The organism is Nonomuraea ferruginea, from assembly GCF_039540635.1.
GTDB lineage: Bacteria > Actinomycetota > Actinomycetes > Streptosporangiales > Streptosporangiaceae > Nonomuraea > Nonomuraea ferruginea.
Window position 1 is genome coordinate 1 of record NZ_BAABFD010000016.1, and the last position, 220,629, is coordinate 220,629.

General features: G+C 71.4%; 224 protein-coding genes, 2 rRNA genes and 2 riboswitches (1 of these 228 only partly in view). Of the genes, 122 read left to right on the forward strand and 104 right to left on the reverse strand.

Translation table 11 applies throughout. From position 1 onward, the window contains the following. Positions 1–122 (forward strand): 23S ribosomal RNA (locus ABD999_RS27920); the annotation flags it as partial. Positions 123–204: 82 nt separating this feature from the next. Further along, positions 205–321 (forward strand): 5S ribosomal RNA (gene rrf / locus ABD999_RS27925). A gap of 136 nt (positions 322–457) precedes the next feature. Here the strand turns inward: rrf and ABD999_RS27930 are convergent. Beyond that, positions 458–1,198 (reverse strand): class I SAM-dependent methyltransferase, encoded by a 741-nt coding sequence (locus ABD999_RS27930; protein WP_271279782.1) that lies wholly within the window; start codon positions 1,196–1,198, stop codon positions 458–460. Positions 1,199–1,288: 90 nt separating this feature from the next. Here ABD999_RS27930 and ABD999_RS27935 point away from each other — a divergent pair, with 90 nt between their 5' ends. Together ABD999_RS27935 and ABD999_RS27940 are read left to right on the forward strand one after the other, a co-directional pair. Beyond that, positions 1,289–1,600 carry an antibiotic biosynthesis monooxygenase gene (locus tag ABD999_RS27935; RefSeq protein WP_219550912.1) on the forward strand — a complete coding sequence of 104 codons (312 nt, stop codon included), beginning with the start codon at positions 1,289–1,291 and terminating at the stop codon, positions 1,598–1,600. Between the two features lie 102 nt (positions 1,601–1,702). Then, positions 1,703–2,554: a GNAT family N-acetyltransferase gene (locus tag ABD999_RS27940; protein ID WP_271279783.1), complete on the forward strand. Its 852-nt coding sequence runs from the start codon at positions 1,703–1,705 to the stop codon at positions 2,552–2,554. Positions 2,555–2,612: 58 nt separating this feature from the next. On the opposite strand, the gene ABD999_RS27945 is transcribed toward ABD999_RS27940, so the two are convergent. Then, positions 2,613–3,389 (reverse strand): PhzF family phenazine biosynthesis protein, encoded by a 777-nt coding sequence (locus ABD999_RS27945; RefSeq protein WP_148035151.1) that lies wholly within the window; start codon positions 3,387–3,389, stop codon positions 2,613–2,615. A 166-nt stretch (positions 3,390–3,555) separates the two neighbouring features. Here ABD999_RS27945 and ABD999_RS27950 point away from each other — a divergent pair, with 166 nt between their 5' ends. Next, the gene (locus ABD999_RS27950; RefSeq protein WP_148035150.1) at positions 3,556–3,939 is read left to right on the forward strand and encodes a cell division protein SepF; all 384 of its coding nucleotides are present in this window, start codon (positions 3,556–3,558) and stop codon (positions 3,937–3,939) included. Positions 3,940–4,034: 95 nt separating this feature from the next. Here ABD999_RS27950 and ABD999_RS27955 read toward each other — a convergent pair whose 3' ends face one another. From ABD999_RS27955 to ABD999_RS27975, 5 genes are all read right to left on the reverse strand, one after another. Then, entirely contained in the window at positions 4,035–5,366 is a 1,332-nt protein-coding gene (locus ABD999_RS27955) for a hypothetical protein (RefSeq protein WP_345482965.1), read from the reverse strand. A gap of 118 nt (positions 5,367–5,484) precedes the next feature. Next, entirely contained in the window at positions 5,485–7,212 is a 1,728-nt protein-coding gene (gene argS / locus ABD999_RS27960) for an arginine--tRNA ligase (RefSeq protein ID WP_271279785.1), read from the reverse strand. After that, the gene (locus ABD999_RS27965; protein ID WP_417629323.1) at positions 7,209–9,617 is read right to left on the reverse strand and encodes an HAD-IC family P-type ATPase; all 2,409 of its coding nucleotides are present in this window, start codon (positions 9,615–9,617) and stop codon (positions 7,209–7,211) included. Before ABD999_RS27965 ends, argS begins: the two co-directional genes overlap by 4 nt. Positions 9,618–9,731: 114 nt before the next feature. Next, on the reverse strand, positions 9,732–10,739 hold the full coding sequence (plsX, locus tag ABD999_RS27970) for a phosphate acyltransferase PlsX (RefSeq protein ID WP_271279787.1): 1,008 nt from the start codon (positions 10,737–10,739) through the stop codon (positions 9,732–9,734). A gap of 77 nt (positions 10,740–10,816) precedes the next feature. After that, complete coding sequence (locus tag ABD999_RS27975; RefSeq protein ID WP_271279788.1) at positions 10,817–11,392, reverse strand: DUF1707 SHOCT-like domain-containing protein; 576 nt, start codon at positions 11,390–11,392, stop codon at positions 10,817–10,819. A gap of 172 nt (positions 11,393–11,564) precedes the next feature. On the opposite strand from ABD999_RS27975, the gene ABD999_RS27980 reads away from it, so the two are divergent. Both ABD999_RS27980 and ABD999_RS27985 read left to right on the forward strand, forming a co-directional pair. Then, a complete protein-coding gene (locus ABD999_RS27980; protein WP_271279789.1) occupies positions 11,565–12,878 on the forward strand; it encodes a KamA family radical SAM protein in 1,314 nt (437 codons plus the stop codon). 392 nt (positions 12,879–13,270) lie between these two features. Beyond that, complete coding sequence (locus ABD999_RS27985; protein ID WP_271279790.1) at positions 13,271–14,110, forward strand: hypothetical protein; 840 nt, start codon at positions 13,271–13,273, stop codon at positions 14,108–14,110. A gap of 190 nt (positions 14,111–14,300) precedes the next feature. On the opposite strand, the gene ABD999_RS27990 is transcribed toward ABD999_RS27985, so the two are convergent. The 3 genes from ABD999_RS27990 to ABD999_RS28000 form a co-directional block, all read right to left on the reverse strand. Beyond that, the gene (locus ABD999_RS27990) at positions 14,301–14,459 is read right to left on the reverse strand and encodes a hypothetical protein (RefSeq protein ID WP_187281663.1); all 159 of its coding nucleotides are present in this window, start codon (positions 14,457–14,459) and stop codon (positions 14,301–14,303) included. A gap of 322 nt (positions 14,460–14,781) precedes the next feature. After that, positions 14,782–15,573, reverse strand: a complete 792-nt coding sequence (locus tag ABD999_RS27995; RefSeq protein WP_372452527.1) for an ABC transporter ATP-binding protein — start codon at positions 15,571–15,573, stop codon at positions 14,782–14,784. 64 nt (positions 15,574–15,637) lie between these two features. Further along, positions 15,638–16,555, reverse strand: coding sequence for an ABC transporter permease (locus tag ABD999_RS28000; protein ID WP_271280081.1), 918 nt, complete (start codon positions 16,553–16,555; stop codon positions 15,638–15,640). A gap of 474 nt (positions 16,556–17,029) precedes the next feature. Between ABD999_RS28000 and ABD999_RS28005 the strand changes: the two genes are divergently transcribed. The 5 genes from ABD999_RS28005 (at position 17,030) to ABD999_RS28025 (ending at position 22,750) form a co-directional block, all read left to right on the forward strand. Continuing rightward, positions 17,030–18,667, forward strand: coding sequence for a peptide ABC transporter substrate-binding protein (locus tag ABD999_RS28005; RefSeq protein ID WP_271280080.1), 1,638 nt, complete (start codon positions 17,030–17,032; stop codon positions 18,665–18,667). Positions 18,668–18,791: 124 nt separating this feature from the next. Beyond that, positions 18,792–19,736, forward strand: coding sequence for an ABC transporter permease (locus ABD999_RS28010; RefSeq protein ID WP_148035141.1), 945 nt, complete (start codon positions 18,792–18,794; stop codon positions 19,734–19,736). Continuing rightward, on the forward strand, positions 19,729–20,700 hold the full coding sequence (locus ABD999_RS28015) for an ABC transporter permease (RefSeq protein ID WP_271280079.1): 972 nt from the start codon (positions 19,729–19,731) through the stop codon (positions 20,698–20,700). The genes ABD999_RS28010 and ABD999_RS28015 overlap by 8 nt, the downstream gene beginning before the upstream one ends. Positions 20,701–20,712: 12 nt before the next feature. Then, entirely contained in the window at positions 20,713–21,750 is a 1,038-nt protein-coding gene (locus tag ABD999_RS28020; RefSeq protein ID WP_148035139.1) for an ABC transporter ATP-binding protein, read from the forward strand. Further along, positions 21,734–22,750 (forward strand): ABC transporter ATP-binding protein, encoded by a 1,017-nt coding sequence (locus tag ABD999_RS28025; protein ID WP_271280078.1) that lies wholly within the window; start codon positions 21,734–21,736, stop codon positions 22,748–22,750. Before ABD999_RS28020 ends, ABD999_RS28025 begins: the two co-directional genes overlap by 17 nt. Positions 22,751–22,803: 53 nt before the next feature. On the opposite strand, the gene ABD999_RS28030 is transcribed toward ABD999_RS28025, so the two are convergent. The 3 genes from ABD999_RS28030 to ABD999_RS28040 form a co-directional block, all read right to left on the reverse strand. Next, the gene (locus tag ABD999_RS28030) at positions 22,804–23,997 is read right to left on the reverse strand and encodes a S8 family serine peptidase (RefSeq protein WP_271280077.1); all 1,194 of its coding nucleotides are present in this window, start codon (positions 23,995–23,997) and stop codon (positions 22,804–22,806) included. Beyond that, positions 23,994–24,554, reverse strand: coding sequence for a hypothetical protein (locus ABD999_RS28035; protein ID WP_219550892.1), 561 nt, complete (start codon positions 24,552–24,554; stop codon positions 23,994–23,996). The genes ABD999_RS28030 and ABD999_RS28035 overlap by 4 nt, the downstream gene beginning before the upstream one ends. Positions 24,555–24,681: 127 nt before the next feature. Continuing rightward, entirely contained in the window at positions 24,682–25,488 is an 807-nt protein-coding gene (locus ABD999_RS28040; RefSeq protein WP_148035135.1) for an SAM hydrolase/SAM-dependent halogenase family protein, read from the reverse strand. Between the two features lie 119 nt (positions 25,489–25,607). Here ABD999_RS28040 and ABD999_RS28045 point away from each other — a divergent pair, with 119 nt between their 5' ends. The 3 genes from ABD999_RS28045 to ABD999_RS28055 are packed head-to-tail and all read left to right on the forward strand — an operon-like array spanning position 25,608 to position 27,427. After that, a complete protein-coding gene (locus ABD999_RS28045) occupies positions 25,608–25,970 on the forward strand; it encodes a DUF3263 domain-containing protein (RefSeq protein ID WP_271279518.1) in 363 nt (120 codons plus the stop codon). 40 nt (positions 25,971–26,010) lie between these two features. Next, positions 26,011–26,778 (forward strand): trehalose-phosphatase, encoded by a 768-nt coding sequence (otsB, locus tag ABD999_RS28050; protein ID WP_219550888.1) that lies wholly within the window; start codon positions 26,011–26,013, stop codon positions 26,776–26,778. Between the two features lie 37 nt (positions 26,779–26,815). After that, positions 26,816–27,427 carry a hypothetical protein gene (locus ABD999_RS28055; protein ID WP_219550886.1) on the forward strand — a complete coding sequence of 204 codons (612 nt, stop codon included), beginning with the start codon at positions 26,816–26,818 and terminating at the stop codon, positions 27,425–27,427. 1 nt (position 27,428) lies between these two features. Here ABD999_RS28055 and ABD999_RS28060 read toward each other — a convergent pair whose 3' ends face one another. Next, positions 27,429–28,853: an alpha,alpha-trehalose-phosphate synthase (UDP-forming) gene (locus ABD999_RS28060; protein WP_271279517.1), complete on the reverse strand. Its 1,425-nt coding sequence runs from the start codon at positions 28,851–28,853 to the stop codon at positions 27,429–27,431. 31 nt (positions 28,854–28,884) lie between these two features. On the opposite strand from ABD999_RS28060, the gene ABD999_RS28065 reads away from it, so the two are divergent. The 5 genes from ABD999_RS28065 (at position 28,885) to groL (ending at position 33,606) form a co-directional block, all read left to right on the forward strand. After that, on the forward strand, positions 28,885–29,439 hold the full coding sequence (locus tag ABD999_RS28065) for an RNA polymerase sigma factor (protein WP_148035130.1): 555 nt from the start codon (positions 28,885–28,887) through the stop codon (positions 29,437–29,439). Between the two features lie 89 nt (positions 29,440–29,528). Next, positions 29,529–29,670, forward strand: a riboswitch (SAM riboswitch). A gap of 13 nt (positions 29,671–29,683) precedes the next feature. After that, positions 29,684–30,916 carry a threonine synthase gene (gene thrC / locus ABD999_RS28070; protein WP_148035129.1) on the forward strand — a complete coding sequence of 411 codons (1,233 nt, stop codon included), beginning with the start codon at positions 29,684–29,686 and terminating at the stop codon, positions 30,914–30,916. A 25-nt stretch (positions 30,917–30,941) separates the two neighbouring features. After that, positions 30,942–31,217, forward strand: coding sequence for a MoaD/ThiS family protein (locus ABD999_RS28075; RefSeq protein ID WP_132331077.1), 276 nt, complete (start codon positions 30,942–30,944; stop codon positions 31,215–31,217). Positions 31,218–31,467: 250 nt separating this feature from the next. After that, the gene (locus tag ABD999_RS28080) at positions 31,468–31,671 is read left to right on the forward strand and encodes a cold-shock protein (RefSeq protein WP_148035128.1); all 204 of its coding nucleotides are present in this window, start codon (positions 31,468–31,470) and stop codon (positions 31,669–31,671) included. A 306-nt stretch (positions 31,672–31,977) separates the two neighbouring features. Continuing rightward, the gene (groL, locus tag ABD999_RS28085) at positions 31,978–33,606 is read left to right on the forward strand and encodes a chaperonin GroEL (protein ID WP_345482967.1); all 1,629 of its coding nucleotides are present in this window, start codon (positions 31,978–31,980) and stop codon (positions 33,604–33,606) included. A 176-nt stretch (positions 33,607–33,782) separates the two neighbouring features. Here groL and ABD999_RS28090 read toward each other — a convergent pair whose 3' ends face one another. The 3 genes from ABD999_RS28090 to ABD999_RS28100 all read right to left on the reverse strand — a co-directional run bounded on the left by ABD999_RS28090 (position 33,783) and on the right by ABD999_RS28100 (position 36,872). Continuing rightward, positions 33,783–34,202 carry a GNAT family N-acetyltransferase gene (locus ABD999_RS28090; protein ID WP_271279515.1) on the reverse strand — a complete coding sequence of 140 codons (420 nt, stop codon included), beginning with the start codon at positions 34,200–34,202 and terminating at the stop codon, positions 33,783–33,785. Between the two features lie 59 nt (positions 34,203–34,261). After that, on the reverse strand, positions 34,262–34,792 hold the full coding sequence (locus ABD999_RS28095) for a YbhB/YbcL family Raf kinase inhibitor-like protein (RefSeq protein ID WP_372452525.1): 531 nt from the start codon (positions 34,790–34,792) through the stop codon (positions 34,262–34,264). 70 nt (positions 34,793–34,862) lie between these two features. Next, positions 34,863–36,872: a HelD family protein gene (locus tag ABD999_RS28100; protein WP_271279514.1), complete on the reverse strand. Its 2,010-nt coding sequence runs from the start codon at positions 36,870–36,872 to the stop codon at positions 34,863–34,865. Between the two features lie 121 nt (positions 36,873–36,993). Here ABD999_RS28100 and ABD999_RS28105 point away from each other — a divergent pair, with 121 nt between their 5' ends. Next, on the forward strand, positions 36,994–37,323 hold the full coding sequence (locus ABD999_RS28105) for a hypothetical protein (protein ID WP_148035124.1): 330 nt from the start codon (positions 36,994–36,996) through the stop codon (positions 37,321–37,323). A gap of 207 nt (positions 37,324–37,530) precedes the next feature. Here the strand turns inward: ABD999_RS28105 and ABD999_RS28110 are convergent, their stop codons facing one another. From ABD999_RS28110 to ABD999_RS28125, 4 genes are all read right to left on the reverse strand, one after another. Continuing rightward, positions 37,531–39,183: a DNA repair helicase XPB gene (locus ABD999_RS28110; RefSeq protein ID WP_271279513.1), complete on the reverse strand. Its 1,653-nt coding sequence runs from the start codon at positions 39,181–39,183 to the stop codon at positions 37,531–37,533. Between the two features lie 65 nt (positions 39,184–39,248). Further along, a complete protein-coding gene (locus ABD999_RS28115; RefSeq protein ID WP_219550873.1) occupies positions 39,249–39,596 on the reverse strand; it encodes a hypothetical protein in 348 nt (115 codons plus the stop codon). 66 nt (positions 39,597–39,662) lie between these two features. Next, entirely contained in the window at positions 39,663–41,144 is a 1,482-nt protein-coding gene (locus ABD999_RS28120; RefSeq protein WP_271279512.1) for an AMP-binding protein, read from the reverse strand. 43 nt (positions 41,145–41,187) lie between these two features. After that, on the reverse strand, positions 41,188–43,518 hold the full coding sequence (locus ABD999_RS28125; RefSeq protein WP_345482968.1) for a helicase-associated domain-containing protein: 2,331 nt from the start codon (positions 43,516–43,518) through the stop codon (positions 41,188–41,190). A gap of 45 nt (positions 43,519–43,563) precedes the next feature. Here ABD999_RS28125 and ABD999_RS28130 point away from each other — a divergent pair, with 45 nt between their 5' ends. Beyond that, positions 43,564–44,376 carry a hypothetical protein gene (locus ABD999_RS28130; protein WP_271280446.1) on the forward strand — a complete coding sequence of 271 codons (813 nt, stop codon included), beginning with the start codon at positions 43,564–43,566 and terminating at the stop codon, positions 44,374–44,376. Here ABD999_RS28130 and ABD999_RS28135 read toward each other — a convergent pair. After that, positions 44,367–45,038: a TetR/AcrR family transcriptional regulator gene (locus tag ABD999_RS28135; RefSeq protein WP_271280445.1), complete on the reverse strand. Its 672-nt coding sequence runs from the start codon at positions 45,036–45,038 to the stop codon at positions 44,367–44,369. The two genes, ABD999_RS28130 and ABD999_RS28135, sit on opposite strands and share 10 nt — an antisense overlap. A gap of 141 nt (positions 45,039–45,179) precedes the next feature. On the opposite strand from ABD999_RS28135, the gene ABD999_RS28140 reads away from it, so the two are divergent. Both ABD999_RS28140 and ABD999_RS28145 read left to right on the forward strand, forming a co-directional pair. Further along, complete coding sequence (locus tag ABD999_RS28140) at positions 45,180–45,800, forward strand: HAD family hydrolase (RefSeq protein ID WP_219550101.1); 621 nt, start codon at positions 45,180–45,182, stop codon at positions 45,798–45,800. A gap of 91 nt (positions 45,801–45,891) precedes the next feature. Next, positions 45,892–46,287, forward strand: a complete 396-nt coding sequence (locus ABD999_RS28145) for a cold-shock protein (RefSeq protein WP_148035117.1) — start codon at positions 45,892–45,894, stop codon at positions 46,285–46,287. 2 nt (positions 46,288–46,289) lie between these two features. On the opposite strand, the gene ABD999_RS28150 is transcribed toward ABD999_RS28145, so the two are convergent. Continuing rightward, positions 46,290–47,810 (reverse strand): MFS transporter, encoded by a 1,521-nt coding sequence (locus ABD999_RS28150; protein ID WP_187281474.1) that lies wholly within the window; start codon positions 47,808–47,810, stop codon positions 46,290–46,292. 222 nt (positions 47,811–48,032) lie between these two features. Between ABD999_RS28150 and ABD999_RS28155 the strand changes: the two genes are divergently transcribed. Further along, on the forward strand, positions 48,033–48,833 hold the full coding sequence (locus ABD999_RS28155) for a DUF3027 domain-containing protein (RefSeq protein WP_219550103.1): 801 nt from the start codon (positions 48,033–48,035) through the stop codon (positions 48,831–48,833). 58 nt (positions 48,834–48,891) lie between these two features. After that, complete coding sequence (locus ABD999_RS28160; protein WP_271277507.1) at positions 48,892–51,921, forward strand: sacsin N-terminal ATP-binding-like domain-containing protein; 3,030 nt, start codon at positions 48,892–48,894, stop codon at positions 51,919–51,921. A 226-nt stretch (positions 51,922–52,147) separates the two neighbouring features. Here ABD999_RS28160 and ABD999_RS28165 read toward each other — a convergent pair whose 3' ends face one another. Continuing rightward, on the reverse strand, positions 52,148–53,614 hold the full coding sequence (locus ABD999_RS28165; protein ID WP_271277506.1) for an alpha/beta hydrolase: 1,467 nt from the start codon (positions 53,612–53,614) through the stop codon (positions 52,148–52,150). A gap of 93 nt (positions 53,615–53,707) precedes the next feature. Continuing rightward, a complete protein-coding gene (locus tag ABD999_RS28170; RefSeq protein WP_271277505.1) occupies positions 53,708–53,917 on the reverse strand; it encodes a DUF2530 domain-containing protein in 210 nt (69 codons plus the stop codon). 82 nt (positions 53,918–53,999) lie between these two features. Between ABD999_RS28170 and ABD999_RS28175 the strand changes: the two genes are divergently transcribed. From ABD999_RS28175 to thpR, 4 genes are all read left to right on the forward strand, one after another. Beyond that, complete coding sequence (locus ABD999_RS28175) at positions 54,000–55,442, forward strand: NCS2 family permease (protein WP_261808916.1); 1,443 nt, start codon at positions 54,000–54,002, stop codon at positions 55,440–55,442. Positions 55,443–55,584: 142 nt separating this feature from the next. Continuing rightward, on the forward strand, positions 55,585–56,013 hold the full coding sequence (locus tag ABD999_RS28180) for a MarR family winged helix-turn-helix transcriptional regulator (protein WP_261808915.1): 429 nt from the start codon (positions 55,585–55,587) through the stop codon (positions 56,011–56,013). Positions 56,014–56,036: 23 nt separating this feature from the next. Next, positions 56,037–57,266 (forward strand): MFS transporter, encoded by a 1,230-nt coding sequence (locus ABD999_RS28185; protein WP_271277504.1) that lies wholly within the window; start codon positions 56,037–56,039, stop codon positions 57,264–57,266. 19 nt (positions 57,267–57,285) lie between these two features. Continuing rightward, positions 57,286–57,843: an RNA 2',3'-cyclic phosphodiesterase gene (gene thpR, locus ABD999_RS28190; protein WP_271277503.1), complete on the forward strand. Its 558-nt coding sequence runs from the start codon at positions 57,286–57,288 to the stop codon at positions 57,841–57,843. 98 nt (positions 57,844–57,941) lie between these two features. On the opposite strand, the gene ABD999_RS28195 is transcribed toward thpR, so the two are convergent. Next, positions 57,942–58,910 (reverse strand): aldo/keto reductase, encoded by a 969-nt coding sequence (locus ABD999_RS28195; RefSeq protein WP_148035108.1) that lies wholly within the window; start codon positions 58,908–58,910, stop codon positions 57,942–57,944. 51 nt (positions 58,911–58,961) lie between these two features. Between ABD999_RS28195 and ABD999_RS28200 the strand changes: the two genes are divergently transcribed. Continuing rightward, positions 58,962–60,272, forward strand: coding sequence for an MATE family efflux transporter (locus ABD999_RS28200; protein WP_271277502.1), 1,311 nt, complete (start codon positions 58,962–58,964; stop codon positions 60,270–60,272). Between the two features lie 66 nt (positions 60,273–60,338). After that, positions 60,339–61,334 (forward strand): hypothetical protein, encoded by a 996-nt coding sequence (locus ABD999_RS28205; protein ID WP_271277501.1) that lies wholly within the window; start codon positions 60,339–60,341, stop codon positions 61,332–61,334. Positions 61,335–61,374: 40 nt separating this feature from the next. Here ABD999_RS28205 and ABD999_RS28210 read toward each other — a convergent pair whose 3' ends face one another. Continuing rightward, the gene (locus ABD999_RS28210) at positions 61,375–61,743 is read right to left on the reverse strand and encodes a hypothetical protein (protein ID WP_148035103.1); all 369 of its coding nucleotides are present in this window, start codon (positions 61,741–61,743) and stop codon (positions 61,375–61,377) included. 73 nt (positions 61,744–61,816) lie between these two features. On the opposite strand from ABD999_RS28210, the gene lhgO reads away from it, so the two are divergent. From lhgO to ABD999_RS28250, 8 genes are all read left to right on the forward strand, one after another. Beyond that, entirely contained in the window at positions 61,817–63,007 is a 1,191-nt protein-coding gene (gene lhgO / locus ABD999_RS28215; protein ID WP_271277500.1) for an L-2-hydroxyglutarate oxidase, read from the forward strand. An 11-nt stretch (positions 63,008–63,018) separates the two neighbouring features. Next, positions 63,019–63,717: a response regulator transcription factor gene (locus ABD999_RS28220; RefSeq protein WP_425571069.1), complete on the forward strand. Its 699-nt coding sequence runs from the start codon at positions 63,019–63,021 to the stop codon at positions 63,715–63,717. Continuing rightward, complete coding sequence (locus ABD999_RS28225) at positions 63,717–65,147, forward strand: sensor histidine kinase (protein ID WP_148035100.1); 1,431 nt, start codon at positions 63,717–63,719, stop codon at positions 65,145–65,147. The genes ABD999_RS28220 and ABD999_RS28225 overlap by 1 nt, the downstream gene beginning before the upstream one ends. Before the next feature lie 65 nt (positions 65,148–65,212). Further along, a complete protein-coding gene (locus tag ABD999_RS28230; protein ID WP_148037095.1) occupies positions 65,213–65,869 on the forward strand; it encodes a response regulator transcription factor in 657 nt (218 codons plus the stop codon). A gap of 9 nt (positions 65,870–65,878) precedes the next feature. Beyond that, a complete protein-coding gene (locus ABD999_RS28235; RefSeq protein ID WP_261808913.1) occupies positions 65,879–67,861 on the forward strand; it encodes a GTPase family protein in 1,983 nt (660 codons plus the stop codon). Continuing rightward, entirely contained in the window at positions 67,858–69,687 is a 1,830-nt protein-coding gene (locus ABD999_RS28240; protein ID WP_148035099.1) for a YfjP family GTPase, read from the forward strand. The genes ABD999_RS28235 and ABD999_RS28240 overlap by 4 nt, the downstream gene beginning before the upstream one ends. 56 nt (positions 69,688–69,743) lie before the next feature. Beyond that, the gene (locus tag ABD999_RS28245) at positions 69,744–70,898 is read left to right on the forward strand and encodes an FAD-dependent oxidoreductase (RefSeq protein ID WP_271277498.1); all 1,155 of its coding nucleotides are present in this window, start codon (positions 69,744–69,746) and stop codon (positions 70,896–70,898) included. Beyond that, positions 70,895–71,734, forward strand: a complete 840-nt coding sequence (locus ABD999_RS28250) for a sigma-70 family RNA polymerase sigma factor (RefSeq protein WP_271277497.1) — start codon at positions 70,895–70,897, stop codon at positions 71,732–71,734. The genes ABD999_RS28245 and ABD999_RS28250 overlap by 4 nt, the downstream gene beginning before the upstream one ends. On the opposite strand, the gene ABD999_RS28255 is transcribed toward ABD999_RS28250, so the two are convergent. The 3 genes from ABD999_RS28255 to tdh are packed head-to-tail and all read right to left on the reverse strand — an operon-like array spanning position 71,723 to position 74,884. Then, positions 71,723–72,637: a LysR family transcriptional regulator gene (locus ABD999_RS28255; protein WP_219550127.1), complete on the reverse strand. Its 915-nt coding sequence runs from the start codon at positions 72,635–72,637 to the stop codon at positions 71,723–71,725. The two genes, ABD999_RS28250 and ABD999_RS28255, sit on opposite strands and share 12 nt — an antisense overlap. Positions 72,638–72,686: 49 nt before the next feature. Beyond that, the gene (locus ABD999_RS28260; RefSeq protein ID WP_219550129.1) at positions 72,687–73,856 is read right to left on the reverse strand and encodes a glycine C-acetyltransferase; all 1,170 of its coding nucleotides are present in this window, start codon (positions 73,854–73,856) and stop codon (positions 72,687–72,689) included. Beyond that, the gene (gene tdh, locus ABD999_RS28265) at positions 73,856–74,884 is read right to left on the reverse strand and encodes an L-threonine 3-dehydrogenase (protein ID WP_271277496.1); all 1,029 of its coding nucleotides are present in this window, start codon (positions 74,882–74,884) and stop codon (positions 73,856–73,858) included. Before tdh ends, ABD999_RS28260 begins: the two co-directional genes overlap by 1 nt. Before the next feature lie 186 nt (positions 74,885–75,070). On the opposite strand from tdh, the gene ABD999_RS28270 reads away from it, so the two are divergent. Both ABD999_RS28270 and ABD999_RS28275 read left to right on the forward strand, forming a co-directional pair. Then, complete coding sequence (locus ABD999_RS28270; RefSeq protein WP_271277495.1) at positions 75,071–76,204, forward strand: ROK family protein; 1,134 nt, start codon at positions 75,071–75,073, stop codon at positions 76,202–76,204. A gap of 53 nt (positions 76,205–76,257) precedes the next feature. After that, entirely contained in the window at positions 76,258–77,427 is a 1,170-nt protein-coding gene (locus tag ABD999_RS28275; RefSeq protein WP_271277494.1) for a Gfo/Idh/MocA family protein, read from the forward strand. Between the two features lie 41 nt (positions 77,428–77,468). Here the strand turns inward: ABD999_RS28275 and ABD999_RS28280 are convergent, their stop codons facing one another. From ABD999_RS28280 to ABD999_RS28310, 7 genes are all read right to left on the reverse strand, one after another. Continuing rightward, positions 77,469–78,542 (reverse strand): SPFH domain-containing protein, encoded by a 1,074-nt coding sequence (locus tag ABD999_RS28280; protein ID WP_148035091.1) that lies wholly within the window; start codon positions 78,540–78,542, stop codon positions 77,469–77,471. A 3-nt stretch (positions 78,543–78,545) separates the two neighbouring features. After that, positions 78,546–78,980, reverse strand: a complete 435-nt coding sequence (locus ABD999_RS28285; protein WP_148035090.1) for an NfeD family protein — start codon at positions 78,978–78,980, stop codon at positions 78,546–78,548. A 77-nt stretch (positions 78,981–79,057) separates the two neighbouring features. Next, on the reverse strand, positions 79,058–80,203 hold the full coding sequence (locus ABD999_RS28290) for a L,D-transpeptidase (protein WP_271277493.1): 1,146 nt from the start codon (positions 80,201–80,203) through the stop codon (positions 79,058–79,060). 73 nt (positions 80,204–80,276) lie between these two features. Beyond that, positions 80,277–81,380, reverse strand: coding sequence for a fumarylacetoacetase (fahA, locus tag ABD999_RS28295; RefSeq protein WP_148035089.1), 1,104 nt, complete (start codon positions 81,378–81,380; stop codon positions 80,277–80,279). Then, positions 81,377–82,150, reverse strand: coding sequence for a hypothetical protein (locus ABD999_RS28300; protein WP_219550135.1), 774 nt, complete (start codon positions 82,148–82,150; stop codon positions 81,377–81,379). The genes fahA and ABD999_RS28300 overlap by 4 nt, the downstream gene beginning before the upstream one ends. Further along, positions 82,147–83,316: a homogentisate 1,2-dioxygenase gene (locus tag ABD999_RS28305; RefSeq protein WP_271277492.1), complete on the reverse strand. Its 1,170-nt coding sequence runs from the start codon at positions 83,314–83,316 to the stop codon at positions 82,147–82,149. The genes ABD999_RS28300 and ABD999_RS28305 overlap by 4 nt, the downstream gene beginning before the upstream one ends. 87 nt (positions 83,317–83,403) lie before the next feature. Continuing rightward, positions 83,404–84,033 carry a helix-turn-helix domain-containing protein gene (locus tag ABD999_RS28310; RefSeq protein WP_271277491.1) on the reverse strand — a complete coding sequence of 210 codons (630 nt, stop codon included), beginning with the start codon at positions 84,031–84,033 and terminating at the stop codon, positions 83,404–83,406. A gap of 158 nt (positions 84,034–84,191) precedes the next feature. Here ABD999_RS28310 and ABD999_RS28315 point away from each other — a divergent pair, with 158 nt between their 5' ends. Both ABD999_RS28315 and ABD999_RS28320 read left to right on the forward strand, forming a co-directional pair. After that, the gene (locus ABD999_RS28315) at positions 84,192–84,752 is read left to right on the forward strand and encodes a hypothetical protein (RefSeq protein WP_271277490.1); all 561 of its coding nucleotides are present in this window, start codon (positions 84,192–84,194) and stop codon (positions 84,750–84,752) included. 40 nt (positions 84,753–84,792) lie between these two features. Next, entirely contained in the window at positions 84,793–85,905 is a 1,113-nt protein-coding gene (locus ABD999_RS28320; protein WP_271277489.1) for an NAD(P)/FAD-dependent oxidoreductase, read from the forward strand. Here ABD999_RS28320 and ABD999_RS28325 read toward each other — a convergent pair. Next, positions 85,897–87,144, reverse strand: a complete 1,248-nt coding sequence (locus ABD999_RS28325) for an MFS transporter (protein WP_271277508.1) — start codon at positions 87,142–87,144, stop codon at positions 85,897–85,899. The two genes, ABD999_RS28320 and ABD999_RS28325, sit on opposite strands and share 9 nt — an antisense overlap. A gap of 134 nt (positions 87,145–87,278) precedes the next feature. Here ABD999_RS28325 and ABD999_RS28330 point away from each other — a divergent pair, with 134 nt between their 5' ends. Together ABD999_RS28330 and ABD999_RS43990 are read left to right on the forward strand one after the other, a co-directional pair. Further along, a complete protein-coding gene (locus ABD999_RS28330) occupies positions 87,279–88,556 on the forward strand; it encodes a hypothetical protein (RefSeq protein WP_271277488.1) in 1,278 nt (425 codons plus the stop codon). A 233-nt stretch (positions 88,557–88,789) separates the two neighbouring features. Then, positions 88,790–89,188, forward strand: coding sequence for an RloB domain-containing protein (locus ABD999_RS43990; protein WP_378525284.1), 399 nt, complete (start codon positions 88,790–88,792; stop codon positions 89,186–89,188). Here the strand turns inward: ABD999_RS43990 and ABD999_RS28335 are convergent. After that, positions 89,148–89,348, reverse strand: coding sequence for an EF-hand domain-containing protein (locus ABD999_RS28335; RefSeq protein ID WP_308249192.1), 201 nt, complete (start codon positions 89,346–89,348; stop codon positions 89,148–89,150). The two genes, ABD999_RS43990 and ABD999_RS28335, sit on opposite strands and share 41 nt — an antisense overlap. Positions 89,349–89,533: 185 nt before the next feature. On the opposite strand from ABD999_RS28335, the gene ABD999_RS28340 reads away from it, so the two are divergent. Further along, positions 89,534–91,192, forward strand: coding sequence for an alpha-amylase family protein (locus ABD999_RS28340; RefSeq protein ID WP_271276188.1), 1,659 nt, complete (start codon positions 89,534–89,536; stop codon positions 91,190–91,192). 47 nt (positions 91,193–91,239) lie between these two features. Here the strand turns inward: ABD999_RS28340 and ABD999_RS28345 are convergent, their stop codons facing one another. Further along, positions 91,240–91,842 (reverse strand): TetR/AcrR family transcriptional regulator, encoded by a 603-nt coding sequence (locus ABD999_RS28345; RefSeq protein WP_271276187.1) that lies wholly within the window; start codon positions 91,840–91,842, stop codon positions 91,240–91,242. Between the two features lie 68 nt (positions 91,843–91,910). Here ABD999_RS28345 and ABD999_RS28350 point away from each other — a divergent pair, with 68 nt between their 5' ends. Next, on the forward strand, positions 91,911–92,642 hold the full coding sequence (locus ABD999_RS28350; protein WP_271276186.1) for an SDR family NAD(P)-dependent oxidoreductase: 732 nt from the start codon (positions 91,911–91,913) through the stop codon (positions 92,640–92,642). A gap of 1 nt (position 92,643) precedes the next feature. Here ABD999_RS28350 and ABD999_RS28355 read toward each other — a convergent pair whose 3' ends face one another. Further along, positions 92,644–93,384, reverse strand: coding sequence for a cytochrome d ubiquinol oxidase subunit II (locus ABD999_RS28355; RefSeq protein ID WP_271276185.1), 741 nt, complete (start codon positions 93,382–93,384; stop codon positions 92,644–92,646). A 180-nt stretch (positions 93,385–93,564) separates the two neighbouring features. Here ABD999_RS28355 and ABD999_RS28360 point away from each other — a divergent pair, with 180 nt between their 5' ends. Next, entirely contained in the window at positions 93,565–94,749 is a 1,185-nt protein-coding gene (locus ABD999_RS28360; RefSeq protein WP_271276184.1) for an RNA-guided endonuclease InsQ/TnpB family protein, read from the forward strand. Between the two features lie 45 nt (positions 94,750–94,794). Here ABD999_RS28360 and ABD999_RS28365 read toward each other — a convergent pair whose 3' ends face one another. From ABD999_RS28365 to ABD999_RS28375, 3 genes are all read right to left on the reverse strand, one after another. Next, on the reverse strand, positions 94,795–96,045 hold the full coding sequence (locus ABD999_RS28365; protein ID WP_219550153.1) for a cytochrome ubiquinol oxidase subunit I: 1,251 nt from the start codon (positions 96,043–96,045) through the stop codon (positions 94,795–94,797). Between the two features lie 97 nt (positions 96,046–96,142). Beyond that, the gene (locus ABD999_RS28370; RefSeq protein ID WP_148035073.1) at positions 96,143–96,811 is read right to left on the reverse strand and encodes a response regulator; all 669 of its coding nucleotides are present in this window, start codon (positions 96,809–96,811) and stop codon (positions 96,143–96,145) included. Beyond that, entirely contained in the window at positions 96,808–97,932 is a 1,125-nt protein-coding gene (locus ABD999_RS28375; protein ID WP_271276183.1) for a sensor histidine kinase, read from the reverse strand. The genes ABD999_RS28370 and ABD999_RS28375 overlap by 4 nt, the downstream gene beginning before the upstream one ends. A gap of 82 nt (positions 97,933–98,014) precedes the next feature. On the opposite strand from ABD999_RS28375, the gene ABD999_RS28380 reads away from it, so the two are divergent. Beyond that, positions 98,015–98,221 carry a hypothetical protein gene (locus ABD999_RS28380; protein WP_148035071.1) on the forward strand — a complete coding sequence of 69 codons (207 nt, stop codon included), beginning with the start codon at positions 98,015–98,017 and terminating at the stop codon, positions 98,219–98,221. 21 nt (positions 98,222–98,242) lie between these two features. Here the strand turns inward: ABD999_RS28380 and ABD999_RS28385 are convergent, their stop codons facing one another. The 8 genes from ABD999_RS28385 to ABD999_RS28420 all read right to left on the reverse strand — a co-directional run bounded on the left by ABD999_RS28385 (position 98,243) and on the right by ABD999_RS28420 (position 104,700). Beyond that, positions 98,243–99,256, reverse strand: a complete 1,014-nt coding sequence (locus ABD999_RS28385; protein ID WP_271276182.1) for a fatty acid desaturase family protein — start codon at positions 99,254–99,256, stop codon at positions 98,243–98,245. Positions 99,257–99,380: 124 nt separating this feature from the next. Beyond that, positions 99,381–100,103: a hypothetical protein gene (locus ABD999_RS28390; protein WP_271276181.1), complete on the reverse strand. Its 723-nt coding sequence runs from the start codon at positions 100,101–100,103 to the stop codon at positions 99,381–99,383. Between the two features lie 80 nt (positions 100,104–100,183). After that, a complete protein-coding gene (locus ABD999_RS28395) occupies positions 100,184–100,396 on the reverse strand; it encodes a hypothetical protein (protein WP_148035068.1) in 213 nt (70 codons plus the stop codon). Positions 100,397–100,485: 89 nt separating this feature from the next. Then, entirely contained in the window at positions 100,486–101,121 is a 636-nt protein-coding gene (locus ABD999_RS28400; protein WP_372452518.1) for a response regulator, read from the reverse strand. Between the two features lie 398 nt (positions 101,122–101,519). After that, the gene (locus ABD999_RS28405; protein ID WP_271276180.1) at positions 101,520–102,677 is read right to left on the reverse strand and encodes a sensor histidine kinase; all 1,158 of its coding nucleotides are present in this window, start codon (positions 102,675–102,677) and stop codon (positions 101,520–101,522) included. Between the two features lie 61 nt (positions 102,678–102,738). Then, positions 102,739–103,356 carry a hypothetical protein gene (locus ABD999_RS28410; RefSeq protein ID WP_271276179.1) on the reverse strand — a complete coding sequence of 206 codons (618 nt, stop codon included), beginning with the start codon at positions 103,354–103,356 and terminating at the stop codon, positions 102,739–102,741. Positions 103,357–103,462: 106 nt separating this feature from the next. Beyond that, positions 103,463–103,909: a YdeI/OmpD-associated family protein gene (locus ABD999_RS28415; RefSeq protein WP_271276178.1), complete on the reverse strand. Its 447-nt coding sequence runs from the start codon at positions 103,907–103,909 to the stop codon at positions 103,463–103,465. Then, the gene (locus ABD999_RS28420; protein ID WP_219546040.1) at positions 103,906–104,700 is read right to left on the reverse strand and encodes an alpha/beta fold hydrolase; all 795 of its coding nucleotides are present in this window, start codon (positions 104,698–104,700) and stop codon (positions 103,906–103,908) included. Before ABD999_RS28420 ends, ABD999_RS28415 begins: the two co-directional genes overlap by 4 nt. 117 nt (positions 104,701–104,817) lie before the next feature. On the opposite strand from ABD999_RS28420, the gene ppk2 reads away from it, so the two are divergent. Genes ppk2 through ctaD form a run of 4 tightly spaced genes read left to right on the forward strand, consistent with a single transcriptional unit; the run spans position 104,818 to position 108,398 of the window. After that, positions 104,818–105,606: a polyphosphate kinase 2 gene (gene ppk2, locus ABD999_RS28425; protein ID WP_219546039.1), complete on the forward strand. Its 789-nt coding sequence runs from the start codon at positions 104,818–104,820 to the stop codon at positions 105,604–105,606. Between the two features lie 32 nt (positions 105,607–105,638). Next, positions 105,639–105,980 (forward strand): ferredoxin, encoded by a 342-nt coding sequence (gene fdxA, locus ABD999_RS28430; protein WP_148035061.1) that lies wholly within the window; start codon positions 105,639–105,641, stop codon positions 105,978–105,980. Continuing rightward, positions 105,977–106,744: a helix-turn-helix transcriptional regulator gene (locus ABD999_RS28435; protein WP_271276177.1), complete on the forward strand. Its 768-nt coding sequence runs from the start codon at positions 105,977–105,979 to the stop codon at positions 106,742–106,744. The genes fdxA and ABD999_RS28435 overlap by 4 nt, the downstream gene beginning before the upstream one ends. Before the next feature lie 31 nt (positions 106,745–106,775). Further along, positions 106,776–108,398: an aa3-type cytochrome oxidase subunit I gene (ctaD, locus tag ABD999_RS28440; RefSeq protein WP_271276197.1), complete on the forward strand. Its 1,623-nt coding sequence runs from the start codon at positions 106,776–106,778 to the stop codon at positions 108,396–108,398. Between the two features lies 1 nt (position 108,399). Here ctaD and ABD999_RS28445 read toward each other — a convergent pair whose 3' ends face one another. Together ABD999_RS28445 and ABD999_RS28450 are read right to left on the reverse strand one after the other, a co-directional pair. Then, positions 108,400–108,936 carry a DUF488 domain-containing protein gene (locus tag ABD999_RS28445; protein ID WP_271276176.1) on the reverse strand — a complete coding sequence of 179 codons (537 nt, stop codon included), beginning with the start codon at positions 108,934–108,936 and terminating at the stop codon, positions 108,400–108,402. Continuing rightward, positions 108,933–109,265, reverse strand: coding sequence for a cupin domain-containing protein (locus ABD999_RS28450; RefSeq protein ID WP_148035058.1), 333 nt, complete (start codon positions 109,263–109,265; stop codon positions 108,933–108,935). The genes ABD999_RS28445 and ABD999_RS28450 overlap by 4 nt, the downstream gene beginning before the upstream one ends. 146 nt (positions 109,266–109,411) lie before the next feature. Here ABD999_RS28450 and ABD999_RS28455 point away from each other — a divergent pair, with 146 nt between their 5' ends. Next, positions 109,412–111,472 carry a sensor histidine kinase gene (locus ABD999_RS28455; protein WP_148035057.1) on the forward strand — a complete coding sequence of 687 codons (2,061 nt, stop codon included), beginning with the start codon at positions 109,412–109,414 and terminating at the stop codon, positions 111,470–111,472. Between the two features lie 49 nt (positions 111,473–111,521). Here ABD999_RS28455 and ABD999_RS43995 read toward each other — a convergent pair whose 3' ends face one another. Further along, the gene (locus ABD999_RS43995) at positions 111,522–111,698 is read right to left on the reverse strand and encodes a DUF6203 family protein (protein ID WP_219546034.1); all 177 of its coding nucleotides are present in this window, start codon (positions 111,696–111,698) and stop codon (positions 111,522–111,524) included. Positions 111,699–111,792: 94 nt separating this feature from the next. Between ABD999_RS43995 and ABD999_RS28460 the strand changes: the two genes are divergently transcribed. Continuing rightward, positions 111,793–112,317, forward strand: coding sequence for a hypothetical protein (locus ABD999_RS28460; protein WP_148035056.1), 525 nt, complete (start codon positions 111,793–111,795; stop codon positions 112,315–112,317). Between the two features lie 572 nt (positions 112,318–112,889). On the opposite strand, the gene ABD999_RS28465 is transcribed toward ABD999_RS28460, so the two are convergent. Further along, entirely contained in the window at positions 112,890–113,420 is a 531-nt protein-coding gene (locus ABD999_RS28465; RefSeq protein WP_271276175.1) for a hypothetical protein, read from the reverse strand. 137 nt (positions 113,421–113,557) lie between these two features. On the opposite strand from ABD999_RS28465, the gene ABD999_RS28470 reads away from it, so the two are divergent. Both ABD999_RS28470 and ABD999_RS28475 read left to right on the forward strand, forming a co-directional pair. Continuing rightward, positions 113,558–115,369, forward strand: coding sequence for an ABC transporter ATP-binding protein (locus tag ABD999_RS28470; RefSeq protein ID WP_271276174.1), 1,812 nt, complete (start codon positions 113,558–113,560; stop codon positions 115,367–115,369). Then, complete coding sequence (locus ABD999_RS28475) at positions 115,369–117,192, forward strand: ABC transporter ATP-binding protein (protein ID WP_148035054.1); 1,824 nt, start codon at positions 115,369–115,371, stop codon at positions 117,190–117,192. The genes ABD999_RS28470 and ABD999_RS28475 overlap by 1 nt, the downstream gene beginning before the upstream one ends. A 20-nt stretch (positions 117,193–117,212) precedes the next feature. Here the strand turns inward: ABD999_RS28475 and ABD999_RS28480 are convergent, their stop codons facing one another. After that, on the reverse strand, positions 117,213–117,725 hold the full coding sequence (locus ABD999_RS28480) for a hemerythrin domain-containing protein (protein ID WP_271276173.1): 513 nt from the start codon (positions 117,723–117,725) through the stop codon (positions 117,213–117,215). A 131-nt stretch (positions 117,726–117,856) separates the two neighbouring features. On the opposite strand from ABD999_RS28480, the gene ABD999_RS28485 reads away from it, so the two are divergent. Then, positions 117,857–119,173 carry an alpha/beta hydrolase family protein gene (locus ABD999_RS28485; RefSeq protein ID WP_271276172.1) on the forward strand — a complete coding sequence of 439 codons (1,317 nt, stop codon included), beginning with the start codon at positions 117,857–117,859 and terminating at the stop codon, positions 119,171–119,173. 4 nt (positions 119,174–119,177) lie between these two features. Here the strand turns inward: ABD999_RS28485 and ABD999_RS28490 are convergent, their stop codons facing one another. Together ABD999_RS28490 and ABD999_RS28495 are read right to left on the reverse strand one after the other, a co-directional pair. Continuing rightward, on the reverse strand, positions 119,178–119,624 hold the full coding sequence (locus tag ABD999_RS28490; protein ID WP_271276171.1) for a hypothetical protein: 447 nt from the start codon (positions 119,622–119,624) through the stop codon (positions 119,178–119,180). A 10-nt stretch (positions 119,625–119,634) separates the two neighbouring features. Further along, positions 119,635–120,717: a DUF6745 domain-containing protein gene (locus tag ABD999_RS28495; protein WP_271276170.1), complete on the reverse strand. Its 1,083-nt coding sequence runs from the start codon at positions 120,715–120,717 to the stop codon at positions 119,635–119,637. Between the two features lie 164 nt (positions 120,718–120,881). Here ABD999_RS28495 and ABD999_RS28500 point away from each other — a divergent pair, with 164 nt between their 5' ends. The 8 genes from ABD999_RS28500 (at position 120,882) to ABD999_RS28535 (ending at position 128,722) form a co-directional block, all read left to right on the forward strand. Beyond that, positions 120,882–121,424 (forward strand): LGFP repeat-containing protein, encoded by a 543-nt coding sequence (locus ABD999_RS28500; protein ID WP_271276169.1) that lies wholly within the window; start codon positions 120,882–120,884, stop codon positions 121,422–121,424. 85 nt (positions 121,425–121,509) lie between these two features. Next, positions 121,510–122,208: a ThuA domain-containing protein gene (locus ABD999_RS28505; RefSeq protein WP_271276168.1), complete on the forward strand. Its 699-nt coding sequence runs from the start codon at positions 121,510–121,512 to the stop codon at positions 122,206–122,208. 219 nt (positions 122,209–122,427) lie between these two features. Further along, positions 122,428–123,396, forward strand: coding sequence for an ABC transporter permease (locus ABD999_RS28510; protein ID WP_271276167.1), 969 nt, complete (start codon positions 122,428–122,430; stop codon positions 123,394–123,396). A gap of 11 nt (positions 123,397–123,407) precedes the next feature. Next, entirely contained in the window at positions 123,408–124,256 is an 849-nt protein-coding gene (locus ABD999_RS28515; RefSeq protein WP_271276166.1) for an ABC transporter permease, read from the forward strand. A gap of 35 nt (positions 124,257–124,291) precedes the next feature. Next, positions 124,292–125,848 (forward strand): ABC transporter substrate-binding protein, encoded by a 1,557-nt coding sequence (locus tag ABD999_RS28520; protein ID WP_271276165.1) that lies wholly within the window; start codon positions 124,292–124,294, stop codon positions 125,846–125,848. Next, positions 125,848–126,795, forward strand: a complete 948-nt coding sequence (locus tag ABD999_RS28525; protein ID WP_271276164.1) for an ABC transporter ATP-binding protein — start codon at positions 125,848–125,850, stop codon at positions 126,793–126,795. The genes ABD999_RS28520 and ABD999_RS28525 overlap by 1 nt, the downstream gene beginning before the upstream one ends. Continuing rightward, on the forward strand, positions 126,792–127,709 hold the full coding sequence (locus ABD999_RS28530) for an oligopeptide/dipeptide ABC transporter ATP-binding protein (protein ID WP_271276163.1): 918 nt from the start codon (positions 126,792–126,794) through the stop codon (positions 127,707–127,709). Before ABD999_RS28525 ends, ABD999_RS28530 begins: the two co-directional genes overlap by 4 nt. Next, complete coding sequence (locus tag ABD999_RS28535) at positions 127,706–128,722, forward strand: nitrilase-related carbon-nitrogen hydrolase (protein WP_271276162.1); 1,017 nt, start codon at positions 127,706–127,708, stop codon at positions 128,720–128,722. The genes ABD999_RS28530 and ABD999_RS28535 overlap by 4 nt, the downstream gene beginning before the upstream one ends. Here ABD999_RS28535 and ABD999_RS28540 read toward each other — a convergent pair. Next, positions 128,719–129,156: an anthrone oxygenase family protein gene (locus ABD999_RS28540; RefSeq protein ID WP_271276161.1), complete on the reverse strand. Its 438-nt coding sequence runs from the start codon at positions 129,154–129,156 to the stop codon at positions 128,719–128,721. The genes ABD999_RS28535 and ABD999_RS28540 overlap by 4 nt on opposite strands. A gap of 124 nt (positions 129,157–129,280) precedes the next feature. Here ABD999_RS28540 and ABD999_RS28545 point away from each other — a divergent pair, with 124 nt between their 5' ends. Both ABD999_RS28545 and ABD999_RS28550 read left to right on the forward strand, forming a co-directional pair. Beyond that, entirely contained in the window at positions 129,281–129,790 is a 510-nt protein-coding gene (locus ABD999_RS28545; RefSeq protein ID WP_345482971.1) for a cytochrome b family protein, read from the forward strand. 63 nt (positions 129,791–129,853) lie between these two features. Further along, entirely contained in the window at positions 129,854–130,033 is a 180-nt protein-coding gene (locus tag ABD999_RS28550) for a hypothetical protein (RefSeq protein WP_148035039.1), read from the forward strand. Positions 130,034–130,177: 144 nt separating this feature from the next. On the opposite strand, the gene ABD999_RS28555 is transcribed toward ABD999_RS28550, so the two are convergent. Further along, a complete protein-coding gene (locus tag ABD999_RS28555) occupies positions 130,178–130,870 on the reverse strand; it encodes an NAD(P)-dependent oxidoreductase (protein WP_271276159.1) in 693 nt (230 codons plus the stop codon). Between the two features lie 91 nt (positions 130,871–130,961). On the opposite strand from ABD999_RS28555, the gene ABD999_RS28560 reads away from it, so the two are divergent. Continuing rightward, the gene (locus tag ABD999_RS28560) at positions 130,962–131,600 is read left to right on the forward strand and encodes a TetR/AcrR family transcriptional regulator (protein WP_271276158.1); all 639 of its coding nucleotides are present in this window, start codon (positions 130,962–130,964) and stop codon (positions 131,598–131,600) included. A gap of 1 nt (position 131,601) precedes the next feature. Here ABD999_RS28560 and ABD999_RS28565 read toward each other — a convergent pair whose 3' ends face one another. Continuing rightward, the gene (locus ABD999_RS28565) at positions 131,602–132,306 is read right to left on the reverse strand and encodes an NADPH-dependent F420 reductase (RefSeq protein ID WP_271276157.1); all 705 of its coding nucleotides are present in this window, start codon (positions 132,304–132,306) and stop codon (positions 131,602–131,604) included. Positions 132,307–132,372: 66 nt separating this feature from the next. Further along, a complete protein-coding gene (locus ABD999_RS28570) occupies positions 132,373–132,714 on the reverse strand; it encodes a MerR family transcriptional regulator (protein WP_148035035.1) in 342 nt (113 codons plus the stop codon). An 86-nt stretch (positions 132,715–132,800) separates the two neighbouring features. Here ABD999_RS28570 and ABD999_RS28575 point away from each other — a divergent pair, with 86 nt between their 5' ends. Next, complete coding sequence (locus tag ABD999_RS28575) at positions 132,801–133,598, forward strand: aminotransferase class IV family protein (RefSeq protein WP_271276156.1); 798 nt, start codon at positions 132,801–132,803, stop codon at positions 133,596–133,598. 179 nt (positions 133,599–133,777) lie between these two features. Here ABD999_RS28575 and ABD999_RS28580 read toward each other — a convergent pair whose 3' ends face one another. Next, positions 133,778–134,182 (reverse strand): hypothetical protein, encoded by a 405-nt coding sequence (locus ABD999_RS28580; protein WP_271276155.1) that lies wholly within the window; start codon positions 134,180–134,182, stop codon positions 133,778–133,780. Positions 134,183–134,426: 244 nt separating this feature from the next. On the opposite strand from ABD999_RS28580, the gene ABD999_RS28585 reads away from it, so the two are divergent. Further along, the gene (locus ABD999_RS28585; protein WP_271276154.1) at positions 134,427–134,873 is read left to right on the forward strand and encodes a hypothetical protein; all 447 of its coding nucleotides are present in this window, start codon (positions 134,427–134,429) and stop codon (positions 134,871–134,873) included. Here the strand turns inward: ABD999_RS28585 and ABD999_RS28590 are convergent. Further along, complete coding sequence (locus ABD999_RS28590; RefSeq protein ID WP_271276153.1) at positions 134,870–135,271, reverse strand: hypothetical protein; 402 nt, start codon at positions 135,269–135,271, stop codon at positions 134,870–134,872. The genes ABD999_RS28585 and ABD999_RS28590 overlap by 4 nt on opposite strands. A 152-nt stretch (positions 135,272–135,423) precedes the next feature. On the opposite strand from ABD999_RS28590, the gene ABD999_RS28595 reads away from it, so the two are divergent. Beyond that, entirely contained in the window at positions 135,424–136,311 is an 888-nt protein-coding gene (locus tag ABD999_RS28595) for a phosphorothioated DNA-binding restriction endonuclease (protein ID WP_271276152.1), read from the forward strand. A gap of 65 nt (positions 136,312–136,376) precedes the next feature. Here ABD999_RS28595 and ABD999_RS28600 read toward each other — a convergent pair whose 3' ends face one another. The 3 genes from ABD999_RS28600 to ABD999_RS28610 are packed head-to-tail and all read right to left on the reverse strand — an operon-like array spanning position 136,377 to position 139,528. Continuing rightward, positions 136,377–137,246, reverse strand: coding sequence for a macro domain-containing protein (locus tag ABD999_RS28600; RefSeq protein ID WP_271276151.1), 870 nt, complete (start codon positions 137,244–137,246; stop codon positions 136,377–136,379). 11 nt (positions 137,247–137,257) lie between these two features. After that, positions 137,258–137,941 carry a TIR domain-containing protein gene (locus tag ABD999_RS28605; protein ID WP_271276150.1) on the reverse strand — a complete coding sequence of 228 codons (684 nt, stop codon included), beginning with the start codon at positions 137,939–137,941 and terminating at the stop codon, positions 137,258–137,260. A gap of 6 nt (positions 137,942–137,947) precedes the next feature. Next, a complete protein-coding gene (locus tag ABD999_RS28610; protein ID WP_271276149.1) occupies positions 137,948–139,528 on the reverse strand; it encodes a tumor necrosis factor receptor family protein in 1,581 nt (526 codons plus the stop codon). A 606-nt stretch (positions 139,529–140,134) separates the two neighbouring features. On the opposite strand from ABD999_RS28610, the gene ABD999_RS28615 reads away from it, so the two are divergent. Beyond that, a complete protein-coding gene (locus ABD999_RS28615; protein ID WP_271276148.1) occupies positions 140,135–140,869 on the forward strand; it encodes an SDR family oxidoreductase in 735 nt (244 codons plus the stop codon). Positions 140,870–140,874: 5 nt separating this feature from the next. Beyond that, positions 140,875–141,291, forward strand: coding sequence for a cupin domain-containing protein (locus ABD999_RS28620; protein ID WP_271276147.1), 417 nt, complete (start codon positions 140,875–140,877; stop codon positions 141,289–141,291). On the opposite strand, the gene ABD999_RS28625 is transcribed toward ABD999_RS28620, so the two are convergent. Then, positions 141,288–141,656, reverse strand: a complete 369-nt coding sequence (locus ABD999_RS28625; protein WP_148035025.1) for a YybH family protein — start codon at positions 141,654–141,656, stop codon at positions 141,288–141,290. The two genes, ABD999_RS28620 and ABD999_RS28625, sit on opposite strands and share 4 nt — an antisense overlap. A 69-nt stretch (positions 141,657–141,725) precedes the next feature. Continuing rightward, positions 141,726–142,337 (reverse strand): dihydrofolate reductase family protein, encoded by a 612-nt coding sequence (locus tag ABD999_RS28630; RefSeq protein ID WP_271276146.1) that lies wholly within the window; start codon positions 142,335–142,337, stop codon positions 141,726–141,728. 278 nt (positions 142,338–142,615) lie between these two features. On the opposite strand from ABD999_RS28630, the gene ABD999_RS28635 reads away from it, so the two are divergent. The 3 genes from ABD999_RS28635 to ABD999_RS28645 all read left to right on the forward strand — a co-directional run bounded on the left by ABD999_RS28635 (position 142,616) and on the right by ABD999_RS28645 (position 144,589). Beyond that, complete coding sequence (locus ABD999_RS28635; RefSeq protein ID WP_271276145.1) at positions 142,616–143,128, forward strand: hypothetical protein; 513 nt, start codon at positions 142,616–142,618, stop codon at positions 143,126–143,128. Between the two features lie 88 nt (positions 143,129–143,216). Then, the gene (locus ABD999_RS28640) at positions 143,217–144,119 is read left to right on the forward strand and encodes a LysR family transcriptional regulator (protein ID WP_271276144.1); all 903 of its coding nucleotides are present in this window, start codon (positions 143,217–143,219) and stop codon (positions 144,117–144,119) included. Positions 144,120–144,172: 53 nt separating this feature from the next. Continuing rightward, on the forward strand, positions 144,173–144,589 hold the full coding sequence (locus ABD999_RS28645; RefSeq protein WP_271276143.1) for a hypothetical protein: 417 nt from the start codon (positions 144,173–144,175) through the stop codon (positions 144,587–144,589). Here ABD999_RS28645 and ABD999_RS28650 read toward each other — a convergent pair. Genes ABD999_RS28650 through ABD999_RS28660 form a run of 3 tightly spaced genes read right to left on the reverse strand, consistent with a single transcriptional unit; the run spans position 144,539 to position 147,422 of the window. Continuing rightward, positions 144,539–145,195, reverse strand: coding sequence for a TetR/AcrR family transcriptional regulator (locus ABD999_RS28650; RefSeq protein WP_271276142.1), 657 nt, complete (start codon positions 145,193–145,195; stop codon positions 144,539–144,541). The genes ABD999_RS28645 and ABD999_RS28650 overlap by 51 nt on opposite strands. Further along, the gene (locus tag ABD999_RS28655; protein ID WP_271276141.1) at positions 145,192–146,478 is read right to left on the reverse strand and encodes a cytochrome P450; all 1,287 of its coding nucleotides are present in this window, start codon (positions 146,476–146,478) and stop codon (positions 145,192–145,194) included. The genes ABD999_RS28650 and ABD999_RS28655 overlap by 4 nt, the downstream gene beginning before the upstream one ends. Positions 146,479–146,525: 47 nt before the next feature. Next, a complete protein-coding gene (locus ABD999_RS28660) occupies positions 146,526–147,422 on the reverse strand; it encodes an LLM class flavin-dependent oxidoreductase (RefSeq protein ID WP_271276140.1) in 897 nt (298 codons plus the stop codon). A gap of 51 nt (positions 147,423–147,473) precedes the next feature. Between ABD999_RS28660 and ABD999_RS28665 the strand changes: the two genes are divergently transcribed. Then, a complete protein-coding gene (locus ABD999_RS28665; RefSeq protein WP_271276139.1) occupies positions 147,474–147,899 on the forward strand; it encodes a hypothetical protein in 426 nt (141 codons plus the stop codon). Here ABD999_RS28665 and ABD999_RS28670 read toward each other — a convergent pair. Both ABD999_RS28670 and ABD999_RS28675 read right to left on the reverse strand, forming a co-directional pair. Continuing rightward, positions 147,856–148,425 carry a hypothetical protein gene (locus tag ABD999_RS28670; protein ID WP_271276138.1) on the reverse strand — a complete coding sequence of 190 codons (570 nt, stop codon included), beginning with the start codon at positions 148,423–148,425 and terminating at the stop codon, positions 147,856–147,858. The two genes, ABD999_RS28665 and ABD999_RS28670, sit on opposite strands and share 44 nt — an antisense overlap. 49 nt (positions 148,426–148,474) lie before the next feature. Next, positions 148,475–149,959, reverse strand: a complete 1,485-nt coding sequence (locus ABD999_RS28675) for an AAA family ATPase (protein WP_271276137.1) — start codon at positions 149,957–149,959, stop codon at positions 148,475–148,477. 141 nt (positions 149,960–150,100) lie between these two features. On the opposite strand from ABD999_RS28675, the gene ABD999_RS28680 reads away from it, so the two are divergent. Both ABD999_RS28680 and ABD999_RS28685 read left to right on the forward strand, forming a co-directional pair. Further along, a complete protein-coding gene (locus ABD999_RS28680; protein WP_271276136.1) occupies positions 150,101–152,602 on the forward strand; it encodes a polysaccharide lyase family 8 super-sandwich domain-containing protein in 2,502 nt (833 codons plus the stop codon). A 58-nt stretch (positions 152,603–152,660) separates the two neighbouring features. Then, positions 152,661–153,290, forward strand: a complete 630-nt coding sequence (locus ABD999_RS28685; RefSeq protein WP_271276135.1) for a restriction endonuclease — start codon at positions 152,661–152,663, stop codon at positions 153,288–153,290. Between the two features lie 270 nt (positions 153,291–153,560). Here ABD999_RS28685 and ABD999_RS28690 read toward each other — a convergent pair whose 3' ends face one another. The 3 genes from ABD999_RS28690 to ABD999_RS28695 are packed head-to-tail and all read right to left on the reverse strand — an operon-like array spanning position 153,561 to position 154,556. Beyond that, complete coding sequence (locus tag ABD999_RS28690; protein ID WP_271276134.1) at positions 153,561–154,127, reverse strand: hypothetical protein; 567 nt, start codon at positions 154,125–154,127, stop codon at positions 153,561–153,563. A gap of 37 nt (positions 154,128–154,164) precedes the next feature. Then, the gene (locus tag ABD999_RS44000) at positions 154,165–154,350 is read right to left on the reverse strand and encodes a multicopper oxidase domain-containing protein (protein ID WP_364233482.1); all 186 of its coding nucleotides are present in this window, start codon (positions 154,348–154,350) and stop codon (positions 154,165–154,167) included. Beyond that, on the reverse strand, positions 154,269–154,556 hold the full coding sequence (locus ABD999_RS28695) for a multicopper oxidase domain-containing protein (RefSeq protein WP_148035014.1): 288 nt from the start codon (positions 154,554–154,556) through the stop codon (positions 154,269–154,271). Before ABD999_RS28695 ends, ABD999_RS44000 begins: the two co-directional genes overlap by 82 nt. A 441-nt stretch (positions 154,557–154,997) precedes the next feature. On the opposite strand from ABD999_RS28695, the gene ABD999_RS28700 reads away from it, so the two are divergent. The 3 genes from ABD999_RS28700 (at position 154,998) to ABD999_RS28710 (ending at position 157,312) form a co-directional block, all read left to right on the forward strand. Beyond that, positions 154,998–155,417 (forward strand): DoxX family protein, encoded by a 420-nt coding sequence (locus ABD999_RS28700; RefSeq protein WP_148035013.1) that lies wholly within the window; start codon positions 154,998–155,000, stop codon positions 155,415–155,417. A gap of 152 nt (positions 155,418–155,569) precedes the next feature. Beyond that, positions 155,570–156,622, forward strand: coding sequence for a glycoside hydrolase family protein (locus ABD999_RS28705; RefSeq protein WP_271276133.1), 1,053 nt, complete (start codon positions 155,570–155,572; stop codon positions 156,620–156,622). Between the two features lie 111 nt (positions 156,623–156,733). After that, positions 156,734–157,312, forward strand: a complete 579-nt coding sequence (locus tag ABD999_RS28710; protein WP_271276132.1) for a dihydrofolate reductase family protein — start codon at positions 156,734–156,736, stop codon at positions 157,310–157,312. Between the two features lie 63 nt (positions 157,313–157,375). On the opposite strand, the gene ABD999_RS28715 is transcribed toward ABD999_RS28710, so the two are convergent. Beyond that, positions 157,376–159,427: a multicopper oxidase family protein gene (locus ABD999_RS28715; protein WP_271276131.1), complete on the reverse strand. Its 2,052-nt coding sequence runs from the start codon at positions 159,425–159,427 to the stop codon at positions 157,376–157,378. Positions 159,428–159,438: 11 nt separating this feature from the next. Then, the gene (locus ABD999_RS28720; protein ID WP_271276130.1) at positions 159,439–159,852 is read right to left on the reverse strand and encodes a DUF6220 domain-containing protein; all 414 of its coding nucleotides are present in this window, start codon (positions 159,850–159,852) and stop codon (positions 159,439–159,441) included. Positions 159,853–160,015: 163 nt separating this feature from the next. Between ABD999_RS28720 and ABD999_RS28725 the strand changes: the two genes are divergently transcribed. Beyond that, positions 160,016–161,266, forward strand: a complete 1,251-nt coding sequence (locus tag ABD999_RS28725) for a sensor histidine kinase (RefSeq protein WP_271276129.1) — start codon at positions 160,016–160,018, stop codon at positions 161,264–161,266. Further along, complete coding sequence (locus ABD999_RS28730; protein ID WP_271276128.1) at positions 161,263–161,940, forward strand: response regulator transcription factor; 678 nt, start codon at positions 161,263–161,265, stop codon at positions 161,938–161,940. Before ABD999_RS28725 ends, ABD999_RS28730 begins: the two co-directional genes overlap by 4 nt. A 104-nt stretch (positions 161,941–162,044) precedes the next feature. On the opposite strand, the gene ABD999_RS28735 is transcribed toward ABD999_RS28730, so the two are convergent. Both ABD999_RS28735 and ABD999_RS28740 read right to left on the reverse strand, forming a co-directional pair. Further along, the gene (locus ABD999_RS28735) at positions 162,045–162,374 is read right to left on the reverse strand and encodes a hypothetical protein (RefSeq protein WP_271276127.1); all 330 of its coding nucleotides are present in this window, start codon (positions 162,372–162,374) and stop codon (positions 162,045–162,047) included. Between the two features lie 123 nt (positions 162,375–162,497). Next, positions 162,498–162,821 (reverse strand): DMT family transporter, encoded by a 324-nt coding sequence (locus ABD999_RS28740; protein ID WP_271276126.1) that lies wholly within the window; start codon positions 162,819–162,821, stop codon positions 162,498–162,500. Positions 162,822–162,840: 19 nt separating this feature from the next. After that, a riboswitch (guanidine-III (ykkC-III) riboswitch) is annotated at positions 162,841–162,906 on the reverse strand. Positions 162,907–163,058: 152 nt separating this feature from the next. Here ABD999_RS28740 and ABD999_RS28745 point away from each other — a divergent pair. Beyond that, entirely contained in the window at positions 163,059–163,712 is a 654-nt protein-coding gene (locus tag ABD999_RS28745) for a YoaK family protein (protein ID WP_345482974.1), read from the forward strand. On the opposite strand, the gene ABD999_RS28750 is transcribed toward ABD999_RS28745, so the two are convergent. The 3 genes from ABD999_RS28750 to ABD999_RS28760 are packed head-to-tail and all read right to left on the reverse strand — an operon-like array spanning position 163,696 to position 166,716. After that, the gene (locus ABD999_RS28750) at positions 163,696–165,201 is read right to left on the reverse strand and encodes a tripartite tricarboxylate transporter permease (protein ID WP_148035006.1); all 1,506 of its coding nucleotides are present in this window, start codon (positions 165,199–165,201) and stop codon (positions 163,696–163,698) included. The genes ABD999_RS28745 and ABD999_RS28750 overlap by 17 nt on opposite strands. Before the next feature lie 20 nt (positions 165,202–165,221). After that, positions 165,222–165,683 (reverse strand): tripartite tricarboxylate transporter TctB family protein, encoded by a 462-nt coding sequence (locus tag ABD999_RS28755; RefSeq protein ID WP_148035005.1) that lies wholly within the window; start codon positions 165,681–165,683, stop codon positions 165,222–165,224. A gap of 1 nt (position 165,684) precedes the next feature. Next, positions 165,685–166,716, reverse strand: coding sequence for a tripartite tricarboxylate transporter substrate-binding protein (locus ABD999_RS28760; RefSeq protein WP_271279494.1), 1,032 nt, complete (start codon positions 166,714–166,716; stop codon positions 165,685–165,687). A gap of 169 nt (positions 166,717–166,885) precedes the next feature. Between ABD999_RS28760 and ABD999_RS28765 the strand changes: the two genes are divergently transcribed. Continuing rightward, positions 166,886–167,569: a response regulator transcription factor gene (locus tag ABD999_RS28765; RefSeq protein ID WP_271279495.1), complete on the forward strand. Its 684-nt coding sequence runs from the start codon at positions 166,886–166,888 to the stop codon at positions 167,567–167,569. A 6-nt stretch (positions 167,570–167,575) separates the two neighbouring features. Further along, positions 167,576–169,000 (forward strand): sensor histidine kinase, encoded by a 1,425-nt coding sequence (locus ABD999_RS28770; RefSeq protein ID WP_271279496.1) that lies wholly within the window; start codon positions 167,576–167,578, stop codon positions 168,998–169,000. Positions 169,001–169,003: 3 nt separating this feature from the next. On the opposite strand, the gene ABD999_RS28775 is transcribed toward ABD999_RS28770, so the two are convergent. From ABD999_RS28775 to ABD999_RS28800, 6 genes are all read right to left on the reverse strand, one after another. Beyond that, on the reverse strand, positions 169,004–169,747 hold the full coding sequence (locus ABD999_RS28775) for an ABC transporter ATP-binding protein (protein ID WP_271279497.1): 744 nt from the start codon (positions 169,745–169,747) through the stop codon (positions 169,004–169,006). Next, entirely contained in the window at positions 169,744–170,841 is a 1,098-nt protein-coding gene (locus tag ABD999_RS28780; RefSeq protein WP_219545964.1) for a FecCD family ABC transporter permease, read from the reverse strand. The genes ABD999_RS28775 and ABD999_RS28780 overlap by 4 nt, the downstream gene beginning before the upstream one ends. Then, the gene (locus ABD999_RS28785) at positions 170,838–171,845 is read right to left on the reverse strand and encodes an ABC transporter substrate-binding protein (RefSeq protein WP_271279498.1); all 1,008 of its coding nucleotides are present in this window, start codon (positions 171,843–171,845) and stop codon (positions 170,838–170,840) included. Before ABD999_RS28785 ends, ABD999_RS28780 begins: the two co-directional genes overlap by 4 nt. Before the next feature lie 221 nt (positions 171,846–172,066). Beyond that, the gene (locus tag ABD999_RS28790; RefSeq protein WP_271279499.1) at positions 172,067–172,669 is read right to left on the reverse strand and encodes a superoxide dismutase; all 603 of its coding nucleotides are present in this window, start codon (positions 172,667–172,669) and stop codon (positions 172,067–172,069) included. An 81-nt stretch (positions 172,670–172,750) separates the two neighbouring features. Then, entirely contained in the window at positions 172,751–173,695 is a 945-nt protein-coding gene (locus tag ABD999_RS28795; RefSeq protein WP_148034999.1) for a TAXI family TRAP transporter solute-binding subunit, read from the reverse strand. Positions 173,696–173,719: 24 nt separating this feature from the next. Beyond that, positions 173,720–174,076 carry a DUF6223 family protein gene (locus ABD999_RS28800; protein WP_148034998.1) on the reverse strand — a complete coding sequence of 119 codons (357 nt, stop codon included), beginning with the start codon at positions 174,074–174,076 and terminating at the stop codon, positions 173,720–173,722. 190 nt (positions 174,077–174,266) lie between these two features. Here ABD999_RS28800 and ABD999_RS28805 point away from each other — a divergent pair, with 190 nt between their 5' ends. After that, positions 174,267–175,373 carry a sensor histidine kinase gene (locus ABD999_RS28805; RefSeq protein ID WP_271279500.1) on the forward strand — a complete coding sequence of 369 codons (1,107 nt, stop codon included), beginning with the start codon at positions 174,267–174,269 and terminating at the stop codon, positions 175,371–175,373. Continuing rightward, complete coding sequence (locus tag ABD999_RS28810) at positions 175,370–176,032, forward strand: response regulator (RefSeq protein WP_219545959.1); 663 nt, start codon at positions 175,370–175,372, stop codon at positions 176,030–176,032. The genes ABD999_RS28805 and ABD999_RS28810 overlap by 4 nt, the downstream gene beginning before the upstream one ends. Before the next feature lie 3 nt (positions 176,033–176,035). On the opposite strand, the gene ABD999_RS28815 is transcribed toward ABD999_RS28810, so the two are convergent. From ABD999_RS28815 to paaZ, 5 genes are all read right to left on the reverse strand, one after another. Next, the gene (locus ABD999_RS28815) at positions 176,036–177,628 is read right to left on the reverse strand and encodes a dihydrolipoamide acetyltransferase family protein (RefSeq protein ID WP_345482975.1); all 1,593 of its coding nucleotides are present in this window, start codon (positions 177,626–177,628) and stop codon (positions 176,036–176,038) included. Beyond that, the gene (locus tag ABD999_RS28820; RefSeq protein ID WP_219545957.1) at positions 177,625–178,644 is read right to left on the reverse strand and encodes an alpha-ketoacid dehydrogenase subunit beta; all 1,020 of its coding nucleotides are present in this window, start codon (positions 178,642–178,644) and stop codon (positions 177,625–177,627) included. Before ABD999_RS28820 ends, ABD999_RS28815 begins: the two co-directional genes overlap by 4 nt. A gap of 1 nt (position 178,645) precedes the next feature. Then, the gene (gene pdhA / locus ABD999_RS28825; RefSeq protein ID WP_271279502.1) at positions 178,646–179,740 is read right to left on the reverse strand and encodes a pyruvate dehydrogenase (acetyl-transferring) E1 component subunit alpha; all 1,095 of its coding nucleotides are present in this window, start codon (positions 179,738–179,740) and stop codon (positions 178,646–178,648) included. Between the two features lie 167 nt (positions 179,741–179,907). After that, positions 179,908–180,411, reverse strand: coding sequence for an Lrp/AsnC family transcriptional regulator (locus ABD999_RS28830; RefSeq protein WP_378525286.1), 504 nt, complete (start codon positions 180,409–180,411; stop codon positions 179,908–179,910). Further along, complete coding sequence (gene paaZ, locus ABD999_RS28835; protein WP_345482976.1) at positions 180,390–182,435, reverse strand: phenylacetic acid degradation bifunctional protein PaaZ; 2,046 nt, start codon at positions 182,433–182,435, stop codon at positions 180,390–180,392. The genes ABD999_RS28830 and paaZ overlap by 22 nt, the downstream gene beginning before the upstream one ends. Positions 182,436–182,531: 96 nt before the next feature. Here paaZ and paaA point away from each other — a divergent pair, with 96 nt between their 5' ends. From paaA to paaE, 5 genes are read left to right on the forward strand one after another with little or no spacing between them, the layout of a single operon-like run. Then, positions 182,532–183,485, forward strand: a complete 954-nt coding sequence (gene paaA / locus ABD999_RS28840; protein WP_148034991.1) for a 1,2-phenylacetyl-CoA epoxidase subunit PaaA — start codon at positions 182,532–182,534, stop codon at positions 183,483–183,485. Beyond that, positions 183,482–183,775: a 1,2-phenylacetyl-CoA epoxidase subunit PaaB gene (gene paaB, locus ABD999_RS28845; RefSeq protein ID WP_219545954.1), complete on the forward strand. Its 294-nt coding sequence runs from the start codon at positions 183,482–183,484 to the stop codon at positions 183,773–183,775. Before paaA ends, paaB begins: the two co-directional genes overlap by 4 nt. A 7-nt stretch (positions 183,776–183,782) precedes the next feature. Next, a complete protein-coding gene (gene paaC / locus ABD999_RS28850) occupies positions 183,783–184,700 on the forward strand; it encodes a 1,2-phenylacetyl-CoA epoxidase subunit PaaC (protein ID WP_271278271.1) in 918 nt (305 codons plus the stop codon). After that, the gene (gene paaD / locus ABD999_RS28855; protein WP_378525288.1) at positions 184,694–185,239 is read left to right on the forward strand and encodes a 1,2-phenylacetyl-CoA epoxidase subunit PaaD; all 546 of its coding nucleotides are present in this window, start codon (positions 184,694–184,696) and stop codon (positions 185,237–185,239) included. Before paaC ends, paaD begins: the two co-directional genes overlap by 7 nt. Before the next feature lie 2 nt (positions 185,240–185,241). Next, positions 185,242–186,327 (forward strand): 1,2-phenylacetyl-CoA epoxidase subunit PaaE, encoded by a 1,086-nt coding sequence (paaE, locus tag ABD999_RS28860; protein ID WP_271278269.1) that lies wholly within the window; start codon positions 185,242–185,244, stop codon positions 186,325–186,327. 6 nt (positions 186,328–186,333) lie between these two features. On the opposite strand, the gene ABD999_RS28865 is transcribed toward paaE, so the two are convergent. From ABD999_RS28865 to ABD999_RS28890, 6 genes are all read right to left on the reverse strand, one after another. Further along, a complete protein-coding gene (locus tag ABD999_RS28865; protein WP_148034986.1) occupies positions 186,334–186,963 on the reverse strand; it encodes a TetR/AcrR family transcriptional regulator in 630 nt (209 codons plus the stop codon). 127 nt (positions 186,964–187,090) lie between these two features. Continuing rightward, positions 187,091–188,287 carry an NAD(P)/FAD-dependent oxidoreductase gene (locus ABD999_RS28870; RefSeq protein WP_271278268.1) on the reverse strand — a complete coding sequence of 399 codons (1,197 nt, stop codon included), beginning with the start codon at positions 188,285–188,287 and terminating at the stop codon, positions 187,091–187,093. Between the two features lie 82 nt (positions 188,288–188,369). Then, entirely contained in the window at positions 188,370–189,314 is a 945-nt protein-coding gene (locus ABD999_RS28875; RefSeq protein WP_271278267.1) for an RNA polymerase sigma-70 factor, read from the reverse strand. Between the two features lie 69 nt (positions 189,315–189,383). Then, positions 189,384–189,992: a peptide chain release factor H gene (prfH, locus tag ABD999_RS28880; RefSeq protein WP_271278266.1), complete on the reverse strand. Its 609-nt coding sequence runs from the start codon at positions 189,990–189,992 to the stop codon at positions 189,384–189,386. Further along, the gene (locus ABD999_RS28885) at positions 189,989–191,113 is read right to left on the reverse strand and encodes an RNA ligase RtcB family protein (RefSeq protein WP_271278265.1); all 1,125 of its coding nucleotides are present in this window, start codon (positions 191,111–191,113) and stop codon (positions 189,989–189,991) included. The genes prfH and ABD999_RS28885 overlap by 4 nt, the downstream gene beginning before the upstream one ends. 115 nt (positions 191,114–191,228) lie before the next feature. Then, on the reverse strand, positions 191,229–191,969 hold the full coding sequence (locus ABD999_RS28890; RefSeq protein ID WP_271278264.1) for a hypothetical protein: 741 nt from the start codon (positions 191,967–191,969) through the stop codon (positions 191,229–191,231). A 207-nt stretch (positions 191,970–192,176) separates the two neighbouring features. Here ABD999_RS28890 and ABD999_RS28895 point away from each other — a divergent pair, with 207 nt between their 5' ends. From ABD999_RS28895 to ABD999_RS28920, 6 genes are all read left to right on the forward strand, one after another. Further along, entirely contained in the window at positions 192,177–192,917 is a 741-nt protein-coding gene (locus ABD999_RS28895) for a S1C family serine protease (RefSeq protein WP_271278263.1), read from the forward strand. A 13-nt stretch (positions 192,918–192,930) separates the two neighbouring features. Next, the gene (locus ABD999_RS28900; RefSeq protein WP_246640192.1) at positions 192,931–193,914 is read left to right on the forward strand and encodes an AAA family ATPase; all 984 of its coding nucleotides are present in this window, start codon (positions 192,931–192,933) and stop codon (positions 193,912–193,914) included. Then, positions 193,914–194,798, forward strand: coding sequence for a DUF58 domain-containing protein (locus ABD999_RS28905; RefSeq protein ID WP_271278262.1), 885 nt, complete (start codon positions 193,914–193,916; stop codon positions 194,796–194,798). Before ABD999_RS28900 ends, ABD999_RS28905 begins: the two co-directional genes overlap by 1 nt. Beyond that, positions 194,795–195,745, forward strand: coding sequence for a VWA domain-containing protein (locus ABD999_RS28910; RefSeq protein ID WP_271278261.1), 951 nt, complete (start codon positions 194,795–194,797; stop codon positions 195,743–195,745). Before ABD999_RS28905 ends, ABD999_RS28910 begins: the two co-directional genes overlap by 4 nt. Continuing rightward, positions 195,746–196,798, forward strand: a complete 1,053-nt coding sequence (locus ABD999_RS28915; RefSeq protein WP_271278260.1) for a vWA domain-containing protein — start codon at positions 195,746–195,748, stop codon at positions 196,796–196,798. It begins immediately after the preceding gene. A gap of 134 nt (positions 196,799–196,932) precedes the next feature. Continuing rightward, the gene (locus ABD999_RS28920; RefSeq protein ID WP_271278273.1) at positions 196,933–197,775 is read left to right on the forward strand and encodes a DMT family transporter; all 843 of its coding nucleotides are present in this window, start codon (positions 196,933–196,935) and stop codon (positions 197,773–197,775) included. On the opposite strand, the gene ABD999_RS28925 is transcribed toward ABD999_RS28920, so the two are convergent. Continuing rightward, positions 197,767–198,870, reverse strand: coding sequence for an MGDG synthase family glycosyltransferase (locus ABD999_RS28925; RefSeq protein WP_271278259.1), 1,104 nt, complete (start codon positions 198,868–198,870; stop codon positions 197,767–197,769). The genes ABD999_RS28920 and ABD999_RS28925 overlap by 9 nt on opposite strands. On the opposite strand from ABD999_RS28925, the gene ABD999_RS28930 reads away from it, so the two are divergent. From ABD999_RS28930 to hpnH, 7 genes are all read left to right on the forward strand, one after another. Then, the gene (locus ABD999_RS28930) at positions 198,870–199,610 is read left to right on the forward strand and encodes a polysaccharide deacetylase family protein (protein ID WP_271278258.1); all 741 of its coding nucleotides are present in this window, start codon (positions 198,870–198,872) and stop codon (positions 199,608–199,610) included. The two genes, ABD999_RS28925 and ABD999_RS28930, sit on opposite strands and share 1 nt — an antisense overlap. A gap of 248 nt (positions 199,611–199,858) precedes the next feature. Next, positions 199,859–200,668, forward strand: coding sequence for a squalene synthase HpnC (gene hpnC / locus ABD999_RS28935; RefSeq protein ID WP_345482980.1), 810 nt, complete (start codon positions 199,859–199,861; stop codon positions 200,666–200,668). An 8-nt stretch (positions 200,669–200,676) separates the two neighbouring features. After that, complete coding sequence (gene hpnD, locus ABD999_RS28940) at positions 200,677–201,534, forward strand: presqualene diphosphate synthase HpnD (protein WP_271278256.1); 858 nt, start codon at positions 200,677–200,679, stop codon at positions 201,532–201,534. After that, positions 201,531–202,874, forward strand: coding sequence for a hydroxysqualene dehydroxylase HpnE (hpnE, locus tag ABD999_RS28945; protein WP_271278255.1), 1,344 nt, complete (start codon positions 201,531–201,533; stop codon positions 202,872–202,874). The genes hpnD and hpnE overlap by 4 nt, the downstream gene beginning before the upstream one ends. Next, positions 202,871–204,739, forward strand: a complete 1,869-nt coding sequence (gene shc / locus ABD999_RS28950; protein ID WP_271278254.1) for a squalene--hopene cyclase — start codon at positions 202,871–202,873, stop codon at positions 204,737–204,739. Before hpnE ends, shc begins: the two co-directional genes overlap by 4 nt. Then, positions 204,736–205,635 (forward strand): phosphorylase family protein, encoded by a 900-nt coding sequence (locus tag ABD999_RS28955; RefSeq protein ID WP_271278253.1) that lies wholly within the window; start codon positions 204,736–204,738, stop codon positions 205,633–205,635. The genes shc and ABD999_RS28955 overlap by 4 nt, the downstream gene beginning before the upstream one ends. Then, the gene (hpnH, locus tag ABD999_RS28960) at positions 205,632–206,636 is read left to right on the forward strand and encodes an adenosyl-hopene transferase HpnH (protein WP_271278252.1); all 1,005 of its coding nucleotides are present in this window, start codon (positions 205,632–205,634) and stop codon (positions 206,634–206,636) included. Before ABD999_RS28955 ends, hpnH begins: the two co-directional genes overlap by 4 nt. 3 nt (positions 206,637–206,639) lie before the next feature. Here the strand turns inward: hpnH and ABD999_RS28965 are convergent, their stop codons facing one another. Further along, positions 206,640–207,377 (reverse strand): SDR family NAD(P)-dependent oxidoreductase, encoded by a 738-nt coding sequence (locus ABD999_RS28965; protein ID WP_271278251.1) that lies wholly within the window; start codon positions 207,375–207,377, stop codon positions 206,640–206,642. Positions 207,378–207,741: 364 nt separating this feature from the next. On the opposite strand from ABD999_RS28965, the gene ABD999_RS28970 reads away from it, so the two are divergent. The 13 genes in view from ABD999_RS28970 to ABD999_RS29030 are tightly spaced (at most 54 nt apart) and all read left to right on the forward strand, a layout consistent with a single transcriptional unit that may run on beyond the window. After that, complete coding sequence (locus ABD999_RS28970; protein WP_271278250.1) at positions 207,742–208,545, forward strand: hypothetical protein; 804 nt, start codon at positions 207,742–207,744, stop codon at positions 208,543–208,545. 54 nt (positions 208,546–208,599) lie between these two features. Further along, positions 208,600–208,770 carry a hypothetical protein gene (locus ABD999_RS28975; RefSeq protein ID WP_271278249.1) on the forward strand — a complete coding sequence of 57 codons (171 nt, stop codon included), beginning with the start codon at positions 208,600–208,602 and terminating at the stop codon, positions 208,768–208,770. 34 nt (positions 208,771–208,804) lie between these two features. Next, positions 208,805–209,977 (forward strand): hypothetical protein, encoded by a 1,173-nt coding sequence (locus tag ABD999_RS28980; protein ID WP_271278248.1) that lies wholly within the window; start codon positions 208,805–208,807, stop codon positions 209,975–209,977. A gap of 8 nt (positions 209,978–209,985) precedes the next feature. Then, complete coding sequence (locus ABD999_RS28985) at positions 209,986–210,378, forward strand: hypothetical protein (RefSeq protein ID WP_271278247.1); 393 nt, start codon at positions 209,986–209,988, stop codon at positions 210,376–210,378. After that, positions 210,375–210,683 (forward strand): hypothetical protein, encoded by a 309-nt coding sequence (locus ABD999_RS28990; protein ID WP_271278246.1) that lies wholly within the window; start codon positions 210,375–210,377, stop codon positions 210,681–210,683. The genes ABD999_RS28985 and ABD999_RS28990 overlap by 4 nt, the downstream gene beginning before the upstream one ends. Next, the gene (locus ABD999_RS28995; protein ID WP_271278245.1) at positions 210,680–213,565 is read left to right on the forward strand and encodes a pre-toxin TG domain-containing protein; all 2,886 of its coding nucleotides are present in this window, start codon (positions 210,680–210,682) and stop codon (positions 213,563–213,565) included. Before ABD999_RS28990 ends, ABD999_RS28995 begins: the two co-directional genes overlap by 4 nt. Beyond that, entirely contained in the window at positions 213,562–216,762 is a 3,201-nt protein-coding gene (locus tag ABD999_RS29000; protein ID WP_345482982.1) for a hypothetical protein, read from the forward strand. The genes ABD999_RS28995 and ABD999_RS29000 overlap by 4 nt, the downstream gene beginning before the upstream one ends. Positions 216,763–216,804: 42 nt before the next feature. Beyond that, a complete protein-coding gene (locus ABD999_RS29005) occupies positions 216,805–217,317 on the forward strand; it encodes a hypothetical protein (RefSeq protein ID WP_271277254.1) in 513 nt (170 codons plus the stop codon). Between the two features lie 5 nt (positions 217,318–217,322). After that, entirely contained in the window at positions 217,323–217,703 is a 381-nt protein-coding gene (locus ABD999_RS29010) for a hypothetical protein (RefSeq protein WP_271277255.1), read from the forward strand. Further along, positions 217,691–219,448, forward strand: coding sequence for a hypothetical protein (locus ABD999_RS29015; protein ID WP_271277256.1), 1,758 nt, complete (start codon positions 217,691–217,693; stop codon positions 219,446–219,448). Before ABD999_RS29010 ends, ABD999_RS29015 begins: the two co-directional genes overlap by 13 nt. Next, positions 219,448–219,786 carry a hypothetical protein gene (locus ABD999_RS29020; protein WP_271277257.1) on the forward strand — a complete coding sequence of 113 codons (339 nt, stop codon included), beginning with the start codon at positions 219,448–219,450 and terminating at the stop codon, positions 219,784–219,786. Before ABD999_RS29015 ends, ABD999_RS29020 begins: the two co-directional genes overlap by 1 nt. 29 nt (positions 219,787–219,815) lie before the next feature. After that, positions 219,816–220,214: a hypothetical protein gene (locus ABD999_RS29025; RefSeq protein WP_271277258.1), complete on the forward strand. Its 399-nt coding sequence runs from the start codon at positions 219,816–219,818 to the stop codon at positions 220,212–220,214. A 1-nt stretch (position 220,215) separates the two neighbouring features. Next, on the forward strand, positions 220,216–220,629 hold the beginning of the coding sequence (locus ABD999_RS29030) for a baseplate J/gp47 family protein (RefSeq protein ID WP_271277259.1). The gene runs 900 nt beyond the window's last position; only the first 414 of its 1,314 coding nucleotides appear in the window; its start codon is at positions 220,216–220,218; the stop codon falls past the right edge of the window.

A 220,629-nucleotide genomic window follows, 5' to 3' on the forward strand; every position in this document is an offset into this window, starting at 1 on the left:
ATGAGGTCTCCCACCCTGTGAAGGGGTAAGGCTCCCGGTAGACGACCGGGTTGATAGGCCGGAGGTGGAAGCGCGGTAACGTGTGGAGCTGACCGGTACTAATAGGCCGAGGACTTGACCACAAAGCATTCTTTTTGAGTTTTGCTCGCGTCCACTAGGCAATTCTGAGACAACAAACCCTGTGGTTTGTGTGTTTCGGAGGGTTACGGCGGTTATGGCGGGAAGGAAACACCCGGTTACATTCCGAACCCGGAAGTTAAGCTTCTCTGCGCCGATGGTACTGCACTCGGGAGGGTGTGGGAGAGTAGGTCACCGCCGGACAATTTTCATATGGGAAAGGCCCCGACAGTTTCTGTCGGGGCCTTTCCTTGTTGAGCCCCGAGGCTACGGCTTCGGGGCTTTTCTTGTTTCTGGGGCCTCGGCGTGATCGCCGAGGCCCTCACTCGTTCACGTGCCTTCACCTGGGACAGGCGATCAGAGCGAAGCGGTGAGAGCGAGCGCAGAGGGCATGCCCTGCCTGCATCCGTTCGTGCAAGGCGCGCAGGGCGGACTCGTACCTCCGCACATCGAAGTCCGGCACCTGCCACGGGACCACCCGCAGGAACTGGACGACCGCACCGATGTCGCGGAACTGGGCTGGAATGAACGACTCGGCCTGCCAGGTGACGGCGAAGCCGGCCTTCTCAAGGGCGGCGATGGCGCGCTCCAGATCCCAGCGACGGTGCGGGTGCGGAGGGGCGGCCAGGGCCTCGTTGAGCTCTGCCAGGTCGCAGCCACCCACCTGCTGAGTGAGAAGGGTGCCGTGCGGCACCAGAACGCGGAGGACCTCATCGGGGTCGTAGGCGTGATGCCGACTGACGACGAGCTCGAAGGAGCCCTCCGGGAACGGCAGCGCGTTCCCGTCGACGGCCGCCACCTCGACGCCGAGAGGCGTCAGGCGTTCCCTGGCGATGGCGACGTTCGGCGGGTGCCCTTCGGTGGCGGCGGTGTGTGCCGGCAGCGGGGCGAGCGACGACAGGAACTCGCCGCCTCCCGTGCCGATGTCCAGCAGGGAGCGCACGCGGGGGAGGCGTTCCCTTACGACTTCCTCGTAACTCCATGGCGGGCTGCCCGTGACGTAGCGGCCGGCGAAGGCGCTGAAATCCCAGCCGCCGATCGGGGCGGCGAGCGCTTCCGTTATGAGCGTGTCGTAGTCCACGGTCCCATCGTCGCGGACCTGCCCGCGGGCTCAGGCCGGTGTGCGGGGTTTGTGCGGGAGGTACGAGGAGGGCCGGGCACGCTCGTCGATATGAGTGCAGAGAACACGAAGAAGCCCGTCATCGCCATCACCCGATTCAAGGCCAAGCCGGAGGACTCCGAGGAGGTGCAGGACAGGCACGCCACTCTGGCGTCCACGGTGCGGTCCGCGGTTCCGGGGCTGGAGGAGGCGAGGTTGGGGCGGACCGAGGACGGGACCTGGGTCGGCGTCTGGCGGTGGGACTCCCAGGAGAGCCTGCGGAAGGCGCAGGAACTGGCGCACTCCCTTCCGGAGGCGGAGAAGGCGTTCGCGCTGGCCTCCGACGTCACCGGAGACACCTTGGAACTGCTCCAGGAGTCCTGATCCGCCAAGGCAGCCCCCACCCCGCGTCATCGCGGGGTGGGGGCTTTTCGTGTCGCGGATACCAGGGTGCGCCACCGGGCGGGGGTGGGCGAGGATGGCGGGGTGATCGTGACATGTTACGGCGGTCCCCGGGATCTGCGGGCCATGCAGGAGCTCACCGGCCGGATCTGGTCGCCGCGGGCGCGCTGGCACGCCGGCGACCTGGCCTGGGGACGGCTCCAGCACACCGGGCGGGAGCCGGAGTGGCCCACCATGCTGTGGCGGGCCGATCGGCGGACCCTGGCCTGGGGGTGGATCCACCTGCCCGGATATCTCAACCTGGCGGTCGACCCCGAACGGGCCGAGTTGGCGCACGACGTGCTGCGCTGGTTCGAGGAGATCGTGCCGGCCGGAGAGCGGCAGGTCGAGGTGTCGAGCGGGGAGCCGCACCTGGTCGCCGCGCTGGAGGAGCGCGGCTACGCACGGGAGAAGGACGGGCCGTTCTTCGTGCAGATGGTACGAGACCTCGACGGCCTGCCCGAGCCGGAGCCGCCCGCGGGGTTCCGGCTGGAAGCGGTGCGTGACGTGCCCGGACGGGTGGCGGCCCATCGGGCGGCCTTCCACCCGTCGCGCGTCACCGAGGAGAGCTACGCGGCCGTCCGCGCGGCCTGGCCGTACCGGGAGGACCTCGACTGGTGCGCGATCGGGCCCGACGGCGGCACGGCCGCGTACTGCCTGCTCTGGCTCGACGACCGCGACGTGGCGCTGATCGAGCCGGTCGGCACCGTGCCCGCGCACCGGGGCAAGGGACTGGCCAAGGCGGTGTGCCTGGCGGCGCTGCGCGCGGCGCGGGCGGCTGGCGCCAAGCAGGCCGTGGTGGCGCCGCGCGGCGACGACGGGTATCCCGTACCGGCACGTCTATACAGCGGACTCGGGTTCCGCGACACCGCGAGAAGCCTCCTGTTCATCCGCTGATATCAAATTGCAACTGGACGTCAGGTGAGAACTGCTGTTATGCGGGCAGGCCAGTGATTCAGGAGGGAGGCTGGAGTTGCATGGTGCCCGAGACAACAGTGACCGCGTGGCCCGCGAGGTGCACGCGATCACCGGCGAGGGTCACCCGCACCAGCCCGCCCCGCTCCGACAGCTGGGCGCCGGTCAGCGTCTCGCGGCCGAGCCTGGCAGACCAGTACGGCGACAGAGCGCAGTGGGCCGAGCCCGTCACCGGGTCCTCGGGCACGCCGACCTTTGGCGCGAAGAACCGGGAGACGAAGTCGGTCTCGGTACCCCGGGCGGTGACGATCACTCCGCGTGCGTCGATCGCCGCGAGGGCGTCGATATCGGGCCGCAAGGTTCTCACCGTCTCCGCCGAATCCAGCTCGACCAGCAGGTCGAGGGCGCCCTTCGAAACATGCACGGGGGTGGCGCCGAGTGCCTTCTCCAGACCTTCGGGAACTGTGGTGGCAGTCACTTCCTTGACCGGAAAATCCATGGTGATCATTCCGTCCGGTTGGCGATTCACCGTGAGCGTTCCGCTCGCCGTGGCGAATTTCACCGGGCCATGCGCGACGCCCGTCGAATACAGGACGTGCGCCGTGGCGAGGGTGGCGTGCCCGCACAGCGTGACCTCCACCTTCGGCGTGAACCAGCGCAGCGAATCACCCAGCAGGAAGGCGGTCTCCGACAGCTTCAGCTCGGCCGCGAGCGACTGCATCCACACGTCGGGGACCCGATCTTCCAGCAGGCACACGCCTGCGGGATTACCCTGGAAAGCTGTGTCGGTGAAGGCGTCGACGATGAACAGGCGCATGAGCCGATGCTATAGGGGGCCAGATATCGGGGTGAAACCAGGACGCTAGCCGTACAAAATGGAATTAGTGCTGGGCGTGTCGCATGGCGAACGCGGAATCGTCGGTTACCGTCCAATGTGTCGGGACGTGCCGATTGCGGTGAGTTCCTGAGGAAAGGACAAGCCGATGGGGGCAGTGCGTAAGGTTGCGGGTTACCTGGGCCTGGGCGCGGTTGATCAGTATGACGAGGCTTATGACGACGACGGGCAGTACGAAGAGGAGTACATGCCTGCCACGGAGCGGGCGGCGCGCCGGTGGCGGGCCACCATCGAGTCGTCACGGATCGTGATGGTCCAGCCGCTGAAGTACAACGACGCACCGTTGATCGGCCAGTATTTCCGCGACGGCCAGACGGTGATCATGGATGTGACGGGCATGGCGATGCCGGAGGCGACGCGCATGGTCGACTTCGCCGCCGGTCTGGCCTATGGCTGCGAGGGGCGGATCGAGCGCATCGCCGACCGCGTCTTCCTGCTGGCGCCCGCGCACGTCGAGATCGAGACGACCTGACCCGCGCCAGGCCACGTGCCGGCGCGGGCGGGGAGTCGGCACGGCCTGCGCGGTCCGCTGCGGCCGAGGCTGTGGGCGGGACAGGCGATGATCGATCAGGCCGCGCGGGGGCCGCGGCGGATCAGGCGGGTGATGTCGGTCGCGTCTTCCGCGGCCTGCTTGGCGCGGCCTTCGGCCTCTCGGGCGTAGGCGTGCAGGGCCCACACCGCGCCGTCGGCCAGCTCCCTCAGCTCGCTCACCTGCGCCGCGACGTACGCGGCGTCTGACAGGACGCGCTCGCGGCGCTGCCAGAGCAGCCACCCGGCCAGCGCGAAGAGCACGACCCCGGCGGCGGCCGTGACCGGGTGGGTGAGGAAGGCGGCGACCAGGCAGGTCAGCCCGCCGAGCACCAGCAGCCCCGGCGCCCACGGAGCGCGGGGCGGGGCCGGCACGGCGGCGGAGATGGCCGCTTCGGCGACGGCCAGCGACTCCTCGTCGGGGCCTTCAGGGCGGAGCTCGACCCGGTGGCCGAGCAACGACACGGTGACCGACGGCGGCGGCTCCAGCCTGCTGTCGGACTCCAGCTCCTCCGCGACGCCACGCAGGATGGGCGCCGCGACGTGCAGGGCGATCGCCGTCAGGTGGGGGTCGGAGCCGGGGCGAAGGTCGTCGAGCAGGTGGGAGTCGAGCGAGGCCTGCGGTCCGGGTGGCCCGCTCAGCCCGATCATGGCGCGGAGCACGGCCAGCGGCTCGTCCTCGGCCCAGGTGGCGGCGGGGGTGGCGCCGGAGTTGGCGAGCGGCGCGGCCGAGCCCTGGTCGGACTGGCGGGCCGAGGTGATCTCCTCGCAGCGGGCCCGCAACCGGGTCAGCCGGGCGGCGGCCTGGGCCGGCCTGGCCAGCTCGGGGATCTCCGCCATCTCGGGGAAGTCGACGAGCGAGGCGGGCACCACCACGGACGGCTCGCCGGGCACGAGCGCCTGCACCCACTGGCGCGGGTCGGCCTGTTCCTGCACGGCGAGCGCGTCGAGCTTGCGCAGCACGAAGATCTTGCCGGCGGGGCCGTAGGCGCCGCGGGCGGCGGCCAGCCAGAGCGCCCGCTGGCCGTGGGAGACGGGCCGGTCGAGTGAGAGGTCGCCGAAGGCGGTGCCGAGCCAGGAGGCGTGGATGCGGCTGCCGTGGCCGGCGACGGCCAGCGCCAGGCAGAGGAAGACCGCGGTCTGCTGCTGGTCGCGCGAGGCGGCTCTGCTCAGCGGCTCCAGCGGGTCGTCGCCGGCGAGGATGGTGACCAGCGCCTCGACGGCGGGCGGCAGCCAGTGGCCGGGGATGTCGGTGAAGCCGGGTGGTGCGGGGGGCGCGCTGCCGTTCGCGGCCAGGTGCGCCAGCAACGCCTCGGCGTAGCGCCGTAGCTCGTTGGCTGCTTGGGGGCTCGCGGTCAGGTCCGTGCTCAAGGCAGAGAACTCCCCCAATTCGGCCTCAGTTCATGACCCCGTAAAGGGTAACCCGCGTGGCACGCCTCCGAGGCGGAGGCGCGCCACAGCGGAACGGGGACTTTGATCGAATCGCCTGTTACATGCGCTCGGGTACGGGGACGCCCAGAAGGTCGAGGCCCGTCTCCAGCACGCGCAGCGTCAGCGCGCAGAGCGCCAGCCGTCGCGCGCTGGTCTCCGGGTCGACGCCCTCCTTGGTGACCGGGCACTCCTCGTAGAAGGTGCTGAACAGGCTGGCCGCCTCGAACAGGAACGCGCACAGCCGGTGCGGCTCCGACTGGGCGGCCACCTGCTCCAGCGTCTCGCCGAAGCCGAGCAGGTGGAGGCCCAGCGCGCGCTCGGCGGGCTCGCCCAGCACGATCGGACCCGTGGTGTCGTCGGGGGAGCGGCCCGCCTTGCGGAAGATGGACCGGATCCGGGCGGTCGCGTACTGCATGTAGGGGCCGGTGTTGCCGGTGAAGCCCAGCATGCGGTCGAAGTCGAAGACGTACTCGCTGTCGTGGTTGACCGACAGGTCGGCGTACTTCACCGCGCCCATGCCGACGGCGTGGGTGATCTCCTCGCGGGTGGCCTGGTCGTAGCCGCGTTCGGCGATGGCCGCGGACGCCCGGTCGATCGCCTCCTGCAGCAGGTCCATCAGCTTGACGGACTCGCCCGAGCGGGTCTTGAACCGGCGGCCGTCCTTGCCCAGCATCATGCCGATCTGCACGTGCTCGGCGGAGACCGAGTCGGGCAGCCAGCCGGCCAGCTCGGCGGCGGCGAACACCATGCGGAAGTGGAGCGCCTGGTCGGCGCCCACGACGTAGAGGATGCGGTCGGCCTTGAGGTCGTGCACCCGGTAGCGGATGGCGGCCATGTCGGTGGAGGCGTAGCCGTAGCCGCCGTCGCTCTTCCTGATAATGAGCGGCAGCGGCTTGTCGTCGGAGCCGGTGAAGCCGGGCGGGAACACGCAGAGCGCGCCCTCGCTGATCGTGGCGACGCCGGCCGCCTCCAGATCCTGGCAGGTCTTCTCCAGCATCGGGTTGTACATGCTCTCGCCGGCGAGGTCGGCGTCGGTCAGGGTGACGCCGAGCATCGTGTAGACCTTGTTGAAGTAGCGCACGGTGGCGTCCATGAAGACGTGCCACAGCCGCATGGTCTCCGGGTCGCCCGACTGGAGCGTGGTCACCCGTACGCGCGAGCGCTGCTTGAACGACTCGTCGCCGTCGAACTTGGCGCGGGCGGCCTGATAGTACTCAGTCCCCTGGCCGGCTTCGAGCTGGGCGACCGCGGCCTCCTCGCCGATGTCGAGGAGGTGCTCGATGAGCATGCCGAACGGGGTGCCCCAGTCGCCCAGGTGGTTCTGCCTGACGACGTGGTTGCCGAGGTGTTCGTGCACGCGGGCCAGGCAGTCGCCGACGATGGTCGTGCGCAGGTGGCCGACGTGCATCTCCTTGGCGGCGTTGGGCGCCGAGTAGTCGATGACGACGGTCTGCGCGGGGGCGATCGTGGCGACGCCGGAGCGCGGGTCCTTGAAGACGAGGGACGCCTGGGACTCGATCCACCCGTCGTCGAGCGTGATGTTGAGGAAGCCCGGGCCGCTGACCTCGACGGCGCCGGGGAAGTCGGACAGCTCGGCCCTGATCGACTCGGCGACCTCCCGCGGGGCTCGTCGCAGCCGCTTGGCCAGGCTCATCGCGACGTTCGCCTGGAAGTCGGCGAACTGGGAGGGCCGGATCAGCGGATCTGCGTCGGCGTACTCGGCGCCGAACGCGGACGCCAGCGCCTGCTGGACGCGCTCGGTGAGCACTTTCTGCGGGTCGGTCATGTCCTAAGAGTACCGGCGACCTTGACCGCGATGCTGATGCCGGCGCAGGCCACGAGAGCGATGCCGACGGCGATCAGATCGTCGTGCGGACCGCCGGGGCGGAGTTCGAAGACCTCCCGTACGAACGGGCTCGCCAGGGCCAGCGCGAACAGCCCGGCCATGGCCGCGACCAGGGCCACCCGCCACCGGTCGAGCGGCCTGGCGACGAGGACGAGCACCCACCACGTGGTGAGGAAGAGCGCGAGCACGGCCGCGGTCCGCTGCTCCTCCAGCGCGCCCCCGGCCGCGGCGCGGAACGCCAGCAGGACCGCGAAGGCGCAGATCACCCCGGCGGGCACGGCGAACCTGAGCACCCGGGGCACGAACCCGGGGCTGGCCCGCTCCAGCGTGGGCGCGAGCGCCAGGAAGAGGGCGGGCAGGCCGATGGTGACGGCGTTCACCAGCGTGGAATGGCGGGGCGTGAACGGGAACATCATCCCCGCGACCCCGGTCATCAGCGACAGCACGATCGCGTAGAAGGTCTTGGTGAGGAACAGCCCGGAGACCCGCTCGATGTTGGCCAGCACCCGGCGGCCCTCGTTGACCACGTGCGGGAGGGCCGCGAACCGGTTGTCCAGCAGCACGACCTGGGCGACGGCCTTGGTGGCGGGGCTGCCCGCGCCCATCGCGATGCCGAGGTCGGCCTCCTTGAGCGCGAGCACGTCGTTGACGCCGTCGCCGGTCATGGCGACGGTGTGGCCGCGTTTGCGCAGGGCTGTGACGAAGAGTCGCTTCTGCTGGGGGCTGACCCGGCCGAAGACGGTGGCGGCGTCGAGCGCCTCGCCGAGCGCGTCCTCGTCGTCCGGCAGCGTGCGCGCGTCCACCGCGCGGTCGGCGCCGGGCACGTTGAGGCCGGCGGCGATCGCGGACACCGAGCGCGGGTCGTCGCCGGAGACGATCTTCACGCTGACGCCCTGCCGCTCGAAGTACTCCAGCGTCTCGTGGGCGTCGGGGCGGACGCGCTGCTTGAGCACGACGAGCGCCACCGGCTCGCCCTCCTCGACGCCGATCACGGACAGGTCCGTACGGGCGTCCTCAGGGAGGGCGTCCGCCGTGATCGGGTCCGTACGGTGGCTCGCGGCGTGTGCGTCCGCCGTGATCGGGTCAGTACGAGGGCTCGCCGGGGGACGGCTGCCGTCCGGGAGCCGGTTCGTACGGCATAAGGCCAGGACGCGGGCGCCGGTGGCGGCGAGTTCCGCCGCCTGGGCGCGCTCCGGGGCCGACGGGGCGAGCAGCACGTCGGGGGCGCCGAGCAGCCACACCCCGTGCGGGCCGAAGTCGGCGCCGCTCCACTTGCGCTCGGAGGAGAAGGGCACGGTGGCCAGCGGACGCCAGCGCGCGGAGGGGAAGCGGTCGCTGATCGCGCGGGCGGTGGCGTTCGGGTGGCCGTCGGCGGCGGTGAGCGCGGCGAGCGCGTCGTCCACCGGGCGGCCCTCGCGCAGCGGCACGACGCGGTCGAGCGTCATGCCGCCGGCGGTGAGCGTGCCGGTCTTGTCCAGGCAGAGCACGTCCACTCGGGCCAGGCCCTCGATCGCGGGCAGCTCCTGGACCAGGCAGCGGCGGCGGCCGAGCCTGACCACGCCCACGGCGAAGGCGATGGAGGTCGTCAGCACCAGGCCCTCGGGGATCATGGTGACGATCCCGGCGACCGCGCCGGTGATGGCGGTGGCGAAGTCGGCCGAGTTGCTCAGCTGGCTGTAGGTGAGCAGCGCGCCGATGGGGATGACCAGCCAGGTGATGTAGCGGATGAACCGGGCGACGCCGTCACGCAGCTCGGAGTGCGCGAGGTGGAAACGGCTCGCCTCCTCGGCCAGCCGGGCGGCGTACGCGTCGGTGCCGACGGCGGTGGCCCTGAACACGCCGGTTCCGGCGACGGCGAAGCTGCCCGACAGCACCGGGTCGCCGGGCTCCTTGCGCACCGGGTCGGCCTCGCCCGTCAGGAGCGACTCGTCGACCTCCAGCCCGGCGGAGACGATCATCTCGCCGTCGACCAGCAGCGCGTCGCCGGGGCCGAGCACGATCAGGTCGCCGAGGACCACCTCGTGCGGCGGGACGCGCCGGTCCGCGCCGTCGCGGCGGACCGTCACGGGGCTCTCGCCGACCACGGCCAGCCGGTCCAGCGTGCGCTTGGCGCGCAGCTCCTGGACGACGCCGATCAGCACGTTGGCCACCATGATCAGGCCGAACACGCTGTCCTGCCACGCGCCGAAGACGAGGATGAGCGCCCACAGGACGCCGATGACGAGGTTGAAGAGCGTGAAGACGTTCGCCCTGATGATGGCGGCGAGCGACCGGCTGGACCGGCGCGGCACCACGTTCGGTCTCGCCCGTGCGACCTGCGCCGACGTGAGCCCGTCCAGCGACATGACTCCGTCCACCGCGAACCCCCCGACCTGCGGCAACGTCACTGAGCGGGTCTCCCCGCCGGCGTCGGTCCGCCTGATTCCCCTGATAGGCGGACGGGGATCACCCTACGGCTTTCAGCGTGATCTGTGGGCGCTTATCCGCTCGCCGATCCGGGACGTCAGCCCGCCCGCCGACAGGTCGGCGGCGAGCCGGCAGGCCGCGCTGACTCCTCTGGCGCTGGACGAGCCGTGCGCGACGACGACGGTGCCGTTGAGCCCGAGCAGCACCGCGCCGCCGTACGCCTCCGCGTCGAGCCGGCCGCTCAGCTCGCGCAGCCGGGAGCGCTGCATGAACGCGCCGAACTTGGCCATCCGGCTCTCGCTCACGGACCGCCGCAGCTCGTCGAAGGCGTAGCGGACGGCGCCCTCCATGGTCTTGAGCGCCACGTTGCCGGTGAACCCGTCGGTGACGATCACGTCGGCCCGCCCGGTCAGCAGGTCGTAGCCCTCGACGTTGCCGGCGAAGGTCAGCGCGGGGGCGGCGTCGAGCAGCTCGTGGGCTCGGCGGACGAGCTTGTTGCCCTTCTCCGCCTCGCTGCCGATCGTGAGCAGGCCCACCCGGGGCTCGGCGATGCCGAAGGCCAGCTCGGCGTAGGCGGCGCCGAGGTGGCCGAACTGGACCAGGATCTCCGGCTTGACCTCGGCGTTCGCGCCCGCGTCCAGGAGCAGCGTGGGGTGCGGCAGGGTGGGCAGCGCGACCGCGAGCGCCGGGCGGAGCACCCCCTGCTGGGTCTTGAGCCGCAGCTTGCCGGTGGCCACGATGCCCGCGGTCGAGCCGGCGGAGACCACGGCCGACACGTCGCCGCGGCGCAGGAGGTGGCAGGCGACCGCGATGCTGGAGCGGGGCCGGCGCAGGCTGGCCAGCGCGCCCTCGTCCATGGCGAGCGCCTCCTCGGCGCGCACGATGGGGATCTCGTGGGCCGCGTCGTGTTCGGCGAGTGACTCGTACAGCACGCGTGGCGAGCCGACGAGGACGACCGGCAGCCCGCGCTCGCGCACGGCGTGCACGGCGCCCGCCACGATCTCGTGGGGCGCGCGGTCGCCGCCCATGGCGTCGACCGCGATCGGCCTGCTGTCTGGCAAAAGTCACCTCGTACGGCGTGTCGCTTGGCCGTCCGAATGGTAGGCGAGGCCGTCACCAGGCTAACCGGCGGGCAGGACTAGGCGTCGCCGCTCAGGTTCCAGTCGTGGACGGTGCGGGCCACGACGACCTTGCCGAAGGTGACCCGGCCGGTCACCCTGATCACCGGGCCGTCGCCGTCGGGGGTGTTGTCGCCCGAGACCTGGCGCTTGGCGAACATGGCGCCGACCTCGTCGATGACCTGGGCGTTCGGCGGCACCCGGATGATCAGCTTGGCCGCGAACGCGCTGATGGAAAGGGTGATCTCGCGGCCGGGGAGCACGGCCTCCGACAGGTCGACGATGAGCGCGCCGTACGTGGCCGACAGGCGGGTGTGGCGGGAGGCGATCCAGCGCCCGCGCTTGACGACCTTGCTGAAGACGGCGTTGACGGTCTGCTCCGTCGCGATGGGCGCGGCGGCCGTGGAGGACCGGACCTTGGGCAGGTCCACGATCAGGGGCTCCAGCTCGCCCATGGTGCGAGCTTGGTAGGTGGCCTCGAGACGGTCGGCGTGCTCGGGGCTCGTGAGTCGTCCACTGGCGTAGGCCTCGTTGAGCAGCGCGGCGACCTGGTCGCGGTCGGCGTCGGAGGCCCGGAGGGCAGGGTCGTGGGTCACACCGCCAGTTTAGGTCAAATCAAGATATGTCGTGATTTCAATTCTCCCAAGAAACTTGGAGCACCCTCCGAACCATAGCCGCGGGCAGCCTACTCTCGGTATAAGAGCCATAGACGCGCGACGGGGGCGTGAGGTTTACATCCGATCGAACAAAAAAGACGGGAAAGGCCTAGTGATCTTGAACCAAGCAGGTACGCGACGCTTCAAGGCGTACACGTCCAAGCACCTCGACGAGCTCCTGCGACGCGCCGGGCTCGATGACGGGGAGCGGCTGAAGGTGCGGGCCGTGGCCACGGTGCTGCCCTTCCGGACGAACGCCTACGTCGTCGATGAACTCATAGATTGGTCGGCGGCGCCCGACGACCCCATGTACCGTCTCGTCTTCCCGCAGGCCGACATGCTGCCCGAGGCCGATGTGGCCCGGCTGGCCGACCTGCTCAAGGCCGAGGCGCCCAACGGGGAGATCCAGGCGGAGGCGAACAAGGTCAGAGCGCAGCTCAACCCGCACCCCGCCGGCCAGAAGGAGCTCAACGTGCCGCGCATCGGCGAGGAGCCGGTGCCCGGGATGCAGCACAAGTATCCGGAGACCGTGCTCTTCTTCCCGAAGCAAGGGCAGACCTGTCACGCCTACTGCACCTACTGCTTCCGGTGGGCGCAGTTCGTCGGCGACGCCGACCTCAAGTTCGCCTCCGACGACATCGACCAGATGGTCGCCTACCTCCGCCAGCATCCCGAGGTGACCAGCGTCCTGATCACCGGCGGCGACGCCATGATCATGGGTGAGCCGGTGATCAGGCGCTACATCGGGCCGCTGCTGGAGCTGGAGCAGCTCGAGTCCATCAGGATCGGCACCAAGGCGCTGGGCTACTGGCCGCAGCGCTTCGTCACCGACCCCGACGCCGACGCCACGCTCGGCCTGTTCGAGGAGGTCGTCAAGGCAGGCAAGAACCTCGCGTTCATGGCGCACTTCTCGCACCCGCGCGAGCTGGAGTCGCCGCTGGTCGAGTCCGCGGTGGAACGGATCCTGGGCAGCGGGGCGACGATCCGCACCCAGGCGCCGCTCATCAGGTCGATCAACGACGACCCGGCCGTCTGGGAGACCATGTGGCGGCGCCAGCACCGCATGGGGATGATCCCGTACTACATGTTCGTCGAGCGTGACACCGGTCCGCAGGACTACTTCGCGGTGCCGCTCGGCCGCGCGTACGAGATCTTCAGGGACGCGTACGCGAGCGTCTCCGGGCTCTGCAGGACGGTCCGCGGGCCGTCCATGTCGGCGACGCCGGGGAAGGTGTGCGTCGACGGCGTCACCGAGATCGCCGGTCAGCGGGTGTTCGTGCTCCACCTCATCCAGGCGCGGGACCCGTCCTTGGTGGGGCGGCCGTTCTTCGCGCGGTACGACCCGTCGGCCGTCTGGCTGACGGACCTGCGGCCGGCCTTCGCCGACGCTTTCCCGTTCGAGGTCGCCGCCTCGCTCGGGGCCTGAGGCGGTCAAGGGCGGCCACCGCAAGCGGAAAATCTGCGCCCCCGGCCCGTGACATTCATTTTGTCGAGCTCCTGGCGCGGGCCGGGGAAAGCGCACTTACGGACGCCGGAAGCGTCCATGGAATATCCGAATTAGCCCCCCTCTATTTCCCGATTTGTCTCCCCCTGTGTGACCCCTTTCGGGCTCGGTAACTTACCCACAAAGCCCTTGTCACGCGGGCTTTTAGCGGCTCACCCGGGGTCGTGCGCGGTGATAGAACTGCATCCGTAGCTCAGCCGCGGACGGCGCGCTTCGTGCGGTGCCCATAGCGTGTACGCCACGGCATTCGGGGGTTATCGATTCGCAATTCAATGCTCTCCGAAGCGATCGATCACGAGCCGGGAAGGCAAATCATGAAACGTGTAATGAAGACGGCGGTCGCCGTAACGGCATTCGGGCTCGCGGCGGCACTCGCCGTGCCGGCGCAGGCCCAGGCCGGGGACCTCGGCGCCTCGCCCACGAAGCGCGACCAGGCCCGGATCGGCGACGACTCGCCGCTCGACGGCCTGGTGGGCGGGCTCGCCGGCGGCCTGCTGGACGGGCTGTTCGGCGCAGCCGCCAAGGCCTCCGCCAAGCCCGCGCAGAACCAGACCAGGCCGCAGGGACGCCCCGGCATCGACGGCCTGTCCAACACCCTGCCTCTGGACGGCCTCGCCGCCTCGCGCCCGGCCAAGCCCAGGGCGCAGGTCAAGCCGACGCAGGAGGACACGTTCGAGGGCGCCTTCGCCCAGGTCGCCTACCTGTTCGAAGGCTCGCTCGGCGGCGCCACGGCGTCGCTGTCGACGACCCGGATGGTGCCCGGCGGACGCTACGGCTCCACCGAGGCGCTGGACGGCGCCACGTCGGCGCTGGACGGCGCCACGACAGGCGTGGCCCACCTGTCGCTGCAGGAAACGGTCGTCGGCATGTCGCGTGCCGCGAAGCAGGCGCTGCCGCGATCCAGCAACGGACGTCTGGCGCCGCTCGTCGGCCGCGTGGCGCCCGCCGAGACGGCGCCGCTGCTGGAGTCGCTGCCCGGCACCACTCAGGTCGCCTCCATCGATGAGATCGCCCCGCTCGTCGAGGACGCCTCCGCCCTGGTCTCCACCAACGGGACGAAGGCCACCAGCGCCTACACCGACACCGTCGCCGCGCTGGGCTGGACCACGGCCGCCCTCACCAGCATGGTCCGGGACCCCTGGCACTACCGCTGATCCTCTGGCGGACCCGAGCTCCGCACCCTCTGAAGCATCGCCGGGCCCCGCATCCTGCGGGAGCCCATCCCCGGGAGTGGCTTCCCGACCCCCGCCGCGCTCGCCGGCGCCGCCCAAGTCTGCAGGGTGGCGGCGCCGTGAGCCGCGGCCCCGCCGCCGGCCCGCACCAGGGTCGGCGGCGGTTCGCTTTCTATCCGGGCAGTCGCACGCCCGTGCGGCGGGCGATCTGGGCCTGCAGCCTCGCCATCTGCCAGTGCAGCTCCAGCAACTGCTCGGCGAGCTGCATCGTGGGTATCTCGGTCACATCCTCGGTGGCCAGGTGGTCGATAGCGGCCGAGAGCTCACCCATCGTGTCCCCCCACTCCATCACCGTTAACAAGCTCGAACCGACGTTCGAATCCTAGCGAACGGTAGCCCCTCCTGTCAGTCCTACACGCGCAGCCCCGGCCGACTTCTCGTACACCGTCTCGAAAACCCAGGAGCTACGGCGAGCGAGCGGGCCGAAGGCACGCGTCACGGCGCCCGGCCCGAGGGGTTTCCCAAGAAGATCGTGAATTTTGGTCGGCGGATCGCCACGGACCATCGCCGGCCGTCGGAAACAGCCCGCGGAAGAGACCTCAGCCCGAAGCGACGCGACCAGGGGCGGCGGCGCGATCGGGCGGAGAAGGTGGTCAGCCCTTGGTGTAGGCGGCGAGGACTTCCTTGGGGTCGCCGTCCATTTTGATCTTTCCCTTGTGGAGCCAGATCACCCGGTTGCACGTCTGCTGGATCACCCGCAGGTCGTGGGCCACCAGGAAGACCGTGCCCGCCGACTCCCTGATCTGGCGGATGCGCTGCTCGCTCTTCTTGCGGAACTCGCGGTCACCCGTGGCCAGGGCCTCGTCGATGAGCAGGACGTCGTGGGTCTTGGCCGAGGAGATGGCGAAGCGGAGCCGGGCGCCCATGCCGGAGGAGTAGGTGGACATCGGCAGCTGGACGAACTCGTCGATGCCGGAGAAGTCGACGATCTCCTGGTATTTCTCCCTGACCTCCGCCGGGGTCATGCCCATGGCGTAACAGCCGAGGATGATGTTGCGCTCGCCGGTCAGCTCGCGCATCAGGGCCGCGTTGACGCCCAGCAGCGACGGCTGCCCGTCGGTGTAGACGGCGCCGGAGTGGGGCGGCAGCAGGCCGGCGATGGCGCGCAGCAGCGTGGACTTGCCGGAGCCGTTGCGGCCGACGACGCCGATGGCGTCGCCGTGGTAGGCCACGAAGGAGACGCCTTTGACGGCGTGGACCTCCTTCATCTGCGGCCTGCCCTGGCGCTTGACGATGCGCATGAAGGCGTTGACCGCGTTGCCCTTCTCGGACTCCGACGCGGCGCCGTAGACGCGGTAGACGATGTGGAGATCGTCGACGATGACCGTCGGCGTGCCCGTGGGCACGTCCAAGGGGCCCTTAGCGGGCTCCGGGTCGGGATGCACCCGGACGTCCTTGCTTGGGACGGCGGGCTCCTCGCCCTTCACCTTTGCCAGCTCCTCGGTCAGGTCAGCCACGCCCGTACCTCTCCTCAGCCCGCCAGAAGTACCAGAAGCCGAAGCAGAGTGCGAACACTGCCCAGAATACGCAAGCCATCCACACCATCGGCGGGGGAGTGTGCTTGTAGATGAAGATGTCCCGCATCCACTCGATGTACGAGGCGGCCGGGTTGAGATACATGGCGGTGGCGACCCACTGCGGCAGACCCGCGGTCTCCACCACCTTGTCCTGGATGGAGAAGAAGACACCGGAGGCGTAGAGCCAGGTGCGGGTGATGAACGGCAGCAGCTGGTTGAGGTCCCGCATGGAGGACCCGAGCCGTGCCATCACCAGCCCGGCGCCCACGTTGAACATGGTCTGCAGGATCAGCACGACCGGGATCATCAACCAGTACCACGTAGGCACCTCGGAGGTGATGAACACGATCAGCACCAGCACGCCCATGGAGATGGCGAGCTGCTGGAGCTCCTGGATGGTGTAGGCCAGGGGCAGCGCGGCGCGTGGGAAGTGGAGCGCACGGATCAGCGACAGATTGCCGGAGATCGACTTGGCGCCCGCGGTGACGCTGCGCTGCGTGTAGGTGAAGACGAAGATGCCGATCAGCAGGAAGGCCGGGTAGTTCTCGACGCCGTCGCGGCCGCCGAGGACTATGCCGAACATCACATAGTAGATGGCCGCGTTGAGCAGGGGGGTCAGGACCTGCCACAGCTGGCCGAGAGCGGAGCTGGAGTACTTCGAGACGTTGCGCGAGGTCGCGTACGTCAGGATGAAGTGTCGCCGCTCCGCGAGTTGGCGCACATAGACGAGAAACCTCGGCCGTGCGATGGCACGGCGAAGCCCGTATCTCTCGGCGAGCTTGGCCAGCGGCTCCTGCCCGCTTCGGCCGCCCGCCTGGGCGTCCGCGACAGCGGATTCCGGCTGGCTCATGGGATGGACTCTATTGGATCCGGGTTGCTCGGGATGCCTGCCGCGTGGCGCGCGGCCGACAGTTGGACGGTGTCTCGTGGCGCTCGGTTCCAAGCCACCGTCAAGACTCGCTCAACCGTAGCCCAGCGGGACGGACGATGGCGGCAACGGCACGAGCACCGTCTGGTAGGAGGTATTTTTCATCGACACTTCCCGTCCCCGCGAATGCCCGTCTGACTCGTTTATGCACTTCATCCCCTTGCGAGCTGTATGGGCGCGACGTGGGACAGGCGGACGTGTGACCGAACTGCAACGCGCCAGAGACGTGCTGGTGGCAAGTAGTAGGAGATAGTCGCGATCGACTGGCAGGGCGTCGGCTGGTTTGACCAGGTCAGCCAAACCCGGGGGATTACAAGGAACCCCCCGTCAGGCTGCTCACGATCATCGCAGCTCAGCGCTTACGCCCACCTTGGTAGAGGGAGGAATTTTTTCACCATGCGTGTTACTAGAGGCGCACGGATCGTCGCCGGTACCGCGCTGCTCGCTCTCGCGGTTGCCGCGTGCGGCGGCGGTGCCAGCCCGTCCGGTGACCCCGCGGCGGATGGCGGCGACACGCCGGTCCGCATGGAGCTGGGTGAGCCGCAGAACCTGCTGGTCCCCTCGAACACCACCGAGTCCGAGGGCTCCGAGCTCCTCGCGGCCGTCTTCGAGCCCCTGGTGAACTACGACGAGAACAAGCAGGTCGTAGAAGCCGCTGCCGAGTCGATCACCACGGAAGACAACATCACGTGGACGATCAAGCTCAAGTCGGGCTATACCTGGCACAACGGTGAGCCGCTCGTCGCGCAGAACTACGTCGACGCGTGGAACTACGCCGCCAACCAGGACAACGCGCAGGGCGCCGGCTACTTCTTCGGCCGCGTCAAGGGCTACGACGCGCTGAACCCGGGTGAGGGCAAGGAAGTCACCACCAAGGAGATGGAAGGCCTGAAGGTCGTCGACGACTCGACCTTCACCGTCGAGCTGGCGGCGCCGTTCTCGCAGTTCAGGACGATGCTCGGCTACACCGCCTTCTACCCGCTGCCCAAGGCCGCCTTCGGCGCCGACGGCAAGGTGACCAACGAGTACGGCGAGAAGCCGATCGGCCAGGGCCTCTTCAAGCTCGACAAGCCGTACAAGAAGGGCACCGACCAGACGGTCGACCTCTCCGTGTACGACAAGTACCCGGCCAAGAAGCCCAACGGCTGGACCAAGCTCCAGTTCAAGCTCTACAACAGCTCCGAGACGGCCTACAACGACCTGCAGGCGAACAACGTGGACATCCACGACTCGCTGCCGGCCTCGGCCATCTCCAGCGCGAAGACGGCCCTGGGCGACCGCTACCAGGACCAGCCGGACGCCGGCATCGGCTACATCGGCTTCCCGCTGCAGTACAACGACGAGTACAAGGACGTCCGGATGCGGGAGGCCATCTCGATGGCCATCGACCGGAAGACCATCGCCGAGACGGTCTTCTCCGGCACCCGCGCCCCCGCCGACGACTTCATCAACCCGGCCATCGACGGCTACCGCCAGGGCGCCTGCGCGGCCTGCACCTACGACCCGGGCAAGGCGAAGGAGCAGTACGCGGCGGCCAACGGCCCGGCCAAGCTGGAGCTGGGCTACAACGCCGACGGCGGCCACAAGGAGTGGATCGAGGCCGTCGCCAACAACCTGCGGGCCAACCTCGGCGTCGAGGTCACCGTGAGGCCGTTCGAGAAGTTCGCGAACATCCTCGACGACCTGGACGCCAAGAAGTACAAGGGCATGTTCCGCATGGGCTGGGCGGTCGACTACCCGTCGGCGGAGAACTACCTGTCGCCGATCTTCTCGACCGGCGCCATCAAGACCGGCTCCAACTACGCGGGCTACTCCAGCAAGGAGTTCGACGAGCTGGTGGCCAAGGGCGACCAGGCGCCGACCCCCGAAGAGGGCCTGAAGTTCTACCAGCAGGCCGACGATGTCCTGATCAAGGACCTCCCGTACGTTCCGGTGTACTTCTACCGGAACAACTCTGGGTACTCCACTCAGGTGAAGAACGTCAGAATCAATCTGCTCAACCAGGTTGAATGGGCTGACGTCGAGAAGGCCTGACGTTATATACGGGGGTGGGCGGGACGCCGTCCACCCCTCGTGAGCCCGCCACGAAGGCAGTCGCTTGGGCACGCGCCACCCAAGGTTCCCAGGGACTGCCTTCTGGCATGTACGGGAGGCTTGTATGGGCCGTTACATCATCAGGCGCCTGATCCAGGCGATACCAGTCCTGCTGGGCGCCACCCTGTTCATCTTCGCCATCGTGTTCGCGCTTCCTGGTGACCCCATCGAGGCGCTCGCCGGCGAGAAGCGCCAGGACCCGGCGATCACCGCCATCATCCGCGAGCAGTATCACCTGAACGATCCGCTGCTGGTCCAGTACTGGTACTACATCAGCGGCATCCTTTTCCACGGTGACTTCGGGAAGACCTTCGCCGGCGTCCCCGTCACCCAGTTGATGGCGGGCAAGTTCCAGGTCACGCTGAACCTCGCGTTCACCGCGCTGGTCATGGAGGCCATCATCGGCCTGCTGCTCGGCCTCTGGGCGGCGCTGCGCCGCGGCCGGGCCACCGACACCGCGATCCTGGCCTCGACGCTGCTGCTCATCTCGGTGCCGACCCTGGTCACCGGCTTCGTGCTGCAGCTGTGGCTGGGCGTCTGGCTCAAGCAGGTCACCGGGATCGAGTTCTTCCCCATCGCGGGAGTCGGCCAGGGCCTGCAGTCGTACCTGCTGCCGGGCTTCGTGCTGGCCGGCACGTCGATCGCGTACCTGACACGTCTGACCAGGACGAGTCTGGTCGAGACGCTACGCTCCGACTACATCCGCACCGCCACCGCGAAGGGCCTGTCGAGACGGCGGGTCGTGGGCAGACACGGGTTGCGCAACGCGCTGATCCCGATGGTCACCTATCTCGGAGCCGACCTGGGCGTGCTCATGGGCGGCGCCATCATCACGGAGACCATCTTCAACCTGCCGGGCATCGGCTTGCAGTTGTATCAGGGCGTTTACCTACGTGAGCAACCCATCGTCGTAGGTATCGTGACAATCCTGGTGCTGGTGTACATCGTGGCGAACCTGATCGTCGACATGCTGTACGCCGTGCTCGATCCGAGGATCCGCTATGAGTGAGACACCGCAGCTGGGCCAGGTCGGGCCGGCGTTCCCCGAAACCCAGTCGCTGACGGAGAACCAGCCGTCCCCGCCGGTCAAGCGGCCCAAGAAGAAGGAAGCGAAGCCGGCGAGCCTCTGGCGAGACGCCTGGTACGACCTGCGCCGCAGGCCGATGTTCATCTTCTCGCTGGTCCTGATCGCGATCCTGCTGGTCATGTCGTTCTGGCCGTCGCTGTTCACCTCGATCAACCCGTTCGACGCGAAGACCTGCGAGCTTTCCACCGCTCGCCAGGGCCCGAGCGCCGGCCACATCTTCGGCCGCGACAACCTCGGCTGCGACGTGTACGCCAAGACCATCTACGGCGCCAAGAACTCGATCATCATCGGTGTCGCCACCACGGTGATCACGGCGCTGGTCGGCGGGCTGCTCGGCCTGCTGGCGGGCACCCGGGGCGGCTGGACCGACGTCCTGACGTCCCGCGTCACCGAGGTCTTCTTCGCCATCCCCTCCATCCTGGGCGCGCTGCTCATCACGGCGACGTTCCGGGACGCCGGGATCGGCATCTGGATCGTGGTGATCGCGCTCTCGGTGCTGGCGTGGCCGATGACCTTCCGCATCATGCGGGCGGCCGTCATCACCGCGAGAAGCCAGGACTTCGTGCTGGCGGCCAAGGCGCTGGGGGCCGGCCAGGCGCGCATCATGTTCCGGCACCTGCTGCCGAACGCGCTCGCGCCGGTGATCGTCGTCGCCACCATCAACCTGGGCGGTTTCATCGCGGCCGAGGCCGCGCTGTCCTTCCTGGGGGTCGGCGTGCAGTCGCCCGACATCTCCTGGGGCCTGATGATCGCCGACGCCCGGAACCGGTTCCTGGAGGCGCCGCTGCCGCTGGTGTTCCCGGCCCTGTTCCTGAGCATCACGGTGCTCGCGTTCATCATGCTGGGCGACGCCGTACGCGACGCGCTCGACCCGAAGCTCAGGTAGGAGGGGGGAAACATGAGCAAGACATCGCCGCACGCGTTGCCTGCCGAGGGAGGGCTGGGCAACGAGCCGCTGCTCGCGGTGGACGACCTGCACGTGGAGTTCGCCACGCGCGCCGGCCTGGTACGGGCGGTCAACGGGGTGAGCTACTCGCTCCAGGCGGGCGAGACCCTCGCCGTCCTGGGCGAGTCGGGTTCCGGCAAGTCCGTGACCGCGCAGGCGATCATGGGCATCCTCGACATGCCGCCGGCGCGCATCCCCAAGGGGGAGGTCCGCTTCAACGGCACCGACCTGCTCAGGCTCTCGGAGGAGGCGCGCACGCAGGTGCGCGGCCAGCGCATCGCGATGATCTTCCAGGACGCGCTCTCCGCGCTCAACCCGGTGTTCACCGTGGGCTGGCAGATCAGCGAGATGTTCCGGGTGCACCGCGGCATGGGCAAGCGCGACGCCATGAGGAAGGCCGTCGAGCTGATGGACCGGGTCCGCATCCCGGGCGCCAAGCAGCGCGTCAACGACTATCCGCACCAGTTCTCCGGGGGCATGCGGCAGCGCATCATGATCGCCATGGCGATCGCGCTCGACCCCGAGGTGCTGATCGCCGACGAGCCGACCACCGCGCTCGACGTGACGGTCCAGGCCCAGGTCATGGAGCTGCTCGCGGAGCTGCAGCGCGAGAGCAACATGGGCATGATCCTGATCACCCACGACCTCGGCGTCGTCGCCGACGTCGCCGACAAGATCGCGGTCATGTACGGCGGGCGCATCGTGGAGAACGCCTCCGTGCACGACATCTACAAGGCGCCTGCCCACCCCTACACCAAGGGGCTGCTGGAGTCGATCCCCCGGGTCGACCTCAAGGGCCAGGACCTGTACGCCATCAAGGGCCTGCCGCCCAACCTGCTCGACATGCCGACCGGCTGCGCCTTCCACCCGCGCTGCCCGTACCGGCAGGACAACTGCGTGACCGACAGCCCCCCGCTCTACGAGATCAGCGGTACGCGCAACAGCGCCTGCCACTACTGGAGGGAGGTCCTCGATGGCGACCAAGGGTGAGACGATCCTCGAGGTCCGCGATCTGGTGAAGCATTTCCCCCTCAACCAGGGGATCATGTTCAAGAAGCAGATCGGGGCCATCAAGGCCGTCGACGGCGTCTCCTTCGACCTCGCCAGCGGCGAGACGCTCGGCGTCGTGGGCGAGTCCGGCTGCGGCAAGTCCACCCTCGCCAAGGTGCTGATGGCGCTGGAGCGGCCCACCTCCGGCTCCGTCAAGATCAACGGTCGTGACATCGCCAAGGCCAAGGGCGCCGAGCTCAAGCGGATGCGGCGCAACATCCAGATGGTGATGCAGGACCCGTACACCTCGCTCAACCCGCGGATGACCGTCGGCGACATCGTCGGCGAGCCGTTCGACATCCACACCGAGGTGGCGCCGAAGGGCGACCGCACCCGCAAGGTGCAGGAGCTGCTGGAGGTCGTCGGGCTCAACCCCGACCACATCAACCGCTACCCCCACCAGTTCTCGGGCGGTCAGCGCCAGCGCATCGGCATCGCCCGCGGGCTGGCGCTCCAGCCGGAGATCATCGTCTGTGACGAGCCGGTCTCGGCGCTGGACGTGTCGATCCAGGCCCAGGTGATCAACCTGCTGGAGCGGCTGCAGAACGAGTTCGATCTGGCGTACATCTTCATCGCCCACGACCTGTCGGTGGTCCGCCACATCTCCGACCGGGTCGCGGTGATGTACCTGGGCAAGGTCGTCGAGCTCGGCAAGGACGTCGAGATCTACGACAAGCCCGCGCACCCGTACAGCCAGGCGCTGTTGTCGGCGGTGCCGGTCCCCGACCCCGAGGGCCGCGACCAGCGCGAGCGGATCATCCTCCAGGGCGACCCGCCGTCGCCGGCCAACCCGCCGTCCGGCTGCCGCTTCCGCACGCGGTGCTGGAAGGCGCAGGAGATCTGCGCGACGGAGGAGCCGCTGCTGCAGATCCGGCCGGGCACGTCCCACGAGAGCGCCTGCCATTTCGCCGAGACGCATGACGTGGTGCATGTGAACTAGCGGCGCGTGTCGACGCCGCCGCCCCCGCGCCCTTCGGTGCGGGGGCGGTCGTGTCAGGGGGGAGCCCCGCCGCGGCTCCAGGGAACGGCTCGGCGACGATCGTGGTGGAGCAGGATGCGGGCCGACAGGGCCAGGGCCAGCGCCACCAGGCCCGCGATGACCAGGGCGCGGGAGCCCGGCGGGGGGCCGGACGGGTCCTCGCCGAAGTGCTCCGCGGGGAGCGGGGGCGGCTGGGTGGGGCCGGCCAGGCGTTCGGCCACGCGCAGCGCCAGGGCGGCGTCGGCGACGCCGTGGCCGTAGCCGGTGCTGTAGCCGCCGCGCGGACGCTTCCTGGTGCCGAGCTCGATGGCCCGCCGCACGTGGTACGGCGACAGGTCCGGGTACGCGGATCTGATCAGCGCGGCGATGCCCGCGACCATGGCGGCGGCCGAGCTGGTGCCGTCGCCGACCACGTAACGGCGGGCGCCGCCGGCGGAGACGATGTCGACGCCGGGGGCGACGACCGAGAGGTAGTCCTGGCGGTTGGAGAACCCGGCGAGCCGGAAATTCCGGTCGACCGCGCCCACGGCGATCACGCCGGGATAGGCGGCGGGGAAGTTCTTCCTGTTGGTGCTCTCGCCGTCGTTGCCGGAGGAGGCGACCAGCACCGCGCCGTGGGCGACCGCGTACTGCACCGCCTCCTCCTCGGCGGCCGAGCCCTCCCAGGAGCCGCTGCCGCCGCCGAGCGACATGCTGATGACCTCGGCGCCCCGGTCGACGGCGTAGCGGATGCCCTTGGCGAGCGCGTCGTGGCCGCCGGCGCGCCGCTTGGCCCGCCGGGGATCGGAGTTCTCCAGCGTGACGCGTACCGACAGCACCTTGGCGGCGGGCGCGACGCCGAGCACGCCGCCGGCCTTGCCCTCGCCGTGGCCGTGGCCGGCGATGAGGCTGGCCATGGCGGTGCCGTGGTGGCCCCACACGCCGCCGGCCCGGCCGGCTCCGGTCAGGTCGGGGCCGTGCACGACGGAGCCGCGCAGGTCCTGGTGGTCGCCGCGGACCCCGGTGTCGAGCACCGCGACCAGAACGTTCTCGCCCTGGGTGACCCGCCAGGCGTCGTGCAGCCGCAGCGTGCCGACCTGCCACTGCTTGGCCCTGGCGAGGGCGCCCATCTCGTCGTCCGCGGCGGCGGGCGTGGCCAGGCCGAGCTGGGACGACAGGAACAGCAGCGACAGGGACAGCAGCGCCGCCCGCAGGCGCGGCCGCCTCATCCGGTGAGGCCCCGGTGCAGCTCGGTGGCGAGCTGGCGGGCGAAACCACCGAGCCGGGGCACGGCCTGGTCACCCGGACGGAACGACCGTCCGTCCGCGTAACCGGCGGTGGTGGCGATCACGTACGGCGCGTGGGAGGCGATCAGGGTCCCGGTGAAGCACTGCCGCTCGCCGAAACGTTCGGCGGGGCCGCCGGGGAAGGCGACCGGCCGCACGGCGGGCACGCGCAGGGGCCCGGCCGCGCCCGGGGGCACGGGCCGGGCCAGGACCGCGATGCCGGCGGTGGCGACGTAGGTGGCGGTGCTGTCGGCGTACGTGGCGCGCAGCGCGGTGACGCAGGCGGGCAGCGCGGGCTGGAAGGCGGCCGCGCAGGACGCCTCGGGCGCGACCCCGGCCAGCAGGTAGGTGACCTGCGCGCCGGACGGGCTGGTGCCGGGGACGGCGTACGGGAACACCCGCGTCACCGGCCAGGCACGCCAGCGCTCGGGCACCGGCGGCGCGGCGGGGGAACAGAACACGGACAGGAGGGCGAGCAGGAGCAGGGACAGCTGAAACACGTGAACCTCGAACGGGGGGAGGGGGCGCCCGATCTGCCGTGAATTCTGGCACGGGGTCAGGGCCTCAGTCCGACGGTTCAGTAAACAGTCCGATACGCCACGTAATTGGCGTTTGTTGGCTTTTGCGTTATACGGAGGGTGACAACCGGACATGCGCCCCCGGAGGCAGGCCGAGGCGCTGTGCCGCGTCGCCGGAGTTCACCGCGAACGCGATCAGGCCCGCCGAGTCCGCGAACGCCACCAGCTCACCGGGCGGGACCGCCGCGTACGTCTCCCGGTAGGGCATCGACAGCCGCCGCCGGCCCAGCGACACGCCGAGCGTGTCGCCCACCCGCAGCCCCAGCGCCTCCAGGTCGCCGGCCGTGATCGACAACTGCGTGTTGCCGTAGCGGTCGACCGAGACGACCTCGCCCTCGGCCGCGCCCTCGCGCAGCACGGACGTCGGCGCGGGCAGCGACACCAGCCTCTCCACCGGCACCCGCGGGCCCAGCTCGCGCGGCCGCAGCCCGTTGCTCAGCCGCCCGGCCACCGGCGCGAACACGTCACGGCCGTGGAACGTGGGCGACACCGGGTGCAGGAAGTGCTCGGCGTTGCTCAGCTCGTACGCCGCCCGCGCGCCGCCGCTGGCGCGCACCGCCCACGACAGCAGCCCGTTGTCCGGCCCCACGAACACCCGGCCGCCCGCCTCGACCGCGATCGCGCGCCTGGCGCCGCCCGCGCCCGGGTCGACCGCCCCGACGTGCACGCCCACGGGCATGTACGGGATCGTCTGGGCCAGGATCGCCGCGCCGCGCCGCACGTCACCCGCCGGGACCAGGTGGCACACGTCGATCACCCGGACCTCGGGGGCGATCCCGGCGATCACCCCGTGGCAGGCGGCGACATAACCGTCTTCGAGCCCGTAATCCGTGAGAAGTGTGATGACAGAGGTCACACTTAGTGACTGTACGTCTCTCAATCCGCCGTGAACAGCCGCACTCGGCACATTACGATGGCGACGGGCCGCCTGCGCGCGAAGCCATCGTCGCGCCGCCCGTTCCTGAGGAGGACACCATGGACACTGCACCGTCAAACGGTGACAGTGCCGACCAGAGGGCCGACCAGAGGGCCGACCAGAGGGCAGAGGACAGGGCAGACCAGGACGACGCCCAGGAACCCGTCCACCGGCCCCTCACCGACCGCGAACTCGAGCTCCTCGCCTTCGAGCGCCACTGGTGGCGTTACGCGGGCGCGAAGGAGCAGGCCGTCAAGGAGACCTTCGGGTTCTCCGCCACCCGCTACTACCAGCTGCTCGGCGAGTTGATCGACCGTCCCGAGGCGCTGGCGCACGACCCCATGCTGGTCAAGCGACTGCGCAGGCTGCGCGCCGCCCGCCGGCGCGAGCGCTCCGCCCGCCGGCTCGGCATGCGCCCCTGACCGGCTGGGTACGGCAGGCGGCGTGAGCGACATCCCTGGAATGGAAGCGATACTGAAGGATCCGGCCGGCGCCGTGATCGGGCTCGACTTCGACGGCACCCTCTCGCCGATCGTGCCCGACCCCGACACCGCCGTCGTCCACCCCGGCGCGCCTCCGGTGCTGGCCGAGCTGGGCCGGCACGTGGGCGCCGTGGCCATCGTGACCGGACGGCCGCCGGCCAAGGTGCTGGAGCTGGGGCCGGCGCTCAAGGACGTGCCGGGCCTGGTCATCCTCGGCCACTACGGCTTCGAGCGGTGGGAGGACGGGCGGACCTCCGCGCCCCCGCCGCCGGCCGGGGTGCCGCGGGCCAAGGCGAAACTGCCGCTGCTGCTCGACTCGCTGGGCGTGACCGACGCGGCGATCGAGGACAAGGGCCGCGCGGTGGCCGTGCACACCCGCCGCTGCGCCGACCCCGAGGGCACGCTGGCCCGGCTGCGCGAGCCGCTGGCCGCGCTGGCGGCCGAGCACGGCCTGGTCGTCGAGCCCGGCCGGATGGTGCTGGAGGTGCGGCCGTCCGGCATGGACAAGGGGCACGCGCTCGGCGCGTTCCTGACGGAGCGCTCCGCCAGGTCCGTGCTCTTCGTGGGCGACGACCTCGGCGACCTGGCCGCCTTCGACGCGGTCCGCTCGTCGGGCCTGCCCGGCGTGACCGTGTGCAGCGGCTCCACCGAGGTCACGGCGCTGGCCGAGCGGGCCGACATCGTCGTCGACGGGCCTGAGGGCGTGGTGGCGCTGCTCCGCGAGTTGACGTCCGCTTTCAGCCGATAGTGACCAGTTTGCAAGTGGGCACCCCTATGGTCCGGGCATGAGCAAGAAGCACCTCGCCGCCGTGGCCGTCGCCGCGGCGGCGGTCCTCGTGGCCCCCGCCTCCGCGGCCGCCGCCTCCACGACAGCCGCCTCGACCACCGCCGGCCCCGCCCAGGAACTGAAGCTGCGCAAGGGCCTGACCCTCTACATCCCGCTCAAGTGGGTGGTCCACCGGGTCGGCGCCGACCGGATCAAGGTCGTCACCGGGCCCTGCGCCAACCCCAGGGGTGGCTTCTTCGCTCCCGGCTGCAAGAGCTTCTGGATCTTCGGCCCGAAGGCGATCAGGACGGGCGCCGAGGGCTTCGGCCCGTACGACGCCGGCAGGGGCGGCTACTACCCCGCCTCCGACGTGCAGAAGTGCCCGAAGAACGGCATGCTCCTGCGCGGCGAGCGGGTCGGCGCGCACAAGAAGGGCCTGCGCCAGGTCGGCCCCGGGCACAAGGCCCACTACCACGAGTTCACCACCCGCTGCCGCACCGGCAACGGGAAGAAGACCAGCGTCAGCTTCACCACCCGCGAGTGGTATCTGCCGAAGTCGCAGATCCTCGTGGTCGACGAGTGGAGCACCGGGAACCTCGCCGACACCCTGAAGTACGCCGACTGGAAGTGATCTAGGCGAGCGCGTCGAGCTGGGCGGCCAGCCACTTGTGCGGGGGCAGCGCGGTGGCGGCCGCCTCCAGCCGCTCCCTGCGGCGGGCGCGCTCCGCCTCCGGCATCACCAGCGCCGCGTGCAGCGCGGCGGCGGTGCCGCTGATGTCGTACGGGTTGACCACCAGCGCGTGCGCGCCCAGCTCCGCGCACGCGCCGGCCTCCCGCGACAGCACCAGCGCGCAGCGCGGCGACAGGATCGGGCCCTCCTTGGCCACCAGGTTCATGCCGTCGCGGATCGGGTTGACCAGCAGCACGTCGGCCAGCCGGTAGGCGGCCAGGGAGCGCGGGTAGTCGTCGTTGACGTTGAGGATCAGGGGGTTCCAGTCCTCGGTCGCGTACTCGTCCTCGATCTCCTGCGCGCAGCGCTGCACCGCCGCGGTGTATTCGCGGTATTCGGGCAGGTCATGGCGGCTCGGGTAGGCGAAGGCCAGGTGGACGACGCGGCCGTGCCACTCGGGGTGGGCGTCGAGGAACTCCTTGTAGGCGAGCAGGCCGCGCACGATGTTCTTCGACAGTTCGGTGCGGTCGATGCGGACGATCAGCTTGCGGTCGCCGACCTCCTCCCTGATGGCCGCCATGTGCGACTCGACGTCGGGCTCGGCGGCGCGGGTCCACAGCGCCTTGCCGTCGACGCCCAGCGCGTGCACGCCGACGCGGGTGGTGCGGCCCTCGTACGTGATCGTCGCGGCCCGCTGGTCGACCTCGGCGCCCAGCACGGTCTCGCAGCAGTCCATGAACGCGCCCGCCCAGCGGCGGGTGAGGAACCCGGCGTGGTCGGCGCCCAGGACGCCCTCCAGCACCTCGCGCGCCACCTCGTCGGGCAGCAGCGAGAAGTATTCGGGCGGGGCCCACGGCGTGTGGCTGAAGTGCGCGATGCGCAGGTCGGGCCGCTCGGCGCGGAGCATCGCCGGGGTCAGGGTCAGGTGGTAGTCCTGCACCATCACCCGGGCGCCGTGAGCGGCTCCCTCCGCCAGCGCGAGCGCGAACGCGCCGTTGTAGTCGCGGTAGGACTCCCAGTCGCGCCGGAACCGGGTGCCGAAGTGGGGCGCGTTCGGGATGTCGTAGAGCAGGTGGTTGACGAACCACAGCGTGGAGTTGGCCACGGAGTTGTAGGCCCGGTGGAAGGTGGCGGGCGCGATGTCGAGCATGCGCAGCGGGCCCGTCTCGTAGCCGGCGTGGTCGAGCCGGCCGCCGGGGGCCTGGCGGACGGCGCTGCGGTCGCCGTCGGACAGAGCCGCGCACACCCACAGCACGCCCTCGTCCCTGGCCACGCCGGACAGCCCGGAGACGAGGCCGCCGCCGCCGCGTTTCATGGTGAGGACGCCGTCGTCGGAGACGGTGAACGACACAGGGCCTCTGTTCGAGGCGAGCAGGACGCTGTTCATTTACGCTCCCTCCGACCATAGGATCCCAGCTATGGCGCTAGATGAGCACACCGAGGAACTCGCCCATGCCGCAGCCAGAGGCGATCATCGCTCACTCGGCGAGCTCCTGCGACGGATCGAGCCCGACGTGCTGCGGCACTGCGCTCGTATCCTGCCGTATCACCATGACGCCGAGGAGGCGGCCCAGGACACCCTGCTCGCGGTGGCGCGCAACATCGCCAGGTTCGAGGGGCGGGCCAGGTTCAGCACCTGGCTCCACATCGTGACCGCCAACTGCGCGCGCACCACGTACCGCTCGCTGAAGCGCAGGTCGGCGGAGCAGAGCTCCGACGAGCTGCTGACGCAGAAGCCCGACGTGCGGCGGGTGAGCGTGATCGCGGGCTCGCGGCTCGACCTGCTCGACGCGATGGAGGCGCTGGAGGCCGACAAGCCCGACCTGGCGCAGGCGCTGGTGCTGCGCGACATCGTGCAGCTCGACTACAGCGAGGTGGCCGAGCAGCTCAAGATCCCGCTCGGCACCGCCAAGTCGCGCATCCACCAGGCGCGCAAGTACGTGCAGGGTGTGCTGGGCGACGACTACCGGTGAGATCGTTCATCTCGGAGAGTGAGACGACTGTCCATGTCACGTGGTTGATTGGGTAGAGTCCGAGTCAGCAGCACCACACAACTGAACATTGCTCATCCAGAGGGGTGGAGGGACCGGCCCTGCGAAGCCCCGGCAACCCTCCCGGCTTGTGACTCGCGACCTGGCGAGGCCGACCGGGACAGGGTGCCAATTCCGGTCCGCGGTCAGGGTGGCCGCGGACGAAGATGAGGGAAGGCCTCGCTTCATGTCGCTCGACTTCGGTCCCGCCACTGCTCTCTCCTGCCGCGAGTGCGGCGCCCGCTATCCGCTCGGCCCCAACTTCGCCTGCGTCGAGTGTTTCGGGCCGCTGGAGGCGGCCTACGACTTCGGCGACGTCAAGAGGTCCGACATCGAGTCGGGCCCGGCCAGCATCTGGCGCTACCGTTCCCTGCTGCCGGTGCCCGCCGACGTCGCGAGCAAGCCCAACATGAACCCCGGCTGGACGCCGCTCGTCAAGGCGGGCAACCTGGGCCGGGCGCTCGGTCTCAAGTCCCTGTACGTGAAGGACGACTCGGGCAACCCCACCCACTCCTTCAAGGACCGGGTGGTGGCCATCGCCGTCGAGGCGGCCCGCAACTTCGGCTTCCACACGCTCTCCTGCTCCTCGACCGGAAACCTGGCCGGGGCCGTGACGGCGGCCGCCGCCAGGGCGGGCCTGGACGCGTGCGTGTTCATCCCCGCCGGGCTGGAGCAGGCCAAGATCGCCATGGCCCGGGTGTTCGGCGGCAGGCTCATCGGCATCGAGGGCACCTACGACGAGGTCAACCGGTTCTGCTCGGAGCTGATCGGGGACCCGATGGGCGACAAGTGGGGGTTCGTCAACGTCAACCTGCGGCCCTACTACGCCGAGGGCTCCAAGACGCTCGCGTACGAGATCGCCGAGCAGCTCGGCTGGCGGCTGCCTGAGCAGATCGTCATCCCGATCGCGTCCGGCTCCCAGCTCACCAAGATCGACAAGGGCTTCAAGGAGCTGATCCGGCTCGGGCTGGTCGACGACACGCCCTACAAGGTCTTCGGGGCGCAGGCGCTCGGCTGCTCGCCGGTGTCGGCCGCCTACAAGGCCGGCCACGACGTGGTCCAGCCGGTCAAGCCCGACACCATCGCCAAGTCGCTGGCCATCGGCAACCCCGCCGACGGCCCTTACGTGCTCGACATCGCCCGGCGCACGGGCGGCGCCGTCGAGGACGTGACGGACGCCGAGATCGTGGCCGCCATCAAGCTGCTGGCCTCCACGGAGGGCATCTTCGCCGAGACGGCGGGCGGCGTCACGGTGGGCGTGCTGAAGAAGCTCGTCGAGACCGGGCAGCTCGACCCGGAGGCCGAGACCGTGGTGCTCAACACCGGCGACGGGCTCAAGACGCTCGACGCCGTCGCGGCCGACGCGCAGCCCACGGCCGTGATCCGGCCCTCCCTCGACGCGTTCCGCGCGACTGTCTGACAATCAGGAAAGGCGAGACCATATCATGAGCGTTTCTGTGCGGATTCCTACCATCCTGCGCACGTACACCGGGGGCAACGCGGAAGTGAGTGGGGAGGGCGCGACTCTCCGTGACGTCCTGGCCAAGCTCGATTCCGACTACCCGGGGATCGGCGCCCGCATTCTGGATGAATCGGGCAAGATTCGGCGTTTTGTCAACGTCTATGTGGGGGAAGAGGACGTCCGATTCGCCCAGGGTCTGGACACTCCGGCCCCTGAGGGCACGCAGATCTCCATCATCCCGGCCGTCGCGGGCGGCTGAGCCCCCGCTCGGCGGAGCGATCGTCTGGAAGGCGCCCCATGTGGGCGCCTTCTCCCTTTTGTGGGAAATTCAACCTTGAACTACTCAGCTAGGGGTGAAATAAGGCTTTTGCGGATTGACTCTGTTGCCGACCGCCATGCCACAGGTATGGTCGAGTGCGATCGTCAGACGATATCCCCATAAGTCATGGCGATTGTGGGTCTCGCGGACGAATGGGCGAGATCCCTGAGCCCAGTAAGAGGAGTCGGAAGTGGCGCAGGGCACCGTCAAGTGGTTCAACGCGGACAAGGGCTACGGCTTCATCGCGGTAGACGGTGGTAAGGATGTATTCGTCCATTACTCGGCAATCATGATGGACGGGTATCGCTCTCTCGAACAGGGACAACGGGTCGAGTTCGAGATCACGCAGGGCCAGAAGGGGCCGCAGGCGGAATCCGTCCGCGCTGTCGCCTAGCTGGTGCGACCGGCAGCTCGCACGCCAGCGCAGTGCGTGTGACTGCCACCTCACATTGGGGTACGGCGGGCCGCCCGGGGCCCGCCGTACGGACACCTTCGACGGCGATCTGTTGACCTGGCCAGGTGCGGAGTCAGCTTGCACTCGACGGGGTAGAGTGCTAAACAGTCGTTGGCACTCTATGTCGATGAGTGCCAACGGGGATCGAGACGATGGGGCCTGCCGAACGGAGATGTGGGCCCACATGCCGTCGCGGGCGTCGGCTCGATCTCACCAGGACACCCTGCATCTGGGAGGTCTCGCCTAATGGCAGCCAAGATGATCGCGTTTGACGAGGACGCCCGGCGCGGTCTCGAGCGCGGGATGAACCAGCTCGCCGACGCGGTGAAGGTCACGCTGGGCCCGAAGGGCCGCAACGTCGTGCTGGAGAAGAAGTGGGGCGCCCCCACGATCACCAACGACGGTGTCTCGATCGCCAAGGAGATCGAGCTCGAGGACCCGTGGGAGAAGATCGGCGCCGAGCTGGTCAAGGAAGTCGCCAAGAAGACCGACGACGTCGCGGGCGACGGCACCACCACCGCTACCGTGCTCGCCCAGGCGCTCGTACGTGAGGGCCTGCGCAACGTCGCTGCCGGCGCCAACCCGATGGCCCTGAAGAAGGGCATCGAGGCGGCCGTGGAGCGCGTCAGCGAGGAGCTCTCCAAGCTGGCCAAGGACGTGGAGACCAAGGAGCAGATCGCCTCCACCGCCTCCATCTCCGCCGCCGACCCCGAGATCGGCTCGCTCATCGCCGAGGCGATGGACAAGGTCGGCAAGGAAGGCGTCATCACCGTCGAGGAGAGCAACACCTTCGGTCTGGAGCTGGAGCTCACCGAGGGCATGCGCTTCGACAAGGGCATGACGTCGATGTACTTCGTCACGGACTCCGACCGCATGGAGGCCGTGCTCGAAGACCCGTACATCCTGATCGTCAACTCGAAGATCTCGGCCAACAAGGACCTGCTGCCGCTGCTCGACAAGGTCGTGCAGTCCGGCAAGCCGCTCCTCATCATCGCCGAGGACATCGAGGGTGAGGCCCTGGCCACCCTGGTGGTCAACAAGATCCGCGGCCTCTTCCGCTCGGTCGCCGTCAAGGCCCCGGGCTTCGGCGACCGCCGCAAGGCCATGCTCGCCGACATCGCCATCCTCGCCGGCGGCCAGGTCATCGCCGAGGAGGTCGGTCTCAAGCTGGAGAACGCCACCCTCGACCTGCTGGGCCGCGCCCGCAAGGTCGTGGTGACCAAGGACGAGACCACGATCGTCGACGGCGCCGGTGACGCCGACGCGATCGCCGGCCGGGTCAACGAGATCCGCGCCGAGATCGACCGCACCGACTCCGACTACGACCGGGAGAAGCTCCAGGAGCGCCTGGCCAAGCTGGCCGGCGGCGTGGCCGTCATCAAGGCCGGCGCCGCCACCGAGGTCGAGCTGAAGGAGCGCAAGCACCGCATCGAGGACGCCGTGCGCAACGCCAAGGCGGCCGTCGAGGAGGGCATCGTCCCCGGCGGTGGCGTGGCGCTGCTGCAGGCCGGCGCCAAGGCGTTCGACAAGCTGGAGCTGCCGGGCGACGAGGCCACGGGTGCGGCCATCGTGCGCAAGGCGCTGGAGGAGCCGCTCAAGCAGATCGCGGTCAACGCCGGCCTTGAGGGCGGCGTCGTGGTCGAGCGCGTCCGCAACCTCACCCCGGGTGAGGGCCTCAACGCGGCCACCGGCGACTACGTCAACATGTTCGAGGCGGGCATCATCGACCCGGCCAAGGTGACGCGTTCGGCGCTGCAGAACGCCGCCTCGATCGCGGCGCTGTTCCTGACCACCGAGGCTGTCATCGCCGAGAAGCCGGAGAAGACCCCGGCCGCTCCCGCCGGCATGCCCGGCGGCGGTGACATGGACTTCTGATCGAGGGTTCTCGACCCGAGGTTCTCGCGAGCGGCCCGCACCGGTGTTTCCGGTTCGGGCCGCTTCGCTTTTCCGACCGCCCTTATAGGCGGTTTTTTGTGCGCCGCCACTATCCGTATATCGCTGATAACGTTCTGATATACCTGAGCCGGCGAAAACGCCTCACTTCCGTAGCCCTAAAGGGGCTTGACCCATCGCGACCACTGCGGTTGGGGCGCATAACCCGCGGCGGTCCAGGCGTGGTGGGCGAGCGTGTTGTCATGAAGGACCATCGCGTCGGCCCGGAACGCGCCGAAGGCGGCGAAACGCGCCTCGGCGGCGGCCAGCAGGGCGGTGGCGACGCCCTTGCGACGGTGAGCCGGATGGACGGCCAGGCGATAGAGATGGGCACGCCACCCGTCCCAGCCCGCGATCAGCGTGCCGGCCAGTGCGCCGTCCAGCTCGGCCAGGAGCAGCGCCTCCGGGTCCCGCTCGACCAGCGCCCGCACCTTGCCGGCCGAGTCGTGACGGTCGGTGCCCTCGGCGGCGTGCAGCCAGAACTCCAGGACAGCTCCGACGTCCGCCAGGCCCCCCGGACGGATCGTTAGATCGCTCATGGGGGCGAAGCTACCAAGACGCGGCACCGCCCCCCGGAGGAGGCGGTGCGCTCGCGTGGTCAGATCCCGAAGTGCGGGACGATGTGGCCGCGCGCCAGGGTGTTGGCGGTGATGTTGAAGCCCACCACGGCCGGGCTGGTGTCGGTGTCGAGGCCGAGGGTGTCGACGCCGAGCGCGTGCACGGTGAACACGTAGCGGTGCGGGTCGCCGGGAGGCGGCGCGGCGCCGCCGTAGTCCTTGGAGCCGTAGTCGCTGCGGGCGTGCTTGGCGCCCTGCGGGAGACCCTTGAACTCGGGCGCGGTGCCGGCGCCCGTGGGCAGCTCGGTGACCGACGCCGGGATGTCGAACAGCACCCAGTGCCAGAAACCGCTGCCCGTGGGCGCGTCCGGGTCGAAACAGGTCACCGCGTAGCTGCGCGTCTCGGCCGGGGCGCCCGACCAGCGGAGGCTGGGGGAGAGGTTCTGGCCCGTCATGCCCCAGTCGTTGAAGACGTGGAGGTCGCTCAGCCTCTCCCCGTCCGTCATGTCGTCGCTGTGGACCGTGAGCGAGGGGACCGACGGCAGGTATTCGTGTGGCAGCGGTGCTGGCACGGCATCCTCCTTGGGTGAGAGCTCCTTGACGTCATCCTAGAAGTGATCCCCTACCCCGCCACCGTCCCTGTCACGGGGCGAGCTGGGGTGGCAGGGGCTTGCGGTGGAGGACCGTGAGCGAGGTGACGGCACGGGTGAGCACCACGTAGAGGCGGGCCAGGCCGCGGGGCTCGGCGTCGACGATGTCGGCCGGCTCCATCACGATGACGTGGTCGTACTCCAGGCCCTTGGCGAGCGTCGCCGGCACCACCAGGAGGCGGTGCTCCTGGGTGGAGTCGGGGTCGAGGACGGCGTGCGCGACGCCCGACAGCGACTCGGAGACAGCGGAGACGGCGGCGTCGGGGACGATGACGCCGATCGAGCCCTCGCGGGCCAGCGCGTCGCGGACCGCCTCGTGGAGGTCGCCGGCCGGCCGGATCGAGAGGGACCCGGCGCCGGGACGCAGGGACCGGGGCGGGGCGAGCCCGGGGGCGATCGACGGCAGCAGGCGGGCGGCGTAGTCGAGGACCTCGCGCGGCACGCGGAAGCCCAGCGTCAGCTCGGTGACCTCGCCGTCCTGCCCGAGATGCGTCAGGACCGACCGCCACGACGTGGTGGACCAGGGGGTGGTGCCCTGGGCCAGGTCGCCGAGCACGGTGGCGGAGCCGTTGCGGCAGCGGCGGCCGAGCGCCCGCAGTTGCATCTCCGACAGGTCCTGCGTCTCGTCCACGACGAGGTGGCCGAGCGAGGGCGTGCGCTCGATCAGGTCGCGCAGCTCGTCGAGGAGAGCCGCGTCGGCGGCGCTCCACTTGGCGGACTTCCATCCCCGGTACGGTTTCCGCCAGAGCAGCAGCTGCCGCTCCTCGGGCGACAGGTCGGACCTGGCGGCCCTGGCGAGGAACTCCTCGTCCGCCAGCAGCCGGTAGAGCACCTGCTCGGGCACCAGCTTCGGCCACACGGCGTCGACCAGCTGCTTGACCGGCCTGGACCGGGCCACCGCGTCCTGCACCCGGTCGTCGGGTGACTCGCCGCGCTGCTCCATCCGTACGAGCACGAGGTGCGCGAGCCGCTGGGCGAGGGCGGCGCGGCCGGGACCGTAGCGGGTGGTGCCGCGCAGCGAGGCGACGATCTCACGCACCTCGTGGTCGGCCACCCGGAAGCGGTAGGCGCCCTTGGAGTAGACCAGGCCCTCTTCAGGCTTGACGATGTGGAGCCACAGGGCCCGCTTCAGCACGGCCGCCATCCGGGCGTCGCCCTTGACCGCGCCCACCGCGGGGTCCTCGGGGGCCGCGTGGTCGCCCAGCAGGCCGGCGACCGTGGTCTGGTCGACCTTGACCTCGCCCAGCGCGGGCAGCACCGAGGAGATGTAGGAGAGGAAGGCGCGGTTCGGCCCGACGATCATCACGCCCGCCCTGGCGAGCCGCTCGCGGTGGGTGAACAGCAGGTAGGCGGCCCGGTGGAGGCCGACCGCCGTCTTCCCGGTGCCCGGCGCGCCCTGCACGCAGACCGTACGGGTGAGCGCGGCGCGGACGATCTCGTCCTGGTCGGGCTGGATGGTGGCGACGATGTCGCGCATCGGGCCGGTGCGGGGGCGCTCGATCTCCTCGGTCAGGATGCGTGACGGGCCGACCTCGGTGCCCTGGTCGAGCCGTTCGTCCTCGTACGCGGTGAGCGCGCCGCCGTGGTAGCCGAACCGGCGCCGCAGCGTGACGTCCATCGGGTCGGCGGGGCTGGCCTGGTAGAAGGCGCGCGACACGGGGGCGCGCCAGTCGATGACCAGGGGACGGCTGTCGCCGTCGTGCACGTGGCGGCGGCCGACGTGGATCGTGGTGGGCAGGTCGTCGGCGGCCGAGCGGTCGAGCCGGCCGAAGAACAGCGGGGTGTCGGGGTGGTCGGCCAGGGCGGCCACGCGCTGGTCGAGCAGCGACTGCAGGATCTGCTGCGACACCCAGTCGCCGGCCGCGTCGGCCGACAGCGACTGCGCGTGCGCGCGCATGGCCGCCAGCGCGGCCCTGGACTCGGCCAGATGGGCCTGCTCGGCGGCGAGGACGTCCGTGGGCAGGTCCGGGGGTATGTCGGGGGCCAGTTGGTCTGTGGGCATGCGAAAGTGCCTCCCGGCGCTCGGAGGTGGGTAACAAGGCAGCGAATCCGCCAGTTTAATGCGGCTGTCGGGGTGGCTTCAAAACATTTAGCCGTCGCCGGGGAGGGGTAAGAAGTCCGGCGTGGCGCGTGTGCGACTCGGCTTCTCCCCGATCCTTCCCACGATCGCGAGCTTCCTGCTGGCCACCCTCTGGGGGCTGTCGGTCTTCGCGGGCTGGGGGCTGGAGGCGTTCTGCGGCGGGTCGTCGCCGTCCTGCGTCCAGCGGCTCGCCGTGTTCTCCTCGGTCTCCGGGCTGTTCGCCGCGGTGGCCGCCTGCCTGACGGTGGCGGCCTGGGCGCTGCCGGCGGCGCGGCAGGACGAGCGGACGTTCACCCGGTTCATGGGGCTGAGCGTGGCCTCGTGGATCGCCGCGGAGGGGCTGCTGTTCCTCGGCGGGCTGCTGGCGAAGTGAACACTCCTCGCAAACGGCGGACATATAACGAAATGCCGCAAAATCCGGGCATACCAGGTGGCATTGCCGGATCATCGGGTATGTCGCAGCCGGATTCGGTTGCGGTGGTGTGAGGACGCAGTGAGGGGGGTGGTTCGATTGTCGACGACCCGCGGAGTCTCTTGGACGTGAGACCGGGATGCCTGGCCGCTCGATGAGCGGCCGGGCTCACACCCCGCCCAGCACGTCGTCGGCGTCGACGATCGAGTAGGCGTAACCCTGTTCGGCCAGGAACCGCTGCCGGTGCGCGGCGAACTCCTGGTCGACCGTGTCGCGGCTGACCACGGTGTAGAAGCGCGCCCCGCCGCCGTCGGCCTTGGGCCGCAGCACCCTGCCGAGCCGCTGCGCCTCCTCCTGCCGGGACCCGAACGTGCCGGACACCTGGATCGCCACGCTCGCCTCGGGCAGGTCGATGGAGAAGTTGGCGACCTTGGACACCACCAGGACCTGGATCTCCTTGTCGCGGAAGGCCTGGTAGAGCCGCTCGCGCTCCTTGATCCGGGTCTCCCCCTTGATCACCGGCGCGTTCAGGTGTTCGCCCAGCTCGTCGAGCTGGTCGATGTACTGGCCGATCACCAGCACCTGGTCGCCCAGGTGACGGCGTACGAGCGCCTCGGTGACCTGGGTCTTGGACGGCGTGGTGGCGCAGAAGCGGTAGCGCTCCTCCGACTCGGCCATCGCGTACGCCAGCCGCTCCTCGTCGGTGAGCGTCACCCGCACTTCGACGCAGTCGGCCGGGGCGATCCAGCCCTGGTTCTCCATCTCCTTCCAGGGCGCGTCGTAGCGCTTGGGGCCGATCAGCGAGAACACGTCGCCCTCGCGGCCGTCCTCGCGCACCAGCGTCGCGGTCAGGCCGACGCGCCTGCGGGCCTGGAGGTCGGCCGTCATCCGGAAGATCGGCGCGGGCAGCAGGTGGACCTCGTCGTAGACGATGAGGCCCCAGTCGCGCGCGTCGAACAGCTCCAGGTGGCTGTAGACGCCCTTCCGCCTGGTGGTCATCACCTGGTAGGTGGCGATGGTGACCGGACGGATCTCCTTCTTGCTGCCGGAGTACTCGCCGATCTCGTCCTCGGTCAGCGAGGTGCGCTTGAGCAGCTCCTGCTTCCACTGGTGGGCGCTGACCGTGTTGGTGACCAGGATCAGCGTCGTCGCCTGGGCGTGCGCCATCGCGGCCGCGCCGACGATGGTCTTGCCGGCGCCGCAGGGCAGCACGATCACGCCGGAGCCGCCGTGCCAGAAGGAGTCGGCCGCCTCCTGCTGGTAGGGCCGGAGCGTCCAGCTCTCCTGGACCAGCTCGACCCGGTGGTGCTCGCCGTCGACGTAACCGGCCAGGTCCTCGGCCGGCCAGCCCAGCTTGAGCAGCGCCTGCTTGATGTTGCCGCGGTCGCTCGGGTGGACGGCCACGGTGTCGTCGCCGACGCGCTCGCCCAGCATCGGCTGGATCTTCCTGGCGCGCAGCACCTCTTCGAGCACGGCCCGGTCGGTGGAGGTCAGCGTCAGCCCGTGGACCGGGTGCTTCTCCAGCCTGAGCCGGCCGTAGCGGGCCATGGTCTCGGCGACGTCGACGAGCAGGGCGTGCGGCACCGGATAGCGGCTGTAGCCGATCAGGGCGTCGACGACCTGCTCGGCGTCGTGGCCGGCGGCGCGGGCGTTCCACAGCGCGAGCGGCGTGACCCGGTAGGTGTGCACGTGTTCGGGCGCGCGCTCGAGCTCGGCGAACGGGGCGATGGCCTTGCGGCACTCGTCGGCCCTCTCGTGGTCGACCTCGAGCAGCAGCGTCTTGTCTGATTGGACGATGAGCGGGCCGTCGTTCACAGCCATCCCTTCAAACGGTTGACGCCTATCCAACACGCGCGACGGCCCAAACAGTCCCCCGGACTGGGAAATCAGTCGTCGAAGTGGCCGTTGACGCCCAGGTAGAAGAACAGGACGGCCATCATCAGGAAGCCGGCCACCAGCACCACCCAGCTCGCGACGGTGAGCGTGCGGGCCTTCTCGGGCGCCGTGCCGGAACGCAGGGACAGGCCGGCCAGGACGGCGCCGACGACGCCGAAGACGTTGCAGCAGGAGACGACGCTGAAGAGGTTGAGCGCGAGCGCGACGATGCCGCTGACGTTGGGCTCGCCGCGGGCGTGCCGCGGGGGCGGCGGGTAGCCGCCGTAACCGTAGGACGGGGGCGGCTGCTCCCCGTAGGGGGCGCCGTAGCGCTGGTACGGGTAATCGTCCTCGCTCATGCCACCTCCTGACGGGTCAAGAAATATCACGGATCGGGCAAGATCCTGACTCGGTCGCCGATCCTGCTAACCGGCGAACCGCGCCCGCAGCGCCTTGCGGTCGAGTTTGAGCACGCTGGTGACCGGGATCGAGTCGACGAACGTGACCTCGCGGGGATACCTGACGCGGCCCACGCGCTCCCTCGCCCAGGCGATCAGCTCCTCGGCGGCGACCTCCGCGCCGGCCGCGAGCTGCACGAACGCGACGACCTCCTCGCCCAGCCGGTCGTCGGGACGGCCGACCACGCCCGACATGACCACGCCGGGGTGCTGGTTCAGCACGTCCTCCACGTCGCGGGGGAACACGTTGAACCCGCCCCTGATGATCAGGTCCTTCTTCCTGTCGACCACGTACAGGTAGCCGTCGTCGTCGACGCAGCCGACGTCACCGGTGCGCAGCTCGCCGCCGACCAGCGCGGTGCCCTCGGGGTCGGGCTCGTGCTCGCCCCAGTAGCCCAGCATCAGCGACTCGCCGGACACGCAGATCTCGCCCACGTCGCCCTGCTCCACCGGCTCGCCGGACGAGTCGCGGATCGTGATCGTGTAGCCGGGCAGCGGCAGGCCCACGCTGCCGGCCTTGCGCCGCCCCGGCGGGTTGAACGTGGTCACCGCGCTGGTCTCGGTCAGCCCGTAACCCTCCAGGATCGTCACGCCGGGCATCCGCCGTTCGAACTCCGTCAGCACCTCCTTGCCCAGCGGGGCCGCGCCGCAGGTGAGGAAGGCCAGGTCGGGCAGCGGGTGCGACTCCAGCGGCTCGGCCAGCAGCATCTGCAGCATGGCCGGCACGACGGTGCCGTACTGGACGCGCTGCTCGGCCGCGAGCCGGAGGAACGCCCCGGGGTCGAACCAGCGCATCAGCACGGCCTGGGGCGGCTCGACGGCGTGCATCCCGGCCACGGTGACGATCAGGCCGTACGCGTGCGAGAGCGGCACCGGGACGATCGCCCGGTTGATCCCCTCCTGGTGGGACAGCTCGTAGGAGGCCTTCGCGACCTGCCACAGGCCCGCATGGCTGAGCATGACGCCCTTGGCCCTGCCGGTGGTGCCCCCGGTGTACATCAGCGCGGCCAGGTCGCCGGGGTCACGCGCCACCGGGCCGTGCTCGGCGGCCCGCTCCAGCTCGGCGGTGTCCACGTACACCGGCACGTCCACCCCGGCCGCCCGCACCGTGCCGGCCAGCTCCGGCGAGGTGACCACGGCGGCGGCGCCGCTGTCGAGCAGGATGTGGCGCAGCTCGGCGGCGCCCACCAGGAACACCACCGGCGTCACCACGGCGCCCGCAGCCCACAGCGCCTGGCAGACGAGCGGCACCTCGGGGGAGGTGGCCATCATCACGACCACGCGGTCGCCGGGCCGGATGCCGGCCTCGACGAAGCCGCCGCAGACGCGCCGGGCCCGCTCGGCGAGGCTGTGGCTGCGGTGCCAGACCCCTTCGTAGAACATCGCGTCGTAGTCGTCGAACCTGCTCCATGACTGCTCGGCCAGACTGCTCAGCGTGTGCTCGGTCACATGCCCTAACTTCCGCCGACTCGCGGCACGCAGTCAACCCCGCTCAGACGCCGGACACGCCGGTGATGCGGTGCAGGGCGAAGCGGTGGACGGCGGCCCTGGTCTCGTCGTAGGCGGTCAGGTAGCCGCCCTCCATCCGGGCCGGCTCCAGGATGCGGGAGGTGGCGTTGCCCTGCGAGTCGGTGTAGCCGATCCACACCCGCATCCCCTGCCTGATCGCGTCCTGCAGCTTCGAGATCGTGGCCGTCGCGGGGGTGCGGGGCACCTGGCCGCCCGGGGCGTCGACCGGCTCGCGCCGGGACAGGTGGGCCGCGTCGCCCGCGCGCAGCGCCCGCACGGCCGCCGCCGCCACGCCAGGATCGGGCTCGCCGGTCGGGGCCACCTGGCGGACCGGGGCGGGGCCCTCGGTGCGCCTGCTGTCGAGCTGGGAGATGATCACGTCGCCGTCGAGCGACTCGGGGACCGGCGCGTACCCCATCGCCCGCAGCGAGTCGACCAGCACCGCGCGCGACGAGCGCGAGGCGATGACCGTCGGCGCCAGCCTGCGCAGGCGCAGCGCCGCCGACCGCCGGTCGGCGGTGATCTGGTCGAGCAGCGCCGGGTCGTCGCAGCGGACGTAGGCGCTGGCGGTGCCGACGCGGATCCGGCCGTGCCGCCGCGCCACGTCGGAGACGAGGTACGACAGCGCCTGCGGGACCGGCGTGGCGGAGTGGCGCTCCAGCATGGCCAGCAGCTCCTCGGCGGCCTGGCCCGCGTCGAGCGCGCGCCGCACCGAGCTCTCGCTGAACCGGTAGACGGTCGCGCCCCCTTTGGACTCCACGTCGGCGGCGAGCGTCATCCAGCGGTTGAGCTCGCTGGTCAGCGGGCCGGGCGCGACCGCCGTCAGATCGGCCTGCAGCAGCACGTGGTCGACCGGCTCGGGCAGCAGCGGGGCCAGCACCGGCGCGGCCTCCGCACCGCTGATCAGGGCCCGCCCGTGGCCCGACAGCACGCCGAGCCCGGTCAGGCCGAGCTGCTCGGCCTCGCGCAGCGCGAACTCGGTCAGCTGCTCGCGCAGCGGCCCACGGCGGCGCGGCTGCTCCCAGGCCAGCCGTTCCAGCACCGAGTCGTGCGCCGGGGCGAGCCCCGGCGCGGAGGCCAGCACGCCCATCGTGGCCTTGCGCACCCCGGCGGCCGACGAGCGGCGCAGATCGGGGTGGAGCGCGTTGAGCGGCTTGTCGCGATCGTCACGCTCGCCGACCAGTCCGGGCACCCGGTCCATCGCCAGCCAGGCCGCGGCCAGCGCCACCCAACGGTCGGCGGTCGACCTGACCCGCCACAGGTCGTAGCCGCTGGTCGGCAGCCACTCGCCGTCGACGCTGCCGCCCGCCGCGATCAGCCCCGACGCGTACGCGACCTCCACCACCAGCGCGGCCACCCAGTCGGGCAGGTCGAGCTCGCCCGCCGTGCGCTTCATGTCGCGCACGCCCAGGCCCCCGGTGCGCAGCACGCCCGGCGGCTCGATGCTCCAGCGCTCGCACAGCTCCTCGACGGCCCGCACGAACGCGAACGCCTGCCCGGCGGCCGTGCGGTCGGCCAGCTCCTGGCCCCGGGCCGTGCCCTCCAGCGAGGGCGGCTGGGCCAGCAGGTCGCGGTGCACCCGCCCGCCCCGCAGATAAAGGCCCACCTCGCGGGGCAGTGTCACGCTCTCCTCGCCTGCCGCCGCCAGCAGGCCGCGGGCCAGCAGCTGCTCGATCGGCGAGCGGGCGGAGGCGACGCGCACCTCGCGCCTGGCGTTCGGCACCCGGCCGGTGGGCGGGCCCCACGCGAGCTGCTCCAGCGCGGCCCGCGACTCCGGCGGCACCTCCTCGATCAGCTTGCCCGGCTCGGCCAGCGCCGCCGCCAGGCGCTCCCGGCCGGACCCGGTGGTGCCCGGCGCGACGTCGTCGGCCATCTCGTCGAGCTGCTCCGGCGCATGGTGGCGGAACGCCACGTCGGCGGGCGGGCCCAGGCCGGCCGGGTCGTCCAGCACCTTGCGCACGCCCGGGGCCAGGTCGAGCGCGCTGTCTGGCCCGTACACGAGCCCGAGGTCGCGCAGCCGGTCGAGCGCGGACGTCAGCGCCGGCTCCGGCTTGCCCGCCGCCAGCGCCGCCGCGACCGTCTCGCGCAGCGCGGTCTTCCTGACCGGGCCGTCCCGGACGGCGAGCGTCTCGACCACGGCGAGCGTGAAGCGGTCGAGCCGGTCGAGCACCCGGGCGATCGCCGACGGGCTGCTCGCCCGGGCGGCCAGGCCCTCCAGATGCGCCGGCACCGGAGTGATCAGCTCGGGGCGCGCGGTCACCAGCGCCCGCAGCTGCTCGTCGGTGCGCCCCCTGATCCACTCCGTGAACTCCATCGTTGCCATGGTATGTCCCTGCTGATTGGGGCAGCATTGCTAGGCGTGATAGAGCGAGCCGACCAGCTGATTCTCAACTACGTCAGCAAGGCCGCCGACGCGGCCCACGGCGTGCTGAGACCCGAGCAGCGGCTCGACTTCACCAGGCGGCTGCGTACCAGGATCGAGGCCGAGCGGCGCGGCAGCCAGAGCGCCAAGGACGTGACCAGGCTGCTCGCCCGGTTCGGCGACCCGGTGCTGCTGGTGGAGCGCGAGGCCCGCCGCCTCGCGGAGACCGCTCCCCTCGAAGCCGCCGCGGTCGCTCCCGCGGGGGAGGAGGCCACCGCCGCGTTCCCGAAGATCCGCGACGACGTGCCGCCGGGCGTGGCGCGGAGCAGGCGGGAGGCCGAGCGGCGGCTGGCCAGGGAGGCGCGCGGGCTGCCGTTCGCGGGGTTCCGCAGGGCCGCGATGTCGGTGGCGAACCCCATGGTCACCGAGGGCAGGGACGCCAGGACCGTGGTCAAGGAGCACCCCCGGGAGGTCGCCGCGCTGCTGGTGCTCGTGGTGGCCGCGCTCCTGGTGCCGTTCGACCTGGCGCCCGTGGCGATCTTCCAGGTGCCGGTGATCGCGTGGGCGGCCGGCTCGGCGATGGTGATGTTCAGCGACACGTGGGCGCTGCGCGACCGGCTGATCGGCATCGGCTCCCCGTTGCTCGGCTACACCGCGGGCGGACTGATCGTGGGGGGTCTGCGGGTCGGCGGCGAGCCGGGGCTGGAGGCGTTCGTGGTCGAGTTCTTCAACGCCAGCGGCGTCATGTTCATGGTCGGCACCGGCGTGAGCGTGGTCTGGCTGGCCTACCGGCTGGTCGATCAGGAGTGAACGGCCGCGGGCGACGGCAGCAGCCCGACGGCCAGCCGGACCCACGCCGCCACGAACTGGTCCTTCTCCGTGTGCCCGGGCGTCTCGCCCACCGTCTCCTGGAACAGCCGGTACTGCACGACGGCGCCGCCGAGCACCGCCGAGATGCCCTGCCAGTCGACGTCGGCCGACCGGTATTCGGGCTGGGCGTGGAACCAGGTCACGATGGCGTCGAACATCGGCTGCAGCAGCCCCTGCCGCACCACCGCCACCAGCTCGGGGAACTGGCTCAGGTCGCGGAAGAAGATGCGGGTCAGCTCCGACTCCTCGCGCACCTTGGCCAGCCCGGCCCTGCACAGGTGCGACAGCCGCTCCTCCAGGTCCTTCGAGGTCTCCATGGCGCTCAGCTCGGCGAGGCTGCCGGCGACCTGGCCGCGGGTCCTGGCGGCGTGCTCGTTGATCGCCGCCGACAGGACCTCGTACTTGGACTTGAAGTGCCGGTAGAGCCCGCCGGCGCCCGGTGAGAGGCCGGAGGCGGCCTCGATCTCGGCCACGGACGTGGCGGCGTAGCCGCGTTCGGCGAAGAGCCGCAGAGCCTCGTCGATGATCCGCTCGCGCGTGTTGGTGGCGGCGGCCTTCGCGGGTGTGCTCCCGGTGGCTCCCGTGCTCGGCGATCTGCTCATGTCGTTTCTGATACCTCCGCAGTGGAGGGTAGTCGCCGGCCCGCGGGGACCTTGACAGCCGGGCAGGAACCCTTCCGATGACTACGGTCCCACGACCCGAGCCGTTACGCGTATCGGGAGGTTCTTTGGCATCCTTCAGGTGTGGCGACTTCGGTGGGATTCGACCTGGACATGACACTTGCCGACACTCGGAACGGTATTGCTGCCGTCTATGACGAGTTGTCGGCCCGGCTCGGCGTGCCCATCGACAGCCGGAAGATCGTGACCAGGCTCGGCCCGCCGCTGGAGACGGAGCTGGCCAACTGGCTGCCCGCCGGAGAGATCGCGGCGGCGGCCGACCTCTACAGGGAGATCTATCCCGAGGTGGGGGTGCCCGTGCACGTCGCGATGGAGGGCGCGCACGAGGCCGTCGCGTGCGTCAAGTCGCGCGGCGGGCGGGTCATCGTGGTGACGGGCAAGAACCTGCGCGACGCGAGAAGCACCGTGCGGCGGCTCGGGCTCGACGTGGACGACGTGGTGGGCTCCGTTTTCGGCGCGGACAAAGGAACCGCGCTCACCGCTTTCGGCGCCGCCGCATATGTCGGCGACCATGTCGCGGACATCGAAGCCGCGCGGGCCGGAGGCGCGGTCAGCGTCACGGTCGCCACCGGCCCCTACACCACGGCCGAGCTGCGCGACCACGGGGCCGACGTGGCACTGGGCGACCTGACGGAATTTGCCGATTGGTTCGCCGGTTGGCAACGGAGTCGTGAACTCGTGTAATTCACCGGCATTTACCCGGTCGCTCTGCCGCGCTACGGGGCATAACCTACATCCATTCACCTAATCCACGACGTTCGAACGAGGTCCTCCTGTGCCGAGTGGCAAGGTCAAGTGGTACGACGCCGACAAGGGGTTCGGTTTCCTCACCCGCGACGACGGCGGTGAGGTCTTCGTGCATTCCTCCGCCTTGCCGGCCAACGCCGGGCCTCTCAAGCCCGGGCAGAAGGTCGAGTTCGGCGTGGCCGAGGGCAGGCGCGGCCAGCAGGCGCTCTCCGTGCGGATCCTGGAGCAGCCGCCGACGCTGGCCAAGACCAAGCCCAAGGCCAAGCGGAAGAAGCCGGACGAGATGGTGGTGATCGTCGAGGACCTGATCAAGCTGCTCGACGGGTTGTCCACGTCCTACCAGCGGGGCAAGCACCCTGAAGCCGCGCACGCGAAGAAGGTCGCGGTGGTGCTCAGGGCCGTCGCCGACGACCTCGACGTCTAGCTTCAGGGCGGGTTCGTCAGCGGTTTGGTGCGGTCGAGAGGCTCCGGCGGGGCGTACGGGGCCGTCTCGGCGTCCGCGGCGGCCTCCCGCGTCCGCGCCTTGGCCGCCCTGACGCGGGCGCGGCGCCGTACGACGAGCCAGCCCAGCGTGACGGTGAGCACGCACGCGAGCGTGACCAGCCCGGCCGCGCTGCTCTCGGTGAGCGACAGCCCGAGCCCGATCAGGCCGCCGAACACCCAGGCGAGCTGGAGGAACGCCTCGACCACGCCGAACGTCGACGAGCGCACCTCCTCGCCGATCTCGCGCTGCACGATCGCGTCCAGCGCGAGCTTGCCCAGCTCCTGGGCGAAGGCGGTGACCAGCGAGATGGCCACCGCGGCCCAGAGCCCGAAGAGGATCGCGGTCACGGTGGCGGTCACCGCCGTCGTGGCGAGCGTCAGCAGGACGAGCAGGCCGGGCGCGTGGTTGCGGGTCCAGTTGGCGATCACCGCGCCGGCCAGGCCGCCCAGCCCGGCCGCGAGCGTCAGGACCGCGAGGGTCTTGGTCATGTCGAAGAACGGGTCGGGCGCGGGCGGCGCCAGCCACGGCACGACCTTGTCCTGCACCAGGAAGAGCAGGAAGAACAGCAGGAAGCCGGAGAACAGCCGGATGGCGACGTTGGCCCAGACCGCCTCGGCCACCGCCGGGCCCACCTGGAGCAGCGTCCGCCAGCGTGGCGCCCTGCCCTCCTCGGGGGTCTCCTCCTCCAGGTCGGGCGAGTCGACGTGGCGCGGCAGCCGCACCGCGAACACCCCGGCGGCCAGGAACACCACCATGGCGACGCGCAGCATCGTGGCGCTGCCCAGCCAGAGCGTCAGCCCCGCCCCGACCGGCACCATCACGCCCGCCGTCACCAGCGAGAACAGCGCGACCCGCGCGTTCGCCGAGACCAGGGTGATGTCGGCGGGCAGCACGCTCGGCATGATCGCGGCACGCGACACGTTGTAGGCCTTCGACAGCACCAGCACGCCCAGCGCGCCCCCGAACAGCGTCAACAGGTCCTGCGGGCCGACGGCCGCCGCCATCGCGAAACAGAGCAGGCCGCGGCCGAACAGCGTGCCGGCCATCACATAGCGCCGGCCCGACCTGAACCGGTCGAGGATCGGCCCCACGAACGGCGCGAGCAGCGCGAACGGCAGCATCGTGATGACCAGGTAGAGCGCCACCGGGCCGCGGGCCTCGCCGACGGGCACCCCGAAGAAGACGGTGCTGGCCAGCGCGACCGTGACCAGCGTGTCGCCGGCGCTGTGGCCGGCGGTCAGCTCGATCAGCCGGCCCAGGCCGGTGCGGTCGGCGCCGTTGGCGTGGGTGAGGCGGCGGGTGGCCCGGCCGACCGACCGCGCCGCGCCCGCGGTGGCCTTCCCGGCCCGCGCGGTGCCGCCGGCGGTCGCCTTGCCGGCACGCGCGGTAGCCCGGCCCGCGTCGGCGACGCCGCGCCCCACGCGCCGGGAGAGGTCGCGCGCTCGCTCCCAGCCTCCCTCCACGCTTACCAGTCTTACCCGATCGCCCCTCCAACCCTCACCCCCGCTTTCGCACCACTTGCGGTCATCTGTCGCGTCAGGAGGTAAATCTTGTGGCGGAAGGGTGCGGAATCCGGTGTTTCAGGGAGGCGGCAGGCGGGAATGCGGGCTAGTCGGCCCCGGCACGGTCAGCCATGGGAGAGAATGAAGTGTGAGCGAACAGCACCTTTCGGCGGAGGCAGGCCGATGAGCCGTGCCAGGACCCGCTCCGCCGCGCCCGACCAGGCCTGTGTCGCCGCCGTTGACCTGGCACGCGACGCGGCCCAGGAGCTGGCGCGGCCGGGTGAGCCCGGCGAGCACCTGGGCTACGAGAGCGAGGGCGACCGGGTCGTCACCCACTACTTCGCCTGCCAGGACCGCGCCTATCGCGGCTGGCGGTGGGCCGTCACCGTCACCCGGGCGTCGCGGGCGAAGAAGGTGACGGTCAGCGAGGCCGTCCTGCTGCCGGGTTCCGGCGCGCTGCGCGCTCCCGAGTGGCTGCCGTGGAGCGAGCGCCTGCGCCCCGGCGACCTGGGCGTCGGCGACCTGCTGCCCACGCCGGAGGACGACGACCGGCTGGTGCCGGGTTTCGCCGAACTCGACGACGAGGCGGAGCAGCAGACGATTTTCGAGTACGGCCTGGGCCGGGCCCGTGTGCTCTCGGCCATCGGCAGAGACCGGACCGCCAGGCGCTGGCATTCCGGCGAGCACGGGCCGCACACACCGATCGCACACGCCGCTCCCGCGCAGTGTTCCACCTGCGGCTTCTACTGGCTGCTCGCGGGTGGGCTCCGGCAGCTGTTCGGGGTCTGCACTAACGAGTACGCGCCCGACGACGGCAAGGTGGTCGCCGCCGACCACGGCTGCGGCGCCCACTCGGAGGCGGCGGTGCTGCCGCCGCCCGTCGAGCAGGCCGTGCCCATCCTCGACGACCTGGGCTTCGACCTGATGGAGGAGGAGGCGGGCTCGGTCGGCGAATCCGACTCCGAAGAGCTCGGCCACTCCTGACGGTGCGGGCCGCTAGCCTACGGTGGCCCCGTACCGTTCGACCCCAGGATCGTGACCGATGACCGACACCTTTGGCACCGACCGGATGCGAGCCGCCGTGCTCGCCGCGTGGACGGCCTCGCCCGCCCGGTTCCGCGAGGACGCCAACGCCGAGGAGGACTTCGCGCTCGGCGGCTACCGCGACCGCCTGATCGTCGAGCTGGCGCAGAACGCCGCGGACGCGGCGCTGCGCGCGGGCGTGCCGGGGGTGCTCAGGCTGACGCTGCGCGGCGGCGTGCTGACGGCCGCCAACACCGGCGCGCCGCTCGACGCGACCGGCGTGGAGAGCCTGGCCACGCTCCGCGTGTCCGGCAAGCGTGACGAGGCGGGCGCCGCCGGGCGGTTCGGCGTCGGGTTCGCGGCCGTGGTGACGGTCTGCGACGAGCCGGTGATCGGCTCCCGCGGCTCCGGCTCGGTGCGCTGGTCGCGCGCGGAGACGGCCGAGCTGGTCGCCTCGGTGCCGGAGCTCGCGGGCGAGCTGGCCGCCCGTTCCGGCCACGTGCCGCTGCTGCGCCTGCCGTTCGAGGACGGCCCGCTCGACGTGCCCGACGGGTTCGACACCCTGGTACGCCTCCCGCTGAAGGACGACGCGTCGGCCCTGGCCGTCCGGCGCATGCTGGAGGAGGCGAGCCCGGCGCTGCCGCTGGGCATGCCCGCGCTGTCCGTGATCGAGATCGACCTCGACGGCGAGGTCCGCAGGGTCACCGCCGACGGCTGGCACGTCGTCTCCGAGTCCGGCGAGTTCGCGCCTGAGCAGGTGGCGGAGCTGTTCGCCGACCGGCCCACCGAGGAGCGGGCGCGCCCGTTCTGGTCGGTCCGCTGGGCGGTGCCGCTGACCGGCATCGGCGAGCCGGGGCCGCTGCCCGCCGCGGTGCCGCCGGTCGTGCACGCGCCGACGCCCAGCGACGAGCCGATCGACCTGCCCGCGCTGCTCATCGCGTCGTTCCCGATGGCCACCGACCGCCGCCACGTGGCCAAGGGGCCGCTGGCCGACTTCCTGGTCGAGAAGGCCGCCGACGCCTACGTCCGGCTGCTGGAGGAGCTGCCGCGCACTCCCAGGCTGCTCGACCTGGTGCCTTCGTACATGGGCAAGGGCGAGCTCGACGCGCGCGTCCGCCGCGCCGTGCTCCAGCGCCTGCCCGACACCCCGCTGCTGCCCGCGCTGTCGGCGCCCGCGCCCGCCGTGCGGACGCCCTCGTTCGCCGACGCGGAGGTCTACGAGCCCGACGCCGAATGGCTGGTCGAGCACCCGTCGCGGGAGCCGGGGGAGGACGGCTGGGTCGTCTCGGGCCGCGAGGCCGCCGTGGTGGCCGGGTCGGGCGAGCTGCTCGACGCCGTCGCCGCGTTCGTCCCCGGGCTGCTGCCCGCCGGCTGGCCCGCCCGGCATCCCGCGATGACCTCGCTGGGCGTGCGCAGGGTCGAGCTGTCCGACGTGGTCGACCTGCTTTCCGGCGAGGCGGTGGAGGGGCGCGAGCCGTCGTGGTGGCGCTCGCTCTACGAGGTGCTGCCGGCCGACGACCCCGAGTCGCTCGGCGCGCTGCCGGTGCCGCTGGCCGACGGGCGGCTGGTGCGCGGCCCGCGCGGCACGCTGATCCTGACCGACGGCGGGTCCGCGCTCGACCTCACGCCGCTGGGGCTGCGCATCGTGCATCCTGAGGCCGCCCACCCCGCGCTGCTGCGGCTGGGCGCCGCCGAGGCCACCCCGCGCACCATCCTGGACGACCCGATCACCAAGGCCGCCGTCGCCCAGTCGCTCGACAACCCCGACGCGGGGCCGGTCGCGCACGCCGTGCTGTCCCTGGTCCAGGCGGCGGGGCTGGCGCCGGGCGAGGCGCCGTGGCTGGCCGAGCTGGCGCTGCCCGGCGCCGACGGCGAGCTCTACCCGGCGGGTGAGCTGATGCTGGCCGAAGGGGCGCTCGCCGGGCTGCTGGAGCCCGACACCCACCTCGGCGTGGCCGCCCGCGAGCTGGAGGAGACCTACGGGCCGCGGGTGCTGGAGGCGGCGGGCGTGCTCGACGGGTTCGCCGTGGTGCACGACTCCGACGTGCTGCTCGACCGTGACGAGTGCGACCACGACCTCGACGGCGAGGACGAGTGGCTCGACCACGTGCTCGACCTGCTGCCGGAGCTGGACGTGCCGCCGGTGGTGCCGGAGTTCGCCGCCGTGCGCGACCTGGAGCTGGTCGCCGACTGGCCGGCGGCGCTGCGGCTGCTGACCCGCCCGCCGCTGCGCGCCGCCCTCCACCCGCTGCGGATCGAGGGCGTCGAGGTGCCCTCCTACACCGCCTGGTGGCTGGCCGGCCATCCGGTGCTGGGCGGGCGCAGGCCGCGCGAGCTGCGGCTGCCCGGCGCCGACCCGCTGCTGCAGGGCCTGTACGCGGACGCGCCGGAAGGGCTGGACGAGGGGGCGCTGGCCATGCTCGGCGTGCGCGGCACGCTCGCCGACCTGCTCGACTCCCACGGCGGCCCCGAGGAACTGCTCGACCTCATGGCCGACGAGTCGATCGAGGTCGACCGGGCGCAGCTGCGTTCCCTGTGGGTGGCGCTGGCGGCGGTCGAGCCCGATCGGGTGGCGCCGCCGTCCCGGGTGCGGGCCGTGCTCGGTGGCGACATCGTGGTGGCCGCCGCCGACGACGTCGTCGTGGTGGAGGCGCCCGACCTGCTGCAGCTGGTCACCGACCGGCCGCTGGTGCTCGCTCCCTACGACCTGGCGGAGTCCCTGTCGGAGCTGCTCGACCTGCCGCTCGCCGGCGAGGTGGCGGCCGGCGAGGTCACCACCGCCGGCGAGACCCGGCAGGTGCCGCCCCAGGTGCGCTCCCTGCTCCCGACGGCCCCCGAGACCTACGTCGAGCACGAGAAGCTGCTGGTGGACGGCGTGCCGTGCGCGTGGCGGTTCTTCGAGGGCGCCGTCCACTGCACCGGCCTCGACGGCCTCGCCCGCGGCCTGGCCTGGGCCACCGGCCAGTGGAACGACCGCCTAGCGGTGGCCGCCATGCTCCGCGACCCGTCCGCGGTCCCCCTGCTCCTGGCGGAGGCGGACCTGTCCTGAACTCCTGACGGAGGCGGAACCTGTCCTGGCGTCCTGGAAAGAGGCGGGCGTGTGGCGATCCGACCCACGCCCGCTCCGGCCCGCTCTCCGGACCTACGGCGGGCCGGGCAGGCCGAAGGCTTGCTAACGGCGCCCAGCCCGAGGGGGTTCCCGAAAAGCTTTTGACTTTGGCAGGAAGCTCCGGCGTTTCTGGCCGGAAGCTCCGCACCGACCTCCGCGATTCGGGTCACGCGGCGGGACACGCGGCACCGGACTCGGGCAGCGTGCCCTTCAACAGGTACGCGTCCACCGTGCGGACGACGCACGTGCTGCCGCTCAGGTAGGCGCCATGCCCCTCGCCCTCGTAGGTGACCAGGACGCCGGTCTTGAGCCGGTCCGTCAGCGACACCGCCCATTCGTACGGTGTGGCGGGGTCGCCCTTGCCGCCGATGACGACGATCGGGGCCGAGCCGGTGGCGTCGATGTGCTTGGCCTCGTCGCTGCCCTCGGTGGGCCAGTGGGCGCAGGCGCCTGAGGTGCTCTCGACCGACATGATGGGGAAGATCTTCTCGACCTGCTCGTTGAGCGCGGCCATGTCGGCGGCTGTCGGCCGCTGGGAGGTGTCGGCGCAGCTGATGGCCTGGAGGCTGGTCATCATGGTCGAGTAGGTGCCGTCGGGCCTGCGGCCGGTGTAGCTGTCGGCCAGCGCCAGCAGGGTGGTGCCGTCGCCCTTGAGCGCCGCGGCGACGCTCTGCTCCAGCATCGGCCAGGTGGCCTTGGCGTACAGCGGGGTGATGACGGCGAACTGGGCCAGGCCGTAGGTGAGCTGCCGGTCGCCGACCTTGAGTGGCTTCTCCTTCAGGTCGTCCATCAGCGCTTCGACGGTCTGGCGCGCTTCGGCGGGGGACTTGCCGAGGTCGCAGCCCTGTGCGACGCAGTCCTTCGCGAACGCCTCGAAGGCCTGGGCGAAGCCCTTCATCTGGGTGAGCGCCCGCTGCTCGAAGGTGACGTTCGGGTCGTAGGCGGCGTCGAGCACGAACCGGCCGACCTTCTCGGGGAACTTGGTCGCGTACACCGAGCCGAGGTGGGTGCCGTACGAGAGGCCGAAGTAGTTGAGCTTGTCGTCGCCGAGCGCGCCGCGGATGCGGTCGAGGTCCTGGGCGGCGTTGACGGTGCCGACGTGCGGGAGCACCTTGCCCGAGTCGGCCTCGCAGGCGTCGGCGAACTCGCGGGCGGCCTTGTCGGGGTTCTCCCCGGCGGCCGGCGACATCAGCTCCTCCACCTTGCCGCCGCACTTGACGCCCGCGCTCCTGTCGACGCCGCGCGGGTCGAAGCTGACCAGGTCGTAGGCGCTGCCGGGGCCGGCGAAGGCCTGCCTGGCCAGCGCCAGCGTGTCGACGCCGGAGCCGCCGGGGCCGCCGAAGTTGAAGACGAGCGACCCGAGGCGGTCACCGGTGGCCTTGATCCGGATGAGGGCGAGGTCGATGGTGTCGCCGTCGGGCCGGCTGTAGTCGAGCGGCACGGCGAGCGTGCCGCATTCGAGGGCCGGTTCTGGGGTCATGGTCTTGCCGTCGGGCCCCATGAGGTCGGTGCACGCCTGCCACGCCACCGCCCCGGTGTCGCGCGCGGCCGGCTCGGCGGCGGGCTTCTCGGCGCCGGCGCAGCCGGTCGCCGCCAGGGCGAGCACGAGGGAGGTGAACAAGGTCCTTTTCATGCCATCAAGCATGGAAGGGGAGGCGTTTGCTCAGGTAGTGCAAGGAAACAGCAGTTCGGGGTGACTCCCGTAAGCGGCGCGGGATGACAGATGTCAGCGGCGGAGCCGGTGGACGAACCACATGCCGAAGAAGCCGAAGCCCACGCCGGTGAGACACGTCCAGATCCACCAGGAGTTCTCCGGGGCGGGCGGGAAGATCATTAAGGCGACCAGGGCGATCGCCCAGAGGCCGGTGCCCACGGCGATGGTGGCGGTGTCGTTGGTCTCGATCGGCTCGGGGTCGGGGTGCCACTGCTGCGTCACAGCATCCAGCCTAGCTTCCAATCGCATCTCGATACGGTTACCAGCACTTTTGGCGAATCGTCCCAAGTGTCACAGTTCGCCCGTGAGTGACTCCCGTACCGCTATAGACCGGTATTTCTCCATTACCGAACGCGGCTCCACCGTCTCCCGTGAGGTGCGCGGTGGCCTGGCCACGTTCTTCACCATGGCGTACATCGTGGTGCTGAACCCGATCATCATCGCCAACGGCAAGGACATCCAGGGTGAGGTGATCGGCGACGGCACCACGCCCAACGTGGCGCTGGTGGCCGCGGGCACCGCCTTCGTGGCCGGTGTCCTGACCATCCTGATGGGTGTGATCGCCCGGGTGCCGTTCGCCCTGGCCGCCGGGCTCGGCCTGAACGCCTTCGTGACGTTCAACATCGCCCCGCTGATGACCTGGGAAGAGGCCATGGGCCTGATCTTCCTGGAAGGCATCGTGATCGGCATCCTGGTGCTGACCGGGCTCAGGGTCGCGGTGTTCCGTGCCATCCCGTCCCAGCTCAAGACCGCGATCAGCGTCGGCATCGGCCTGTTCATCGCGCTGATCGGGTTCGTCGACGCGGGCTTCGTGCGCCGGGTGGCCGCCGGGCCGCCGCTGGAGATGGGCATCGGCGGCAACCTGTCTTCCTGGCCGATCCTCGTCTTCGTCATCGGCCTGCTCGCCACCGCGGCGATGGTGGCGCGCAAGGTCAAGGGCGCAATCCTGCTCGGCATCGCCGGCACCACCCTCATCGCGATCGTCGTCGAGGCGCTGACCGGCTCGGGCGCCTCCTCGCCGGAGAACCCGGACGGCTGGCAGCTGAACGTCCCCGCCTGGCCCAGCGAGGTCTTCGGCTTCAACAACCCGCTCGTGCTGTTCGCCGAGTTCGACCCGTTCGGCGCGTTCAGCTCGGCCGGGCTGCTGCTCGCCGTGCTGTTCGTGTTCACCCTGCTCATCACCGACTTCTTCGACACCATGGGCACGATCGTGGGCGTCGGCCGCCAGGCGGACCTGGTCAAGGAGGACGGGACGCTGCCGCGTACCCGTGAGATCCTGCTCGTCGACTCGCTCGGCGCCGTCGTCGGCGGCGCAGGCTCGGTGTCGTCCAACACCACCTATGTCGAGTCGGCAGCGGGCGTCGGGGAGGGCGCGCGGACCGGCCTGGCGAGCGTGGTGACCGGCGCGCTGTTCCTGGTGGCGATCTTCTTCGCGCCGCTCGTCCAGATCGTGCCGTACGAGGCCGCGGCGCCCGCCCTGGTGGTGGTCGGCTTCCTGATGATGACCGCGATCCGCGACATCGACTGGACCGACTACGAGATCGCCATCCCGGCGTTCCTCACCATCGTGCTCATGCCGTTCACGTACTCGATCTCCAACGGCATCGGCGCCGGCTTCGTCTCGTACGTGCTCATCAAGGTGGTCCGCGGCAAGGCGCGCGAGATCCACCCGCTGATGTGGGCCGTCGCGGCGTTGTTCGTGCTGTACTTCGCGCTCGGCCCGATCAGGGTCATGCTCGGGCTCTGACCAGGAAGTACGGGCCGCCGTCCGCGAGGACGGCGGCCCGTTGGGTATCAATGGGTGAGACGGAATCTGGCTTGGGAAATTTCTTGACCGCGGCTATAGTTAGCAAAGGTAATGACACATGCTAACAAGACCTCAGTCCCAGATGGACCTGCGAAGCGACGCCGGTCTGGCTTCCGCGTTGCGCGTTTCCCTGGCCAGGCTCAACAGGCGGCTGCGCAGGCAGGCGGCGGCGCACCCGCTGACCCCCACCCAGTTCGCGACTCTGGCCGCCGTCGAGCGGCACGACGGGATAACCCCTGGCGAGCTGGCCGAGCTCGAAAAGGTGCAACCGCCCTCGATGACCCGCGTGATCGCCGGGCTGGAGGAGCGCGGCCTGGTGTCGCGCAGCCCGCACCCGAGCGACCGGCGCCAGGTGACCGTGACCGTGACCGACGCCGCCAGGAAGCTCCTGAAGGAGGAGCGGGCGCGCAAGGAAGCGTGGCTGACGCGGCAACTGAAGGAGCTGTCGCCGGAGGAGCGGGCGATTCTCCGTCAGGCGGCTCCGATCCTGGAGAAACTCAGCAGGATCTAGAGCCTGAAGAACCCAGGACCGGGATGTTCCGGTCGCTCAGCATTCGCAACTACCGCATGTTCGCCATCGGCGGCGCGGTCTCCAACGTCGGCACCTGGCTGCAGCGCACCGCCCAGGACTGGTTGATCCTCGACCTGACCAACGGCAGCGCCGCGGCCCTCGGCACCGCCACGGCTCTGCAGTTCCTGCCCATGCTGCTGTTCGGCATGTTCGGCGGCGTGCTGGCCGACCGCTACCCGAAGCGGCCCCTGCTCATCACCGCGCAGACGCTGATGGCCACGCTGGCCCTGGCGATCGGCGTGCTCACGATGACCGGCGCCGCCCAGGAGTGGCACGTCTACGTGATGGCCTTCACGCTCGGCATGATCTCCTGCGTCGAGGTGCCGACCCGGCAGGCGTTCGTGGTCGAGATGGTCGGCAGGGACGACCTGCCCAACGCGATTGCGCTCAACAGCTCCAGCTTCAACCTGGCCCGCGTCGTCGGCCCGGCCGTCGCCGGCATGCTCATCTACATGCTGGGCGGCACCGGCCCGCTGTTCCTGATGAACGCGCTCACGTTCGCCGCGGTCATCTCCAGCCTGGTCTTCATGCGGAAGGCCGAGCTGCATCCGTCGGACCCGGTGCCCAGGGCCAAGGGGCAGCTGCGCGAGGGGCTCAGGTACGTGCTGCGCCACGAGAAGCTGCTGATGCCGATCCTGCTGATCGCCTTCGTGTCGATGTTCTCGCAGGCGTTCTCGATGTCGATCGCGCTCATGGCCCGCGAGGAGTTCAAGGCGGGGGCCAACTCGTTCGGCCTGGCCTCCAGCATGTTCGCCGTCGGCGCGCTCGCCGGGGCGCTGCTGGCCGCCCGCAGGGTCACGATCTCGCGCAGGATGCTGTTCGGTGGGGCGATCGGCTTCGGCGTGTTCCAGATCGCGGCCGGGCTGGCTCCGTCCTACCTGTTCTACCTGGTCCTGCTGGTGCCCGCCGGCGTCGCGCTGATCACGGTCAACACCGCCGCGAACGCCGCCGTCCAGCTCGCCACCTCGGCCGAGATGCGCGGCCGCGTCATGGGCATCTACATGCTGGTCTTCGTCGGCGGCTCGCCCATCGGGGCGTCGCTGGTCGGCTGGCTGTCGGAGCTCGGCGGGCCCAGGGCCGGCGCCGTCCTGGCCGGCGGGTTCGTGCTGGCCGGCACCGCGATGGCCGTCCTGGTCACCAGGATGATCACCGGGCGGGTGGCGCGGCGGCGGGCGGTGCCCGCCACCACCTGAGGCGGGACACACTGGGGGTATGAGGCTCTTCGCGGCCGTGTTGCCGCCCGACGAGGTGCTGGACGAGCTCGAACGCGCGATCGCGCCGCACGTCGGGCAGGTGCCGGAGCTGCGCTGGCCGGACCGCGCCACCTGGCACGTCACGCTGGCCTTCTTCGGCGAGGTGCCCGAGCGGGCGCTGCCCGACCTCCGTGCCCGCCTGGCCCGCGCCGCCGGCCGCCACCCGGTGCCGGCCCTGGCCTTCACCGGGTTCGGCGCGTTCTCGTCCGTACGGCGCGCGCGGGTGTTCTGGGCGGGCCTGTCGGGCGACTCGATGGTCCGGCTGGTCGACTCCGTCAGGGCCGCCGGCCGGCGGGCCGGCGCCGCGAACATCGACGAGAAGCGCTTCCACCCGCACCTGACGCTCGCCAGGGCCAAGGCCGAGACCGACCTCCGCCCGCTCGTCGACTCGCTGGCCGGATTCACCGGCTCGACGTGGCGGGCGGAGACGATCCGGCTGTTCATGAGCGAGCCAGGGCCGCGGGTGAGGTACGAGTCACTGGACGAGTGGGCGCTCGCACCCGCGTCGCCCGGCTAGGCTCCTGGGCGTGGACCGTCCTCGTTCCTGGCTGCTGCCCCTGGTGCTCGGCCTCCTCATGCTCATCGTGATCGTCGGCGCGCTGGTGACCTGACGCCCTACCAGGCGTAGTCCTCCGGCGCGGTGCGGTGGCCAGGGAAGATCTCGTCCAGCTTGGCCAGCGCCTCGTCGTCGAGCTCGATCTCGAGCGTGCGCATGGTGCCGTCGAGCTGCTCCAGGGTGCGCGGGCCGATGATCGGCGCGGTCACCGCGGGCTGCTTCAGCAGCCAGGCCAGCCCGACGTGCGCGGGGTCCTCGCCCAGCTCGTCGCAGAGCTTCTCGTACCGCTCGATCTTGTCGCGGTGCTTCTCCAGCTCCGTGAGCATGCGGTCGGCGGCCGAGCGGCCCTTGTCGATCTTGCGCAGGACACCGCCGAGCAGGCCGCCGGCCAGCGGGCTCCACGGGATGACGCCCAGGCCGTAGTCCTCGCACGCGGGCAGCACCTCCAGCTCGACCGCCCTGGTCAGCAGGTTGTAGTGGCTCTGCTCGCTGACCAGGCCGAAGAAGCCGCGCCGGGCCGCCGTCTCCTGCGCCTTGGCGATGTGCCAGCCGGCGAAGTTGGACGAGCCGACGTACAGGATCTTGCCCTGCTGGCGCAGCACCTCCATCGCCTCCCAGAACTCGTCGAACGGCGTGCGCCGGTCGACGTGGTGGGCCTGGTAGATGTCGATGTAGTCGGTCTGCATGCGCTTGAGCGAGGCGTCGCAGGCCCGGCGGATGTTGAGCGCCGACAGCCTGCTCTCGTTGGGCCAGTCGCCCATGTCGCCGTAGAGCTTGGTGGCGATCACCGTTCTCTCACGGCGGCCGTCTCCCTGGGCGAACCACCGGCCCAGGATGTTCTCGGTGATGCCCTCGCCCTTCTTCCAGCCGTAGACGTTGGCCGTGTCGAAGAAGTTGAGGCCCAGCTCGTGAGCCCTGTCCATGATCGCGAACGAGTCTTCTTCGGAGGTGTGCGGGCCGAAGTTCATGGTGCCGAGGCAGAGCGGGCTGACCCGGAGGCCGCTGCGCCCGAGGTTCACGTAGTCCATGCTTTCCACACTAGGTACCTGGAGTGCGCTCCAGGCCATAGGGTTGGGGCCGTGTTCTCGGGGCTGGTGCGCGCTTCGGTGCCGCTGTTCCTCTCGATGGTCACCAACCTGCTCGGCGCGGTCGTGGTCACCGCCGTGCTCGGCCGCCACGCCACCGTCACGCTCGCCGCCTTCGCCGTCATGACCGCCGTGCTCACCCCCGCGTCCACGGCCGTCGCGGGCGCGTTACGCGGGCTCGCGCCGTTCGTCGCCCCGCACCGCGACGACCCCGACGCGGTGCTGCCGGTGCTGCGCGACGCCCGGTGGCTGAGCCTGTTCGTGGGGATGGCGGGCGCGCTGGCGGTGCTGGGTGTGCCCGCGCTGGCCGGAGCCGCCGGGGTGCCCGCCGAGGTGGTGGCCGAGCTGGGGGTGCTGCCCTGGCTGCTCGCCCTCTATCTGGTGATCTACGCCGCGGGCGGCGGCGCCACCGCCGTGCTGGTGGCCATCGGGCGCAGCCGGGGCGTGCTGTGGGCGAGCCTGGCGAGCACGGCGGTGATGATCGTGCTGGCCGTCGCGCTGGTGCCGCCGCTCGGGCTGACCGGCGTCGGGGTGGCCTGGACGCTGTCGGGGCTGACCCTGGTCGGCGTCGGCGACCTGGCGCTGCGCCGGGCCCTCGGCCGTCCGGTCGGCCGGGGCAGGCCGCGACCGCGGGAGATCGCCCGGCTGGCCGCGGTGAGCCTGCCGCTGGCGGCGACGGTGCTGATCAAGTTCGGCGCGCTGGGCGTGATCACGTTCGCGGCCGGCATCACCGGCGCCCGCGACGCCGCCGCGCACGCGGTGCTGGCCACGCTCACCGGGTTCATCGTGCTCGCCGCCATGGCGGTCGGGCAGGCGTCGGTGCCCGAGGTGTCGCGCGCCGCCACCGTCGCCTCGGCGCGCCGCGCCAACCGCGCCGCGGCCCTGCTCGCCGTCGGCGGCACCACGCTCGCCGCGCTGACGCTGCTGGCGCTGGGCGGCCCGGTGCTGGGGCTGTTCACCGGCGATCCCGCCGTGCGCGGCGTGGCGCTGGCGCTCCTGCCGCTCATGCTGCTGTCCTCGATGGCCGACGCCGTCCAGGCCGTGCAGGGCTTCGGCCTGACGGGGCTCAAGCGGACGGGGGCCAGCCTGACGTACTTCGCCGCCGGGTACGGGCTGCTCGCGCTGGCCGCCGTGCCCGTGGCCGCGACCTGGGGGGTCACCGGGCTGTGGGTCGCCATGCTCGTGGGCAACCTGCTGCTGGCCGTCCTCCAGGCCACCGGGTTCCACCGGCACAGCGCGCGGGTGGGCGGTGCCGGCCGCGCCGATGCAGGGCGGTTGGGCGGTCGCTGCCGGACGAATGGCTGATGTACGCGCGGCGGGTTCCTGGGCTCGGCGGCCGGGGACGCGTGGCGGTTGGGGCATGATGGCGGCGTGGGGGGACTGCTGATCAGGATGCTCGGGGTGGCGCTGGCCGCCCTGGCCGTGCTGCCTCCGGCGGCGGCCGCGGCCGACGACGGGGAGCGGTTGTTCACCTTCCGCGACCCGCGCATCACCGAGTCCAGCGGGCTGGCCGTCTCGCCCACCCACGACGACGTCTACTACACCCACAACGACAGCTCGGCGCAGCCGGAGTTCTACGCGGTCGGGGCCGACGGCAGGACCAAGGCCACCTTCCGGCTGCGGGGGGCCGAGGCGCGCGACTGGGAGGCCATGGCGGCGGTCAAGGACCCCGCGACCGGGCGCGGGGTGCTGTGGTTCGCCGACATCGGCGACAACCTCGACGGGGCGTGGCCCGACGTCTCCATCTACAAGGTGATGGAGCCGCGCACGCTCGCCGACGCCACCCTGCCCGCCGTCCGCTACCGGTTCCGCTACGCCGACGGGGCCAGGAACGCCGAGGGCATCATGGTGAACCCCAGGACCGGGCGGCTCCACGTCGTGACCAAGGAGTTCGCCGGCGGGGTCTACGTCGCCCCCAAGAAGCTGCGTACTGACAGGACCAACACGCTGCGCAGGATCGGGAGCGCGCCGATCATGGCCACCGACGCGGCGTACGCGCCCGACGGCTCGTCGTACGTGATCCGCACGTACTTCTCCGCGACCCTGTACGAGCCGTCCGGCAAGATGATCGCCAAGGTGCCGATGCCGGAGCTCAGGCAGGCCGAGTCCATCGCGTACACCCGGGACGGCACGGCCCTGCTGACCGGGTCGGAAGGGGTGCGCAGCCCCGTCTACAGGGTGCCGTTGCCGGCCGCCGCGACGCCCACGCCCTCGCCCACGCCGTCCGAGCGGCCCCGCGCGCAGGGCACCACCGCGGCGGCCGAGCAGGCGGGCGGCGGGCTGACGGGGCTGAACGTGCTGATCTGGCTGGGGGCGGCGGCGCTGGCGATCGGCGCCATCACGTTCCTGGCGCGCATCACGCGCTGAGGCGCCGACGGGGAGAGCCCGCGCCGCGCGCTGAGGGCCGCTACGGACGCATGCCGGCGGTGAACATGTCACCGCGCAGGGCCCGCTCGACGGCCTCGATCGAGCGGGCCAGGCGCACCAGGCGGGGGCCCTCCTGGCGGTAGGTGTCGAGGACCGCCTCGATGGCGTGCGGCGGCAGGTGGCCCTTGAGGTCGACCGCCGCCCCCCGGTAGCCCGCGCGGGCCGCCTCGACCGCGGAGCCGACGTGGTGGCGGGCCATCCGGGCGAGCGCGACCGGATGCCGCCTCAGCACCTCGTAGGCCCGGTAGTCGGGCGGCACGGCGTCGAGGAGCCAGGCGACGGCCGACCTCTCCCAGTCGGGCACGCTGGGCGGTCGCACCTCGGCGGGCCATTCGGGCGGGACATACATGCCTTCATCGTACTCACGTTCGATTCGCCTCCCTAGGGCGAGGTGGACGCCCCGTTTTGGATACATTCACCACGTGACGGAGAAGATCGGAGTCGTGGGGGCCGGGATCGTCGGCCTGGCGGTCGCTCGCGAACTGGCCGCCACCAGGGGCGCCGAGGTGACCGTGCTGGAGAAGGAGGGCCGCGTCGGGGCCCACCAGACCGGCCACAACAGCGGGGTCGTGCACGCGGGCATCTACTACCCGCCCGGCTCGCTGAAGGCCAGGCTCTGCCGCGAGGGCGTGGCGCTGCTGAAGGAGTACTGCGCGCGGCACGCGCTCCCGTACGAGGAGGTCGGCAAGCTCGTGGTGGCCGCCACCCGGGCGGAGCGGCCGCGGCTGGCCGCGCTGGCGGAGCGGGCCAGGGCCAACGGCGTGCCCGGCATCACCGAGCTGGACGCGCTCGGGCTGCGTGAGGTGGAGCCGCACGCGGTCGGCGTGGCGGCGATCCACTCGCCGCGCACCGCGATCGCCGACTTCCCCGCGGTCGCGCGCCGGCTCGCGCTCGACGTGGCGGAGCTGGGCGGCTCGGTACGGCTGCGGCATCCGGTCAGGGGCATCAGGGAGACCTCCAGGGGCGTGGAGGTGGTGGCGGGGACGGGCAGGTTCGCCTTCGACCGGCTGGTGGTCTGCGCCGGGCTCGGCACGGACGCGGTGGCCGCGATGGCGGGTCGGCCGGGCTCGGTCCGCATCGTGCCGTTCCGCGGCGAGTACTACGCCCTCCGGGGGGCGGCGAGGGACCTGGTGCGCGGGCTCATCTACCCGGTGCCCGACCCGCGCTACCCGTTCCTCGGGGTGCACCTCACCCGGCACGTCGGCGGCGAGGTGCTGGTGGGGCCGAACGCGGTGCTGGCGGGGGCGTACGAAGGGTACACATGGCGAAATTTTCGTAATTTTCCTCAGATTCTCGCCTGGCCCGGCACCCTCCGCATGGCCCGCCGCCACTGGCGCACCGGCGTCAAGGAGGTCTACGGCTCACTGGTCAAGAGCGCCTTCGCCGAGGCCGCGCGCCGCTACGTCCCCGAGCTCACCGCCGATGACCTGCGGCGCGCCGCGGGCGGCGTGCGCGCGCAGGCGGTGGCGCGCGACGGCTCGCTGGTGGACGACTTCGCGGTGGACGTGCACGGGAACGTCGTCCTCGTACGGAACGCGCCTTCCCCCGCTGCCACGTCGAGCCTGGCCATCGCCCAGCACATTGCCGGAATTGTTCCGGCACCCTCCCGATGAGTGCATCCTTGATGGTGATGGAAGCGCGCCTGTTGATCGTCGAAGACGACCCGAACATCCTCGAACTCCTCGCCGCGAGCCTGAGGTTCGCGGGCTTCGACGTGTCCACCGCCAAGAGCGGCGCCGACACGGTCGCCGCGGTCCAACGGCAACGCCCGGACCTCGTGGTGCTCGACGTCATGCTGCCCGACCTGGACGGCTTCGAGATCGTGCGGCGGCTGCGGAGCGGCGGCATGTACACGCCCGTGGTGTTCCTGACGGCCAAGGACGAGACCGAGGACAAGATCCGCGGGCTGACGATCGGCGGCGACGACTACGTGACCAAGCCGTTCAGCCTGGAAGAGGTCGTGGCCAGGATCCACGCCGTGCTCCGCCGTACCAGCGGCGACGCGCAGCCGCCCCCGCCCAGGCTGACGTTCGCCGACATAGAGCTGGACGAGGAGAGCCACGAGGTGTGGCGCGGCGGCCACGCCGTCGCGCTGTCGCCGACCGAGTTCAAGCTGCTGCGCTACTTCATGATGAACGCCGGACGGGTGCTGTCCAAGCCGCAGATCCTCGACCACGTGTGGGACTATGACTTCCGCGGCGAGGTAGGCATCGTCGAGTCCTACGTCTCGGTGCTCCGCCGTAAGATCGACAATCGCAGTCCGCGGCTCATCCACACCCTGCGCGGCGTCGGATACGTCCTGCGGTTGCCGCCGAGCGGCTGATGGCCAGGTCGGGCCGGCTGCCGCTCCGGATCAAGCTCATGGCCTCGATGCTGGCGCTGCTCGGCATCGGCATGTCGTTCATCGGCGTGGTGAGCGTCTCGGTCCTGCACGGCTACCTGATGGACCGCGTCGACGGCCAGGTCAACCTGATCTCGGTACGGGTCCAGAAACGGCTGATCATCGACGCCGAGCGGCGCGAGCAGGGCAGGCAGACGTCCGAGAAGCCGCTGCTCATCGAGTCGGACACGATCGTGCTGCTGCGCGACCCGTACGGCGGGCTGACCCCCGCCCAGGGCGACAGGGACGTCGACCAGAAGCCCAAGCCGCAGCTGGAGGACTCGCCGGGGCCCGGCGTCTACACCGCGCCCGCCGTGAGCGGCCCCGGCGAGTGGAGGGTGCGCGAGACCGCCACCCCGTACGGCACGTTCGTGGTCGCCACCGACCTGACTGAGGTCAACGAGATCACCCGGCGGCTCGTCTTCATCGAGCTGCTGGGCGGCGGCGGCATCGTGCTCATCCTGGCCGTGGTGGGCGTCACCATCGTGCGGCGCAGCATGCGGCCGCTGGTCGAGATCGAGCGCACCGCCGGCACCATCGCCGCGGGCGAGCTGGGCCGCCGGGTGCCCGACGGCGACTCGCGCACCGAGGTCGGGCGGCTGGCCACGGCGCTCAACGGGATGCTCGCGCAGATCGAGAGCGCGTTCGCGGCGCGCTCGGCCTCCGAGGAGGCCGCCAGGCGCTCCGAGGACCGGATGCGGCAGTTCGTCACCGACGCCTCGCACGAGCTGCGCACCCCGCTCACCTCGATCCGCGGCTTCGCCGAGTACGCCCGCCAGAACCCCGGCGCCGACCCGGCCGAGCTGATGCAGCGGGTGGAGAACGCGGCCGGCCGGATGACCCTGCTCGTGGACGACCTGCTGCTGCTCGCCCAGGTGGACCAGCACCGCCCGCTCAAGATGCGCCCGGTGGACATGCTGGCGCTGGCCGCCGACGCGGTGCAGGAGGCGCGCATCCTCGCCCCCGACCGGCAGATCGACCTGGACGTCGTCGGCGGCGCCGCGCTCATCGTCTCCGGCGACGAGGTGCGGCTGCGCCAGGTGGTCGGCAACCTGACCTCCAACGCGCTCATCCACACCGAGGAGGGCACCCCGATCACCGTGCGGGTCGGCGCCGGCGACGGGACGGTCTTCCTGGAAGTGGCCGACAAGGGGCCCGGACTCAGCCCCGACCAGGTGGACCGGGTCTTCGAACGCTTCTACCGGGCCGACTCGGCCAGGTCCAGGCGGCGTTCGGGCGAGGACCGGGGCAGCGGGCTCGGCCTGGCCATCGTGCAGGCGCTCGTGCAGGCGCACGGCGGCACGGTCGTGGCGCGGAGCGCGCCCGGCGAGGGCGCCACGTTCCGGGTCGAACTCCCACTCGCCTTGGAGTGAGCCTTCAGCGTTTCCTCAGGTCACTGGGCCACCCTGAGAGGGTGAGCAAACCCGAGGCGCTGATCATGGTGGTGGACGACGAGCCCAGCATCAGGGACCTGCTCTCGGCGAGCCTGCGTTTCTCCGGGTTCGAGGTGGTCACCGCCGCCGACGGCAACGAGGCCGTCGAGGTCGCCAAGCGGACCGGCCCCGACCTGGTGGTGCTCGACGTCATGCTGCCGGACCTCGACGGGTTCGAGGTGGCCAGGCGGATCGACGCGCCGGTGCTGTTCCTGACCGCCCGCGACGCCACCGAAGACAAGATCGCCGGGCTGCGGGTGGGCGACGACTACGTGACCAAGCCGTTCAGCCTGGAGGAGGTCCAGGCGCGCATCCGCGCGGTGCTGCGCCGCACCCGGGGCGAGGGCGCGCCCGCGAGCCGGCTCAAGGTGGCCGACCTGGAGCTGGACGAGGAGGCGCGCGAGGTGTGGCGGGCCGGCCGCCAGGTGCGGCTGTCGCCGACCGAGTTCAAGCTGCTGCACTACTTCATGGCCAACGCCGGCCGGGTGGTGTCGAAGGCGCAGATCCTCGACCACGTGTGGAACTACGACTTCGGCGGCGACGCCGGGGTGGTCGAATCGTACGTGTCCTATCTCCGGCGCAAGGTCGACGACGTGGAGCCGCGGCTCATCCACACGCTGCGCAGCGTCGGATACGTGTTAAGGGAGCCGCCCTCGGGCTAGCTTGACGGTATGGACCTGTTGAGCGCGCTCCAGCGACTGCGCGGGACGCTGGACCGGGAGCTGTTCCCGCTGGCGATCGGCGAGGCGGCGGGCGACCGGCGCGCGCTCAAGGAGCTGACCGGCCAGCTCGACGACTACCTGCTGCCGCGGCTGCGGGCGATCGACGCCCCGCTGCTCGCCGTGGTCGGCGGCTCCACCGGGGCGGGCAAGTCCACGCTGGTCAACTCGCTGGTCGGGGCCGACGTGGCCGAGCCGGGGGTGCTGCGGCCGACCACGCTGGTGCCGACCCTGGTCGCCAACCCGGCCGACCGCGACTGGTTCATGGGCCAGAACGTGCTGCCCGGCATGTCCCGCGCCACCGGCTCCGGCCCCGGCGCGCTCCGGGTGGTGACGTCCGAGGCGCTCGGCGCCGGGCTGGCGCTGCTGGACGCGCCCGACATCGACTCCGTGGTGACCGCCAACCGCGAGCTGGCCGCGCAGCTCCTGGCCGCCGCGGACCTGTGGCTGTTCGTCACCACCGCCGCCCGCTACGCCGACGAGGTGCCGTGGAGCTTCCTGCGCACCGCCCGCGAGCGCAGCACCGCGCTCGCCGTCGTGCTCGACCGGGTGCCTGCCGAGGCCGCGGGGCCGGTCGCCCGCGACCTGGAGCGCCTGCTGACCGAGAACGGGCTCGACGGCACCCGCCTGTTCACCGTGCCCGAGGCGCCGCTGCCCTCCGAGAAGGCCCGACTGCCCGCCGACGCCGTCGCCCCGATCGCCGCCTGGCTCTCCGGGCTCGCCGCCGACGCCGCCGAACGCGCCCGCGTCGTACGGCAGACGCTGTCGGGCGCGCTCGACAGCCTCGCCGTCCGCGTCCCCGCGCTGGCCGGCGCGGTCGAGCGGCAGGAGGCCGGCTTCGGCACGCTGCGTGACGTGGTCGAGGGCGCCTACGCGGGCGGAATGGCGGACTTCGACGAGGGCATGCGCGACGGGTCGCTGCTCCGCGGCGAGGTGCTGGCCCGCTGGCAGGACTTCATCGGCACCGGCGACTTCATGCGCTCCCTGGAGAGCCGGGTGGGGTGGCTGCGCGACCGGATCGTCGGCTTCTTCACCGGCCAGGTGCCCGAGAACCGGCTCAGGGACGCGCTGGAGAGCGGCGTCGAGGCGCTCATCAGGGGATCCGCCGACGCCGCCGCCGAGCGGGCGCTCGAAGGCTGGTCGGCCGCGCCCGGCGGCGCGGGGCTGCTCGACCGGCTCGGCGCGATCGAGTCGGCCCGGCTCGGCCGCGCCGCCCCCGACCTGGGCAAGCGGACCGAGCTGGCGGTGCGCGGCTGGCAGGAGTTCGTGCTCGACCTCGTACGGGAGGAAGGCGCGGAGAGGCGGACCACGGCGCGCGCGGCGTCGTTCGGCGTGAACGGGGCGGGGCTGCTGCTGATGCTGGCCGTGTTCGCCTCGACGGGCGGGCTGACCGGGATCGAGGTGGGGATCGCGGGCGGCACCACCGTGCTGTCGCAGAAGCTGCTGGAGGCGATCTTCGGCGACCAGGCGGTGCGCACGCTCACCATCCGCGCCCGGGAGGACCTGCGGGAGCGGGTGCGGGGGCTGATGGACGAGGAGGCGGCCCGCTTCCTGTCCGTCCTGGAGCCGCTGGAGCCGTCGCGCGGCACGGCCACCGCCCTGCTGGACGCGGCCCGTACGATCCGCGACCACCGGACGGAGCTCCCATCTGGTCGGCGGGACCGTGACCTGGAGGGCCCGCCCTCCGAGAAGGCCCGCCCCGCGGCCGGCCCGTCCGGGACGGGACTCCCTCCCGAGGGTGGCCCCGGCCCGTCCGGGACGGGACCCCGGGAGTCTCCCGGCGGTGGTTCTGAGGCGGGCGGCGCGGAATTCCGGGAGTCTCCCGGCGGTGGTTCTGAGGCGGGCGGCGCGGGACTCCGGGAGTCTCCCGGTGGTGGTTCTGATCCTGGCGGGTCGCCGCGGGCGCGGACGTCCGAGGGAGGGGACGCGCGGTGAAGCTGCTGCGCCGCAAGGAGCGGCCTTCGCTGGACTCGCGGCTGGCCGCGCTGCTGGAGGCGGCCGAGCTGGGCGAGGGGCGGCTGCCGGCGGAGGCCGTCGCGGCGGCGCGCGCGGTGGCCGAGCGGGCGGGGGCGCGGCGCCGGCTGTCCGTCGAGCACACGGTGGCCGCGCTCGCCGGGGCGACCGGCAGCGGCAAGTCGTCACTGTTCAACGCCATGACCGGCACGGACCTGGCCGCCGTCGGCGTCACCCGGCCCACCACGTCGACCGCCCAGGCGGCGCTGTGGGACGGCGCGGGAGCCGGGCCGCTGCTCGACTGGCTCGACGTCCCGCACCGCCACTCCGCGTCCGCCGTCGACGACCTGTCCGGCCTGGTCCTGCTCGACCTGCCCGACCACGACTCGATCCGGCTGTCCCACCGGCTGGAGGTGGACCGGCTGGTGGAGCTGGTCGACCTGCTGGTGTGGGTGCTGGATCCGCAGAAGTACGCCGACGCCGCCATCCACGAGCGCTACCTGCGACCGCTGGCGGGGCACCGGGACGTCATGGTGGTGGTACTCAACCAGATCGACCGCCTCCCGCCCGGCGCGGCGGACCGCTGCCTCAAGGACCTGCGCCGCCTCCTCGACGCCGACGGCCTCACCGGCGTCCCGGTCCTCGGCGTGTCGGCCCGGACGGGCGCCGGCCTGGCCGAACTGCGCACCCTCCTGTCCACCCGGGTCGCGGACCGCGCCTCCTGGTCCGCCCGCCTCGCCGCCGACGTCACCACCGCCGCCACCCACCTGACCACCGCCTCGTCGGCCCTTCCCCGTACGAGCGGTCACACTTCCGGCAGCCCGCGCGGACGGACCGAAGGGTCTGCCGGAGAAGGGACGCTCGCCCTTGACACGGGACCGGCCGACGGCGCCGTACCCCCGGACGCACCGCACCATCAGGCCGAGACCGGCTCCTGGGCCGGGATCGAGGCCCGAGGCGGTGGCGGGCCGCTGAGAAGCGCGCCGGACGGGCAGGCGGCGTTGCCGGCGGTGTCCGGAGACGTCACGGGGCTGGAAGGGCGCCTGGTGGCCGCGCTGTCGCGGGCCGCCGGGGTGCCGGTCGTGGTGGAGGCCGTGGCGAAGGGGCACCGGCACCGGGCCGTGGTCGCCACCGGGTGGCCCGTCACCCGGTGGGTGCGGCGGTTCCGGCCCGACCCGTTGCGGCGGCTGCGGATCGGTGTGGCCGCGCCCGCGTCCTCCCCGGACCGCGAGTTGGTGGGCCGCACCTCCGTACCCGAGGCGTCCGCCGTGCAGCGGGCGCAGGTCGAGACCGCGATCAGGGACGTCGGCGAGTCGGCCGCCGCCGGGCTGCCGGGCGCGTGGGCGGCGTCGGTGCGGCAGGCGGCGCGCTCGCGCTCGGCGGAGCTGGCCGACGCCGTGGACAAGGCCGTCGGCCGCACCTCCCTGGGAGCGACCCGGCGGCCCCGCTGGTGGCGGGCGGTGAACGCGTTGCAGTGGCTCGTGTTCGCGGCCCTGCTGGCCGGGGCGCTCTGGCTGGGCGGGCTGTTCGCGCTGGGCTACCTGCGCCTGCCCGAGCCGCCCCTGCCGACCGCCGGCGAGGTGCCGTGGCCGACCGTGCTGCTGCTCGGCGGCGCGCTGGCCGGGGTGCTCATCGCCCTGCTGTCCAGGGTGGCCGCCTGGCTCGGCGGCCGTCGCCGCGCCCGCAAGGCTTCCAAGGCGCTGCGCGAGGCCATCGGCAGGGTGGGGCAGGAGTACGTGCTCCAGCCCGTCGAAGAGGAACGCGACCGCTACACCCGCTTCGCCGACGCCGTCACCCGGGCGGGCTGAGGATGTCACATTTGCGGCGCCTTTTCCTTCTCATGATGTGAGGAAAGGGGAGGAATGTGACGAAGAAGATCGTGGTGGTCGGCGGCGGGCTGGCCGGGCTGGTGGCGGCCGTCGTCTGCGCGGAGGCGGGGGCGGAGGTGACGCTGCACGAGGCGCACAGGACGCTCGGCGGGCGGGGGCGGGCGATCGCCGGGCCGTACCTGGTTCACGAGGGCGCTCACGTCTTCTACGCCGACGGGCCGCACTGGGCGTGGTTGCGGGAGCGGGGCCTGGTCGACGGGCTGGGCAGACCGGCGGTGCGTGATTACCGGATGGGGTTCGTACGGGACGGCCGGATGCGGCTGCTGCCCCCGGCGGGGTTCCTGCGGATGATGGCGACGGGGCCCAGGACGGCACCGGTCGAGATGGACTTCCACACCTGGGCGTCCAGGTCGTACGGCGAGCGCACGGCCCGGGTGGCCGCCAACGCGATCAGCGTGGTGACGTACGACGCCGACACGGGGCGGTTGTCGGCGGCGTTCGTGTGGGATCTGCTGCGCCGGGTGTTCGCCCCGCGCCCGCCGGCGGTCCGGTGGGTGGTCGGCGGCTGGCAGGCGGTGATCGACCGGCTCGCCGCCCGCGCCCGCGACCTCGGCGTACGCGTCGAGCTGGGCTCTCGCGTGACCGCGCTGCCGGGCGAGCCGACGATCGTCGCGACCGAGCTGTCGTCGGCGCGGCTCCTGCTCGGCGACGACACGCTGCGCTGGGAGAGCGGCGACTGCGTGATGCTGGACCTGGCCGTGCGCTCGGCGCGGGGCGACCGCTTCATCTGCTGGGACCTGGACGACGGCGGCTTCCACGAGAGCTACTCCATGCAGGACCCCACGGCCGCGCCCCAGGGGGAGACGCTGTTCCAGATCGACATGCCGATCCGCCGCGGCGAGTCCAGGGCCGAGGCGACCCGGCGGGTGGAGGCGCTGGCCGATCTGGCGGTGCCCGGCTGGCGCGAGCGCGTGACCTGGCGGCGTTCCGGGGCGGCCAGGCACCGTACGGGCGCGCTCGACCTGCCCGGCATGACCTGGCGCGACCGTCCCGCGATCGACCGGGGCCACGGCGTGTTCCTGGCGGGCGACATGGTGGCGGCGCCCGGGATGCGCGGCGAGATCTCCGTCAACAGCGCGATCACGGCGGCCAGGCACGCCCTGCGCGTCGGCGAGCCCGCCGCCCGATGACCGCCGACCCCTTCCACACGCACCGCAACCTGCTGTTCAGCATCGCCTTCGACATCCTGGGCAGCGCCGGCGACGCCGAGGACGTGGTGCAGGAGACCTGGCTGCGCTGGCACGGCGTGGACCACGCCCGGGTGGACAACCCCCGCGCCTACCTCGTCCGCGTCGTCACCCGCCTGGCCCTGGACGAACGCGACCGCCTCCACCACGAGTACGTCGGCCCCTGGCTGCCGGAGCCCGGCCCGGACCCGGTCGAGGACGTGGCCCGCGCCCAGGAGGTGACTTACGGGCTGATGGTGGTGCTGGAGACGCTCTCGCCGCTGGAGCGGGCGGCGTTCATCCTGTACGAGGCGTTCGGCTTCCGGCACGCCGAGGTCGCCCGTATCCTCGGCCGCTCTCCCGCCGCCGTCCGCCAGCTCGTCCACCGGGCCCGCGAACACGTCGAGGCCCGCCGTCCGCGGTTCCCCGAGGAGCGGGCCGCCGCCCAGGCCGTCGCGGAGCGCTTCCTCGACGCCGCGCTGGGCGGGAGCATCGCCGGCCTGATGGAGGTGCTGGCTCCGGACGTGACACTGCGCACGGACGGCGGCGGACGCGTCAAGGCCGCCCTGCGTCCGGTCACCGGCAGCGATCGGGTGAGCAGGCTGCTGGCGGCGGTCGCGCCGGTGGGCCTGGAGACGACGGTGTACTGGTCCGCCCAGGACGGCCCGCCCACCGCGGCGCTCTTCTCCGACGGTCTGCCGTACGCGGTGCTGGTCGTCGTCATGGCCGAGGATCAGCACCGGATCAGCGAGGTGTACGGCATCCTGAACCCCGACAAACTGGCCCGGCTAGCCCTGTGAGCGGTCGTTCCCGTCAGGGGTGAACGAGGTCGTGAGATCGCGGAGGGTGGCGAGCAGCGGCCGGAGCAGGGGATGGGACTCGGCGCCGCGGCGGACGGCGGCGAAGACGCGGCGTTCCGGGCCCGGCACGTGGCGGATCGCGACGCCCGGCTGGGCCATGTCGCGCAGCGCCAGCCGGGGCACCAGGGCGACGCCCGCCCCGGCGGCCACCAGGGCGACCACGGCGCGGAAGTCGTCCGAGCAGTGGGCGAAGCGGGGAGTGAAACCGGCCTGCTCACAGGCGAAGGCGATCACGTCGTGCACCGGGTTCCCCGGGTACGGGCCGATCCAGGTCTCATCGGCGAGCGCGGCCAGCGAAGTGCCGGTCGGCGGGTGCGTCTCGGGCAGGACGAGGTCGAAGGGCTCGGCGTACAGCGGGACCCGGGACAGGCGCCGGTCGTCGGGGGCGCCCCGGTACTCGACCGCGATCGCCACGTCGGCCTCGCTGTCGAGGAGCATCGTCAGGGACTGGTCGCCCTCCGCGTCGCGTACCCGTACCTGGAGGCCGGGCGCGGAGGCGCGCAGGGCCGTGATCGCGGGGGCGAGCACGGCGCTGATCGCGGTGGCGAAGCAGGCCACGGTCACCTCGCCCGCGGCGCCCGCGGTGTAGTCGGCGACCTCGGCGCGGGCGCGTTCGAGCTGGGCCAGGACCTCGTCGGCGTGTCCCAGCATGATCTTGCCGACGGCGGTGAGGTGGACGCCGCGGCCGTCGCGGATGAACAGCCGGTGGCCGACCTCGTGCTCCAGCGCGGCGAGCTGCTGCGACACGGCGGACGGGGTGAGGTGCAGGGCGGCGGCAGCGGCGGTGACCGTGCCGTGGTCGGCCACCGCCTGGAGCGTGCGCAACCGCCGCGTGTCTATCACGCCGCGAGGATACGCCTCCACCGCGGGCGGCCGGGGGTGCGTAACCGCCTCAGCCTCGGGCGCGGATGAACGCGTCCACCGCGCGGTCCACGTCCGCCTCGGAGTGGGCGGCCGAGAGCTGGACGCGGATGCGGGCCAGGCCGTGCGGCACCACCGGGTAGGAGAAGCCGATCACGTAGACGCCCAGCTCCAGCAGGCGCTCGGCCATCGCCCCGGCCTCGGCGGCGTCGCCGATCATCACCGGGACGATCGGGTGGTCGCCGGGCAGGATGTCGAACCCGGCCTCGGTCATCCGCCCCCGGAACCGCTCGGTGTTGGCCCGCAGCCGCTCGCGCGCCTCGCTGGTGGTCTCCAGCAGGTCGAGGATGCGCAGCGAGGTGGCGGCGATGGCCGGGGCGAGCGAGTTGGAGAACAGGTACGGGCGGGAGCGCTGGCGCAGCAGCTCGCAGATCTCCCGGCGGCCGGACACGTAGCCGCCGGACGCGCCGCCGAGCGCCTTGCCGAGCGTGCCGGTGATGATGTCGATCCGGTCGGTCACCCCGTGCAGCTCGGGGGTGCCGCGCCCGGTGGGGCCGACGAAGCCGACCGCGTGGGAGTCGTCGACCATGACCATGGCGTCGTAGCGCTCGGCGAGGTCGCAGATGTCGGCCAGCGGCGCGAGGTAGCCGTCCATGGAGAACACGCCGTCGGTGACGATCAGCCGCCTGCGGGCGTCCGACGACTCCTTCAGCCTGGCCTCCAGCTCGGCCATGTCACGGTTGGCGTAGCGGTGGCGGCGGGCCTTGGACAGGCGGATGCCGTCGATGATGCTCGCGTGGTTGAGCGCGTCGGAGATGACCGCGTCGCGCTCGTCGAGCAGGGTCTCGAACACGCCGCCGTTGGCGTCGAAGCACGAGCTGTAGAGGACGGTGTCCTCCATGCCGAGGAAGTCCGACAGCCGGGCTTCGAGCTCCTTGTGCACTTCCTGGGTGCCGCAGATGAAGCGCACCGAGGCCATGCCGAACCCCCACCGGTCCAGCGCCCGCTTGGCGGCCTCGATGACCTCGGGGTGGTCGGCCAGGCCGAGGTAGTTGTTGGCGCAGAAGTTCAGCACCTCCTGGCCCGCCACGCTCACCTGGGAGCTCTGCGGGGTGCTGATGACGCGCTCGGGCTTGTGCAGCCCGGCCTCGGCGATCTCGTCGAGCGTCGCACGCAGCTGGTCGCGTACGTTCGTGAACATCAAGCGCTCCAATCCAGAATGACCTTGCCCGTGCGGCCGCTCGCGGCCGTCTCGAAGGCGGTCTCGAACGCGTGGTACGGGAAGCGGTCGGTGATCACGGGGGAGAGGTCGAGGCCCTTCTCGATCAGGACCGACATGTTGTACCAGGTCTCGAACATCTCCCGGCCGTACACGCCCTTGATGGTCAGCATCGAGATGACCACGGTCGACCAGTCGACGGCGAACTCCTCGGCGGGCAGCCCGAGCATGGCGATCTTGCCGCCGTGGGTCATGCTGGCGATCATCTCGCGCAGCGCCGCCGGGCTGCCGGACATCTCCAGGCCCACGTCGAAGCCCTCTTTCATGCCGAGCTGGCGCATGCCGTCGGCCAGGGAGGCGCGGGAGACGTTCACCGCCAGCGAGACCCCGAGCTTGCCGGCCAGGTCGAGCCGCTCGTCGCTGACGTCGGTGATGACCACGTTGCGGGCGCCGACGTGGGTGGCGACGGCCGCGGCCATCAGGCCGATCGGGCCCGCGCCGGTGATCAGCACGTCCTCGCCGACCAGCGGGAACGACAGGGCGGTGTGCACGGCGTTGCCGAACGGGTCGAAGATGGCGGCCACGTCGGGATGGACGGGCACCCGGTGCACCCACACGTTCGTGGCGGGCAGCGTCACGTACTCGGCGAACGCGCCGTCGCGGTTGACGCCCAGGCCGACGGTGTTGCGGCACAGGTGGCGGCGGCCGGCCATGCAGTTGCGGCACTTGCCGCAGACGATGTGGCCCTCGCCGCTGACCAGGTCGCCGACGGCGATGTCCTCGACGCCCGGCGCGATCTCGACGACATGACCGGAGAACTCGTGTCCCACGATGAGGGGAAGGTCCAGCGTGTGCCTCGCCCAATCATCGAATTTCTGTATGTGCAGGTCGGTGCCGCAGATGCCGGTTCTCAGCACCCTGATCTTCACCTCACCCGGCCCCACCTCGGGCTCGGGTACCTCGACCAGCGACAGGCCCGGCTCGGCCTTCTCCTTGACCAGTGCTTTCATGGCGAACATCCCCCCAGTCGAACGTTACGCACTGTGCCCGCTCTCCGCCGGACGTGTCCATCGAGGAGTTCTTAAGTGCCCCCACAGCTCCGCTTCACGCCGCAGGTCAGCGGCGATCACTATTACGCAAGAGGGTTGGTTAAGTAGGATGTCGGCTCCCCGGCCGACTCATGTGGAGGAACTCCGGTGCGACAGCAGAGCGGCGACGCCTCCGTCCTCCGCAGGCTCAACTCCGCCGCCATCCTGCGCCAGTTGCGTGCGGCGCGGGTGGCGACGCTGCAGGAGCTGGCCAGGGGCGCCCGGGTGTCCAGGCCGACGGCCGAGGTCATCGTCGAGGACCTGATCGCCGCGGGCTGGGCGGAGGAGTGCGGCGAGGAGTCCGGTGAACGCCAGCGGGGCCGCCCGGCCAGGCGGTTCAGATTCCGGGCCTCGTCCGGCCACGTGGCGGGCGTGGGCATCGGCGCGTCGCTGCTGCGCGCCATGGTGTCCGATCTGGGCGGGTCCGTCGTGGCGTCGCGCCGGGTGCCCAACCACGTGGCGATGTCCGCCCGCGAGCGGCTCGACGCCGTCGCGGAGCTGGTCCACGCCGTCTGCGCCGAGGCGGGGCTGCCCGTGACGGAGCTGGCCGCGGTGGGCGTCGGCACGACCGGCGTGGTCGACGCCGCCGGGCGGGTGACCAAGAGCGTGGTGCTGCCCGGCTGGAGCGACGTCGACCTGCAGGGCGAGCTGGGCCGCCGGCTGCCCGCGCCGGTGCTGGTGGAGAACGACATGCGGCTGGCGGTGCTCGCCGAGCACTGGCGCGGGGAGGCGCGGGGCCGCAGCGACGTGGTCTACCTGTTCGCCGGCGACCGGCTCGGCCTGGGGCTGCTGATCGGGGGCCGGACGCACAGGGGCGCGCACGCCGCCTCCGGCGAGATCGGGCGTCAGTCGGGCGACCACTGGCGGGCGTTCCGGCATCTGGCCGACTACGCGATGGCCGTCGAGCCGGGCGAGCTGCGCACTCACCGGCAGGCCGCCGAGTTCGCCGTGGCCAGGGCGGAGGAGGGCGACGAGCGCGCGAGAGCCGCCGTCAGGGCCTTCGCCGTCCACCTGGCGGAGGGCCTGCTCACGCTCGTCAACCCGCTCGACCCGGAGCTGGTGGTGATCGGCGGCAGTCTGGCGAGGGCCGGCGCGCTGCTGGTCGAGCCGATCCAGGACTACTTCGACGACCGGTGCCTCTACCCGCCCGAGGTGGCCGCCTCCGGCCTGGGCGGCGAGTGCGTGACGCTGGGCGCCGTCAGGATGGCGCTCGACCACGCGGACCAGGTGCTCTTTTCATAAAAAGGTTGGATAATTCTTCCCGGCCGGCTCGTCGTCCCAGAGGAAGGGCACCCGTGAAGGACCTGCGTTTCGGAGTCGTCGGCCTCGGCCTGCGCGTCAACCTGGCCGAGGCCGCCCACCGGCCGGGCCGGGGTTCGGTGGTGGCCGCGGTCTGCGACACGGACCCGGCGACCCTCAAGAGGGAGGCCGCCCGCTTCGGCGACCCGGTGACCAGTCCCGACCACCGGGACCTGCTCGGCCGCGACGACCTCGACGCGATCATCGTGCTGACCCCCGACGACACCCACGAGAGCATCGCCGTCGAGTGCCTCCAGGCGGGCAAGCCGCTCTACCTGGAGAAGCCGCTGGCCATCACCGTCGAGGGCTGCGACGCCGTCCTGCGCGCCGCCCGCGACACCGGCACCCGGCTGTACGTCGGCCACAACATGCGCCACATGGGCGTCGTCAGGCTGATGCGCGACATCATCCGCCGGGGCGACATCGGCGAGCCGAAGACGGTGTGGGTGCGCCACTTCGTCGGCTACGGCGGCGACTACTACTTCAAGGACTGGCACGCCGACCGCACCCGCACCACCGGGCTCCTGCTGCAGAAGGCCGCCCACGACCTGGACGTCGTCCACTGGCTCGCGGGCGGCTACACGACCCGGGTCAACGCCTTCGGCGACCTCATGGTGTACGGCGGGCTGCCGCGCAGGGAGCCCGGCACGCCCCGCCCCGACGGCTGGCCGCGTGACCACACCTGGCCGCCCACCGCCCAACGGGACCTCCACCACGTGGTGGACGTCGAGGACGTCTCGGTCATGAACATGGTGCTCGACAACGGCGTCATCGCCGCCTACCAGCAGTGTCACTTCACGCCCGACTACGTGCGCAACTACACGGTCATCGGCACAGAGGGCCGCCTGGAGAACTTCGGCGACGGGCCGGGCGCCACCGTCAAGGTCTGGAACACCGGCCCCACCGGCTACCGGCCCGACGCCGACATCACGTACCGGGTGCCCGACGCCACCGGCTCCCACGGCGGCGCCGACACGCGCATCATCGAGGAGTTCGCCCGCTTCGCCAGGGAGGGCGGGCCGGTCGACACCTCTCCGGTGGCGGCCCGCATGAGCGTCGCGGCCGGCTACATGGCCACCCGGTCGCTCCGCGACGGGGGCGCCCCCTACGATGTCCCGCCCCTGGATCCGTCACTCGTGGCGTACTTCGCCGACGACCGGCGCTGACCGCCCGGCGCGGGCGCGGCGGGCGGTCGGGCCGGGAAGGGTCAGCGCTCGGCTTCGTCGCGCTGCTTGTCGAGGTCGGGGAACGGGGACGGCTGCCGGGCGCCCTCCATGAGCTGGCGGGGGCCGGTCGGCCGCTCGGCGCTCCGGGCGTCGGCGACCGCCTCCGCCGCGGCCTTCTCGGCGTTGGCGATCTCGGCGTCCATCTCCGACGGCTTCGGGACCTCGCGGGTGGCCGCCGAGGGCGGGAGCGACTCGGTGAAGGCCTTGGAGACGCCCTGCAGGGCCGAGGTGACCTCGCTGGGGATCACCCAGAACGTGTTGCCCTCGCCCTGGGCGAGCTGCGGCAGGACCTGGAGGTACTGGTAGGCGAGCAGCTTCGGGTCGGGGTCGTTGCGGTGGACCGCCTGGAACACCTGGTCGATGGCCCTCGACTGACCCTCGGCCTCCAGGATGGCGGCGGAGCGGGTGCCCTCGGCGCGCAGGATGCGGCTCTGCTTCTCGCCTTCGGCGGTGAGGATCTGCGACTGGCGCTGGCCCTCGGCGGTGAGGATCGCCGCGCGCTTGTCACGCTCGGCCCGCATCTGCTTCTCCATCGCGTCCTTGATGGTCTTGGGCGGGTCGATCGCCTTGATCTCCACCCGGTTGACCCTGATGCCCCACTTGCCGGTGGCCTCGTCGAGGACGCCGCGCAGCTGGCTGTTGATGGTGTCGCGGGAGGTGAGCGTGCTCTCCAGGTCCATCGAGCCGACGACGTTACGCAAGGTGGTCACCGTGAGCTGCTCGACCGCCTGGATGTAGTTGGCGATCTCGTAAGCGGCCGCGCGCGGGTCGGTGACCTGGAAGTAGAGCACGGTGTCGATCTCGACGACCAGGTTGTCCTCGGTGATGACCGGCTGCGGGCGGAACGAGACGACCTGCTCACGCAGGTCGATCACCGGGTAGACGCGGTCGATGTACGGGATGACGAAGTTGAGGCCCGGCTTGAGCGTACGGCTGTAGCGGCCGAGCCGCTCGACGTTGCGCGCTCTGGCCTGGGGCACGATGCGCACCGCTTTCAGCACGGTGAACACCGCGAACAGGATGACGAACAGCCCTACCAGCAGCAGCGGATCCATATCTCACTCCCGGGGATATACGAGGGCGGTGGCGCCGTCGATTTCGATGACGTCGACAGTGGCACCGGTCGGGATCACGAGTGTCTCGTCATACGCCCGCGCTGACCACTCCTCACCGGCCAGGCGGATCCGGCCGTCGTGACCCGTCACCTCCGCGAGAACGTACGCGGGCTTGCCGACGAGCGCCTCCACGCCGAACCTGGTCAGCTGCGGCTGGCGGATGTTGTGACGCTTGACGAGGGGCCGGATCACGACCAGCCCGGCCGTCGACGTCAGGGCGAAGACGAGGAACTGCAGCGGAACCGGCAGGCCGACGGCCGCGGCTCCGGCGGTCAACAGGGAGGCGACACCGAGGAGGCCGAGCGCGGCAGTGAGCGTGAAGATCTCGGCAAGACCGAGGACGACTGCGAGAATTACCCAGATGATCCATTCATCCATACTCCGGCCCTCCTATAGGAATAACGGGACCGTCGGCGCCATCGTTCCCTCTCACCACCGTAATCCGGGATTTCCGCTTACGGCAGAGGCCCGGGTGCGAGAAGAGCGCTGCCGGCGCGCCATTTCTCCCAGGAGAGCTGCCAGAACCCCCATCCGTTGTCCCATTCGAGCTCGCGGTCGGTGCCCGTGATCACGACGGGGTCGCCGCGGAGGGAATGGGCGTAGAACCAGGCGGCCTGGTCGGGGCGGGCGTTGACGCAGCCGTGGCTGACGTTGCGGCGGCCCTGGGCCCACACGTTGTCCTTGGCGTGCACGTACTCGCCGCTGTCGGAGATGCGGACGGCGTGGTCGATCATCACGTCGTAGTAGCCGGGGTCGCCCTCGTCGCGGCCGGGGGAGATCATGCGGACCGGGTGGCCCTTGTCCATGGTCAGGTGGACGCCGCTGGTCGTGGTGTATTCGCGGGTGGTGGCCATGCCGGCGCTGATCGCCATGTGCCGCACGGCGCGGCCGTCGCGGCGGACGACCATGCGGTGGGTCCGGGCGTCGATCTCGGTGGCCTGGTGGCGGCCCACGGTGAAGGCGAACGTCCGGTCGGCGGTGCCGTGGAGGCCGGGGGCTGCCCGGACGCCGGCCAGGTGGGCGGTGACCGTGACGAGCTGCCCGGGGGGCCAGAACCGCCGGGTGCGGTAGACCGCCCGGGTGTCGCCGATCCACCGCCAGGCGCCCTCGACCGGCCGGCCGGCCGTGACCTCCAGAGCCCGCTCCACCGCGGCCTTGTCGCGTACGGGGGAGCCGAAGTCGAGGATGACCGGCATGCCGACGCCCACGGTCTCGCCGGGGAGCGGCGCGGTGGCGGTGAGTTTGAGCGCGCGTCCGGCGGGGCGGGTGCGGAAGCGGCCGGCCGCGACGGTGCGGCCCGCCGCCGTCACGGTGACCGCGTATTCGGCGCCGGGCTTCAGCGTCCAGCGGGAGCGCCAGGTGGTGCCCGCCGCGTCGAGGTCGCCGCGTACCGGGACGCCGCCGGAGTGGGCGACGACCCGCTGGAGCGGGCCGCCCTGGGCGCGCACCACGAGCCCCTGGTCGGGACGGGCGCGCGCGGCGCCGAGCGGCGGGGAGACCTGCACCACGGTCGGGGGCGGAGGCTCCGCCCGCACGGCTCCGCAGCCGCCCGCGAGGAGGAGGAAGGCGGCCAGGCGGATCGTCGCGGCACGCCGCAGCATGTCACTCCTGATGTTCCTGGGGAAGGGTTCCCCAAGATTAGCGAGGAGTCACGAAGCAAGCACGCCGAGTCACTTAACCGACTTTTCCGTAGACCTCCCCGAGGCTGACGTCACCCGCCGTCGCGCGGATCGTCACCGCGTCCCCGTCCTGCAGGAACGTCCTGGTCTCGCCGCTGCGCAGCTTGACGGGGTCGGTCCCGTTCCAGGTGAGCTCGATGAGCGACCCGCGCTCCTCGCGCGCCTCCCCGGAGACGGTGCCGCTCGCGAACAGGTCGCCGGTACGCAGTGAGGCGCCGTTCACGGTGAGGTGGGCGAGCATCTGGTCCGGCGTCCAGTACATGTCCCGGTACGGCGGACGGGAGATCACCTCACCGTTGAGCTCGACCTCCAGCGTGATGTCGAGCCCCCAGTCGTCCTTCCTGCGCAGGTAGTCGATCGGCTCCGGGTCCTGCGTCCGCCCCGGCACCCTGGGCAGCGCCTCCAGCGGCGTCACCCAGGGCGAGATCGAGGTCGCGAACGACTTGCCCAGGAACGGCCCGAGCGGCACGTACTCGAACGCCTGGATGTCGCGCGCGCTCCAGTCGTTGACCAGCGTCACCCCGAACACGTGGTCCTCGAAGGCCCCGGCCGGTGAGCCCAGCTCGGACGGCACGCCCACCACGAACCCCAGCTCGGCCTCGACGTCGAGCTTGGCCGTCGGCCCGTACACCCCCGCCCGGAGCTGCCCGTGCGGGCGCCGGACCGGCGTGCCGGACGGCACGACCGTGCCGGCCCTGCCGTGGTAGCCGACCGGCAGGTGGCGCCAGTTCGGCTTGAGCGGCTCGGCGTCGGGCCGGAAGATCCGCCCGACGTTGCTCGCGTGCTCCAGCGAGCAGTAGAAGTCGACGTAGTCGGCCACCTCGAACGGCATGTGCAGCCGCACCTGCTCCAGCGGGACCAGGTGCGGCTCGGTCACCGCGAGGTCGCCGGACAGCTTGTTCCTGATCAGGCGGCGCGTGTCGTGCCAGGCCGAGCGGCCGCGCGCCATGAACGGGTTGAGCGAGGGGGCGGCGAACACCTCGTCGTGCAGCGCCGCTGCCAGGTCGAGCACCCGGTCGCCGTAACGGACGCCGACCCGGGGCGCCTCCCCCTGCCGGGAGAAGACCCCGTAGGGCAGGTTGTCCAGTCCCCAGCTCACTCGTCCTCCTCGATCAGGCCCAGCGCCTTCAGGTCGTCCATCGGCGTGGTCGTGCTGCAGGAGCCGTAGCTGACCAGGAGCTGCCTGGCCCGCTTCGCCGTCTCCTCAGAGATGGCCCGCGCGATGCGCGTGAGCTGGCCCACGTCGGTGATGCGCAGGGTGGGTGCCGGGTCGCGGCCCTCGACGGCCTCGCACACGGCCACCAGCAGGTTGAGGAAGCCGTGCCGGTCGACGCTGAGCGTCGGGTCGAAGTGGCGCACGGCGTGGTGCAGCCCGGCCGTGGCCTTGAACGGGATGTCGGCGGCCACGCAGAACCTGATGAAGGAGGCGAGGTGCTCCACCGGCGGGAACGCCTCGGCCCGGGCGCCGCCGCAGCGCACCTTCAGGCCCACGCCCTCGGGCACGTCGGGGACGAACTTCCCCGGCGGCACCTCGACGAACAGCCGCACCCCGCCGGGGAGCGCGCGGAGCAGCTCGCGGGCCAGCTCCTCCACCCCACGCTCGGGCGGCAGCTCGGCCTCCGCGATGTCGACGGGCAGGCCGGTCAGGTCCGGCAGCTCCGGGGTGTCGAGGATCAGCCCGACCCACCGCGGCCGGAACTGCTCGGCGCGCAGCCGGCCGAGCCTGCTGGCCGGGCAGAGGAAGCGGTGGGTCAGCACCCGGCTGCCCCGCTCCTGGTTGCGCCGGTGGCGGTCCAGCGCGTCGGACATGTGCAGTGACGTCGGCGGGAACAGTCCCGCGTCGTCGATCAGAGCGGTGTAGAGCGTCATCGTGACCAAGTCCAGGCGTATCCGGGGTCCTCGCAGGCGAGCGCGCCCTGCCCGAGGTCGAGCGGGCGGAAGGTGTCGACCATCACCGCCTTCTCGCTGGTGGTGGTGACGCCCTTGGCGACGGCGTCGATCACCGCCTCGACCGCGCCGGGCTGCGGCCCGTGCGTGAAGCCGGCCGGGTGCAGCGAGATCGAGCCCACGTCGATGCCCGACCCCTTCCGCGCCGAGTAGTCGCCGCCTACGTAGAACATGAACTCGTCGGAGTCGACGTTGTGGTGGTTGTACGGGATCGGCACCGACTCCGGGTGGAAGTCGAGCGGCCGCGGGCAGAACGAGCAGATCACGAAGCCGGGCCCCTCGAACGTCTGGTGGACGGGCGGGGGCGCGTGCGTCCTCTTCACGATCGGCTCGAAGTCGTCGATGTTGAACGCGTACGGATAGAGGTAGCCGTCCCAGCCGACCACGTCGAACGGGTGGTGGCGGTAGACCAGCCGGGTCAGCCCGCCCCTGGTGCGCACCAGCACCGGCACCTCCTCGCCCTCGGCGAGCAGCGGCTCGGCGGGCGCCCGCAGGTCGCGCTCGCAGTAGGGGGCGTGCTCCAGGAACTGCCCGTACTGCGACAGGTAGCGCTTGGGCGGCCTGATGTGCCCGGACGCCTCCACGGCCAGCACGCTGACCCGCCCCACCGGCACCCAGCGGTGGATGGTGCCCGTCGGGATGACCACGTAGTCGCCGATGCCGGCCTCGATCACGCCGTACGTGGACTCGAAGCGGGCCGTGCCCTCCTGGACGTACACGCACTCGTCGCCCATCGAGTTGCGGTAGAGCTCGCTGGGCCGGTCGCTGGTGGCGTACGACAACCGGACGTCGCCGTTGCCCGCCAGCAGGATCCGCCCGGACACCAGGTCGCCCGCGCTGGAGAGCTGCGTGGTGCGGAAGTGGCGCGGCGACAGCGGCAGGTTGGGCTCCAGGCGCGTGTCGGCCGTGGGCGCGACGGCCTCGGCCTTGACGATCGCGGTCGGCAGGTGGCGGTGGTACAGCAGCGACGAGTCGGACGAGAACCCCTCCTCGCCCATCAGCTCCTCGGCGTACAGACCGCCGTCGGGCCGCCTGAACTGCACATGGCGCTTGCGGGGCACCTCGCCCACGGCGCGGTAGTACGGCATCCGCCCCTCCCCATGTCGTCCGATTATCGGACGTATGTGTCCTCTATGCGTGACAACCGTCCGTCATCCCCGGACGGATGTCAACCGTCACCCCAGGGCGGCGGCAAGCTCGGCGGCGGCCTCGACGACACGAGGTCCGGTGGACTCCGCGAGCGGCCCGAACGTGACCACACCCACCGAGGCCTCCAACCAGGGCAGCCCCAGAACGGGCGCCGCCACCCCCCGGGCTCCCTCCTCCAACTGCCCCTCGGTCGCCAGATATGCGGACCCGCCCTCGCGACCTGCCAGGATCGCCCGCCCGGCCGCGCCTTTCGCCAGCGGATGGCGGGCGCCCTCCCGGTAGGCCACGTGCATGTCCGTCCACGACGGCTCGACCACCGCCACGGCCAGCGCGTCGTCGCCCTCGGCCACGGTGAGGTGCGCGGTCGCGCCCACCTGCTCGGCCAGCCGCCGCAGCGTCGGCAGGGCCGCCGCGCGCAGCAGCGGCTGCACGGCCCGCGCCAGCGCGAGCAGCCCGAACCCCAGATGCACCCGGCCCTCGTCGTCGCGGCGCACGAACCCCTCGTTGAGCAGGGTCGTCAGCAGCCGGTACACCACCGGGCGGCTGAGCGACAGCTCCGCGCTCAGTTCGGTCGGGGTCCGCCCGCCCTTCCCGTCGGAAAGCAGCCTGAGCAGACGGAGCCCGCGTTCGAGCGTCTGAGCGGATTCAGCGGCCATGAAGCGATTATCCAGCCACGGTCAGGAGGGAGTGGTGACTGTATGCGGTGAAAAGGGTACGTAGGGGAACAGAACACCGGGGGGTAAGGATGCGGCAAACGTGGATACTCCTGGTTGCCGGGCTGGCCATGTGCGCTTTCCTCCCCGCGCTTCCTTCCGTGGGATCACGGGCGCTCTACGCCACCAGGGCCGCGCCCGCGGCGACCCCGTTCGACCGGCTGGTGGAGGACACCTTCTACCTGACCGTGGGCATCGAGGTCGAGCAGCGCCTGATGCCCGTGGAGAAGGGGGCGCGCATCCGCCCGGGCCCGCGCCTCGCGCCGGGGATCGGGGTGGACGCGACCGGCCGCGTGTACGGCAGGCCCGAGCGGGCCGGCACGTACGCGGCCCAGGTCCAGATCTGCCGCGATCAGGCGTGCGACGAGGAGCGGGTCACGTTCGTCGTGCTGCGCAACGTGCCGTGGGCGCCGGGCGCGCTCACCTTCCCCGGCAGGGCCGGGCAGCGGCTGGACGGGAACATCCAGATCAGGGGCGGGCCCACGGGGGTGCCGCCGACGTTCACCGTGACCCGCCAGGCCGCGCTGCCCCCGGGCGTCACCATCGGCCCGGACGGGCACGTCGGCGGCGTGCCCGCGGAGTCCGGGGTGTCCAGGGTGCCGGTGCGCATCTGCCTGGCGGGCAACTGCGCGGGCGTGGTGGTGACGTTGATCGTCATCTGACCCCTTGATCCGGCGGGGGTCTCCGGGTCACCGTGGTCCCATGAAATCGGTCATCGTGGTCGGATCGGGTATTTGGGGTTCATCGCTGGCGTTGCGGCTGGCCGAAACCGGATGGCGGGTGACGCTGGTCGAGCAGCACCAGGCGGGACACGTACGACAGGCCAGCGCGGGCGAGACCCGGCTGATGCGCTGCTCGCACGGCGGCGAGGAGTGGTACGCGCGCATGGCGTGGCGGGCGCGCGACGGCTGGCGGCGGCTCGGCGCGCGCGCCGGGGAGGAGTTGTACGCGGAAGCCGGCATGCTCTGGTTCGCCCGGACGCCGGACGGGTGGGAGCATGCCAGCGCCCAGGTCCTGAAAAATCTGGATATACCGTGTGAGGTCCTCGACCCGGCCGACGGCGCCCGATTCTTCCCCGACTACAGCCCCGCCGGCCTCAGCCACCTGCTGTGGGAGCCGCACGCCGGCGTCATCAGGGCACGCCGAGCCACCCAGGTGACCGCCAGGCTGGCCGAGTCCGCCGGCGCCCGGATCGTCCGGGCCCGCGCGACCCCGGCGCCCGGCGCCGCCGTCGAGGCCGGGGGCGAGGTGCTGACCGCCGACCGGGTGGTGTGGGCGTGCGGCGCCTGGCTGCCCGAGCTGTTCGAGGTGCCCGTGACCGTGACCAAGCAGGACACGCTGCACTTCGCGGTCCCCGCCGCGTGGACCACGCCAGGCACGCCCGCCTGGGTGGACCACGCCGCCGCCGCTTACGGCCACGGTGACGTGGACGGCGTGGGCATGAAGGCCACCTCCGACGTCGAAGGTCGCCCGTACGAGCCCGAGCACGGCGAGCGCGCCGTGGACGAGGCCAGCGTCGCGCGCGCCCGGTTCTACCTGGCGCGGCGGTTCCCGTCGCTGGCCTCGGCGCCGGTGCTGTTCAGCCAGGTCTGCCAGTACGCGCTCACTCCCGACGCCGAGTGGATCATCGCCGAGACCGAGCCGGGCGTGTGGCTGCTCGGCGGCGACTCCGGCCACGGCTTCAAGCACGCCCCGGCGCTGGCCGAGTACGTGGCGGGGATCCTCGACGGCGAGTACGGGCCGGAGCCGAGGTTCGGGCTGCACGAGCGCGCCCCGGCACGCGGGCTGCGGACCAGCGGGCGGGCCTCAGCTTGAGACGGCCTCCAGGCGGGCCGGGGCGCGCAGGTTGCGCACGCCGGGGGAGAGCAGCGCCGCGCAGGTGGACAGCACCACCAGGCCGCCGCACGCCAGCAGCGCGTTCTGCACGCCCATCAGCGCCGCCGCCGGCGCCGCCAGCATGAGCCCGATCGGGCCGAACATCAGCGAGCCGAGCGCGTCGTACGAGCTCACCCGCGACAGCGACTCCGGCGGGACCTCCCGCTGCATGGTCGTCATCCACAGCACGCCGAACACGTCGAAACAGACGCCCAGCACGAACGCGCCCAATACCGTCAGCCACAGCGGCGAACCCGTCCCCAGCAGGAAGTACGGCAGCGCCGCCGGCAGGCAGAGCAGCGTGCCGACCAGGATCGGCCGGCGCGGCCGCACCCGCAGCGACACCACCACGCCCGCGATCGTGCCGATCGCCTCGCCGGCCAGGAACGCCGACCACGCCGCCGGGCCGCCCAGGCTCTCCTTGGCCAGCAGCGGCCCGAGCACCCCGTGACCGGCCTGGATCGCCATCACCAGGATCGAGAACTGGGCGACCACCACCCAGATCCACTGCCGGGAGCTGAACTCGCGCCAGCCCTCGCGCAGATCCTTCAGCACCGAATGCCGCTCCCCGCGCTCGCGCACCAGAGGAGTGGGCCGCACCAGCGAGATCAGCACCCCCGCGGTGGCGAACAGGGCGCCGCTGACCGCCAGCGCCCACCCGCCGCCGACGAGCACCACCGTGGCGCCGCCGAGCACCGCGCCGCCCATCCTGGCGACGTTCGCGCCCAGGCCGAGCAGCGCGTTGCCGGCCTGCAGCCGCTCGGGCGGCACCACCTCGGGGATGATCCCGGTCAGCGCGGGATAGAGCGCGGCGACGGCTATCCCGCTGAAGGCGGCCGCGGCGACCAGGCCGACCAGGGGGGTCCAGCCGGACAGCAGCATCGCGCCCAGGGTGAAGAAGGCCACGGCGTTCGCCCACTCGCCGAACTGCATCACCCGCTGCCGCGGGAACCGGTCGGCCAGCACCCCGGCGAACAGCATGAACAGCACCATCGGCAGCGCCTCCGCGGTCAGCACCACCGACAGCGTCGTGGCGGTGGCGCCGGGCAGGTCGAGGATGCCGAAAGCGAGGGCCACCGGGGCGAACGCGGCGCCGAGCATCGAGATGGTCCGAGCCGCGAAGAGCAGGGCGAAGCGCCTGTCCCGGAACAGCCCGAGATCGCCGAGGATTTCACGCACGCTCAAGTGTGACGGGTACGAAGCGATGGTGTCGTCCCATTTTCCACACGCCCGGACACAGGCGGTAGAGATCGACCGTTGATACCGATATCGTGCGAGATGCCAGCCGATCACTCCCCGGAAGTCAAGGTGCCATGCGACTGCGGCAGCTCTTCGTCATCGGTCTCGCGCTCTCCCTCCTCGGCATCGGCGTCCCGGCGTGGTCGCAGGACGATCCGCGCAGCTGCAACGACCTCATGGCGGAGGACACCCCCGCGTACGTCGTCTGCCGCTGGATGGCCACCCCCGAGGAAGCCGCCGAGATCGCCCGCTTCTGGCTTGACAACGACGGTCAGAACATGCGCGACACCGGCCCGATGGACCCGATCGTCATCGACTGCACCGAGAGCGACTGCCCGACCGACTCGGAAGGCGACGGTCAGTCGCACGACGTCGGCAGCCCCGACGTCGAGGGCGCCGAGGACGGCGGGCAGCCCGAGTGCCCGACCGCCGAGCCCTGCTTCGTCGACCCCGACGAGGTCACCGGCGCCGCCGTGAAGAAGGCCGCCGAGACCCCCGCCGGCCAGGCCGTCAAGACCTCGGCCACGAGCGGCATGCGCGTCTGGATCGACGCCGAGCTGGCCGACGACCACCAGGCCGGCAACCTCGCCGAGGCCGCCAAGAAGATCGCCGCCCTGGCCGCCCAGCCCGGCGTCGCGGGCATCCGCTTCAGCTCCGGCCTCGGCTACGACCAGACGTTCGCCACCGCCGACGAGCTGGACACGTTCGTCGCCTCGGCCTCCGCCGCGCTCCGCAAGCTCGCCCCCGGCAAGAAGCTCGCCGTCCACACCGCGGTGCCCGTCTTCGGCTGCGGCGCCGTCGCCGAGTGCACCGAGGCCCTCACCGAGAAGCACCCGCTGCTCGACCCCGACCGCATCGGCGCCTGGCTCGCCAAGGGCCTCGTCGACCAGCTCTCCCTCGACAGTGGCCACCTCGCCACCGAGTACGCCACGTGGCGGATCGACGCCGCCACCGCCCAGCGCAACCAGTGGATCCAGGTCCGCGCCCGCGCCTGGGACGCCTACGCGCACATCGCCGCCGAGGACACCGGCTTCGCCGCCCCCGGCGGCTCCCGGCTGACCACCGAGCAGGCCACCCAGACCATCACCGACCGCATCGCCGCCCCGCTCCAGGACGCCGCCGCCGGCACCATCACCCTCTGGACCCGCTGGCAGGACGCCCAGGGCCGGGTCAGCCGCGTGTACGGAGAGAAGTGGGCGGCCAACCCCACCTGGGACCAGCTCAAGAAGCTCACCTCCATCCGCCCCCGCCTCGCCACCCTGTACGACCCGGCGACCCCGGAGGTGGACGTGGCCACAGACCTCCGCAACCTGTCCGAAGTCTTCGGCCAGCTCTACATCCGCACCGTTTAGCCCTCGGTCTTCGCCGGCACGCCAACAGCGCGGTCTTCGCCCTGCAGGGCGCTCCGCGCCCGAGAGCTCAGGCTGTGACCGTGGGGGCACGCCCCCACACCCCCGGCGAGGGGGCCGGCCCCCTCGCGCTCCCCCCGGGGATGGGCCGTCTGGACTCCGTGAAGGCATCTGGAATCGATCAAGACCACAGGCGGACCCTGCGCGTCACTGGCTGACATCAAGCCAAGATCCGGGTGGCCTTCTCCAGCCCTTCTTTCGACTTCTGGCTGTACCTGCACTACGGGATGTACGACGTGCCGCAGAGCGGGTGCAATGATCACGTCCACCGGTTACTCGCGCAGCGCCCGGCTTTCGCCGGCTTCGGCGGGAAGGACAAGAGGATCACCCGGTCGCGGGCAGAGGACCTGCTGCCCCGCGTGGAAAAGGCTTATGCCAACGCGCGGAATCTGGGCATGCGCTGCGCATCCGGCGCGTGCGCTCATCCGGGCGGGGCCGAACCCGGCTGTGATCTCCTCGATCAGGACCCGTCCAGCGGCATGTGGCGGCTTCTCGAGAGTCTGGGAGTCTCGGCCCGTTTCGCCCGCGACGAGCCTACGGCTTCAGGAAGGCGCCGAACTCGTCCAGGTCGATGAGGCCGTCGCCGTCCTGGTCCAGGCGTCGCACGCCTGCCTGGGCGGCTTCCAGGGTCACCGGCTGGCCGAGGATCTCCATCAGGCGGACGAGCTCCTCGGCCGAGATGCGGCCGTCCTTGTCCGTGTCGATGAGGTCGAAGGTGATCGCGTGGTCGCTCATGATGGGCATCCTCCGGGAGATCCGTTTCGGGTCAGACTTTAGTGGCGGTTTGTCGTAGTGCGTGGATGAATGCCGCTAACCGGCAGTCGACGTCTGCGGATGCCCGGCAGAGGCGCGGTCATGCCTGCCGATCCCCGATCTCCCAGACTCGTTCTTTGCCGGAATTTGGGGGTAGCCCGACCCGCATGCGTATGACGTACACGAGCGACCTCTGGTGGAAGAACGCCGTCGTCTACTGCCTCGACGTGGAGACCTTCAAGGACGGGGACGGCGACGGGATCGGCGACTTCCGCGGGCTCACCCAGGAGATCGACTATCTGGCCGACCTCGGGGTCACCTGCCTGTGGCTGATGCCGTTCTACCCCACGGCCAACCGGGACGACGGGTACGACGTCACCGACTTCTACAGTGTCGACCCGAGGCTCGGCACGCTCGGCGACTTCGTGGAGTTCATGCGCACCGCGCACGACCGGGGCATGCGGGTCATCGCCGACCTGGTCGTGAACCACACCTCCGACCGGCACCCGTGGTTCCTGGAGGCGCGCAAGGGCAAGGACGCGCCGATGCGCGACTGGTTCGTCTGGAAGGACGAGCCGGGACCGGAGCCGGAGCAGGTGGTCTTCCCTGACCAGGAGGACAGCGTCTGGGAGCGCGACGACCGCTCCGGCCAGTACTACCTGCACAGCTTCTACAAGCACCAGCCGGATCTGAACATGGGCAACCCGGAGGTGCGTGACGAGATCTCCCGCATCCTCGGGTTCTGGATGGAGCTGGGGCTGGCCGGGTTCCGGGTGGACGCGGTGCCGTTCCTGATCGAGAACGTCTCGCCGCAACTGGGGGAGCCGCACGAGGTCCTGGCCGGCCTGCGCGCGTTCATGACCCGCCGCAAGGGCAACTCGGTGCTGCTCGGCGAGGTGAACCTGCCGTACAAGGAGCTGGTCAGCTACTTCGGCGACGGGCTGGGCGACGAGCTCACCATGTGCTTCGACTTCACCGTCATGCAGCGGGCCTGGCTGGCGCTGGCCCGCCGGGAGGCGGCGCCGCTCGTGGCCGCGCTGCGCGAACGGCCGGACGCGCCTAAGGACGCCCAGTGGGCGACGTTCCTGCGCAACCACGACGAGCTGACGCTGGACCAGCTCAGCGACGAGGAGCGGCAGGAGGTGTTCCGGGCGTTCGGGCCTGAGGAGCGCATGCAGATCTTCGGCCGCGGCCTGCGCCGGCGGATGCCGGGCATGTTCGACGGCGACCTGCGCCGGATGAAGCTGGCCTACAGCCTGATGTTCTCGCTGCCCGGCACGCCGGTGATCTTCTACGGTGAGGAGATCGGGCTGGGCGAGAACCTGGACGTCGAGGGCCGGATGGCGGTGCGCACCCCCATGCAGTGGTCGAAGGACGGCGGCTTCAGCCCGGCCGAGCCGGTGCGTCCGATGCCCGGCGGGCGGTTCGGGCCCGAGCACGTCAACGTCGAGGACCAGAAGCGCGACACCGATTCGCTGCTGCGCTGGTTCCAACTGCTCATCGAACGCTACCGGGAGTGCCCGGAGCTGGCCTGGGGCGAGTACGAACCGCTGGACGCCGGGCATCCCGCCGTCCACGCGCACCGCAGCGACGCCGACGGCGCCACGGTCGTGGCCGTGCACAACCTGGGCGACGAGGCGGTGGAGGCCGAGGTGGAGCTCGACGGGCTGGCCGGCTCCCTGCTGACCGACCTGCTGGTGGACGGCACCGTCGAGGTTCCGGAGTCGGGCCCGGTGCGGCTGCCGCTCGATCCGTACGGGACGCGCTGGCTGCGCGTGTCAGCCCGGAAGAAGCCCGCCGAGGACGCCTCCATCAAGGCCCACTGACCGCGACCCCGGGGCCGGAAACGTCCGCGCAGATCGCGCGGGTCCGGTCAGGGGTGGGGCGGGGTGGTCGCAGGCCAGGCGCGCATCGCCAGGGCGGCGGTGCGTTCCAGCTCGTCGCGGCTCGCACCGTCGCGGGCCTGGGTGGACATCCCCTGGATGACCGCCGCGTAGTAGGCGGCCAGCGCCGCCGCGTCGGCGGACGGGGGAAGCAGGCCGGCCGTCACGTCGCGCTCGATGCGCTCCCTGAGCGCGGCCTTGGCCGCCTCCCGCTTGAGCCTCAGCCCCTCCTCGACCTCCGACGACTCCGGCCCGCAGTTCACCGCGGCCGAGATGATCATGCAGCCGTGCGGGTGGCCGGGGTCGGTGTACTCGTCCGCGGCCTCGTAAAGGATGCGCTCGATGGCCTCGCGGGCCGTCGGCTCCTCGGCGAGCGCACGGGCGGTGAAGGCGCCGTAGCTCTCCTGGTAGCGCCGGAGCGCCTCCTCGAACAGCCGCCGCTTGTCGCCGAAGGCCGCGTACAGGCTGGGCGGTCGGATGTCCATCACCGCGGTCAGCTCGGCGATGGAGGTCGCCTCGTAGCCGTGGCGCCAGAACGCGCGCAGCGCCCGGTCGAGTGCTTCGTCGCGGTCGAAGGCTCGCTGTCTCGCCATGGACCCATTCTATAGCGATCGCTATGTTATTTTTCCTGTAGCGATCACTAAAGAAAGGGAAGTTCATCATGAGGACCGCTCTGGTGACAGGCGCGAGCAGGGGGATCGGCCGCGCGGCGGCGCTGCGGCTGGCCCGCGACGGGTTCCGCGTCGGGGTGCACTACGGGGTGAACGGCGCCGCGGCCGAGGACGTCGTCCGGCTGATCGAGACGGGCGGCGGCAGCGCGTTCGCGCTCCGGGCCGACCTGGGCGACACGGCCGAGGTGGAGTCCCTGGCCGCCCAGCTCCGGCAAGAGACCGACCGGCTGGACGTGCTGGTGAACAACGCGGCCATCGGTACGTCCGTACCGATGGAGCAGGAGACGGTGGAGGCGTTCGACCGGATCTTCGCGGTGAACGTGCGAGGCCTGTTCTTCCTCACCAAGCGCCTGCTGCCGCTCATCCCGAACGGCGGCCGGATCGTCAACGTCACCTCGGGCGTGACGCGTATCGCCTTCCCCCAGGCGATCGCGTACGCCATGACCAAGGGTGCAGTGCAGACGTTCACGCTCGCGCTGGCCAAGGAGGTCGGCCCGCGCGGGATCACGGTCAACAACGTCGCCCCCGGCATCATCGACACCGACGTGAACGCGGGCTGGTTGCGTACCCCCGAAGGAGAGGCGTACGCGACGAGCGTGCACGCGGTCAACCGGATCGGCCACGTCGACGAGATCGCCGACGTGATCGCCTTCGCCGCCTCCCCCGGGGCGAGCTTCATGACCGGCAGTACCCTCGACGCCACCGGCGGCGGCAACCTGTAGGTCAAAGGTAGGAGGGGCCGGTGACGCGGTGCCGGAACGTCCACCACACCCAGGCCTGGGCCGCCACCATCAGCGGCATCATGGCCAGGACGACCGGCCCCAGCACCGCCCCCGACGTGCCGGGCTCCAGCGGCAGCCGGAGCCCGGCCAGCACGCCCACCACCATCAGGGCCGCCGCCGTCAGCGCGTAGGTGCGGCCCTCGCCGGCGCCGCCCGACAGCACCGCCGCGCGCCGCCGCAACTCGCCCCGCAGCCGGAGCGCGGCGAACGCCAGCCCGTGCGTGCCGAACAGCGCGGCCAGCACCGCCACCGGCAGCAGCGCGAGCGGCCCGGTCATGCCGAGCAGCACGTGGCCGAGCAGCCCGCCCAGGCTCAGCGCCAGCCCCCAGCTGCCGGCCACGATCGCGCCGTCCCACCAGCCCTGCCAGAGCCGGCCGTCGAGCCGCCCACGCAGCCACAACCCGGTGTCCCTGACCACCCAGGACAGCAGCAGCGCCACGATCAGCGGGTAGTTGCCGCTCAGCAGCTCGCCCTCCAGCTCGGGGAAGAGCCCGGCCAGCACGCCGGCGGTGACGACCAGCCACACCTCGTTGCCGAGGAAGAACGGGGCGATGGCGGCGATCGCCTCGCGCCGCTCGGCGGGCGTGCGGCCCAGGTACGGCAGCGCCATGCCGACGCCGATGTCCGCCCCGGCCAGCACCAGATAGCCGAGCGCGAAGAACGCCAGAATGAAGATCTCCATCAGAGCCTCCCGAAGGGACCGGCGCCTTCAGGCGACGAGGGAATCGGGAGCGGGATGACCGCCAGGGCCCGAGCGTGCCCTGACCTGTCAGGTCTGCGCATCAGGGATGTCCTTCCAAGCTTTGTCGGCGGCAGCCGATACCGTGGTGTTGTCGTTACCGAACGTGACAGGAGGTGAGGTGTGCGCAGGTCGTTCAAGTTCCTGCTGCGCCCCACCCGCCACCAGGAGATTGCTCTCACCGCGTGTCTGGAGGACCACCGGCAGCTCTACAACGCCGCCCTGGAGCACCGCCGCACCGCCTACGCCAGGGCGGGCGTGAGCGTCCGGTACGGCGACCAGTCGGCCGAGCTGAAACACATCCGGGGGGATGACACCGGCGGGCAGGGCCGCTGGTCGTTCTCCTCCCAGCAGGCCACCCTGCGACGGCTCGACAAGGCGTTCGGCGCGTTCTTCCGCCGGGTCAAGGCTGGACGCACCCCGGGCTTCCCTCGTTTCAAAGGGCGCGGCCGGTTCGACACCGTCGAGTGGCCGAAGGACGGCGACGGCTGCCGGTGGGACTCCCAGCCCGGACATCCCACCGCCACCTACGTCCGCTTGCAGGGCGTCGGGCACGTCCGTGTCCACCAGCACCGGCCCGTGAAAGGCCGGGTCAAGACCATCAGCGTCAAGCGCGAGGGCTCCCGCTGGTATCTGGTCCTGTCGTGCGACGACGTACCCGCCGAACCTCTGCCCGCCACGGGCGCGATGGCCGGGATCGACATGGGTGTCGCCTCGCTCCTCACCACCTCCGACGGCGGCCAGGTGGCGAACCCGCGTCACCTGGCCGCGACCGCCGGCCGCCTCGCAGACGCGCAGCGCGACCTGGCTCGCAAGAAACGGGGCTCCCGGCGGCGGCGCAAGGCGGTGGCCCGCGTCGCCGCGCTGCACGGCAAAGTCCGCCGTCAGCGCCTCGACCACGCGCACAAGGCCGCGAACGCGCTGGTCCGCGCCTACGACGTGATCGTGCACGAGGACCTGCGGATCGCGAACATGACCCGCAGCGCGTCCGGCACGATCGAGGCTCCCGGCCGGAACGTCGCACAGAAGTCCGGCCTGAACCGGAGCATCCTGGACGCGGGCTGGGGGGTGTTCCTGACGATCCTGTCGCACAAGGCTGAGAGCGCCGGTCGCAAGCTGATCGCGGTGAACCCCGCCGGCACCTCCCGCACGTGCTCGCGTTGCGGGCATGTGGCGAAGGAGAACCGCGTCACCCAGGCCGGGTTCGCTTGTACGGCGTGTGGGCATGCCGCGCACGCCGATGTGAACGCGGCGGTCAACATCTTGAGGGCAGGGCTTGCCCTTCGCCAGGTTGCGGAAGCGGCTTAGCGAGAAGCCGCTCCCTTCAGGGAGCGGAGGAGTCACGTTCGCTCCTCAGAACGCCGGGACGGGCTCGGGCTTCTCGGCGGGCCGCGCGCCGAGGCCGACGGCGGCGGGCCCGCGCCGCGCGGTCCTGGCCAGCAGCCAGGAGTTGATCACGGTCAGCGCGGCGAACACCGCGGTGAACGCGATCAGGGAGAAGCGCATCACCCCGTCGCCCACCGGCGACATCGCGTCCTCCGTGGTGAGCAGCCCGTAGACCGCCCACGGCTGCCGCCCCACCTCCCGGAAGACCCAACCCCCGATCATGGCTCCGAACGGCAGCGGGATCGCCGCGATCAGCACCACGTGCCAGGCGCGGAAGCCGTGCACCACCGGCCGGATCAGCATGAGCACGAAGTTCAGCCCCGAAAGGAAGAACATGATCCCGAACAGGATCAGCATGGTCAGCGCCCCGGCCTGCACCCACTCCACGGGCGGCAGGTAGTCGCCGGGCCCGTGCAGCGCCGTCATCTCCGCCTGGACCGCGGCGGCGCGGTCGGCGTCGCCCGTCCAGGCTGCGATCTTGCCCGGCTGCAGCGTGGCGAACCCGACCCCGCCGAACGCGGCCGTCACCATCGTGGCGGGCAGCGCCACGCCCGCCCCGATCCGCAGCGACTTGCGGAAGAAATCCTGCTCAGGGGTACGCCTGAGCAGGTGGTAGGCGCTCACCCCGGCCATGAAGAAGCCGCCGACCATCATCGCCCCGCCCAGGACGTGCCCGAGCGCCACCATCGCCGCCGGGTTGGCCACCATCGCGCCGAAGTCGGTGATGTGCAGTGTGTGGCCGTCTGACCGGTAGCCGACCGGGTTCTGCAGGAACCCGTTGGCCACCAGGATCCAGAACGCGGACGCGTACGCGGTGAGCGCGACGATCCAGATCAGCGCCAGGTGCGCCCAACGGTTCAGCTTGTCCCAGCCGAAGATCCACAGGCCGAGGAACGTCGACTCGATGAAGAAGGCGACCATCGTCTCCAGCGCCAGGGCGGAGCCGAACACGTTCCCCGCGAACTCCGCCAGCCCGCTCCATGCCATGCCGAGCTGGAACTCCATGACGAGCCCGGTGACGATGCCCATCGCGTAGTTGATGATGTAGAGCTGGCCCCAGAACCTGGTCATGCCCACGTGGACCGGGCTGCGGCTGATCGTGGCCCGGGTCTGGATGACGGCCACCAGCGTGACCAGGCCGAGCGTCAGCGCGACGAAGAGGAAGTGCGCGCCCGCGGTCAGGGCGAACTGCAGGCGCGCGAGGTCGACGGTGTCCATAGAGGTCAGGGTCGGGCGACGATCACCTCTCGCGCGTCAGCCCGCGGCGTGCACTCACCGTACTCCCGGGGTTTCACCCGCCCCGGGGACGTACTCCTCAGGAGGTAAGCCAGCCCGGCGTGATGACACCGGCCTCGTAGGCGAGCACCACGAGCTGGGCGCGGTCGCGCACCCTGAGCTTGGTCATGATGCGGCTGACGTGGGTCTTCGCGGTGGCCGGGCTGAGCACCAGCTTGGCCGCGATCTCGTCGTTGGAAAGCCCGCCCGCGACCAGCGCCAGCACCTCGCGCTCCCGCTCGGTGAGGGCGTTGAGCTCAGGGCCGGGCTCGGGCCGCTTGACCCGGCCGGCGAACTCGGAGATCAGCCGGCGGGTGACGGACGGCGCGATGAGCGCGTCGCCCCTGGCCACCACGCGGACGGCGTGGATCAGCTCGGCCGGCTCGGTGTCCTTGACCAGGAACCCGCCGGCGCCCGCGCGCAGCGCGCCGTAGACGTAGTCGTCGAGGTCGAACGTGGTCAGGATGATCACCTTGACCGTGTCGAGCCGCGGGTCGCCGGCGATCCGGCGGGTGGCCTCCAGGCCGTCGAGCTCGGGCATCCGGATGTCCATCAGCACCACGTCCGGCCGCAGCTCGCGGGCCAGGGTCACGGCCTCGGCGCCGTTGCCCGCCTCCGCCACCACCTCCAGGTCGTCCTCGTCGCTGAGGATGGACCGGAACCCGGCTCGTACCAGGTTCTGGTCGTCGGCCAGCAGCACGCGGATCATGGGGCTCCGTCCAGCGGTAGTGAGGCGAGGACGCGGAAACCGCCCTCCGGTCGTGGCCCGGCCTCCAGGCTGCCGCCGAGCGCGGCGGCGCGCTCGCGCATGCCGCGCAGACCGAAGCCGCTGCCCTCGGTGAACGTGACTCCCGGGCCGTCATCGTCCACGCGGATCAGGATATGCCGGTCATCTGAGGAGACGGTGAGCGTGGCCTCGCCGGCGCCGGAATGGCGGGCGACATTGGTCAGCGCCTCGCGGATGATCCGGACGGCGGCCAGGTCGACCTCGACCGGCACCCGGTCGAGCGGCCCGGACAGCTCGGTGTGGACCTTCAGCCCGGACGCCCCGACCAGCTCGTCCAGCCGGGACAGGCTGTCGGCGGGCGCGGTCGGCGCGTCCTCGTCGACCTGGCGCAGCACGCCCAGCGTGGTGCGCAGCTCGCGCAGCGTCTCCTTGCTCGTCTCCTTGATCGTGCGCAGCGCCAGCTCGGCGTCTTCAGGCCGCTTCCTCATGCCGTGGAGCGCCGCCGACGCCTGCACGTTGATCAGGGAGATGTTGTGACCGAGCACGTCGTGCAGCTCCCTGGCGATGCGCAGGCGCTCCTCGCCGGCCCGCCGCCTGGCCTCCTCCTCCTTGCCGCGCTCGGCCTCGTGCGCCCGCTGCTCGGCCTCCCGCAGGTAGGCGCGGCGGTTGCGGGCCACGCTGCCGCCCGCGATGGCCGCCACCACCCAGCCGGCGATCATGACGAACGTGCTGTCGTCCACGTGGCGGACCTCGCCGCTCTCGCCCAGCCCCATGGCCAGCAGCGCGACCGAGCCGGTGGCGATGGCGGCGATGAGATGGCCGCGATCGGCCGCGGTGTAGAGCACCAGGAACGGCAGGAAGATGATCGGCGCGTCCAGCGAGGTGAAGGGATAGTAGGCCACGGTCGCCCCCATCACGGCGACCAGGGCCCCCACCGGGCAGCGCTCGCGGAACAGCACCCCGGCCATGGCGACGACGGGCAGCACCACGTCGAGCACGCCGGGATGCCGGTCGGCGCGGACCACCCAGGTGACGGCGAGCGCCACCACGGCCACCGCCACGACGGCGAGTGACATGACCGTGCTTCCCGGCAGCCTGCGCATGCCCCCCATTCTCCCGGTCCGCGCAGCGTACGGGCCATACACCGGAAGTCGTAAGCGGGCCGCTCGCGGGTACAGCCCCGGGATGAGCAACGAAGAGGAACTGCGCCGGCTCGACGAGGACATTGCGCGGCTGAAGCAGGAGAACCGCGAGCAGCGCGAGCAGATCAGGGACATGGGGGCGACCGACCAGACGGAGATCGCCTCCCTGATCACCCAGGCCGACGAGCAGGCGGGACTCATCTCCGAGTTGGAGGAACGCCGAGAGAGCCTGCGTCGCCGGCAGGGCTGAGGACAAGGCGGACGGGACGGGTCAGCGCAGCGCGGCCCCCACGTCGTGCAGGTGCCGCAGGGCCTGACCGTACGAGCGGAACAACCCGGTCTCCAAGTAGCTGACGCCGATCTCCTCGCAGTAGCGCCGCACGATCGGCTGGGCCTTGCGGAGGTTGGGCGCCGGCATGTTCGGGAACAGGTGGTGCTCGATCTGGTAGTTGAGCTGGCCGAGGGCGATGTCGGTGACGACGCCGCCCCTGACGTTGCGCGAGGTGAGCACCTGCTTGCGCAGGAAGTCCAGCTTGTCTTCTGCGGTGAGCACCGGCATGCCCTTGTGGTTGGGCGCGAACGAGCAGCCCAGGTACACGCCGAACACCCCTTGGTGCACGATCAGGAACAGCAGCGCCTTCCCGAACGGCAGCACGGCGAAGACCGCGCCGAAGTAGAGCACGAAGTGCGCAAGCAGCAGCGCGCCCTCGGTGCGGCGGCGCCTGGCCCCGGGCTGGAACAGCGCCTTCACGCTGGCCACGTGCAGGTGCCAGGCCTCCAGCGTGAGCAGCGGGAAGAACCAGAGCGCCTGCCGCTTGGCGAGGAACCGGGGCAGGCCGCGGCTCCTGGACACCTGGTCCTCCGACCAGACGATCACCGCGGGGGAGACGTCCGGGTCGTGGTCCTCGTGGTTGGGGTTGGCGTGGTGCTTGTTGTGCTTGGTGTTCCACCAGCCCCAGCCGAGGCCGATGCCGAGGTTGCCGACCAGCATGCCGACGAGGTCGCTGGTGCGGCGGGTCCTGAAGACCTGACGGTGGCCGAGGTCGTGGGCGATGAAGCCGACCTGGGTGAAGACCACGGCGAGCACGACGGCCACGAGCAGCTGCAGCCACGAGTCGCCCACCCAGACGAACAGCGCCCAGCCGCCCACGAAGGAGGCCGCGACGATGGCGCCTCGGACGGCGTAATAAACGGGACGCCGGTCGAGTAGACCGGCCTCATTGATCTTGGTGGCGAGTCTGGCGAAGTCACTGCCTCTGGTCGCCAGGCTGACGGGTTCGGCCACAGGTCTCCCTCGGTGTCGCGATGGACGGATGCCCCCAGACTGACGCATCCGCTGCCCTCGTGAAAGATCCGGAAGCGCGGGTCGGCCCGCGAACCCCTTGCCTGCCGGTCAAACTTGCTCAAAATTAGGCAAGCTTCCCCTGCCGTGCCTCGAACGGGAGCTGCGGCACAGTCGCCTCGCTGAACTCCGGCAGCCCCACCACCAACTCCTTGCCCACCACCCGCAGCCCACGCGCCGCCGCGCGGGCGTCCATGCCGCGCCGCTCCATCGCGTAGAAGGAACCGCGGCCGTAGTCGATGCGGATGCTCTCCAGCCCCGGCCGCTCCCGCGCCAGACAGGCGCCCATGGGCTTGCCGAGCGCGTCCGGCGTGACGCCGGTGTGGGCGTTGCCCGCGACCACCAGCGTGGGGGCCGCCACCGTGTCCAGCACCCGCCGGGCCATGGCGGAGTCCCTGTCCGGCCGGTCGGCGCCGTCGAACAGCGTGAGCGTGATCGGGGACAGCCGCCGCAGCACCGCGAGGTGCCCCGCGGTCACCCGGCCGTCGCCCACCCACCAGTGCGCGCTCTCCAGCGGCGTGCCGTGTCTCAGGTACGTGTACAGCTCCATGGTCAGGCCGCCGTGCCAGTCGAGCGCCAGGCTGCCGAGCCCGAGCGCGTCCATCAGCCGCAGGATGACCAGCGGGTTCTCCCGTACTCCTGGCATCTCGCCGAGCAGCAGCAGGCCGGTCTCCATGAGCGACCGGCGCGCTCTCGCCAGGGCGGCCTCCTCCATCGGCAGCTCGAACCCGCTCGTGTCGAAGTCGGCCACGGCCCGCGTCAGGCCGTCGATGGTGTCAACGCCCGGCATGCCCTCAGGGTGATCGGGAACGTGGAGCGGTGCAACGGCCGTGTCGCCCAACGGTCGTGCGCGTTCGCCCAGCGGTCAGGTCACCGCGCGGACAGCCGGTCGAACAGGGCCAGCGCCGCCTCCCGCACCTCCTCGGGCGAGAGCCCGTCCAGCGTCCGCCTGGCCTGCGCGATGTCGCGGGTCGTCGCCAGCGTGATGGCCACGGACGACGCCGCGGCCCGGTCGACGGATCCGGCGGGCGCGGCGTCGGCCAGCTCCTGGGCGTTGGCGGCGAGGTCGAGGTTGTCGTTCAACGGGGCTCCTCAGTTGGTTGGTCGGGCCATTGCATCATTCTGCGGCGTATTGTTTCCATCACTCGTTGAATGACGACTTGAGCGGGTCGTTACGCACCTGGGACGGCCAGCCCCGACTCGTAGGCGGCGATCACGGCCTGGACCCTGTCGCGCAGGCCCAGCTTGGCCAGCAGGTTGCTGACGTGCGTCTTCACCGTGTGCTCGCTGACCACCATGGCCTCGGCGATCTCCGCGTTGGACAGCCCGCGGGCGATCAGCTGCAGCGTCTCCCGCTCCCTGGCCGTCAGCACGTCCAGCGCCCCGGGCCTCGGCCTGGCCGGCCGGGACGTGAACTCGCGGATCAGCCGCGTCGTCACCGACGGGGCCAGCAGCGACTCGCCGGCCGCCACCACCCGCACCGCGTTCACCAGGTCGTCGCGGCGCACGTCCTTCAGCAGGAACCCGCTGGCGCCGGCCCGCAGCGCGTCGTACACATAGTCGTCCAGGTCGAACGTGGTCAGCATGAGCACCCTGCACCCGGTCTCCGCGCACACGATCCCGGCGGCCTCGATGCCGTCCATCCGGGGCATGCGGATGTCGAGCAGCAACACGTCCGGCCGGTGCTCCCGAGCCGCGGCCACCGCCGCCAGCCCGTCCCCCGCCTCGGCCACCACCCGGATGTCCGGCTGCGCGTCCAGGATCATCGCGAACCCGCTCCGCACCAACTCCTGATCATCCGCCACCACCACCCGAATCCCCCCATCCGTTCCCCCCTGACGTGCGGTGTCGGCACGAAGCGGCGGCTCTTCAGGCGGCCCCCCTCCGGGGTGACCCATTCGTGGGGGGTTTGCGCGGAAGGGCGGGCCGTAAGGGGGTGGGTCTTCGGGCGGCTCCCCTCCGGGGTTTCCCGTTAGCTGGGGTTTTGTGCGGAAGGACCCGTTGTGATGGGGAGGTTCTTCAGACGGCCCTCCGCGGGGGTGTCCGGTTGGTGGGGGGTTTGCGTGGAGGGGAGTGCCGTGACGGCGTGGGTTTTGAGAGGTCTGCCCGCTGAGGCTTCCGGTTCGTGGGGGGCCTGCGTGGAGGGGTGTTCCAGGAGGCTCCTTGGTGACGGGAGGCCGGCTTTCTCCGGGGAGGGGTGAGGGGGTCATGAGAGGGGGAGGCGGGCGGAGACGTGGAAGCCGGGGGCGTCGGTGCGGGGGCCGGCGGTGGCGGTGCCGCCGCAGGCGGTGGCGCGTTCGCGGATGCCGATGAGCCCGTGGCCGCCGGAGGGCAGGGCGCGGCCGGCGCCGCGGCCGTCGTCGGTGACGTCGATCATGAGGGTGTCGTCCTCCCAGGTGAGCCGGATGCCGGCACGGGTGGCGCCGGCGTGCTTGACGATGTTGGTGAGCGCCTCCTGGACGATCCGGTACGCGGCCACGGCGCTCGCGGCCGTCACCGGCCTGGGCTCGCCCGCGACCTCGAACGTCACCTCCAGCCCCGCGCCGGAGACCTGCGCGGCCAGCTCAGGCAGGTCGTCGACGGTGGGCTGGGGCGCGCGCGGCGCGCCGCCGTCCTCCTTCAGCACCCCCAGCATGCGCCGGATCTGCTCCATAGCGTCACGCCCGGCCCCGGCGATGGCGTCGAACGCCGCCTCCGCCCGCGCCGGGTCCTTCCTGACCGCGACGGGACCGGCCTCCGCCTGTACCACCATGAGGCTGACCGCGTGGGCGAGTATGTCGTGCATCTCGCGGGCGATCCTGGCGCGCTCACGTTCCGCGGCGCGCTGGGCCTCCAGCTGGCGTTCCCTCTCCAGCCTGGCGGCCCGTTCCTCCAGCGCCGCCGCCTGGGCCCGGGAGCCGGCCGCCGCCCTGCCCATCGCGTACGCCGCCACCAGCAGGATGCCGCTGCGCAGCGCCGTGTCCGGCGAGCCGGGCAGGAAGAACGACCCCACCACGGTGCAGGCGAGCAGCAGCATCCGGATCGGCCGGGACGACAGCGCGGCCACCGTGTAGTAGGCGACCAGCTGGCCGTACCAGACGGGCTGCTCGGCGACGGGGGCGGCCAGGTCGTACAGCAGGCTCGTGGTCAGCGACACGATCAGCACGGCCAGCGGGGCCCGGCGGCGCCAGACCAGGGGCAGCGAGGAGGCGACCGCGACCACGTACCCCCACCAGTGCCACGGCAGGCCCTCGTACTGCCGGGTGGTCAGCAGCGGCCAGAGCTGCGCGCCGGTGACCAGGAGAGCGAGCGCGCCGTCCACCAGCAGGGGCGGCAGCGCTCGCGCGCGCCGCCGCAGCACGGTGACAAGCGGGGGCTCCTGCACGGCTCCCCATCCTCCCGCACCGTACGGCGAATCCCGAAATATCGCCCCCGTACGAGCCCGCTCAGACATGAGCCGGGACGGACCGGCTCCTGGCCCGCAGCGCCAGCGGAAGGAACGCGACCACGGCCAGCGCGGAACCCACCGGGATGAGGTCGAGGGAGATCACCGGAAGCACGGTCTGGGCCAGGACGAGCAGCGGCATCCAGGGCCGCACGTGACGCCCGGCGGCGAGCTGCGCCGAGAGGGCCACCAGAGCGGCGTAGAACAGGACAGGCCCCGCCTGGTAGACCAGCAGCGACACCCCCGGCACCGCCTGGACCTGGTCGAACAGCGGCCCCATGGCCTCGTGGTCCGCGGCCATGAACCCGACCACCACGTCCACGGCGAACTGGACGAACGCGAACCCGATCCCCGCGAGACCGGCGGCGAACGTGACGGTGGCCATCCGGGTGCGCCCGAGCAGCGCCCGCATGTCGTGCAGCATCACCGCGAACAGCACCAGCGCCGCCATGAACGCCAGGTGGCCGAGTGTCCAGGCCGCCCCGGGTCCTCTGCTCCCGTCGAACCCGTCGACGATCCTGAGCACCCCGTAGACCAGGGCGAGCAGCGGCGCGGCCAGGTACGAGCAGGCCGCGAGGGTGGTGGGCGGTGCGGCGGGGGGAACGTGCCGGACGGACATGGTGGCTCCTTCGAAGCGGTCGAGGTTGCCCACCCATCCTGAGATTTCCGGCGCCTCGGCGGATCGCCGCCAGGGGCGATCCTCGGGCTCACTCTCACGAGGGATGTCAGGCCTCGCCCGCGGCGAGCCTGGTGACCGCGTCGGCCACCCGCCGCTGCCTGGTCTCGGCCTTCTTGGCGCCCTCGACCTGCAGCACGACGCGCCGCTGCCGGGAGTACGACAGGCCGTCGAAGAACGCCTTGGCCGCAGGCGCCCGGTCGAGCGCCTCGGCCAGGTCGGGCGGCACGGTGACCGTGCGGGGCTCGGTGTCGAGCTCCAGGCCGACCTCGATCTCGTCGCCGGCGGCCACGCCCGCGCCCTCGCGGTTCTCGGCGGCGAGCGGCAGCATCGAGCGGCCGCCCATCGGCGCCACCGTGCTGCGGTAGACATATCCGTTGATCGTGACGCGGACGGGCGGGCGTCTGCCCGCTCCCAGCTCGGCCACCACCTCGGGCGGCACCTCGATCCCTGTCGCGGTCCTGCCGCTCAGCTCGACAGTGGTACGGAAGATCATCGGAAGAACCCCTTGAGTACGGGCGCGAGAGCGGCGGGCTTGACGATGTGGGTCTGGCCGTCGAGCGTGCGGTGCTCGGCGTCGGGGAGCACCCGGGCCAGGTCGCGGGTGCCGTTGCGGATCCAGGCAGGGCTCTTGCTCCCGTCGACGACCAGGGCCGGCATCTTGACGCCGTCCCACCGGCCTTCGGGCAGCGGCCTGCCGTGCTCGAACTCGGTCACGAACGCGGCGTCGTACGGCAGCGTGCGGGCGACCTTCTTCATCGTCGACCAGCCGGGCATGAGGGTCATCATGGCCACCACGGGGGCGGGCAGGTTGACGCCCCGGCGCATGAAGTAGCGGATCGCCGCGCCCGGCTTGCCCTGGGCCAGCATGGTCTCGATGCTCGCCGTGTAGTCGGCGGGGATGGGCGGGCGGGTGCCGTCGACGATGAAGGGCGGCTCGTACACGGCGATCTTGCTGACGGGCAGCCCGCTCGCGGCGGCGGCCAGGGCCAGCGCGGCGCCGGAGGAGATGCCGTACAGGAAGACCGGCTCGCCGATCATCTCGATGAGGGCGGCGATGTCCTCGATCTCCCGCTCGGGGGCGAACGGCGTGGTGTCGCCGCTCTCGCCGCGGCCGCGCCGGTCGTAGGTGTAGACCGTGTGGGTGTCGGCCATCTCCTGGGCGAGCGGGGTGTTGGGGCCCGAGGCGCGGTAGCACATCGCGCCGTCGACGAGCAGCAGCGCGGGGCCCTGGCCGGTGCGCGTGTAGGCGATGGTGGTGCCGTCGCGGGAAATCACGGTGTTCATGTCCTGCCTCTTCCGTTCGGGGTACCTTGAGGGTTCCACCGACAAATATATTTGTCAAGGGCGCCATCGTGGAGGATCGGTCAGGGCGGGAACGGGTCCGGCATCGGAGGGTTGCGCATGGCTGACGAGAAGATGGCTCGCAAGGCGTACGAGAAGGAGTTGTACCGGCTGCAGGGCGAGCTGGTGAAGATGCAGGAGTGGGTGCGGGTCGCGGGCGAGCGGGTGGTGGTGGTCTTCGAGGGGCGTGACGCGGCCGGGAAGGGCGGCGCGATCAAGCGGGTGGCGGAGTATCTCAACCCGCGCGTCACCCAGATCGTCGCCCTGCCGGCCCCCACCGAGCGCGAGCGCACGCAGTGGTACTTCCAGCGCTACGTCGAGCACCTGCCCGCGGCCGGCACCATCGTGCTGTTCGACCGGAGCTGGTACAACCGGGCGGGCGTGGAGCGGGTGATGGGTTTCTGCACCGAGGAGGAGCACTCGCGGTTCCTCCACCAGTGCCCGATCTTCGAGCGGCTGCTGGTCGAAGACGGGATCCTGCTGCGCAAGTACTGGTTCTCGGTGAGCGACGCCGAGCAGGAGCGGCGCTTCCGCAAGCGGCTGGAGGACCCGATGCGCCGCTGGAAGCTGTCGGCCGTCGACCTCGAGTCCATCACCCGCTGGGAGGACTACTCGCGGGCCAAGGACGAGATGCTGGTCCACACCCACATCCCCGAGGCGCCCTGGCACGAGGTGGAGAGCGAGGACAAGCGGCGGGCCAGGATCAACATGATCAGCCACCTGCTGTCGACGATCCCGTACGAGGACGTGCCCCGCCCGGAGATCCAGATCCCGGAACGCCCGCCGGGCACCGGTTACCGCCGTCCGCCGCGGCTGGAGAACCATGTGCCGGACGTGACCCGCCCTTGACTTCTTATTTAGAGGATGCGCATCCTCTAAATATGACTTATGTGATCGCTGAGCCCTGCGTGGACGTGATCGACCGGGCCTGCGTGGAGGAGTGCCCGGTCGACTGCATCTACGAGGGCGCGCGGGCGCTCTACATCCAGCCGCTCGAATGCGTCGACTGCGGGGCGTGTGAGCCGGTCTGCCCGGTGGAGGCCATCTACTACGAGGACGACCTGCCCGAGCGGTGGCAGGTGTTCGCGGGCGACAACGCCGCGTTCTTCGCCGAGACGCTGCCCGGCAGGGACGCGCCCCTGGACTCGCCCGGGGGAGCGTCGAAGCTGGGCAGGCTCGGCGTCGACACCCCGCTGGTGGCCGGTCATCCGGTGACGTCATGACCGGGCTGGACCGGGCGCGGGCCCACGAGGTGCTGTCCGTGCCCAGCCGGGTCACCATCCTGGACCTGCTGCGCGAACGCGCCGAACCGCTCGACGCCCGCGAGCTCGCCGCCGGGACCGGCCTGCACGTCACCACTGTCAGGTTCCACCTGTCGGCGCTGCTCGAAGCCGGGCTGGTCGTCGAACGGGCCGAGCGGAGCGGCGGCCGGGGCCGGCCGCGCGCGGTGTACTCGGCGTCCTGGGCGGCGGAGCCGGAGCACGGGCCCTACCAGGAGCTCGCCGAGCTGCTGGCCCGCCACTTCGCCGACACCCCCGCCCAGCGGGCCCGCCGGGCGGAGCGCGCCGGCGAGGAGTGGGCGCTGCGGCGGCTGAGCCCTGCCGCGACCCCGGCGGTGAAGAGGGACGGCCGGTCGGCGGAGGACGCCCGGTCGGCGGTGAAGGGGGATGCCCGGTCGGCGGAGGCCGCCCGGTCCGAGGTCAAGGGGGATGCCCGGTCGGCGGTGACGGCGATGTTCGCCGAGATGGGGTTCGACCCGGAGCCGACCGGCGACGGGCGCATCCTGCTGCACGGCTGCCCGTTCCGCGCCACCGCCCGGTCGCATCCCGAGGTGGTCTGCGCCGCGCATCGCGGGCTGCTGCGCTCGGCTGTCGAACTCCTCGACCCGGGCGCGCCCGGCCTCGAACTGCACGCGTTCGTCCGTCCCGAGCTCTGCGTGATCACGGCCGGCGGCGACGCCCCCGAGCCGCACGGGACGTCACGATGAGCCGCGCCCGCTTCCGGAGCCCGACGTGGTGCTGACTCCCGCGCCGGCCCGCGACCGGGTCGAACGGCCCGCGCGGCGCCCCCTGACGTCCTGGCTGTCGTCCACGGACCACAAGGTCATCGGCTACCTCTACCTGATCACGTCGTTCGGGTTCTTCCTGGTCGCCGGGGTCATGGCCCTCGTCGTCCGGGCCGAGCTGGCCCAGCCGGGCCTGCAACTGGTCAGCAACGAGCAGTACAACCAGCTGTTCACCATGCACGGCGCGATCATGCTGCTGCTGTTCGCCACGCCGCTGTTCGCCGGGTTCGCCAACGTCATCATGCCGTTGCAGATCGGGTCCCCGGACGTGGCCTTCCCCCGGCTCAACATGGTCAGCTACTGGCTGTTCCTGTTCGGCGGGCTGATCGCCGTCAGCGGCTTCTTCACCCCCGGCGGCGCCGCCGCGTTCGGCTGGTTCGCCTACACGCCGCTGTCCAGCGTGATCAGCTCGCCGGGCGTCGGCGGCGATCTGTGGATCATGGGCTTCGCGCTGAGCGGGCTCGGGACGATCCTCGGCGCGGTCAACTTCGTCACCACGGTCATCGGCATGCGGGCGCCCGGCATGACCATGTTCCGGATGCCGATCTTCACCTGGAACGTGCTGCTGACCAGCATGCTCGTGCTGATGGCGTTCCCCGTGCTGGCCGCCGCGCTGCTGGCGCTGGAGTCGGACCGCGCGTTCGGCACCCAGATCTTCGCGCCGGAGAACGGCGGGGCGATGCTGTGGCAGCACCTGTTCTGGTTCTTCGGCCATCCCGAGGTCTACATCATCGCGCTGCCGTTCTTCGGCATCATCACCGAGGTCATCCCCGTCTTCAGCCGCAAGCCGATCTTCGGTTACCTCGGCCTGGTCGGCGCGACCATCGCCATCGCCGGGCTGTCGATGACCGTGTGGGCCCATCACATGTTCGGCACGGGCCAGGTGCTGCTGCCGTTCTTCTCGTTCATGAGTTTTCTGATCGCGGTGCCGACCGGGGTGAAGTTCTTCAACTGGATCGGCACCATGTGGCGGGGGCACCTGTCCTTCGAGACGCCGATGCTGTTCTCGATCGGCTTTCTGGTCACCTTTCTCTTCGGCGGGCTCACCGGCGTCATCCTGGCCTCGCCGCCGCTCGACTTCCACGTCACCGACACCTATTTCGTGGTGGCCCACTTCCATTACGTGGTGTTCGGCACGGTGGTGTTCGCGATGTTCGCCGGATTCTTTTTCTGGTGGCCGAAGATGACCGGGCGGATGCTCGGCGAGAGGCTCGGGAAGATCCAGTTCTGGCTGTTGTTCGTCGGTTTCCACACCACGTTCCTGGTGCAGCACTGGCTGGGCATGCTCGGGTTCCCGCGCCGCTACGCCGATTACGGCGCGGGTGACGGGTTCACCCTGCTCAACCAGATCTCGTCCGTCGGCGCGCTGATCCTCGGGCTGTCCACGGTGCCGTTCCTCTACAACGTGTGGAAGACCTCGCGCGGGCCGCGCCGGGTGACGCTGGACGACCCGTGGGGGTTCGGCGGCTCGCTGGAATGGGCCACGAGCTGCCCGCCGCCCCGGCACAACTTCTCCTTAATCCCGCCGATCCGCTCCGAACGGCCCGCGTTCGACCTCCACCACCCCCGGGAGTGATTCACTCCCCGCTGACGACGTCGTACACCAGTAGCCCGTCCTCCCGCAGCCGGGCGCCCGCGCTCGGCTGATGCTCGGCCGTCGCGCCCGAATGGCTCAGGTGCAGCACGGGCACGCCCCTGGCCAGCACGGCGAAGTCGGCGATGAGCCGCCGGTGGCAGCGCCACCACAGGGCCTCGGCGCACATCACGGCCGTGCGGCCGGCCGCGGCCTGTGCCAGCAGCTCGTCCATGGCGGCCAGGAAGCCGGGGTCGCGGGTGTGGCCGGCGTAGCCGCGGAAGGACTCGTTCTCCCAGAAGGTGTCGGGGGAGTCGGGCGCGGGCCTGCGGAAGCCGCCCAGCCGCCGGTCCCAGCGGTAGCCGATGCCGGCCTCCGGGAGCCAGACGGCCAGCTCCTCGCGGCGCGCGTCGGGGTTGCGCCTGCTGCCCGGCGCCGTCCGTACGTCCACCACCGTCTCGACGCCGGCGCCGCGCAGCAGGCCCGACAGCTCCGCGCGGCCGGCCGTGCCGTGACCGAAGGTCAGCAGCGGTTCGGTCACCGTGTCTTGGCGACGGTGAGCAGGCAGGCGGCGTCTTCCAGGGCGTCCAGGCTGTGCCGCGCCGGAGGGATGATCAGGAGGTCGCCCGCCATGCCGTCCCAGGAGTCCCCGCCGCTGTGCAGCCGCACCCGGCCGCGCAGCACCTGCAGGGTGGCCTCGCCGGGGTTCTCGTGCTCGGCGAGCGACTGGCCGGCCTTGAGCGCGATGAGCGTCTGCCGGAGCACGTGCTCGTGGCCGCCGTACAGGGTCTCGGCGCTGCGGCCCGTCGAGGCGTCGCCGGCGCGCTTGAGGTGCTCGCGTACGAGGGCTTCCAGAGATGTCTTCTGCATGCCTTCGAGTCTGGCATCAGGGGTGACCGGCAATCACCGCAAGGGTCAGGGATAACGGCACGGCCACAAGGGGCGATATATAACCATAAAGACGTCATAATCCTGTCCAGCTTCCGGCAGTGCCGGAACAGGAAGGCGGAGACAGGATGGTCGGGTTCGCGGTGTTCGCGGGGAAGACCGGGAAGGCCACGTTAACAGGCCCACGGATTCTGGCCGTCGCCATCGCGGTGGTCGCGCCGCTTCTGGAGATCGCCGCTCTCGTGCAGTGGGCCGGGCTGCCCGAGGCGTGGACGCCCCAGCTCACCGTCACCCCGCAGTCCGCCGTGGTGCTCACCTTCCCCGCGGTCGGCGCCTACCTCATCGCGCACCGGCCCCGGCTGAACATGGCCTGGATGATGTGCGCCGGCGGACTCGCCGCCGGGCTCAGCGACTTCTTCCAGTCGCTCATGCTCCGGGTCGCCGCCGACGGTCACCTGATGCTCGCGGGCTACCTGCGTCACACGTACATCGTCTTCTGGGCGGTGTGCGGGCTGACGCTGACCGCGCTGCTGCCGCTGTACTCGCCCGACGGGCGGCTGCCCTCGCCGCGCTGGCGCTGGGCGCTCGCGCTGAGCGCGGTCTCGCTCGGCACCGAGATGCTGCGCAACATCACCCGCCCGGACCCGTCGCCGATCGGCTACCGGTTCCCCGAGGTCGTCCCGAACCCGCTGCAGATCCGCGCGCTCGCCCCGTACCAGGAGATCATCTCGGAGACCGCCTGGGCCGGCATCTACCTCTCGCTGGCGCTGGCCGCCCTGTCGATGGCGCTGCGGCTGCGCCGGGCCGACCCGGTGGGCCGGCGGCAGATCGGGTGGCCGCTCTTCGCGTTCACCGGATACATCGTCTTCCTGGTCGTCGGGACGGCCGTGCCCGGCCTGGTGTGGGTGGCGGTGCTGTGGTCCGCGCTCATCCCGGTCGCGGTCGCGTTCTCGGTCATGCGCTACCGGCTGTACGGGATCGACACCGTCATCAGCCGCACCTTCGTGGCCGCCGGGCTGCTCGTCGTCATCAGCGCGGTCTACTTCGGCGCCGGCGCCGTGGCCAGCCTGGGCGTCTCCGGGTACGACAGGGTCGCCGGGCTGGCGTCCGCCCTGTTCGCCGGGGCGTTCTTCCAGCCGCTGCGTCGCGTGCTGCAGCGGGCCGTCGACCAGATGCTCTACGGCAAGGTCGGCGACCCCCGGCTGCTGGCCGCCCGGCTCACCCAGGCGATCCGGCGCGGCGACCCGGCCGAGGCGCTGACCGCGGTCGTCGGCGTGCTGCGCGACGGGCTCGCGGTCGAGGGGGTGGCCGTGGAGGTGGCCGACGGCGAGCCCCGGTACGTGGAGAACGGCCGGGTCGGCGACCGGCCGCGCGAGGTGCCGCTGGTCTGGCACGGCGAGCGGGTCGGCCGCCTGTTGGTGGGCGCTCCCGGACCGCGCCGCTTCCCGGCCGCGCACAACGAGCGGGTGCTCGCCACCCTCACCCCGTACGCGGCCGACGTCGCGCACGCCGTGCGCATGGCGGCGGACTTGCAACGTTCCAGGGAACGCATCCTGACCACGCGCGAGGAGGAGCGGCGCCGGCTCCGCCGCGACCTGCACGACGGGCTGGGGCAGAGCCTGGCGGGCATGGCCATGCTCATCAACATCGCCCGCGGCCGGCTGAAGGAGGCGCCGGACTCGGCCGACGCACTGCTGCGCGAGCTGCGTACCGGGATGGACGCCGTCGCCGGCGACATCCGCGAACTGGTGTACGGGCTGCGCCCGCCGGCCCTGGACGACCTGGGGCTGGCGCGGGCGGTGCGCGAGCTGGCCGAGCAGGCCTCGCCGGAGATCGAGATCGAGGTGTCGGCCGAAGGCGACCTGTCGGAGCTCCCGGCGGCGGTGGAGGTGGCCGTCTACCGCATCGTCCAGGAGGCCCTGACCAACGTCCGGCGGCACGCGCGCGCCGAGCGGGCGCGCATCCACCTCCAGCGGGAACGGGAGGTGCTGCGGGTGACCGTCGCCGACGACGGCCGCGGCCTGCCGGAGAGCCGCCGGGCGGGGGTCGGCCTCAGCTCGATGCGCGAGCGCGCGGCCGAGCTGGGCGGGATCTGCGTGATCAGCGGCGGGCCCGGCGAGGGCACCCGGGTGGAGGTCATGCTCCCTCTCCTGCCCCAGCCGGCCCCGTCACCGAACAGCGTCTCCTGACGCGGGCGCCTGACGACTCCGGGCCGCGAGGCCGCCGTGGCAACGGCGCTCAGCGCCTCCGGCCCCGCGCCGCCCGCCTCCGGCCGAGCGGACTCCGCCTCCGCTCCTGCTCTTCCTGCTTGCGTCTGCGTTGCCGTCCGAGGAACCAGCCGGCGCCCAGGATGGCGAGTCCGATGGGGGTACGCGCGAGCCACCGCGCCAGCGCGACTTTGAAAAGACCCTTCATGACGGGACCCCCTGCCCCACAGGGGCCGTGCCACACGACGGGCTTTCAGCGAGCTGAAACCGGAGTGTCAGCGGGGCTGCCTAAGATCCGCATCATGACATCCAGCGAGGGGACTCCCGGCAACGGCCGGCAGGGCACCGCGCACTTCGTCCATGTCGATCTCCACGTCCACTATCGCCAGGCCTACCTCGTCGACGACGAGGCGACGGGGCCCCACGGCCTGCCGGCGGACGACCCGGCCCATCCGGTCGGCATCATCAGGGTCGAGGAGGGAGCCGCGTTCCTGATCACCGGGGTCGACACCGGGACGGTCGGGTTCACGGTGGCGGTGGCCGACCGCGATCCCGGGCCCGAGCTGGAGGAGTTCGAAGACATCGTGGAGGTGGGGTTCAGGTCCGCGGTGGGGCGGGTGGCGCTGCACGAATGGGGCGGCCCCGCTTATGAGCTGCCGCCGCTGCCCGCCGGGCCCGGGTGGTACCGGTTGCGTTACCACGCCCGGGGGATGGACGGCCCGGTCGACGACGACTACCTGCTGCAGATCTGGCCCCAGGAGTCGGCCGAGCCCCGCGTCGTCAAGAGCAGCAGCGCCACGCTGCAGTACTGGCTGCACCCCGGCTGACACGCCCGCAGGGGTGGGAGTCCGCGGCAGGCCGAACGCAGCCGGACTCGCGCCGGGCGGGACCGGACGGTCGACGTGAACATGCGCGGCCTGCCGCACGGCATCCCCGCCGCGCTGCCGCATTTCCGGCAACGCGGCGGCGGGCTCACACCATGGCTCATGACGCGCGACCCACCGCGTCCGCTCCACCTCGTCCGCCGCCGTCGCGTACACGATCGGCCGGCCCCCGGACGCCGACGTCCTCCCGTCCACCCGGCCCTACGGAACCGACCCTCCCGATCAGAACGGCCGGCCCGCCCTGGCGGGGGCTGAGTTGGGAGCCAGCCCGCCCTCCCCGAGCGGGCGGCTCCGTCCGAACCGGCCTGAGGAACCGAGGGCACACGTCACCGCCATCCCCGGGTGGGCGGCTCCGTCCCAGCGGGGCTGAGCTGGAAGCCGGCCCGCTGTCCTAAGACGGTCGGCTTCCGTCCTGGCAAGGGCTGAGCCGACCCGCCGTCCCTGGGCGGGCGGCTCCGTCCTGGTGGGGCTGAGCTGGAAACCGGCCCGCTCTCCCTGGATGGCCGGGGCGGTTGTCAGAGCCAGCTGGCGCGGACGCTGGGGCCGGCTTCGGCGGGGGCGGTGCCGAGGTCGCCCGCGCGTACGGCGGCGAGGGTGCGTTCGACGCAGGCGATGATCTCGGGGGCACGCTCGCGGAGGGCGAGGGCGTCCTGGGGGTACGACTCCTCCACGTTCCCCTGCTTGAGCACCACGTCCAGGTCGCCCAGGCGGTCGGCCAGCCAGCCGAGCGGGTCGGCCGACAGTTCCCTGGCGAAGACCCGGGGGCCGGGGTCCCAGCCGGTGAAGACCGGGTGGTGGTGGGTCCGGTCGAAGCTGCCCGGCCGCCCGTCGACGGACTCCAGCAGGTCCACTCGCCAGATCGGCCGGCCGAGGCTGATCGGGCGGGCCGAGTAGACCGTGCCCCGCAGCTCGCCCTCGTCGAGCATCCGCACTTCGAGCCGGACGCCGTGCTCGGCGCCCTCCTGGCCCTTGTTGGGTTGCGGGTCGACGAAGTAGATGTCGCTGACGGCCACGCCGATCCGCTCGAAGCCGAAGACGTACAGCACGAGGTACCCCTCTCCGTTCGGTTCCTCCTCCTCGGAGTATGAGCAGTGCTCGCCCAGGAGAAAAGCGTTGGGAAACTGTCGGTGGCGGCTGGTAGAAAACAGGGTCGAAACGTCGACGGGGTCAGGGGGCCGTTCCCGTGAGCAGCAGTTCGGAGTTCTCTGTTTCCGGGCCGGTCTACGACCGGCGCGGCCCGCTGCGCTGGCTCTGGTCCCATGTGCGCCGCCATCCGCTCCATCTGACCGGGTTCCTCGGCGGGTCGCTGGTCATGGTGGTGCTCAACGCCATGGTCCCGCAGCTCACCGGCTCGGCCTTCGACGCGGTGCTGGGCGACGGGTCCGCGCTCGGCGCGATCGTGCTGGTCATGCTGGCGGTCGTGGTGGCCCGCGGCATCATCGACCTGGTGGCGCGGCTGTCGTCCGAGGTGCTGGCCAAGCGGCTGGAGCGCGACGCCCGCGACGAGCTCTACGTGAGCCTGCTCGGCAAGAGCCAGACCTTCCACAACCGCCAGCGGGTCGGCGATCTGATGGCCAGGGCCGCCAACGACATCCGGCAGCTCTCCATCATGATCTCCCCGGGCGTCGACCTGATCGTCGACTCCGGGCTGTCCGGCCTGGTGCCGCTGTTCTTCATCGCCACCATCGACCCGCGGCTGCTGATCGTGCCCGGCGTGTTCGCGGTCGTCTTCGTGATCGCGCTCTGGCACTACATGCGCCAGCTCAACCCCGTCGCGACCCGGATGCGCGAGCAGTTCGGCGATCTCAACGCCGGACTCAACGAGGCCGTGCGCGGCATCGAGGTCATCAAGGTGACCGCCCAGGAGGCGCAGGAGCGCCGCCGGTTCCGCGCCCGCGCCCGGCTCTACCGCGACTCCTTCGTACGCAACGGCCTGGTGCAGGCCCGCTACCTGCCCACGCTGCTCTTCGCGGCCGCGATGGCGGGCGCGCTCTGGCACGCGCTCGCGCTGCAGGCGGCGGGCCAGATCACGATCGGCGACGTGGTGGCCTTCATGGGGCTCATGGGCATGCTCGGCTTCCCCACCCAGATGTCGATCTTCACGTTCTCGCTGGTCCAGCTCGGCGTCGTGGCCTCCCGCCGGATCCTCGCCATCGTCAACGCCGAGACCGAGCTCGACCAGCCGGCCGACGGCCACGCCGCGGCCGTCACCGGCGAGATCGTCTTCGACGACGTGACGTTCGGCTACGAGGGCGGCGACCCGGTGCTGCGCGGCGTGTCGTTCACCGTGCGGCCGGGCGAGACGGTCGCCGTCGTCGGCGAGACCGGCTCGGGCAAGAGCACGCTGACCAAGCTCGTGCCGCGCATCTACGACGTCACCTCCGGCCGCGTCCTCGTCGACGGCGTCGACGTGCGCGCCTGGGACCTCGACTCGCTGCGCTCCCAGATCTCCACCATCGAGCAGGACATCGTGCTGTTCTCCCGCTCCGTCGCGGAGAACATCGCCTTCGGCCTGGGCCAGAAGGCCGGCCGCGACGACGTGGTGCGGGCAGCCGAGGACGCGCAGGCGGCCGAGTTCATCGGCGAGCTCGACGACGGCTACGACACGGTCATCGGCGAGCGCGGCATCACCCTCTCCGGCGGCCAGCGGCAGCGGCTGGCCATCGCGCGGGCCCTGCTGACCGACCCGGCGATCCTCGTGCTCGACGACTCCACCAGCGCCGTCGACTCGGCCACCGAAGACCTGATCCAGCAGGCGATCGGCCGCGTGCTCGAAGGCCGCACCACGCTGCTGATCACCCACCGGCTGTCCCAGATTCGTTGGGCCGACAAGGTGCTGCTGCTCAAACGGGGCGAGCTGGTCGACTTCGGCACCCACGACGAGCTGCTCGGGCGCAGCCGTCTCTACCGCCGCATCTTCGCCCACTACGACGAGGTCCTGCCGGCCGGGGGCGACGCGCCCGTGCTGGCCGGCGAGCAGGGAAGGGCCGGCTGATGGGCTTCCTGATGGACGGCCTGGAGGCCGAAGACTACGACCGCACCTACAGCGACCGCGAGCTGCTGCGCCGGATCCTGTCCTACTTCCGGCCCAAGCTCGGGGCGATGGTGCTGGTCGCCGCCATGATCGTGCTCGTGTCGCTGGGGCAGGCGGCGGTGCCGCTGCTGGTCAGCTGGGGCGTCGACGCGGTCCAGGCGGGCACGATCGGCGACGTCGCCTGGCCGCTGACCGGCGCGCTGCTGCTCACCGGCGTCCTCGGCTGGGTGTTCAACTTCTTCCGGCAGTGGTACAGCGCGCGGGTGACCGGCGACGTCGTGCTCCACCTGCGCGAAGACGCCTTCGACGCGGTGCTCCAGCGCGACCTGTCCTTCTACGACGAGACGCCGTCCGGCCGCATCGTCAGCCGGGTGACGTCCGACACCGACGACTTCGCCACCGTGTCCACGCTCACCATGGACCTGATCAGCCAGGTGCTGATGGTCGGGTTCGTCACCGTGCTGCTGTTCCTGCGCAGCGTCGAGCTGGCCCTGCTGACGCTTCTGGTGGTGCCCGTCGTCGTGGGCCTGGCCCTGCTGTTCCGGCGGCTCGCCCGAGCCACCACCCGCAAGGCCCAGCGGTCGCTCAGCCGGGTCAACGCCAACCTGCAGGAGACCATGGGCGGCATCGCCGTGGCCAAGAGCTTCCGCCAGGAGCGGCAGGTCTACGACGAGTTCCTGCCGATCAACCGGCAGAGCTACCAGGTGACGCTGCGGCAGGGGTTCGTCTTCTCGGCGATCTTCCCGGTGCTGTTCCTGGTGGCCGGGCTCGCCACGGTCGCCCTGGTGCAGTTCGGCGGCACGGCCGTGCTCGGCGACCGTTTGACGGCCGGTGACTGGTACCTGTTCCTCCAGGGTGTGGCGCTGTTCTGGTTCCCGCTGACGTCGATCGCGGCGTTCTGGTCGCAGTTCCAGCAGGGCCTGTCGGCGTCGGAGCGGGTCTTCGCGCTGATCGACGCGCCGCCGCGGGTGGTGCAGACCGGCGCGCAGCCGGTCGGCAGGCTGGCCGGGCGCATCGAGTTCCAGGGCGTCACCTTCGGCTACGACCCGGCCAGCCCGGTGCTGCGCGACTTCGACCTGCGCATCGAGGCCGGCGAGACGGTCGCGCTGGTCGGCCACACCGGCGCGGGCAAGTCCACGCTGAGCAAGCTGATCACCCGGTTCTACGAGTTCCAGGAAGGCCGGCTGCTCATCGACGGCCGCGACATCCGCGAGCTCGACCTGGGCGAATACCGCCGCCAGATCGGCGCGGTGCCGCAGGCGCCGTTCCTGTTCAGCGGCACCGTCGCCGACAACATCCGCTACCCCAGGCCGGATGCGACCGACGACGAGGTGCGGGCCGCGGCCGAGGCGGTCGGCGGCGGCGACTGGATCGACGCCCTGCCCCACGGCCTCGACACCGACGTGGGCGAGCACGGCCGGGCCCTGTCGATGGGGCAGCGCCAGCTCGTCGCGCTGGCCCGCCTGCTCGTCCAGGACCCGGCGATCGTGGTGCTCGACGAGGCCACGGCCAGCGTCGATCCGCTCACCGAGGCGCAGATCCAGGAGGGTCTCGACGTGGTGCTGGCCGAGCGCACCTCGATCGTCATCGCCCACCGGCTGTCCACCATCGAGCACGTCGACCGCATCATCGTGCTCGACCACGGCCGCATCGTGGAGGAGGGCGACCATCCGACGCTGCTGGCGCGGGGCGGCCGCTATTGCCAGGTCTACAACACCTACTTCCGCCACCAGTCGCCCAACTACCGGGCGGGCAGCGGGTTCGTGCCCATCGGCTCGTCCTGACCGCAACACCCGAGCCGGGGTTACAGCGTGGTGAGGACCTCCTGCATCCTGGTCTTGCCCGTGCCGAACCGGCCGGCCTCCCGGCGGGGCTCGCCCTCGGCCGGGCGGCCTCGGAGCGCGTCCAGCTCGCGCTGCCGGGCGTCCTGGAACGCCGCGCCCAGCTCGGCCAGCTCTTCGCCGCTCATGCTGCGGGCCAGCATCGGGAGGATCGTCGTCTCCTCGTCGCAGAAGTGCGCCATCACCGACACGACGAGCTGGTGCAGCGCCTCGGTGAGCTCGGGCGTCCCGGCGTCGGCCCGCCGCAGCGTGTCCAGGTGGACCTCGGCCTCCTTGTGCTGGGCGAAGCCGTGGTGGGCGTCCAGGAGCGGGTAGACCACGTCCTCCTCGGCGCGGGTGTGCGCGGTCAGCAGGGCGTGCAGCGCGCTGACGGCGGGCCCGGGGTCCTTCTGGTTCAGCAGCAGACGCTTGAACAGGACTTCGATCCGGCGATGGTCGGCCTGGACGAGGGCGATGACGTCGTTCCGCACGGTCATGGGATCGTGGCTACCCGGGCGGCGGGCCCCCAACCGTGCCGCCCGGTGCGGGACCCTTCCCATGCCCGGTGTGCCGGAGTATGAACGAATCACCCGCACCCCCCGATCAGCCTGCCCGGAGGTGACGGCTGATGCGCCGTCCGAGCCTGGTTCTCTGCGCCCTCACCCTGGCCGCCGCGTTACTCGTGCCCGGCACGGGCGCCGCGGCGGACGCGCGCACCGTCGTGCCCGGCGACCAGCCGCTGCCCGGCTACACCGTCGACAACCCGCCGCTCCCGCCCGCGCTCGTGGACGGCATGCCGGCCAGGGTGCTGCAGGGCTTGCACGAGCACGCGGCGTACGTGATCGAGGTGCCGCCGCGCTGGAACGGCGGCCTGGCGATGTGGGCCCACGGCTTCCGCGGCGCCACGAGGGTGCTCTCCGTGGACCCGCCCGGCTACGGGCTCCGGCAGCGGCTCCTGGACCAGGGGTACGCGTGGGCGGCGTCCTCGTACTACGCCAACGACTACGACGTGCGGGCCGGCGTGGTCAGCACCCGCGCGCTGGCCGGTCACTTCGCGCGGGTGGTCGGCAAGCCGAAGCGCACGTTCATCGCCGGGGTGTCGATGGGCGGGCACATCACGGCCCGCTCCATCGAGCAGTACCCGGGCTTCTACGACGCCGCGATGCCGATGTGCGGGGTGCTCGGCGACCACGAGCTGTTCGACTTCTTCCTCGACTTCCACCTCGTCGCCCAGGACCTGGCGGACGTGCCCGCGTACCCGTTCCCGGCCGACTACGCCACCTCGGCCGTACCGAAGATGCGGGAGCGGCTGGATCCGGGCGACGCGGTCGGCGCGCAGTTCCGCGACATCGTGATCAACCAGGGCGGCGGCGAGCGGCCGGGCGCGGACGCCGCGTTCGCGTACTGGAAGGACTTCCTGTTCGGGCTGGCCGGGCCGGACGAAGGCGGCTCGCTGGCGCAGCAGCCCGGCCGGGTGGGCACGAACGTCGGCACCCGCTACACGCCCTCCTCGCCGGTGAACGTCAACGCGACCGTCCGGCGGGTGGCCCCCGAGGACCCGGTGGCCCGGTTCACCCGCGGGCTGACGGCCGTGGCGAGCGTGTCGGGCCGGATCGACGTGCCCGTGCTGTCGCTGCACGACCTGGGCGACAACTTCGTGCCGTTCTCGATGGAGCAGCACTACTTCAAGGACGTGGCCCGGCACGGCAGGACGAAGCACCTGGTGCAGCGGGCGATCAGGGCCGTGGGCCACTGCGAGTTCAGCGACGCCGAGGCCGGCGCCGCCTGGGACGACCTCGTCCGGTGGCAGCGCGGCGGCCCCCGGCCCGCGGGCGACGACGTGGTCACCCGCTCGGTGGTGGCCGACCCGCGCTACGGGTGCCGGTTCACCGACCCGTCGGTCTACTCGACCGGCACCCGCCCGCTGTTCCCCGCCTGCCCCTGACGGATCAGTCGGCGACCAGGCGGGCCCGCGGGCCTTCCTGCTCGCGCTGCCGGCGGATCACGTACGTGCCCGGAGCGCAGCCCGTCGCCCCGTGCTCCGGGTGCAGCAGGTAGGCCGGGGCGGTGGTCTCGAACACGCCGATGGCCAGCCGTTCGGAGTCGTGGAGCCGCCGCGTCCATCGGCAGGTGTACGGTTCGGCGACGAGGGTGTGCGTGTTGCCGCCGGCCTCGCCGCGCAGCAGGTCGACGCCTTCCACCGGCACGTCGATCCACTCCCACGCCACGGCGGCCGGCGGGATCCGGACGGACGCGGCGATCATGGCCAGCGGGATGACGATCAGGTCGCCCTGGGCCTGGGGCCCGTCGACGACGGGGATGCGCACCGACCGCTCCAGGTGGTCGAGCGCGGTCAGTCCGGTCTGCTCTTCGAGGGTGGCGAGAGTCACTTTCATGGCATTCACCTCAGGTTCGGCGGAGAAGGCTCGCGTACTGGCCGGCGGACAGCCCGTAGGTCCAGCCGGCGGCGGCGATCGGGTCGTCGAAGTACCACGGCACGGTCAGCCCGTAGCGGCGGCGGCGCCCGTCGCGCTCGACGGACCCGTTGACGGCGAGCAGCACTCTGGTGCCCGCGCGCACGTCGTACAGCCGCAGCTCGAAGCCGGGATTGCCGGGGTCGGGGGCGGCGGCGACCAGCCGGAGGCCGGCCTGCTCGATGTAGGCGGCCCAGCCGAGGCGCTCGATCGCGCACCGCCTGACCTCGACGTTGCGCTCCCGCCCGATGCGCTCGGCGGACGGATCGGTGGTCACCCAGGACGGCACCCGGGTGCCGTGCCAGGCGTGCACGTCCCAGCCGTCGGCGAACCGCACGGCAGGGCCGCCGTCGTGGTGCAGCCGCACCTCGCCGTGCTCGCCGCACACCTCTGTGCGCAGCTCGGCCGGGCGTTCCGAGAGCACGCACACATCCCGGCGCGGCCACCACCAGCCGCACGAGCGGGCCACCACGGACCACAGGTGGGCCTGCCGTTTCTGCGCCCGGCTGAACACCTCGACGCCGCCCAGCCGGCGCAGCGCGTCGTGCCGCGCCTGCCACGCGACGGCCGTGACGTCCTCGTACCAGCTCGTGCGCCGGAGCGGGCGGTCGTGCGCGGCCTCCAGCACCGGGACGAGCCGGCGCGCCGTCCAGGAGAGCGGGTCGTGCACCTCGCGGCGGACCACCTGGTCGAGCTCCAGGTGGGCGCCCCTGACGGCGGCGTCGACCCGCCCGCGCAGCTCGCCGGCCATGCGGGTCAGGCTCTTCACCACCGGCCAGTCCTGCACCCGCTCCGGGGGTTCGTCGGGGCGCGGCCGGACGCCGGGCGGCACGGTGGCGAGGGCGGTCACGGGCGAGGAGGCCCAGTGGAAACGCGGCGGGGCGAACCCGGCCAGGAGGTAGAGCTCCGAGATGGCGGCTTCGGCCGCCTGACGGTGACAGAGCCGCGTCGACAGCGCCAGGCCCAGCCATTCTTCGCGGATGGTCGCAGCTTCCCGCTGCGCGCGTGCGCTCACCGGCTCAGGGTGGCGCCGTCCTTCCTCACGATCATGTCTGCGATGGTGACATGTCGGAACCTCATCTGTCCACCGCCGACAGGGCCTGCCAGAAGGCGGCGGTCAAGCGTCCGGCAAGCGACAGGTCGTATCACTGAGACAGCCGACCCCCAAGGAGCGCCGCGATGAACCGTCGCCTGTCCCTCACGCTCGTCGCGGCGCTCGCCGCCGCCGGAACGCTGACCACCGTGCCCGCGCACGCCGCGACCGGCACCGCGTGCAAGATCCAGCCGTACGGGCTCATCGGCGCCCGCTGGCAGCAGCTCGGCGGCGCGAACGGCAAGCTCGGCTGCCCCACCACGGGCGAGCGCGACATCCACCAGAACGGGGTCGGCTGGGCCGGCCGCCGTCAGACGTTCGAACGGGGCCAGCTGGCCTGGTCGCCCAAGCTGGGCGGGAACTTCGTGGTGGCGGCCTGGTCGGCCGGCGGGAACGCGTACGTCGACTGGCACCGGACGGCCAAGGAGTTCGACACCTTCCTCGTCCGCTACACCAGCGCCGCCGACCCGCACGGGGTGCAGAAGGACACCGCGGGCGGCTTCCGCGGCCGCTACATCGTCAGGGCGCGGACGAACGGCGGCTACCGGTGGAACATCAAGGGCTGCGACACCAACCTCATCGGCCCGTCCAGCTGCCAGAAGCACTGGTCCGTCTCGGTGACCGGCTGATCAGCGCGATCGCCGCCCGTGCAGGGCTATGACCCGGAAAATGCGACGATCGGATACGTCGACCCTCCGAGCGATTGGCGCGAGCATGGCGAACCGTAAGGCACTGGTGGTGCGCGGCGGCTGGGAAGGACATGCCCCGGTGGCCGCCACCGACCTCTTCGTCCCCTTCCTCGAAGCGCACGGCTTCGAGGTGCACCTGGCCGGCTCCCCGGAGCCGTACGCGGACGCCGCGTTCATGGCCGGGGTCGACCTGGTCGTGCAGTGCTACACCATGGGGACGATCGAGCCCGGCGAGCTCGCGGGCCTGCGCGCCGCCGTCGAGTCGGGCACCGGGATGGCGGGCTGGCACGGCGGCATCGCCGACTCCTTCCGCAACTCCTCCGACTACCTCCACCTGATCGGCGGGCAGTTCGCCTGCCACCCCGGCAAGGACCCGGCCGAGCCGCACGAGAGCGCCGAGGCGCACAACTTCGTGCCGTACACCGTGAACCTGCTCCCCGAGGCCGCCGCCCACCCCATCACCGAGGGCCTGACGGACTTCGACCTGGTGACCGAGCAGTACTGGGTGCTGACCGACGACTACATCGACGTGCTGGCCACGACCACGCAGCAGGTCCGCCCGTGGGACCCCTGGCACCGTGAGGTCACCTCGCCGGCCATCTGGACCCGCAGCTGGGGCGCCGGCCGCGTCTTCGTCACCACCCCTGGACACAGCCTCGACGTGCTGCGGAACGACACCGTGCGCACGATCATCGAACGCGGCATGCTCTGGGCGGCCCGGTAGCCGGAAGAACCCTCGAACAGTCCCGTACCGCTCACCGTGACGGCGTTCCATGACCGCCGCGTCCAGGTGAGCTGAGGTCGAGGGCTGGATTTTCTGCGGAACAATGTTTCAAGTTGGAGCGAAAAACCCTTCCATCTCGGCTTGTGGCGTGGCTAGTATTCCGCTCACCGTAATGACAGTCCGCCACGCGAAACAGCGTCGAGCACAAAGGGGCCCGCGATGCTCCGGTACGTCGGGCGCAGGGTCGCCGGTCTCGCACTGGTCCTGCTGATCGTCCTGACGCTCGTCTTCTTCATGCTCAGGGCGGCTCCCGGCGGTCCCGCCGAGGCCTACCTGGGCATGAACCCCACCCCGGAAAAGGTCGCCGAGGTCGAGCGCAGGCTCGGCCTCGACCAGCCGATCTGGGTCCAGTACGGCACCTTCGTCGGCAACCTGCTGGCCGGGGACTTCGGCCGCTCACTGTTCAGCGACCGCCCGGTCATCGAGATCATCGCCGAGCGGCTCCCCGTCACCCTGGAGCTCAGCCTGATCGCGTTCGTGTTCTGGGTCGCCGCCGGCCTCCTGGCCGGAGCCGTGGCGGCCAGGAAGCGCGACTCGTTCCTGGACGGCTGCGTGCGGGTGATCAGCGTGATCGCGCTGTCGATCCCGAGCTTCTGGCTCGGCCTGGTGCTCGTCGTGGTGTTCGGCCTCTACGTCCAGGGCGTGCTGCCCTCCAGCGGATGGGTGCGCTTCGGCGACGATCCGATCGAGAACCTGCGCGGCGTGATCCTGCCCGCGTTCGCCCTCGGCCTCGGCTCGGGCGCCATCATCGCCCGTACGCTGCGCGCCTCGATGATCGACACCGCGCAGGCCGACTACGTGTCGTTCGCCCGCGCGATGGGCATGCCCGAGCGGCGCATCCTGCGCCGGATCACCGCGCGTAACGCGATCATCCCGACGGCCACCGTGATCGGGCTCATGCTCGGCGTCTTCATCAGCGGCACCGTGCTGGTGGAGAACGTGTTCAACCTGCCGGGGATCGGCCAGACCATCGTCGCCGCCTTCAAGCAGCACGACTACCCGCTGGCCATCGCCTGCACCCTGATCACCGCCACCGTCTTCCTGGTCACGAACCTGATCGTGGACCTCCTCTACTTCGTGCTCAACCCCCGGATCCGCGCCGGGTTCCTGAACGGGACGGCCCGCTGACCATGAACCGAGTGCTTCCCCGGATGTCCGCGCTGACCTGGGCCGGCCTGGCCCTGCTCGGGCTGTTCCTGCTGCTGGCCGTGGCCGGGCCGCTGCTGGCCGGCTCGCCGGACGCGCGCACCGGCCTGACCCTGGCCGCCCCCGGCGCCGACCACCTGTTCGGCACCGACCACCTGCAGCGCGACCTGTTCGCCCGCACCGCCGAAGGCGCCCGCGTCTCGCTGCTCGTGGCGGCGGCCGGCGTCGCCTTCGGCCTGGTCGTCGCCGTGCCCGCCGGGCTGGTGGCCGGGTACTTCGGCGGACGCTGGCCCGACGACCTGATCATGCGCGTGCTCGAGGCGCTGCAGGCGCTGCCGCTCTTCGTCTTCGCGCTGTTCGTCATCGGCATCACCGGCACCGGCGACTCGCACTGGGGCCCGCTGACGGTGACCGCGACCACCAAGGTCGTGCTGCTGCTCGGCGTCGGCTTCATCCCGTACTTCGCCCGCGTGACCCGCTCGGCCACCCTGGTCGAGGTCCAGGAGGACTACGTCGACGCGCTCCGGGCGATCGGCGTGCCGCGCTGGCGCATCATCGGCGGCGAGGTGCTGGTCAACGTGCTGCCGCCGGTGCTCGTGCAGGCGTTCCTGTGGCTCGGCGTGGCGATCTTCGCCGAGAGCGCGCTCAGCTTCCTCGGCCTCGGCATCCAGCCGCCGCGGCCCAGCCTCGGCAACATCCTCGGCGACGCGACCAGCTACATGCTGCTCGGCGCGTGGTGGTACTCCATCATCCCCGGCCTGGTCATCCTCGTCGCCACCGTCGGATTCAACCTCGCGGGCGACGGCCTCGGCGACGCGCTAGACGCGCAGGGCCGGCGCTGAGCCTCACCACCTCCACCTCTGAAGGAAACATCGTGATGAATGAAGCGATCATCGGCCGCCGCCGCTTCCTGGCGATGGCCGGCCTGCTCACTGCGGGCTCGCTGGCCGTGACGGCATGCGGCACGTCGGGGACCCCGGCCCCGGCCGCCTCCCGGGGCCCGAAGCCGACCAAGCTGGCGTTCGGCGTCACCTCCATCTCCGACTACCTGAACCCGCTCTACACCACCTCCAGCCGGGTCCACTGGATCACCGACCCCGTGGTGGAGTCGCTCTACACCCACGACGCGTCGCTGAAATCCGTGCCGCTGCTCGCCGACGGCGAGCCGGAGATCTCCGACGACGGCCTCACCTGGACCATCAAGCTCAAGGAGGGCGTGACCTTCGCCAACGGCGACCCGTTCACCGCGGCGGACGTCGTGGCCGCGCTGAAGTTCGTCTCCGACCCCAAGTCCACCAGCGACTGGACGGTCTTCTTCGCCGGCTACGTCAAGGACGCCGAGGCGGACGGCGACCACACCGTGAAGATCACCCTGACCGCCCGGTACGGCGTGCTCCGCGCCCACCTCACCAACCTGCCGATCATCCACAAGGACTTCGTCGCCAAGACCGACACCACCATGGGCACCGGCCCCTTCACGATCGAGAAGGTGACCCAGGGCCAGTCGGTCGAGCTGAGCCGCAACGACTCCTACCACGGCGACAAGCCCGCGCTCGCGAGCGTCGTCTTCCAGGCGGTGCCCGACCCCGCCACCCGCCTGGTCAACCTGCGCGAAGGCAAGATCCACATCATGACCGACGTCACGCCGGAGAGCGTGGCCCTGCTCAAGCAGGACGCGCAGGTCAAGGTGCACGAGGTCGACGCGCCCAGCGACATCATCACCTACTTCACGGCCAACAAGGCACCCTTCGACGACGTCAAGGTGCGGCAGGCGCTCGCGTACGCGATGGACCGCAAGGGCGTGCGCGACGTCGCGTACGCGGGCACCGCCACCATCGCGCAGGGCCCCATCGGCCCCGCCGTCGAGGGCCACGACCCGTCCCTGCAGATCTACGGCGAGGCACCCGACCACGAGAAGGCCAAGGCGCTGCTGGCCGAGGCCGGCGCGAGCGACCTGAAGTTCACCCTGACGATCACCAGCGACGCCATGATGAAGAACATCGGCCAGGTGCTCGTCGAAGGCTGGAAGCAGGCCGGCATCACCTGCACGCTGGAGACCCTCGACGTCGGCCCCTGGGTGCAGAAGTGGGCGTCGGGCAAGTTCGACCTGGTGATGAACAGCTTCGAGACCGGCTTCGGCGCCGGGCGCACCGCCTTCTCCCTCCTGAACGTGACCAACTCGGCGTATCCGCTGAACTTCGGTTACAAGAACGAGGAAGTGGACAAGCTGCTCGGCCAGGCCTGGGCCGCCGACGACGAGGCGGAGCGGGCCGAGCTGTGCAAGCGGATCAACGGCCTGTTGGCGGCGGACGCGATCATCATCCCGCCCGTCTACCCGAAGATGCTCGTGGCGCAGCGCACCGACGTCTCGCCGCTCGACGAGCCGGGCATGAGCGTCAGCCGCATCAGCGTCCCCGCCGTGCAGTTCACCTGATGAGCGCGCTGCTGTCGGTCAGGGACCTGGGGGTCGCCTTCCGTACCAGGGAGGGCGACGTGCCCGCCGTGCGCGAGGTCTCCTTCGACCTCGCCCGCGGCGAGATCCTCGGGCTGGTCGGCGAGTCGGGGTCGGGCAAGAGCACGCTGCTCACCGCGCTGACGCGGATGCTGCCGCCCAACGCGCGCCTCGACGCCGGGCGCCTCGCCTTCGACGGCGCCGACCTCGTCAAGCTGCGCGAGGACGGCATGCGCAAGCTGCGGGGCGACCGCATCGGGCTGATCCCGCAACGGCCCATGACCTCGCTCTCGCCGGTCACGCCCGTCGGCCGGCAGCTGCGCTGGCACCTCGACGGGCTCGACGACGGGCGGCTCAAGGAGCTGCTCGCCGGCGTCGGGCTCGGCGCGGTGCTCGACCGGCTCGACGGCTACCCGCACGAGTTCTCCGGCGGGCAGCTGCAACGCCTGCTCATCGCCGTGGCGGCCATCGGCAAGCGGCCCGACCTGCTGCTCGCCGACGAGCCCACCACCACGCTGGACGCCACCGTGCAGGCCCAGGTGCTGCGGCTGCTGCTGGACCTGCGCGACGAGATCGGCTGCTCGATGATCTTCGTCAGTCACGATCTCGGCGTGATCTCGCAGGTCAGCGACCGCATCGGGGTCATGTACGCGGGCCGCCTGGTCGAGCTGGCCCCCGCCGCCGAACTGTTCGCGACGCCGCGCCACCCGTACACGCGGGCCCTGCTGGACGCGATGCCGAGCCGGCACCGCAGGGGCGAGCCGCTGCGCACCATCCCCGGCACCGTCACCGGCGCCAACCGGCTCGCCGGATGCCCGTTCGCGCCGCGCTGCGCGTCCGTCGCCGAGCGCTGTCACGAGGAGAACCCGGAGGTCCGTACGGTGGGAGAGTCGCTGGTGCGCTGCCACGTGGCAGAGGAGTCCGCATGATCGCGGTCCGCGCCGAAGGTCTCGTCAAGCACTACCGCACCGGCGGAGGCAGGACGCTGCGCGCCGTCGACGGCGTCACCTTCGAGGTGCCGCAGGGCCGGACGCTCGCCGTCATCGGCGAGTCCGGCTGCGGCAAGTCGACCATCGCCCGCATGCTCGTCCGGCTCGCCGAACCCACCGAAGGCCGCATCCAGGTGCAGGGCAGCGAGAAGGCCGACCGCCGCGCCATCCAGCTCGTGTCGCAGAACCCCTGGTCGGCGCTGAACCGGCGCAAGAGCATCGGGCACGCGCTGCGCCAGCCGCTCGCCGTGCACGGCCTGCACCCCGGCCGCGCGGCCCGCGACGCCCGCGTCCGCGAGCTGCTCGACCTGGTCGGCCTCACCGAGGAGTACCTCGGCCGCAGGCCCGGCGGCGTCAGCGGCGGCGAGCTGCAGCGCGTCACCGTCGCCCGCGCGCTCGCCGTCGAGCCGAAGGTCCTCGTGCTCGACGAGCCCACCGCCAGCCTCGACGTCAGCGTCAAGGCGCTGCTCGTGAACCTGCTCCAGGACCTGAGGCAACGCCTCGGGCTCAGCTACGTGCTCATCACCCACGAGATCGACATCGCCCGGCACCTGGCCGACGACGTCGCCGTCATGTATCTCGGCCGCTTCGTCGAGACCGGCACCGCCGACCAGGTCTTCGACGACCCCCGCCACCCCTACACCCGGGCGCTGCTCGCCGCCGTGCCCGACCCCGGCCGCCCACCGGCGGCGCCGCTCACCGGTGAGGTGCCCTCCGCGCTGGCCCCGCCGCCCGGCTGCCGCTTCCACACCCGCTGCCCGCTGGCCACCACCGCCTGCGAGGCCACCGATCCCGCGCTCGAACCCGCGCCCGACGGCCGCCTGATCGCCTGCATCCACGAGGAGACCGCATGACCCAGCACACCGACGGCCTCTATCCCACCGTCGACCTGGCCAAGGACGTCTGGACCCTCGGCGTCGTCCAGTCGACCGTGAACCCGACGCCCGACCCGTCCGGCATGCGGGCCAACCTCGACCACATGCTCCACCTGATCGACAACTGCTTCCACACCCCCTTCGGCTACCGGCCCGACCTGCTGTTCTTCCACGAGTTCCCGATCAGCGGCTGGGACAACTGGACCAAGGCCGAAGCCGAGCGGCGCTGCATCGAGCTGCCCGGCCCCGAGTCGGAGGCCATCTCCGCCAAGGCCCGTCAGCACAACTGTTACATCGCCTTCGGCGCGTACGTCCGCGACCCCGACTGGCCCGGCCACGTGCTCAGCATCACCACGCTCATCGGCCCGGACGGCGAGATCGTCGCCAAGCACTGGAAGGCCCGTAACGTCAAGGGCGTCTTCGGCGGCGTCGAACTGTTCACCACCACCGTCTACGACGTGCTGGACGAGTACATCGAGAAGTACGGCATCGACGAGGTCGTGCCCGTCGCCCGCACCCCGCTGGGCAACATCTCCATGTCGTCCACCCAGCTGGAGCCCGAGCTCTTCCGCGCCGCCGCCGTCAAGGGCGCCGAGGTCTTCCTCCGCACCGCCAGCGGCAGCTTCAACGAGATCGACGTGCGCGCCTCCGCCCTGCACAACCGCGTCTACACCGCGATCGTCAACAACTCGCTCCTGCCGCGCGACACCCCGTACTTCGAGGACACCGGCGCGGGCGGCTCGGCCGTCTACGGCCCGGACGGCAACGTCATCGCGGCGGCGGACAGCAAGTTCGAGAAGCTCGTCGTCGCCCAGATCCCCATCGCCGCCCACCGCGCCCGCCACCGCCAGCCGGACATCCACTGGGACATGTACAAGCACATCTTCGACGCGTACCGGAGCCGCTTCGCCCCCAACCTCTTCACCCCGTACCAGCCGGAGAGCCTGGAGGACGCCGGCCGCTACCTCGACGGCAAGTCCCGCTGGCGCTAGAGCCAGGCCAGGCCGACGCCCACCAGGGCGAGGCCGGCCAGGGACGCCGCGGCCCGGACCGTGTTCCAGGCGGTCCACCGCGGCGAGTACTCCCTCCACGGCATCGTGCCCGCGTCGACGGCGTTGTTCATCGGCACGTTGATCGCCACGGTGACCACGAAGGAGCCGACGAAGTTCACCCCGGCGGCGGCGAAGAACCAGACCGCGGCCGGCCCGTCGGCGAACAGCCCGGCGACCAGCGCCGCGACCGGCGCCCCGAGGAACGCGACGTAGAGCCAGGGGTTGAGGATCTTCTTGTTGACGCTCCGCATCACCGTCTCGGCCTGAGCGGGCTCGACGGCGTTGAGCGCCGGCATGACGGACATGGAGAAGGCGTAGAAGAGGCCCGCGAGGGCGCCGTGCAGCACGAGGGCGATGAGCGGCAGAACCAGCATGCCCTCATCGTGTGCGTACGGGCCGGGACCGTCCATGCACCGCCCTCTCAACCGCATACGCGAGCGTCTCTCTTGTGGTGGGATATGGCGAATGGAGCGAGCGGGCCAATTAATCGGCGACACGTTGATCTTCATCTTCCTGTTCGCCGTCGTCACCGGAGCCTTCCTGGCATACCACTTCACACCCGGTGACCACACGATCGTCTACGACGGCTCGTACGCGCCGTTGCAGGGCGTCCCCATGAGCGAGGCCTACAGCTCGTCCCTGCGGATCAGCTTCGACGTGCCCGGCGGGCTGCTCCTGCGGCAGGTGCACCTCCAGTCCTGGCCTGTCCTCGCCTTCGGCACCTTCGTCTGGCTCCTGGTCGCCCGGCACCGGTACGCGCTCGCGGCGTTCGGCCTGGCCATGGCCGCCACCCTGTCCGGCTACGCGACCGTCGACGACCTGCTCAGCAGGACCTTGCTGGGCGAGGTGTCCACCATCTGGTGGTACGGGGTGCACCTGGTGGTGGCGCTGGCCCTGATCGTCGTGCTGGTGATCTCCTCCCGCCGCGAAGCCGCCCGTCAGCCGAGAACCGTCCCCTTCATCGCCCTGGCCTTCGCCATCGCCCTGCTGGCGGTCTACTGGCTCTGACTTGCATCCCGTTCCCAGCCGGTTCCAAGAGCGTCACAAGAGCGGCCCGATGTAATCCTCACCATGACCGACAACAACAAGAACGGCGCCTTCGGGCGCGCGGTTCGCCGGATCGCCGCCGTGGCGGTGATCTCCGCGGCCGCACTGTCCCTCGCCGCCGGATCGGCCCAGGCCAGGCCGCCGGACATCTGGTACCCCTGCACCATCGACGGCAAGCCGATGTGGTGCATGGACGTCACCTGACGACGTCACATCCCAGCGGCCGGCGCAGTCACCGTCAGAAAACTTCGTTCCATGGGGGGAGCGTCACGGTGACGCCCCAGGCGCCGGGCTGACGAACGGGCACGACCCTTGCCAAGGGGGGTCGTGCCCGTTCTGTTTCCGGGGTCATCCGATGTGCAGCGCTTCCTTCACGAGCATGCGGTAAAGGTTCGGGGTGCCTTCGGTGGTGATGACCTCGACGACGGCGCGTGGGTTGCGGTCTTCGACGGCTTCCCGGATGAGCGCGTCCGCCAGGTCACGGCGGGAGGTGAACCGGCCGACCAACTGCGGGAGGCCGACGGTGTAATCGGTGACGCCGGTGCGGTCGAACAAGCCCGCGGGACGGATGACGGTCCAGTCGAGGTCGCTGCGCGCCACGATCTCCTCCGCGCGCCCCGCGTCCTCGTACAGCGGACGTCCCAGCCTGAGCAGCCACGGCATGATCACCTTTCGGTAGAAGAGCGTCTCGCCGGGCGGGGGTTTCATCGGCACGCCGGTCGAGGTGACCATGACCAGCCGCCGGAGCCCGTGGGCGGTCATGGCCGCGACGATGGCCGCAACGGCCTCGGAGGCCGTCGTGGTGTCCGCCGAGCCGTACGGGACTCCGAGTGTCGAGATCACCGCGTCGTGCCCGGCCACGACCCGGTCCACCGCGGCGCCGTCCCGCGCGTCCGCCTTCACCACCGCCAGCCCGGGATCGTCCAGGGGGAACTCCTCCGGATGCCGGGTCACCGCGGTGACGGCATGGCCTTCGGCGAGCGCCTGGGCGGTGGCGATCCGGCCGGTCTGGCCGTTGGCCCCGAAGATCACAAGTCTCACGTACGCACCTCCGCTAGCTTGGCCGTCGTGGCACCTGCGATTCGACGCCACTTATATTGATTATAGGCACCGTAAAGCCAAATGGGGGATCATGAGCGAGGAGCAGGAGCGGCGTCGCTACGAGTCGTTGCGCCGCACCACCCAGGCGCTGGAAACCCGGGCGGAGATCGCCCGGGCCGCCCGTACGCTCTTCCTCACCCGGGGGTGGGCCCAGACCACGGTGCGCGACGTGGCACGCGAGGCGGGCGTCTCCGTGCCGACCGTCTACGCGACGTACGGCAACAAGACCGGCCTGGCACGGGCCCTGGCCGACGCCGCCGACCTGAGCGGCGACGTGCCGCACCTGCTGGCCGAGCTCGAAGACCCCGCCGCGGACCCGGCACGGCAGCTCGGCGCGATGGCCGGCTTCGACCGCCGGCTGTACGAGCGCTCGGGCGACATCATCATGCTCGTACGGGAAGCGGCACGCACGGAGCCGGACCTGGCCACCCTCTACAGCGACGGCCGCCGCCGCGCCGACGAGACCCGCGTCCACGTGTTCTCCTCGTGGCCGGACGGGGTCCTGCGGGCCGGCCTGGACGTGGCGACGGCCGTCGACGTCTACGCCGCCATCTGCAACATCGACGTCTACGCCGTGCTCACCGGCGAGCGCGGCTGGTCACCCGACCGCGTCGAGAACTGGTGGGGCGACGTCCTGGCCCGTGAACTGCTGGTGAAGAGCGGGCCGTGAGTCACTCCATGTCGCGGTAACGGAGCGCTGCGGCCAGCGCGGTGCGCAGCTCGTCGGCGCCGGCGGGGGAGCCCGGGTCGTCCGCGGAGATCCCGGCGCCCTGCGGCGCGTGCGCGTACGGCACCACGTACGCGGCGGTGTCCCGCTGGAACCGCCACCCCTCCGCCAGCGGCCCCGCGTCGACCACGTCGAACCCGAGCGTGTCCAGCAGCTCGGTCGCGGCGGCCTTGGCCCCGGCGTCGTCCCCCGCGATCGGCAGCGCCGTCCGGTCGGCGGCGCCCGCCGGGCGGGGGAGCGAGGCCAGGTGCTTGAAGTAGATGTTGTTGAAGGCCTTGACCACCTTGGCCCCGGGCAACTGCCGCTGGAGCAGCTCGCTGGTCGTGGTCTCCTCCGCGTCGAGCTCCGGGATCCGCCCGTCGCGCTGCGGATAGTAGTTGCCGGTGTCCAGCACGACCTTCCCGGCCAGCGGCTCCGCCGGCACCTGGCCGATGCCGCGCAGCGGGATCGTCACCACCACCCAGTCGCCGGCGGCCGCCGCCTCGGCCGGCGTGGCGGCGCGGGCGCGCGGGCCGAGCTCCTCGACGAGCGAGGCCAGGGTCTCCGGGCCGCGCGAGTTGCTCAGGACGACGTCGAGACCGGCATCGACGGCGAGACGGGCGAGCGTGCCACCGATGTTGCCACTGCCGATCAATCCAAGAGTTGCCATGCCCGCGACAACCCCGCCCGCGCGGGGCCTATTCCCTACCATACAAGAGGGTTACTGGTCGTTTACCTATCGCATGAGGAGGCCGGCGAGCGTGCTCCGGTTGCGCTGGAGGTCGTCGATGCGCTCGTCCATGGCCGCCAGCTCCCCGTTGAGTATGTCCCACAGCTCCGCGCACCAGTCGAACTCCGGCCGCTCGCCCCGCGCGCACGGCAGCACCGTACGGATCACCTCGGTGGACAGACCCGCCTTCAACAGCGCGCGCACCTGCCGCACGGTGACGACGGCATCCTCGCCGTAACGGCGATAGCCGTTGGCGGCGCGGCTGACGTCGAGCAGCCCCTGCTCCTCGTAGTAGCGCAGCATCCTCGGGCGTACCCCGGTCAGCCGGGACAGCTCCCCGATCAGCATGAGTTGACCTTTCCATCGGTGTGAAGCCATAACGTCGCCTCGTCGAACGGGCATTCCGGCCCGCGTCATCACCCCTGGAGCAAGCCATGTCCTCTTTCGTCGTCCACCGCGACGGCCACCCGGCGACCGCCGCGGAGCTGGCGCCGCTCGCCTTCGCGGGCTACGCCCACTTCACCGCCATGCAGGTCAGGGGAGGTCGCGTACGAGGTCTCGACCTCCACCTGGAGAGGCTGCGATCCGCCTCCATGGAGCTGTTCGGCCGGGCACTCCCCGACGATCAGGTTCGGGCCCGGCTGCGGTCGGCCCTCCTGGCAGGCCCGGCCGACCTCTCCCTGACGGCCACCGTGTACTCCCCGGCGGGCGAGTTCACCGCGACCGACCTGGAGCCTTCGCTCTTGGTGCGCACCGGCCCGCCCGCGTCCGGCCCCCGAGGGCCGCTCTCGCTGGCGGCGGTCGAGCACGAACGGGTCCTCCCCGCCGTGAAACACGTCGGCGAGGTGGCCAAGACGTACTTCCTGCGCCAGGCCGTCGCCCGCGGCTTCGACGACGCCGCCTTCCTCGACCGCCGCGGCCGGCTCAGCGAAGGGTCCATCTGGAACCTGGCCTTCTGGGACGGGGCGGCGGTGGTGTGGCCCGAGGCCGAGATGCTGGGCGGCACCACGATGGCCATCGTCCGCCGGCAACTGGACCGGCTCGGCGTCCCCCAGCGGGTTCAGGAGATCACGCTCGCCGACCTGCCGGCGTTGGCTGGGGCCGTGGTCATGAACTCGTGGACGCCGGGGGTGCCTGTACACCAGATCGCCTCGACCTCCCTGCCTGAGGCGCCGTCTTTCGTACGAATGCTGCACGAGGCGTACGGAACCGAACCGCCCAGCGCCCCTTGAACGGTCCGCCGCTCCTGCATCAGCCGCGTTGGTCTCCCGGTCCGTCGAACAGGTCGTCGAGGGTCTGCGCGGTCACGGCGCGTGTGGCCCAGTTTTCGAGTTGGATCAGGCCGGTGCAGGTGGTGGTGCGGGCTCGGGTGTCGTTCGGAAGCGTGAAGCCGCGGGAATTCGTGATCTCCTCAGGAGTCGGCCGTGGGCCATGACCGCCAGGGCCGAGAGGGCGGGCTGAGCTGACGCCTCGTGGGGGTCGGGGATCTCGGGATGTTGTCCGGTCCCAGAACGTGAGGGTGCAGGCGGTAGCCGGTCAGCCCGGAATCGACCGGCGTGGCGTAGTGGGCGGCGACCCCTTGGTCAGGGCAGACGACCAGGACGGTGACGTCGCAGCGCAGCAGCAGCCACAGTGCGGTGGCATAGCGGGCGAGCTGTTTCGGGTCCTTGGACTTGTCGTGCGGGATCTCCACGACGATGGCGTGCGCGGGCTCGTTGGGTGGTCCCAGGACGACGACCACGTCAGCTTCGAGATCCCCCGAGGGGCGGGTGTTGAACGTACTGTCCTCGACGCGGATCAGCGGAGTGGTGGGCATCTCCACTCCCTTGAGGTCGCGCAAGATCTCCACTGCCAGCTCGGGCCGGTCTTTGAACAGCTGAATGAGTGCGTCATGTCGGGGGGACGGCATGACACTCATTGTGACATGGCAACTACCTTGAGTGGTCATCGGGCCGCGCCCTTAACCGCCCCGATTGCCCTATTTACGCGGGTGCCGGCTCCGACGCCCGCCCGTGGCTGATCGACCCGAACGAACCCCCGGCCCGACCCGTCATATCCATATGAAGCGATTCGCTGTGGCGAGTGCGTGGCTGGCAGCGTTCCTCCTGGTCATCCCGACGGCTGGTCTGGCCGTGGCGGCCTCGTCGCTGCACGAACCAGCGGCTTTCCTGGGCTGGTACCTGGTGCTGCTGGCACTGGCCTACATCCTGGGCCTGATCCCCCTCGCACTGATCGGGCTCGCGCCCGACTGGCTGCGGGCGCTCGTCACGGCGATGGTGATGTACGTGATCGCGCTCGTCACACCGCTCACCACCGCCATGGCGAGCTTCCCGATCCACGTGATCAGGTGCGGCGGCCTGCCGCTCGTCGCCACGGACTTCGCCGCCGCCAAGAGCTACACCATGCCCAGCAGCGAGTACTACCTGGTGACCCCACTGGACAGCCGCTTCTTCTGCACCGAGGACGAGGCCCGCGCCGCCCGCTACCACCGATGGCCAGTGCCTTAGCCGCCCTGGGTGAAGATGGTCTTCGACTTCGAGCACGACCCGGTGGGCTGCTTGGCGGTGCCCCGGCAGACCTGGATCTTGATCTGCAGCACGTACCCGTAGCTCTGGCGGAAGGTGCCGACGCCGGGCTTGCAGTAGTAGAAGCCGTGGGTCTTCCAGCGTCCGTTCTTCGCACTCTGGGCGCGGACGATAGCCCAGGAACAGGCCTTGCCGGGGATGTCCCGCACGTTGCCGGAGACGACGAACCCGGACTGTCCCACCGTCACCCTGCCCCAGGCGCTGGCCTTGGCGTCAGCGGAGTACACGGTCCCCCACTTCCAGGACGTGCGGTCGGCGGCGGCCGGGGAGGCCAAGGTGAGGGGGAGGGCCAGGGCGGCGAGGAAGGCGAGCAGGCGCATGAGGGACTCCGGGATGGTACGTGACGTGATCACCTCTAGAGATAGGCCGTCCGCCTTGCGATCCGCTTGAAGCCGACTGTGATCAACCCACCAGCCCGGCGAGCAGATCTGCTGACCTCCAACAACCGGAAGATCGCCCTACACTGACGATCGTGGACTGGATCGAGCGGGTCGCCGAGATCCGGCGCTGGACCAGAGGCGGCGAACGCGCGCCGCACAAACCGCTCCTCCTCCTGTACGCCCTGGGCCGGTTCCAACGCCACGGCAACCGGCCGATCCCCTTCAGCGCGGCCGAGGCCGAGCTGAAGACCCTGCTCAAGGAGTACGGCCCGCCCCGCGACACCAGCCCCGGCTACCCGTTCCACCACCTGACCAGCGACGGCCTCTGGCTGGTCGAGACCCTGCACGGCCCGGGCAGCCCGGGCCCCGAACTCGGCAGGCTGCGCGATAGCCAGGCCGCCGGCCGCCTCCACCCCGACCTGGCCCGCGCCCTGTCGGAGGAACCCGGCCTGCTGGGACGGATCGCCCGCTACCTTCTCGACGCCAACTTCGCCCCGTCCCTGCACACCGACCTCTGCATGCTGGCCGGCCTGGACCTGGAGACGGCGGAGACCACCGCCGAGGTCAGGAAGCCACCGCCGGTCCGCCGCGGCCCCGGGTTCCGCGATCAGGTGCTGATGGCGTACGAGTACTGCTGCGCGTTCTGCGCGTACGACGGCTGGCTGGACGGCACGGCGGTGGGCCTCGACGCGGCGCATGTCCGCTGGTGGGCCTTCGACGGCCCGGACGACCTGGCCAACGGGCTGTGCCTGTGCGCGATCCACCACAAACTGTTCGACAAGGGCGTCCTCGGGCTGACACAGGACCGGACCATCACCGTCTCGGCCAGATACGTGGGCCGCTCGCAGGCATCCCGCGACATGGTCCTCTCCCTGGCCGGACGCCCGGCCCGAGAACCCCAACCGGGCCTGGACGCGGTCAAGCCGGACCACATCACCTGGCACGTCCGCCAGGTCTTCCGCACGCCCGCCCGCGGTTGACCGAGCTACTGCGTCGCTGTGACAGGCCGGTTCGCAGATCCTGTGGCGTTGGCGGCTGGCGGGAGTCACAGTGCGGTGAGAAACGCCCTCATCTCCAGCATGTCCACTTTTTCAATGTCGTTGGGACGGATGACCACTGTGAGTCGCCGGCAGACAGGACGAGCCCGGGAGCGCGCGATGAAGGAAAGGATGATCATCTTGAGAAGGTTCTCCTTGTCCAGGGCGTGCACCCTCGCCAATTCCGCACCCATGACGGGTACTGCCACGTGACGGAGTTGGCTGTTCTGACTGATGGCTGTCCACAGGTGTCCGAGGCTGAGCCATAGGTCGTCCATGGACGACTTTGCTACGAGGTCATTGCCCATCCTGCTGTAGGCGAGGCAGTAGATCCTTCGACGTGGTGAACCGATCACCGCAACCGTGCCTATCGGATATCGGCTCAGCTTCCCTCCGGGCTTCGACTCCTTGGTTTCTGTAGATAGTGGCACCGTGGTAGATAAGGCACAAGTCAGTTCCTCATCCAGCCGCCGCAGATCTCCTTCATAAATTCGGTCCAACAGCTGACCCTGAAGGCTGTCGCCGTTGATGATCCGGTTATCGGTGGTGTCGGCGTCGAACGTGTCGCTGAATCCAACTACGAGATCTGCGTCTTCTTTCAGGAGATCGCCGACCTGGATGGTGATCGTCATCTCGGGGTGGGTGAAGTCGCGGGATATGCGACTGTGCGGATACGCGCGTACCAGTCCCCATGCCAGGCAAGCGGTCAGGGAGATGACCGTCACGCTGCCCGGACTACTGAAACTCACTCCGAAGACTTGGCCGACGAACTGGACGGCGGCGGAGATCACTCCAAAAGCAATGAAGAAATGCGTCGTCAGCAGGACACGGCCTCGCGAGGTGTGAACGGCTTGGCGTAAGCCGTGGATCAGGGACACCGGTCTTCTGCCTATCGAGGAGGCCGGCGGGTGTAAGCGGAAAGGTCTCGCAGTAGCTCCGGATCGATATAGTCCACACCTGTGCTTGTCAGGTGGCATCCTGCTGTCTCGAGTCGCTGACGGAGTTTCAAGACACTCCCGGGGGAACCGTTGACCTGTACGTAGTTTAGTCCATTGATATCCGAGACTTGCCGTAGTTTTCCCAGACGTAGCAGCAGTGTCCGCCTGGGGGCGACCCCAAAGGCCATGCCGGCCTCAAAAAGCACGTTCGGACGCGCCTGGCACTGCAAGTCGTGTTCGTCTTCGTCCTCTGCTAGTGAGGGATGGAGCTGGACGACGTCGTCAGGAGTCATGACGACCACTATCGCCTGCGCGATATCGAGCGCTCGCCCGACCACATCCAGCAGGTGAGGACTCATAGTTGCCGTCTCGCGGACGAGAGTCTCCCATTCCAGCGGTAAGAGGCCAAGTCGACGGAGGAGGTCGAATACCTTGCTGCGTGCCTGCTCATCCCGCCCGTGAATGACGAAGACGTTGCGTTCCTTTTCGTGTTTTGCAGCCTGATCGAGGCTTGTAGCTTGATCTGACGGCTGGGACCCGAAGCCGTACGATATGGCCCGCGCCCCAGGGCCGGCCGCGATTGAGGAACCGGTCAGTTGTCCGCCGCTCACCTGTATGCCGTAATTGTCAGGCATGATTGTTCACCTTCCCTTTTTCCCGCTGGATGCAGACCCGTAGCTAGTGGCTTGAGCATTCTCTCCCGCCGCGACGCTGTCAGCGTTGAGGGAACCACCGCCTGTCACGAGCACTCCGTTGTTGAGGATCGTCGTCTGCCGCTCTACCAGTTCCCCAGTGTGTACGTTGTGGTCATCGAAGAACTGCACCAGAGCGTCGAAAACTCGCTGTTCGACCACCTTTGTGTACATCTCGCTATCGAGCTTCTGGAAGTAACGGCGGTAGCGTAAGTCGCTGGCTTCTTCGCGTACGCAGTAGGAAGCGCCATGGTTGAAAGTCCGCTCATGAACAGGAATATCTGTATCGGCAAGCGCCCGGCGGTCCTGGATGAATTCCCCCAAGTGGGCGAATGCCGAAATCATTCCTTCGAAGATGCTCAGGCTGCGCACCGCCAAACGCGCGAAGCCCCACGGCGTCGCGATGGGTTTGATCTTGTCGTAGCTGTGATAGCGAGCTTGTAGTGGCGTAAGCACGGAGTGGCTCGCCTCGATGAACAAGTTCTTCTTCACGATGGCGAAGCGGAGGAAGATGGTGAGCGCCAGCTCGCCGTCCCAGCCGATCAAGCGAATCACGGTATAGGGGCGTGCTCTTGCGTCTCGTTCCGCCAAAAGGCTGTCAAACCTCTCACCATTTACTGTGGGAAGCGGACGTCCGGTCCGGTCGACGAAGCCATCGTTTTTCTGCACGTCGCGGCCGCTGACGAAGATTCGGTCCTCTACTTCGAGTCCTTTCCAGTCCAGGGCCTTGACCTGGGTGGCCACATATTGACGTATGTTGTGAACTTCGAAGGGTATGGTTATTCCGCCCTCATGTCGCGGCTTTTCTACGTCGATCGCGAAAGACCAGCCCCCGATGACCTCCCCATAGCCTGTGAACGGTTCGAACTTCCGGTAAATCGATACGTTCCCCTGGGTCAGTTCCTCTATCTGCGCAAGCCGGCGGCGTAGCAAGGGCTTGATGGGATTAGGCGCATTGGCGGCCGAGAACCGGCCAGGGCTGAGGACTACAGCGATCATCCGGTTGTGGACGAGCTTGTATACGAACTTGACGAGGGTAGTGCCGATCAGCATGGCGCCTAGTGCCCAAGGTACGAAGCGAAGTGGTGTGAGCGACAGGGTGTAGACGGCGCCGGCAACGGAGCCCAGGACGGTGAGCACGCCGAGGAGATTGATCGCGGTGAAGGCGCAGTCCCGTAATGCCCGGCGTCGCCTCCCCGAGCATGCATGCCTGAGGATGGCCGGGAGGTGGACCCCTGGAGAGACGGCGATACCACGCTGAGGCTGGCGGATGATGTGGTCGAACAGACGTTGTGCGAACACCATGTCGGCCTGGGCAGCACAGCACAGGTGGCGCGTCACTTCATTGTCGGCCTTCTTGATGTCCAAGGGGTGGGGGCGCGAGAAGTCGGCGGCCGGTGGCTCATCACGATCTGATATCGGCGTGGTCGGTGGTGCCTCAAGACGGAACTCCGTGACAGGGCACTCACCACAGGCACCGGCCCCCGACCAACGACCTGGGCATAGATCGCAATGCGTGGTCTTGCGCATCCCGTACGCACCCCTTCGCTAGTACGTCTCTCTCATACTGAGCAAGGAGTCGCGTTATGAATACCTTCTGTCGGAGGACGCAGTCGGTAGAGCCGGTGCGACTGGGCTTCCTGAGTTCGCCTCGCGCCCGGCTCGCGGGCGCATAGCCGCTGGTGCCCAGCGAGGTCGAGGAGAATGCCGCACCTACAGCCAACTCCTGTCAGCTTGTCGCCACACCACCTGCGCACGGGCTCCAGCTTCGTCCTTCGGCAGCGACGAGGTGCGAGCGATCTCTCCACGTGCGCCTGTACCTGGCTGGCGTTCGACGCTGCACGGCGGCGGGCCTGGGAGAGATCATGGAATGCGCCTTGGCCTACGCCCGTGCGGCAGAAGAGCCATGGCACCAGATCACCACCGGCCGAGCCTGATGACGCCAAGTCTCCAGGGGCACGAAGCACAGACAGGGACGTCGGCGACGGTTGCTGAAAGTTGGCCGCCCTGTACGTGGCAGCAGAGACACCGCGAGGGACGCTCAAAGACGAGGTCCAAAGCAACTCAGGCCAGGAAGCCGTCCTGTCCTAACCGGCAGCCGCGAGGCCAAGGGCACCTCGCACGGAAAGGTCAGGAATGAAGATCGTCGTAGTAGGCGGAACCGGTCTGATCGGGTCCAAGCTCGTGGCCAAGCTCGCCGAGCGCGGCCACGAGGCCGTGGCAGCATCGCCGAGCACCGGGGTGAACGCCCTCACCGGCGAAGGCCTGGCCGAGGTGCTGGAGGGCGCGTCCGTGGTGGTCGACGTGTCGAAGTCCTCCTCCTTCGAGGAGTCCGCCGTACGAGAGTTCTTCGACACCTCCACCCGCAACCTGCTCGCCGCCGAGGCGGAGGCCGGCGTCGGACACCACGTCGTCCTGTCGATCGTGGGCGCGGACCGGCCGCCCAGGCGGCCGTACTTCCAGGCGAAGGCCGCCCAGGAGAAGCTGATCCAGGAGTCGCCGATCCCGTTCTCGCTCGTACGCGCCACCCAGTTCTTCGAGTTCGTCCCGAGCATCGCCGACGAGGCGACGGACGGCGGCAAGGTGCGGATGGCGCCCGTGCTCTTCCAGCCCATCGCGGGTGACGACGTCGCGCGGGCTGTCGGCCGAGTCTCGGTGGGGGAGCCGACGAACGGCAGGGTCGATGTGGCGGGGCCTGAGCAGCTCCGGATGGACGAGTTCTTCCGGGAGGCGCTCGCCTCCTGGGGCGATCCGCGTGAGGTGGTCACCGACCCGCACGCGCACTACTTCGGAGCCGAGTTGCGCGAGAGGTCGCTGGTGCCGGACGACGGCGCCACCCTCGGCGAGATCCGCTACCGAGACTGGAGGTAGGTCCCATGTCTGAGGCCAAGCAGAGATCGACCGCCTGGCAGACGGCGCTCACCTTGCTGCAGGAGGTCGAGCCGCCCTTCATCCCGGAGGGCGCGCACGTGATGACCGTGGTCCTGGAGTTCCCGCCCGGCGACCCCGGCACGCCGCCGCACCGGCACTCCGGCCCGGCGTTCGGCTACGTGCTGGAAGGGGAGATGCTGTTCGAGCTGGAAGGCGAGCCGGAGCGGGTCCTGCGGGCCGGTGAGGTGTTCTGGGAGCCGGGCGGCGACGTCATCCACTACCAGGACGGCAACCACCGCGACGACATCCGGCTCCGCTTCACCGTCACCATGCTGTGTGAACCCGGCAAGCCGATGCTCACGCTGGTGGACGACGAAGAGCTCGCCCAGCGTCAGGACCGCCGCGTCCCTCGCCCGTCCTAGGAGCGGCCCGGCGGCACGAATTCGGGCTGGTCGAGCACCCGCAGCCAGCTCCCGTCGGCCTGACGCCGGACCACCTGCGCGCGAGCGCCGGAGCCGTCCTTGGGCGGCGTCGAGGTCAGGGCGATGTCGCCGCTGATCAACGTGGGCAGCGGCTCCTCCGGCGAGAACCGGGGACGCCCGGCCAGCACCTTCGACCACAGCTCGCGGATCGCCTCCCGCCCCACGGTCTGGCTCCCCGGCGGGTAGGCCAGCACCGCGTCCTCCTCGTACAGATCAGCGACCCCGGCCGCGTCCCCGGCGTTGGACCGCTCGACGAACAGGCGGGTGATGTCTTCAGGCCGCATGGCCTTCTCGTATGCACTCATGCCTCCAGCATCCCCACCCCTCCAACCAGAAGTCCAACAGCTGGTTCTGATGGAAACCACAACCAGCACTTATGAAACGCGGCTCATGTCCCCTGTCTCGGGCGTGCCCTCGGCGAGCCCGTAGCGCAGGTAGACGGTGCCCTTCGGGCCGGCCGCCGGCGGTTCGAGGAGGGTGACGTTCGTGGGCACCGCGCCACCGTCGAACACCTTCTTGCCGACGCCGAGCACGATGGGGTGCACCCAGAGGTCGAGACGGTCGAAGAGCTTCTCGCGCAGGAGAGTCTGCACCAGGTTCAGGCTCCCGACGACCTTCACGTGCTCGTGCCGGTCGCGGATCTCGCGCACCGCGCCGGCCAGATCCGGGCCGAGCCGCGTGGACCCGGCCCACGAGAGGTCGGGGGTGCCGCGGGAGGCCACGTACTTCGGGACGCTGTTGAACAGCGTGGCGATCTCGCCCTCCTGGTGCGGCCAGTAGGCGGCGAAGATGTCGTAGGTCCGCCGGCCGAGCAGGAGCGCGTCCGTGCCCTCGTACGCGGCGGAGACCTGCGCGCCTGAGGCCTCGTCCAGCAGGGGCGCCTGCCAGCCGCCGAACGGGAACCCCACCGGGTCCTCGTCGGGGCTGCCCGGCGACTGCCCGACAAGGTCGAGGGTGGCGAACAGCTCGATGTGGATGAGGCCCATGCCCTTACTCCCGATGCGTTGGTTGTCTGGGTCGAGAGGTAGACCTCTCGGCGCCGGCGGACTCATCGCGTCGGCTCGCCGAGAGCGTACGAACCGGCACGATCAAACTGGTCCTCCTCTGGAAAAAGACCCACAACCCAGCCGTGCGGGAGGCGCCGGCGCACAGCCCAAGGCCTTCGCATGTCGGCGCGGCTGGACATACGTGGTGCCCAGTGACCGTTTCGCACGGCCCAGTGGTTTCCAAGTGAGTCGCAAACCCATCACTCCACAGTGACACCATGCCCTCTCGTTCCGACGCCTCCGGCGAGTCGATGTTCACCATGGTCGTCCTGGTCGTCGCCACGATGGTCGCGGCGGTGGGATGGACCCTGACGGCCACTGTCCCCGCACTGGTCGACATCGGATTGGCGACAGGTCTCACCGGCGCTCCGGGAACCTTGACCGTTCAGGAGTGCCATGACCTGGAGTCCAGCAGGTATGGCAGGCAGGTGTGCACGGGCGACTTCGTGTACGCGGCCACCGGCGACAAGGTGGCGGCGGTCGGCGCCTTCTCCTGGGGCGAGCCTGGCCGCGTCTATCCTGCTCAAATCACCAGCGGGGGTGACCGGGCCGGATTCCGGGGAGTGCAGGGCGCTCTGGCAGCGCTTCCCCACGTCTCCATCGGCTTGATCTTCATCACCGCGGCGGGGATGGCCCTGAGGCTTCGGTTCTTCCGCTTGCGCAACGCGGCAGTGGTCGCCGCAGTGGGACTCGTGGGGATCATCGTCGGCGTCGTCGCGAGATGGTTCTGAGGGCCAGGGGGCCGTCTTCGGGGCGCTGTTGAACAGGCCATTTTAGAAGCCCATCAGATAGCCCTCGTCGAAACTAGAATCAATGCTTATGGAACTCCGGCAGCTCGAGTACTTCATCGCCGTCGCCGAAGAGCGCAACTTCACCAGAGCCGCCGAGCGCGTCCACATCAGCCAGTCCGGCGTCAGCGCCCAGATCCGCCAGCTCGAACGCGAGCTCGGCGCCGAGCTCTTCGAAAGGCACACCCGCACCGTCACCCTGACCGTCGCCGGCAAGGCCGCGCTCGAACACGCCCGCGCCGCCCTCGCCGCCTCCAACGCCGTCAAGCAGGCGGTGGGAGAGGTGACAGGCCTGATCCAGGGCAGGCTCACCGTCGGCATGGTCATCGGCTGCACCGTCACCCCGCTGTTCGACGCCCTCGCCGCCTTCCACCGGGCGCACCCGGGAGTGGAGATCTCGCTGCTGGAGGGCAACTCCGACCGGCTCGCCGAGAGCGTACGAACCGGGACGATCGACCTGGCCCTCATCGGGACGGGGACAGCCGAGCACGACGGGCTCCACACGATGACGATCATCAGTGAACGCCTCGTCGCGGCGGTGCCGCCCGGCCATCCTCTCGCGGACCGGGAACAGGTCACCATGGACGAGCTGACCGCGTACCCGATCGTCTGCATGCCGGAGGGCACCGGGCTGCGGGCCGTGTTCGACCGGGCCTGCGCCGCGAGAGACCGCCGGCCGGTGATCGCGTTCCAGGCCAGTGCCGGGGACGCCGTCGCCGACCTGGCCGCGCGAGGGCTCGGCGTCGGCATCCTCAGCGAGTCGATGGCCGCGCACCACCGCGACCGGCTCGCCGCCCGCGTCATCGACGACGTCGAGGCTCCCGCCCGGCTCGCCCTCGTCTGGAAGAACACCCACAGCCCGGCCGTACGGGAGGCGCTGGCGCACAGCCGGAAGGCCTTCGCCGTTAAGCCGGACGATAACGCCGGTCATTAGCGTGCTGGCGAAACCGGGGAACGGCCCCGGCGCGAGCAAGGAGCACCGAACGCATGCGAAGAAAGATCGGCATGATCGTCCTGTCGTCCGCCCTCACGATGGCGGTGACCCCCGCCCAGGCGCACGCCGCCGCGGGCTGGCAGTGCTGGGCGAACTCCTACCAGAACGACGGCGACGCCGGCGGGAGGTCGGCCTACACCCAGTTCCTCTACGACAACAGCACGACCAACCAGGTGAAGGGCAACTTCTACGCCCTGGACGAGCGCATGACGCTCAAGAACGGCACCTCGTACCGCGTGATCCTCCGCCTCTTCAACGCCCGGACGGGAGCCCAGATCGGATACCTGAGCGCCGCGGCGAACTCGCCGAACAAGATCAAGGACCTCGACCTGGCCGAAGACATCCCCGTCAAGCTCGAACTAACCATGAACCGCTTCCACGTCTGCACCGCCACCGGCGCCATCACCTGAGCAGGGACGGTCCAGACCGGCGGCGAGTTCGGCGATCACCAGGTCGACCTGCCGCCCCAGCACCTCGGCGGACGGTTCCCGCCCCGCCTCCAGCCACTGGTTGACCACGATCCGCAGCGCCGCGTGCACCGCCGCCGCGCACACCATCGGATAGACGGAGTCCTCAGGGACATCGACACGTTCGGCGATCGCTGAAGCCAGCGCCTTCTCCTGGGCGGCGAGCATGGCGAGCTGCTGCGGTACGAGCGACGGCGTCCGGTGGATCAGCCTGACCACCGCCAGGTAGTCGCGGTTGGCCGCGTCACTCTCGTTCAGGATCACCAGCACCGCCTCACGGAAGGCCCGCAGAACGGACTCCGTACGGGGCCGGGCCCGGAACTCGGCGATGAGCGCCTCCGCGGCCGAGGACACGGTGGCCACCACCGCCTCCTCCTTGCTGGAGAAGTAGTTGAAGAAGGTGCGCAGCGCGATGTCGGCCTCGTCGGCGATCCGCTCGACGGTGACGTTCTCGACCCCGTCGCGGATCGCCAGCCGCAGCGCGGCCTCCTTCAGGGCGGCGCGGGTGGCCTGTTTCTTCCGCTCACGCCGCCCCGGAAGCGTCGTCATGACCAGGTCACAGGTAGCGAGTGGACGCCGAAGATCAGCATCTCGTTGCGTACCGGGATCTTCTCGGCCGGCACGGCCAGGCGCAGGCCCGGCAGGCGGGTGATCAGCTCGCGCAGGCCGATCTGCATCTCGACGCGGGCGAGCTGCTGGCCGAGGCACTGGTGGACGCCGTGACCGAAGGCGAGGTGCGGGGTGCGGGGGCGCCGCACGTCGAGCCGGTCGGGGTCGGGCCAGTGCTGGGCGTCGCGGTTGACCTCGGGGGTGGCGATCACGACCGTGGCGCCGGCCGGGATGTCGACGCCGCCCAGCGTGACGGGCTCGGTCGTGACCCGGTTGACGCCGAGCTGGATGATCGACAGGTGGCGGAGCAGTTCCTCGACCGCGTTGTCGATCAGGGAGGGGTCGGCGCGCAGCGCGGCGAGCTGGTCGGGGTTCTCCAGCAGCGCGAACGTGCTCAGGCTCAGCTGGTTGGCGGTCGTCTCGTGGCCCGCGCCGAGCAGGACGAGCGCGACGTCGACGAGCTGGGCGTCGGTGAGCGGCGGGTCGGCGTCGTGGACGAGCCCGGACAGCAGGTCGTCGGCCGGCTGGGCGCGCTTGTGGGCGACCAGGCGCTGCATGAACCCGTACAGCTCGGCCCCGGACAGCGCCCGCCGCTCGGGGTCGGCGCTGCTGTCGAGCGCCACGGAGGTGTGCTCCTGGAACTCGGCCCGGTCGGCGTAGTCGACGCCGAGCAGCTCGCAGATGACCAGCGACGGCAGCGGCAGCGCGAACGCCGGCACCAGGTCGGCCTCGTCGCCGGCCGCCTTCATCGCCTCGATGTGCTCGACGGCGATCTCGGTGACCCGCGACTCCAGCGCCTTCATCCGCCGCACGGTGAACTGGCCGGTCAGCAGCCGCCGCAGCCGGGTGTGCTCGGGCGGGTCCATGAAGACGAAGAACCCGTCCTCCCGCGTGGCGGGCGGCTCGGGGGTGGTGGGCGCGTCCACCTCGTGCGGCTGCATCGAGGTGGCGTCGCGGTGGCGCATCTTGTCGGCGCTGAACCGCGGATCGGACAGTACGGTGCGCGCCTCCTCGAAGCCGGTCACCAGCCACGCCTGCGCGCCGTTGCGCAGCGGCAGCGGCTGCACCGCCCCCTGGCCGCGCCGCTCCCGCAGACCGGGCGGCGGGTCGAACGGGCACCGCCCGCGCTCCAGCATGTCCGGGGGGATGATCTGGCGCATCGCCGTGGGGCTGGAGCTCGGCGACTCTTCGGGCGTCGCGGTCTGCGCGGTGTCGGCGCTCATGTACGCATCCTGTCTAGAGGGGACAGGTCAAACATACACAACGCGCATCAATGCGTGTCATGCAAGATTTTGCGAACCTCCGCCAGCAGCTCGACCTGCGTCCGCCAGTCCCCGCCCGCTATCCCGACCACCGCGTGCCGCGCCCCCGCCTCCCGGTAGGCGGCCAGCCTCTCGGCGGCCTCCTCCGGACGGCCGGTCAGCGGGATGTCGATCACCTCCTCCACGGGACGCCCGTAGGCGCCGCCGATGCCTGACGCGATCTCCTCACGGGAAGGGACCCCCGTGCCCAGGGCGCAGGTCCCCCCGATCGCGACGACCGGCGCGGGCCTGCCGTGCTCCGCTGCCAGCTCGGCGAGCCGCGCCGCGCCCTCGGCCAGCTGAGCGGGGGAGATCAGGGAGGGGAACCAGCCGTCCCCCAGCCGCGCGGCCCGCCGGATCGCCGTCATGGACGCGTTCCCGACCCAGACCGGGGGCATCGGCACGGACGGCGCCAGCTCGACGGCCGCGCCCTCGACCTCGGTCCGCTCACCCGCCAGCAGGCGCGGGAGGAGCCGCAGCGCGCTGTCGGTACGGGGCCCGCGCTCGGCGTAGGGCACCCCGGCGGCGGCCCACTGCCCGGGACCGCCACCCGAACCGACCCCGAGCACCAGCCGGCCGCCCGACACGTACTGGAGCGTCGCGACCTGCTTGGCGGCCCAGGCGAGGGGGCGGATCGCCGGGATGAGGACGCTCGTGCCGATCCTGACCCTGGCCGTGGCCGCGGCGGCGGTGGCCAGGGCGATCGGGGCGTCCAGGGTGGGGCCGCCGACGGCGAGGTGGTCGCCGTGCCACACGCCGTCCAGCCCGGCATCCTCGGCGTGCCGCGCCGCCTCCCGCAGGTCGATGCCGTCCCCGCGCTGCACGCCGACCCCGGGCAGGATGACGCCGATCTCGAAGCTGTTCATCCTCGTACGGTGCAACCTGAAGTTCGGTTGACGTCAAGTATCGTCGCCCTTGTGGCGCGTTTCCTCTGCTTCGCCTGCCGTCGCCCGATCACCCTGCCGGTCCGCAGGATCCCCCTGCCGCCGGCGCACTACACCGCCATCGCCGGCGCGACCATGCCCACCGACCGCATCCAGCCCCCGCGGATGCCGCGCGGCACGTACGCGGCCAACCACCGGCCCGAGGAGTTCTCCGGGGAACCGCCCGGCCTGGTGATCCACCCCGACGACGCCGTCGGCATGCTCCTGCACCCGGACCGGTCCCGGGTCAGCGGCTGCTGCGGGATCAGCGAGATCGACGGCCCCAACCTCGTCTGCGCGGGCTGCGGCACGGACCTCGCCACCCACCAGGCCGACTGCTACGGGCAGAACCAGATCACCCTGGTGGCGGACGCCGTCATCCTGTCGCACGTGGACGACCGGAATCCCGCGGGCCCGTGAGCCGCACCCGGCCCGCGTGATCCCCCGCGTCCTCCAGGGCCTCCGACGAGCTCGGCCGCGGTTCGCCTTCCCAGCCACAGGCGCAGACCGGAACGTACCCCTCGCCGCTCCGCTCCTCCGCCCAGCCGAGGTGCTCCACGCCCGCCTCGCGCAGCAGCCGGACGGCCCTCGCCACCAGCACGACGCCCCCGCCCGCCACCAGCCCTCCGACCATCCCGAGGGAGAGGGCATCCTCGGCGTGCAGCACCTCGGGCGACCCGCGCGTCAGATGCACCAGGGCCGTGGCGAGCGCCGCCACACCGCCGAAGGCCACGAACGCCAGACCCCACACCATGCGGACGGTCGGCGGAACGAGCTCCAGGACCGTCGGGACGATGACGATGACGGCCGTGATCACCACGCTCGCGAGGACGCGGGGCGTGAACATCTGATGCCACAGCGGCCGGGTGACGAGCATGACCGCGATGCCGGTCACGAGCAGGCCGCCCAGGGCGAGGGCGAGCAGGGGACGCCTGTCCAGGATCATCGCTCCTCCTCGTCCCGATCCTCATCGGTTCCCGCCACGGTGTCCACCTTCAAACCTGGGCGGGCGATCTGTAGAGGTCCTCGGCTCCCACCAGGACGATGCCCGGGTCGGACGCGGCGCGGGCGCGGAGGTCGTCGGTGAAGCCGGCGGCGCTGTAGAGCAGGAGGCGGGCCGTGGCCGCACCGTGCCGGTTCTGGGCGGTGAGCAGGGCGCGGATGCGGGTGAGGCGGTCAAGGTGGCCGAGGCCCATGACGTCGCCCCATTTGACTTCGCCGATGCCGAGCAGCGGTTGCCGGTGGTCGTCGTCGAGGCCGTGGACGACCACGTCGAGCTCGTGACCGGTCCTGGCGGCGGGGTCGTTGACGGTGCCGGATCCGACCCGATGAGGAAAGCCGCCCAGCAGGGTCTCGGGAGCGTAGTGGCGGGTCCACAGACGGCACAGGTGCTCGAAGTGCGGGCCCAGCACATTCGCGGTGAAGCGCCGTTGCGAGCGCCGCCACAGGCGGGAGGCGTCCCGCGTGTGTTCCAGGTCGGACCAGATGGGGCGCATCACCGCGTGGTAGAAGGTGATCAAGGGCTCCGTGATGCGGTAGCTGGAGCGGTTGTCTTTGAAGACGTCGGGTTCGCGGCTGATCAGGCCGCAGTCCTCAAGGACGGTCAGGGGGTGCGCGAGGTCGCCCGACTTACGGCCCATGAACGACGCGATGCCGCCGCGGCCGGTGTTTCCCGACGCGATCGCGGCGAGCACGGAGTGGTAGAGCGCGGTGTCGCGCAGGTCGGGTTCGTCGGCCAGGAGGTAGCGGGCCTCGCGGAAGAGAGGGCTGGTGGGTGACAGGACGGTACGCACGACCCAGGCGTCGAAGTCGTCCGGACCGGATGGCGTGTCGTCGCGGGCGAACTCGCGACGGTAGGCGGGGGTGCCGCCGACGATGGCGTTGAGTTTGACCGCGGTGACGGGATCGGCCGCTCCCCAGAACTCCGCGGCGAGCCGGTGATCGAGGGGCGGGACGACGAGTTCCAGGGCGGCCCTGCCCCGCAGCGGTGCGCTGCCGCTCAGCAGCCGTCCCATGAACGACATGGCCGAGCCGCACAGCAGCAGTCGTGTGCGGCTCCCGTCGCGTTCGGCCCGCAGGGGGGCGAGGGCGTTCTGGATGATGGAGGGCAGCCGGGGGTTGGCCCGCGCGAGGTAGGGGAACTCGTCGATGACGACCGGAACCACCCTGTCGCGTCCCAGGGCGAGAAGCGCGTCCACGACCTCGCTCCAGTCCCGGAAAGCGAGCGGCGCCGGAGCCCCGAGATGCCCGGCGAGTGCCGCTCCGATCCGGTGGAGCGACTCGCCGTCCGTGGCCTCCTCGGCCGCGTGGTAGAAACCCCCGGTGGCCTGGCACAGGGCCCTGAGGAGGAAGGTCTTGCCCTGGCGTCGCCGGCCCGACACCACGCCGAGTGACGCGCCGGGCGCCTCGTCCGTCGCGAAGGACGTGAGGGTGGTCCATTCGCGCGCTCGGTCGAACATCGCGGCAGGCCGGGGAAGCATGGTGGACCACCTCTCATAACTCCACTTATCATAAGTGTACTTATGAAAGATTTCTTCATCGGTAAACCGTGAGATGACTATGGATTCCAGCGCGGTGAATGTGGATCATGTGAGGAGCCCCCGACAGCCCGGAGTCAAGCCGTGCCGCACCTGTCTCGCCGCCAGGCCCTCTCCCTCCTCCCCGCCGCCGGCCTCCTCGCCGTAGCCTCTCCCGTGCGCGCCGCCGCGTCCGGCGCCGACCACGCCCGGCTGCTCGCCAACACCGTGGCCATGCTCGCCGGCACCTCCGACAGCAACACCCGACCCGAGGTCGCCGCCAAGCTCGCCGCCATCCTCAGGACCGCCAGGCAGCGCCTCACCGCCATGGACCAGGCAGGCGACGGCGAGCTGTTCGCCGGCCTCACGCTCGGCGCCGACGACGCCGCACTCCGCCAGGCCTTCCAGTTCCTGTACGAGATCGCGCTCGCCACCCGCACCCCCGGCGGCGAACTCGACGGCGACGCCACCGTCCAGCGGCGCGTCGTCGAGGGACTCCAATGGCTGCACGAGCGCCACTTCGGCGACCAGGCGGCGGGCTACTACGGCAACTGGCACAACTGGGAGATCGGCATCCCCACCCACGTCAGCCGGACCCTGGTCCTGCTCGCCGACCTCTTACGTGACGAACGCCCCGCTCTGACGTCCACGTACCTCGCCACGATGGACGCCTACCTCCGCAACGGCAAGGACGGCGACGTCGACCTCGACTCCCGCTTCCACACCGGCGCCAACCTCGCCGACATCACCGCCAACCGCATCCTCCAGGGCGCCCTCACCGCCGACGACGCCCGCGTCGCCAAGGCCATCGCCGACCAGGCCACCGTCTTCGCCACCATCGACCCGTACGATCTGCGGCACGGCGTCACCGACGGCTACTACGAGGACGGCTCCTTCATCCAGCACCACTCGGTCGCCTACACCGGCTCGTACGGGCGCATCCTGCTGACCCGCGTCGTCCAGACCCTCAAGACGCTCGAAGGCGCGACCACCGGGTCAGGGCTGGGGGAGGTGGTCTACAGGTGGATCACCGACGGCTTCGCCCCGCTCATCTTCGAGGGCTGGATGATGGAGATCGTCAAGGGGCGCGCGGTCTCCCGTACCAACACCGGGTACGCGGACGTCGGGATCATCGTGGAGGCCATCGCCGACCTGGCGGACCACGTCGGCGGGGACAGCGCGCTGGCGTTGAAGAAGTACGTCAAGCACCTGCCTGCCGCCGACACGGGGTCGTTCGTCTCTCCGGTCAGCATCGCCCGTTACTCGGCCATCCGCTCTGACGACGCCATCCCGGCCGCCGACCTGAACCCGCCTTCGCGGTCCGTGGCCTTCAACGCCATGGACCGGGCCGTGCACCGGCGGCCCGGGTACGCGTTCGCGCTGGCGCGGAGTTCGGAGCGGATCAGCAAGTACGAGTACATGAACGGGGAGAACCTCATGCCCTGGTTCCAGGGGGATGGGGCTTACTACCTCTATCTGGCGGGCGAGGACCAGCGGGAGGTGTTCGGGGTCGACTACTTCACGGCCGTCTCCCCGTACCGGCTGGCCGGCGTCACCGCGCCGGTGGAGGAGCGGCGGACGGTGCCGGAGCTGTACGGGCGGTTCTGGTACGAGAACCCGGGGCATCCGCTGAACTTCACCTCGTCGTCGGAGTCGCAGAACACGTACGTGTACTTCCCGCGTGGCGAGAACGCGTTCTCCGGCGGGGTGACGTCCGGGGTGTACGGGGCGGCCGGTTTCGTGCAGTCCGATGACGTGGCCTATACGGCCAAGCAGGAGGGGGTTCTGCCCGAGGATTTCGTGGCTTATCGGAATGCCCGGGCCACCAAGTCGTGGTTCATGCTCGACGACGAGATCGTGGTGCTGGTGGCGGGGGTCGCCGGGCAGGGCGGGCGTGCCGCGGTGACGACGGTGGACAGCCGCATCGCCGCTCCCGGTGACGCGGTCGCGGTCACCGGCGAACGCTGGCAGGGGGGAGCCTGGCAGGCGGGTGACACCACGCCGCCCCGCTGGCTGCGCTACGCCAACGGCACCCGCGGCACCGCCGTCGGCTACGCCTTCCTCACCAGGCAGCCCGTCACCGCCGGGCTGGAGACGGTGACCCGCAGCCGCAGAGTCGTCCGTACGAGCAATCCAGACACCAGCGTTACCAAGAACGTCTTCACCGCGTCGGTCACCCATCCCGCGGGCGGTCAGGTTCCCGAGCTCGCCTACGCTCTGGTGCCCGGCGCGACCGAGGCCGGGTTGCGCGGGTACGCGCGTGGGACGGTGCGCGTGCTGGCCAACGACCGGCACGTCCAGGCGATCGAGCACAAGGGGCTCGGGATCGTGGCGGCCAACGTCTTCTCGGACGGGCCGCGTCTCGCCGGGCGGATGCTGGTCGACGGGCCCGCTTCGGTGATCGTGCAATCGGGTGAGCGTACGGTGGTCGCGCTGTCGGACCCGACGATGCGGCGGGACCGGGTCAGCGTCGTGCTCCACGGGCCGCGTCTTCGGGTCGACTCGGCGGACGAGGGGGTGAAGGTGCGGCGGGTGCCGGGCGGGATGCTGATCCAGGCGACGACCCGCCACGCCCACGGCCGCAGCTTCACGGCGACGTTGCGCTGACGATTTGTCGGTCCTCTCGCTCACACTTGCCTTCGGGACCACTCATCGAGGAGGCACCATGGCGAGGGGCTCCAAGGTACGAAAGAGGAAGCGGGTAACGGCGGCGGTTTGCGTCGCGGGCGTCGCGGTCGTGTGGTTCGCCGCCGAACACCCCGGCTGGGCCCTGGGGATCACCTGCCTGCTCGGCGTGTTACTCGCCGGCGGACTCGTTCTCCGGCAGCGCATGATCCGGGCAGAGAGACAGCGCTTCCTGGCCGCCAACGTCGAGCTGGAGAAGGTCGACCGGATGTCGGGGCCCGAGTTCGAGCACCTTGTCGCCGAACGGATGATCGCCGACGGGTTCCGCCAGGTCCGTCAGCGCGGCGGTGCCGGTGACCGCGGGGTGGACATCACAGCCCTCGCTCCGGGCCACGGCCGCTACGCCATCCAGTGCAAGCGCTACGGCAAGCCGGTCGGCGCCCGCGACGTACGCGACTTCCTCGGCGCGCTGGCCAACACCTTCGCGGGCCACACCGGCGTCCTGGTCACCTCCGCCGGTCTCACCAAGCAGGCCAGGCTCGAAGCCCTGGGCGCGCGGGAGCCGCTCATCCTGGTCGAACGCGACCGGCTCGCGGACTGGCTGCTGGGCACGGTCTCGCTCTTGCCGGCGAGATCCGCCGGGATGCTGACGGAGGAGGAAGCCACATGAGCACGCCCGCAGATCCTCCGGGCCACCCTGGTAGGCACGTTGTCGCCGGGCCGAGGCGGAGCGCGGACATGTTGCTAACACGGATGTTACTAACATTGATGTTAGTAACTTGATAGTCCGGTGCACTCCGGGGAGGCTGCCAATCTCGATGAGATGTGAAGATCCTCGGAAACTGATGGAGCCGTCCAGCTCGGTCGTTCAAGACGGCGGTGTCGAGATTCCTGGAGCACTACGGTGCGCCGCGCCGGCGGTGGGCTTGGAGTCGTGCCGCTACCCGCAGGTGTCGCATACGCCCGTCGCGGGAAGCTGCATGAAGCAGCGGGAGCAGACCCGCGGAGGCTTCTCGGAGTGTGCTCGCCGACGATCGACGGCCGCTTGATATCGAGGGGCGAGCGCGGGAACGCCGCCATCCGGGGGCAAGATCGCGCCGAAGTGCCGATAGCACTCCAACCTCGAGCGAGCGGCGTGCAGCTCGCGATCTAAGGCGTTGCCCACCGGCGGTTCGCCGGCGACCTCGAGCACTTCTTTGTAGCCCTCGCCCACCATGCCGTCATCGGTGTGTACCACCAGCGCCGTGAGCGGCGGGTCGCCGCGGCGGTGAGCTTCCCGCAGCACCTCGCTCAGGACGCGGCCGATCCAGTTATGGAGTAACGCCCTGGTACGGATCCCCGAGGTCTCCTGAATCCTGTCGGCGAGTTCCTTGTAGGTGATGACCGCGCGATACGTGCGCGCCACGTCCACGAGCAGGGGATACGCCTCACGGGCCCAGATCTCCCGGGCCTTCGCCGCCGTCACGGGAGTGCCGTCGGCCACGTGCCAATAGCCAGGTTGCGACATGCCTCGTCCCTTGGGTCGTCGTGCGTTCATCCAGGGCCTACCGAACCGGCATGGGTCTCAACCCTGACGGGTGATGATGGGCCGTGATCGTGCGGGACACCTGGTGCTCCGTGCCCGGTTCCACGATCACGAACTGGCCCATCATCCCCGAGTCCTCGTGCCGCAGGATGTGGCAGTGGTACATGTACGGCGTCGCCGGGTCCGTGAACGTCCCGAACCGCACCGCCAGCCGCGCCGTGCTCTTCGGCGGCTGGCGGGCAGGCGCATGCCGTGCCAGTGCACGGTGCTGGTCTCGGCCAGGCGGTTGGTGACCGTCATGCGGACCTCGTCGCCGCGCGCCGCCCGGATCGTCGGGCCGAGGTGAGGGCCGTTGAAGCCCCAGGTCTCGGCCGGTCTGCCCGGCAGGAGCTCGGTACGGCCGCGCCGCATCGTCAGTGCGAAGGTCCGCGTCCCGTCCTCGCCGATCTCGCGTTCGAGCAGGGGTGGTACGCGGAAGGCGGCCGGATCGCTCGCGGGGGCGGAAGCGCGACCAGAGCGCCGCGGACCATGTGCATGTCCTCCGCGAGCAGAACCCGGATCATCGATCGCCCCCACTCCGCTTTCGCCCGACTTCTACCACCTCGTGAGGTCGTCACTGTGGATCATGAAACTTTCATGGTCGGTGAGGGGGAGTCGTGTAGTTGAAATTTTCATCTTCTACGAGGTCGCGGTTGTGGTGTTCCGCCTTGTGGGGCGCGTGGCAGCCGACGGCGGGATCTCCCGCGGGAGGCGCGGCGTTGACGGGCGGGTTCCGTACAGAGACCCTTTGGGAGCGCTCCCAAAGCGTCCCGGAGAACGGCACCAGCAACCCTTCGTCGAAAGGACACCTCTGTGGAATCGCTGGTCAAGGACCAAGGGCTGTTCCTGGCCCTGTACCGGATCGTGATAGGCCTGCTGTTCGCCTGTCACGGCGTGGCGACGCTCTTCGACGTGCTGGGCGGGCCCCACGGCCAGGTGCCCGGCGTCGGGCAGTGGCCGGACTGGTGGGCGGCCGTCATCCAGCTGATCGGCGGCGTCCTCGTCCTCCTCGGGCTGGCCACCCGCGCCGCCGCCGTCGTCTGCTCGGGCACCATGGCCTACGCCTACTTCGTCGTCCACCAGCCGCAGGCGCTGTTCCCGATCGAGAACGGCGGCGAGAAGGCCGCGCTCTTCTGCTGGGGCTTCCTGCTCGTCGCCGCACTCGGGCCCGGCCGCTGGGCGCTGTCCTCGGCGCTCATGCCTTCTCGTGCGCTCGCGGGAAACCGGAGCTGACGGCGAACGGTCAGGACGTGCCGAAGTGGAGCGAGCCGCGCATCTCGCCGGCTTGGATGACGAATTCGGGTTCGGCGACCGGAACGCGGCGGGTCATGAAAGCATCGCGCTGACCGGCGACGAAGCCGTCCCCTCCACATGAAGGAGCCGCCATGCTGGTTCGCGGGCTGATCTGCTTGTTCGTGCTCGCCGGTTCGCTCCTGCCGGCGCCCGCGCACGCCGCCGCCGGGTGGGAACCAGGGGCGGCCCAGCAGGTCTACGATCCGAAGGGCAAGCTCTACGCGTACGCTCCCGCCGCGATCGAACAGGGCGCCACCGAGCACTATTGGACCTGTCACAACACCACCGACGGCAAGATCAAGGACGACATCTGGCACACTCGCCGGTCCGGCGGGAAGATCGTCGGCGACCGGCGGGTCATCGCCTCCGGTGGCACCGGCTGGGACAAGTACCACAACTGCGACCCCGCCGTCGTCGCGGTCACCGCTCGATATCAGGGCGTCACGTACGGCTACGCGATGTTCTACCTGGGCAACGACGTGAACGCCAGCGCCCACAACCAGATCGGCGTGGCCTTCGCCAAGACCCTCGACGGGCCGTGGGTGAAGTATCCGAAGCCCGTCGTGGCGTTCCCCTTCGACGACCCCGCCGCGTGGGGCGCCGGCCAGCCCGCGGTCACCGCCGTCGATCCCGCCGCCGGCCGGCTGCTGCTGTTCTACACCGCGGGCGGTCCCGGCGGGACTCGGGCCTACCGTCGCGACATCACCCTGGCCGACATGTCCGCCCCCGTGGTCGGCCCCGCCGTCGAGGTCACCAGGGCCGGGCTGACCGGGACCGACGGGAAGCCCGACGTGCTCAACAACTTCGACGTCGCCTATGACCCCTCCCGTGACCGCTTCTACGCCGTACGTGAGCAGCACCCGTACCCGACCGTCGCCCCGAAGCAGATCGGCGCCTCGCTCCAGGTGGCCAGCATCGACGGCGCGTCCATCTGGAACGGCGGCGGCTCCTGGCGCGTCGAGGGCGTCATCGACCCCGCGCTCACCGGTCTGCCCCGCAACCACAACGCCGGCATCGTGCGTACCGTCTACGGCACGCTGCCCGACAGCGGATCGCTCACGGTCATCTTCACCGAGAGTTGCGCGGGGACGTGCGCCTCGCTGTGGAGCTACGACCTGTGGCGCGTCACCGGCACACTGACCTGACGTCCGGGGCGAGCCGGCTGACGAGATTTTCCCGGTGCGGTGTCTGTTCCGGCGGTGTGCGTTCGACGCATGGGTGAAAGGACGAAATAGTCACACACCCTGGGAGATCTCATGAGCACCGTGGTCATGCACAACGTCGTGTCGGTGGACGGTTTCATCGCCGACGTCGCCGATGAGGTAGGCCCGCTGTTCGAGTGGTACGGCAACGGCGACGTCCCGCTCGTCGAAGGCGGCGCGATGAAGGTCTCGCGGGCCTCGGCCGCGTACGTCAAGCCGATCTGGGCCGGCATCGGGGCGATGGTGATCGGCCGTCACCTGTTCGACATCACGAACGGCTGGGAGGGACGCCCGCCGGCCGGCGAGCACGTGGTCGTGGTGTCGCACCGGCCCAGGCCCGAGGGCTGGCACCCGGAGGCGTCCTACCACTTCGTCGACGACGTGGCGCGGGCGGTCGCCAAGGCGAGGGAGCTCGCGGGGGAGCGCACGGTCGCCGTGGCGGCGGGCGACGTCGGCGGGCAGGCGTTGACCCTCGGGCTGGTGGACGAGGTGGCGATGGACGTCGTGCCGGTGGTCTTCGGCTCGGGCAAGCGCTACTTCGGCTCGGTCGACGCTCAGCATCTGCTGGAGGACCCGCACGTGGTGATCCAGGGCGACCGGGTGCTCCACCTGGCCTACCGGGTCCGCCGATGAGCGGGTGATGTCGTATCCGGGCCCTACGAACCTCCCTCCTGGGACTGTGCAAGACGCAAACGGTCATCCATGCGCGTGTCCCGGGCCGGTGGCGTGCATGCCACCGAACGGCGACGTGACGCCGTCGTAACGCACCTGCAGCATCATCCCCTGATGCGCGTGCGGCAGGTTGTGGCAGTGGTTCATCCAGATGCCCGGGTTCGAGGCCAGGAACGCGACCTCCCACACCTCCCCAGGCCTGACGTCGAAGGTGTCCACCCACAGCGGACTGCCCGACGCCGGCTTGCCGTCCCTGGACAGGATGAGCACCGGATGGCCGTGCAGATGCCAGGGGTGGGTCTCCAGGCTCCGGTTGACGACGGTGAACCGGACGACGTCACCCTCAGCGATCAGTTGGTCGGGGATAGAGGGGTGCCCGCGGCCGTTGACGGTGTGCGCGTACGCCGGCACACCGTCGACCATGGCCAGCCCGCGATCGAGGACCATCGTGAAGTGCCGGTCGGCGGCATCGACCCGCAGCGCGACAGGCGCCGGCGTCCCGTACGTGAGCAGGTCGAGCTCGGGCCAGCCGCCGATGTCCTGGGTGGCGAGTCCAGTGTCGGAAGCACCGCCGGAAGCGCCGTCGGGAACGCCGGCTTCGGGCCGCAGCCACACGGTCGCGGTCCCGTCGTCGAGCGCGAGCGCCACGGAGGTGTCCGGCATGACGAACACCAGGTCAAAGCGCCCGCCTGCGGGCAGATACAGCGCCTGGCGGCTGATCTCGCCGGGCCCCACGAGGTCGCGGCCGTCGACGGCGACCAGCCGGAACGAGGTGCCCGCCAGCGTGTACCGGTGCGGGTCGGAGTCGGTGTTGATGAGCCGCAGCCGTACGGACGTGCCGGGCGGCGCCAGGTGCTCGTCGCCGCCGGCGATCGTGACGGTGCCGTCGAAGGTGTGAGCAGGCAACGTCAGATCAAGCTCTCCGGCGTCCGGCTCGTGGGGTTTCACGACGAGGGTGCCGTAGAGGCCCCGTTGCACCCCGATGTGGGACGCGTGATGGGTGTGGTACCAGTACGTCCCTACCTGATCGGCGCGAAACCGGTAGACGAACTCGCCGCCGCGCCCCACGACTTCCTGGGTGACGCCCGCCGCGCCGTCCTGCGAGCACGGCACGTCGTAGCCGTGCCAGTGCAGGGTGACCCCCTCGTCGATGTCGTGGTTGACCAGTTTGACCTCGATGAGATCGCCCTGAGTGGCCGTGATCGCCGGACCGGGCAGGGTGCCGTCGAAGGTCCACGCGTCGAAGTCGCGTCCGTTGGCCAGGCGCACGGTGGCCTTCCTGGCGGTCAGGACGTGCGCGCGACGGACTCCACCCGGAGCTGGGGTGACGGGGCCTCGCAGATCTGTCACCGGCACGGTCGTACGCGCCGCCGGCCCGGGCCCGCCACCGTTCACCGGCGCCGTACCGTGCCGCACCGACAACCCGATACCCGCCCCGACCGCGCCGGCCACCGCCAAACCACCTGCGACGCCAAGAAGCCGCCGCCGCGAAATCTCCGCCGCTCTCTCCATGGGGACCGTGTCCCGGTTTTCCGCGAGGTCCCTTTCCGGGTGGTTGAGCACGCGGGCGGTGAGCAGCGACGCCGCCGGCACCAGTGCGGCCGCGATCAGTGCGACGCCGAGGGTCAGGGGATAGCCGACGAGGAAGGTCAGCACGAAGCCGGCCAATGCGGCGTAAGCGGTGGTGAGCAGCGCGATGACGCTCACCGTGTCGAGGTCCCCGGCACGCGCCCCGCGCTCGGGCGTCTTCAGAGGCGCGTCCGGAGGCGCTTCCGGCTCACCCGTCCCGGCACGCGGGCGCCATCCCTGAGCCCTGGCCGACGCGAGCAGCCGGGGGCCGGCGATCGCCGCTGCGGCCAGGGCGGCCAGGGTGAGGAGCGGGAGGCCGAGCAGGACCTTTTCCTGGACGAACCACCAGCCGCGAGCGGCCAGCAGCATCACCGGGACCACCCTGGCCGCGGTCACCACCAGCGCCACGACCAGGAGGGCGAGCGCCGTGCGGGGCCGTCGCAGGGACGCCGTGACGCCTGCCGCTAACCAGGCCATGACGCCCAGCAGCGCGACTGCGTGATCCAAAATGATAAGAGTCATGACACGAGCCGGTCCGTTTTGGCCGGTTCCCACGTCTGCCGTGACCGCCGGAGGACCGACTCGGCCACGCCCATGATGAACAGCGCGTTGAGCGCGTGCAGGCCGAAGACGAGTGGCCCGGCGGTCGAGCCGTCGCCGATCGCCTTGGCGATCTCGCGGATCAGCACCTGCACGATCACCAGCCCGACGACCAGCCCGGCCCGCCCGATGAGCTGCCCCGGCATCCGGGCGACGGCGCCGATGATCGTGGCCAGCACCGCCAGGACGAGCATCGAGTACCCGAGCAGGCGGTGCGGCGCGAAGGCCTCCTCCGTGGGCGCGCTGTCGAACGCGCCGACGGCGGCCAGGAAGAACTGCGCGACGATGGCGAGCATCAGCAGTGCCGCCAGCCCGGTGAAGAGTTTTCTCATACTGGGGATCGTCACGCCGGGCAGGGCGGGCGCGCTTCCGACGAGGGATGACGCCGACTACGTCAATACGCGTACGAAGAACGGGCCCGCTACGCCCTTCGTCGTACCTTGATCACGCACCGGAGCGGGATCCCGAAGCCAGTCAAAGTTGTACGATCAAGACATGGGTCTGCGAGCGCTGCCGCAGCTGACGTCCGCCTGGGTCTCGCGCCGGTCGCCCTGGTTATCGGACGTGCTGCTGGCGCTGTTCGTCGCCGTGGTCCAGATCCAGGGCGCACTGGTGCATTTCGAGGGGGTCGCGGACTTCACGACGTTCAAGCCGATCGCCAGGCAACTGGACGACTTCGGGAACGCGGGCTACGTCCTGCTGATCGTCGGCGGCCTGGCGCTGGCCGCCCGCCACCGGTGGCCCGTCGCGGTGTTCGCGGTCGTGGCCCTGGCCAACGCCGTCTACTACAGTCTCGGCTTCCCCGACCAGCTGTCCAGCCTCGCCCTCTTCATCGCCCTGTACACGCTCGCCGCCTACGGCGACGGCCGCCGGTCGCTGCAGGTCGCCGCCGGGGGCATCACCGTGCTCGGCGTCGTCTGGCTGGTCGCCGCGGCGGACATCGAGCCGCGGGTGGCGGTCGGCTGGGTCTTCTTCCGGATCGGCGCCTCGGTGATCAGTACGACCCTGGGCGAGTCCGTACGGTCCCGCCGGGTCATCGCGGCCGACGCGCAGGAGCGGGCGGAGCTGGCCGAACGTTCCAGGGAGGAAGAGGCCAGGGCGCGGGTCGACGCCGAGCGGCTGCGCATCGCCCGCGAGGTCCACGACACCGTCGCCCACGCCATCGCCATCATCAACGTGCAGTCCGGTGTCACCGCCCATGTGCTGGACAAGCGGCCTGAGCAGGCCCGCGAGGCGCTGCGCACGATCGAGCAGACCAGTTCGCGGGCGCTGCGCGAGATGCGGGCCATCCTCGGCGTCCTGCGCGACGGCGACGAACGCGAGCCGTACCCCGGCCTCGACGAGATCCACGAGCTCACCGGCAAGGCCCGCGACGCGGGGCTGGAGATCAGCCTCGAGCAGAGCTCGCCGATCACGCCGCTGCCGAGCGCGGTGGGCAGCGCCGCGTACCGCATCGTGCAGGAGTCGATCACGAACGTGGTCCGCCACGTCGGCCCGACCCGGGTGACGGTGGTGCTCGAACCCGGGCTCGACGCCCTGCGGATCCGGGTGACCGACGAGGGCCGGCGCGAGTCTTCGCACGTGCCGGCCCGCGCCGGCGGCTCGCCGTCGTCCGGCCGCGGGATCAGCGGGATGCGCGAGCGCTGCCTGCTGCTCGGCGGCGAGCTCGACGCGCGGTCGCGGCCAGGCGGCGGGTTCGAGGTCAGCGCCCGCCTGCCGCTCTCCCCTGTCGGGTCGCGCTCGTGACCGGCACGTTACCGATCAAGGTGCTGCTCGCCGACGACGAACGCCTGGTCCGCTCCGGTTTCAAGGTGCTGCTCGACTTGGAGGACGACATCGCGGTGGTCGGTGAGGCCACCAACGGCGCGGAGGCCGTCGAGCTGGCCCGCGCCACCCGCCCCGACGTCGTGCTCATGGACATCCGCATGCCCCGGCTGGACGGGATCCGCGCGACCGGCCAGATCGCCGAGACCAACGGGCTGGAGCAGGTCAAGGTGCTCATCCTGACCACGTACGACACCGACGACAACGTCTTCGAGGCGCTGCAGGCGGGGGCTAGCGGCTTCCTGCTCAAGGACGCGGGCCCCGCCGAACTGCTGCACGCCATCCGGGTGATCGCCGCCGGCGACGCGCTGCTCGCGCCCCGGGTGACCCGTCGGCTCATCAGCCAGTTCACGGCGCGGCGCCGGGCGGCCAAGTCCGGGGAGGACCGGCTCGCCGTGCTGACCGAGCGTGAGCGCGAGGTGCTCGCGCAGGTGGGACAGGGCATGAGCAACGAGGAGATCAGTGCCGCGCTGTTCCTCAGCCCGGCCACCGCGCGTACCCACGTCAGCCGCATCATGGGAAAGCTGGGGGCGCGCGACCGCGCGCAACTGGTCGTGATCGCCTACCAGACCGGGCTCTGCGACTCTCATGAGTAAGCGCCCGTGCACAAACCGATCGCTCGTGCGGGAGGAGGCGGTGCGCATCGCCGAAGCCGTGGCGACGGAGCTGCGCATGACGCCTCCTCCCGCGCTTCCCTGACCTAGTCGTTTTCGGTGAACACCTGCTCGCGGCGCTTGCGGATGGCCGGGAGGACGGTGATGACCAGGGCCGCCGCCGTCAGGGCCAGGAGCGTCGCGGAGATCGGGCGGGTGAGGAAGACCGTCGCGTCGCCGCGGGAGATGATCAGCGCCCGCCGCGGGTTGTCCTCCAGCAGCGGCCCGATGACGAAACCGAGCAGGAGCGGCGCCGGCTCGCAGCCGCACTTGATCAGGACGTAGCCCAGGAGCCCGAAGAACATGATCGCGTAGACGTCGAACGCGTTGAACCTCAGGCCGCGGTCGGCCAGCTCCTCGTAGGTGCGGCGGACCACGGCGAACAGCAGCCGCTCCGGCGAGATCGGCTCCCGCCCCTGGATCTGCGTAACCGCTGCCTGAGCTCGTCGACGAACGACTGGTTGCCGGGCATCGGAAAGGCGTCCTCGGATCCGGGCCCGTCAGTGGCCCCCGCTCGCCAGGTTGAGGCCGACGACGCCGGCGATGATGAGGGTGATCGAGGCGAGCTTCAGGAGGGACACGCTCTCTCCCAGCAGGATCATGCCCAGCGCGGCGGTCCCGACCGCGCCGATGCCTGTCCAGACGGCATAGGCCGTACCGACGTCGAGAGTCTTGAGTGCGAGCGCGAGCAGACCGAAGCTGAGCACGGCGAAGACGACGAAACCGATGCTCGGCAGCGACTGCGAGAACCCGTTGCTCTGCTTGAGCGCGTAGGCCATGGCGATCTCGAAGAGACCCGCGGCGACCAGCATGATCCAAGCCATGACGGCTCCTTCCATGAAAGGAGCGTCGTCTTCGCAGGCCGGGTACGGCGCGTCTCGTCCGGGCGGACCCATGGTCGGGCTCGCACTTCCGACAACGGCGGCGACCGCGCCCGCATTCCATCGGCCGCGCGTGTCAGGCATGTGGTGGCGCTTCGTGGTGGAATGGGTACGGAGCGTTGACGTCGGGTGTGGGGAGGGTGCGATGCGGGACGGTCGTGGGCTCGTGACGCGCCGCTGATGGGGCGCGAGCGGCTGGACCTTCCGCTCACCGCCATGGCCGTCGTCCTCACCATCGGCACCGGAGCGGTCGACGCGGCCAGTTTCATCCGGCTCGGCGGGGTGTTCAGCAGTGTCATGACCGGCAACCTGGTGGTGTCCGGCTACGCGATCGGAACCGCCGACCTCGCGCACCTGCTCACCACCGTCACCGCGGTCATCGGGTACGTGCTGGGGGTCGCCGCCGGCACCGGCGTCGCGGGCCGCGGCGGGATGATCGCCGTGCTCGGTGCGGAGCTGCTCGCGCTGGTGGCGTTCGCGGTGGGCTGGGAGGTGACCGGTGGCCGCCCGTCCGCCGTGGCGCTGCACGTCCTGCTGGTTCTGACGGCGATGGCGATGGGGTTGCAGAGCGCGGCGATGCGCGCCCTGGGCGGCCGCCGGGTGGTGTCGACGACGTACCTGACGGGGACGCTGACCGGCGTCATCGCCGCCCTGCTCACCTCCGGCGGCCTGGCGGGGGCCATGGTGCGCGACATCGCCATCCTGACGGCGGTCGTGGTCGGGGCGGCGGCGGGGACCCTGGTGGTCACGCTGGTCCCCGCCGCGCTGCCGGCCATCCCGCTCGTCACCGTGCTCGCCGCCCTCACGATGGCCGGGCTCACTCGTCCTCGGTGAACACCTGCTCGCGGCGCTTGCGGATCGCCGGGAGGACGGAGAGGGCGAGCGCCGCCACCGACAGGGCCAGGAGCGCCGCGGAGATCGGCCGGGTCAGGAAGACCGACGCGTCGCCGCGGGAGATGATGAGCGCCCGCCGCAGGTTCTCCTCCAGCAGGGGGCCGAGGACGAAGCCGAGCAGCAGCGGGGCCGGCTCGCAGCCGCACTTGATCAGGATGTAGCCCAGGAGCCCGAAGAGCACGATCGCGTAGACGTCGTAGGCGTTGAACCCCAGGGAGTACGTGCCGATCGAGGCGAACAGGATGATCATCGGGAACAGCACCTGGTACGGGATGCGCAGCATGCGCACCCACATGCCGATCAGCGGCAGGTTCAGCAGCACGAGCAGCACGTTGCCGATCCACATCGACGCGATCAGGCCCCAGAACAGCGCGGGCTCGTCGGTGATGACGTTCGGGCCGGGGGTGATGCCGTGCACGATGAACGCGCCGATCATCAGCGCCATCACCGGGTGGGCCGGCAGGCCCAGGGTGAGCAGCGGGATGAACGACGTCTGCGCCGCGGCGTTGTTCGCCGACTCGGGGCCGGCGACGCCCTCGATCGCGCCGTGCCCGAACTCCTGCGGCCGCTTCGAGATCCGCTTCTCGACGGCGTACGAGGTGAACGAGGCCAGCACGTGGCCGCCGCCGGGCAGGACCCCGAGCGCCGCGCCGAGACCGGTGCCGCGCAGGATGGGGGCGACGATGCGGCGCCGGTCCTCGCGGGTCGGCCAGAGGTTCCGCACCTTGTCGACGATCGCCGTGCGCGTCTGCTCGTTCTCCAGGTTGCGCAGGATCTCGGCCACGCCGAACATGCCGACGGCGACCGACACGAAGTCGATCCCGCCGTACAGTTCGCGCTGGTCGAAGGTGAAGCGGGGGGTGCCGGTGTAGATGTCCTGGCCGACCGTGCCGAGCAGGACGCCCAGGAAGATCATCGCGAGGGCCTTGAGCGCGGTGCCGCGCGCCAGCGCGATCGACACGATCAGGCCGAACAGCACCAGCGCGAAGTACTCGGCGGGGCCGAACTGCAACGCGACGCGGGCCAGCGGCGGCGCCGCGACGGCCAGCACGACCGTGGCGACCGTGCCCGCGATGAAGGACCCGATCGCCGCGGTGGCCAGGGCGGCGCCGGCCCTGCCCTGGCGGGCCATCTCGTGCCCGTCCAGCGCGGTGACGGCCGCGGACGACTCACCGGGCAGGTTGATCAGGATGGCGGTGGTCGAGCCGCCGTACTGCGCGCCGTAGTAGATGCCGGCCAGCATGATCAGCGCCGTCACCGGCTCGAAGCTGAAGGTGATCGGCAGCAGCATCGCCACCGTCGCCGTCGGCCCGATGCCGGGCAGCACGCCGACCATCGTCCCGAGCAGCACTCCCACGAAGCACCAGAGGACGTTCTGGAGCAGGAGAGCGGTCGAGAGGCCGAGCGCGAGGTTTTCGAGTAGGTCCATGCCTCAATCCGGATGCCGCGTCAGAATCCGAGCCACGGGCCCCAGAGCGGGATCCGCAGCTGGAGGCCGACGACGAAGATGAGCGTGCTGGCCACGGTGAGCCCGGCCGCGACGACCACGGCGGTGAGCGGCCGTACGTGCTTACTGGCCAGCGTGGTGAGCAGGGCGGTGACGGCCGACGTCGGCACGAACCCGAGGCCCCGTACGGTGAATCCGAAGAACATCAGCGCGAGCGTGATGACGGCGACCGCGCGCCAGGGGATCGTGCCGAAGGCGATCATCTCGCCGGCGACCAGCCCCTTGACCACGATCGCCAGGCCCAGGGCGGCCACGAGCGCGCCGACGAGCAGCGGGAAGGCGCCGGGGCCCATCCGCAGCGGGGTGCCCAGCTCGTAGCCGAGCGACCCCACCACGAACGCGCCACCGATCAGGACGAAGATCCCCCCGGCGAGGACGTCGGGGAATGACCGGCGGTGCTCCACGTCAGGAAGCCTTGATCCCGGCGTCGGCGATGACCTTCGCCCAGGTGCCGAGCTGCTCCTGGAGCTTGGTCCGGTGCGCCTCGGGGGTGGCGCTCTCGGCCGGGACCGGCGCGGTGCCGAGCTTGGCCATCTGGTCGACGACCTTCTGGTCTGCCAATGCCGTCTTCAGCGCCTCGGACAGCTTCTGGACGACGTCCTGCGGGGTGCCCTTCGGCACGTAGAGGCCGTGCCACACGCTGACCTCCAGGCCGGGCAGCCCCGCCTCGGCGGTGGTCGGCAGGTCGGGCAGGCTCTTGACCCGCTCCGGCGTGGTGACCGCGTACGCCTTGACCTCGCCCGCGGAGATCTGGCCGCTGGTGTTGGTCGTCTGGTCGCACATGAAGTCGACCTGGCCGCCGACGAGGTCGGTCAGCGCGGGGCCGGTGCCCTCGTACGGGACCTCCTGCAGCTTGACGCCCGCGGCGGTCTGGAACAGCAGCCCGCACAGGTGGGACGCGGCGCCGATGCCGGCGTTGGCCAGCGTGACCTTGTCGGCGTTCGCCTTCACGTGGGTCACGAGGTCCTGGAGCGTCGCGGGCGCGAAGTCCTTGCGGGCGACGACCGTCATCGGCACCTCGGTGACGAGCCCGACCGTCTCGAAGCTCTCCAGCGGCTGGTAGCCGAGGTTCTGGTAGAGGGCGGGCGCCGTCGACATGCCGATGTGGTGCATGAGCACGGTGTAGCCGTCGGGTTCGGCCCGCGCGACCTCGCCGGCCCCGACGGTGCCGCCCGCGCCCTCGACGTTCTGTACGACGATCTTGGCGCCGAGCTTGGCCGCCATCGGCTCGGCGATCATGCGGGTGACCGTGTCGGTCGGGCCGCCCGCGCTGAACGGCACGACGAAGGTGATGTTCTGGTCCGGGTAGCCTGCGGTGTCGCCGCCGCCGGTGGTGCCCCCGTCGCCCCCGTTGCCCGCACAGGCGGCGGCCAGCGAGACGACGCCGATGACGGCGATCATCCGCGCGGCGGCCCGGTACCTGCTGGTCGTTCTCATGTCGCGGCCTCCTCTTCGGCGCATTCGCGTTCTTGGGTGAGTGCGCGGCCTCAGTCTGGGCTGGTACGGGCGCGGATAGTGTCAGAGGAATCCCAAGGAATGCGCCAGATGTCAGGAAAATCCCAAGAACTGGTTAACAACGGAGTCGGACCGGGCCGTACAATCCGGTATGCGGATCACCATCATCGAGGATGACGACCGCGTGGCCCGGGGTCTGGTGACCGTCCTGGCCCAGGCGGGCTTCGAGGTCCACCGCCTCGCCACCGCCGCGGAGGCCGTGCGCGCGGCCCCGTCCGACGTCGTCCTGGTCGACCTGGGCCTGCCCGACGGCGACGGGCTCGACGTGATCCGCAAGCTGCGCGACCGCCCCGAGACCGCCGTCATCGCCGTCACGGCGCGCTCCGAGGAGCACGAGCGGGTCCGCGGCCTGCGCGCCGGCGCCGACGACTACATCGTCAAGCCGTTCGGCATCCCCGAGCTGCTGGCCCGGATCGACGCCGTGCTGCGGCGCACCCGGGTGGCCCGCGCCCTGAGCGCCCCCGACGAGCCGCTCCTCCTCGGCCCGATGCGCATCGGCGTCGGCACCCGCGAGGTCACCGTCGACGACACGCCCGTGACGCTCACCCGCAAGGAGTTCGAGCTGCTCCTGCTGCTGGCCCGGCGGGCGCCCAACGTGGTCAGCCGCGACGTCATCCTCGACCAGATCTGGGGCGCGACCTGGGAGTCGTCGAGCCGCACCCTCGACACCCACATCGCCGCGCTGCGGCAGAAGATCGGCCCGGCCGTGGTCATCCGCACCGTCCACGGGGTCGGCTACAGGCTCGTGGCCGACCGGCCGGAGCCGACCGGCTGACGCGCCGTGCACCGCCGGCTGCTCGTCGTCCTGGTGCCCCTCGCGGTGATGCTCGTCGCCGCGCTCGGGGTTCCCCTCAGCGTCACGGTGGCCGAGCGGGAGGTGCAGGAGACGTACGTCGACCGGCTGAACGACGTCGGCCGGTTCGCGTCGCTGGCCGAGACCGCGCTGTCGACCGGGCGGACCGAGGCGCTCCAGCTGGAGCTGGCCCGCTACCACGAGCTCTACGGCATCCCGGTCGCGGTGATCGACACGTCCGGCACCGTGCTGCTCGGGCCCAGGGACGCCTACCGGGAGGCGGCGCGAAGCGAGCCGGGCATGGGCCCGATCGTCACCGCCGCGCTGGCCGGGGCGCGGCCCGAACCGTCCGGTGACTGGGCGCCGTGGGCGGGGTCGGCGCTCGTGGTCGCGGAGCCGGTGGGCCGCGACAGCGAGGTGGTCGGCGCCATCGTGACGATCTCCGACCTGTCGAAGACGCGCGGGCGCATCATGCTGCGCTGGGCCCAGCTCGCCGGTCTCGGGCTGCTGCCGTTGGTCGCGCTGATGGCGGTCGCCTGGCCGGTGTCGGCGTGGGTGCTGCGGCCCGTGCGGGAGCTGGACGCGGCGAGCTCGCGGATCTCGCAGGGCGACCTCACCATCCGGGCCGACGCCGAGGCCGGGCCCGCCGAGCTGCGGCGGCTGGCGGAGTCGTTCAACACCATGATGGACGCGGTCGAGAACGCCGTGCAGCGGCAGCGGGCGTTCGTCTCCGACGCCTCCCACCAGCTCCGCAACCCGCTGACCAGCCTCCGGCTCGCCGTGGAGAGCCTCGAACCGCACCTGCGCGCCGCCGGTGACGGGCGGCAGGTGTACGACGTCGCCGTGGACGAGCTGAAGGCCATGCAGCGGCTGCTGAACTCGCTGCAGGCCAGCGCGCGGATGGAGAGCATCCGGACGGCGTCCCCGGTGGACCTCGACGCGGTGCTGGCGACCCGGGTGGAGCGGTGGCGGGCGCTGACGGCGACGGCCGGGCAGACGCTCGCGGTCGACGTGCCGCCGGGGCTGCGGCTGCTGGAGCCCACCGGCGGGCTGGGCAGCATCCTGGACGAGCTCATCAGCAACGCGTTGCGGCTGTCGGACGCGCGGGTGGTGGAGGTCACCGCCCGGGCCGTCCCCGCGGGCGGGGGCGTGGTCACGATCGCGGTGCGCGACGACGGGCAGGGGATCGAGGCGTCCGAGCGGGCCCAGGCGCTGCGGCGGTTCTGGCGCTCGCCGCGCCACCAGAACGTGTCCGGGACCGGCCTGGGCCTGGCGATCTGCGCCGACCTGGTCGGCGCGGCCGGTGGCGAGCTGCGGCTGGAGGACGGCCTGCCGCGCCCGGACGGGTCCGGGTACGGGTTCGCCGCGGTGGTCGCGCTGCCGGTGGCGGAGTCGTCCGGAGCCCCGGCCTGAGGGTCACCGCTCGTCCTTGAGCCGCTCGAAGACGAGCTGGGTCCGCCGCACGGCGCGCACCCCGTACACCTCGGAGATCAGGTCGGGGGTGAGGACCTGCTCGGGCGGGCCGCCGGCCACGATGCGACCGGCGTTCATCACGTACAGGCGGTCGCAGAAGGCGGCGGCCTGGTTGAGGTCGTGCAGCACGGCCAGGGTGGCGACGCCGAGCTCGCGCACCAGGTGCAGCAGTTCGAGCTGGTGGCGGATGTCGAGGTGGGAGGTGGGCTCGTCCAGCAGGAGCAGGCGGGTCTGCTGGGCCAGGGCGCGAGCGAGCAGGACGCGCTGTTTCTCGCCGCCGGACAGGGTGGCGAAGATCCGGCCGGCGGCGCCGGTCAGGCCGACGCGGTCCAGCGCCCGCGCGCACAGCTCCTCGTCGGCGCGGGGGTCGGACTTGTACGGGGTGCGGCCCATGGCGACGATCTCGGCCACGGTGAAGTCCAGGTCGGGCGGGGTCTCCTGGGCGACGACGGCGGTGCGCCGGGCGGCCTCGCGGGCGGGCAGCCGGTGCACGTCGTCGCCGTCCACGGTGATGAGCCCCGCCGAGGGGCGCAGGGCCCGGTAGATCGAGCGGAGCAGGGTGGACTTGCCGCAGCCGTTCGGCCCGACCAGGCCGACGAACTCGCCGTCGTCCACCAGCAGGTCGGCCTCGCGCACGATCGGGGTGCCGTCGAGCGCGACGGACACGCCGCGCAGGTCGAGCCTCACTGGACGCTCACCGCCCGGTCCACCGAGCGGCGGCGCAGCAGCCACAGGAAGAACGGCACGCCGAACAGCGCGGTGACGATGCTGAGCGCCAGCTCCTGAGGGGCGTTGACGGTGCGCGCGGCGATGTCCACGAGCTGCAGGAACACGGCTCCGAGCAGGGCGGTGACGGGCAGCACCCGGCGGTGGTCGGCGCCGACGAGCAGCCGGGCCGCGTGCGGCACGATCAGGCCGACGAACGCGATCGCGCCGCTGGTGGCCACCATCACCCCGACCAGCAGCGAGGTCAGCACGAACAGGCTCAGCCGGAAGCGGTTCACGTTCACGCCGAGCGAGACGGCCGTCTCCTCCCCGGCGGCCAGCGCGTTCAGCGGGCGGTGCTGCAGCAGCAGATACGCCACCCCGGCGGCCAGGACGACCGCCGGCAGGGGCAGCACGTGCCAGCGGGCGCCGCCGAGGCTGCCCATCAGCCAGAAGAGCACCTGCTGGGCGGCCCGCCCGCTCTGCGCCAGTTGCAGGACGAAGCTGTAGGCGGCCTGGAACAGGTACGCCAGCGCCACCCCGGACAGCACCAGCCGCGACGGGGTGAGCCGTCCGGACCGCTGAGCCATCATGTACACCAGGACGAGCGCGAGCAGCGAGCCGGCGAAGGCGGCGGCCGACAGCGACAGCCCGCCCAGCGCGGAGGCGCCCAGGATCAGCACGAGCACCGCCCCGAACGAGGCGCCGGAGGAGACCCCGAGCAGGAACGGGTCGGCCAGCGGGTTGCGCACCAGCGCCTGCAGCACCGCCCCGACCACCGACAGCCCGGCCCCGACGAGCAGCGCCAGCAGCGCGCGCGGCAGCCGGAACTCCCACACGATCTGCTCCTGCACCGGGGTCCAGGTCTGCGGGACCACGCCCGGGATGACGCGGTCGGCCACGATGCCCCAGGCCTGGGGCAGGGCGACCGGCACCGCGCCGATGCTGACCGCCAGCCAGGTCGAGGCGACCACGGCGGCGATCAGCGCGGCGACCAGCAGGAGGAACCGGCTCACGCGCCGGCTTCGCGGGACGAGCACGGTCTGCGCCGGGCTCTGCCGGGTGGTGCTGGTCACTGGGTGAAGGCGTCCGGGTGCAGGAACCTGGCGATGTCGGTGACGGCCAGGAGGTTGCGGTAGCCGGGATGCTGGGCCGCTACTGGCACGGCGAGGTAGCGCTGCTCCTCGGCGGCCGGGCTGTTCTTGACGATGGCGAAGGTCTCGGCGGCCTTGGCGGGCGAGCTGGGCATGTCCTCGCCGCGCAGCGTGGAGTAGTCGCTGATCAGGACGGCCTCAGGCTGGGAGGCGCTGACCTGTTCGGCGCTGACCTCGGTGTAGTCGCCCTTGACGTCCTTGAGGACGTTCTCGCCGCCGGCCAGGGTGATCATCTGGTGGGTGATGCCGGAGCCGCCGTAGGCGTTGACCGGGCCCTTGCCGCCGTCGGTGGCCAGGACCTTGACCGGGGTGCGGCCCTCGACGCGCTTCTTGACGTCGTCCAGCTGGCCCTGCAGCTCGCTGATCAGCTTCTCGGCGCGGTCGGAGACGCCGAAGATCTTGCCGAGGTTGCGCAGGTCGTCGAAGGTGTCGTCGAGGGTGAACCGCAGCACCTCCTCGGGGCTGCACCAGCCGCCCAGGATGTAGACGGGGCTGCCGGCCGCGTCCAGCTCCTCCACGGTGGCGTAGCCGCCGGCGGCGTCGAAGCTGGCCATCTGGTTGTCCACGATGAAGTCGGCGCCCTGGGAGAGCATGATCTCCTTCTGCGGCATCATGATCGTGTCGGAGATCTCCGGGATCTTGTCGTACTGCTCCTGGTGGCCGGGCAGGAACGCGCTCTCGGAGAAGTTCGTCCGCCCGGTGATCCGGTCGCCCAGGCCGAGCGCGAACAGGGTCTCCAGGGAGGGGTGGTAGCCGGTCACGACCTTGGCCGGCGGCCGGTCGAAGGTGAGGGTGCGCCCGCAGTTCTCGACCGTGACGGGGAAGCCGGCCTGCGGCGCCGCCCGCTGTTCGGGCTCCTGGGCGGCGGGAGCCTGTGAGCAGGCGGTCAGCGTCAGAGCCGCCGCCAGGACGAGCAGCTTCTTCATGATCCGGCCACCGCCTTCGGCGTGGAACCTGACTTCGGGGCGGTATGGGGCGGGCGGCTCATGTGGTGGGGCTCCGGTGGTGAGAGGATCGGGCAATCGCGATATGAAACACCTCATTCTGCATATAAGTCGCAATTGCAGGCAAGTCGCATCAAACTGAGGGCGGCGCCCGCCCGGCCCCGCGGACCAAGCTCAGGCCGGGCGGGCGGCGCCGGTCCGGGTCAGACGCCGCGGGCGGCGTCGTAGCGGGAGATCACGTCGTTCCAGTTGATCAGGTCCCACAGCTTCTCGACGTAGTCCGGGCGCACGTTGCGATACTGCAGGTAGTACGCGTGCTCCCAGGCGTCGAACACCAGCAGCGGGGTGGTGTTCATGCCGACGTTGCCGTGGTGGTCGTACACCTGCTCGACGACCAGGCGGCGGCCCAGCGGCTCCCAGGCCAGCACGCCCCAACCGGAACCCTGCACGGTGGCGGTGGCGGTGGTGAGCTGCTTCCTGAAGGCGTCGAAGGAGCCGAAGTGCTCGTCGATCGCCGCGCCGAGGTCGCCGTCGGGGCGGTCGCCGCCGTCGGGGGACAGGTTCTCCCAGAAGATCGTGTGCAGCACGTGGCCTGACAGGTTGAACGCGAACGTCTTCTCCAGCCCGACCAGGCCGCCGAACTCGCCCTTGTCCCGTGCCTCGGCCAGCTTCTCCAAGGTGTCGTTGGCGCCCTTGACGTAGGCGGCATGGTGCTTGGCGTGGTGCAGCTCAAGGATCTCGCCGGTGATCGCGGGCTCCAGGGCCGCGTAGTCGTACGGCATGTCCGGGAGGGTGTAGTCACCCATGAGCTATCTCTCCTCGTAATTGCAAATGACTTGCAACAACGATAGCCCCGCAGCTGACTCATGTCTCGTGCGGCGTGCCGGTCAGTGCTTGCGGTCGCGGAACCAGGCGGCGGCGCCCGGGTGGAGTGGGATCGACGCGGTCGAGATGCCGGTGCGGACGTTGATGTGCCAGGCCTCGGGAATGGCCTCGGTGTCGCCGCGGCCGGCGGAGGAGATCGTGCCGGTGTGGGTGAAGATCGTGTCGGTGATGGCGTACACCAGGTCGGCCGGCAGATCGTTCCGTACGAGAAGCACGTTGGGCACGGCGAAGGTGCGGGTGGCAGGGACGCCGGCGTAGGCGGTCGCGGGGATCATGGCCGGCGCGTAGGGGCCGGGGAACGCCGTGAAGAGCGCACCCGCCTGCGCGTCCAGCGGGATCAGGCGGATGGGGTGGCGCTGCGCCAGCTCCGTGATGGCCGGGGTCGGGACGCCGGTCAGGGAGAACATCGCGTCGATCACGCCTTCGCGCAGCGCCGCCGCCGACTCGGCCTGGCTGAGATACCGGCTGTCGGTGTCGACCGGGCCGAGCTCCAGCACCCGCAGTGAGGTGAACTCGGTGCCCGAGTCGCGGGCGCCGAGCGAGATGCGCTTGCCCTCCAGGTCGCCGAACTCCTCGATCGCCGAACCGGCCATGACCACGAGATGCAGGTGGCTGTCGTAGAGCCGGCAGATCGCCGAGAGCTCCTCGGGCGCGCTGCCGTCGGTAAGGATCAGCGCGTCCAGGCTCGTCAGCCCGAGGTGCACCGCGCCGGCCCGGAGCATCCGGATGTTGTCGGTGGACGCACCGCTCGGCACGGTGCGCACCGTGACGCCCGGCACCTGCTCGGAGATGTGCGCCGCCATCGAGCCGCCGATGCGCCGGTAGACCGCCCCCGCCGGCCCGGTGGCCAGCCGGAGGTCGATCTCGCCGACCTCGCGCTGCCGCGAGCAACCGGCGATCAGCCCACCGGCGGCCAGGAGCACCGCCCGCCTGCTGGGGTTCAGCATGCCGCGATGATACGGGCCCGGCGATCAGCGGCGGACGCGGCGGGTCAGCGCCAGCCCGCCGAGCACGACGGAGCACAGGCCCACCACCACGGCGACATAGCCGCCGACGATGCCGTAACCGGTGCCGGGACCGCCCTCGGCGGCGGCCACCACCAGCCCGCCGACGGCCGCGCCCGCCAGCCCCGCCACCAGGGCCACGACGGCTCCCCTTCTGCCGGTGCCGGCGCCGATGCGACCGGTGGCGCGGGCCACGGCCAGCCCGCCGACCACCGTGCCCGCCAGGCCCAGCAGCGCGCCCACCGCGGACCAGAGCCGCCCGGACGTCATGGCGTAGGCGTCGACGGGGTCCACGACTCCGAGCAGGGTGAAGGTGACGGACATGAGACTCTCCTCCTGGGACTGGACGTGTCCCGATGGTGTCCTCCGGACCCGCCGCCGGTCGTCCGGCCAGGGGAGGCGATGCGCGCTGCCGCCGGCGCCGCAGGATCCGTGGAAGTACCGCGGACGCGGTAGCCCGGCGATCGTCCGTACGCAGGATCCGCCCGCGACGGCATCGGGCTATGGTGCGCGCATGAGCACAGGACGGTCCCGTGCCCTCGACTGGGCGATCGCCGGCTGCGTGGCGGCGGCGCTGCTGGTCACCGGGCTGTCCGGGCAGGGCTCCGCGAACCCCGCCGGCTACGCGGCGCTGGTCGCCGGTGGCCTGGCGCTGGCCGCGCGCCGCCGGGCGCCGGTCCCCGTCCTGGTCGTCACCGGGTTGTGCGCGGTGGGCTACCAGGCGGCCGGTTTCGACGTGCCCGCCGTCGCGTTCCTGTTCGCGGTGTACGCCGCCGTACGGGCCGGGCACCGCGTCGTCACGGTGGTGGCGAGCGTGACCATGCTGGCCGCGCTGCCGCTCGCCGCCGTGGCCTCGGGATCGTACGACATGGGCGAGGCGTTCGCGCAGGCCCGGGGCGCTCTTGAGCTGGCCTGGCTGGTCGCGGCCGGGGCGGCGGGCGAGGCGCTGCGGCAGGCCGAGCGGCGGGCGGAGGAGGCCGAGCGCACCCGCGAGGAGACCGCGCGGCGCCGCGCCGACGAGGAGCGGCTGCGCATCGCGCGGGAGCTGCACGATTCGCTCACCCACCAGATCTCGATCGTCAAGCTTCAGGCCGAGGTCGCCGTGCACGTGGCCCGCAGGCGCGGCGAACAGGTGCCGGAGGCGCTGCTGGCGATCCAGGAGGCCGGGCGCGAGGCGGCCCGCGAGCTGCGCGCGACCCTGCAGGCGCTGCGCGACGACGACACGACCCCGCCGCGCGGGCTCGACGACGTCCCGGAGCTGGTGGAACGGGCCCGCGCCATCGGCCTGGACGCCACCCTGACGATCGAGGGGCGGCGGCAGGACGTGCCCGCCGCGGTGAGCAGGACCGTCTACCGGATCGTCCAGGAGTCGCTCACCAACGTCGCCAGGCACGCCGCCGCCGCGACCGCCTCGGTCCGGATCGACTGCCGCCCGGACACGCTCGAAGTACGCGTCGACGACGACGGCAGGGCCAACCAGGACACCGTCCCGGTGCCCGGCGTGGGGCTGCTCGGGATGCGCGAACGCGTCACCGCACTCGGCGGACGCCTGCGGGCGGAGCCGCGCGGCGAGGGCGGCTTCACCGTCCGGGCCGAACTCCCCGTGGACCGGCTGCCGTGATCCGCGTCCTGCTGGTCGACGACCAGCCGCTCATCCGCAGCGGGTTCCGCGCGCTCCTCGACCTGGAGGACGACATCGAGGTGGTGGCCGAGGCCGGCGACGGCGTCGAGGGCCTGGCCCTGGCCAGGGAGCATCTGCCCGACATCGCGCTCGTCGACGTCCAGATGCCGGTCGCCGACGGCATCGAGACGACCCGGCGCATCGCCGCGGACCCCGCGCTGGCCGGGGTGCACGTCGTCATCCTGACCAACTACGGCCTGGACGAGTACGTCTTCGACGCGCTGCGCGCCGGCGCGGCCGGGTTCCTGGTCAAGGACATCGTGCCCGAGGATCTCCTGCACGCCGTGCGGGTCGCGGCCCGCGGCGACGCGCTGCTCGCGCCGTCGATCACCAGGAAACTCATCGACAGGTACGTCACGCGGCCGATCACCCTCGGCACCGGCAGAGGGCTCGAAGAGCTGACCAACCGGGAACGCGAGAGCGTCGCCCTGGTCGCGCAGGGCCTGTCCAACGACCAGATCGCCGACTGCCTGGCGATCAGCCCGCTGACCGCCAAGACCCACGTCAACCGGGCGATGGCCAAGCTCCACGCCCGCGACAGGGCCCAGCTCGTCGTCATCGCCTACGAGTCCGGCCTGGTGGTGCCGGGCGGTTCCTGACGCTCAGACGTGGGCGAGCAGGATCGCCGGGTTCTCCACGAGGTCGGCCACGTGGCGCAGGAACCCGCCGGCCGCGCCGCCGTCGCAGACCCGGTGGTCGAAGGTGAGGGAGAGCTGGGTGATCTTGCGGGGGACGACCGCGCCGCCGTGCACCCAGGGGCGGTCGATGACGCGGCCGACGCCCAGGAGAGCGGCCTCCGGGTGGTTGATGATCGGGGTGGAGCCGTCCACGCCGAAGACGCCGTAGTTGTTGAGCGTGAACGTGCCGCCGGTCAGCGCCTCGGGCGGGAGTTTGCCCGTGCGGGCCAGGCCGGTGAGCCTGGTCAGCTCCCCGGCGAGCTGGGCGGTGGTCATCCGGTGCGCCCCGCGGACCACGGGGACGACGAGCCCGCGGTCGGTCTGGGCGGCGAATCCGAGGTTGACGTGTCCGTACCGGACGATCTCGGAACGGGCGACGTCCACCGTGGAGTTCAGCTCGGGGAAGCGGCGCAGGCCGTCCACGCAGATGCGGGCCAGCAGGGCCAGCAGGCCGATGCCGAGATCGGGGCGGTCGCGCCGGAGCGCGTCCCTGGCCGCGAGCAGCTCGGTCGCGTCCACGTCCACCCACGTCGTGGCGTCGGGGATCTCGGCGCGGCTGCGGCTCAGCTTCTCCGCCACAGCCCGCCGCACCCCCCGCAGCGGCACGCGCTCCTGACCCGCCGCGTCCTGGGAACGGTCGGCCACCGGCCCTCTCCCCGCCGTGGTTTGGGAACGGTCGGCCACCGGCGCCCTCCCCGCCGTGGCGCGGGCGCGGTCGGTGATGGCTCGGTCCACGTCGCGGCGCAGGATCACCGCACGCGGCCCGGTGGGCGTGACCTCGTCGAGATCGATCCCATGTTCCCGCGCGATCCTCCGCACCAACGGCGAGATCACCCGCGGCGCCATCCCCCCAGCCGCCTCCCGCCTCCGCACCTCCGCGACAGGCCGTGATTCCGCAGCGGGGCGGAGGTCTGCCGGGCGGGGATCTGTGGCGGGCCGCCGGTCTGCGGCGGGACGGAGGTTTGTGGCGGGGCTGGGCTCTGCGGCGGGATGCGATTCCGCAGCCGGACGGAGGTCTGCGGCAGGCCGCCGGTCTGTGGTGGGGCGGGAGTCTGTGGCGGGCCGCCGGTCTGCGGCGGGACGGAGGTTTGTGGCGGGGCTGAGGTTAGTGGTGGTAGTGAGGTCTGCGGTGGAGCGGGGGGCTGTTGTGGCGTTCGCGTTTGTGGTGGGACGGGTGTGGCGGCGGCGGGGTGGGGTGGGGGTGGTGCCGTAGCCGATGAGGACGTTGCCGGAGCCGGCGCGTTCCTCGTCGCGGTAGCGGGCCGCCGCCGGGTGCTCGGCGGCGACCTCGATGAGGGGCGCGCCCACGGACAGGACGGCGCCGGGCTCTGCGTGCAGGGCCAGGACGGTGCCCGCGTAGGGGACCGGGACCTCGACGGCAGCCTTGGCGGTCTCGACCTCCACCACGATCTGGTCGATCTCGACGGTGTCGCCGACGGACACCTTCCAGTCGAGGATCTCCGCCTCGGTCAGCCCTTCGCCCAGGTCGGGCAGCCGGAACACCTGCCCCGCGGTCATGACGCCTCCCTGCTCAGGTGCACCACGTCGGGCCGGTCGTCGAACTGCAGCCGGTCGACCGCGTCCAGGACCCGGTCGGCGTCCGGCAGATGGGCGTGCTCCAGTTTCGGCGGCGGATAGGGGATGTCGAAGCCCGTGACCCGCAGCACGGGCGCGGCCAGCGAGTGGAAGCAGCGCTCCTGGACCCGCGCCGCGATCTCGGCGCCCACCCCGGCGAACCCCTGCGCCTCCTGGATCACGACACACCGCCCGGTCTTCCGTACGGAGGACGTGACGGTCTCGTCGTCGAACGGGACGATCGTCCGCAGGTCGACCACCTCCAGGGAGACCCCGTCGGCGGCCGCCGCCTCGGCGGCCTGGAGCGCGACCGGCACGCCGGGCCCGTAGGCCACGAGCGTCGCGTCGCGGCCCTCGCGCCGGACCACGGCCTGCCCGAACCCGGGCGCGCGCCGCCGCCCGCTGGGGGAGAACGCCTCCTTGGACCAGTACAGCCGCTTCGGCTCCATGAAGATCACCGGGTCGGGGTCGGCGATGGCGTCACGCAGCAGCCAGTACGCGTCCTCGACCGTCGCGGGCGTGACGACCTTCAGCCCCGGCGTGTGGGCGTAGTACGCCTCGCTGGAGTCGCAGTGGTGCTCGACGCCGCCGATGCCGCCCGCGAACGGGACGCGGATCACCATCGGCAGCGTCACCCGGCCGCGGGTGCGGTTGCGCGTCTTGGCCACGTGCGAGGCGATCTGCTCGAACGCCGGATAGGCGAAGGCGTCGAACTGCATCTCCACCACCGGCCGGAACCCGCCCATCGCCATGCCCACCGCGAGGCCCACGATGCCGGACTCGGCCAGCGGCGTGTCGAAGCACCGCTCCTCGCCGAACTCCTTGGTCAGCCCGTCGGTGACGCGGAACACGCCGCCCAGGGGCCCGACGTCCTCGCCGAAGACGAGCACCCGCTCGTCCGCACGCAGCGCGTCGCGCAGGGCGGCGTTCAGCGCCTGCGCCATCGACATCGCGGTCATGTCACTCCTCCGGTGCGGTCAGCTCGGCCGCCAGCAGCTCGCGCTGCTCGCGCAACTGCGGCGTGGGGTCGGCGTAGACGTGGTCGAACAGCTCGTACGGGTCCGTCTCCGGGTCGGCGTTCAGGCCGTCGCGGACGCGGGCAGCGAACGCCTCGGCCGCCTCGCGCGCCGCCGTGACGCCCGCCGCGTCGAGCAGGCCCCGGTCGCGCAGGTAGGTCTCCAGCCGGGCCAGCGGGTCGGCCGCCGCCCACCGCTCGACCTCCTCGTCGTCGCGGTAGCGGGTGGCGTCGTCGGCGTTGGTGTGCGCGTCCATGCGGTACGTGTGCGCCTCTACCAGGAACGGGCCGCCTCCCTCACGGGCGTGCCGCACCGCCTCGGTCAGCACGGACAGCACCGCGACCAGGTCGTTGCCGTCCACCTGCTCGGAGCGGACGCCGTACCCGACGCCCTTGTACGCGAGCGCCGGGGCCGCGGTCTGCCTGGCCAGCGGCACCGAGATCGCGTACTTGTTGTTCTGCACGAAGAACACGACCGGGGAGCGCAGCACGCCCGCGAAGTTGAGCGCCTCGTGGAAGTCGCCCTCGCTGGTGCCGCCGTCGCCCACGAAGGCCATCACGACCGCGTCCTCGCCCTTGCGGCGCAGCGCCTCGGCCATGCCGACCGCGTGCACGGTCTGGGTGGCCAGCGGCGTGCACTGGGGCGCGACGCGGGTGGCCGCGGGGTCGTAGCCGCAGTGCCAGTCGCCGCGCAGCAGGGTGAGCACCTCGACCGGGTCGAGGCCGCGCGCGACCAGGGCCACGCAGTCGCGGTAGGTGGGGAACAGCCAGTCGTCCGCGCCCAGCGCGAGCACGCCGGCGACCTGGCAGGCCTCCTGCCCCATGCTGGACGGGTAGACGGCGAGCCTGCCCTGCTTGGTCAGCGCGGTCGCCTGGCGGTCGAAGCGGCGGCCCAGGACCATCCGGCGGTAGGCCTCGGCGAGCTGTTCGTCCGCGGGCGCCCGGTAACCGGCGGGCGGATCGACGGCGGTGCCGTCCTCGGCGACGAAGCGCACCGGGACGGGCGCGGGGAGAAGGCCGGCCACCTGGTGATGGGACATGGCGACACTCGCTTTCTCTGGACGTTTGACAAGAGAAGCGTGTGCCGCGCGAGCCACCTGCTCAAGACATCACGTACAAACAGCGACAAATGGCCAAAAATGGAGCTTATGTGGGCCAAATGTCGATCCAATCGGGTTTCTTGCGGAGGGTGAGCCGGACGTTTGGCTCACCACTCCGCGCCCCGGCCGCGGGCCTCGTCGAACACCAGCCACGTCCTGGTCGCGCGCACGCCGGGGATGTCCTGGATGCGCTCCAGCACCATGTGCCGCAGCGCCTCGTTGTCCGGTGTCCTGACCAGCACCAGCAGGTCGTAGTCGCCGCCGACCATGGCGATGTGCTCCACGTACGCGATCTCGCGCAACCGCGCCGACACCTGCCGCCAGGTGTTCTGCTCGATGGCCACCGAGACGTACGCGCTGGTGCCCAGGCCCGCCTTCGCCGGCGCGAGCTCGGCCGTGAAACCCGTGATCACGCCGTCGTCCAGGAGCCTGGCCAGGCGCGCGTAGGCGCTGGCGCGCGAGATGTGCACGCGCTCGGCCAGGTTCCGCACCGACATGCGCCCGTCGCGCAGCAGCTCGGCGATGATCGCCCGGTCCACGTCGTCCAGCGGAGCGGCAGGACGTGCCGGCCAGCCCTCGCCGGTGTCGCTCACCGCGCGTTCTCGTCCCACGTCTTGGCCACCAGCGTGAGGACGTCGTACGTGGCGACCGCGCGCCCTTCCTGGTTGGTCACGACGGCGTCCCAGCGGACCTCGCCGTGGCCGGCCCCGCTGCGCGGCGTGATCTGCTTGACGGTCAGCGTCACGGCGATGGCGTCGCCCGCCTTGACCGGCGTGAGGAAGCGCAGCGCGTCCACGCCGAAGTTCGCCAGCACCGGCCCCGGCGCGGGGTCCACGAACAGCCCGGCCGCCAGCGAGACGACCAGATATCCATGGGCGACGATGCCGCCGAACAGCGGGTTGCGCGCGGCCGCCTCCGGGTCGGTGTGCGCGTAGAAGGTGTCGCCGGTGAACTCGGCGAAGTGCTCGATGTCGTCGAGCGAGACCGTGCGCGGCGGCGACGCGATCGTGTCGCCGATCCGCAGCTCGGCCAGCGACTTGCGGAACGGGTGTACGTCCGAGTCGATGCGCGCCGCGCCGGTCGTCCAGCGCCCGGTGACGGCGGTGAGCAGGTCGGGGGAGGCCTGGACGGCGGTCCGCTGCATGTGGTGCAGCACGCCGCGCACCCCGCCCAGCTCCTCGCCGCCGCCGGCCCGCCCCGGGCCGCCGTGGACGAGGACGGGCAGCGGCGAACCGTGACCAGTGGACTCGGCGGCGTCGTCCCGGTCGAGGACGAGGACCCGGCCGTGCCACGGCGCGAGCCCGAGCACGACGGACCGGGCGACCTCGGGGTCGTGGGTGACGACGGAGGCGACCAGGCTGCCCCGGCCCCGCGCCGCCAGGGCGACCGCCTCGTCCAGGGTGTCGTAGGTGAGCACGGTGCTGACGGGCCCGAACGGCTCCACCTCGTGCGGCTCGGTGGCGCCGGGCCGGGCACGCAGCAGGAGCGGGGTCATGAACGCGCCGCGCGTCGCGTCCCCGTCGAGCAGAGGCCCGCCCGCGAGGTCGCCGGCCACGACGTCGGCGCCGGCGCGCAGCGCCTCGACGGCCTTGCGCACCTCCTCGCGCTGGCCGAGCCCGGCCAGCGCGCCCATCCGCACGTCGGGGTTGCGCGGGTCGCCCACGGTCACCCGCGCAAGGCGCGCGGCCAGCGCCTCCACCACCTGGTCGGCCATCGCCGAGGGCACCAGCGCGCGGCGGATGGCCGTGCACTTCTGCCCCGCCTTGACCGTCATCTCGGTGACGACGCCCTTCACGAACAGGTCGAACTCCGGGTCGTCCGGCCGCACGTCGGGGCCGAGGACGGAGCAGTTCAGCGAGTCGGCCTCGACGCCGAGCAGCACGCCGCCGTCGAGCACGTTCGGGTGGCGGCGCAGGATCCCGGCGGTGTGCGCCGAGCCGGTGAAGGCCACCGAGTCCTGCACGGTCAGCTCGTCGAGCAGCCCGGCCGCGCTGCCCGCGACGAGCTGGATCGAGCCTTCGGGGAGGATGCCCGAGCCGACGATCAGCCGGACGGCGAGCTCGGTCAGATAGGACGTCTGACTGGCGGGCTTGACGATCGAGGGCAGCCCGGCGAGGAAGGCCGGGGCCAGCTTCTCCAGCATGCCCCAGACGGGGAAGTTGAAGGCGTTGATCTGCAGCGCCACGCCCGGCCTGGACGTGTAGAGGTGCTGGCCGACGAACGTGCCGCCCTTGCCCAGGCGCTCCAGGCCGCCGTCCAGGAAGACCGTGTCGTTCGGCAGCTCCCGTACGCCCTTGCTGGCGTAGCTGAACAGGGTGCCGATGCCGCCGTCGACGTCCACGGCGGTGTCGCGCGAGGTGGCGCCGGTACGCACCGACAGCGCGTACAGCTCTTCCTTGCGCTCAGACAGGTGCTTGGCCAGCGCCTTGAGCAGCGCGGCCCGCTCGTGGAAGGTCAGGGACCGCAGCGCGGGGCCGCCGGTCTCGCGGGCGTGGCGGACCATCGCGGCGATGTCCAGCCCTCGGCTGGAGAGGCGCGCGACCTCCTCGCCCGTGGCCGCGTCGAGCAGCGGCTCCCCGTCGTCGGCCGCGCGGAACCACCGTCCGGCTGCGTAGCTCTCCAGCAGCGTGCTCACCCTGTCTCCTCTCGCGCCCCGTTGCGTCGATGCCCACTCGTGTGCGACCTTATTACTGACCGAGCGATAAGTAAATGAGCCCGTTCCGGAGGGAAGATGACGACCATCCCAGCGGAGCCGGACCTGGAGGCCCGGCTGCAGGCCGGGTTCGACGCGACCATCGCCCGCCGCGACCGCATCGAACCGCGCGACTGGATGCCGGACGCCTACCGCAAGACGCTCGTCCGCCAGATCGCCCAGCACGCCCACTCCGAGATCATCGGCATGCAGCCGGAAGGCAACTGGATCGGCCGCGCGCCCTCCCTGCGCCGCAAGGCGATCCTGCTGGCCAAGGTGCAGGACGAGGCCGGGCACGGGCTGTACCTGTACTCGGCGTGCGAGACCCTCGGCGTGTCCCGCGCCGAGCTGACCGGCCTGCTGCTCAGCGGACGCCAGAAGTACTCCTCGATCTTCAACTACCCGACGCTCTCGTACGCCGACGTCGGCACCATCGGCTGGCTGGTCGACGGGGCCGCGATCTGCAACCAGGTGCCGCTCTGCCGCACCTCCTACGGGCCCTACGGCCGCGCGATGATCCGCATCTGCAAGGAGGAGTCCTTCCACCAGCGGCAGGGCTACGAACTGCTGATGACGATGATGCGCGGCACCGACGAGCAGCGGGCCATGGTGCAGGAGTCGGTCGACCGGTTCTGGTGGCCGTCGCTGATGATGTTCGGCCCGCCGGACGCGAACTCGCCCAACAGCGAGCGGTCGATGGCGTGGGGCATCAAGCGCAACTCCAACGACGAGCTGCGCCAGAAGTTCGTCGACATGACCGTCCCGCAGGCCGACGCGCTCGGCGTGACGCTGCCCGACCCCGGCCTGCGCTGGAACGAGGAACGCGGCCACTACGACTTCGGCGAGCCTGACTGGCGGGAGCTCGCCGCCGTCATCCGCGGCGACGGGCCGTGCAACGCGCAGCGGCTGGCCCACCGCAGGGCCGCGCACGACGACGGCGCCTGGGTGCGCGAGGCGGCGACCGCGTTCGCGGAGCGGGAGGGCGCCCGATGAGCGGCGACCGGCGGGAATGGCCGCTCTACGAGGTGTTCGTCCGGGGCAAGCGCGGACTCAACCACGTGCACGTCGGATCGCTGCACGCCCCCGACGACGCGATGGCCCTGCGGCACGCCCGCGACGTCTACACCCGGCGCAACGAGGGCGTCAGCATCTGGGTGGTGCGCGCCGACGCCATCACCGCCTCCAGCCCGGACGAGAAGGACCCGCTGTTCGCGCCCAGCGGCGACAAGGTCTACCGGCACCCGACGTTCTACGAGATCCCCGACGACGTCCCGCACATGTGAGGGCAGGATGAACGACGACCACGGCAGCATCTTCGACGGCCTGCTCGGCGGCGACTCCTCCCAGTGGGCCTTCGGCACGGACTTCGAGGACCCGCTGGCCGGCGTCGACACCACCACGCCCGACGGTGTCGACCCCGCCGAGCTGGCCGCGTACTGTCTCATGCTCGGCGACGACGCCCTGATCATGTCGCAGCGCCTGTCGGAGTGGTGCAGCCGCGCCCCCGACCTCGAAGAGGACATCGCGCTGGCGAACATGGCCCTCGACCTCCTCGGGCAGGCGCGCCTGCTGCTGGCGCGGGCGGCCGCCGCGGACCCGCGCGTCGTGCCCGGCCTGCCCGAGGGGTCGCCGGTGCCGCCGGAGGACGCGCTCGCCTTCTTCCGCGACGACCGCGCCTTCCGCAACGTGCGCCTGGCCGAGGTGGCCAACGGGGACTTCGCGCACGTCGTCGTCCGCCTGCTGCTGTTCTCGACGGCCCGGCTCGCGCTGCTGGAGCGGCTGTGCGTCAGCCGCGACCACGTGCTCGCCGCCGTCGCGGCCAAGGGCGTCAAGGAGGTCGCCTACCACCGCGACTGGGCCGGGCGCTGGTTCGTCACGCTGGCACGCGGCACAGAGGAGTCGCGCCGCAGGCTCCTCGCCGCCCTCGACGCGCTGTGGCCGCTGCAGGCCGAACTGGTCGCCCCGCACCCGCTCGAACACTCCCTGGCGCTGGCCGGGGTCGGCGTCGATCCGGTGTCGCTGCGCGATCCGGTGGACGCCGTCTTCGGCCAGGTCCTCACCGCAGCCGGCCTCGACCGCCCCGAACGGGCGCCCCTGGCCGGCGTCGGCGGCCGCACCGGCCGCGACGGCCTCCACACCGAGGCCCTCAGCCTCCTGCTCGCCGAGATGCAGGTGGTCGCCCGCGCCCACCCCATGGGGCGCTGGTGACCACCCGACGGCCCGCGACCGGGGGAACGGCGTCCGCGCGGCGGGCTGTCGAGGCGGCGGGCCGGGTGCGTGATCCCGAGATGCCGATGCTCACGCTCGCCGACCTCGGGGTGCTGCGCGGTGTCGAGGTGGTGCGGGACGCGGAAGGCGGCGAGGTCGTGATCGCGTCCATCACGCCGACGTACACCGGATGCCCGGCCATGGCGACCATGCGCGACGACCTCGTGCACCGGCTCAACGACGCCGGGTTCGCCCGCGTCGAGGTGCGGGTCGTGCTGGACCCGCCGTGGTCCAGCGACTGGATCTCCGAACGCGGCAGGGCGGCCCTGCGCGCGGCGGGGCTGTCCGCGCCCGGCCCCGCCCCCCGCCGCACCGGGCCGGTCCCGCTGACGCTCGGCCCGCCCCGGTCGGCCCCACCGTGCCCGCGCTGCGGGTCGGCGGCCACCCGGCTCACCTCCGAGTTCGGCGCCACCGCCTGCAAGGCCCTCTACAGCTGCACCGGCTGCCTCGAACCGTTCGAGCACGTCAAGGAGATCTGACCATGACCACGCTCGCGCCCGCGCCGTCCAGGGCCGCCGTCTTCCACCCGCTGACCGTGTCGGCGGTGGACCGGCTGTGCGAGGACGCCACCGCGATCACGTTCGCCGTCCCCGACGAGCTGCGCGCCGCGTACGCCTTCCGGGCCGGGCAGTCGCTCACGTTGCGCCGCGTCATCGACGGGCACGAGCACCGCCGCTCGTACTCGATCTGCGCCCCCGCCGGCGCCGCCCCGCGCATCGGCGTCCGCGAGATCCCCGGCGGCCTGTTCTCCTCCTGGCTCGTCCGCGAGGTGGGGCCGGGCACCGTCATCGAGGTCCAGCCGCCCACCGGCTCCTGGCGGGCCGACCCGGACCCGGGCGAGCGGCACCTGTGCGTCGCCGCCGGCTCCGGCATCACCCCGATGCTGTCGGTCGCCTCGACCGTGCTCACCCACCCGGGGGCCCACGTCTCGCTCCTGTACGGCAACCGCACCAGCCGCACCGTCATGTTCGCCGAGGAGCTCGGCGACCTGAAGAACCGCTACGGCCCCCGCCTCCAGGTCGTGCACACGTTCTCACGCGAGCCGCGCGAGGTCGAGCTGCTGTCCGGCCGGCTCGACGGCGACCGGCTGCGCCGCCTGCTCACCGGTCTCGTCCCCGTCGAGGTGTTCGACCACGTCTGGCTGTGCGGGCCGCTGCGCATGATCGAGGAAGCGCGCCCGGTGCTCGCCGAGCTGGGCGTCCCCGCGGAACGCGTGCACGTCGAGCTGTTCTACGCCGACGCCCCGCCGCCCGCGCCGAGGCGGACCGGCGACGGGATCCCGTCCGGCGCGACCACCGAGCTGACCACCGTGCTCGACGGCCGCCGCACCACCTCGACCGTCTCCCGGGAGACGACCCTCCTGGACAGCGCCCAGGCCGCCCGCGGCGACCTGCCGTTCGCCTGCAAGGGCGGCGTCTGCGGCACCTGCCGCGCCGTCGTGCGCGCGGGCGAGGTGGACATGCGCCGCAACTACGCGCTCGAACCGTACGAGGTCGCGGCCGGATTCGTGCTGACCTGCCAGACGTTCCCGGCGGGCGAGCAGGTGACCGTCGACTACGACGCCTGAGCGTCGTCAGGCCTCGTGCTTCGCCAGCCCGTCGAAGGCGACGGTGGTGATCGCGTCGGCCACCATCACCGGGTCGTAGGCGCCGTCCGGCCGGTACCACTCGACCAGCGAGTTCACCATCCCGAACAGCAGCCGGCTCACCAGCGCCGGCGGCACGTTGTCGCGCAGCGCGCCCTCCGCCACGGCTTCGGCGACGAGCGCGGCCAGCCGGTCGTCGAGCCAGCGCCGCCGTTCCAGCGCCGCCAGCTCGACCTCGCTGTTGCCGCGCACCCGCAGCAGCAGCGTCACGGACGGCTGGTGCGCCACCAGCACCTCCACGCTGCGCCGCACCACCTCGCGCAGCCGCTCGTAGGCGCCGACGCCGGCCCGCTCGCGCGACGCCTCGGTCACGACGGCGGTCAGCTCGTCGAGCGCGTCGTCGAGCGCCAGGCCGAGCAGCTGCTCCTTGCTCGTGACGTGGTGGTAGATGGCCGGCTTGGTCAGCCCCAGCTCCTTGGCCAGGTCGCCCATGCTGGTGGCGTCGTACCCCCGCCGGTTGAACAGGTCGATCGCGGCCCGGAGTATCGCCGGCTGGTCATAACCGGGACGGCCCCGCCGGCGGCGCGGGGCCGGTTCGGCCTGCTCGGTCGTGGACACCGATGCAGCATCTCACGCGGCGTCATCAACCCCGCACGCTGCCTCCGGCGGGGGTGATGACAGGGAGATTCGTGCGTCCCGCACGGACGTCGCTTCGCGCGCCGCCCCGCCTGGAGGTCGCCTCAGGTTACGCGGACGCTCTGGCGGCCGAGGCCTTGGCGGCCCGGTCCGGGGTGACGCGGCGGCGGCGGACCGGGAGCCCGAACGTCGGGTTGGCGACGTTCCAGGCGGCGCCCTTGCAGACCACTTCCTTGTAGACGGCGGCGATCCGCCCGGTCAGAGCCGCCCGCCTCGCGCGGTCGTCGGCGGTGACGTACTGGATCAAACCCTCCTTGCGGCCCAGCGAGATGCACTGGTTGAAGTAGCGGAGCGGCGCGTTCGGGAGCTTCCCGCCGGTCAGCCCCGCCGCGATGGCGTCGGCCGCCTGCCATGCCATCGGCCCTCCCGAGGCGCACGACATCCGCAGCGGCTTGTCCCCGGCGCCCATCGCCAAGGCCGCGTCGCCGACGGCGTACACGTCCGGGTGCGAGACCGAGCGCATCATCCCGTCGACCACGATCTGGCCGGTGCCGGTGACCTTCAGGGCGGTCGCCTTCGCGATCGGGTGGACGGCGAAGCCGGTCGTCCACACGGTGACCGCGGCCGGGATGTCCCTGCCGTCCGCCGTTGCCACGCGGTCGGCGTCCACGCGGGTCACGGCGGCGTGCTCGTACACGGTGATCCCCAGCTTGCCGAAGACCTTCCACAGGTGCGCGCGGCCCTTGGGCGACAGCCAGTCTCCGAGGGCGCCGTCGGCGGCGAGGGCGACGTCGAGGTCCGGGCGGGACTCGGCGATCTCGGTCGCGGCCTCCAGGCCGGTGAGGCCGCCGCCGACGACCACCACCCTCTCCCCGGCGCCGAGACGGGCCAGGCGCTCCCGCAGCCTGAGCGCTCCCGGACGGCCGGCGATCTCATAGGCGTGCTCGGCGGTCCCCGGGACGCCCTGTGAGTTCCAGCCGCTGCCGAGGGCGTAGACGAGCGTGTCGTACGCGAGCTGCGCGGCGCCGTCCGGGCCGGTGACGGTGACGGTCTTGCCGTCGACGTCGATGCCGGTGACGTTCGCGATCCTCACCTCGACGCCGGTGCCGGCGAACATCTCGCTGTACGGCCGGGGCTTGAGGTCCTGGCCCGCCGCCAGCTGGTGCATGCGGATCCGCTCCACGAAGTCGGGCTCGGAGTTGACGAGAGTGATGGCGACGTCCTCGCGATGGAGCCGCTTGGCGAGACGGCCGGCGGCGATGGCCCCGGAGTAGCCGGCGCCGAGGACGATGACGCGATGCTGCATTTCCTCGCTCCTGTCTTACGCGGATGTGCCCTTTGAACCGGACAGCCCGCCGTTTCCTGACAGGAACGCGGTGTGAAGCGCCTCACAGAATGGTGAACAGGGGTTCCCCGTGATCGGATGCCGCCCAGCGCGCGGTCGCCCGTTCGAGCTTGTCGGGGTTGACCTGGTTGTAGAGCTCGGCGATGCCCTCGTCGGTGACCCTCAGGCACATGACGCCGACGACCCGGCCTTCGACGACGGCCACCACGGCGGGGCCGCCGTTGGCGGTCCAGGCGTAGACCTCGGGCGCGCCGCCGGTGAACGCGCGCTTGGCCGCGGCGGGCCTGACCAGCCCCCGGACGAACTTGGCGACCGCGACCGCGCCCTCGAACGGCTTGACCCGGGCCGGGACCTTCCCGCCGCCGTCGCCGACCGAGACGGCGTCCTCGGTGAGCAGGCGCACGAGCGGCTCGGTCTTGCCCGTGGCGGCGGCCGTCAGGAACTCCTCGATGATCCGCCGGGCGGCGGCCTCGTCGACCTCGGCGCGCGCCTTGCCGGCCGCGACGTGCTTCTTGGCGCGGTGGAAGGTCTGCTGGCTGGCGGCCTCGGAGATGTCGAGGATCTCGGCGATCTCCCGGTGCGGGAAGTCGAACGCCTCCCGCAGCACGTAGACCGCCCGCTCGCCGGGGGACAGGCGCTCCATGAGGGCGAGCACCGCGTACGAGACCGACTCGCGCTGCTCGGCGGTGTCGGCGGGGCCGAGCATCGGGTCGCCGGCGAGCAGCGGCTCGGGCAGCCATCGGCCCACGTAGGTCTCGCGGCGCGCCCGCGCGGAGGTGAGCTGGTTGAGGCACAGGTTGGTGAGGACCTTCGTGAGCCAGGCCTCCAGCACCTCGATGTGCTCGGCGTCGGCGGCCTGCCAGCGCAGGAACGTCTCCTGCACGGCGTCCTCGGCCTCACCGGCGGAGCCGAGAAGGCGGTAGGCGATGGCCTCCAGACGCGGCCTGGAGGCCTCGAACCGGTCGACGTCGCTCACCGTCAAGGCCATGGCCCTGATCCTAAGGCGTGCCCACGCCGCGCGGCGAGGCAGGCGTCGCCGGTCCGGTGAGCTGGGCGGTTACGGGCGTTCGACCCGGGTGGGGTCGCCTCGGACGAGCTCGTCGTGGACGCGCCAGCGGGCGGTGGTGAGGTCGCGCGCCGCGGCCTCGTCGCCGCGCTCGATGCGTTCGCGCAGCAGGCGCATGGCGAGGCGGCGGTTGAGGCTGAACAGCCGCTCGGTGTCGACCACCACGACGAGACCCGTGGGCCGGTGGGTCGCGCGCACCGCGGTGCTCGCCTTGTTGCGGTGCTGCCCGCCGGGCCCGCCGGTGCGGCAGGCGACGACGTCGACGTCCGCTTCGGCGAACGTGGTGGACGGGGCCTCGACCTCGCACGGCTGGGCGATGACATACCAGTTCTTGCGGCCCGCGCGGGCCCGGTACGGGCTGGGGGCCTGCCAGCACAGGGTTCCGGTCCACGAGGCGGCGAACGCCTCCGCGTCCGCTCCCGTGATCCGGACGACGACCGATCGGTACGTGCCGGGCCGGTCACCGGGCACGGCCTGGGCGCGATGGGTCTCCAGACGCCGCCGGGCGGCGTCGGCTTCCAGGCGGTGCAGGAGCCGGGCCAGCGCCCAGGCGCACTCCTGCGGGCCACGCCCGGCCGACAGGAGCAGGTGGACGCTCACGACCGTCCTCTCTTACGGCGCCGGTCCCTTCCGATGTCGGCCGTCTTGTAGGTGACCAGCGGGACCGTGGTGGCCACGGGCGTGGCCAGGCCGTGCTCCACGAGGTCGGCGATCACCTGCTCGATGCGCTTGTAGGCCGTCGGCGCCTCCTCGAAGAGCAGTTGCCGGTCGCCGCACACCACCAGCGATCCCACCGGGGTGCGGCGCAGCTCCTCGACCGTGTGCTTGGCCCGGCCCCGGCGCAGGGCGTCCGCCCGCGACATCTTGCGGCCCGCGCCGTGCGCCACGGAGTGGTTCGCGTCGGGCCCGGCGTGGGCGGCCACGAGGTAGGACGGGGTGCCGCGGGTGCCGGCGATGAGCACGTCACGGCCGTCGCCCGGCGCCGCCCCCTTGCGGTGCAGGTAGACCCCGTCGCGGACCTCCACGAGGTTGTGGCACTGGTCGACGACCGGCTCGGCGGGCTCCGCGCCCAGGGCGTGCGCGACCCGGGCGGCCATCAGCCGCCGGTTGAGCGAGCCCCACCGTACGGCGTCGTCGTGCATCGCCAGGTAGGCGGCGGGATCGGGGGCCGGGCCGGCGCCGTGGACCTCGGTGTGCGCGCGCAGGATCCGTTCGCCCAGGCCGCGCGAGCCGCTGTGGACGACGAGCACCAGGTCGCCGGCGGCCAAGCCGAGCCGGCTCGCGTGGTCCGGCTCGAAGACGGTCCCGACGCGCGCCAGCTCGACGAAGTGGTTGCCCCGGCCGACCGTGCCGAGCCCTTCGACGTGACCGGCGGGGATGTCGCCCTCCACCACGTCCCACGCCGGGTCGTCGGCGTCCGGCGCGTGGTCGAGGTCGGGGAACCGGGCGGCGAGCCTGGCCGGGTCGGCGCGCCTGAGCCTGATGGGGAACACGGCGATGCCGCAGCCGATGTCGGAGCCCACCAGGAACGGGTACAGCGTGGCGGACGTCATGGCGGCGCCGATGGGGGCGCCCTTGCCCGGGTGCAGGTCCGGCATGGCGGCGACGTGGATCATGCCGTCGAGCGCGGCCACCTGGTGACACTGGTCCAGGGCGTCGGACTCGATCCAGCTCGTGGGGGAGGCGAACACGGCGACGGTGGCCGAGGTTTGCTGAGACAAGACGCTCTCTTCGCTGAACAGGATGGGGGATCAGGGGGCGTTGTCCGTCAAAGCATCATGGACACCACATTCCCGGACGATGATCACGCGAGGCAACCGGTTTTCGGCCGTACGGTCACCCGACGTCGATGTAGTCGGCCGGGGCGCTGATCGTCCGGGACCCGCCCCAGTCGTGGAAGCGGATGTCCACGGTCATGAAGAGACCGCTCACCGGTTCGGGCACCACCGAGCTCATCGGGCCGGACGCCTGGACGCGGCGCGGCAGCCCGTCGGCGCCGATCCACATCGACCAGGAGTGCTCCGCGTCGCCGGACAGGGCCGCCGGGACCACACTCATGGGCAGGGAGAGAAGTCTCTTCCCGGCGGCCTGGTGGAGCCGATCGCCGGTGATGACACCGCTGTGCCGTACGGTCCCCGCCCCGTCCGGCGCCGTCGAGACGGAAGCGGCGAGCAGCGCCTCGGCGACCCCGGGCCGGAGCACGTCCACGAGGCAGCCGATGTAGGACGGCACGTCGCAGGTGACCTCGTCGACCACGAGGGGCATCCGTGACCAGGGCGGCCGGTCGTAGTAGACGTGGCCTCCGGTCTGGATCGAGTGCAGGGACCGTGGCCCGTCGTGGGACGACTCCAGGACGAGGTCCGCACCGTCGGCTCCCGACGGGCTGAGCTTCAGCACGCCGCGCTGGCGGAAGGTGTGTCCAGCGGGCGCGTCGTCGGCCCGGACGGTGAGCTCGACGTCCACGCGTACGGTGGACCGCCGGGCGAACTCGTGGTCGAGCGCCGCCACGTCGGGGGACGGCGGAGCGCAGGCGGTGAGTGTCAGTACGGCGGCGAGCGCGACGAGGAATCTGGTCATCCCGTCATCTCCGGATTCTCCAGGGAAGTCCTACTCCGTTGGATGCGCCGGTACGTCACGGATCGATGCCGGATGGGACTCGCTCGGTTCTCATGGAGTTCTCAGGCGGAGTTTGTAGCACTTTCGCCTGAAATTTATGACGATGGGGCGATGGAGCACGTGCCGCAGGAGACGGGTGCGGCCGAGGCTCAGGGAACTCAGGGAGCCATGGCCGGTAGGGCTCGGTGGTTCGTCGTCGGGGGAGTGGCACTCGTCGTCGTGGCCGTGCTGGCGTACTGGCTGGGAAGCAGCGGCGGGAACGGCGAGGAGGCCGCGCCCGCGCCGAGCGCGACGCCGACCCCCAGCGCGACCCTCACGGTGCCCGAGGTCTTCGACAGGGTCGGGCCGTCGGTGGTGGTCATCCGCGCCGGGAAGTCGCTCGGCACCGGGGTGATCGCGGCCGAGGACGGCACGATCCTGACGGCGCACCACGTCGTCGAGGACGCGAAGGACGTGACCCTGACGTTCGCCGACGGCACCAGGGCGAAGGCCGCCGTCGTGTCGTCCGACCCCAAGCTCGACATCGCGATGCTCAAGCCCGCGAAGCTGCCGGAGATCGTCGTCCCGGCGACGCTCGGCGGCGCCGCGGCCGTGGGCGCGCCCGTCGTGGCGATCGGCAACCCGCTGGGCCTGGCCTACAGCGTCTCCACCGGCGTCGTGTCGGGCCTGAACCGCAGCACCGACAAAGGCGGCCTGAGAGGGCTCATCCAGTTCGACGCCTCCGTCAACCCGGGCAGCTCCGGCGGCCCCCTCCTGGACGCCCGCGGCCTGGTCATCGGCATCGTCGTCTCGATCGCCGACCCGGGAGGCGACGAGGCGTTCGCCGGCATCGCGTTCGCGGTGCCGATCGGCGCCGCCCTGGGCGGTGACGAAGGCGACGGCCCGCCGGGCGACGGACCCCAGATCTGACCGAAGGAATGCGATGACCTCTTCCCCCGACCCGGCCCACCCGCTCGAACAGGTGCTGTTCGAGGTCAAACGCACCATCGTCGGGCAGGACGTGCTGCTGGAGCGGATGGCCGTGGCGCTGGTCGCCGACGGGCACCTGCTCGTCGAGGGCGTGCCCGGCCTGGCCAAGACGCTCGCGGTGCGGTCGCTGGCCGCCGCGATCGCCGGAAGCTTCCAGCGCGTCCAGTTCACCCCCGACCTGGTGCCCGCCGACCTCGTGGGCACGCGGGTCTACCACCAGCACTCCGGCGAGTTCCGGACCGAGCTCGGCCCGGTGTTCGCGAACCTGCTGCTGGCCGACGAGATCAACCGCGCCCCGGCCAAGGTGCAGAGCGCCCTGCTGGAGGTGATGCAGGAGCACCAGGTGACGATCGGCCGGGAGACGTTCCGGGTGCCCGAGCCGTTCCTGGTCATGGCGACGGAGAACCCGATCGAGTCGGAGGGCACCTACCCGCTGCCCGAGGCGCAGGTCGACCGGTTCATGATGAAGGTGGTCGTCGACTATCCGACCCAGGCCGAGGAGCAGGCGATCGTCAGCCGGGCGCTGCGCCCGCCCCAGCCGCCGCAGCCCATGGTCACGGCCGAGGACCTGATGGCCATGCGCGCCCGCGCCCAGCAGGTCTACGTCGACCCGGCGATCGTCGACTACGCGGTACGGCTGGTCGCCGTGACGCGTTCCCCCGCGACGGCCGGGCTCGGCGAGCTGGAACCGTACGTCACCCACGGGGCGAGCCCGCGGGCGTCCATCGCGCTGGTCACGGGCGCCCGCGCGCTGGCGTTCCTGCGCGGCCGCGACTACGTCCTGCCGCACGACCTGACCGAGCTCGCGCTCGACGTGCTCCGCCACCGCCTCGTGCTGTCCTACGAGGCGCTCGCGGACGACGTCGACGCCGACACGATCATCACCAGGGTGCTCGGGGCCGTCTGGACGCCCGACGTCGTCCTGCAGAACCGTTGATGGCCACCGCCCCCGAGAAGCTCCTGCTCCGCCTGGAGTGGAAGGTCGTCCGCAGGCTCGACGGCCGGCTCCAGGGCGCCCACCGCACCGCGCACCGCGGCTCCGGGATCGACTTCACCGGCCTGCGCCCGTACGGAGAAGGCGACGACGCCCGGCACATCGACTGGAACGTGACCGCGCGGCTGGACGAGCCGCACCTGCGGGTGTTCACCGAGGACCGCGAGCTGACGGTCTGGCTGGTGCTCGACCGGTCGGCGTCGATGGCGGCCGGCCGGCCGGGGCGCGGCAAGCACGACGTGCTGGCCGAGCTCGCGCTCGTCCTGGCCCGGCTGTTCGGCCGGGGCGGCAACCGCGTCGGCGCCCTGCTGTTCGACACCGGGGTGCTGCGCGTCGTGCCGCCCGGCACCTCCCGGCGGCACACGCTGCGGATCGGCGCCGAACTGGCCCGCACCGGTCAGGCCCGCGGCGGCGCCACCACCGACCTGGCGGAGATGCTCGACGCGGCCGGACGGCTGGCCCGCCGCCGCGCGCTCATCGTCGTGCTGTCGGACTTCATCGGCGACGGCGACTGGGAACGCTCGCTCCAGCGCCTGGCCCGGCGGCACGAGGTGGTCGCCCTGCGGATCGCGGACACCGCCGACGACGTGCTGCCCGAAGCCGGGCTGATCGTCGTCGAGGACGCCGAGACCGGCGAGCAACTCGTCGTCGACTCCGCCGACCCGCTGCTCCGGGTACGGTTCCGCCAGGCCGTCGACGACCGCGACGCCCGGCTCGCGGCGGGCATGCGCCGCGCCGGGGTGCCCGTCCACCGCGTCGACACCGACCGCGACCTGGCCGAGGCGCTCGTCGAGGTCGTCGCCCGCACCCGGGACCGGTCGCCATGACCCTGTCGTCGCCGCTGCTGCTGGTCCTCGGGCTGGTCGTCACCGTGGCGCTCGCCTGGGCGGCCGTCGTCTCGGCGCGCCGCCGGACGGCGGCACTCGCCGCGGCCGGGGTCGTGCCGCGGCGCGGGCGCGGGACGTACGTGGGAGCCGGTCTGACGATCGCCGGCGTCGGGGTGCTGGCGATCGCCACCGCGGGACCGGCGGCCATGGTGCCGGTGCCGCGGACCGCGGGCACCGTCATCCTCGCCATCGACGTCTCCAACAGCATGAGCGCCGACGACGTCGCGCCCACCCGGCTGGCGGCCGCGCAGCGGGCGGCCCGCGCGTTCGTGGCGGCCCAGCCCGGCAGCGTCGACATCGGCGTGGTCGCGTTCGAGCGGGGCGCCCTCACCACGGCGCGGCCCGACGCCGACCACTCCATCGCGCTCAAGGCCATCGACCGGCTGAAGGTCACCGGCGGCACCTCGCTCGGGACGGCCATCACCGCCTCGCTCTCGGCGATCACCGGTAAGCAGGTGGCGGTCGGCCGCGACGGCGCCGCGCCCGACATCGGCTACTGGCCGTCGGCCACGATCGTGATGTTCTCCGACGGCCAGAACCGGGGCGGCGACCTGGAACAGGCCGCGGCCGTGGCCCAGAAGGCGGGCGTCCAGGTCCACACCGTCGGGATCGGCACCGCGGCCGGGGCGACGGTGAAGGTCGACGGCTTCCACCTGCAGAGCTCGCTCGAAGAGGACACCCTCACCGCGATCGCGCGGACCACCGGCGGCGCCTACCACCCCGCCTCCGACGCCGCGCGGCTCGACGGGATCGCCGACACGATCGACCTGCGGCTCACCGTCTCCGACGAGCCGCTGCCCCTCGCCGGCGGCCTGATCGGGCTCGCCCTCGCGCTGCTCACCGCAGGAGCGGCGCTCACCGTGCTCCGGTCTGGACGGGTGATCTGAATGACGTTGTCGTGGCCGTGGGCGCTCCTGTCAGTCATGGTCATCCCGTTGATCTTCGCCATCCGCTGGTGGGCGCTGCGCCGCCGCCGACGCGCGGCCGTGCGCGTCACCTCGATCGCGCTCGTCCGCACCGCCCTGCCCGGCCGCACCCGATGGACGCGCAAGATCCCCCCGGCGCTGCTCGTGGCCGGGCTCGTGCTGCTGGTCGTCGGGGCGGCGCGGCCGCAGGCGTCCCTGCCGGTGCCGCGGACGTCGGCGACGATCCTGCTCGCACTCGACACCTCCGGCTCCATGTGCTCCACGGACGTCGACCCCAACCGCATCACCGCCGCGAGGAAAGCCGCGGCGGAGTTCATCGAGTCGCAGCGCGGCGGCCCGCGCATCGGCCTGGTCACCTTCGCCGGCACCGCGGGCCTGCTCGTCCCACCCACCGACGACACCGACGCGCTGATCGAGGCGCTGGACGGACTCACCGTGGCCCGCGGCACCGCCATCGGGCAGGCCGTGCTCACCTCGATCGACGCGATCGCCGAGGTCGACCCGTCGGTCGCCCCCACCGGGGCCGACCCGGGCGGTCCCGGCGAAGGCTACGCCGGCGCCGCGATCGTCGTCCTCACCGACGGGGCCAACACCCAGGGCGTGGACCCCGAGACCGCCGCCAGGGAAGCGGCCCTGCGCCGCGTCCGCGTCTTCCCCATCGGCTTCGGCACCACGAACCCGGCCCCGATGGTCTGCGACAACTCGCAGTTCGACGGCCGAGGCTGGGGCGGTGGCTGGGGCGGCCGGGGCGGATTCGACCGGGGCGGCCGGAACGTCCGCATGATCGACGAGCCCGCGCTCAAGGAGATCGCCGAGACCACCGGCGGCGCCTACCACCGCGCCGAGAACGCCGACCAGCTCCAGAGCGCCCTCGACGCACTCCCCGGCACCTTCACCGTCGTCCGTCAGCGGGTCGACACGGCCGCCGCCTTCGCCGCCGGCGGCGCCGTCCTCATCACCGCCGCCCTGTCCCTCTCCCTCTGGTGGAACCGCCCCCGGACTCCGGCCCGCTGACGGGCCGTCCGTGAACTCCCACACCAAGGCCGGGAGATCGTAAAACGCCGTTTCCGGCAAGGGACATGTGGAAGATCTCGGTCATCCCTCCCCGGATGACTGTGCGGCGTCGAAGGCGAGGGCCCTTGATCTCGGTGGTGCTGGCTCTGCTGGCCGCGGCCTCCAACGCCGCTGCCTCCAACCTCCAGCGTCAGGCGGCGCTGTCCCTGCCCCAGCAGGAGGAGTTCGGGCCGCGGCAGGTCCTGGCGCTGGTCCGGCGTCCGGTCTGGCTGGCCGGGATCGCCGCGCTCATCGGCGGCTTCGTCTTCCAGGCCGCGGCGCTGGCGACCGGACCCCTGGCGCTGGTCCAGCCGGTCCTCGTCACGGAGCTGCCGTTCACGCTGGTCCTGATCCCGCTGATCCTGGGCGGACACGTGGGGCGGCGGCCGTGGCTCGCGGTCGCGGCCATGACCGGCGGGCTGGCGATCTTCCTGCTGAGCGCGGCGCCCAGCGTCGGCCACGATCGTCCCAGCACGGAGGTGTGGGCCCTGGCGGCGACCGCGACGGTCGGGGCGATCTTCGGACTCTGCGCGGTCGCGTACCTCTTCGGCGGCCGTGGCCGGCCCGCGCTGTTCGGGGTGGCGACGGGCTTCGGGTTCGCCTTCACCGCCGCGCTCATCAAGGAGAGCACCATGATCCTGGAGAGTGCTCCGGGGTCTCTGGTGACCTCGTGGCAGCCGTACGCGATGGTGGTCGCGGGGCTGTGCAGCCTGTTCCTCCTGCAGATCACGTTCCGTAGCGGGCCGCTGGTGGTCGCGCAGCCGGCGCTGACCATCAGCGACCCCGTCGCCGGCATTCTGTACGGCACCCTGATGTTCGGGGAGGACGTCCGCACGGGGCCGTGGATCGTCCTTGAGGCGGCCGGCATCGGCGTGATCTTCCTCGGCACCGTGATGCTCGCGAGAACGCCCTTGCTCAAGGACTCGCCGTCAACGTAGCAGCACCGCCTCGGCCGGCGCGGCGTCGAAGAGGGCCGAGGCCCGGGCGAGCAGGCGGTCGCGCCGGCGCGCGTCCCGCAACTGATCGAGCGCGTGTACGAGAGACGCGGCGTCGGGCGCGTGCACCGTCACCTCCGCGCGGGCCATGGCCAGCGCGCCGTCGAGCCCGTGTCCCGGGATGGGCCGGTAGGAGATGACGGGCAGGCCCGCGGCGAAGGCCTCCTCGCAGGTCAGCCCCGCACCGTTGTCGACCAGGGCGTAGGCCGCCGACATGAGCGCGGGCATGTCCTCCTGCCAGCCGAGGGCCAGCCCTCCGTGGGCACCGGCGAGGCGGCGGCGCAGCCCGGCGTCGCGCCCGCACAGGATGACCGGCACGTACCGGCCGGAACGCGCCACGATCCGGGCGGTCTCCGCGACGTGTCCCACTCCCCACGATCCCGAGGAGATGAGCACCAGCCGGTCGCCGGGCGCGGCGCCGATGCGGGCCCGGACGTCGCCGGCAGCCGGCCGCGTACGGTCGAGGAACGCGGGCCGGACGACCGGGGCGTGCACGGACGCGGGCCGGCCCGTCAGCGCGGCGATGCGCGGGATCGTCGCCGGGTTCGGACACAGATACCGGTCGTTGCCCGGATGCAGCCACAGCCGGTGCACGGCGAAGTCGGTCACGAGCACGGTGCTCGTCGCCGGAAGCCGGCCACGCCGCCGCAGCGTCCCGGTCACCTGGGCCGCGACATGGAAGGTCGAGATCACCTCGTCCGGCGGGCGGTGCGAGACCAGGCGCAGCAGCCGCACCCCGGCGAGCGCCGTCAGCGGGGAGACCGAGGGGGCGCGTTTGGCCGCGAAGAATACCCGGTAGATGACCTCGTACAGCCACGGAGCACGCCTGATCATCCAGCGGTACGACCCGCGCAACAGGCGGCCCAGGCGGAGGGGGAGCAGATGAAGCACGTCGACGACCTGCACGTCGGCGCCCAGGGAAGTGAGGCGGCGGGCCAGTTCCGCCGCCACGGCGTCGTGCCCGGCGCCCATGGCGGCGCTGATGATCAGCAGACGCCTGCCCTCGGCGCTCATCGTCCGGCCCGCGGGGGGACGCAATGATCAAGCGGGCCGCGCTGCCGCTGGCGCTGGCGGGGCTGGCGTTCGTCCACGTCGGTCCTGGCGCCACCTGGCTGGCCACGGCGCGGCGCCGGCTGCCCCGGCTGGCGGGCGCGGGCCGCGACGACCATGTCGCGCTGACCTTCGACGACGGTCCCGATCCGCGTTCCACGCCGTTCTTCCTGGACGAGCTCGGCCGGCTCGGCTGCCGGGCCACGTTCTTCGTCCTCGGGGAGATGCTCGAACGCCATCCTGAGGTGGGGCGACGGATCGTGGCCGAGGGGCACGAGATGGCGGTGCACGGCTGGCGGCACACCAACGCCCTCGTCACCCGCCCCGGAGCGGTCACCTCGGAGATGGGCCGGACAGCCGATCTCGTCCGGTCGTTCACCGGGGTCCGGCCCGTCTGGTACCGGCCGCCGTACGGGGTGCTCAGCGCCGAGGCGCTGGTCGCGACCCGGCTGCACCGGCTCCGCCCGGTGCTGTGCACCGTGTCGGGTCAGGACTGGACGGCTTCGGCCACGCCGGAGTCCGTCATGGCGCGACTGCGCCCGGGGCTGGGGGGCGGCGCGACCGTCGTGCTGCACGACACCGATCACACGTCCGCCGCCGGCTGCTGGCGTTCGGCGCTCGGCGCGCTGCCCGAGGTGGTCGGCCAGTGCCGCCGGGCGGGGCTGCGGGTCGGCCCGCTGCGCGACCACGAGGTCGGCAGCGGGCGCGGTGACGTGCGGATGTCGTGACAGGCAGGACACAGCGGCCCTCCTCGATATAAGTGCGGATATTGTGTGTCCGGTGCCTGGAACGGCGAAACCGGAGTTTCCCAGATTTTGATTGACCGGGGCTTCTCCGTGGACTTCCGCTGAAAAAGTAAAACGGGGATCGTGGCGGCTTAATAAGTGCCCGGACAAGTTACTTCGGCTCGTTTTGGGCAGCGCACGGCGGGCATTCGTTGGCAATGGCGTCGCGCGGGACCGGTACGTACGATTTCATGTCGAAAGCCGGCCAGGAGAATTTTCCAGTAGCACTGAGAATGCTGCCGGTCCATTACCGGAACCATTTGGCAGCCGTGTACGGGTTCGCGCGCTTCGTCGATGACCTGGGCGACGAGGGGGAGCCGGGCGACCGGTTGCGGCTGCTCGACGACGTCGAGACGGACCTGGACCGCCTCTACGGGGGATCCGGACCGCGCCTGCCCGTGGTCCGCGCGCTCGCCCGGACGGTGGAGAGCTGCGCGGTTCCGGCCGAGCCCTTCCGCCGGCTGCTTGAGGCCAACCGGCGCGACCAGACGGTCACCCGGTATGACACCTTCGACGACCTTCTCGGTTACTGCGAGCTGTCGGCGAACCCCGTGGGACACATCGTCCTGCACGTGTTCGCCTCGGCCGATCCGCCGCGGCTGGCCTGGTCCGATCGCGTCTGCTCCGCGTTGCAGATCCTCGAACACTGCCAGGACGTCGGCGAGGACCACGCGCGCGGCCGGATCTACCTGCCCGCGCAGGATCTGCGCCGGTTCGGTTGCGCCGAGGCCGACCTGTCCTCCCGCACCACTCCGGGGAGGCTGCGCCGCGTCGTGGCCCTGCAGACCGTGCGAGCCGCCGAGATGCTGCGCGAGGGACGCCCGCTCGTCGCCTCGCTGTCCGGATACGCCCGGCCGGCGGTCGCCGGATACGTCGCCGGCGGCCTGGCCACCGTCGCCGCGCTCGACCGGGCGGGCCATGACGTCCTGCGCCGCGCCGTCCGCCCGCGTCGCGGCCGCCTGCTGGCCGCCTGGCTCCGCATTCTCACTACCTGGAGGTGAAGAACCGGATGACCCTGTCCCACGCATACCGGCTCTGCGAACAGATTGTCCGCACCCGAGCGAGGAACTTCTCCTACGGCATCCGGTTGCTTCCCGAGCCGAAGCGCCAGGCGCTCAGCGCGGTGTACGCCCTCGCCCGCCGCATCGACGACATCGGCGACACGGAGGGTCCCAGCGAGCAGCGGCTCACAGGGCTGTCGGAGGTACGCGACGCCCTCCGCCGCATCGGCCCCGGCGAGACGAACCTCGTCCTGCTCGCCCTGGACGACGCGGCCCGCCGCTATCCCATCCCCCTGCCGGCCTTCGACGAGCTGATCGACGGCTGCGCGGCGGATGTGCGCGGCACCACGTACCAGAGCTTCGACGAGCTGCTGGGCTACTGCAGGTGCGTCGCCGGATCTGTCGGGCGGCTGTCACTCGGCGTCTTCGGCGCGGACGACCACCGGAAGGCCGAGCCCCTGGCCGACGCCCTGGGGGTCGCGCTGCAGCTCACGAACATCCTGCGCGACGTGCGCGAGGACCGGCTCTCCGGACGCGTCTACCTGCCGTCGAAAGATCTCGAACGCTTCGGCTGCACCTTGGACCTCGACGCCCGGGGCAGGTTCACCGACCCGCCGGACGCGCTCGCCGCGCTCGTCCGGCACGAGGCGGCCCGCGCCCGTGACTGGTACGAGGAAGGGGCCCGGCTGGTGAGGCTGCTCGACCGCCGCAGCGCCGCCTGCACGATGGCGATGGCCGGCATCTACCGGTCCCTGCTGGACCGGATCGCCGCCGACCCGCTCCGGGCGCTGGCCGCGCGGTCGTCGCTGCCCACCTGGCGCAAGACGGCCATCGCGGTCCGCGCGGTGGCCGGACCCCGCCGATGAGCGGCTCACCGGTGGCGCCGGTCGCGATCGTGGGGGGCGGGCTGGCGGGCATCGCCGCCGCCGTCGCCCTGGGCGAGGCCGGTCACGCGGTGACGCTGTACGAGGCGCGTCCCAGGCTGGGAGGCGCCACGCACTCCTTCGAACGTCACGGGATGGCCGTGGACAACGGGCAGCACGTGTTCCTGCGATGCTGCACCGCCTACATGGGCCTGCTCGACCGGATGGGCGTCTCGGACAAGGTCCGGCTGCAGAAGCGGTTCGACGTCCGCGTCCTCACGCCCGAGGGCCGCGGCGGGCGGCTGCGCCGGACCGCGCTTCCCGGCCCTCTGCACATGCTTCCCGCGCTGGCGACGTACTCCCTCCTCGGCCCGGCCGACCGGTTGCGCGCCGTACGGGGCGCGCTGGCGCTGGCCCGGCTGGACCCCGCCGACCCCGCGCTCGACCGGATCACCTTGCAGCGCTGGCTGGCGTCGCACGGTCAGCCCGAGCCCGTCCGCGAGGCCCTCTGGGACCTCCTCGCGAAGGCGGCCCTGAACGTCGGCGCCGAGCAGGCGGCGCTCGGGCCCGCCGTGAAGGTGTTCAGGACCGCCCTGCTCGGCAGGTCCGACGCCGCCGACATCGGCGTCCCCGACGCGCCGCTCGGCGAGCTGCACGGCACCGCCGCGCACGACGCCATCAAGCGGCGCGGCGGAGAGGTGCGGCTGTCCGCGAAGGTGACGGGGATCGCCGAAGGGCCGGCGGTCGTCGTGGACGGCGCCCTGGTGCCGGCGGCCGCGGTGATCGTGGCCGTGCCGCACGGGCAGGCCGCCAGGATCGTGCCCGCCGGGGCGGCGCCCGGCCGGGACGCCTGGCATGAGCTGGGCGCGAGCCCGATCGTCAACGTGCACGCCGTGTACGACCGGACGGTCACCGAACTGCCGTCGGCCGCCGCCGTGGGCTCGCCGGTGCAGTGGGTCTTCGACAAGACCGGAGTGGCGGGGCTGAACGAGGGCCAGTACCTGACGGTCTCGGTGTCGGCCGCGCAGCGGTGGATCGACCTGCCCACGTCGGAGATCCGGGCGGAGTTCGTCCCCGCGCTCGAACGGCTGTTCCCCGCGGCCCGGCAGGCCCGGCTCACCGACTTCTTCGTCACCAGGGAGCGCCACGCCACCTTCTTCCAGGGGCCGGGCAGCGGTGCGCGCCGGCCTCACGCCCGGACCCGGTGGCCAGGGCTGTACCTCGCCGGCGCGTGGACCGACACGGGCTGGCCCGACACGATGGAGGGCGCCGTGCGCAGCGGACTTCACGCCGCCGGCCTGGTCCGGCGGCAGCTCGTCACGACACCGGGTCGCCGGTCATGAGCACGGCCGACACGCTCCGATCCACGAGACTGGCCCTCGACGCCGCCCGCGACCACCTGATCGGGCTCCGGTCACCGCAGGGCTGGTGGAAGGGCGAACTGCAGACCAACGTCACCATGGACGCCGAGGACCTGCTGCTCCGGGAGTTCCTGGGCATCCGGGCGAAGGACGACACGGCCGAGGCGGCCCACTGGATCCGGTCCGAACAGCGGGCGGACGGCACCTGGGCCACCTTCCACGGCGGCCCGCCCGACCTCTCCACCACGGTCGAGGCCTACACCGCGCTCCGGCTCGCCGGCGACCCCGTCGAGGCGGCCCACATGCGCGCCGCCCGCTCGTTCGTACGGGAATCCGGCGGGATCGAGTCGGCCCGCGTCTTCACCCGGATCTGGCTGGCCATGTTCGGGCAGTGGCCCTGGGAGAGGCTGCCCGTCCTGCCGCCCGAGCTGATGTTCCTGCCGTCGTGGTTCCCGCTGAACGTCTACGACTGGGCCTGCTGGGCACGGCAGACGATCGTCCCGCTCACGATCGTCAGCGCGCGCCGGCCCGTCCGCCCGCTTCCGTTCGACCTGGCCGAGCTCCGCACCGGCCGTCCCGTGCCGAGGCGGGGCGGGCTGGGCTGGGACGGGTTCTTCCACGGCCTGGACCGGCTGCTGGTCCGCTACGAACGACGGCCCGTGCGAGGGCTGCGCGAGGCGGCGATCAGGCGGGCCACCGAGTGGATCGTGGCGCGGCAGGAGGCCGACGGCTCCTGGGGAGGCATCCAGCCGCCCTGGGTGTACTCGCTCATCGCGCTCAACCTGTCCGGCTACGACCTGGACCATCCGATCATGCGGCGCGGGCTCCGGGGCCTCGACCGGTTCACCATCCGGGACGAGCGGGGCCGCAGGCTCGAAGCGTGCCAGTCCCCGGTATGGGACACCGCGCTCGCCGTCAACGCGCTGCTCGACGCCGGTGTCTCCCACGACCATCCGGCCGTCGCCGAGGCCGTCGACTGGCTGCTGGAGGAAGAGATCAGAGGGCCGGGCGACTGGGCGGTGCGGCGGCCCCGGCTGGCGCCGGGCGGCTGGGCGTTCGAGTTCGACAACGACCTCTATCCCGACATCGACGACACCGCCGAGGTGGTCCTCGCCCTGGGCCGGACGGGCCGGCCGGACGCGCGACCGGCCATCGGCCGCGCCGTGCGGTGGATGACCGGCATGGCCTCCCGTGACGGAGGCTTCGCGGCCTTCGATGCCGACAACACCAGGACGCTCTGTACGAAACTGCCGTTCTGCGACTTCGGGGCCGTGATCGACCCGCCGTCGGCCGACGTGACCGCGCACGTCGTCGAGGCGCTGGCGCAGGAGTCCGCGCCCGGCTCGCCGGAGCTGCGCCGGGCCGTGCTCTGGCTGCTCAAGGCGCAGGAGCCGGACGGGTCGTGGTTCGGCCGCTGGGGGGCCAACCACGTCTACGGGACCGGCGCCGTGGTGCCCGCCCTGGTCGCGGCCGGCGTACGTCGCGACGCGGCATGCGTCCGCCGGGCGGTCGCCTGGCTGGAGTCCCACCGGAACCAGGACGGCGGCTGGGGCGAGGACCTGCGCTCCTACACCGACCCGGCGTGGATCGGACGCGGCGCCTCCACGCCCTCGCAGACGGCGTGGGCGCTGATGGCCCTGCTCGCCGCCGGGGAGCGGTCGCCCGTGGTGGACGCGGGCGTGCGCTGGCTGGTCGAGCACCAGCGCCCCGACGGCACCTGGGACGAACCGCACTTCACCGGGACGGGATTCCCCGGCGACTTCTATATCAACTACCACCTGTACCGGCTCGTCTTCCCCGTCAACGCCCTCGGGCGCTACCTGCGTGCCTGCGGGCAGGCGCCATGACGGCCCTGCTGATCTGCACCGCCCTGGGCATGGAGGCACGAGCCGTCAGGCGGGGCCTGTGCCGCTCCCCGGTGCACGTCCGGCTGCGCCGGACAGGGCTCGGGCCACGCCGGGCCGCGCGCGTCGCGGCCATCCTGCCGGAGTTCGACGCGCTGGCCGTGACGGGCTTCGCGGGCTCGCTCGTCCCCGGCCTGCGGGCGGGGGACGTCCTGGTGGCCGAGGAGATCCGTTACGGCGACCGGGTTCTCGCCTGCCCGTCGGCGCCGCTGCTCGCCGGGGAGCTGGCGCGCGCCGGTCTGCGCGCCCGGACCGGCTCGTTGCTGACCGTGGACCACGTGGTGACCGGAGCCCGCGGGCGCGAACTCGCCGAGCGGGGCGCGCACGCCGTCGACATGGAGACGGGCCCGCTGGCCCGCGCGGCCGCCGGCCGGCCGGTGGCGGCCGTCCGGGTCGTCGTCGACACGCCCGCCGCCCCGCTGCTGAGCCCGGCCACCGTGCGCAACGCGCTCACGGCCCGCCGCGTGCTGCGCCGCGTCGGCCCGGCCCTCACCCGCTGGGCCGCGGCGACCGCGCCCCGGACGGTGCTCCGCGCGTCACCGGACCTCGACGGCGCCGCGAGCCGGGCCGACCTCGTCCTCGTCATCGGGCCCACCGGCTCCCCGGAAGCCAGGCACCTGGTGGAGTCCGCCACCCGGCACGCGCCGGCCCGGCTCGTCGAGGCGCCGGAGCACATCGAGCTCGCCTGGCTCCGCGGCGCCCGCACCGTCGTCCTCACCGCCGGCGCCTCCACCTCGCCTTCGCTCGTCGACACCGCCGAGAACGCGCTCCGCGGGCTCGGCCCCGTGACGACCGACGAATCCATCACCTTCACCCTGCCGAAGGACGCCCAGCCATGACGATCCCGATCCGCCAGAGTCTGCGTGTCGCCGGCTACATCCTGAGCAACAAGCTCCGGCGACGCTCGAAGTTCCCGCTGCTGGTCGAGCTGGAACCGCTGTTCGCCTGCAACCTCTCCTGCGCCGGCTGCGGCAAGATCCAGCACCCGGCCGACGTGCTCCGCCGCCGGATGCCCGTCGAGCAGGCGGTCGCGGCGATCGAGGAGAGCGGCGCCCCGATGGTGTCCATCGCCGGCGGGGAACCGCTCATGCATCCGCAGATCGCGGAGATGGTCCGGGAGCTGATCGCACGCAAGAGGTACGTCTACCTCTGCACCAACGCGCTGCTCATCCCCAAGAAGATCGACCAGTTCGAGCCGTCCAGGTACTTCGCCTGGACCGTCCACATCGACGGACTGAGAGAGCGTCACGACGCGGCCGTGTGCAAGGAAGGCGTGTTCGACGAGGCGGTCGCCGCCGTCCGCGAATGCCAGCGGCGGGGTTTCCGCGTCACCACGAACACCACCTTCTTCAGCACCGACAGCCCGCGGACGGTCATCGAGGTGCTCAACTACCTCAACGACGACCTGGCCGTGGACCAGATGATGATCTCTCCCGCGTACGCCTACGAGAAGGCGCCGGACCAGGACCACTTCCTCGGCGTCTCGGAGATCCGCGACCTGTTCCGCCAGGCCTTCGCCGACGGCAACCGCCGCAGGTGGCGATTCAACCACTCGCCGCTCTTCCTCGACTTCCTCGAAGGGCGCGTCGACTTCCCGTGCACGGCGTGGGCGATCCCGTCGTACTCGCTGTACGGATGGCAGCGGCCGTGCTACCTCATGGCCGACGGATACGCCCGCACCTACCGTGAGCTGGTCGAGGAGACCGACTGGGACGCCTACGGCCGGGGTCGCGACGACAGGTGCGCCAACTGCATGGCCCACTGCGGATACGAGCCCACCGCGATCTTCGCCACGCTGGGCTCGCTCCAGCAGTCGCTCCGCGCGGTACGCGACCACTGACCGTCAGCCCGTTAGCCGGGCCAGCCGGTGGAACGCGCCGGGCGCGGCGCCGCGCAGCCGCGCCGGGAACCGTAGCCAGCCCGGCACGTAGCACTCGGACCTGCCGCGCCGGATCGCCGTCACGATGCCGCGCGCCACCCGCTCCGGCGGGATCGGCCGGGGCCACCGGCGGTCGTACGGGACGCCGCGCCGGTCGAAGAAGGGCGTGGCGACCACGCCAGGGAACACCACCGACACCCCGATGCCGGGGAACTCCGACAACTCGTCCCGCAGCGCCTCGGCGAAGACGACCAGCCCGGCCTTGGCGGCCGAGTAGACCGCCTCACCCGCCACCCCGACGGCGCCGGCGATCGAGGAGACGAAGACGACGTGTCCCCGGCGCTCCTCGATCATCCCGGGCAGCAGCAGCCGCGCCAGCTCCATCGGCGCCGTCAGGTTGACCGCCACCAGCTCGTCCACCTCCCGGAGCGGCATCCCGGCGAAGGCCCCAGCCCACCCCGCTCCGGCGTTACAGACCAGGACGTCGACGGGGGCGGCCTGCCCGGCGAGCGCGGGGGCGTCCGTCGTGACGTCGCCGACGACGGCCCGCCCGCCGGTTTCGGCCGCGACCGCGTGCAACCGCTGCCGGTCACGTCCGGCCAGCACCAGCCGCGACCCGGCGGCGGCCATCGCCCGCGCGGTCGCCGCGCCGACGCCCGAGGAAGCACCGGTGATCAGGACACGGGCCCCGTCGATCCTCATGGCATCCGACGCTAGTGCGCGTCGCACCCTCGAACTGGGAGGACGCTCCGCACGCGCGGGAATCGCGGCGTGCCCACCGTACCCACGATTGCGAGAGAGCGGCGGGACGAGCCGGGCGGGACCCACTTCTAGGGATTTCCCTAGGCCGCACCCTAGGGGGGTCGCTGCCGCAAGGAACGTAGTGTTCAAGCGGCAGTGATCGATCACATCTCCCCCTCCCGATGGGCTGATCCCTGCCTGGAAACCGCGGCCCCCGTCATCTATCGCACACCCCGTCCGGGTGGAGAGGTGCGGACATGCTGAGAAGTGATGACCGCCGCGCCGGACAGGGCGGCGCCGGGTGAGCGCCTTCACCGATGCGCTGATGCTGAAGCTCCACGCCACCGGCGGCGTACAGGATCTGCTGTTCCCTCCTGGCCAGCAGGGCGTCTCCAGGGTCCGGCAGCTGGTCGGCACGCTGTACGGGCTGCCGGCCTCCAGCGTGCACGAGGTCCTGGAGGTCGAGGTGCTCGGGGCCCGGTTCCAGCGGCCGCTGTTCAGGCCGCGGCTGCTCACCGGCACCTGGACCCGTACGTCGCCCGACCACGCGCGTACCGACGTCCGGTACGAGGGCCGCGAAGCCGGAACGCCGCCCGAGTGGATCGATCTTTCGGCCGCTCTCGCCGTCACCCTCGTGCTGGAGCTCGACCGAGGGGCGATCGAGTCGATCACGTTCGCCGACATCGGGGAGTTCACCACCCTCGCCGAGTTCGAGGCGAAGTTCCATTACTTCGACCTGGCCGGCTACATGGCGCGGCACCGCCTTGAGACCGTCGACGAGCTCAGGAGGGCCTACCGCCACCTGCTCGGAGAGATCAAGCAGGCGGACCCGCCGCCGTTCGACCCCGGCGACCCCGCCAACCAGCGAAGGGTGCGGCTGGAGCTGGCCCTGCTCATGCGGGACGTCGTCGACGTCACCGAGGCGCTCCGCTCCGCCTCGCTCGTGCGCGACCTCGCCGAGCGGGATCTCGCCTACGCCCGCGACCTGGGTGATCTGGAGGTCCTCGCCCCGCTCGCCCCGGTGCTGGTCTTCCCCGCGGACGCCGTGGCCGCGAGCGGATTCGCCGAGGCCGACCTGACGGCGTTCTTCGCCGGTCAGGAAATTCTCGCGATCACGGTGCCGCCGTAGGTCCCGCGCCCGGACGCCCGAAAGCTCGTCGAAAGCCAGGAAGGAGATCCACGCATGACCCGGTCCAGGAAACGAGACCCCGACTCCGAGGCCGACGCCGCCGAGCCGGAGGCGCCCGCCGCCGCCGAGGCGGAGGTCTCCGTCACCGAGCCGGAGGTTCCCCGGCCGATGACGGCCGCGCAGCGGCAGGCCCTGCGCCGCAAGCTCCAGGAGAAGTTCCACTGACGGTGCTGTCCGCGGGAAAGCGAAGGGAAATGTGATGGCCGTCCGGTACGTCAACGTCAGGTCCAACGTGGACATGTTCTCCCCGGTCGTACGCGCGACGGGGAATATCGCCGTCATCGGCACCGCCCCGTCGGGGACCGACGACCAGCCGGTGGCGGTGGCCGATCCGGGGGCCGCCACGAAGCTGTTCGGCCCTGCGACGGTGCCTGACCCGACCCAGACCCAGCCGAACCGGGTCAAGCTCAACTCCTTGCTGACGGCGGCGCTGACGACGCTGTTCGGCCAGAGCCCCGGCCCCGGCCAGGTGTGGGCCGTCAAGGCGGCGGGCGACGCGGTCAAGCCGCTGTCCGATCCTGGGGCGGCGCTCGCCGCGGTCGAGGAGCTGGACGTCCAGTTCGTGGTCATCGCCGGGACCCCGCTCGACGACGCGTCCGGCGCGGACAACGGCGCGATCGGAAAGCTGGCCCAGCACGTCACGCGCGTCTCGGACACCGGCGGAGAGGGCAAGGAGCGGATGGGCGTCGCCATGCTGGCCAAGGGCGTGTCCGACGCGACGCTGGTCACGGGCAAGGGGAAGCTCGTGAGCGACCGCATGGTGTACGTCGCCCACAAGAGCGACGACGACGCGGCGGCGGCGGTGGCGGGCACGATCGCCGGTTATCCGCCGCACATCTCGATGCTGCTCAAGCAGGTGGCCATCACCAGCGCGCCGTTCAGCGCGACCGAGATCGACGCGATCAACTCGAGCGAGGAGTTCGGCAACCCGCCGAAGGGCAACGGGATCAACTGGCTGGTCGATCCCGTGCTCATCCCCGGCGGAGGGGTCTACCTCGGCGAGGGGTACACCGGCAATCCGGGCGGCATGAAGTTCATCGACGTGCGGCGGACGGTCGACGACATCTCCTTCAGGCTCAAGGCCCGCCTGATCAGGGCCATCGGCACTCTGCGCATCAGCCGTACCGGGCTGCGAGCGCTCGTGGCGCAGATGGAGGCCGTCCTGGATCCGGCGGTGCGCGACGAGGTCATCGACGGCTACGCGATCGACATCCCGGTGCTCGCCCTGCTGGACGCCGACCCGGCGGCGCTCACCGACGCCCAGCTCCAGGCCATCCAGAACGCCCAGGCCGACAGGGTCACCCAGATCCTCGTGTCGATCGACTACGCCGGGGCGATCCACCGCATCGCACTGACCCTCAATTTCGTCTAGGAGCGGCCATGCCCGACTGGAACACGCGTCTGGAGATCCGCCTCGGCAATACCGTCGTCGCGCCGATCTCCCAGTTCACGCCCACTTTCAACGTGCCGCACCTGGTCATCCACTCGATCGAGGCGGACAACCTGGGCTACGTGCGCCAGCCTCAGACCTTCACGTTCACGATGACGGTGCAGGCCATCGGCACAGTGGTGGCGGACCTCACCGAACTCGCGGTGAAAGGCCAGGAGTTCGAGATCACGGTCGCCGAAAAGAAGGGCACCGACTGGTCGTTCAAGTCGCTCAAGTTCAGCCGGTGCGTCATCACGTCGGTGAATCCCAGCAACGTCGTCATCGACGGCGCGCCGAGCGCGAGCTTCACCTGCATGTCGCTGAGCCCGGGGGTCGAGTCATGACCTGGCCGGGCGAGGCCGCCGACGGCGCCGACGAGGGCGAGGGCCTGTTCGTCATGCCGGCTTTCGACGTCGGTGGCAGGGTCGAACGCACCGGGATCGCCCTGGTGCACGAAGGCGAGTACGTGGTGCCCGCGCCGGGCAGCGAGGCGGTGTTCTCGCAGATGGGCGGGGCTACCCGGGTGGTCTGGAACTTCCCGGTGGAGGTCGAGATGGTCGGCGAGCTGTCGGACGAGCAGGTCGGCGCCGTGGCGAGGCACGTGTTCGACGAGCTCGACGTGGCGCTCCGGCGGCAGGGCAGAGCGTGACCGGCACGCCGGGCGTCGAGGTGCGGGTGCCGATCCGGATCCGGCTGGTCGGGACGCCCACCGCCGAGGATCTGACGCGCCTGGAGAACGCCGTGGCGCGGCTGGTCGCCCGCCGTGCGGAGCAGGCGGCGCGGGCGCTGGCCGGCGCTCGCCCCGCCGGGGTCACCGGCGACGACTCCGGCACGTCGCCCGCGACGGCCGGCGCCTCCCGCGTACCGGTGGCCCCGTATGAGCCGCCGGCCTCCGGCGGAGAGCCCACGGGCGGCGGCTACCGCATCATGTCCTATCAGGGCCCGGCGCGGCCGGTGCGGGTCCCGCTGACGCAGCGGAACGCCGCCCGTCCGGCGCCGCAGGCCGTCACCGGCCCCGCCGCGCAGCAGGCCGCGCTGCGCCGCATCACCGAGCTGCTCGGCACCGGGATCACTGACTGGGCGGTGACCGACGCCGAGGCCAGGGAGGTGCTGCGGATCCTCCTCCGCCTCGCGCCGGTGGACCTGATGCGCGTCGTGCAGGCCATGCGGCTCAGCGGCCGCTGGGCCACGCTGGGCCGGGAGGTCCCGTCCGACGCCGATGACCACCTCGTCGATCTCCAGCGGCGGATGGACCCGCACGCCGGCTATCTGATGCCGGGCGACACCGTCCGGGTCGAGGTGTGGCTCGGGCCCCACCTGCAGAAGGACGTCTCGCGTGACTACGTGCTCGGGCCGGGCGGTCTCGCCCTGCCCATGCTCGACCGCGTGATCGAGGCCACCGGCCTGCTGCCCGCGGATCTGCCCGACCGGGTCGTCAGGGCCTGCACGGACGCGCTCATCTACGTCGATCCCCTGGTCAAGGTGGCGGTCGTCGAGCGCGGGTCACTGTACGCCCCTCGGCACGGGCCCACGCGCGGGTTGCTCTGGTACACGTCGAGCAGAGTGGAACGGCCGCGCTCCGAGCAGCTGGACAAGCTGCGCGAACTGCTCGCCTACGTCTCCGGGGTGCGCCCCGACGACGAGTTCACCGCCCAGGCGCTCGGCCGCTACCACACCTGGATCGAGAAGCACCACCGCACTCCTGAGTTCCTGCGCCAGACCGGGCCGGCGCTGTGGAGCGCGTCCCTGCGTGAGGCGTCCCGGCCGGCACCCGTATCGGCCAGGACCCGGTTCCTGGAGCTGGCGAGCGCCATGCAACGGACGGCGGACGTCGTCCCGCAGGCCGAGAAGCTCCGGCTGGGCGCGTCGCTGGCCGACTACCTCGCCTGGCTCGACCGGCAGGCCGACGACGCGCTCGTCAGGTACGACCCGGCGAAGGTGTGGTCCCGCTTCTACGTGGGCCGGGTCGAGGCGGAGGTGAGGGCCGAGGTGGCCGAGAAGCTCCGCCGCGACCGGGAGGTCACCGCGGAGGCCGCCTCGAAGACCCACTGGGAGGCCGCCGGCCGCAAGCTCGACGAGGCGCTGGACTTCCTGAAGACGCGGGTGTGGCGGGTGCGGGAGCCCTACACGATCGAGGACCGCGAGAGCGGCGTCGGCTACCTGGTGTGGGAATCGGCGCAGGAGAGTGCCGTCCGCGACCTCATCGGGAGGGGGTTCCTGCGGGACGTCATCGCCTCCATGCACCACGAGGACTTCACCAGGACCAGCGTCGCCGCCGACTTCCAGGCCTGGCTCGCCGCCCACCCGGCCGAGTACGAGGCGTACCTGCTCGCCCAGGCATATCCGGACACCGAGAAGTACGAGATCCGGATCGACATCCCGGCGTGGCAGACCGCGATCGAGGTCGGGATCGGCTTCATCCCCGTCGTCGGGTCCATCGTCGCCGCGGGGGAGGCCGCGTTCGGGTACGACCTGTTCGGAAACAAGCTGAGCACGGTGGATCGCGCCGTTCTGGCCGCCTCCGTACTGCTGCCCGCCGCGGCCAAGGTGTACAAGGCGGGGCGGGCCTCCGTCACGGTCGCCACGCTGGCCCGCGACTACCGGCTCTCGGCACGCGAGGCCGACGTCGCCTACCGGGCGCTTACCCAGGTGAGGCCCGGGACGGCGGGCGCGCGGGTGCTGGAGTCGGCGGTCGCCGATGTCAGAGCGGGCAGTACGGTACGCGACGCCAAACGCCTGAACGAGCTGGACGTCCTGTTCAAGGACATGGGCTGGACCGATCGGGCGACGGCGAGAGAACTGCGCGCCGGCGCCGCGGAGAGCGCGATGCAAGGGCACGCGGGACGGCCCGGGCAGGAGGTCGCCGACCTCTTCGCCACCGGGGACGAAGTGGCCGAACTGACCGGGGCCATCGAGGGTCGGGCCAGCCGGCCGGGCGTCACGGGGGGACAGACTCCGCGTATCGACGACATCCGTGTGCCCGGCAGAAAACGCGTGCGCGTCGATCTCGAGCACATCGCGCGCGCCGCGGGCGAGACGTCGCGGGCGGCGCTCGCGCGCGTGCGACGGGTCATCGGCCGCCGCCTCGACCAGACGCCCCTGGGGCCGATATGGGAGCGGGCCCGGGCGAAGGTGGTCGGCGACCGCTCCCTGGCGCATGCCGGCAGGCAGGAGATGTTCGACCTCTACAACAGGGTGCGCGACGAGTTCTGGACGCTGGCACGCGCCGACCCCGGCGCGGCGCGCTTCCTCGACGAGGCCGGTTTCGCGTTCCCGCTCCAGGGCAAGGCGCCGCTGCTCAAGGTGGCCGACCCGCCCCCCGGCCTCGTGGACCTGCCGAAGGCCGCCGACATCCCCATCCAGGAGCGGCGCGTCAGCCTGGACCACAACCTGGAGAAGGCGCTGGCGGAGAACTACCGTCGCGCCGTCGACGCCGACAATCTCACGTTCCAGTTCCACAACCCCAACAGCAACCGGGAGACCGTCCAGGTGAAGTTCGGGCTGCGGCCCACCCCGGGGGTCACCGAATGAGCACCCATCCGGCCATGACCGTGTCCGAACCGGTGATCGTCAGCTGGACGGGCGAGGGCGACGAGCGGACGCGAAGGAGCGTCCAGGCGGCCGTCGCCGCGGGGGTGCGCCGCGCGCTGGGGACACGCGGCGCGGACCGCCCGGCCCCGCCCGCCGCCGGCGGACGGGGGACGGGCGGGGAGCCGTGGGGCGCCGACGCCGACGGAGCATGGTGGGTCATGCCCGGCTACAACGGCGGAGGAGCCCCGGTCGCGATCCCGATCCGGCAGGCCGCGGACGGCGGTGAGCGGCTGCCGCTCGGCGACGTGCTCGTCCGGTCCGCCTTCCCCGCCATGGCGATCATCAAGCTGTCCTTGGACGTATGGATCTGGACCGGCGACGACCCCTACGTGACCTCGCCGTCCCTCGCTCGAGCCCTGCAGTGGGGCCGGGCACTCTACGGGGCGCACGGCTTCACCGTCATGGAACGCCGCGGCCGGCACCCCGCCGACCGGTTCGTCATGGTGCCGCTGGCGGAGCACCTGCTGATCAGCCGATTCGGCAGCACCGTTCCCGTCATGGCGGGTGACGACGCCGAGGCGGTGCCCGGCCTGCAGGCCACCGAGCGCGGCAGGACGCTGCCGCTCAACGACTTCCGCGTCGTCATGACCGTCACCGGCGACGGCCGCTTCGTGTGCGAACTCAGCCGCGGCGCTTCCTGGCGGCCCTCGGCCATCAGCCGTGAACTCGCACGCACACCGGCGGGCGAGCGTGTCGATCCGGCCGTCGCCGCCCACGTCGCCGCGGCCCGGTTGACGGCCGAGGGCACCGGCGCCGAGCCCGGCACGACCGACGACGAGGTCATGCTGGAGCGCATCGTCACCATGGACCGGGAAATCTTCGCCGTCATGCCGTGGGAACGGCGCGCGGCGTTCCTCGCCGCCCTGTCCGGGCTGCTGTGGCCGAGCGCCCGGCAGAAGAGGACCATGGTCGAGCTGATCGCTTCGGCCGGCAGCCGCACCGAACTCGAGGCGATGGCAGCCATCCTGCGCGAGAAGGAAGCCTACGGGCGGCTGTTCGCCACGCTCGACGGCTCGGTCATCGACCTGCTGCTCATCCTCGGACGCGCCCGCCCGCCGGGCCCGATGAGCCCGCGGTTCGTGGTGGCCCTCTTCCGCGAGCTGGGCCTCCTGCCGGAGATCGGGGCGGACCCGGGGGCTCCCGACCCGATCCGCCGCCTGCGCAACGCCGCCAACGGTCTGAGCCTGTGGGTGCGCTCGACGATCGAAGGCGTCGTGGACCTGTTCACGCACTCCCCGGCGGAGCTCATCGAGGGCATCGGCCACCTCATCGAGTTCGCGCTCGTCGTCGACCGGGCCACGAGCATCCCACCCGACCCGAAGGCGCTGGAGATGCTCCGGCTGCTCGCCGAGCAGGCCGACGGCGCCATCCGCACCGCGATGGCCGGGCTGGAGTACGCAGAGGAGCTGGGCACGCCGTACGGGCGCCGGGGCGGCGGCGCCCGCATCACCGGTGACCTCGCCAACACGCTGGCCACCGCGCTCGCGATCGAGATCCTGAGCTGGTTCGTCGGCATCGGCGAGATCAAGGAGGCGCTCGGCGGCGTCCGGCTGACCGAACGGCTGGCGGCGCTGCTCAAGGTGCTGTCGTCACTGCGCCGCCTCGGCAGCACCGCCGAGGCGGCGGGCCAGTTGTCCAAGCTGGAGCGGTTCGTGTCCGCGCTGACCAAGCTCGCCATGCTCAAGGACGAGGTCGCCGCCGCGCGGGCCCTGCGACTGCTCCCCCAGGGGCACCTCGCCGAGATCGTCCGCCTCGCTGAGCTCGTCGACGTCCCGGCCGGCGCGAGGAGCAAAGTGCTGCGGGACCTCGCCAAGGCCAGGAACGTCATGCCCGACGTGCAGCGGCTGGCGGACGCGCTGTCCCTGGCGCGCCGGTTCGAACGCCGGGCCGAGGCCGTCGGCGGCGTCACCGGGGACATGGTCGCGGCCCTGCGACGGCTGATCGACACCGGCTGGGAACGTCGATCGCTGGCGAACCTGGTGGACGCCGTCCCCGCGCAGCGCCTGGGAGCGTGGTCGCGCGCGCTGGGCGCGCTGCGGCCCGCCCAGGTCGAGCGCCTGGGAGCGGAGTCGCTGCAGGCGCTCGCGTACTGGCCGCGATCGCTGACGTTCGTCGCCGAGACCGGCGGCGACGTCTACCTCACGATGCTGCGCCGCCACGGCGGTGACATGCGGGCGGTCGACGGCCTGCTGCACGGCCTGGATCTGCGCAGAGCCGAGATCGCGGACCCCGCGCGCTTCCAGCGGCTGCTGGACCGGCTGGCCGGCGGGGAGACGGCCGCCTTCGAGGAGCTGTCGGGCCGGATCTCCCAGGCGGCGGGGAGCGCTCTCGAACGGCTCCGCGCCGGTGGCCGGAGGAGTCTGCTGGCCGAACTCGAGGAGTTCGAGGAGGCCGCCGCCCGGTTGCGGAAGCAGGGCCGCGCGGCCGAGGCCGCCGAGCGGATCGCCCAGCGCGACCGGCTCGCCGCCCAGCTGGGGCAGCTGCAGGACCGGGAGCTCTCAGGGCTGGAGCACCTGGCCCGGATAAGCGATGAGACCGGCGGCTTCGCCTGGGACAGCGCGCTCGACCTCGCCGCCGCGGACCGGGCCGACCTGCTGGTGCTGGTGGACGACATCGCCGGCAGGCTGCCGGCCCGCGACCTCATGGGCATGGAGGACGTGCTGCACAGCATGCTCGAACGCAACGTCGGCAAGGCCGGCCGGATGGAGCACGCCGTCCAGGGCGGCTGGGGCGAGCTCTACGCGGCCCGCACGCTCGTCCATGACCTCGGCGCGACCTCCCTGGAGTTCCAGGCGCCGCGCGCCGACCGCGTCGTCGACATCCTCGCCGAGATACCAGGCCGGGGCCGCGTCAGCGTCGAGGTCAAGACCAACCTGTCAGGGGCGGCGACCTTCGCCGAGACGCAGATCGTCAAGGATCTGACCGCCCACGCGGCGACCCGCTACACCGACCTCATCTACCTGTATCACCCGAACGTCGCCGCGGAGCTGCCCGACCTCGGGCAGCGCATGCTCCGGCTCTTCAACGCGCCGGAGCTGACCCGCGCCCTCACGGTGGCCGGGCACGACCCGGCCGCGGCCAAGGCCGCGTTCCGGACCTGGCTCGGCGCCGGCAACCTGCGCGCCTACCGGCTGTGAACCGCCGACGACCGCCCACGACGTCCCGCCGAAGGAGGGGAGATGGCCGACCGGAACACCCCGGTGCTCATCGGCACAGTGCCGCTGCTGTACGTCCAGAGCCTCAGCATCACCGAGGGATACCAGATAGAGCGGATCGCGGGCAGCCGCTTCTCGCAGGCGATCGCGCCCACGACGAAGACCATCGCGATCGAGGCCACACTGCCGGGCCCCGACCGGCTGCTCGTCAAGAAACAGCTCGAAGCGCTGGCCCTGGTCTCGCGCGTGATGGTGGCCGCCACCGCGCCGATGCTCGCCGTCACCGGCATCCCGGTGGTGTCCGGCCTGACCGTGAGCCTCGACATGCAGATCACCGATCTGCGGTTCACCCAGTCGGTCAACAGGCGGGAGGCGCTCGACGTCAGCCTGACCCTCCGGCACGTCCCCCGGTCGAGCGTCACCGCGATCCTCGGCGAGGCCGCCGATCTCGCGCTCGCGGCGGGCACGGCCCTGTCCGGCCCGGCGCCGCCGGCCGCCCCCATGCCCCGCGTCGCGACCACCCCCCTGGCCGGGTGAAGGCCATGAGCGTCGACCTGTCCAGGTACATGAGACTGCCCGTCAACGCCGACGAGGGCTTCCCGCAGGCCTTCCGGCTCGCACTCGGCCCGGCCACGTACACGGTCGCGCTCACGGTGACGGTGGTCGAGGAGACGCTGCTGGCCGGCGGCCGGAAGCTGACGCTGCCCATGCCGGGCGCGTTCATGGTGGCGACCGTGACCCGCGAGTCACCCGGACCGGAGCGGATCGTGCTGCGCCGCAAACTGGTGCCCGGGCTGGAGTACGAGGGTGCCGAACTGGCCCTCGTCGTGCTGTCGATGGTCGTCGACCCGCGCAACCTGGGATCGGCCGGGACGTTCGGGTCAGAGGTGCTGGCGGGGGTGGCGACGCGATGGGCTTCGTGATCTGGTTCCAGCTGCAGGTCGACAAGGCCGGACCCGGAGGGTTGCTGCCGCTGCGCGTGTCCAACGACGTGTTCGGCGCCGAGTACGTCCTCGACGCCGACATCCGGCTCGACCTCCTGAGCGGCGCCGTGGCCAGCACGTTCAGCGCGACCCTGACCAACCTGCCGGCCGACGTCGTCGAGACCCTGAAATCGCGGCACGCCGACGGGCTCGCGGGCGGGGAACCGCTGTCGATCTCGCTCCACCTCGGCTACTTCGACGACCCGGACGGGCGTTCCGACCCGGTCCTGCGCGGTGTCGTCACGTCGATCCGCACCCGCGTGAGCAGCTCCGGCGAACTGCAGACCGAGCTGCGCGGCATGGAACTCGCCGGGTTCCAGCTGCTGCGTACGGCGGTGCGCGAGGGCGAGCCGGGCGGCCGGTCGCTCGCCGCGTGCGTGGAGGCGGTGGCGAAGGCCGCGAGCACGGACGGAACCACCATCGTCGCCTCGGCAGCCGGGCTGCCGGAGGCGAAGAACTTCAGCCTGCGCGCGGGAGACGGGCTGCAGGCGCTGCGGGACATCTCCGAGTTCGCCCGGGCACCGCTCGTCATCGGCGACAGGACGATCCGCATCGGCGCTGTCGTGGGCACCGGCGCGCCGCTGCGCTTCACGGCGGCCGACGACATCGTGGCGTTGGACCACGTCCAGGAGGACCCGGAGGACCTCGTACCGCATCCGCCGCCCACCGGCGACGGCGGCGGACCCGCGGCCGCCGCCGCGGCGCTCGCCGGCGTAAGCCTGCCGAAAGTTCCGGTGAAAGCGCGCACCAGCGTGGAGCTGACCGTGCTCGGCGACCCCGCCGTCCGCCCGGGACGCCCCGCCGTCCTCGTGCCCGACGACCCGCGTGACGCGCTGCCCGGCCCGCTGCGTGTGGAGCGGGTCCGCCACCTGTTCGACAGCCGCCGCGGGTACACCTGCGAGGTGATGCTCGTCGCGGCCGAGCCGGGCAGCAAGGCGGTACGCACGACCGGCGCCGAGGGAGTCGCCCAGCGCATGCGCGACATCGCCGAGTCGGTCCGCGGCGAGCGCCCCGCGATCGACGTGGGAGAGGTGGCCCGGTACAAGGACGGCCGCACCGGCCGGCACCTGGCGAACCTCCACTACGGGCAGACACCGGACGCGGAGGTCGTCGCGCCCAGCATCGAGGCGGAGGTCGATCGCACCCCGCAGTTGCACGACCGCCCGATGGCCTCGCCCTTCGCCTTCCACCGTTGCGGCCTGATGGTGCCCGTGCTGCCCGGCATGCGGGCCGTACTCGCACACAACAGGGGACTGGTCAACGACGCCGTCGTCACGGGTTTCCTCTGGCCGGAGAAGCCCGCGTACTCGCCGCCGAAGAACAAGGCGGGGGACTGGTGGCTCTGCCTGCCCACCGGACTCGACGGCAAGGGCCTGCCGGCGGGCAAGGGGGTCAACGACCTCACCGACGCCGCCGGCAGGCGCGTGCTCCAGGCGAAGGGCCTGCGCGTCACCGTCGGGGAGAAGCTCCTTCCCGACGTCGGCGAGCGTCCGGACGTCCCCGCCGACCTCGACGGCAAGCTCGTCGTCGAGCATGAGAGCGGGACGACGGTCACCGTCGCCGCCGACGGAGCGGTCACCGTGGACGCCGGGAGCCGGACCGTCACGCTGAAGAGCGGATCGGCGTCCATCACCCTCGCCGACGGAAAGATCACCTTGCGCGGCTCCTCCGTGGAGGTGGCCTGATGCCGAACGTCCTGAACGCCGACGCCTCGATCGGCTGCGGTCACGGAGGAACAGTCCAGCTCGGCGCCGGGGCAGCCACGCTCACCGCGGGCGGGGCCAAGGTTCTCGTGGCGGGAGACCTCGACGGGCGGCCGATCAGCGGCTGCGGCACCAAGCCGGCACCGGGCGGGATCGTGCCGTGCACGGCGGTGGTCTCGGTGACCGGCGGCATGGCCGCGACGCTCTCCGACGGCGGCCGGGCGGCGCTGCTCGACACCGTGACCGGCCTGACCAACGGTAACCCGCCGGGCACGCTCGTCGTGCTGTCGCCCGGCCAGACGATCTTGCGTGCCCGTTGAACCCCACCGAGCGTCCCGAGGAGGACCACATGCCGAGCACGACAGGCCTCGGTCACAGCCTGGAACTGCGCGACGGCGACCTCGCACTCGACGACGGGCGCCTGGCCCAGGTCTCCGGGCTGCCCAACCTGGCGCAGGCGCTGACCCTGCGGGTTCTGACACCGCTGGGCAGCGACCGGTTCGCCACCACCTACGGTCTCGACGTCGCCGCCGTGTTCGCCCAGGCCACCAGCGCCCGGACGGCCCAGGACCTGTTGCGGCTCAGTCTCGTGCGCACGGTCGGCGGCGATCCGCGCGTCCGCGAGATCCGCGACGTGGCCGTACTCGATCCGGCGCCCGGCGACAGGAGCCGGCTCTGGCTGGTAGAAGTCACCGTCCTGACGGTGGACGGCGCACAGCACACGCTCCCGTTCCAGGTGGCGATCTGACATGGCCGCGTTCGGGGTGACCTCGCAAGGGTTCGTCCGCAAGGAGTTCGCCACCCTGCTCGCCGAGGCGGTGGCGCGGGCGCGGTCCGCCTTCGGCGACGACGTCGACCTGTCACCCACCAGCCCGCTCCTGAAGATCCTCCAGGTGACCGCCGCCGAGGACGCCCGGCTGTGGCGGCGTCTGGAGGACCTCTACTACTCCAGGTTCCTGTCCTCCGCGATCGGCGACGACCTGGACCGGCTCGGCGAGGAAGTCGGGTTCGACCGGCCGCACCTGACGGCCGCCGGCGAGGTGACCATCACCGTCGAGAACCCGCAGCCCGGGCGCGTCTACGTGCTTCCGGAAGGGACCGTCCTCGTCGCCCCGGGCCCGGTGGCCGCCTTCCACACCACCGCGACCGTACGGCTCAGCGCC

What these genes read in the sequence shown, in the direction of transcription:
- paaC (WP_271278271.1), top strand. Translation starts at nt 183,783, where the DNA reads ATGAACGACGACCACGGCAGCATCTTCGACGGCCTGCTCGGCGGCGAC.
- ABD999_RS28090 (WP_271279515.1), bottom strand. Translation starts at nt 34,202, where the DNA reads ATGAGCGATCTAACGATCCGTCCGGGGGGCCTGGCGGACGTCGGAGCT.
- ABD999_RS28155 (WP_219550103.1), top strand. Translation starts at nt 48,033, where the DNA reads ATGAGCCGTGCCAGGACCCGCTCCGCCGCGCCCGACCAGGCCTGTGTC.
- ABD999_RS28185 (WP_271277504.1), top strand. Translation starts at nt 56,037, where the DNA reads ATGTTCCGGTCGCTCAGCATTCGCAACTACCGCATGTTCGCCATCGGC.
- ABD999_RS28300 (WP_219550135.1), bottom strand. Translation starts at nt 82,150, where the DNA reads ATGACGCTCTACACCGCTCTGATCGACGACGCGGGACTGTTCCCGCCG.
- ABD999_RS28795 (WP_148034999.1), bottom strand. Translation starts at nt 173,695, where the DNA reads ATGCTGAACCCCAGCAGGCGGGCGGTGCTCCTGGCCGCCGGTGGGCTG.
- ABD999_RS28605 (WP_271276150.1), bottom strand. Translation starts at nt 137,941, where the DNA reads ATGCCTGACAATTACGGCATACAGGTGAGCGGCGGACAACTGACCGGT.
- ABD999_RS28705 (WP_271276133.1), top strand. Translation starts at nt 155,570, where the DNA reads ATGCTGGTTCGCGGGCTGATCTGCTTGTTCGTGCTCGCCGGTTCGCTC.
- ABD999_RS27945 (WP_148035151.1), bottom strand. Translation starts at nt 3,389, where the DNA reads ATGCGCCTGTTCATCGTCGACGCCTTCACCGACACAGCTTTCCAGGGT.
- ABD999_RS28740 (WP_271276126.1), bottom strand. Translation starts at nt 162,821, where the DNA reads ATGGCTTGGATCATGCTGGTCGCCGCGGGTCTCTTCGAGATCGCCATG.
- hpnC (WP_345482980.1), top strand. Translation starts at nt 199,859, where the DNA reads ATGTCGAAAGCCGGCCAGGAGAATTTTCCAGTAGCACTGAGAATGCTG.
- ABD999_RS28640 (WP_271276144.1), top strand. Translation starts at nt 143,217, where the DNA reads ATGGAACTCCGGCAGCTCGAGTACTTCATCGCCGTCGCCGAAGAGCGC.
- ABD999_RS29020 (WP_271277257.1), top strand. Translation starts at nt 219,448, where the DNA reads ATGCCGAACGTCCTGAACGCCGACGCCTCGATCGGCTGCGGTCACGGA.
- ABD999_RS28785 (WP_271279498.1), bottom strand. Translation starts at nt 171,845, where the DNA reads ATGAAGAAGCTGCTCGTCCTGGCGGCGGCTCTGACGCTGACCGCCTGC.
- ABD999_RS29005 (WP_271277254.1), top strand. Translation starts at nt 216,805, where the DNA reads ATGGCCGACCGGAACACCCCGGTGCTCATCGGCACAGTGCCGCTGCTG.
- paaA (WP_148034991.1), top strand. Translation starts at nt 182,532, where the DNA reads ATGACGACCATCCCAGCGGAGCCGGACCTGGAGGCCCGGCTGCAGGCC.
- ABD999_RS28620 (WP_271276147.1), top strand. Translation starts at nt 140,875, where the DNA reads ATGTCTGAGGCCAAGCAGAGATCGACCGCCTGGCAGACGGCGCTCACC.
- ABD999_RS28660 (WP_271276140.1), bottom strand. Translation starts at nt 147,422, where the DNA reads ATGAACAGCTTCGAGATCGGCGTCATCCTGCCCGGGGTCGGCGTGCAG.
- ABD999_RS28510 (WP_271276167.1), top strand. Translation starts at nt 122,428, where the DNA reads ATGCTCCGGTACGTCGGGCGCAGGGTCGCCGGTCTCGCACTGGTCCTG.
- ABD999_RS28505 (WP_271276168.1), top strand. Translation starts at nt 121,510, where the DNA reads ATGGCGAACCGTAAGGCACTGGTGGTGCGCGGCGGCTGGGAAGGACAT.
- ABD999_RS28355 (WP_271276185.1), bottom strand. Translation starts at nt 93,384, where the DNA reads ATGGAGATCTTCATTCTGGCGTTCTTCGCGCTCGGCTATCTGGTGCTG.
- ABD999_RS28525 (WP_271276164.1), top strand. Translation starts at nt 125,848, where the DNA reads ATGAGCGCGCTGCTGTCGGTCAGGGACCTGGGGGTCGCCTTCCGTACC.
- ABD999_RS28335 (WP_308249192.1), bottom strand. Translation starts at nt 89,348, where the DNA reads ATGAGCGACCACGCGATCACCTTCGACCTCATCGACACGGACAAGGAC.
- ABD999_RS28100 (WP_271279514.1), bottom strand. Translation starts at nt 36,872, where the DNA reads ATGCCCACAGACCAACTGGCCCCCGACATACCCCCGGACCTGCCCACG.
- ABD999_RS28030 (WP_271280077.1), bottom strand. Translation starts at nt 23,997, where the DNA reads ATGAGGCGGCCGCGCCTGCGGGCGGCGCTGCTGTCCCTGTCGCTGCTG.
- ABD999_RS28460 (WP_148035056.1), top strand. Translation starts at nt 111,793, where the DNA reads ATGACATCCAGCGAGGGGACTCCCGGCAACGGCCGGCAGGGCACCGCG.
- ABD999_RS28540 (WP_271276161.1), bottom strand. Translation starts at nt 129,156, where the DNA reads ATGCTGGTTCTGCCGCTCATCGCCCTCGTGCTGCACGGCGCCCTCGCG.
- ABD999_RS28915 (WP_271278260.1), top strand. Translation starts at nt 195,746, where the DNA reads ATGACGTTGTCGTGGCCGTGGGCGCTCCTGTCAGTCATGGTCATCCCG.
- ABD999_RS28625 (WP_148035025.1), bottom strand. Translation starts at nt 141,656, where the DNA reads ATGAGTGCATACGAGAAGGCCATGCGGCCTGAAGACATCACCCGCCTG.
- ABD999_RS28725 (WP_271276129.1), top strand. Translation starts at nt 160,016, where the DNA reads ATGGGTCTGCGAGCGCTGCCGCAGCTGACGTCCGCCTGGGTCTCGCGC.
- ABD999_RS28485 (WP_271276172.1), top strand. Translation starts at nt 117,857, where the DNA reads ATGCGCCGTCCGAGCCTGGTTCTCTGCGCCCTCACCCTGGCCGCCGCG.
- ABD999_RS28560 (WP_271276158.1), top strand. Translation starts at nt 130,962, where the DNA reads ATGAGCGAGGAGCAGGAGCGGCGTCGCTACGAGTCGTTGCGCCGCACC.
- ABD999_RS28745 (WP_345482974.1), top strand. Translation starts at nt 163,059, where the DNA reads ATGGGGCGCGAGCGGCTGGACCTTCCGCTCACCGCCATGGCCGTCGTC.
- fdxA (WP_148035061.1), top strand. Translation starts at nt 105,639, where the DNA reads ATGACTTATGTGATCGCTGAGCCCTGCGTGGACGTGATCGACCGGGCC.
- ABD999_RS29025 (WP_271277258.1), top strand. Translation starts at nt 219,816, where the DNA reads ATGCCGAGCACGACAGGCCTCGGTCACAGCCTGGAACTGCGCGACGGC.
- ABD999_RS27985 (WP_271279790.1), top strand. Translation starts at nt 13,271, where the DNA reads ATGAAACGTGTAATGAAGACGGCGGTCGCCGTAACGGCATTCGGGCTC.
- ABD999_RS28455 (WP_148035057.1), top strand. Translation starts at nt 109,412, where the DNA reads ATGGTCGGGTTCGCGGTGTTCGCGGGGAAGACCGGGAAGGCCACGTTA.
- ABD999_RS28345 (WP_271276187.1), bottom strand. Translation starts at nt 91,842, where the DNA reads ATGGCGAGACAGCGAGCCTTCGACCGCGACGAAGCACTCGACCGGGCG.
- ABD999_RS28110 (WP_271279513.1), bottom strand. Translation starts at nt 39,183, where the DNA reads ATGGCTGTGAACGACGGCCCGCTCATCGTCCAATCAGACAAGACGCTG.
- ABD999_RS28115 (WP_219550873.1), bottom strand. Translation starts at nt 39,596, where the DNA reads ATGAGCGAGGACGATTACCCGTACCAGCGCTACGGCGCCCCCTACGGG.
- ABD999_RS28160 (WP_271277507.1), top strand. Translation starts at nt 48,892, where the DNA reads ATGACCGACACCTTTGGCACCGACCGGATGCGAGCCGCCGTGCTCGCC.
- ABD999_RS27965 (WP_417629323.1), bottom strand. Translation starts at nt 9,617, where the DNA reads ATGTCGCTGGACGGGCTCACGTCGGCGCAGGTCGCACGGGCGAGACCG.
- ABD999_RS28475 (WP_148035054.1), top strand. Translation starts at nt 115,369, where the DNA reads ATGGGCTTCCTGATGGACGGCCTGGAGGCCGAAGACTACGACCGCACC.
- ABD999_RS28135 (WP_271280445.1), bottom strand. Translation starts at nt 45,038, where the DNA reads ATGAGCAGATCGCCGAGCACGGGAGCCACCGGGAGCACACCCGCGAAG.
- ABD999_RS28480 (WP_271276173.1), bottom strand. Translation starts at nt 117,725, where the DNA reads ATGACCGTGCGGAACGACGTCATCGCCCTCGTCCAGGCCGACCATCGC.
- ABD999_RS28375 (WP_271276183.1), bottom strand. Translation starts at nt 97,932, where the DNA reads ATGCGCAGGCTGCCGGGAAGCACGGTCATGTCACTCGCCGTCGTGGCG.
- ABD999_RS28195 (WP_148035108.1), bottom strand. Translation starts at nt 58,910, where the DNA reads ATGGACTACGTGAACCTCGGGCGCAGCGGCCTCCGGGTCAGCCCGCTC.
- ABD999_RS28075 (WP_132331077.1), top strand. Translation starts at nt 30,942, where the DNA reads ATGAGCGTTTCTGTGCGGATTCCTACCATCCTGCGCACGTACACCGGG.
- ABD999_RS28990 (WP_271278246.1), top strand. Translation starts at nt 210,375, where the DNA reads ATGACCTGGCCGGGCGAGGCCGCCGACGGCGCCGACGAGGGCGAGGGC.
- ABD999_RS29010 (WP_271277255.1), top strand. Translation starts at nt 217,323, where the DNA reads ATGAGCGTCGACCTGTCCAGGTACATGAGACTGCCCGTCAACGCCGAC.
- ABD999_RS28580 (WP_271276155.1), bottom strand. Translation starts at nt 134,182, where the DNA reads ATGCCCACCACTCCGCTGATCCGCGTCGAGGACAGTACGTTCAACACC.
- ABD999_RS28720 (WP_271276130.1), bottom strand. Translation starts at nt 159,852, where the DNA reads ATGAGAAAACTCTTCACCGGGCTGGCGGCACTGCTGATGCTCGCCATC.
- ABD999_RS28285 (WP_148035090.1), bottom strand. Translation starts at nt 78,980, where the DNA reads ATGGATGAATGGATCATCTGGGTAATTCTCGCAGTCGTCCTCGGTCTT.
- ABD999_RS28675 (WP_271276137.1), bottom strand. Translation starts at nt 149,959, where the DNA reads ATGCTTCCCCGGCCTGCCGCGATGTTCGACCGAGCGCGCGAATGGACC.
- ABD999_RS28490 (WP_271276171.1), bottom strand. Translation starts at nt 119,624, where the DNA reads ATGAAAGTGACTCTCGCCACCCTCGAAGAGCAGACCGGACTGACCGCG.
- ABD999_RS28905 (WP_271278262.1), top strand. Translation starts at nt 193,914, where the DNA reads ATGGCCACCGCCCCCGAGAAGCTCCTGCTCCGCCTGGAGTGGAAGGTC.
- hpnD (WP_271278256.1), top strand. Translation starts at nt 200,677, where the DNA reads ATGACCCTGTCCCACGCATACCGGCTCTGCGAACAGATTGTCCGCACC.
- ABD999_RS28210 (WP_148035103.1), bottom strand. Translation starts at nt 61,743, where the DNA reads ATGTATGTCCCGCCCGAATGGCCCGCCGAGGTGCGACCGCCCAGCGTG.
- ABD999_RS28055 (WP_219550886.1), top strand. Translation starts at nt 26,816, where the DNA reads ATGAGCAAGAAGCACCTCGCCGCCGTGGCCGTCGCCGCGGCGGCGGTC.
- ABD999_RS29000 (WP_345482982.1), top strand. Translation starts at nt 213,562, where the DNA reads ATGAGCACCCATCCGGCCATGACCGTGTCCGAACCGGTGATCGTCAGC.
- ABD999_RS28235 (WP_261808913.1), top strand. Translation starts at nt 65,879, where the DNA reads ATGGACCTGTTGAGCGCGCTCCAGCGACTGCGCGGGACGCTGGACCGG.
- ABD999_RS28165 (WP_271277506.1), bottom strand. Translation starts at nt 53,614, where the DNA reads ATGAAAAGGACCTTGTTCACCTCCCTCGTGCTCGCCCTGGCGGCGACC.
- hpnE (WP_271278255.1), top strand. Translation starts at nt 201,531, where the DNA reads ATGAGCGGCTCACCGGTGGCGCCGGTCGCGATCGTGGGGGGCGGGCTG.
- ABD999_RS28225 (WP_148035100.1), top strand. Translation starts at nt 63,717, where the DNA reads ATGGCCAGGTCGGGCCGGCTGCCGCTCCGGATCAAGCTCATGGCCTCG.
- ABD999_RS28900 (WP_246640192.1), top strand. Translation starts at nt 192,931, where the DNA reads ATGACCTCTTCCCCCGACCCGGCCCACCCGCTCGAACAGGTGCTGTTC.
- ABD999_RS28975 (WP_271278249.1), top strand. Translation starts at nt 208,600, where the DNA reads ATGACCCGGTCCAGGAAACGAGACCCCGACTCCGAGGCCGACGCCGCC.
- ABD999_RS28590 (WP_271276153.1), bottom strand. Translation starts at nt 135,271, where the DNA reads ATGCGCCTGCTCGCCTTCCTCGCCGCCCTGGCCCTCCCCCTCACCTTG.
- ABD999_RS28260 (WP_219550129.1), bottom strand. Translation starts at nt 73,856, where the DNA reads ATGTTCACGAACGTACGCGACCAGCTGCGTGCGACGCTCGACGAGATC.
- ABD999_RS28615 (WP_271276148.1), top strand. Translation starts at nt 140,135, where the DNA reads ATGAAGATCGTCGTAGTAGGCGGAACCGGTCTGATCGGGTCCAAGCTC.
- ABD999_RS28025 (WP_271280078.1), top strand. Translation starts at nt 21,734, where the DNA reads ATGGCGACCAAGGGTGAGACGATCCTCGAGGTCCGCGATCTGGTGAAG.
- ABD999_RS28390 (WP_271276181.1), bottom strand. Translation starts at nt 100,103, where the DNA reads ATGCCGGGCGTTGACACCATCGACGGCCTGACGCGGGCCGTGGCCGAC.
- ABD999_RS27935 (WP_219550912.1), top strand. Translation starts at nt 1,289, where the DNA reads ATGAGTGCAGAGAACACGAAGAAGCCCGTCATCGCCATCACCCGATTC.
- pdhA (WP_271279502.1), bottom strand. Translation starts at nt 179,740, where the DNA reads ATGTCCCATCACCAGGTGGCCGGCCTTCTCCCCGCGCCCGTCCCGGTG.
- ABD999_RS28220 (WP_425571069.1), top strand. Translation starts at nt 63,019, where the DNA reads ATGGTGATGGAAGCGCGCCTGTTGATCGTCGAAGACGACCCGAACATC.
- ABD999_RS28930 (WP_271278258.1), top strand. Translation starts at nt 198,870, where the DNA reads ATGATCAAGCGGGCCGCGCTGCCGCTGGCGCTGGCGGGGCTGGCGTTC.
- ABD999_RS28065 (WP_148035130.1), top strand. Translation starts at nt 28,885, where the DNA reads ATGGCGCTAGATGAGCACACCGAGGAACTCGCCCATGCCGCAGCCAGA.
- ABD999_RS28570 (WP_148035035.1), bottom strand. Translation starts at nt 132,714, where the DNA reads ATGCTGATCGGGGAGCTGTCCCGGCTGACCGGGGTACGCCCGAGGATG.
- ABD999_RS28435 (WP_271276177.1), top strand. Translation starts at nt 105,977, where the DNA reads ATGACCGGGCTGGACCGGGCGCGGGCCCACGAGGTGCTGTCCGTGCCC.
- ABD999_RS28045 (WP_271279518.1), top strand. Translation starts at nt 25,608, where the DNA reads ATGGACACTGCACCGTCAAACGGTGACAGTGCCGACCAGAGGGCCGAC.
- ABD999_RS28005 (WP_271280080.1), top strand. Translation starts at nt 17,030, where the DNA reads ATGCGTGTTACTAGAGGCGCACGGATCGTCGCCGGTACCGCGCTGCTC.
- ppk2 (WP_219546039.1), top strand. Translation starts at nt 104,818, where the DNA reads ATGGCTGACGAGAAGATGGCTCGCAAGGCGTACGAGAAGGAGTTGTAC.
- ABD999_RS27990 (WP_187281663.1), bottom strand. Translation starts at nt 14,459, where the DNA reads ATGGGTGAGCTCTCGGCCGCTATCGACCACCTGGCCACCGAGGATGTG.
- ABD999_RS28060 (WP_271279517.1), bottom strand. Translation starts at nt 28,853, where the DNA reads ATGAACAGCGTCCTGCTCGCCTCGAACAGAGGCCCTGTGTCGTTCACC.
- ABD999_RS28320 (WP_271277489.1), top strand. Translation starts at nt 84,793, where the DNA reads ATGAAATCGGTCATCGTGGTCGGATCGGGTATTTGGGGTTCATCGCTG.
- ABD999_RS28330 (WP_271277488.1), top strand. Translation starts at nt 87,279, where the DNA reads ATGCGACTGCGGCAGCTCTTCGTCATCGGTCTCGCGCTCTCCCTCCTC.
- ABD999_RS28230 (WP_148037095.1), top strand. Translation starts at nt 65,213, where the DNA reads ATGGTGGTGGACGACGAGCCCAGCATCAGGGACCTGCTCTCGGCGAGC.
- ABD999_RS28450 (WP_148035058.1), bottom strand. Translation starts at nt 109,265, where the DNA reads ATGCAGAAGACATCTCTGGAAGCCCTCGTACGCGAGCACCTCAAGCGC.
- ABD999_RS29015 (WP_271277256.1), top strand. Translation starts at nt 217,691, where the DNA reads ATGGGCTTCGTGATCTGGTTCCAGCTGCAGGTCGACAAGGCCGGACCC.
- ABD999_RS28340 (WP_271276188.1), top strand. Translation starts at nt 89,534, where the DNA reads ATGCGTATGACGTACACGAGCGACCTCTGGTGGAAGAACGCCGTCGTC.
- ABD999_RS28365 (WP_219550153.1), bottom strand. Translation starts at nt 96,045, where the DNA reads ATGGACACCGTCGACCTCGCGCGCCTGCAGTTCGCCCTGACCGCGGGC.
- hpnH (WP_271278252.1), top strand. Translation starts at nt 205,632, where the DNA reads ATGACGATCCCGATCCGCCAGAGTCTGCGTGTCGCCGGCTACATCCTG.
- paaE (WP_271278269.1), top strand. Translation starts at nt 185,242, where the DNA reads ATGACCACGCTCGCGCCCGCGCCGTCCAGGGCCGCCGTCTTCCACCCG.
- ABD999_RS28520 (WP_271276165.1), top strand. Translation starts at nt 124,292, where the DNA reads ATGAATGAAGCGATCATCGGCCGCCGCCGCTTCCTGGCGATGGCCGGC.
- ABD999_RS27950 (WP_148035150.1), top strand. Translation starts at nt 3,556, where the DNA reads ATGGGGGCAGTGCGTAAGGTTGCGGGTTACCTGGGCCTGGGCGCGGTT.
- thrC (WP_148035129.1), top strand. Translation starts at nt 29,684, where the DNA reads ATGTCGCTCGACTTCGGTCCCGCCACTGCTCTCTCCTGCCGCGAGTGC.
- ABD999_RS28710 (WP_271276132.1), top strand. Translation starts at nt 156,734, where the DNA reads ATGAGCACCGTGGTCATGCACAACGTCGTGTCGGTGGACGGTTTCATC.
- ABD999_RS28670 (WP_271276138.1), bottom strand. Translation starts at nt 148,425, where the DNA reads ATGATCCTGGACAGGCGTCCCCTGCTCGCCCTCGCCCTGGGCGGCCTG.
- paaB (WP_219545954.1), top strand. Translation starts at nt 183,482, where the DNA reads ATGAGCGGCGACCGGCGGGAATGGCCGCTCTACGAGGTGTTCGTCCGG.
- ABD999_RS28645 (WP_271276143.1), top strand. Translation starts at nt 144,173, where the DNA reads ATGCGAAGAAAGATCGGCATGATCGTCCTGTCGTCCGCCCTCACGATG.
- ABD999_RS28790 (WP_271279499.1), bottom strand. Translation starts at nt 172,669, where the DNA reads ATGGGTGACTACACCCTCCCGGACATGCCGTACGACTACGCGGCCCTG.
- ABD999_RS28310 (WP_271277491.1), bottom strand. Translation starts at nt 84,033, where the DNA reads ATGGCCGCTGAATCCGCTCAGACGCTCGAACGCGGGCTCCGTCTGCTC.
- ABD999_RS28985 (WP_271278247.1), top strand. Translation starts at nt 209,986, where the DNA reads ATGCCCGACTGGAACACGCGTCTGGAGATCCGCCTCGGCAATACCGTC.
- ABD999_RS28280 (WP_148035091.1), bottom strand. Translation starts at nt 78,542, where the DNA reads ATGGATCCGCTGCTGCTGGTAGGGCTGTTCGTCATCCTGTTCGCGGTG.
- ABD999_RS28800 (WP_148034998.1), bottom strand. Translation starts at nt 174,076, where the DNA reads ATGTCCGTCACCTTCACCCTGCTCGGAGTCGTGGACCCCGTCGACGCC.
- ABD999_RS28565 (WP_271276157.1), bottom strand. Translation starts at nt 132,306, where the DNA reads ATGGCAACTCTTGGATTGATCGGCAGTGGCAACATCGGTGGCACGCTC.
- ABD999_RS28750 (WP_148035006.1), bottom strand. Translation starts at nt 165,201, where the DNA reads ATGGACCTACTCGAAAACCTCGCGCTCGGCCTCTCGACCGCTCTCCTG.
- ABD999_RS28370 (WP_148035073.1), bottom strand. Translation starts at nt 96,811, where the DNA reads ATGATCCGCGTGCTGCTGGCCGACGACCAGAACCTGGTACGAGCCGGG.
- ABD999_RS28970 (WP_271278250.1), top strand. Translation starts at nt 207,742, where the DNA reads ATGCTGAAGCTCCACGCCACCGGCGGCGTACAGGATCTGCTGTTCCCT.
- otsB (WP_219550888.1), top strand. Translation starts at nt 26,011, where the DNA reads ATGGAAGCGATACTGAAGGATCCGGCCGGCGCCGTGATCGGGCTCGAC.
- ABD999_RS28585 (WP_271276154.1), top strand. Translation starts at nt 134,427, where the DNA reads ATGAAGCGATTCGCTGTGGCGAGTGCGTGGCTGGCAGCGTTCCTCCTG.
- ABD999_RS28380 (WP_148035071.1), top strand. Translation starts at nt 98,015, where the DNA reads ATGAGCAACGAAGAGGAACTGCGCCGGCTCGACGAGGACATTGCGCGG.
- ABD999_RS28015 (WP_271280079.1), top strand. Translation starts at nt 19,729, where the DNA reads ATGAGTGAGACACCGCAGCTGGGCCAGGTCGGGCCGGCGTTCCCCGAA.
- ABD999_RS28820 (WP_219545957.1), bottom strand. Translation starts at nt 178,644, where the DNA reads ATGACCGCGATGTCGATGGCGCAGGCGCTGAACGCCGCCCTGCGCGAC.
- ABD999_RS28685 (WP_271276135.1), top strand. Translation starts at nt 152,661, where the DNA reads ATGGCGAGGGGCTCCAAGGTACGAAAGAGGAAGCGGGTAACGGCGGCG.
- ABD999_RS28500 (WP_271276169.1), top strand. Translation starts at nt 120,882, where the DNA reads ATGAACCGTCGCCTGTCCCTCACGCTCGTCGCGGCGCTCGCCGCCGCC.
- ABD999_RS28350 (WP_271276186.1), top strand. Translation starts at nt 91,911, where the DNA reads ATGAGGACCGCTCTGGTGACAGGCGCGAGCAGGGGGATCGGCCGCGCG.
- groL (WP_345482967.1), top strand. Translation starts at nt 31,978, where the DNA reads ATGGCAGCCAAGATGATCGCGTTTGACGAGGACGCCCGGCGCGGTCTC.
- ABD999_RS28805 (WP_271279500.1), top strand. Translation starts at nt 174,267, where the DNA reads ATGAGCACAGGACGGTCCCGTGCCCTCGACTGGGCGATCGCCGGCTGC.
- tdh (WP_271277496.1), bottom strand. Translation starts at nt 74,884, where the DNA reads ATGAAAGCACTGGTCAAGGAGAAGGCCGAGCCGGGCCTGTCGCTGGTC.
- ABD999_RS28535 (WP_271276162.1), top strand. Translation starts at nt 127,706, where the DNA reads ATGACCCAGCACACCGACGGCCTCTATCCCACCGTCGACCTGGCCAAG.
- shc (WP_271278254.1), top strand. Translation starts at nt 202,871, where the DNA reads ATGAGCACGGCCGACACGCTCCGATCCACGAGACTGGCCCTCGACGCC.
- thpR (WP_271277503.1), top strand. Translation starts at nt 57,286, where the DNA reads ATGAGGCTCTTCGCGGCCGTGTTGCCGCCCGACGAGGTGCTGGACGAG.
- ABD999_RS28020 (WP_148035139.1), top strand. Translation starts at nt 20,713, where the DNA reads ATGAGCAAGACATCGCCGCACGCGTTGCCTGCCGAGGGAGGGCTGGGC.
- ABD999_RS28910 (WP_271278261.1), top strand. Translation starts at nt 194,795, where the DNA reads ATGACCCTGTCGTCGCCGCTGCTGCTGGTCCTCGGGCTGGTCGTCACC.
- ABD999_RS28695 (WP_148035014.1), bottom strand. Translation starts at nt 154,556, where the DNA reads ATGCGGCGCGGCCGTACCGAGCTCCTGCCGGGCAGACCGGCCGAGACC.
- argS (WP_271279785.1), bottom strand. Translation starts at nt 7,212, where the DNA reads ATGACCGACCCGCAGAAAGTGCTCACCGAGCGCGTCCAGCAGGCGCTG.
- ABD999_RS28250 (WP_271277497.1), top strand. Translation starts at nt 70,895, where the DNA reads ATGACCGCCGACCCCTTCCACACGCACCGCAACCTGCTGTTCAGCATC.
- ABD999_RS28575 (WP_271276156.1), top strand. Translation starts at nt 132,801, where the DNA reads ATGTCCTCTTTCGTCGTCCACCGCGACGGCCACCCGGCGACCGCCGCG.
- ABD999_RS28955 (WP_271278253.1), top strand. Translation starts at nt 204,736, where the DNA reads ATGACGGCCCTGCTGATCTGCACCGCCCTGGGCATGGAGGCACGAGCC.
- ABD999_RS28765 (WP_271279495.1), top strand. Translation starts at nt 166,886, where the DNA reads ATGCGGATCACCATCATCGAGGATGACGACCGCGTGGCCCGGGGTCTG.
- ABD999_RS28870 (WP_271278268.1), bottom strand. Translation starts at nt 188,287, where the DNA reads ATGCAGCATCGCGTCATCGTCCTCGGCGCCGGCTACTCCGGGGCCATC.
- ABD999_RS28690 (WP_271276134.1), bottom strand. Translation starts at nt 154,127, where the DNA reads ATGTCGCAACCTGGCTATTGGCACGTGGCCGACGGCACTCCCGTGACG.
- ABD999_RS28760 (WP_271279494.1), bottom strand. Translation starts at nt 166,716, where the DNA reads ATGAGAACGACCAGCAGGTACCGGGCCGCCGCGCGGATGATCGCCGTC.
- ABD999_RS28875 (WP_271278267.1), bottom strand. Translation starts at nt 189,314, where the DNA reads ATGGCCTTGACGGTGAGCGACGTCGACCGGTTCGAGGCCTCCAGGCCG.
- ABD999_RS28305 (WP_271277492.1), bottom strand. Translation starts at nt 83,316, where the DNA reads ATGCCGTACTACCGCGCCGTGGGCGAGGTGCCCCGCAAGCGCCATGTG.
- ABD999_RS28980 (WP_271278248.1), top strand. Translation starts at nt 208,805, where the DNA reads ATGGCCGTCCGGTACGTCAACGTCAGGTCCAACGTGGACATGTTCTCC.
- ABD999_RS28890 (WP_271278264.1), bottom strand. Translation starts at nt 191,969, where the DNA reads ATGACCAGATTCCTCGTCGCGCTCGCCGCCGTACTGACACTCACCGCC.
- ABD999_RS28290 (WP_271277493.1), bottom strand. Translation starts at nt 80,203, where the DNA reads ATGCTGCGGCGTGCCGCGACGATCCGCCTGGCCGCCTTCCTCCTCCTC.
- ABD999_RS28635 (WP_271276145.1), top strand. Translation starts at nt 142,616, where the DNA reads ATGCCCTCTCGTTCCGACGCCTCCGGCGAGTCGATGTTCACCATGGTC.
- ABD999_RS43995 (WP_219546034.1), bottom strand. Translation starts at nt 111,698, where the DNA reads ATGAAGGGTCTTTTCAAAGTCGCGCTGGCGCGGTGGCTCGCGCGTACC.
- ABD999_RS28610 (WP_271276149.1), bottom strand. Translation starts at nt 139,528, where the DNA reads ATGCGCAAGACCACGCATTGCGATCTATGCCCAGGTCGTTGGTCGGGG.
- ABD999_RS28000 (WP_271280081.1), bottom strand. Translation starts at nt 16,555, where the DNA reads ATGAGCCAGCCGGAATCCGCTGTCGCGGACGCCCAGGCGGGCGGCCGA.
- ABD999_RS28180 (WP_261808915.1), top strand. Translation starts at nt 55,585, where the DNA reads ATGGACCTGCGAAGCGACGCCGGTCTGGCTTCCGCGTTGCGCGTTTCC.
- ABD999_RS28965 (WP_271278251.1), bottom strand. Translation starts at nt 207,377, where the DNA reads ATGAGGATCGACGGGGCCCGTGTCCTGATCACCGGTGCTTCCTCGGGC.
- ABD999_RS28125 (WP_345482968.1), bottom strand. Translation starts at nt 43,518, where the DNA reads ATGGAGTTCACGGAGTGGATCAGGGGGCGCACCGACGAGCAGCTGCGG.
- ABD999_RS28415 (WP_271276178.1), bottom strand. Translation starts at nt 103,909, where the DNA reads ATGATCTTCCGTACCACTGTCGAGCTGAGCGGCAGGACCGCGACAGGG.
- ABD999_RS28650 (WP_271276142.1), bottom strand. Translation starts at nt 145,195, where the DNA reads ATGACGACGCTTCCGGGGCGGCGTGAGCGGAAGAAACAGGCCACCCGC.
- ABD999_RS28815 (WP_345482975.1), bottom strand. Translation starts at nt 177,628, where the DNA reads ATGACCGCGGGGCAGGTGTTCCGGCTGCCCGACCTGGGCGAAGGGCTG.
- ABD999_RS28530 (WP_271276163.1), top strand. Translation starts at nt 126,792, where the DNA reads ATGATCGCGGTCCGCGCCGAAGGTCTCGTCAAGCACTACCGCACCGGC.
- ABD999_RS28420 (WP_219546040.1), bottom strand. Translation starts at nt 104,700, where the DNA reads ATGAACACCGTGATTTCCCGCGACGGCACCACCATCGCCTACACGCGC.
- ABD999_RS28655 (WP_271276141.1), bottom strand. Translation starts at nt 146,478, where the DNA reads ATGAGCGCCGACACCGCGCAGACCGCGACGCCCGAAGAGTCGCCGAGC.
- ABD999_RS28895 (WP_271278263.1), top strand. Translation starts at nt 192,177, where the DNA reads ATGGCCGGTAGGGCTCGGTGGTTCGTCGTCGGGGGAGTGGCACTCGTC.
- ABD999_RS28630 (WP_271276146.1), bottom strand. Translation starts at nt 142,337, where the DNA reads ATGGGCCTCATCCACATCGAGCTGTTCGCCACCCTCGACCTTGTCGGG.
- ABD999_RS28010 (WP_148035141.1), top strand. Translation starts at nt 18,792, where the DNA reads ATGGGCCGTTACATCATCAGGCGCCTGATCCAGGCGATACCAGTCCTG.
- ABD999_RS28550 (WP_148035039.1), top strand. Translation starts at nt 129,854, where the DNA reads ATGACCGACAACAACAAGAACGGCGCCTTCGGGCGCGCGGTTCGCCGG.
- ABD999_RS28410 (WP_271276179.1), bottom strand. Translation starts at nt 103,356, where the DNA reads ATGTCCGTCCGGCACGTTCCCCCCGCCGCACCGCCCACCACCCTCGCG.